Origin of the sequence: Halocatena salina, from assembly GCF_023115355.1 — an archaeon.
Lineage (GTDB): Archaea > Halobacteriota > Halobacteria > Halobacteriales > Haloarculaceae > Halocatena > Halocatena salina.
On sequence record NZ_CP096020.1, the window covers coordinates 346,030 to 532,509 of the forward strand.

Consider the following 186,480-nt stretch of genomic DNA (forward strand, 5'->3'; position numbering starts at 1 on the left):
AGTGAGAACGATGTATCTCAGCAGCGACCGATCGAAACACAGTAGTTATTATTCAAAAAATAATAAATTAGTATTATTCCATCTCTTCTTGCATATTCTCAACCATATCCGTCTGTTCGAGATAGCTCGCGAATGCGAGGATCGTGGGGGGCCAGAGGCCAATAAAGATTCCTCGTCGTTGCTTTCCTTGTAAGAAAAACACGTACCACGAGTATAGGACGGACATCGCTGCTGCGACCACCGCCGCACTCGATGCCCTATCTGTGGGCTGTGTACCTTGCTGAGACATCAATTATTAATTTACGCCCATTGTATTAAGCGTTATTACCCAGATTTAGTAATTTATACAATGATATTATATGTTGTTCATGTTTAGGCTGTATTTTACTGTTGGTGTGAAATCGTAGTAGTCATGGGCTAATAAATCCGGTTAAATCGATGGTGATCTATGAGCGAGTTTCTTAGTCGAGATGGATGACTCGAATGTGGTGCGTGCCACCGGAGATTCTCTGTGATGACCATCTGCGCGGCGAGCACGCGGAACACCACCAGCTCGTTGGGACGATCCTGAACCACCCCTACGGAGAAGCTATTGCTGCTGGCCACGCTGAAAAGGGTAATATCGACACTAGCCGACTAGAGGAGCGTCACGACGAACTCGCCGAAGAGATGGAGCGGCGCGGATTCAACCACGAATCACCGCTCGAATACGACGGACCTGCATTCGGAATCGGAGCAATCGATGTCGATCACAACCGTTCGGATCTGTTAAATCGGTGTGATGAGTGCGAGGATAGAGCTGCAAAGAGATATTAAGAACCATTCCTACAACACTATATCTTAATAAAAAATATTATACAATATATGTGCGTGATACTACGGAGACGGGGAGGTTCTCCGTCGCCATTCACGTATCGAGTAATACAGTAAGGTTCGTGTCAAGCCCAACGATTCGATCCGTCGAGCCGACGTTTCGACGAGTATCGCTGGACAGGTGGCCGTTCGATACTCTTCTCCGAAACGGCGACTGAAATCGACGTCCTCGTTCGGAACGTCCAAAAAGCCTCCCACTTCGAAATACGCTGTGTCTGTGACGAAGCAGTTGAATCCAGGAAGAATGGGATCTGAGAGACGAGGAAACAGGTAGTTGACTGTCCACTCCGCTATCTTTGCGCGTCGACACCCGACCACACGACAGTGTGAGGTTGCTCCACCAATACCGGCTGTAGTGGTGAATTCGAGCATCGTATCGAGATAGGCCGGGGACACCGTGGTGTCGGCGTCGATGAACGCGAGCCACTCGCCTGTCGCGTGTCTGGCACCGATGTGTCTACTCGGTCCTACATCGGCCCCGTCGCAGTGATAGACAGTCGCACCATGTTTTCGAGCGACAGCGCGCGTTGCATCGGTGCTTCCGCCATCGACGACGAGAACTTCATATGAGTAGGTAGTCGTGAGTGCGTCGATACTTCGGAGAGTTGCTGGCAAGGTCGTCCTCTCGTTGTAGGTCGGGATCACAAAGCTCACGACCGGGGGGGTGACTTCGTCCAGCACCATCGATGTATCTAAGACGCTGTTGATACTTAACTACCTATTCATGAAAAGAAGGAACAGCCAGTCCGTAGCGATCGGACACCCCCCATCACGAGTGATACCCCCTCGTTCAGGGCATCGCACTCTTATCATCACAGTCTATCGAAGTGACGACAACTGACTCCTGTACGTTACAACGGTACTGGTGTAACACTATAGAATAATAATTAGTAGATCCACTTCCTGTAGATCGTCACGTCCGGAGACGAATCCGATCAGCGATCGGTTCGAGCGTCGCAAGACCGTGTACCTCTCCATCGATCCGCGGAAGCTGCTGGATTTCCAACTCGGAAAACCGTTCTTGTACTGCTCTGATCGTTTTCTGTTGGGTTTGACGGCGCGTATGACACTGATCGCAGTTCTCGTTGATGTTCTCAAGAACTTTGTTTACCACGAGGGTTTTGACCGGAATATCGAACGTACGGAGTTGGTCCACGAGGCGTTCCGTTTCACGGACAGCCATCGTTTCGGGAACGAGTACCACTCGGAATTCGGTCCGTTCATCGTCGTGAAGGATATCATCAACTCGTTTCATTCGGTCTTGTAATGAGGTGATATCCGGGGGTTCCTCATCACCAGCACGGTTTCCTAGTGCGTAATAGGCTGGTCCAAGCATCAATTGACGGGCTGAATCAGCTTTACGCCGTACTTGCTCTCGGACTGAAAGTACGGTGTCGAGTGTCGAGTCCATCACAGCAGGAAGGTCAAGCAAACGAAGTGTATGTCCGGTCGGAGCGGTGTCGAGGACGATGGTTTCCCACTCATCGGTATCGACGTAGTTGATGAGAAGGTCGAGAGCAGCGACTTCGTCACTGCCGGGCGCGATGCCCGCAGAAAACAACGCTTCGATCTCGTTCTCATCAAGTCGAATACCGACGTCCCTGAATTCGTCGACTAGCGCCGAGACCATACTCTGATACACATCCCGTCGCTGTTCTGGGTCGATTTCGACCGCTTGGAGATGCTCGCGGATCGAAGTGGGTTCGACAGACACATCCATCTCGAACGAATCCGACAGCGAGTGAGCGGGGTCTGTCGAAATAACGAGGGTTTCGGTACCACGTTCAGCGAGCGTAAGCCCGGTTGCAGCTGCACAGGTCGTCTTGCCGACGCCACCCTTACCGCCATAGAAAACGTAGTTCATTACAGCCAGTCATTCGGTTTGTAGCGGCATAAGCGCGTGGCGCAATCACTAATATCAAACATATACTTTTAGCCGTTCCCCGACTCATCTTCAGTATGGCACTCAAAGCGATGAGAACAACGGACGCCTGTCTCATCGACACATCCGTTGTCGTTGTTGGAGGTGGATTCGGTGGGCTCTCTGCCGCCTGTTATCTCGCACGGGCCGGTGCGGACGTCGAACTCATCGAGAAGAACGCTCAGTTGGGAGGACGTGCATCCAGATTGGAGATGAACGGATTTCGTTTCGATATGGGTCCCTCGTGGTATCTTATGCCGGACGTTTTCGAGCGGTTTTTCGGGCATTTCGATCGAGAAGTCGGAGAGTACTACGCACTCGACCGACTCGATCCCCACTACAGGATCTTCTTCAAAGACGACGACCGGGTCGATATCACACCGAATCGGGAGCAGGTGATCGAAACGTTCGAATCCTACGAACCGGGGGCAGGGGATGCCCTCCGAGAGTACCTCGCAACGAGCGAGGAACAGTATTCGATCGCGATGGAGAACTTCGTCTACGAGGATCGTCCACGTCTACGTGACTGGATCGACCGTGACGTGATGAATGCCGCCTCGATCGGGTTTCAGTTGCTCGGCACGATGGACGAATACGTTGCTGACTACTTCGATCATCCGAAGCTCCAACAGATCATGCAATACACACTCGTTTTCCTCGGTGGAGCACCGAAGAACACGCCTGCGCTCTACAACATGATGTCCCACGTTGATTTCAATATGGGCGTCTGGTATCCGGAGGGCGGTATCGGTCGAGTGGTCGATTCTATCACCGATCTCGCCACGGAACTCGGGGTCACGGCGACGTTAGAGACGGAAATCAGCGAAATAACCCGCAAGCAGGAGCGTTTTCGCCTCGAAGCCATCGGGGGAGATGTCTTCACCTCCGATATCGTCGTTAGCGGTGCTGACTACGCTCACACTGAACAGGAACTGCTTCCTTCCCGCGCACGTCAGTACGACGCGGAGTACTGGAACGAGCGAACGTACGCACCTTCGGCGTTTCTCATGTACCTCGGCATCGAGGGGCATGTCGATCCGCTTTCTCACCACACCCTCGTCTTGCCAACCGATTGGAACCAACACTTCGAACAGATATTCGACAGTCCAACGTGGCCCGACGATCCAGCATACTATCTCTGTGCACCTTCGAAGACCGATGATGGGGTTGCTCCGGACGGGCACAGCGCTCTGTTCGTACTCGTTCCTATCGCGGCAGGTCTGAAGGATACGACCGATATTCGGGAGCAGTACCGCGATTTCGTGCTCGATGATATCGCCGAAAACACCGGTGCCGATCTGCACGACCGCATCGTCTGCGAAGAGCTGTTCTGTATCGAGGATTTCATCTCGACGTATAACAGTTGGAACGGAACGGCACTCGGATTAGCACACACCCTCCGCCAAACAGCCCTCTTCCGGCCACCACATCGGTCAGCTGCGGTCGATGGGCTGTACTTCGCAGGGGGGTACACCACCCCGGGAATCGGAATGCCGATGTGTCTCATTAGTGGCGAACACGCCGCAGACGCAGTCATCGAGGATCGGATGGACTAATGCGTGGTCCTAGATTCCGTTCCACGGTCGATATCGGTGGATATCTCCCATCGGAATCGACACGTGTCGGTTACCTCCTTCGGCTGTCTCGGCCTCGATTTTGGCTGTATCTCGCCGGACCAGTTATCGTCGGCGTCGTGTACGCTGCAGAGACCGTAACCGATCTATTCCAACCGATTGCACTCGCATTGTTCGGGTATTTCTTGGTGCCTGCCAACGTGTTCCTCTACGGCATCAATGACATCTTCGACGCAGATATCGATGCGCACAACGCGAAAAAAGCAGGTCGTGAAGTTCGTTACGAAGGTAGTTCGTTCGTCGTTGCTGTCGTACTCGCGTGCGGACTTCTCGGCGGCACATTCATCCCCATTCTTCCCACGGAAGCGAGCGTCTCGTTGATCGGGGTTCTCGTTTTAGCTAGCGAATACAGCGCACCCCCGTTCCGGTTCAAAACGACGCCGGTGTTCGATTCTCTGGCCAACGGGCTGTATATCGTTCCAGGAATTACCGCATACGCAGCCATAGCTGGGAGATATCCACCGTTTGCGGCGGTTGCTAGTGGCTGGCTCTGGACGATGGGAATGCACACCTTCTCAGCGATTCCGGACATCGAACCGGATCGTCAAGCAGGCATCGAAACGACTGCGACCGTTCTCGGCGAACGACGGACATACACTTACTGTACAGCCTGCTGGCTGGCAGCGTCGCTCATGTTCGCCGTCGTCCATCCGTTTTTCACCGGCGTACTCTCCGTGTATCCGCTCCTTGTCTTTGGTATCCGTCGTTCATCGGTGAATGTGACTGAAGCATACTGGTGGTTTCCGGTAATCAATACGCTCACCGGGATGGTGTTCACACTCGGTGGGCTGTGGCTGCTCGTGTTCGGAGGAAATCATGGCTGAAGTGTCCCCGACGTTCAATCGACAGCGCGTCGAACGTGCGTTCGATGCGATGGTTCGTGAGAACCGCTCTCTCTTCGGTATCGTCGTCCCAACCGTCGGGGTAGCTATGCTTCTCGCAAGCACCGAATCGATACTACCAGCGCTGCTGTCGTTCGATTCATCACTCATCCTGATCGGCGTCGTGGCGATGCGATTGCCGCTTATCGCTGGTCTCTTACCGCTCATCGACCGGAAGGCAGCAACAGCCCTCGTCGTACTCGCCGTCTATTCATACGGTATCGAGTATGTGGGGATAACCACTGGTGTACCGTACGGCCAGTTCTCCTATGGGGTTGACCTCGGACCACTACTGTTCAGTAAAGTCCCACTTGGACTCCCGATATTCTTTATACCAATCGTAGCAAATTGCTGTCTGCTGTGGCTGCTGTTGCTCGATGAACGCCCTGATCGGACGTTCATCTGGAGTTCGATCATCGCCGTCATCGGAATGGACCTCATCCTCGATCCGGCCGCCGTTGCACTCGGCTTTTGGTCGTATAGCGGCGGTCTCTACTACGGGGTCCCGATCTCGAACTACCTCGGTTGGATCGTGTCGGCGACCGTTGCCGTCGTGATATTCAACTGGGGCTTCGAACAAACGGCCGTCCTCGAACGGTTACACCACTGTGAGTTTATGCTCGACAGCCTCACGGCGTTCGTCATCTTTTGGGGAACGATCAACGCTTATCTCGGGCATCTCCTCCCTGTCGCAATCACAGGACTGTTCGGACTCGGGCTGATGAAAGTGGATCGTTTCATCCCCCACTCTATCTATCAGTTTAAACTCAAACGGTGATGGGAGTACTTCCACAAGGTAGCAGACGATGGAAAACTGTTCATGGATATGGTCGAAGGAGACACTATCAGATTTCATACGACAAAAAGACCACAGGGTAACCACCCCTCAGTATTTCAGCTAGACCGGCAGTAATTAAAATAATAGTAGATTCATAATGACATATTATCAATTACTAATGAATTTTATCATGCTGTCGTCCATATTTACCGTATGGCAATTAGACGAACGCAGCGCATGGCAGAGGTGAATCAATGATACAGAGACAGTTCCGTAACCAGACACCGATCACAGTGATATCCGGACTGTGGATGAGTGTTCATGAGCATAGACACGCGGTGTTACAGGGAGAACCATGGTAGATACCACACAGGTCAGAGAGAGCAAAACGATTCAACAGCAAACAGGTACTACGTTTCACCTCGCAACGCGTTTGCTTCCTCGGCGTGTTCGCCACGCAACGTACGTATTATACGCGTTCTTCCGAATTTCTGATGAAATCGTCGACGATCCCGGGGACCTATCTCCGACCCATCAACGAACGCAGCTGGAACATCTTCGTGCGGCGGCACTCGGCAAACGAGAAAGCGACAACCCGGTGGTGGCGGCATTTGCTGACTTGCGGAGAGAACACGACATTGCTACCGCCGACGTGAATACGTTTATCGACGCGATGGCAACGGATATCACGAAACGTCGATACGACACGTACGCAGAGCTCGAAGCGTACATGGATGGATCGGCTGCCGCTGTTGGCCGGATGATGACCTCCGTAATGCTTCCCGGTGATCCTTCTCAAGCACTCCCACACGCAACGGCGCTCGGAGAGGCGTTCCAGCTCACGAACTTTCTGCGAGACGTGCGAGAGGACGTACTCGAATACGGACGGATCTACCTACCTCGATCGACACTCCAAGCCCACGATGTGACCGCCGAACAGATCGAGCGGCTCGAATTCACCGACGGATTTGCGGCGGCCGTGCAAAGCGAGCTGGAACGGACGGAAGCACTGTATCGACGAGGCGTTGATGGAATCGCGCATCTCCCCAACGAAACCCAATTCGCGGTGTTGCTCGCTGCTGTTCTGTACGCCGACCACCACCGCCTCATTCGAGAACAGGGCTACGATGTGTTATCGAATCAGCCGACATTGAGTATCACCCGCCGGGTCGAACTGCTAGTGCGAACGTGGTGGCATTGGCGCCGGACGAACGACCCACGATCGACGTTCGAAACTGTAAGCTCATTGGTGACAAATGAAGGAGGCTATAATGGCGAGCGCGAAGCGGGTTCTAATGGCGGAGTACGTGAGGAATGGACTGTCTTAGCGAAGCGTTTTGTGGGTTCAGTTCAGTCGCGAATCTCGCTAATCTGTCTCGAAATGATTCGCTGGATAACATAAAACGGATTTCGTTGATCACTTTCGGCGGTGACAATTCGAAGACATCTCAGTCGGGTATCAGGGTGTTGATCCTTCGCACGATATTTGCTCGTTCGCCGGACTCTGACAGCGTGACCATATCCCGTTCTTGGTCGTATATGATGAGACCTTCGTCTAGTAACGGCTGTATCCCCTCCTCCACTACTCGTGATACGAGCAACAGTCCGTGGCTGTGAAGATAACCGTCCTTATATACCTCTATACTCTCGTGCTTGTAGACCTCATTCACCGATCACAGAGAAATCACTGATGTACCGTTCAACGATGAAATATGCCGGGAGAAACGGCCTAGGGTTTGCAACAGCCACAGAAACCCTTGAGAACGGTCGGTTCCGGTAGTCGAGAAGTGCTTCCGTGACAGAGTGCGATTGCGAACGATGCCACCGCTCATCAGCCGGTCGCAGCCGACGGCGGTGACTTCTTCAAACGAGCAACTGAATATCGGCGTCGGCCATGTCCTGGAGTGCCGTAGCGGCACCGACGCCGGCGGTGACGCCGTCGTAGAAGTCGTCTTCGTCGTAATTCATCAGATCTATCGTCATCTGACAAGCCTGAAATTCGACGTCCATCTCCATCGACGTTTCGAGGAGTTCCTCGATAGTGACCGTGTCGTTGTCCCTGATCTGTTTTTCCATCATTTTGGTCGTCATACGATCCATTCCAGGAAGCGCACCGATCGCGTTCGGCACCGGTATGTTCGGATTGCCGATCGAGCTCAACTGCAGATCCTTCGAGTGTTCTTCGTGGAGGATATCCAATCCCCAGAACGTGTGGAACACCGTCACCTCCCATCCGAAAGCGGCAGCTGTGCTGGCGAGGATGAGCGGCGGGTAGGCCATATCCAGGGTACCTTTTGTCGCAATGATCGACATCTTCGGCAGACTGTCATCCGATGTAGCTTCGATATCGACGAGACGGTCCTCGACCTGTTCGAGACGTGCTTCTAGCTCTGGGCGACTGAGAGACGTCTCACCCCCAGGAGCCGGATCAGACGTGTCGTTAGTGTCCGTATTCATCTCACTTCGTCTTGCGGACGTAATGTTTGTAGACGTCACCGTCTTCTTTCTGGTCAAGGAGTTCAACGCCAGCAGTAGAATCAGCCCAGCCACAAAGATCGCTCAGACTCCCAGAATCGGTCGCAAGGACTTCCAGAACCGCATCTTCCTCGAGGTCGTCGATCGCCTGCTTCGTCTTGACAACCGGCATTGGACAGCTTTCTCCTTTAACGTCGAGTGAATCTGTCGTTTCGTATCTAGTCATAGTATTGCCTTCACTACCCAATATTGTAACGACAGGTAAAAGCGTACCGGTAGCAATTCAGTGTTCGCACACAACCAATATTTGAACCTTCGTTCACCACCCGATAAACGCTGTGAACGGCGGCTATCCTAAGATAGTATTGTATATTATATGGTCTACTATGCAAAGTCTTATTTGCGACACGTGGATACCCATGAACGACAATGGCCGATGAACCTCCTACAGAGATTGACGAACCGGTTGCATCGATCACCCCCGAGGAACTGCGACAGCACATCGACAGTGGTGGCGACGTGTTCATCCTCGATGTCCGCTCGAAGAGGGATTTCGAGGCGTGGCATATCGATGGAGCGAACGTCGAAATAGTGAATCACCCCTACTTCCAGTTGCTAGACGGGGTTCCCGAAGATCTACACGCAAAACTTCCTGACGACCAGAAAATCACGGTACTGTGTGCGAAAGGCGACTCCAGTGAGATGGTTGCCGAACAGCTCTCTGAAGACGGCTACGATGTCGATCACTTCGCTCGTGGCATGAAAGGGTGGGCTCGTATCTACGAATATCAGGAGCTCGATGTGAACGTCGACGCCACGATCGCCCAGTACCAACGGCCATCGAGTGGTTGTCTCGCGTATCTCATCGTCTCTGCCGGCGCAGCGGCCGTTATCGATCCTCTTCATGCATTCACTGAGGAATACAGACGGGACGTACGCGCCCTTGGTGTCGAACTCGAGTACGCGCTCGATACGCACATCCACGCGGATCACATCTCCGGCGTTCGTGCCCTCGCTGCACAGACCGATGCCACTGTAGTACTGCCCGAAGCAGCTGCCAACCGTGGCGTTGAGTACGATCATGACTACGAGACTGTAGCCGACGGCGACACGATTCCTGTTGGCGACGTGGATATCGAGGTACTCTCCACTCCCGGCCATACCACCGGGATGACCTCTTACAAGGTTGAAAACGTCTTATTCACGGGTGACGGTCTCTTCATAGAGAGTGTTGCTCGGCCGGATCTCGAAGATCAGAAGGCTGCACGGAACGCGGCGCAGACACTGTATGATACCCTCAAAGAGCGGGTTCTAAACTTGCCTGCGGACACGACTGTCGCTCCGGCACACTTCAGTAATGCGGCAACGCCCGACACCGATGGCACGTACACGGCCGAACTCGGGCAACTGAAGGCGTCGATCGATGTGCTCTCGATGAATACAGACGAATTCGTCGAATTCACCGTCTCGAATGTACCACCACGTCCCGCTAACCACGCGGATATCATCGCAACGAACCTTGGGCAACAGTCCCTCGACGAGACGACGTTCGAACTCGAACTCGGGCCGAACAACTGTGCTGCCGAGACGCTGACGAACTAATATGACCACGATTGTGCCATCTCTCATAATCGCCGAGAGCTTCCCCCGCGGGATCCTACCGTATCTACTTGGAGGAATCCTCGTCGGAGGCGGCGCGGCTATCATCTATCTCGCAACGGGAATCATCGCAGGAGCAAGCACGTTCCTCGAATCGACGCTATCGTACGTTTCCGACGTCGAGCGGTTTAACCGATTCAAATACATTCGATCGCGTGGATGGCGAGTCGTGTTCACCGCTGGGATCGTCAGTGGTGCAGCCGTGTACGGACTCGTGTTAGACCCGGGGATTTGGACGACTGACGTCCAGTGGTGGCGGTTGCTCGGCGGAGGCTTTCTCGTCGGGATCGGAACGCGACTCGGTAAAGGCTGCACCTCGGGCCACGGTGTCTGTGGTGTCGGTTCGTTTTCGATCACTTCGATCGTAAACGTGGCGACGTTCCTCACTGTTGCGATCGGCACCGCGCAGCTCGTGGAAGCTCTGGGGGTGTCGCCATGAGCGACACTGATCGGAGTCCGTTGTTCCTCCCCGTCATCTACATCGGTGGGGTGATCTTCGGAACCGGACTGGCCGTCAGCGGGATGGCACGACCGGAAATAGTGCTGGATTTCCTCCAGTTCAACGACTTCGGTCTCCTGTTCGTGATGGGCGGGGCAGCCGTCGTCACCGGAGTCACCTTCACGGTCGCAACACGATTTCTTGATCGTGCACCGCTGACCGATAGCGAATACACCCGCCGCGTGAAATCGTTCGACCGCAATGTCGTCATCGGTGGTGCGATTTTCGGCGTCGGCTGGGGCATTTCGGGCATTTGTCCGGGGGCCACCTACGCCAGCATTGGCATCGGCAATATCCCCATCCTCTGGGCGATCGCCGGAATGTTCGTCGGCGCATACGCACAGGGATACTGGCGAGGAACCCGTGCGTCAGAATCCACCGCTGCAACAGCTGCTAATGACTAACGAGACCCAGTTCTCGACGCGCGTCATCGTGACTCAGACGCCGCGCGGTCGAGTCGATCACAAGCTTGCAGCCATCATACCAGCTTCGCATTCTTTTTTGAACGGCGGTCTCGCTATCGCTACACGAGCGCTCGCTGCCATTCGCCGACTTCGGTACGGCACTGAATGGCGTCGGCTCATGACGTCATAGACGGACAGTATTGTGTCATTCATACAAAATCCATAAGGGTGTTCGACGCGTATGTAGGACGATGAGTGACGATCGATCCATCGAGGAGATCCGCGAACAGAAGCTCGAAGAGTTGCAAGCCGGACGAGAGCAGGATAGTCCATCGGAACTCATTCATATCGATCATCAATCCGATCTGAGAGACACCACTGAAACCCACACCACCGTTCTCGTCGACTTTTACGCTGATTGGTGTGGTCCCTGTCAGATGATCGAACCCATAGTCAAGGAAATCGCTGCTGAAACCGATGCGGCCGTCGCAAAGGTCGACATCGATACCAATCAGCGCCTCGCATCCGAACACGGTGTCAGGGGCGTTCCTACGCTGCTCCTGTTTGCCGATGGCGAGCCAGTAGAACGCGCCGTCGGTATGCAGGACAAAGAATCGTTGCTGGACCTCATCGACCAGTACACCCAATCCTGAGAGCTGCTCGAACGGCACTGGTTCGACTGCCCGGAAGGACCGGTAATACAGGCAGTTTCGAACTCCGATCGTTACTGAGAATTATCTACAGCATCGAGATTCGCAATAGCCGTCTCGACGAGTTCGCTCGTATCTGCGATGATCTCGTCCCACTTCTCCGTGTCCGGAGCCATTCCAAGGAGACGAGCGATCCGCATAATACTGATGTGATAAACCTGCTGCACTCCCGGTTCGTTCTCCCAGATGATGACATTACAGGGGAATAGTCCGCCGATCGTCGGGGTCTCGTTGAGCGCTCGGTTGGCCATCTCTGGGTTGCACGCACCGAGCACGTAGTATGGATCGCGGTCAGCGTCGACCTTTTCGTTGAGCAAATCCGAGGGCGAAAACTCGACCGGTACACCGAAGCCTGCAGCGGTAAACGTTTCACGAACGTGCTCGATGGCTGCCTCGTGATCCATCCGGAGCGTCGCACGCTTCTCGCCGATGTCTTCGGGATCGATCGCCCGTGGATCGATAGGAAGCTCCATAGTGGGGAGTGGTTCCATGACTACTCAAAGATACTGGTTCCGTACCACCGGTGTAATGGGCGACGGGCGACGGGATCGCTCGGCAGAATTTATCGGGGATAATATTGCACTACGTCCACAAATCTTTTATTTGGGAATCGACTGATCTCTGCTACGAATGCCCGATTCGCTGAACGAAATGCTCCGGCAAGACATGGACTGTGAAGGGCTGCTTGAGTGTTTCCATGGATTCAGGGAACTCGACAAGGAAATTTTCCGTATCCTTATGATGAGTGGTGAATCACTGACCGTCGACGAGATCGCTGAACAGGTCGACCGCGAGCGCTCGACGGCTTATCGAGCAGTGCAACGACTGCTACAGGTCGGTTTTATCCAGAAAGAACAGATCAACTACGATCAGGGCGGGTACTACCACGTCTACCATCCGACGAATCCCGACAAAATTGCCGATGACATGCAGCAGATGCTCAACGAATGGTACGCGAAGATGGGCCAGCTCATTCAACAGTTCCGGGATAAGTACGACCAACCACCCGAACAGTTAGAAACTGCTCGGTACTAATCGTTCCGTGTGTTGGGAGTTTCCGCCATCATCGTCGTTTCGAATTCCGAACCGTAAATGTACAGTTCAGTCCGTGTGTATCGGCAACGCTGATAGTGGGTATCAGCACTGCGAACGACGCTCTGGTGGCGATTCGACGGACAGCCGAACTCGATAGCCTCCGTGCGACGACAGCGATGTGCCTGTGAAAATCCCTCTGACAGTTAAATCGAACTCCGGTCAGAGTTCGGATGTATCCGCGAACTCCAGGACCGAACTGAAAGAAGATCCCGTTAATCAGTCGGGGCTGTAGCTGGCTCGCCATGCTCTATTTCCGTTCCCAACACCGCGACGAATTCCCGGAGCCACTCCGGATGATCGCTGTACAGCCGCCCGGTTACGAGGTTTCCATCGACGGTAACTTCATCGACCCACTCGCCGCCAGCGGCTTCGATGTCAGGAGCGAGCCCCGGATAGGACGTACACGTCCGTCCATCGATCACGTCAGCAGCGATGAGGATCTGGGGGGCATGACAGAGCACTGCTGCCGGTTTGTCAGCTTCGAAGAAGTGTCGAACCGTGTCGAGAACCGCGTCGTTGAGACGAAGATATTCGGGCGCGCGACCACCAGGAAGAACGAGACCATCGTACCCCTCGGGATCGATGTCTGCAAACGTCGCGTTCAGTGGCAGTTCGTGCCCTTCCATTTCGCTGTACGTTTGGGCACCTCGCTCGTCGTGGACGGCCGTTTTGACGTGATCGCCCGCTTCTTTGTCCGGACAGACAACATCAACATCGTGCCCGATCATCTGTAGCGCTTGAAACGGAACCATCGCCTCGTAGTCCTCCACGTAATCGCCCACGATCATTACCAGTGATTTACCAGCCATGAATCGATCACCAGAAGACGATACGAAAGTGATGAGGAAAACCGTTCGGCGCGCCAATGCAACGTGTTGGCACGATTGACGGTGGTCGATCGTGGTCATCGACTGGTAACAAGGAAAAAGGTACGTGGGATCAGCGAGAGAGTACCATCCATGACCCCCATGGAATCGGAAGGGACCTGTGATTTGTGTGGAATGGCCCTCGATGGCTCACCGCTCGAAGAGAACGGCAGTACGTTCTGTTGTGTCGGATGTCGTGAGGTTTCCGAGATCCTCAGTGACCAATCAGACATCGAGGGGCGTGAGGACCGGACGAATACGAACAGGGAGAACGACGACGGTCCGTCAACAAGCCACGAGCGCACATTTCTCCGGATCAGGGGCATGCACTGTACGACCTGTGAGACGTTTCTCGAAAACGTCGCTGAGACGACCGACGGGGTCACCAGCGCAGAGGCAAGCTACGTCAGCGAAACCGTTCGCGTCGATTACGATCGCGATCGCGTGACTGAACAGGAACTGTTGGAGGTGCTGAGCACCGCCGGATACACGGCCTACCAACGTGATGATTCGATCGCACAACGACAGGCCGACGATGAGATTATTTGGAGATTGCTCCCCGGCGTCTTACTCGGTATGTGGGTGATGCTCCCGTACATCGTGTACATCTATCCGATGCATTTTAGCCTCTATCCGGATCGAGTGCTCGAATTCACCCGTCAGTTGCTCACCGATGCAGCGTATTTCTATTACGTGCTCTTTCTGTTTACGAGCATCATCCTGTTTTATACAGGGAAGCCGATTCTCAGGGGCGCTTACGTGAGCCTCAAGGCTCGACACCCAAATATGGATCTCCTCGTCGCGCTCGCGGCGGGCAGCGCGTATCTATACAGCACGTTAGCAGTGATTCTCGGACGTATCGACATCTATTACGACGTAACCACCGCGATCATCGTGGTCGTTACGGCCGGAACCTACTATGAGTCGTCGATCAAACGAAAGGCGGTCGATCTACTCACGGAGCTGAACACCGCACGAGTCGATACGGCTCGCCGGTATCAGAACGACGGAACCACGATCGAGAGCGACGTCGCTGACCTCACACCGGACGATCAGATCCTAGTCCGGGCTGGCGAACGAATTCCGATCGATGGCGTGGTGTGTGATGGCGAGGGTACGGTCGACGAAGCGATCATCACGGGAGAATCCCTGCCGGTTGCCAAACGAACGAGCGACACTGTCGTGGGCGGCTCGGTGCTCACGGACGGCGCTCTGGTAATTGCCGTCGGAGAGGACGCCAGCAGCAGCCTCGATCGAATCACATCCCTCGTCTGGGATCTACAGAGCTCGAATCACGGAATCCAACAGCTCGCCGACAGGCTCGCTGTGGTGTTCGTTCCGGTGATCGCGGGATTAGCACTCACTGCCGGTGTCGCGTACCTCGCATCCGGTGCCAGTCTGTCGAATGCGGTACTTGTCACACTCACAGTCCTCATCGTTTCGTGCCCGTGCGCTCTCGGGCTTGCAACGCCGCTTGCCGTGGCTTCAAGCATCCGCGAGGCCATGGAGCACGGTCTCGTCGTGTTCGACGACACCGTCTTTGAGCGCCTGCGCGAGATCGACACCGTCGTCTTCGACAAAACGGGAACTCTCACGACGGGCGACCTGACGGTGCATAGGGCCGATGCTCCGGCGGAACTCCTTCAGGCGGTAGCGGCGGTGGAACGTCGGTCGTCTCATCCCGTCGCTGCTGCCATCGTTGCCGCGTTTGGCGTCACTCACGAGACCGATCCGAACGAAGCCGACGAGCAACGCGTGACTGGAGAGATGTCTATTGAATCGTCAGACGATGCGTATCGGAGCCACAGCGACGATCAAGTATCAGATTTCAGTACACATGCGACCGGCGTCGAGGGAACGGTTGGAAAAACGGACGTGCTCGTGGGGCATCCCGAGCTGTTTGTCGAACAGGGCTGGGCGATCTCAGAAACGCTCACAGAGCAGGCAGCAACAGCCCGTGCTGGCGGTCGATTGCCCGTCATCGTCGGCTGGGATGGGGATGCTGAGGGGATCGTCGTTCTCGAAGACGAACCACGCGAAACATGGGAAGAAACGGTGACAGCGCTACAGCGACGCGATATCGAAGTCGTCATTCTCACCGGTGATGAGATCGAAGCGACCGATGCTTTCCGTCACCATCCACACGTCGACACCGTGATTGCCGGTGTACCACCAGCAGCGAAAGCCGAGACGGTACAGCGACTCCAAACCGACGAACAGGTCGCAATGGTCGGCGACGGGACGAACGACGGTCCCGCTCTCGCCAGTGCGGATCTCGGCATCGCGCTCGGGAGTGGGACTGCGCTCGCCGTCGACGCGGCAGAGATCGCTATCGTCGATGACGATCTCTCGTCAATCGAAACCGTGTTCGATCTCGCATCTGGGGCGAAACGCCGCATCAAACAGAACATCGGGTGGGCGTTTCTCTACAACGCGATCGCCATCCCGACCGCTCTCTCGGGAGCTTTAAATCCGTTGTTTGCCGCCGCAGCCATGGCGACGAGCAGCCTTCTCGTGGTCACCAACTCGTCTCGTAACCTCCTCGATGAGTCGGACTCTGCATCCGACTGAGACACCTACGGCACACGTCTTATAGGATCGGCAAAGCCGGGTCATGGGACGGCGTCCGGCCGTACACTGCCCCTCTCAAGTCCTGATCGTCGAGTTGATCGGTCAGCACGCGCCGGAGACGATTGAGGCTGGTGATATCGAGATCGACGGATTCACAGAGAGCTGTGAACTGCTCGTCGTCGGTGATCGATCGGAACTGGTTGTACAGATCGGCGAGCCGCTCGGGTGGCTGGTCGTGAAGCCACTCCTCATCGTGCAGCCCGAGATAGTGTTCCCGGTCTCGATCGACGATGTGACGGATCACAACCAGCGCCACGGTGGGGATTGCGCGCCGGCTGCCGAAGGCTGTGAGATCGAGATCCACCATGACACCGATCGCGCGATCGCGCTGCCACGGTGTCAGTTCGAGTTCTGTACACAGTGCATGTGTGATGCGGAGTTTGTCAAGCCGGTGGGCTCGTTCGCTGTACCCCGCCATTGCTGGATGACGCTCCTCATGGAGGCGACGCACGTTCTCGGATAGATCGCGGGCAGGATCGTCCGCCCGTCCGATCCGGGTCGCACTCGGTGAAACCAATCCCCACCGCCGCACCGTCTCATCGCGCTGGCGAGCAGCCCGCGAGACAGCGCCATCGCCGGGCCGACGGCTCATTGAAGCCGCCGCAGCGGTGTCCGAGTCGGCCCTCGAAAACGGACGCCCGTTATCGGACATACTGATCGGTACTCACTGCACAGCGGTAAATCATGTGGGTCGAATCGAACGATCAGAACTCCGTAGGCCACTGGCCACACTGGATCGTATGCAACCGGTCATCAGTCGCCGCGATCCACCGCAACTCGTTCCGGCTGAGGCGATAATGACACGTTTCGGGGGTGCGCTTTTCCCAGTAGATCGTCTGCATGTCGGGGACGGACGCCTCGTCTTTCGTTATCGGCAGCTCCTCGTCCGGTGTCGCTCGCTCTTCGTTGTCCTGTAACGTCGATTTGAGTGGCGAGCCGGTGACGTGCCAGACCGGACCACTCAATACGAGCACTACGAGCACGACGACGATCCACTGACGGCTTTGAAGCGTCACGATGTGTGGGATTCGGATCGGAAAGGGATCGACCGCCGCTACGGCGAGCGCCACCCCGAACGCGACGAACGCCAACCAGAGTACGAGGTCCGTCGATCCGTCCATGTCGACGATCAACGCTTGAAGACCGAACAGGAGTGCGCCCGCAATAACCCAGTAGGGACGGCGATCGTGACCGGTACGACTCCAGCCGTAGAACGCCACCGGAAGCACGACCATTCCGTAGCCGAACACGAGGAGGATCGAATAGATTCGTCCGGGGAGGGTGTAGGGTGCGCCGCCGACGAACGGCGCGAGGATCGTCTCCACACCCATCGGGACGAGTGCTCCTACCGCGGCAAACCCGAGCACGAGAGGTCCGGCGACAACGCCGGTACCAATGACGACCGACAGCGTTCCACGCCATCCATCGTGCTGTGCTGCCATCCCCCCGACGAGAAGCACGAAGCCAGCCCCGGGCTGCCAACAGCCTGCGCTGAGGGCTGCGAGCGCACCGGCCGCAACTGGCCGATCCTGGAGAACAAGCCTGAGTGCTACAAGCCCGAAAAACAGCGCGTAAAACTGCGCTCGAGTACCGACCGGTGGCATGAGGTACATTTCCGGAACGAGGAGCACCACCAACCCCGCAGCCACGGCTGCTACGTCATCGTCGGTAAGACGGAACGCCAACCACCCGACTAACAGAACGCTCGTAGCGTTTACCACAGTCATGAGCGCGCCACTGAGCGTTTGGAGAACGACCATGTTACCGCCGGAGAAAGCGGCGAGAACGGCAGTGAGTCCGAAGACGATCGGCGGATTGACATCCCAGACATCGACGTACGGTATCCCGGCGTTGAGAACGTACCATCCTGTGTGCTGGAAGAACGCTGGATCGGTCGCAGTCTCGGGCCACATGAAACCGAGATAGCCGACGTATGAGAGCACGAACAGGATCCCGACACACGGGAAAAGAGCCACGAACCATCGGGGAACACCGTCGTGGATCGTCGACATTACGGCCTACTACGGACGCAGTTCACTTACGTGGCGGTGGTCTCCGACGCATGTCTCACACGATCGTCCACTGACACGACCGCGATGCATCGACCGGACAGTCAGTCGTCCTCCGCCGTCTTCCGTAGTGGCAACTGGGTCGTTCCGGGCTTTACCGGATGTTTTTGCGCTGTGTCCCCCTCAGAGAAGACGTACACGAGACTGCACAGCACCCCTTGTCCGACTGGTAACAGGACGAGCGGCGTGATGCTAGTGAATCCGTGAAGTAGAAAAACGGCCGTCGTAACGCAGAAGACAGTCCCGGCGTAGTACATCCGTGTGCGAACGTGGTCAATGTGATCCGAGCCGGCAAACGTCATCGAAAGGATGGTGGTGCCAGAGATCAGTGAACAGTTATCACCAAAAGTATAGAAGTAATGATAAACTCCAACTCAACCGATCATACTCCAGAACGATATCTGGTAATACAAAAATATTTCTTCTATCTCCCTTTCGTTAGTTAATATAATATATCAGGGACATCAATATTCGAATATCGAACATATCTAAGGAACAATAACGATCCATGCATTAAGTGGGGGATTCACGTTCGGCAGTGATCATCAAACAATGGAGCAGTCAGGAACCATTAGAAACCGATCCGTTCAGTTCGTCATAGAGTCTGTCTGAGAGATATTTCAAACCCGTGTCGCAGGCGATGGTGACGACAGTTTCATCGGGACGGCGGTTCGCTGCGATCCGCCTCGCAGCAGCGACGTTCATTCCCGTGCTCGTTCCGACGAGCAATCCATCCTCGTTCGCGAGTCGTTGAACGCACTCTATGCCGTCCGCAGTCGGAAGCGTACAAACTCGATCGTACAGATCCCGTTCGAGGAGCGGTGGAGAACTGACCATAGCTGTTCCTTGCACACGGTGAGAACCCGTTGTCTCAGCGGAGATAACGGGGGATTCAGCAGGTTCGACGACCGTGACGGTGACCGAGGTGTCGTAGTTTCGGAACGATCGGGCGGTCCCCATCGCACAACCCCCCGTGCCAACGACCATTACGAAATCGTCTATCTCCGGTTGTTGGTGAAGGATCTCTCTGCCGAGCGTTTCATATCCGATGAGCTGATCGGAATTATTAAACTGATCAGTAAAGTATGCTCCTCGCTCTGACTGGAGCGTCTCGGCTTCGGCTCGAAGATCATCGGACAGCCCATCGTACGTCGTTCCATCAGGCGTTTCGATGACTTCGATCTGTGCACCAAGCGCCCGCATGGACGCGATTTTCTCCTCGGCAACGCAATCAGCGGTAACGAGATGCAGCGGATGACCCAAAACGGTACAGACGAATGCGAGACTCGATCCGGTACTCCCACCGGTGAATTCCACGACTGGCTCTCCCGGTGCAAGCGTTGTACGCCGCCGTGCTTGCTCGATCATCGCCAACGCCATCCGATCTTTGAGGCTTCCAGTTGGATTTGCTCCCTCCCATTTCACGTAAATCGAAGCACCCCCCTCTGGACGTAGTGACGGAAGTTCGACCATCGGCGTGTCGCCGATCCCATCGAGCGTGCCGCCATCGTTAATGTCATTCGACATACTATCTCCGCCGGTGTACTCTCCGCTGTGGTCACTAGGACTCACATTGTTACATATTCCTGTTTAACAATAAAGATTGGCGTTACAACGACGTCCATGGGAGAGCCACTGAGAACGTCCGATACAGCAACGAGTAGGCACCACGTTCACCGTCGTCGTAGGATGGGGATGGGTTCGCTGACATCGAACAACGACTGCTGACTCAAGTCACCCTCGAAGTCCTGAATAGGTGATTCGGAGTTCGATTTCGTTGGCCGCTCCGAGTAGTTGGTTGGGAACCTCTTCACGGAATCGCTTACCGCGTAGACGGTTCTCGGGTGCACCGATACCCACAGCACCGATCGCACGGTCCTCGGCACAGATCGGGACACCCACCCCCCGGACACCGTCGATCTCCTCGTTCTCGTTGAACGCGTACCCCCGTTCACGAATCGCGGCGAGTTCGGTGAACAGTTCGTTCGGCTCTGTGATCGTATGACTTGTTCTGCCCGGAAGTCCTCGTCGTTCGACGATCGATTCGACGTTCTCGTGTGGAACGTACGCGAGTAATGCCTTGCCAGCCGCGAGATAATGAAGGTGTGATCGTTCTCCGATAGTGCTCTTTATCTGAAGGGCATCTTCTCCCATCGCCTTATTCAGATAGACTGCCCAGCCATGCTCTTCGACGATGAGCCAGATCGCCTCACCGGTCTCTTCGGCGAGTTTCTCCAATAAGGGTTCAGCGATTCGCGACAGTTCGATTTGATCCCGAACGTGGATCCCCAGTTCGAGAAATCGAAGACTCAGTTGATACGTGTTCCCGTTTTTCACCACGAACTCTCGTTGTTCGAGCGTAGCAAGGTGAGCGTGTGCAGTGCTCTTTGCGATGTCGAGCCGGTCGGCTAGCTCGGTGACTGTTGCCCCGTTCGTGTTCCAAAGGGATTCGACGACATCGAAAACGGTATCTGTAGTTTTGATAGTCCGTCTCGACTGTCGATCGTCGGTCATAGCACTGCCTCGGACCCATTTGCAATAAATTTGTTGTTATCCAATGGGATGATGAGCGACGATGTATTCAGACCGTTCGTTGTCACCGAACAAAAGGGGAATGGCACATGGAAACATCGAGAGTGATGAGGTGGTTACCCGTGGTCAATGGAGTCTCAATATCGAGAGGGGTTCCAGCATCACGCGAGCACTGTAGTTACAAACGTACTACTGTAATGGAGTTCCGAACGGAGTGCGGTTCGACACGGGAAATCTGTTGCCGGTAGACAACAGTGCCGAGAACGCCATCCACGTCGGAGTAGGAATCTTAGACAAATAGTTAAAAGTAATTTCTCATATAAAAGTGTCATTAAACTAGATGTCCAAAATAGAACAGACGGTGATTATCGAGTTCATTACTGTCCGAGAAGGTCCAATAGGCACTAAACCAACGCTCGTACCGCTATATTCGCCTCGAAAGGATGAATCACCCTGTCCGCACTAACTATCATCTAGAACAGGGATACACGGTCCATTACGGTGGTTTTGGCGTTATCAAACATACAGTACATACCTTCAAATGTAATCATTGTGTAGCACCATGTTCGGTGCAAGATGAGTGAATTATTATATATGATTATTACTATTAACTTCAGCAATAGCTACAGTAGACCCACGTCTGGAAAACAGTGTCGGTCAAAAAATGGTAGGATCGTAGCTAGCAGTCTTCCTGGTCTTCGTCTGTCCCAGTTACTTCATCGTCTCCCGACGCTTCGTTGGTAGGCTGCGAGCTGTTCGTTTCCTGTTGCTGGTCAGTTTCGGTCTGTTGTTCTGTTTCTGAGGTCGGTTGTGTCCTATTGTCCGTTTTTGATTCTCCTGATTCCGTTTGGGTATCAGTCGACGGTTGCTGGGGTTGCCCCTCGGTTGCCGTCGTGGTTTGTGTGTCAGTCGGTGTTGCTGTCTCGGTTGCCGTCGTGGTTTGTGTGTCAGTCGGTGTTGCTGTCTCGGTTGCCGTCGTAGTCTGCGTTTCAGTTGGTGTTGCTGTCTCAGTTACCGTCGTAGTTTGTGTGTCAGTCGGTGTTGCTGTCTCAGTTACCGTCGTAGTTTGTGTGTCAGTCGGTGTTGCTGTCTCGGTTGCCGTCGTAGTCTGCGTTTCAGTTGGTGTTGCTGTCTCAGTTACCGTCGTAGTTTGTGTGTCAGTCGGTGTTGCTGTCTCAGTTACCGTCGTAGTTTGTGTGTCAGTCGGTGTTGCTGTCTCAGTTACCGTCGTAGTTTGTGTGTCAGTCGGTGTTGCTGTCTCGGTTACCGTCGTAGTCTGCGTTTCAGTCGGTGTTGCTGTCTCGGTTGCCGTCGTAGTCTGCGTTTCAGTCGGCGTTAGCGTCGACTGTTCAACACTCACTGTGAGGGTGTATTCCGTTTCGTCCGATGCAGCAACGCTAACGTAATACGTCCCGGGAGCAGTATCGATCGTTAGTGGTTCCTCCGTGGAAGCAGATACCGTTCCGAGATGATTCCCCTCAAACGTAAGCACATCGGCAAACACGGACGTTTCAGTGCTATCCGGACTAGAAATGTCTACGACTAGTTCGCTTTCTTCATCAATCGTGATCGAATAGTAATCGACGTCCGTTTCTCCATCGATCTCGTCCGTAATAGGCGTTCCAGACTCGATCGGAGTAGTAGTAGGAGGAAGGTCATTTGTACTGACCGTCTCGACAGCACCGGCTTGGTGGGGAACCCACATCGCCGTAATCACCGCTCCTGCTATTATAATAGCTGTGAGGACGGTTGGAAGATTCACTTGATAGCGAGACATCAAAATATAGGATTAATCCCATCACCTTAACTATATCCATTCATTAGTATATTATTACACTTAGTTTCGTTCCACGGTGAACGGCAAGATCCAGAAGGAACGATGCTTTTAGCTGAGATATAGGTTCGAAGTTCTTGATCAACGAGCGACAAGAGTCGTGAGTGAGTAGGCAAGGAGCTCACAAGAACACGACGCGTTGGCAGTACGAGACCCTTATGGACGACAAATGAACCGAAAACTATCGCCCGTACAGCCCGACGATCACGACGACAAAACCAACAGAGATAATTAGACTCTCAATGAGCATTCCAACAACGGATCGAAGTCCCATGAGATGATGAAAAATCCCGACTAACACCGTTCCAACAGTGATAATCGATAGGCCGACAGCGAAGTATTGAAGTCCATCTATCTTTGTTCTCAGATACGCACGATACGCGAGTAACGCGACGATGCTACCGAGGACGAGCGCGAGAATCTTAGCGACGACGAGCAGGGTGACGATCGCATCGATCATGACTCCTCTTTCATCTCCGACCAGAACGTAGCCATGCGGTCCGTTGCGTCCGTTTCCGGTCGATCGACCGAGAGCGAGAACGTCCCATCATCGATATCGATGGCGATTCGCGTGAAAGCCCGTTCGTACAGCGTGGCGTTCGGCCCGTTCCGTCGGATCTCAGTGTACTCTCGAACGAGCTTCGCCTCTCCTAGCCGTTCGAGTTTCCGATAGACGGTAGAACTGGCCATCTCACACGATTCACACAGCTCCGTCGCAGACGTTGGTCCGTCCAGTGCCAGAAGGATCGTTCGGCATTTCTCGTCGTTGAGCGAGCGCAACACGGTCGGGAGGTCGGAGTGCGCGTCGTCCGTTGTCGTTCGAGTAGACGTATCAGGCATCTCAACCTGCGATGGAATCAATGAGAGCCGATCCCACTCGACGTTTTTCTCGGTCATTCTCCCCAAGCTGCTTCGTTTCGGTATCTGGACACGACAGGTCATGTATTTCGGGTGCAGGGATAAAGACCCTCCGTCTGCTTTCCGCTCTTAAAACCGCGCAACGTCGACCGGATTCAGCGCTGCGGAGGTGACGATCGTTGACGAGAGGAGAGGACTTATGCCTCCGCCGTTCATTTTCGGTATGTGGTTTCCTCGTTCGATATTCTTGGGATCGACCCGGACGCAGACGACGCCGAGATCGATCGTGCGTACCGACAACGGGTGAAGGAAGTCCATCCGGATCACGGGGGATCGGCTAGCGAATTCCAGCGGGTTCGAACCGCGTACGAACGGCTCAAGGCTGACGGCGAAACACCAGTGTATGACGCTGAAAACGTCGATGATCCGAATCATCGTCATCCCAAATCTCGTGTCGAATATCTCAACTACGAGGTCCTCGACGATTACGGATGGTCACTCAGTGACGAGGATCTATTCGAAAAGGCCGCTACCACACAGCTAGACGTGGTTGATTACGGACGGTTTCTGGTTCGACCACACGAATCGTTGTTGGAAGCCGCCGAAAACCGTGGTTTCGCGTGGCCCTTCGCTTGCCGAGGAGGTGCGTGTGCTAACTGTGCAGTCGCAGTCATCACGGGCGAGCTAGCGATGCCTGTCAACCACATCCTCCCCTCAGAGATGAGCGATCGAGGGATTCGACTCTCCTGTAACGGAATGCCCATGACGGAGACGATGCAGGTCGTATACAACCTCAAACACCTCCCGGAACTCGACGATCTCCAATTGCCTCCACGACCCTTCGAACAAGCCTGTGCCAGAGAATGATGTATAATTGTCCCATTTCGTCGTTCGCGCATCTCCGGGTAACCGACGTGTGAGCTACGTTCCAAGCCACCGAACGAGGACACCAGCGAGCACTACGATCGCTCCAGCGACGAACGTTCCCGGGATCGGAAGAACGAACAGAACGATGCCGACTGCGATGATGAGGGTCGATAAACGCATGGATCCAGTATGTGCCGACAGCAGTTACCAGTTATGTCCATCAATATGCCATAAATACTATTAATATCAAATTGGTATTAAATGCGCCAGTACGAGCACCCAAGATCGGGATGGGAACTACTAGTTGGCAGAAGGCGTCTCGACGGTACGAGCGGATTTCGAAACGACGTATCCGACAGTTTCATCGACATGTATTGTTTCATCATCCACGCTCCGTTCTTCCTGCAACCGAACGTCAACGCCGTTCTGATTCAGATTCCGGTACCGAAGATGACACGGATTCGATCCATCAAACGTCTGTACATCCGCGAGAAACACGGGGGTGCCGTTTCGGGGGGGTTGGAAACGTATTCGTGACCAGTCGTGTGTGACATCGTTCGGCGTTCGTCCGACTTCGAACGTCGTTCCCGCTAACTCGACCGTTCCTCGCTCGAAAGCGATGTATCCCACGGTTTCGATGACGTGACCGTTATCGTGTGCCTCGTCCTCCTGAAGACGAACCGCAACACCGTGGGGTGTCACGTTGTTGTTGCGAGTGATGATCGCATCCGAGCCGTTGTAGGTCTGTGATTGAGTAAGTACGATCGGGCGATCACTGAAGCTGGAATCGAACGTGACCGATTCGAATGTGGTGTCAGTTCGAACGTTTCCGACTACGACCTGATTCCCCGCGTTCGTTCGATACGCCCCATCTTCCGCGACGATGAAAGAAACGCGTTCCACGACGTGTTTATCATCGAGATACTCCCACTCTTCGAGTCGAACGTCGAAGCTTTCGGATCCGACGTTTCGAAGACGGGTGTGACACGGTTGTGGTCCGCGTTCAGTCACCGGTTTCACGAACACTACCGGATCTCGATACGTGTCGTTGAGTGAGATGGTGTGCCAGTTATGATCGAGTTCGGTCGTTCCGGTTTCTCCGGGAACCGTCGCCCGAGGTGCGCCAAAACCCCTGTTCGGTCCATCGAAGGCGTTGTCGTGGGCGTCGAATTTCTCCCACGAATCCCGTGCTTCCACACGGTAGGCATCATCCGGCCCGCCCGGTGCCACCGGCTGCGAGGGATGCCAAAAGTCACACCCCCACACTTCATCACCCTCGACCGAAAGGCCGCGCTGCACGATTCCCTCGACACCGCTACCCTGCATACTCGTCGCGTTCATGAACGTACAATCTCGCACGTGAATGTATTTTCCACCTCGATCGTGCTTGTATCCTTGATTGTCGAGCCACTCCGCCGATCGGTTCTGAATGAGACGATGCATGTCCATCGCGTGGCTTATCCAGTTCGGACCGATGACGGACTCCGTCAGAACCCACGATTCGGATGGATAGCCGAACCCCGAGACACCATGCCGGTTCCGATCGTAGAACGACCGGTCACACCACAGGTGACCATTGTACTGTTCGATGCCGTAGCCGTATCCCGCCATGAGGTTGGAGTGAAACGTACAGCGAATGACGTCAGCGTCCGTTTCGACGTTCGTGGCACCCAGCATGATCCCCGCGAGAGTCCATCCCCAGAACTCACAGCCGATCGCCTCGAACGTCCCCGATGTGTCTAGAGACCAGATCCCAGTCGACACTCGATCGTTCAGATCGGTTGGCTCGAAGTATTCGAGATCCGTGTTCGGTCCACGCATCGAGACGCCCCACAGGGTTGGTGGTTCGTCGTTGGAGCGGGAGATGAACGTCGGGTTCTCACTCGTCCCTGAGGTGTTTTCGTAGGTGTCTCGTTCGATGACGGGTCCACGTCCAGAAACAGTCGGATCGCAAAAGCCACCGACTAGTTGAACTCCCGAACCGACAGGGATCGGCTCCGTCGTCTGCAACGTTATCGTATCATCTATGTAAACTACGGTATCGTCGGTGCCGACAGCCTTTTTCAATTCGCTTGCTGTCGATACGATGTCCGTTGCATCGTCTCTCGTTGGCATTTCCTTCGGTCGTTGGACTGCTGTACCACCGTGCGTTCCCTCTCCAGCGCTCCCCCCAATATTCCGGGCGTAGCCCTCCAAGGGATCTTCATGTGCTAATGACATTCTGATTCGATATGATTGTTTGTTATCATCTAACGATGATCGTTCGTATTCCGATCAAAATCGGATGGGACTGTTCAGGTCACTCACCGACAGCCGGCATGAATGTGATAATTCTGTCTTTTCCATACACCAAATTATTACCTCATACAAATTAATCTTTCGTTCTATAAAATAATAAATACATTAATTTTAATATATAAGATAATTATTTGGATGGGGGAGAGGAGTATAGAATCGTATAACCTCTCTATTTGAAGCTGTATATCCGTTTTTGGGATAAAGACTCTGTCAATTATGATAAGAAAAATTATAATTAATAATATCGAGCGCGTCTTTGTGTAGAAATATTAGTAATACAGAATTAATGCATATCTGTGAATATGCCCTTCACATAATAGTTGGATAGTATACATATCACGAATGAATGATCGACTCATGAGGACTGCAGTTTGGGAGTAATGGTGTGACTACAACGCTTGACCACAGATAGTACAAAAATATTAATAGTCTATCGGGGGTACAGTTTAGCGTTATTGAGTCAGTACAGCACTATACACCCGAACTCAATGATAGGTTCCAACCGTACCTATTATTATTCTTATTATTTTTGCCAACTTGAATGATCGTCTTGTGCATTATGACATCGAGATAAATGGTAATGATGCCCGTCGATCAGTGGTGTAGGTGAGCGCCTTCTCTTGGGAGGTGTCACCGGGAACTATCACGTCCATGATTCGTGGTGCCATGTCGACTGCGCCAGATGTGGCACCACCGAAGACGTATTGAGCGTGTTGTTCCTCGACTGGACGAAGTGTTCCTCGATCCTCACATTGTACCATCGGAACGACTTCGAGCTCCGTGGCATCGACACCATCGAAGGCGGCCCGGTTGAGGGTCAGGGTGACGGTGCCAGCCGACGTATCGACAGTTTCGTACAGATCGACGGCGTTGCCTTCGTCGTCAGTCACCGGGGTGCCCGTCGCATCCACGACGCTTTTTGTGAAACCGCTGATCTCCACGCGGTAGTGCCACGATCGTTCGAAGGAGACAGTGGCTTGCAGATCCTTGAGGCTGTTTCTCGAACCACCGTTTTTGTTGGGATCGCGCACCCAAAGGACGAACATCTGTGGAGAGAACCCGCGGTCGCTTCCGAAAGCGTTGTAGAGATTCGTGACATCGAACGTGAATTCATAACGACTCGGTGTTTGTTCGACTGTGAACGAGCGCAGATCGAACGCTCCGGGTTCGAACTCGTCGGCAGTCGGATAGGTGTAGTTGCCAGGTCCCTCGTCGTCATCCGCCGGATCCGAGAGTGATGCGACGACCTCCGGCGGTTTGACCCGTACGGTTTCCATGGCCAAGGAAGTCCCGTCAGCCGTTCGTACGGTCACGTCGTACGTACCTGGCGTGTCGATGGTGTAGGAGGACGAATAGGTTCGTTCAGAAGACTGTGGTGGGTAGCGAACGTTCGCGCTTGCTTTCCGATCGCCATCAACGACCAACTCGATAGTGGTACCGCCGATGTACGCACCGCTGTTGGACCCTGTTGCCGTGATAAACGGCTCTTGAACGAACGTTTCGTTGGCGATGGAGACGGTAACGTCTTGGACCGGCCGTTTGTAGGTCGGCAGCTCAACGATTTCCGACCCCCGAGCCGGACGAAGACGGATAGCGGTACCGCCCGACTCGATCATCGACGCCACCACCGTCGTACTCGGATCGACGATAGCCGTATCGACACGGACGTCCGAGTGGTTCGTGCCGAACGCGGCGTCGATACCGTCGGAGTAGATTTCGGCGACGTATTTTGGACCTGAAGCCGCGTCGTCCGGCTCTCCTGTGCTTTTGGCGGAACCACGCGCACCGGGAGCGAGGAAATCGAGTGGCACGTCGAGCGCGCGACCGTTTTCATCGGTCATCGCACCGACGTACCACTCATCACCCTTCCGTCGGGCAGTAATCATATATTCCCCGATCGAGGAATCGAGCACACGCGTATCGTCCCACCCCGCTGCCGGTACGTCCTCGATGAACTGAAATTCGGGAGCGGTCGGACCGCGGATCGGATCCTGTGTCGGTTCGGGCATCGGCGCGTCGGTTTCCGTGACAGCGATGGCGTCGAGGTTAAAGCCGCCGGTGTCCTCGTCGGCCACCAGTAAGGTGATCTCATTGTCGCCGGACTCCAAGGAAACCGTCGTCGAAACCGTCTCCCAGACGTCCCAGTAGTCGGTAGAGGGAACGCTGATCGTGGTGGTAGTGGATCCGTTGACCATCACGGTCGCCGTCCGGTCGGTGTCTGCCGGAACGGCGTTGTTCTCCGCGTCACTGGCGTACCGGAGATGAAGCTCGTAATCGCCAGCTCTGTCGACAGCCGTGACGGTCCAGGAGATCGTCGATCCGGAAGACACGTTCGGATCGATGGGAACGTACGCCTCGCCCTGAGCGTTAGCCCACCGTGCAGCAGTCGAAAAGCCCTGACGGTCACCGTATTCTGCTTGTGCCACGCTGCCGACGCGCAGGGTGGCCGGCTGGTCGGCTAAGTACGAACTCGGTAGATCGGCGACCATTTGGAGGCCGCTGAGGTACGTCGGATACATCGCCAGCTGCTTTGCGCGTGTCGTTTCGATGCCGCCGGATCCCGATTCCATATCGAAGATTCCCGGAGTAAACTCCACCGGACCTCCGAGCATTCGTGTGAACGGGAACGTTACGTGATGCTCGGGACTGATGGATCCGAAAGAATCGTATTCTTGGCCTTTCACACCTTCCCGGGTCATGAGGTTGGGATACGTTCGTCGACGACCGGTCGGATGGATCGGCTCGTGAATATCGAGCAGTTGTCGATTCGCCGCCGCCGTCTCGGCGACGAGCGTATGATGGTTGACTAACATCTGGTTGTGGTGATTGTGACCCTCACCAGCCAGATCTCCGCTGTCAGCGACGTATCCGTTTTTGATGGTCCGGACACCGAGATCGTCGTATAAGCCGAACGCCGCTTCGAGTTGGGACTCGTAGGTCTGAAAGTCTCCGGCTGTCTCGTTGTGCATTGTCATCTGGGTCGGGGGGTCGAGACTCGGCCCGTAGCTGGTCACCTCCTGGAGATCGAAGTCCGGATACGACGAGGTAAAATCGAACGCGCTTCCGTCACCGGGATAGCTTGACCAGCCTTGGTTCCACCCTTCGATGAGCACGCCGGAGATACCGTGTTCGCTGGCGAAATCCATGTACTGTTTTGCCCGGCCGGTCTGTGCGCCGTGGGTACCGGTGTGGGGTCCTTGATACTCCCAGTCGGCGCGATCGGTGATCATCAGCCACCAGATGCCGATGAACTTCTGAGGCTCGATCCAATCGGTTCCCGCCGAAAACACGTCGTCGCTGTAATCTTCGTTGAGATTGACGATCAGGTTCGACTCGACGAGGGCTCCCGGCCGAGAGCAGATCTGGATCGTTCGCCACGGTGTCATATGTGGCGCGGAAGCAGCTACTTTCGTACCGTCGGGCAGGGGTGCTAACGTGGACTCGAAGTCGGTCCCATCGGTCGGTGTGATAGCGAGCGACGCGTAGTCGTCGAGAGCTGCCTCATGGACGCTGACGTAACGGTCCTCGTCCGTCCGCATCGTCATTGGAGTATGTACGCCGTCGAACTCCCCACCCCACTCCGTTTCGAGCGTCGAAGAAACGTCGCTGAGCGACGTCCGTTCGTACTCCACCTCGAAGTTGTTGTAATCGTTTGGGATCCACCAGGAGGTGTAATCCCCGGCGAAATTGTACTCCGTGCGCTCGCTGGTGATGACGAACGGATCTCCGAAGGTGTCGCTAAAGACGAATCGAAACCCGAGCCCATCGTCGAACACCCGCACCGCAAGCGTTCCGGTCCGTCCCGGCGGCTTGCGTTCCTCGAGTCCCACCCGAAGCTCATGGTACTGCTCGCGAATCTCGTCGTACTGATCCCACACAGGCCTCCAGGTCGTATTGACTGTCGACCGTTCGCTCCCAGTGACAGTGAGTCCGTCCCGGAACGCGTCCTGGTTTTGGAATTCGAACCCGAGCGCGGAATCCGCGATAACCGTGGTTCCGTCGTGGACGACACGGTAGTGCAAACCTCCCTCCGAAGCGTCGATCGTGACTGTTATGTTGCCGTCCGGGGAGGTAACCGTCTGTGTAGTCGAATCGTCACCATCCGTCACGTGTGCAGCGACGTCGTCCGGAACTGACAGCGAGTACGCCGACGCAGCGAGCGCAGCGACACCTCCAATAAAAGAACGGCGACTCATCGATGATGTACCCTCTTCGATACATGAATTACCTTCTACGCTGTCTGTCATTCGATCGCTCATTTACGATAGAGTAACTTAATAATTGTGGTGATTGATTCAAATTTTATGAGATAGAATAAATTGATATCAGCCGTAGTAACTCATTGATATCAGATTTGCTTGACACCGGTACGAGTGTAATGGAGCAATCACCTCTGATCTCGTTCCAATATACTAATAGAAGACGTACGCAGCTAAACGCCGGGATATGACTCCGGAGTGTCCACCGGTTTACAGCGGCGTGTCACCCGGCCGTTTCGAAATTGAATCAGTTACGAACTAATACATCATACATCATTGTTCATTTCTATCGTTTCCACGAACGCACCGACCGGATGACCAAAGACGGTTCAACGTTCATACCCAAATAGCATGATTTTGGCATCTTTACGGACAGAGCCATCGGAAGGCCGTTTCGGGGTCGACTGGTGAGCGCATTCGACCCGCTACCGTCGATGCGTTCGCCATAGCAGCCGCGCGCTCACCGGTTAGTGACGACAAGTTTTTACTGTCGCCTGCCGCCTGCCCGGTATGAACGCTATCACGAACAGCGGTTGGGTGGAGGTGATCACTGGCTGTATGTTTTCAGGAAAAACGGAAGAGCTTCTCCGACGAATACGCCGGGCTGAGATCGCCGATCAGTCGGTCGCCGTCTTTACGCCAGCTGTCGACGATCGCTACGGTGAGACGACGATCGGTACCCATACGGGCGCGATGTGGACTGCAACGGTAATCGATGAAGATCAGCCACAGCAAATCCTTGGCTCACTCGACGGTGAAGAAGTGGTGGCTCTCGACGAAGCGAACTTCTTTTCGTCAGAGCTGGTTTCGGTCTGCAAACGCCTTGCTGACGACGGTCGCCGGGTCATCGTCAGCGGGACGGATCAGACGTTTCGCGCCGAACCGTTCGAACCGCTCTCACAGCTCATGACGCTCGCAGAGTACGTCGATAAACTGCAGGCAATCTGTACGCAGTGTGGTGAACCCGCAACGCGTAATCAGCGACTCATCGACGGTGAACCCGCTCACTACGACGATCCAACGATCATGGTTGCCGCGGAGGAATCCTACGAAGCTCGGTGTCGCAACTGCCACGTCATCCGGCGGGAGTGATCACAGGATCGTCCGGAGCGTACTCCTTTCGATCGTCGAGACTGTTCCTGAATCGAGAACGTACTAGTACTGGTCGTGTAACTCGGCTTCCATCCGAACCCGACGCATTCCGGTTCGTCTGAGAGGAACTGCCACGATTGACGCCTCGCATGCCAGAAACAACAGCACTGTTTCGTTCTCGTATAATGAACGAATAGAACACGATGCTCGGCCGCTCCTCATCCTGACGTCCGATACCGTGAGCTGTCCTATGTGAACCGCGTGTCCTACCAAGAACACAAACAGGCGCTAAACCCAGTATATTTTAGTAATATGGAAAGATATTAATTTCATTGTACTGCAATACCATCCGCTAACAGTAACCGTAAGGACATCACAATGAATGAAAACGAGCCATCTACGTCGAAGACGGACAGCTACGCGACGACTCGCCGACGGTTTCTTCAGATGACTGGGGGATCCGCTCTCTTAGCGACCGCGTGGACCCCCGAGACGGTCGCCGCAGCGTCGCCATCCGAACCCGCGACGAAGACCGGTGGTCCCGGCCGGATCACCAACCTCGATGCGTACATCGAAAACCCGTCTGTGTTCGAACAGCACCGCGAACCGACCCACGCTACGGCGACGATACCGTACGGTTCCGTCGAGTCGGCCCGCCGATCTGACGAGCGATTCACATCGCTCGGTGATCGGTTCACCGAATCGGAGTACTGTACGCTGTTGAACGGGGAGTGGCGCTTTTCGTTCTACGAACGACCAGACCAGAGACCGTCGGATCATGCAGCGACCGACTGGGAAACCAGTACGGTTCCACGTCCGTGGCAGATCGACGGCTACGACCAGCAGATCTACGCCAACTGGCAAGAGACGTGGGTGCATTATGAGCCACAACTAGAGGGCGACCTAGTTCCAAGCGATGGCAGCGTCGACGTTCCCGACGTAAACCCTACGGGCACGTATCAGAGAGAGTTTCGCGTTCCTGCCGACTGGGACGACCGACAGGTGTTCGTTCACTTTGCTGGCGTCAAACAGGCGTACTTCGTGTGGATAGACGATCAGTACGTCGGCTTCCAGCAAGGATCGATGACGCCGGGTGAATTCGACATCACCGAACACGTCACCCCCGGCAACGAACACGAGATCACAGTTCAGGTGTACCGCTTCTCCGACGGAGAGGCGCTCGAAGCGATCGACATGTTCCGGTACGCCGGGATCTACCGGGACGTCTATCTGTTCTCAACGCCGTCCGTCCACGTTCGGGATTTCGCCGTTCAGTCCGAGCTTGACGACGCATACCGGGACGGGAACCTACGGATCGATGCCGAGTTGACGAACTACGCCGGCGCTGAAGGGGACACGTATTCGATCCGCGCTTCGCTCTACGAACCGGACGGTGACGGGACGAAAGCGGAGCTGGTCGGTCAGACGACAGTCGACTCCGACGGCGGGGTCGTGAGTATGGAACGCACGATTCGGCGTCCCGAGCAGTGGTCCGCCGAGCAGCCGACCCTGTACACGCTCGTGCTCGAACTGATTTCCGAACGCGGGCGAACGACGGAAGTGTTGCTCGACAAAGTGGGTTTCAGAACCTACGAAACCAGTCGTGGTGGTCCCGGTGCGCAGGTGTTGGTCAACGGTCAACCGGTGAATCTACGTGGCACGAACCGCCACGAAACCGACCCGGAGACAGGACGAACGATGCCCCTCGAAACGATGCGAGCCGACATCGAACTGATGAAGCGGTTCAACGTCAACGCCGTTCGAACGTCGCATTATCCGAACGATCCGACGTTTCTTCGGCTCGCCGACGAATACGGCATCTACGTGATGGACGAGGCCTGTTGTGAAACACACTGGTGGGAAGGTGTGCTCGCCGAAACGGATGGTTACCACGAACAGGCCATCTCCCGGTTCCGGCGAATGGTACTTCGGGACCGCAATCACGCGTCGGTGTTCTCGTGGTCAACGGGCAACGAGGCGGGAACAGCGGCCGAGCACATCGACATGGCTGCTCTGGCGGTTGGACCGGACGATCCGACGATCCCAGACAGTACCGCCGATGCGACTCGGATCGCCGGAGAACCGTCCGAGGCCTCCGAGGGGACCGTCGAAACGCCCGGACTAGCTCCGGATCGGCTGTTGTACCACCAACCGAACCACGGCGGATGGGACATCGAATTCGCCGATATGCTCGGACCACGGTACATCGAACTCGACACGTTGTTGGGACTAGCGGAAGGAGCTGATGTCAGCGACAGTCCCCGGTTCGGCGATCGTTCCAGTGGTGACGGCTCGCCCGGTGCAGGCAACCGACCGGTCGTGATGGGGGAGTACAATCACGCCATGGGGAACAGTCTCGGACTCGTTCACCGGATGTGGTCCGAACACATCCAGCCGACAGTCAGGCGCGCCCGCGATAGGTCTGAAAACGATCACGACGGCGTTCTCGTCGGGTCGCCGACCGTCGATACCGGACAGACAGGCGGGTGTATCACCGTTCGTGGCGACGATCACGTCGCCGTTGAGGACACGGACGCACTCGATTTCACCACCCCTGGATTTTCGATCGCGGTTTCGTTCGCCGAGATCCATCCGAAAACGAGCATCGATCTCGTTTCGAACGACGGACAGTACGCGCTGTCGCTTAAACCCGGTCGTCGGCCAGCGTTCAGCGTGGGTGACCGTTCGGTTGTCGGATCGCCGTTGACAGCGGCGAGCGAAGAGGGATGGCACACGCTCGTCGGCATCTGTCGGGAAGATCGTCTCCAGTTGTACTTCGACGACGAACTGGTGACCGAAACCGGTCGGTCACCGGAACAGATCGATAACGGAGGGACGGTTCGGATCGGAACGTCCGGCCACCGCGGCCGATCCGAACCGCCCGTGACGATCGATTCCGTTCGCGTTTTCGATCGCGCGCTGTCGGTCGACGAGATACGGACTCTCGATCCCGAAGAGACGGTTCTCGACTACTCGTTCGAGACGCTGTTGCGCGATAAAAGCCTCCACGGCGGCTTCATCTGGGACTGGGTAAACCAGGATCTCACACGGACGACCACCGACGACGGGGAGCAACGACGCTACCAGTTCTACGATGGGAATCCCTTCTGTCTCAACGGGATGGTCTGGTCCGACCGCAAACCACAACCCGAACTCTGGCAGCTCAAACACAGCCATCAGCCGGTGAAAGCCGAATCGCTCGATCTATCTGCAGGGGAGCTGTACGTCACCAATCACCACCAGTTCACGAACGTGAATGAACTCGACTGTCGGTGGACGCTCGTTGCCGACGAGGTGGTCCAGTCGGGCACGTTGGATCTCGACATCGAACCGGGAGAGACACGACCAGTACAGGTGCCGTTCGAGCAACCGACCGATCCTGTGCCCGGAATGGAGTACTGGTTACATCTTTCGTTTCAACAGTCCGACAAGACTGACTACGCCGATGCAGGTCACGAGGTCGCCCGTGAACAGTTCGAGATACCGGTCGAGCAGCCGGAACGAACGGCAGTTGGTGCCGGGCAACCGCCACGCGTGTCCGAAACGGCGACGGCGGTGACAGTCACGGGAACGAACTTCGAATACGAGATCGACAAAATGGCGGGGACCCTCACATCGATGCGCCACGAGGGAACTGACATTCTCGATCGGGGACCGTTGTTCAACGCATGGCGTGCGCCGCTCATGAACGACGCCCAAGAGTGGAACGGTGAGCAGGTCTCAGACTGGCGGACAGCCGGACTGGACGCACTCGATCACCACGTCGAGTCCGTGAGCGTCTCACGAACGGACGAGCACGTTCGGGTCGATATCGAGGGCTTCGCCCGCGGGAACGAAGCAGACGGGGCGTCTCCAGCCGGATTCGAGACGACCTACCAGTATCGGGTCTTCGGCAACGGTGCCATCACGATCACCGTCGACGCAGTGCCGAACGACGAACTGAAAGCCATCGTTACGGGATACCTTCCCAAAGTCGGAGTACAACTGGAGCTACCGAGCCGCTTTGGTGACGTCGAGTGGTACGGTCGGGGACCACAGGAGACGTATCCGGATCGAAAAACCGGCGTCGACATCGGTCGATACGCCGGAACGGTGGCCGACCAGTACGTACCCTACCTCCCACCGACGGACAACGGCAACAAGACGGACACCAAGTGGGTGGCGCTCACTGACGAGAAAAGCGGACTACTCGCCCTCGGAGCGGAGCCGATGAACGTGAGTTGCAATCGGTTTTCGAACCTAGCAGCGGCCGACCACGAGTACGAACTCGAAGACCGGGGATCGGTTGCGGTCAACCTCGATCACCGCGTCTCCGGCGTCGGTGGCACGCCGATCGCTCCATTCGAGGAACATCAAGTCAAACCGGTCGAAACGTCGTTCGAAGTCAGCCTTCTCCCCTTCGACGCCGAGGCTAAAGATCCCATGACACTCGTGCATTCGGATTAAGACCCCGTTTCTCCCCGGTACGTCGCTCACTCAGAGCGACTGACAGCCGTTCTTCGATAAATGTGATGGGATTTTCGAAAGAAAATATTCTGTAATAAAGAACAACCGAACTGGACCCACAACGAGGTGGAACGACCGTTCCGGACACCGCTCTGCCGTCGGACACGCCGAATCGCTCTGTTTATTACAGGCGTACACCTGTAATCGCGACCCGCACTTCGGATGATCAGCAGTGTGACAACCGGGAGAATCCACTGTCATATATTCTGTAAAATAGAACAAGGATAGTCGTACTCCTGCGTCATCAGTAGTTGACATCTGCGGTGTATTTTTATTCATGCACATGCAGTTGATTGATGGAGTTTCGAAGGATGATGGATACGACTCGCCGAAACCTACTCGCAATCGTCGGGATCGGGACTGGGATGGCGTTGACCGGTACCGCCGTGAGTGCAGATTCTGAAGAGGATCGCACCGAAGAGCAAGCGCGTGGCTCAGAGCGCGTGAACGACCACATCGAGGAAGTGATCGATCGTCTCGCTACAGAGGAGAAGGTGTCGTTATTACACCAGTACCAACCGTCGATTCCGAGCGTAGATCTCGATTCGTTTCGGACTGGGACGGAGGCGTTACACGGCGTTGCGTGGCTCGGGGAAGCGACCGTCTTTCCGCAGGCCATCGGACTGGGTAGCACGTGGGATCCGGGGTTGATCGAACGAGTCGGCAGTGCCGTGGGTGATGAGGTCCGGGGAAAACACAACGCCAGTTCCGGAACAGTCGGTCTCAACGTTTGGTCGCCAACGGTCGATCCGCTCCGAGATCCTCGGTGGGGACGGAACGAAGAAGGGTATTCAGAGGATCCCCTGTTGAGTGGTGCGATCGCAACAGCATACACGGACGGTCTCACTGGTGACGACCCGAACTATCTCAAAACGGCACCGGTGCTCAAACATTTCATTGGCTACAACAATGAGACCGATCGGACGACCACCAACGCCGAGATACCGCCCCGGCTGTTACACGACTATTACCTCCCGTTTTTCCGTCCCCCGATCGAGGCAGGCAACGCTGTCGGAGTGATGGCATCGTACAACCTCCTCAACGGGCGGCCGATGACGGTCTCACCGTTTTTGAACCGATACGTCCGCGATTGGGCACCCGACGGTGGATCGGTGCTGAACGTCAGCGACGCGTGGGCACCGATGAACCTGACCGAGGCCCAAGATTACTTCGAATCGAAGGAGAAAGCCCGCGCCAGTGCACTGACCGCGGGTTTGGACAGCTTCACCGAACATGGATCCGACAGTTCAACCACGACCGAGGCACTACTCGGCGCGCTCGATGCGGGGTATCTGGACGAGGCGGATCTCGACGAAGCAGTCGGTCACGTTCTACGGGTTCGGGCACTGCTCGGAGAGTTTTTGCCGCCGTCGGAAGATCCCTACGCGGATCTCACTGCTGACGTCATCGGACGGCCTGCTCATCGAGAGCTGGCCCGTGAGACAGCACGCAAACAGACCGTTCTCCTCAAAAACGATCCCGAAGTGCTTCCGATTTCGGAAGACGACAGCGTTGCCGTTCTCGGACCCTTATCCGACAGGCTGTTCGAGGATTGGTACAGCGGGACGATGCCGTACCGGAACACCCCCGAGGACGGTGTACGCGATCGGATCGGTGCCGAACAGGTTCACACCGCCGTCGGCGCCGATCGGATCGCGCTTCGGGAACGGGACTCGGGGAAGTACGTCACAGCCGGTGTCGGCAAAGGCGGCGGCGTCCTCGGACTCAGCGATACCGACGCTCCTAACGTACAGCTGTTCGAAACGGTACAGTGGACGGAAACCGCATGGACGCTCCGGGCAACGGCGAACGACCGGTACGTGACTGTCGATGGCGACCAACTCATCAACTCTTCGGAACGGCCCGCGGGCTGGGAGGTGGTCCAAGAGGCCTTCGAGTTCGTCGATGTCGACGATGGTGTAGTGCTTCGACACCCGAGCAGCGATCGCTACGTAGCGATCACGGATGGATCGCTTCACGCTACTGCCGAACAGCGGTCCGACGCCACCAGATTCGTTCGCGACGTACGCCACGACGGTATCGAGACGGCGATCGAAACCGCGAGCGACGTGGACGTCGCTGTCGTCGTGGTCGGCACACACCCCCTGATGGGTGGCCGTGAAACACGGGATCGCGAAACGCTTGCCATTGCTCCGTCCCAACGGGAGTTACTCGCGCGCGTCGCTGACGCCCAGTCACAGACCGTACTGGTTATCGAAAGCAGCTATCCCGTTCGCGTAGAAGAAGAAAAGCGTCTTCCCTCGATCCTGTGGACGAGCCATGCCGGGCAGGAAACCGGTCGCGCGGTGGCCGACGTGTTGGTCGGCGACATCTCTCCCGGTGGTCGGTTGCCCCAGACGTGGCCGCGATCTGTCGAGCAACTGCCGGACATAACGGAGTACAACATCGCCGAAACGGGAATGACCTATCGCTACGGACAGGCGAATCCGCTGTACGCATTCGGGCACGGACTCTCATACAGCAGCTTCGAATACGACGATCTCCGTGTGTCCCCACGAGGGCCGCTCGAATCGGGTGCCACCGCGACCATCAGCGTCCGAGTGACCAACACCGGATCGATGGCTGCTGACGAAGTCGTCCAGTTCTACACCACACGGCACCAGTCAGGAACAACTCACCCCGATCGCGTTCTCCGGGGATTCGATCGGGTGCACCTCGCACCCGGTGAGAGCACGACGGTCGAATGCGCCATCGATCACGAGGCGTTCTCCGTTTGGGACGTAACACGACGAAAACGGATCGTCGAACGGGCGAGCCATTCGGTGCTCGTCGGTGCTGCCTCCGATGACATCCGGCTACGCGGATCACTACGGGTCAACGGTGAACGGATTCCACCGCGCGATCTATCCGAGGAGACGCGGGCAGTCGATGCCGACGACTGGTCGTGGTCGGAGGTCGAGCTACTCGATCGGTCACGGATGGACGGAACGGTCGTCGGCATGACCGATGGATCGTGGATCTCGTTCGCCGATGTCGATCTCCGACACAAGCCAACTGAAGCGACCGTTTCGGTCGCCCGATCGGAGCCCACCTCGACGACGATCGAACTCCGCCATGGCTCTCGATCCGGACGGTTGTTCGGCCGGACCGACGTGCCGTCGACCGGTGACGTGTACGAATACACGGAGCTCTCTATCCCCGTGAGCGGGATGACTGGAAACAGACAGGATCTCTGTCTCGTGGTTCGTGGTGGAACCGTCCGCGTAAACACGATCCGACTCGAATGACGTGTTGCATATAGAACCACCCCAACGACCAACATCTATTTATGATGTAATAGAGACTGTAAAACAGTATGGGATCGCTTCGTTTAGCAACGGTTACCAAACAGTATGACGACGTCGTCGCGGTCGACGGGATCGACCTTGACATCGCCGATAGCGAGTTCATCTCGCTCGTCGGTCCGTCCGGCTGTGGAAAATCGACGACGCTCGAGATGATCGGAGGGCTAACGACACCCAGCGACGGAAAGGTGTTCATCGACGATCAAGATGTGACCGACCTTCCGCCGAAGGATCGTAATCTAGCGATGGTCTTTCAGAACATCGCTCTCTTTCCCCACATGAACGTGTATGATAACATCAGCTATGGACTCCGAATCCGCAACACCGATCCGGAGGAGATCGAGCGACGAGTGAACGACGCCGCCGAGACGCTCCAACTCGAAGGGCTGCTTGAGCGCAGTCCGAGCGAGCTATCCGGTGGCCAGCGCCAACGCGTCGCGATCGGCCGTGCGATCGTTCGCAATCCGTCGGTCTTTCTGATGGACGAGCCGCTCGCCAACTTGGATGCGAAGCTGCGCGTCCACATGCGCACGGAACTCCAGCAGCTCCAGCGTGAGCTGGACGTGACGACGATCTACGTCACGCACGATCAAGAGGAGGCGATGACGATGTCGGATCGCGTTGCGGTGATAAACGACGGGACGCTCCAACAGATCGCTCCGCCACTGACCTGTTACAACGAGCCAGCCAATCGGTTCGTCGCCGGCTTCATCGGCTCTCCCTCGATGAACTTCGTCGACGGTTCGATCAAGGGGACACAGTTCGTCGCCGAAAGCCTGCGCATCGATCTCGGTGATATCGATTGCGATGGTGTGTCCGACGTTACACTCGGGATCCGTCCCGAACACATCCATTTCCCTGACGCCGACCTGCCGGAGAACACCGAGCCGATCGACGCAACCGTCGACGTACTCGAACCGATCGGAGAGAAGATCTTCGTCTATCTGGACGCGGGACTGGAAAAAGCCACGAGCGGAGACTGGTCCGATGCCGAAGACGAGACCGTGGGCCGTTCGCAGTTCCTGATGAGCGCACCCTCCGACTCGACGATCGAAGAGGGCGAATCCGTCGAGATCGTCTTCGATCGGACGAGCATTCACCTTTTCGAGACCGCAACAGGCGAAGCGATCGCACACGGCATCGTCTCGGAGCCGACCAAGCCAACACGATGAGCGAACGTTCATACCACCAGGTCCGTTCGATCGATCGACGCGACCTCCTCAGGTCCGTCGGTGCGGGTGGAATCGTCAGTTTGGCCGGCTGTTTGAGCTGGGGAGAGACGTCGAGTGGATCGAACGGAACGACGATTCAGATAACTGCACCCGACGAATGGCGCAACGCCGCCTCGGAGGTCACACAAAACCTCTACGATGCGGGCATGTCCGAGGATATCCACATCGAGATGGCGAGTCCGGGCCAGACGACGGACGACTCGCTCGCCCAGTATCAGCAGTGGCTCTCAGCGGGACTCTCTACGCCCGACCTGCTGGTCTGTGACGTCGGGTGGATCCGACCGTTCATCGTCCGAGACCAGCTGTTGAGCTTGGACGACATGCTCCCCGACGAGACGCTCACCCGGATCCGAGAGCAGTACGTCGCCCAGAGCGTCCAGTCGGCGACCGGTGACGACGGAAACTTGTATGCCGTACCGCTGTATCCCGACCTGCCAACGATCCAGTACCGACGCGATCTCGTGGAGAACGCCGGGTACGACTGGCAACAACACGCGACCGATCCGCTCTCTTGGAAGCGGTTCGCCGCCGAGCTACAGGACGTCTACGAGCAATCCGACGTCGATTACGGATTCAACTGGCAGGCTGCCTCCGAACTGCAACTCGCGTGCTGTGTGTTCAACGAGTTTCTGAGTTCGTGGGGTGGTGCGTATTTCGGAAATCCAATGGAAAACCTCTACACGATCGGAGATCGACCGGTAACGGTCACCGAAAAACCCGTGCTCGATTCGCTCCGGATGGCACGGACGTTCATCCATGGAACGGACACACCCGATACGCTGGACGGGTTCACCGGGGGGATTACCTCGACGGAGGCCTTTCAGTGGGGACTCTCGCCGTCAATGCGGCCGTTCACGCAGAACAACGCGGTCGCACTGCGCAACTGGCCGTACTCGATCAACATCAACGGTGCCAGCGATGCCCTCGGCGAATCGATGGGCGTGATGCCGATGCCCTACGGCGTACCCGAAGGTGATGGGAAATATCCCGGCACAGGCGGATCGATCGCGGCGCTCGGTGGATGGAACTACGCGGTGAACCCCGAGACCGAACACCGGGAGGCCTGTGTCGAATTCCTCCAAGCGCTTACCACCGAATCGTTCCAGCTCGCAAACTTCTCGCTCATCGGTCATATCCCGCCGATACCTGACGTGCTTGCCAGTGCGACCGACGTTTCGATCATGGGTCGGTACGTCGAGACGCTCACCTACGCCAGCGAACACTCGCTTGCCAGACCGGCAACGACGATCTGGCCCGAGCAGTCACAGGTCGTTGCCCAAGAGGCAAACGGAGTGATGATGGGAGACTACACACCGGAGGAGGGAATGGATCGGCTTGCGAATCGTCTCAAACGGATCGAAGGATCAGTCTGAGCTATGGCGACGGAAAACACACCATCGACGGACACACGGCGACCGAGCCATCGGCTCGATCTTGCCGTGTTGGATCGTATCGAACGCTTGAGCGAAACCCAGTTCGTTTATCTCATGTTGATCCCGGTGTTGCTCTTGTTGGGATCGATGGCGATCTGGCCACTGCTGTACACAGCGAACCTCTCATTGCACGCCGACAACGTACTGAGCCCCGATCTCGTTGGAGGCTTCGTCGGGCTACAGAACTACGTCGATCTACTGACCGGCAAAGCGAATCCGATTCTCCGACGGCCCTTTTTCGATCTGAGCCGACCCTTTACGAGTGCTGTGCCAGTGACGCTCTTGTTTACGCTCGGTGCAGTCGTGATCGAGACGATCTTGGGCTTTGCGATGGCGCTGGTGCTTGATCAACGCTTTCGCGGGCGGCGCTTTGCGCGTGTCGCCATGATCCTTCCGTGGGCCGTCCCGATCGTGATTCAGGGGATGATCTTCTATCTCATGTTCCAGCCCTCGATCGGTTTCGCGGTTGGTCCACTGAACGATCTCGGGCTCATTTCCTCCTCGCCGCTTGCGAACAGTCAGGATGCGCTTTTGATCAGCATCCTCGCCGACATCTGGAAACAGTCGGCGTTCATGGCATTGCTGATACTCGCTGGACTCCAGAGCATCGATCGGTCGCTGTATGAAGTAGCCAAGGTCGAGGGAGCCTCACGGTTGCAGCGCTTCCGGACGATCACGTTCCCCTTGGTGTTGCCCGCGCTCCTCGTTGCCCTACTCTTTCGGACGATCGCGGCGCTCAAAGTGTACGGCGTCGTTGAGACCGTCGCTAGCTGTAACACGGTGCCGACAGTGAGCTGTCTCGTCGTCACGACGTGGAACGCCCACCGCTACGGCTCAGCAGCGGCGATCGCATTTCTCATTGCGATCGCCATCGGGCTGTTGTTACTGATCTATCTCGTCCAATTCCGCGGCGAAGAAGGTGGGGGGCTTGGTATCTGATGATGGGAGACCGTGAAGATACGGAACGAAACCTAATCCAGCAGTACGCGCGACGGGCCATCGAGCGCCCAGAGTCGGCCTACCGCGTGCTCCTGTACGTCGTGATCGCGTTCTTCCTGCTCGCGTCTCTGTTTCCGTTTTACTGGCTGCTCGTGATCGCCCTGACACCGAACCGATCGATCGTGGATATGGGGCTGCTTCCGAAGGGCTTTCAGCCGTGGGTATTCGTCGAAGTGTTCGAGACGATCCCCTTCCACATCTACATGCTGAACAGCGTTATTATCGCCACGCTGACAACGATCGTTGTGCTGTTCGTCGGCAGCATTGCCGGCTACGTCTTCGGTCGATACGACTTCCCGGGACGCACGCCGTTGTTGCTGGTCGTACTCGTGGTCTCGTATTTCCCCGGTGTGGCGTTTCTGATTCCGCTTTTCCAACTGTTCACCGCGAACATCGAGTTCCTCGGCGTACAATCGCCGATGCTGTACAACACCCCGTGGAGTATCGTCATGCCGCTCAGTGCGCTCACGATGCCGCTGATCATCTTTCTGCTGTCGACGTTCTACGCCCAGATCCCGGAGGGGCTCGAAGACGCTGCACGAATCGAAGGCTCGACACGGCTCGGCGCGCTCGTTCGGATCATCATCCCGCTGTCGGCTCCCGGATTCGCCACCGCAGGAATCCTTTCATTCATCATCGTTTACAACGAGTTCTTCTTCTCGTATCTGATGGTGAGCGGGACGGCCACTGGAGGGGCACCGATTCTACACGGTATCTTCCAGTTCCAAGGGAGCCAACAGGTGGCCTACGATCTGATGGCGGCGGCGAGCATCATCGGCGTGATCCCAATGGCAGTACTCGTAATGTTCGCTCAGGACCACATCGTCAGTGGTCTCACACAGGGAGCACTCAAGGAGTAGTTCCACCTGCCGCCACATACTTCCGAATCAGTAACAGTTATTGGATATCGCCGTCTCGACCGATCGTAGTCATGACGTATCGAATCATTCAGGTGGGGACTGGAGGACAGGGTGCACACTGGTGTTCGACGTATCTACCCGAGAACGTCGAGGACGGGCTGATCGACGTCGTTGCCGCGGTCGATGTGGATTCAGAACAACACGAGAACGCGATCGAGCACCTCGGACTGGACCCAGACCAGTGTTACACCGATGTAGCGACCGCTTTCGAGGCAGTCGAGGCCGACGCCTGCACGATCGTGATCCCTCCGTGGCTCCACGAAGACGTCGTCGACGCGGCCATCGAACACGACCTTCACATCCTGAGCGAGAAACCGATCGCCGACTCGCTCGAGGCGTCCGTTCGGATCGCTAAGAAAGTGTCTCGAGCCGGGTTGAAGATGGGTGTCACGATGAGCCACCGGTTCGACAGGGATAAAACATCGTTCAGAAGACAACTACGGCGCGATACCGCTGGACAGCTCGATTACCTCGTCGGTCGATTCACGTGCAACGCTCGTTCCTACGGAACGTGGGGCGCGTTTCGCCACGAAATGGAGGACGTTCTCATGATCGAAGGAGCGGTCCACCAGCTCGATTTTATCGCTGACATGGCCGGCAGCCAGTGTAAAACGGTGTATGCAGACACGTGGTGTCCCGAATGGGCTGAATACGAGGGTGACGTCCAAGCACTGGTACAGCTCCGATTCGAGAACGGAACACGAGCGACGTGGGAAGGCGCGAAGGCAAACGCCGTCACACTCAACGGATGGAACAGCGATTACCTTCGTGCAGAGTGCCGGAACGAAACCCTCGTTCTCGACGATCGGGAGCTGGTTCGATATCCGTACGATCCTGAACAAGAGGGTGTCGTCGGTGGACGGACGACGGCGGGCACACCGGTGGCTCTCGACGAACAGGACAAATGGGACAACACGTGGCTCATCGAACAGTTCGTAGACTGGCTGGACGGCGGCGAGCCGATGGCAACGAACGTTCGAGACAACCTCCAGTCGATGGCGTTGATAGCAGCCGCGATGAAAAGCAACCGAACCGGAACACCGGTCGACGTGCAGTCGTTGCTTGCAGAGACACGTCGATCGATCACGATCGAGTGAATACGACTGCCGAGTTGAAAGCGACAGGAGTCGATATATTTCGATAGAGATCCATCTCACCTTCTCGATTTCAGGCACGGGACGTAAATCGACAGTGGTTTATATCGGTGGTGTCCGGTTCACTTCCGCCGTAACCAGCGGATTTTCTCCTCGTAGAAAGATAGCGCGCTCACCAATCGTCGTCGTGGACGTAAGGGTAGCTCCAGATCGTGACCTGCAACACGACCGATTTGAACCACGCGTGGTACATCGCATCAACCGCTGCCTCGCCGTGGTCGCCGGTAGCGAGGAAGTCCCGAATCGTCGCCGTGATCGGATAGATGAACGCGATGACGTACCGGAGATCGATGTTCGGGACGGAATCGACGTCGTCAGTCCGGTTTTTCCCCGATCGGTGGTGGCGATGGCCAATCTCGAACTGGTAGGCGAGCCACGCCTCGTCGTACGGTGTATCACACGTATCCCGGATCCACTGACCGAACCGGCTGCGAACCCGTTCGAGATACTCCTCGTCCGGTTCGCCGGTCGTAGTATCAGTGAAAAAGTGGAGGAGAAACTCGTGATCACCGATGAACTCATACCAGAGATCGAGAATCTCCTCGATCTGGGGTTCGAGCACCGTACCGGCTTCCCGCAGGTGTTCCTCGTCGTCCTCGGTGAACATGATGGACTGTTTGAGCCGATCGAACTCCTCCATCCCGATGGGCGGCTCAGGAATCGATTCTTCGCCGAGCGTGTACCCTGGTATCGATCGATCACTCATTCTACAACACCTACCTTGAGCTATGGTGGATCAGAACTATAAAATCAAGTAGCCATTTTGAGATCACTATATACGAACGCCGAACGAGATACATTCGTTCGAATCGGGCCGCTTACTGTCGTCGATAGTGATCAGATATCTAACTATGATAGAAAAATTATATTTATGGGGATAGTTTCGATTGGTAAAACGAAGAGGGCTAGCTGTGAGTAGCCTTCGTGGCAGTAGTTCGATAGCGAAAAGCGAACCGATAATCGACAACACGACCCTCGATAGAGATAGAAATCGTTATTACCGGCGCGTGAAACATCCCAAAACACATGGAACTGGATCTCGGTCGAAACGTCGTTCAAACCAATAATGTCAGATTAAATTTATTATATGATATATTTTGATAATCAGAACTTATTTGATATCACATGTGTATGTCGGTGTCGATGGTTCGTACCCCTACTGCTCGGGCACTCCGGTTCACAAACGCTTACCCCGCTCGGACGGCAAGATAACAAATACGATAGCAATGACGACCCTCCTTCACGTTAGCGATACTCACCTCGGAAACCGTCAATACGGGAATGAGATACGAGCGGATGACATGGCGGCAGCGTTCGAGCAGTCCATCGATATCGCCGTGAACGAAGGCGTCGATGCTGTCATTCACACCGGCGATCTGTTCGACAGCCGGATGCCATCTCTTCCAGAGGTTACCCGCTGTGTGCAAACGCTTCGGAAACTCGAAGAGGCAAACATCCCCTTCTACGGCATCGTTGGAAACCACGATCGGAAGATGGACGAGCAGTGGCTCGATCTCATTCACGAGACGGGGACTGCTCACCGGTTGTCGAGAACCCCGACGATGGTCGATGACGTCGCGCTCTATGGGATCGACGCCGTTACGAGTCCATCGTGGCACTCCACAGACTTCACTCTGGAGCCACCGGAAGCGTCGGATACGTTCACACTCCTCTGCATGCATCAGCTCCTCACTCCACCAATTCCGGGGCCCGAGGACGTTATCGCCGACCATCCGACGACAGAAGTGCTCGAACGCGTCGGGATCGATATCGATGCGCTCGCGCTCGGTGATTACCACAAGCCGGTCGAGACCACCATCGCCGGCGTTCCAGTCTGGTATGCTGGCTCGACCGAGCGGTGTAGTATCGACGAAACGGAACCGCGGAGCGTCAGTCTCCTAGAGATCCAGGATGGAACGCTCCGCCGGCATAGACACGAACTCGACACCCGTGAATTCGTATCGCTCTCGATCGAGTTCAGCGACGGTGATGTCCATGGTCGCGTCGCGTCGGCACTCGATCAGTACGATCTCGATAACACCGTCACGCACACTACCCTCCATGGGGTGCGCACCGCTGTGACGTCGAGCGACGTGTACAGCGCAGTCATGGATCGAGGCGCAGCAGTGTGTAAGGTCAAAGACGACCGGGGACGACGGGAGATCGAACTGAACGAGAAACCGAACGGAAGCGTCCGAGAGCCGGATGCGATCATCGAGGAACAGCTAGCGGATGAAGAGCTGAGTGACACCGCCCTTGCGATCGACGAGCGGGTTCGGGGGGATCCATCGTTGCCGAACGCCAAAAGCGACGTGGCCGACGAGATCGAAGACGACATCGAACGAGCACGAGCGAACGCGTTTGCGGACACCGAACAGACGGAGGGATCGAATGAAAATTAAAGAACTGACGCTTCAGAACGTCCGGAGCTACAAGAATCAGACCGTAACGTTTCCAGAGGGAACGATCCTGATTCATGGCGCAAACGGCGTCGGAAAGACGTCACTACTGGTTGGTATCTTTGGGGGGTTGTTTCTCTCAGACATCACGACTGCTGGTGAGCAAAGCTTCACCCTTGACGATCTCATTCGTCGCGGAGAAGACAAAGCCCACGTCGAGTTGACCTTCGAACTGGACGGAACTGACTACACCGTCGAGTGGACGTTTTACGCCACGAGTACGGGACCGAGCGCGACGGTAACGTCGCCGGCGTTTGCCGAACCGATCAGTCAGGTTAGTAACGTCAAAGCGAAGATGCGAGAGCTCCTCGGGATGGATGAGGACGATTTCTCTGCGAGCGTCTACGTTCGACAGGGTGAGATCAACCGCCTCATCGACGCGGACACACGAACTGAACTCATCGATAGTTTGCTCGATCTTGACGCCATCGACGCCTACATCTCGAAGATGGAAGGCGCAAAGCGCGGGGCAAAGCGCGTTCGACGGGCCAACGAAACGGCGCGTGAGAACGCAGAGAAAAAACGCGAACGAGAGTACGAGCGAGACGAAGCGCAGTTCGAGGCGGAGATCCAGCAGTTGACCGAGGAGATACAGGAGGTCAAAGCGGACAAAGCGGAGATCAAGGCGTACATCGAAAAGCTCGAACAGCACCGGACGACCCTCGATGGACAGATCGACGCTTACGAAACGACGCGAAAGAAAATAGAGACGAAAGAAGAGCAGCTCTCCGAGGCCGCAGCGTCGCGCACCACGACAGAGCGCAAGCGCCACGACGCGCGAGAGGAGATCGAGACCGCACAGGCGGCGATCACAGACATAGAGGCGAAGATCGCCAGTCTGAACGAATCGGTTGAGCACGACCTGAGCACCGAAAAAGCCGCGCGGCGCGCTGTCGAGGCGGTTCAAGACGATTATACTACGGCACACCAGCAACGAACGAAACGCGAGGCAGCGTTACAGAACGCACGAGACGCGCTTGAGGATCTCGAACAACGTCATTCGGAGAAAGAGGATACGGCAGCATCGGTAGAGACCGCCCTCGAAGAACGACGCGAAGCACTCGAAGCAAAGCGAACAGAGCTAGCCAAAGCCCAAGGGACGCTCAATCAACGCATTGAGGAACGAAACCGAAAAGCGGGCGCGTTCCTACCCGATGCGGGCGATGACGAGATCACCGATCGGGATAGGATCGACACCCGTATCGAGCAGCTCGATGAGAAACGCGAGCAAACGGAAAAGGAACTCACTCGGATTCGGACGAAGCTCGATGGAAAAACGAGCGAGCGAGAACGGATACGGGCCGCTATTGAGGAACAAGAACGCGAGCTAGAGTCCGCTCACGAGACCCTAGAGGAGCGCCGGAGTGAACTGGAAGCTCTCACGGAGGCTGTCACCACAGCGGAATCGGAGTTCCAGGATCGTGTGCACGAACTCGATCAGACCAGCAGAGCGCTCGGCATCGATATTTCACCCGACTCCTTAGCCACGGTCCGTGACGAACGGATCCCTGCCAAACGGTCGACGTTGACGAGCGAAATCGAGTCCATCAACGAGGAGATCGCCCGTCTCGACGCCCGAAAGGAACAGATCGAGTCGGAACTCGAAACGCTTCGAACGCTCGACGACCACGAGACATGTCCGACGTGTGGACAGCCGATCAAAGACGCACACGTCGACGAGGAGATCGAACGACAACGAGAAGAGCTGGCCACGACAACGGACACGCTCTCCGAGCGACGCGCGGCTAAGGCCGACCGACAGGACGAACGCGACGACGTGGATGCCCTGTTGAAAGGGGTTCACGACGCGATTGCCTACCGAGCAGACGTCCTCACACCGCGTCGGAACGAGCGCGAGGAGAAACGTACGCAGATCGAAGCGGCTCAGGCGGACATCGATTCGCTCTCAACCGAGCTCGGCGAGCGACAGAACGCCGTTCGGGAACTCGAAGCCGACATCAAAACACTCGAACGGGACGCAGCCGAACGGGAAGAGCTGATCGAATCCCACCAAGCGGCCATCGAGGAGGGAAACGTGGTTCGTGCGGCATTCGAAGCGGTCGAACGCCACCGAGAAACCGTAGAAACGCTTCGAGACGCAGTTACGGAGATCGAAACGATGGTCGAAGAGTACGAGACGGACCTCGAAGAAATCCGGACGGACATCGAAGCGGTAGAATCACAGATCCAGTCCCAACGACAGACGGTTACGGAGTGTAAGAAAGCGGTGCAAACCGCTGAAAAACAGGTCGAACGGGTCGAAAAGGAGAAATCTGTCGTCGAGCAAGCAGTCGAACGGTACGAGGCGATCGGTGAACACCGCAGCGAGATCGATCGGCTGAAACAGACGATCGCCCACTGTGAAGAGAAAATCGAGAGCCTAAATCAGCGCCTCAGTACGCTCAAACGGGAAAAAGAGGAGTTCGAGGTGGAACTCGGCGAAACAGACATCGACACTCTCCGCGAGAACCGCCAGAAGGTGACAGAACGGATCGAGGAGCGAGAAGCGACGGTAACACAGCACGAATCGAAGATACAGTCTCTCCGAGAAAAGCGGACCTCCCGTGAGAAAGATCTAGAAAGCCTTCGCGGGCTGAAAGATGATATCGACCGCTACGAGCGCTACCACCGGTGGGCGGACGCAACCGTCGGGGAGATCGATACGATGCTGGCCGTCTATCGCCGTTCGAAATCGAAGCTACGCGAGCAGTATCTCAGTTATCTGCGCGAATACACGAACGACATCTTCGATGAAGTGTACAAAAACAGCAGCTACCAGCAAGTAGTCATCCGGGAGATCGAAACCAGCGGTGGTTTTGAATACGATCTGAAACTTCTGCGTGATGACCAACAACTGGAGGATCCGAGCAACGCGAGCGGTGGCGAACGGGCGATCGTCAACCTCGCGCTTCGAGCCGGAATTTATCGTCTCATTGCGGAGCTGAAAGGAGACGACCGAGGGACGCTTCCGCCGTTCATTCTCGACGAACCGACGACGTTCCTCGATGAGGGGCACGTCAGCCAACTCGAAGAGATGTTAGACACGATCAAAAGCTGGGACGTTCCCCAAATCATCGTCGTCAGCCACGACAAACGTCTCATCCACGGTGCGGACAACGAATGTCGCATCACCATTGATGAGGAAACCAACACCAGCCAGATCGAGATGCGGTCCGCTGGTGATACGACGGCGGTGGGTGATGATTGATGGATCCGAGGGCTCTGTCGGTCGTTCGAGATCTGTTCGAGCATATCGACGCGAACGTCCCACGAGAACAGGACGAACAGGCTGAGTACGCACGGGAACTGTTCGACCACCTCGGCCAACCGGGAGGGGCCATCGTCCCGTTAGGCGAGCCTCGGTATCAGAAAACCCGTCTCAGAGAGCTGGGGACGTGGAACGAAGACCCGTGGCCACAACCGACCTACGGACTCGACGCGAGCACGACGCAGCCGATCGAGTTCAACAACGGATTGATCGTCGATACGGCGTATGCGAAACTCGGTGTCGCCGGTGCTGAAAGCGATCGATCGATCGAAGCTGAGGGGACGATCAAAACCGTGGTGTATTTCACCGATAGCGACAGCACGCTTCACAGCACCGCCGTCTCCGACGGAAACGTCGATGGCGAGGTGATCCGGTTTCGGTTGCCCGATGTCGGACAGCTACGGGATCTCTCGAAAGCGGTCGCAACAGCTGCCCAACACCTCGCCGAAAGCGAACACCTCATCAGCAACCGGACTCAGATCGATGGCGTTTGTTTCATCGACGGAGCAGTGTATCCGCTCGGTGTCGTGTACTGGCTGCTACTCGAAGACAGTGGTCGACCGACACCAGCGGAATCGTCAGAGCTTCCCCGGCGAATTCTTCGGAATTACGTCGACTTCATCGATGCACAGGTGACGGCGAATCTCCCGGTCGTCGGTGTCGTGAAAACATCGACCATCGACGAAATGTTGTCCGCCCTCGAAGAGAAGATCGCCAGAAACGACCTCACCGACGAGAACGGTGGTCGTCTCGACGTTCCGTGGACTCGCGACCACCAGTTCATGGGCGAGGTACTGCGAGATGACAGTCTCGATCACCTGACGTACACATCATGGTTCGTACAGGAAAACCTCATCCTCGAAAACCGGGCGGTCGATCTGCTCACCAGTGTCGACGGCGAGTTGTCACACGGGGATCCACGGGATTACCGTCGGGCCTTTTTCTACGTTCGACTGCCAAAAACCGGGGACGTGCTCCGCGTCGAATCGCCGTACCTGCTGGTTAGTGACGAGGACCGACGAACCGCGATCCGGTACAAAGTCCTCAAAGAGATCGCTAAAACACAGGACGTACCGGGTGCTATCGACCGTGCGGATCGCATCGCCACCATTACGAGGGAAAACCGCGAAACGATTCGAAACATGATTCGTTCGAGCGAAGCGTCCTTTGATCACAACTGGGACGGCCGCTGGAGCGACATCGAAGAGAGCACTAAACGATGACTGACGAGATAGATGACCTGTTGAACGACGACCCGGCACTCGAAGACGACGCGAACGAGACGAGGACCACCCGAACGACTGAGACATCCGATCCCAGCACCAACGGCGTTCCCGAAACGCCAGTGCCCAGTCCATCTACCGATCCTGCTGACGGCGAAATCGGGCACGTGCTGGCGAGCGAGGAGATCATGATCGGACGGGACGACGACAACGTCACTGCGTTCATCATGACTGACGAACGGGAGACGGTTCGGGTCGGAGATTACGTTCAGATCCCCTATCCAGACAGCGACGATGTGCTGTTCGCGGCGACCGATAGGCTTCGGTACGAACCGTACACGGATCTCGACGACAAATCTGACACCCACAACCACATCAGCCGTCATCGGGATTTCGACGAGTCCGAGTTCGTTCTACTCGCCGTGCTCGATCCGATAGCGATCCTCAGTCCGGACGCTTCTACGGACGAACTCGAACTCGATCGTGGTATCGTCAACCGGATTCCAAAGCCGAACACGCCAGTGAGCCTCTCCCGTGAAGACGAATATCTCAGAACTGGACTTGGGATTCCAGACGACGGCGTGTTTTGTGGCTATCTCTCGGTCGGTGGTACCGAAATGGAAATCGAGAGACAGCCGTTTCCCTACTACCTGTCGAATCCCGGTATCGATCCGGAGACGACGGAGAAACAGCCCGGAGAACCCGCAGTCTTTCGACACCTTCTCGTAGCCGGATCGACCGGGAAAGGGAAAACACATTTCACGAAAAACCTGCTTCGCCAGTTCGTCGACGGTAAGCGCTACCCCATCGAACGCCACGAGACCGGCGAAACGGTACACAGCCGGCTGAACGTCGTCATAATCGACCCGGAGAACGAATACTGGGAGATGGGCGTCGATCCGGACATAGGAGAGAAAGCTGAGCGACGGCTCCGTCGACACGGTATCAAGGTCGGTGGTGTCGACGACCTCGAGGTGTTCGTTCCGACCGTCGAAAACGTCTCTCCCCCTGGAACTGGAACCCACCAATCGTTCGGGATCCCCTTCGAACTCGTCGAATCGCGGCCACAACTGCTCATGCCCTACCAGCCCCGCGAGACGATCCGCAGCGCACTTGAGCTGGCACTCGATTCGTATTTCGACGACGGCGTGGAACACGAGCCACCGACGTACGAGGGGTTCAAACGGTACGTCACGAACGACCGAACCCTGCAAGACGACGCCCAGATCGCAAACCAGACGTGGAGTGCGATGGTCCGACGGATCAACGACACCACGTTCGAGACCGTCTTCGACCACGGGATCTCCTCGCTTCCGGAACTCGCAAGCGACATGTTTAGAGAGGGGCAGGTAACGGTCATTCCGACGAGTCACCTGCGTGGAACCAACGAACGGCTCGTCGTGCTCTCGATCCTATCGTACATCATCGAAAACAAGATCGACGACCACCACGTCGTCGATCCGATCAAAAACACGCCGATGCTCGTGGCTGTCGACGAGGCGCACAACTACTTCTCCGAACCGGACTTGCTCCGCGAGCAGTACATCGTACGACGAGCACGGGAGGCGGTCAAGCAAGGACGAAAGGACAAGCTTGGACTGTTGATGATCACCCAAAATCCCGAAGACATCGACGACGACGTCCTCAAGCAGATCAATACGAACGTCTTCCTTGGACTGCGCGAGGAGATCGTCGAAAAAGTCCCGTCCGTCCCCCGCGAGTTCAAACGGGACATCCCCAAGTTCGGAAAAGGGCAAGCGGTCGTGAAAGCCCCCGACGTCGAGTCGGTAGAAGTGATGGGGCTTCCGATGTGCGTGACAAAACACGGAAATTAACGGAAAACCGGAGGACACCCGATCACAACGCCTACGTTCGTACAACGATCGTTCTATCTGTGACGATCACTAAATTGATATTAAATTGTAATGTAAGTATTTTATAAATATAATCAACAACTATATCTAGTATCGACTTAAAGGCCGCAATGTCCCCCTACAAATTCGAATATCCAATACTATAATAATGTATATTTTCTGATTTAATTCTTTACATGATAAGTTATTGTAATACAAATCTGTCTAGTGGAAGTGGATTCCGTTCGAACAGTGATGACCGTCCAAACAGTTCTCACGTTTAATACTGTATGAACAGTGGACACTTCAAGGTGCAGAGACACGCTCTTACAGTTGAACGACGGCCGGTTTTCCGTGATTGACGAGAAGACTTAACACAGAACGGTAATGATGTGGAACGTACAGAGACCAATGAAGCTCAACGAAGAACAACGGATGGTACGTGATTCGGTGCGAGAGTTCCTTGAAAACGAGATCGCACCGGAGTTGCCAGAGGCCGACCGGACACCCTTGACGAAAGCGGAAGCGATCGAGTACATGCAAACGATGGCCGAGATCGACGTCGGTCCGTACGCTCAAGACACCTTCGACGATCCGATCACGAACACGATCGTCCGCGAAGAAGTAGCTCGTGTCTGGCCGAGCCTTCAAGTGACGATGGGGATGTCGATGGTGGTCGAGATGATGGACCTCTTTTCGGAGCGAACCCGAGACGCCTACGCCACCGAACTGGAAAACAACGAACTCGTCGGCTGTTTCGCGATCACGGAACCAGATGGCGGTTCCGACACGAAAGTTCCGAACACGACGGCCGTCAAAGACGGCGATGAGTACGTTCTCAACGGAGAGAAAACGTGGGTTTCGAACGCGCCCATCGCCGATATCGCGCTCGTCGTGGCGTGGGACGAGGAACAGGATCGCCGAGATATGTTTCTTATCGATCAGAAAACTGCGCCGTTCGAAACCACGCAACTCGAGAAGCTCGGCTGGAAGGGGTCTCCAACCGGACAGATGTTTTTAGACGACTGTCGGATTCCGAGGGACAACAAGCTCTCACGAGCAGTGATGAACGCCATGAGTGACGGTCGGATGGATCCGGACGATTCATTTCTCGGGACGTCAGCCACGAGCGCGAACCCGCTAAACACGATGTTCGCATCGATGCGAAACGGGATGGCGACGATCTCCGTGGGGATCATGCAGGCTGCCTACGAGGCAGCAATAAACTACGCGACCGATCGGGAGGTGTTCGACAAACCGATCGCTCAACATCAGCTCATCCAAGAGAAGCTCTACACCATCCGTGCTGGTCTGGAAACCAGTCGGCTGTTGACCCGTCACGCCGCCGAGCGGATCGCTGCTGGAGACCCGGAGGCCCGGATGCTGTCGTCGCTCTCGAAAGGGTGGGTGTGTGAGAAATCCGTCGAAGTGACCAACGAAGCACTGCAGATTTACGGTGGCAACGGACTTTCGAAGGACTACCCGCTCGAACGGTATTACCGCGATGCTCGGACGATGACGATTCCGGACGGCACCACCGAGATCCAGAAGCTCGTCGTCGGCTACGAACTCACCGACATGCAGGCGTACACATAAATGACCAGTCATCGAGAGATCGAGCGGTCGTAACTGTGATAGCCACCCAACGGAATATCGAATCATGCAGGTAGTACGGTTGGGGAACGCCGAATTCGAAGGCGAGAACAGCGTGTATCTCCTTCAAGACGACGATGCGGTGGCGCTGATCGACACAGGTGTTGCGACACCCAAAACCGAACGGACGTTGCGGGAACAGCTCACGACACACGATATCGATTTCGAGCAGATCGACACGGTCGTTCTGACACACTGGCACTCGGACCACGCGGGGCTCGCCGGGACGATTCAACGCGAAAGCGGAGCGACCGTCTACGTCCACGAGGACGACGCTCCGTTGGTCCGCCGGGCGGAATCCGCGCTCGAAGCCCTCCGAACTCGACAGCGCGAACAGTTCGAGGCGTGGGGGATTCCGGCGTCAGACCGCAACGCCCTACTCGATCGTCTGGAGATGAGTGACACGCTCGTAGACGAACCGGAACACGTCGAGACAGTCACGGACGGCGACAGCATCGATGTCGCTGGACGCCGGTTAAACGTGCGTCACGCACCGGGTCACACTGCTGGCCAGTGCTGTTTCGAATTTCACACTGACGACGGTTTGGCGGCCTTCGGCGGTGACGCATTGCTTCCAGTGTACACGCCAAACGTCGGCGGTGCGGATGTTCGCGTCGACCGCCCGCTCGAACGCTACCGGGACACCTTACAGACGATCGCAACGCGGGAGTTCGTACGGGTGTGGCCGGGACACCGCGACGTCATCACCGATCCGACCGACCGCGCCCGATCGATCGTCGAGCACCACCGCGAGCGCGCAGAGCGGGTTTGTGACGTGGTGGCTGACCACGGTCCAGCGACCGCGTGGGAGACGAGCGCGCACCTGTTCGGTGATCTCGAAGGCATCCACGTCATGCACGGTCCCGGCGAGGCGTACGCTCACCTCGACCATCTACAACGCCACGGAATCGTTACTGCCACCGAAGACGGGTACGTGCTTCGTGAATATCCGACCTCCTTCGAGGAATTGATCTGAGGAGTCGCCGTATCTGAACCGTTCGATGTGATTGAACATCTCCGTAGCCGATCCCGAAGTAGCGATGCATAGACATAGTCGATCCAGGAGTTACGAGGGTACTACTGTAACGGACTCGCTCGTTGTGCGGAACAGACGGTTTATTCGTTCACTCTTATCGAACGCTTCCGAACGATAGCAGCCCACGGACGGTTCTACTGGCCGGTGTCTTGTAGTTTGAACTTCTGGATCTTCCCGGAGGTCGTTCGTGGGAGTTCCTCGACGAACTCGATTTCACGGGGGTGTTTGTACGGAGCCACAGTGTCGAGAACGAACTCCGTAAGCTCCGTGGCTGTGATATCGGCACCGACCTCGATATCCGACCGGGGAACGACGAACGCTTTCGGGACCTCGTTTCGTCGCTCGTCAGGAACACCGATCACGGCGCTTTCGGCGACGGCATCGTGCTCGCCGAGCACCGCTTCAAGCTCGCTTGGGTAGACGTTGTAGCCAGCCGAGACGATCACATGTTTTTTGCGGTCGACGATCTCGTAGTAGTTGTCTTCGTCTCTGCGTGCGATGTCACCGGTCCGGAAGTAACCGTCGTCGGTGAAGGCGTCCGCGGTGGCGTCGGGCATGTCGTGATACCCCTTCATCACCTGTGGGCCACGGACGAGCAGCTCGCCCGCCTCACCGGGTGGAACCTCCGTTCCCGCGTCGTCGACGATCTTACAGTCAGTCATGCGCGAGGGTTGACCGACCGTCCCCGGACGAAGTCCGAACGTCGATCCCGACTGGGTGTGTGTCGCACCATGGGTTTCGGTCAGTCCGTATCCCTCACCCATCTCCACACCGGCGGTCGCTTCGAACTCTCGTTGGACGGAGACAGACATCTTCGCACCCCCTTCGATGGCTGTTTCGAGGCTCGTCAGATCGTACTCCCCGAACGTGTCGGCAGTGACCATGTCGACGTACATCGCTGTGACGCCGATGAAATGGGTAATCCGCTTTTCCCCGATCAGCTCCATACAGGCGGTGGCGTCCCAATTGGCAGCACTTCGCACACAGACGCGCCCACCACGGATCAGTGGCTGTAACGCGGCGTGGGTGAAACCAGTGATGTGGTACAACGGGAGCCAAACGAGGCTTCGAACCGCTTCGGCTTCGAGTTCGTGAGAGCGGGCGAGCACGGCGTTCAGTTGTGCTCGGACGTTCCGGTGGGTGAGCTGGACGCCTTTCGGCGTGCCCGTCGTGCCCGAGGTGTACGGCAACAGTGCCACGTCGTCGCCCGTCCGTTCGACGAACAGCTCCTCGCCCCGAACGTCTGCGAAGGAATGGACGTGATCGGCACTCCCCCCGACCGCGACAACGACCGGATCAGTGTCGAGCGCATCGAACGCTGCGTCGACGTGTTCGAGCAACGCGGTGTGGGTAAGTACGGCCGTTGCTCCCGTGTCTGACAGTTGATGTGTGAGTTCGCGCTTGCGATACTGGGGATTCACTGGAGAGACGGCGACACCGGCCTTGAACGCGCCGAGCGTGGCGATAAGAGACGCCGGACAGTTCGGCAGATACACCAACACGGTGTCACCGGGTTCGACGCCTCGCTCGGCCAGTCCGCCCGCGACCTGCGAACTTTCGGTGTGAAGCTCCTCGTGGGTCAGCGTTCGGTCGTGGTACTCGATCGCCGGTGCATCGCCGTGGTGACGAGCCGTTTCGTGGTGGAGTCGCGCAACGTTTCCCTTTCTGGCACCGTCGATGACATCTGCTAGATCCATAGGCTCGGATGTGATGGTTTGGTATTAAATTTTTCCCAGAAGAGAATCCTGTACAGAACTAAAACACCCACCGGGACCGATCACTCGACGGTGACAGTCGCCGTGCCGGTGAGTAGCGTTTCCCCGTCGGCGGTAGCTTCCAGTTCGACGGTTGCCTCGACGCCGTTCGATTCGATATCGACGATCTCGCCGGTAGCGACGATCGTATCCCCAGGGAACACGCGCGAGCGGAACCGCACACCGAACGACGTGATCCGATCGACCCCAAACCAGTCGGTGAGGACCCGCGACGTGACGCCTGCAGTGAACATACCCTGTCCGAAGACACGCTCGTTGCCCGCCGCTGTGGCGTATGGTTCGTCGTAGTGAATCGGGTTGAAATCACCGCTTGCGCCCGCATACCTCACGAAATCCTGTCGGTGTAGGTCTTCAACGACGACTGTCGGACCGGTGTCACCGACAGCGAGCGCCGCATTCGAATCGACCCGCTCTGCAGGAACGGTCTGACGCGGGCGGATCGACCGTGGTTCCATGGTTCGGGTCGGTGGCTGACGATCGGTCGGCGGTGGACCGTCCTCCCCGATCGCACCCGTGGTTTCGATGCTCGTCGTTCGCTCGGTCAGCACGCGGTCGCCGTCCTGATCAGTGTACGTCGTCTCGAAGACGGCGAACGTCATCGTGCCGCCACGCTCGCCATCACGCTGGTAGCAGTCGGCCAGAGTGGTTGTCCCTTCCAGCACGTCACCGACACGAACGGGCCGGACATACTCGTACGACTGCTCGCCGTGGAGCACATGCTCAGGCCGGAACCCCAGATCGAAACCACGTTCGTCCCCGACAGCATAGCGGGGAAACGTTCCGACACGCGTGAACGTCAGCGGCGCAGGGATCCGGTCGTGACCGCGATCCCGGGCGGTCTGTGCGTCGAAAAAGACGGCATTCGGATCGGTGATCGCCCGAGCGAACTCCGCCACTTTCCCGGCTTCGATCTCGAATCCCTCGACAGTGCGATGGGACGTTCCGACCTGTGCTTCGAGCGCGGATAGCGGCTTAGTCGGCATCCATCACCACCATCCCGATAGCCGGTCGTTCCGGTGCCGATCGCTCACGACTGGGCCATTAGTGCGTGTCATATCAGAAACGGTTCTTCGAAGATAATAACTGTGACGACAAACGACAACCGGCACGGACTACCTCCTCGGTGCGGGTTGAGACGGCCTAGTGCGACACGAGTTCGTCGAACCACCACGTCGTCGGGTGACTGTGGTCAGCGCCACCACCGCGTGGAGAACATGGTGTGTATCTGAACTGGCCATTTAGAAAATATCAATATAAAAAGTTTGTAAAAATAGCAAAGTTTTATATGATTCCTCTAGACTGCTAGCAATGTGCAAATGATGTTCGATCACGCATGACAAGAAACACCTTCAATAGACGGGAGATACTCACAGGAGCCGGTGTGGGAATTGCCGCATCGGTAGCGGGCTGTCTGGGTGGGGGCAGCGATGGTGGTGGTGATGGGGCGGTCCACTTCATCACGGACTACCACACCGACTCCTGGGAGGAACTCTGGGGGGAGTTCAAGTCGGAGTTCGAATCGGAAACCGACATCTCCATGAACATCGAAGAGGGCGGGATGTCCGGCACTCAAGAGGGACGGCTCGCCCAGTTGATTCAGGCGGGCGAGCCGCCGGACGCGAACACCTCCACGTTCGACCAGGTGGCCGACATCTGGGAAAGCGGCCAGCTCGACACCGTTACCGATACCGTAGAGTCGATCGAGGCGGTCAATGGGGAGATCAACACCGACGCGTTCCTCGGGGAAGGAGACGAAATCTATCAGATCCCCCACGGGCTGTACGTCTCGAACTTCCAGTATCGGGCGGACATCTACGAGAAACTCGGCCTGGAGGTGCCCGAAACCTTTCAGGACGTGCTCGACAACGCCCGGGCCATCGACGAGTCCGATGTCGACGCTCGCGGGTACGGGGTGGCTGGAATGCCGACTGGTAAGAGTCAGGACGAGTTTCTGGTCCTGCTAGCGAGCGCAGGCGTCTCCGGCATCGGCCTCCACTGGAAGGACCCGGACGCGCGCGAGGAGCTCGAGATACACTTCCCCGAAAAAGAGGTGACGACTGTGTTGCAGTACATGAAAGACCTCGCCGAGTACTCCCCCGACCCGACCAGCATCGGCTGGTCGGAGTCACTCAGCCAGTGGGTTCAGGGCCAGTACGCCCAGTGTTACCACCTCAACGCTTGGCCAGTGGGCATCGCAGCACAGACGGCCGAAGCCGAGGACAGCGACGCCTTGCGCGGGCTGGCCGAGGCGACCCAAATCAGGGCGTACCCGACCTGGTCGGAGATCGACGCGGACGAAAACTGGCTGAGCGCCCCAGCGCCCGACGGCTACCACATCTTCGCGAGCGGCACGAATCCGGACGGCGCCAAGGAGTGGTTCGAGTGGCTCTATGCCGACAGCATGGAGCGGACCGTGAGCTTCTACGAGACGGATCCGGGCCGGTTCCTCCCGACCTATGCCGATGTACTGGGGTCCGACGCGTTCCGGAACCAGGACATCTTCGAGGCCCACCCCCACCTGCTCGAGAAGCTCGAACAGTGCCAGAACGAGATCTGGGGCAACCACTACGGCAGCGTCGACGAAGCCAACATCTCCTCGCCGGAGTCGCTGTACATGCAACGCCAGTGGTTCTACGGCGAGATGGTCAACAACGTGGTCACCGACTCGATGAGCGTTCAGGAGACATACGAGTGGGGCCTTAGTCAACTCGAAGACGCCTTCGCGGACGCCCAAGAGCAGCTCGGCTGATCGACCATGGACGTGGCAGCTCCTCGTGTGACCGCGTTCAGCGCGTATCGGAGACGGACGACAATGAGATCAACACACATGGACACAGAGGCTACCTAGATATGGCCGGCAAAACCGGAGAATCGACTCGATCTCGGAGGACGTACGTTCCGTGGGACAGCCTGCCCGCGAGCCGAGAGACGATCGTCGGGATCGGGACCGTTCTCCCCGTCGTCGCACTGTACATGCTCATCGCGGTGGTCCCGATCGCCTTCGCGTTCTGGGCATCGTTACACGACATCCACACGCTCAACCCGGAGTGGGAGTGGGTCGGTCTCGAGAACTACTCCGAAGTCATGGAGATCGCCACGTTCTGGGGCTCGCTGTGGCGCGGGATCGTCTATATGGTCGGCAGCACCCTCATCCAGCTCGCTGTCGGTCTCTGGATGGCGCTCGTGCTCAACCGCATCACTCGCGGTCAGAAGCTCCTCACCGCGGTGGTCTTCACAGCGTACCTGATCCCGACGATCATCGTCTCGCTGGTTGCACTCCGGGTGTTCGATCCGGCCGGGGGCGTGTTCCAGGCGCTCGGTGCCGAGCAGTTCGGCCTGTGGGGTGCCACCGAAGCCCCACTGGGGTCACGAGAGTGGGCCATGCCACTGTTGATCCTCATCGGCAGCTGGAAGTTCTCCGTCTTCATCACCATCTTCACGCTCGCACAACTGCGTGCGATACCCGACCGATTCTACGAGGCGGCGAAGGTGTGTGGCGCCAATCGGTGGCAGATGTTCCGTGACATTACGTTACCCCGTCTCACGGGGATCATTCTGGTTGTTGTTCTGCTCCGGTCCATCTTTATGTTCAACAAGTTCGACATCATCTGGCAACTCACGCAGGGCGGGCCCGGTGACGCCACGACCACGCTCCCCGTGCTGGCCTACAAAACCGTCTACACCGATCAGGCCTACGGGTTCGCCAACGCGATCGCCGTCGTCATGTTCCTCTTCTTGCTGGTGTCTGCGATCGCCTACTTCACGCTCTTCAATCCGAGCGAGGAGGTGGAGACAACCACATGAGCCGGAACGAACCACCGGGAGGCGTGTTTGGTCTCTCCTACAACGACGAAAGCCGGGTGTTCGAGGCGCTGAAGCTCCTCAGCACGGTGATAATCGTTGTCGTCGGCGTCTGGCCGGTTTACTGGATGGCCCAGCTCGCTGTCACCGAGTACGAAACCGTCGAGGACGCCGTCACGATCGTTCCCACGCCCGAGACAGTCACGCTCGATAACTTCGCGGTCCTGGCGAACCCGGAGATGTACACCTACATGTTCAACACGGTCGTAGTAGCCATCGGCACCATCGTGACGGTCGTTGTCGTCTCGCTGATCGCCGGGTACGGTCTCGCGCGGCTGTCTTTCCCCCAAAAGGAGAACTTCGCGCGGATCCTCCTGATCGGGTATCTCTTCAGCCCCATCGTCATCGGGATCCCGCTCTACCAGATCTGGCAGTCCATCGGGCTGCTGGGCACCCGTATCGGGCTCATCATTGCACTATCGGCCCTCTCGATGCCCTTCGCGGTGTGGCTGATGTGGAAGTACATCATGACGATTCCGGAGGCCCACGAGGAGGCCGCGTGGGTGGACGGCGCCTCGCGCTGGCGGGGCTTTCGCGACGTCGTCGTTCCGCAGTGTCGACCGGCGATCATCGCCGCGGCGCTGTTCGCCTTCGCACTCGCCTGGAACGACTTCACGTTCGCGCAGATACTCCTCCCGTCGACCGAAACCACAACGTTCGCCCCCGGCGTGCTCCGGGCAATGAGTCAAGCACAGTTCTTGCCGGACGCCCACCTGATGGCGATCTCGCTGGTCATGACGCTGCCGCCGCTGCTTTTCGCCTATTTCATGCAGAGCTACCTGCTGAAGGGGTTTCAGGTCAGAGCCCTCTGAGAGCCGATCGAACGATAGCTTACACCAAACACAACAATGCCGGACATCACGATCGAGAACCTGACGAAAGTGTACGAGGAATCGGGCGATGAAATCGTCGCAGTAGATGACGTAACGCTGACAATCGCCGACGGCGAGTTCGTGACGCTAGTGGGTCCTTCGGGCTGTGGCAAGACCACGACACTCAGGTGCGTCGCGGGGCTGAACACACCGACGAGCGGCACGATCCGATTTGGCGACCGAGACGTGACGGAGACACCCGTCCAGGAGCGCAACATCGCGTTGCTCTTTCAGGACATCGCGTTGTACCCGCACATGAGCGTTCAGGAGAACATTGCCTACGGCCTCAAGATCGCCGGGTTCTCCCGGCAAGAGCGCATCGCCCGCGTCGAGGAGGCCGCAGGGCTACTCCAGATCACCGACCAGCTCGAGAAGATGCCCTCGGAACTGTCCGGCGGTCAACAACAGCGCGTCGCGCTCGGTCGGTCGCTCGTGCGCGACCCTGAGGTCTTCCTGTTCGACGAGCCCATGTCGGACCTCGACGCCAAGCTCAAAGCCGAGCTGCGACCGGTCATCGAGAAGGTGACCAACGAGATCGGCTGTCCGACGCTGTACGTGACACACGATCAGGCAGAGGCGATGACGATGTCCGACCGCGTTGCGGTCATCAACGACGGCGAACTGGAACAGGTCGCCCCGCCAAAAGAGATCTACGACGAGCCAGATTCGGAGTTCGTCAGCCGGTTTATCGGCCAGCCGTCGACGCAGTTTTTCGACGGGCGGATCAGGGCCGTCAACGGAACAGCGGAGCTGGTGGTTGGCGACTACGAGTACGAGGTCGACGGTCTCGGAGGGTGGAACGGAGACGAGGTCCGCGTCGGTCTCCGGCCCCAGCACATCACCGTCAGCAACGACGCCGACGTTGGCATCCCGGCGACGCACCTGCTAGACGAGCCCCTCGGCGATGCGACGCACAGCTTCTTCGAGACAGAGTTCGGCGAGGCGATCGTTGTCACCGGCCCGGACTTCGAGGGCGACGGCGAGGAGTACGGGCTCGTCTTCCAGTCCGACGCCATCCGTCTGTTCGACACCGACTCCGGCGTCCGGATCGCTTGAGTTTGCGCTGGTCCGTCAGTTCTCGCGGGACTCCGCTGCCCGACCGGCCGCACTCGTGTCCAGATCGGCCGCGACCGCCCCGTCGGGATCCGTCGGAGCCACCGAGCGAACGACGATCGTCTCGGCGGCGAGATCGCCGATGCGACGACCATCGGTCACAAGGGCCGATAGGAAGCCGATCACGAGCGGCGGGATGCCGAGCAGATCGACGTACAAAAAGAGGTTCCGGATGGCGCTGGCGCGGTAGGTGCACGGGCGGCCATCGACCGTGACAACCAGCAGATTGCGATTGACCTTCCCCGGTGTTCGGCCGTAGCGCCACTCGAAGACGAAGGAGTAGGTGGCGTAAATCGGCAGGAGCACGAGCAGTGACAAGACGACGACGTATCCCTCGAGCGCCTCGTAGGGACCGACGAACGCCACGCTGAAAGCGTAGATCAACGGAAATTCGATCAGAACGTAGCAGACGAACAGGTCGATCACCGCCGCACCGCCACGGGCGAGCAAAACACCGCGGTCGTCCGCGGTCTCCAGTGCTGGCGCCGGTTGCCGCCGGGTCGGCAAAAACCCATCTAGCGTCCAGTCAGTCACAGTGACACATTCACCGGGGCGGACGAAATACCTTCCCCTCGGTCGCGGAATCGGCCATCACTCCATGCCCACGTCCGATCGCAGCGTCACGAGGAAGTAGAGCAACAAGAGGAGGGTGATCCCGGCAAACACCTGTGTGTCGATCGATAGTCCCCCGTCCACGCGGAACAGCAGGACGCTGGTGGCTGCCAGCACGACGATGGCGCCCGCGGTTCGCCACCGTTCTCGAACGTTTCCGATGGTGACGGACATCGTGGACTGCTCCACCGAATCCGACGCCTCGTGAATATCTTCCAAACCGGCTCCCTCCGAGGTCCGCTGCGGCGTATCTCCACTCATACGTACCGATTATTCCCGTCTAGGTTCAAATAGCTACGGATGGCCCAAACTCGTCCCAGCAACACGAACGCGATTAGGGGCGGTCGAGAATTTCCGATCGAATACGGTCATTCTGAACAGATCCAGTTGCTTAGCCGTCGAACTCGTCGATCCACAGCTCCTCGTCGAACTGGGGCGTGTTCGGGATCTCGACCTCCTCGACAGCATCGAAGGCGTCGCGGGCGATCGATCGGCGGTGGACTTCGTCGGCACCGTCAACGATTCGAAACGCCCGGACGTGCTCATAGAAATGCGCCAACGGGAGATCCTTCCCGATGCCAGCCCCACCACAACACTGGACAGCGAGATCAATGATGTCGTTAGTGACGTTCGCGGTGAACAGCTTCGCCATTGCGACCTCGATGCGAGCCTCGCTGTGGTCGAGTTCGCGGGCCGCGTGGCGGACCATCGTTCGTGCGGCGTGGAGCCGCGTTTCCGCGTCAGCGATCCGGTGGCGCAACGCCTGCTTATCAGCGAGTGTAGAGCCAAACGCCTCGCGTTCAGCGAGATACGCCTTGGCGATGTCGAGCGCGCGTTCTGCCATCCCCGAATAGCGCATACAGTGGGTGAGCCGCCCGCCACCCAAACGCATCTGGGCGATCTGGAACCCCTGATTTTCGGCTCCGAGCGTGTTCTTGAGTGGAACGCGGACGTTCTCGTATTTGATCTCCGCGTGGCCGACTGACTGTTCGGTGATGCTGTGATCTCCGAGGTGCGGAATGTCGCGGACGACGGTCACGCCCTCGGTGTCCGCCGGAACGAGGATGATCGACGTCCCTTCGTAGGGATGGGCGTCGGGATCAGTTCGGGCCATTACCAACAGGATGTCGGCGTTCATGCCGCCAGTGGTCCACCACTTGTGACCGTTGAGAACCCACTCGTCACCGTCTTTCTGGGCGGTGGTTTTGAGCATCTTCGGATCCGATCCCCCGCCCTGCATCGGTTCGGTCATCGAAAAGCCCGAGGAGATCTCGCCGCTTACGAGCGGACGAAGCCACTTTTCTTTCTGTTCAGGGGTGCCGACCATTTCGAGGGTGTGCATGTTCCCTTCGTCCGGTGCGTTCGCCCGAATCGAACGCGCCCCGATCAGCGAGCGACCGACCTGCTCGAACGACGGCAACATCTCCCGAAAGTCGAGTCCCTGACCACCGTATTCTGTTGGCACCTGAGGCGCGAACAGATCTCGTTCTTTGGCCTGCTCCCAGAGCGCCTCCATCTCCTCGGTCGTGATTGGTTCACCAGTTGCGAGTGCTTCTCGTTCTCGGGGAAGCACGACGTCGTCCATGAACGCTCCTACCCGATCTGCCATGTCTTGGGCCGTTTCGGAGTCGTGATACTCCATGTGAGCTACTTCGTACACACCACCGTAAAACCACCCGACACGGGAAACACGCCGCGAGGCGTTCATTGGTCGGTCCACACGATCAGGTTGGGAACAGCTAAGTTTCCACCCCTGTACTGTCCATCCATGGCACAAGCAGTTGCAGTCATCGGTGGCGGCATCATGGGCAGTGGAATCGCACAGGTACTCGCGCGTCACGGCTATGAGGTCCGCGTCCGTGAAATCTCTGAAGAGCTAGCCGAGAAAGCCCGCGATCGGCTGGTATCGGGCAGTTTTGGACTCGACGACGCCGTCGATGGCGGCCACCTCACGCCAGACGAGCGTGATGCGACGCTCGATCGGCTCACGTTCACGACCGATCTCGAAGCCGCAACGCAGGGAACGGAGTTCGTCATCGAAGCCGTCACAGAGAAGCTGGCGGTCAAAGGGAAGGTGTTTCGAGAACTGGATGCCGTGACGGACGATCAACCGCTGTACTCGAACACCAGCGGCTTTTCGGTGACGGCGATCGCAAACGCCGTTTCCGATCCCTCACGGGTCGCGGTGACGCACTTTTTCAATCCCGTTCCAGTGATGTCGCTCGTCGAGATCGTTCGCGCGCCCGAGACCGACGACGCAGTCATCGAACGCGCCACAGAACTAGCCGACGAACTCGACAAGACCGCCGTCGTTATCGACGACGATCCTGGGTCGTACGGCTTCATCGCCAACCGGTGTTACGGTGCGATGCGACGAGAAGCCCAGCGGATCGTAGACGAAGGGATCGCTACAGAAGAACAGGTCGATACGGCGCTCGAAGAAGGGTACAACCTTCCAGTCGGTCCGTTTTCGCTTCGCGGGATCGGCGAAGAGTGGGACTGACGGATCAGCGACCTTCGAACTCCGGTTCTCGGTCCTCGCTGAACGCCGCCGCGCCCTCCGCGAAGTCGTCGGTGGTGAGCAGTTCGTTGAACAGCCGTCGATCGTACTGTCGACCCTCCGAACGTCCCGCATCGACGGCCATCCGAGCGGATTTCTTGATCGCGCGGATCGCAAGCGGTGCTTGGCCGGCCAGCTGCGCCACGAAATCGTCGACCTCGCTCTCGAACTGGTCCGGGGAGTACACGTGGTTCACGAGACCCTCTTCGGCGGCCCACTCCGCTGAAACGTGCTCACCGCGCATAGCCAGCTCCATCGCAGTAGCCGGTCCACATAGCTTCGTAACGAACTGGACGCCGCCAGCACCGGGTAACAGCCCGAGATTCACCTCAGGAAAGCCGAATTCGCTGTCCGCGCTCGCCAGCCGCAAGTCACACGCCAACGCGAGTTCGAAACCGCCACCCAAACAGTAGCCGTCGATCTTTGCCACCACCGGTACCGGAAACTCGGAAACGAACGTGTGTACGGGCCGTTCGGAGCGCTCGACCGACGATTCGCTCGAAAAGCCACCGATGTCCGCCCCCGCACAGAACGCTTTCTCGCCCACACCTTCGATCACAGCAACACGAAGCTCCTCCTCTTCGAGGCGTTGCAGGCCGGTAACGATATCCCGTGAGAGCTGATCGTTCAGCGCATTCAGCGATTCGGGGCGGTTCAGCGTGATCGTCCCGACGCCGCTCGTTTCATCGAACTCGATCAGAACGGTCTCCAAATCCTCCATGCGCTATCGTTGCGTTCGACCCACAAAATACGTCCGTTATCCGTCGGGTCACGTCGCTTCCGTAATGGAACTGGCCGGCAGGATCGAAGCGACGAGTTGGGCCTCGATCCGACGGAGGTGTTGTCCGACGGTGCTCGCACAACAGTCGAGTTCCTCGGCGAGATCCTCGTGTGTGGTTTCTCGCGGAACGCGGTAGTAGCCGGTTCGAACCGCTGTGCGTAACACTTCTTGCTGACGGTCCGTGAGCTGGGCGAACCACCGGGGCGTACTCGGGTGGTACGGATGGACGTGCTCAATGTGGATGGACGATAGCTTTCGCGTCTCTCGGATGCGACCGTTGAGTTCCTCTCGTGGTCCCACCTCCACAATTTCGACGCTAGCGGGATCCTGACGGACGTACCGGATCGGAAACCGAACTGAAACGCCGAACGATCGCTGCACCGAGAGCAGTTGCTTGAGCGTCTCGTCCGGATAGAACCGGATCTGAATCACGACCGGATCAGCGTCCCGAGCGACGACGTAGTCGACGACCTTCTCGGGAGCGTCCTCCAAACACCTCCGGAGCGCATCGACCGACCCGTCGATCTCGTACACGATCACGACCGACCCATCCGAGACGAACTCCATCGAACGAATCGATTCGAGTTGCACGCCCGTCTCCCAAACGATCGTTTCCGCCCTGTCGAAATACCCCCGGTCCGGGGTCATGACGTACGAAACCTCCCACATAGTTGTCCTCCAACGATGTTTGTACTGATCCTAACTACCGTTCGATCGGATCGACCTGTCGTTACAGTTCTAAATTAATAACTTCATGGGTGTGTCAAACATTATCCCGTTTGATCATCACACCCCACTTAAAATTGCCCTCATAGACATAAGAAACTTTTATTATAATAATTCCGATGTCTCATTTGTTCCATGCGAGACAGCACACGTTCGGGACGAGAGGAGAACAACGAGACGACCACCGTCGACAGACGGACTGTACTCAAGGGGCTTGGAGCCACTGCGCTCGTCGGCCCCGTCGCCGCCACCGGCAGCACTGTCGCTCAAAGCGTGACGGTTATCGAGGTCGAGGAAACGCTTCTCGGGGGTTTCGAAGCCGATGGACCGTTGCCGGTCGTCGACGAGCTGTTCGTGTTCGTTCACGGCTGGTTCGGTGACACGACAGTCAGGAGTCAGGCGAACAACGTGTTGGGCTCCGTCGAAGCGGGCGGATACACACCAGACGCGGCGGTCGCCATCGAGTGGCCTGCGACCAACTTCTGGTATCCCAGCGCCGAAAGCGACACGGAGGACGTCGGAGCGGAGGTCGCCCGACTCATCGAGGAATACAGCGATAGCGGTGGGGGCAACGTCCGACTGACCGGTCACTCGTTGGGCGGTCGGATCGTCTACTGGGCGGCGACGTCGATCGGATCCGGCTACACGATCGACACCATTGGTGGAATGGGCACTGCTGCAGATGGGTCGACCGTCTGTCCGCTCGGGCAGTGGCACTCGGGGATCGCGGACAACGCGGGAACAGTCCGGAACTACCACTCCCAGAACGATACAACCGTCGGCTCAGCTTACGGCGGCATCGGTGACACGGCGCTCGGAACGGAGGGGGCACCGTGTGATGGTGCGTCGAACTACACGGACGTCGACGTCACCTCGTCGGTCGGTGGCCACCTAGAATACCTCGGTGACTCACAGGTCGGCAGCGATCTTGCCAGCGTCATCTTGAACGACTGATCGATCCAACAGCGGTAAACCAGTTTATACAACCGGAACAGATAGCCGCTACGTCGGAAGCTATGTGTGAGCGCCCTGAGTCGAGATCGTGATGGAGATCACGATCGACCTGATCGACCGCGGTCACATCAGAACCGATCTGAACCACATTATCGAAGGAATGGCGATGGGAACCGCCGAGAATCCCAATCCCGATACGGTGATGGGCGAGGGACCGGTGTACAACTTGGTGATCGATCATCCCGAGGCGACCATCCTCTGGGACACCGGTTCGCATCCGGCAGCGGGAGACGGACACTGGCCCGCACAACTGTACGCGGCATTCGAGCATTACGACGCCCATGAACACGTCTTGAGCGACGATCTCGCGGCGGCGGGCTACGCACTGGAGGAGATCGACGCCGTGATCCAATCCCACCTGCATCTTGACCACGCCGGTGGATTGCACAACTTCGCGGGCACTGACGTTCCGATCTACGTTCACGAAGCCGAACTCAAACACGCCTACTACAGCGCGAACACCGATTACGGAAGTGATGCGTACGTCGCAGCGGATTTCGATCACGATCTGAACTGGGAGATCATCCACCGTGAGAGTGAGACCCACTTTTCAGGGATCGAGTTCCTGCACCTGCCCGGACACACGCCGGGGCTGCTCGGACTCCAGATCGAACTGGCAGACGAGACGCTACTCATCGCAGGAGACGAGGCGTATATGCGCCAGAACTACGACGAGGAGCTACCGCTCGGTGCTGGGTTGCTCTGGGACAAACGCGCGTGGTTCGAGAGCCTCCGATTGCTCAAAGACCGCGAACGGCGACACGATGCGCTGGTGGTGTGTGGGCATGACGCTGGCGATGCCGAGCGGCTCCGTAAACTGTGATCAGAGGATCGAATCGGAGATGATGTTTTTTTGGATCTCGCTCGTTCCTTCGTAGATCTTCGTGATCCGGGCATCGCGGTAGAACCGCTCAACGGGATGGTCGGTTACGTAGCCAGCCCCGCCGTGAACCTGGATCGCCTCGTCTGCAACGTCGACTGCGTGCTCGCTCGCGAACAGCTTCGCCATACTGGCGTACTTCGTCGCCTTCCGCTTCTCACCGTCCATGACGTGGCTCGCAGCGCGGTAGGTGAGCGAACGGGCGGCTTCGACGTTCGTCGCCATCTCTGCGATCTTGTGTGAGATGGCTTGATACTCTTTGATCGGCTGACCGCCTTGCTCACGCTCGTTTGCGTAGGCGATCGACTCATCGAGCGCAGCTTGGGCAGCGCCCAGTGCTTGGGCAGCCACGTTCGTCCGGCCGCCGGCGAAGAAGTCCATCAGCTGGTAAAACCCCTCGTCGATCTCGCCGATGACGTTGTCCGCCGGTACTCGAACGTTCGTGAGTGTGATCTCAGCGAGATCCGAGGCCCGAATACCGAGTTTGTTGTCGATCTTCGTCGCCTCGAAGCCATCGGTGTCTGTCGGCACGAGAAACGCCGTGATCCCGCGGTGGCCACTGCCGGGGTCGGTTTTCGCCATCACGACCGCAACGTCAGCAACGGTGCCGTTGGTGATCCACATCTTGTTACCGTCGATCACCCATTCGTCACCGTCTTTCTCGGCGCGCGTCTCGATCCCGGCGACGTTCGAACCGTGGGCCGGTTCTGAGATACACGAACAACTCGCGGACTCACCGGAAGCGATCTTCTCCAGCCACTCCGATTTCATCGCCTCGTCACCGTAGGCCCGAATCATGCTGCTCCCGAATCCCCGCGAGCCGATAGCGCTCCCGATACCGGGATCGGCGCGCCACAACTCCTCAGTAACGAGCACAGCACTGAGCAGATCCATCCCCGCCCCACCGTACTCCTCCGGAATAGTGGGTGAGATCAGATCGTACTTGGCCGCTCGTTCGACGAGTTCGTACGGGTAGCTCCCCGACTCGTCGTGGTCTCGTGCTACCGGTCGGATCTCGTTTTCACCGAACTCCCGGACGACATCACGGACTGCCTGCTGTTCGTCGGACAGATCGAACGCCATATCTCCGTATCATCGCCCGGCGTGAAGTATCTTCTCCAACAGCTCGTCGCAACGAAAAACGACGCGACGTTACTGATCAGCGCTGTCGCGCAGCTCGAACTTCTGTACCTTTCCGGTAGTGGTTCGCGGCAGTTCCTCAACGAACTCGACTGTCCGGGGATGTTTGTACTCCGCCAGCGTGTCGAGACAGTACTGTTTGATCTCCTCGGGCGTCACGTCCCCACCCGGAGCGACGAAGGCCACAACGGTTTCACCCCGGCGCTCGTCAGGAACCCCAACCACGGCGGCATCGGCGACCGCAGGATGTTCGAAGAGGAGTTCTTCAACCTCCCGTGGATACACGTTGTACCCGGCCGTGTTGATCATGTGTTTCTCCCGATCCACGACGTAGAAAAATCCATCCTCGTCGTAGTATCCGATGTCACCCGTGTGGAACCACCGCTTCCCATCACGTTCGGTGAACGCCCCTTCGTTGGCCGCCGGCAGGTCGGCGTACCCTTCCATGACGTTCGGCCCGTGAACGAGAAGCTCTCCTGTCACGGAATCGAGATCAGCGTCGTCCTCGACGGGACCGCGCTCGACGGGCGGCAGTTTCTCACCCGCACCATCAACGATTTTCGCCTCCACACCGTCGAGCGGTTGACCGATGCTTCCGGGACGTCTGCTACCGGGCTGGTTCGCGTGAGTAACGGGACTCGTTTCGGTGAGACCGTACCCTTCGTACAGTTCAGCGTCATACAGCTCCTCGAACCGCTCTAACACCTCGATCGGAAGGCTGCTCCCTCCGGAGTTCACGAATCGCAGGGAGGACAGATCAGCCTCGGTGGCGTTCTCCTGGTTGATGAGATCGTTGAACATCGCCGGAACGCCGTGCATCACCGTCAGCTGTTGGCGCTCGATCAGCGACAACGCCCGTTGTGCGTCCCACTCGGGGAGCGGGTAGTACGATCCGCCTTCGAACAGCGTCGAGAGCATCGTGACCGTCATCCCGTAGATGTGAAACAGCGGCAACGCTCCTAGGAACCGATCGTCGGAACGAACACCGCCATCCATCAGTTCCGAGACCGCGCGCGCGTCCCACGCGAGATTCCGGTGGGTGAGCAACACACCCTTGGGCGTGCCGGTCGTTCCGCTCGTGTACGGTTGGACTGCCACATCGTCGTCGGCTCGCTCGACGGGAGCCGAAACGTCGTCCGCTGAATCGAGGAACGCAGCAAACGACTCCGCCGCGTCGCTGTCGCCGACGCTCACGACGTGTTCGACGTCCGTCTCGTCTTTTACTTGAGTGACGTACGGCACGAGATCAGCGAGCGTGAGGACGACCCGCGCCTCGCTGTCAGCCAGCAAGTGCTCGATCTCGCGGGCCTTGTACTGGGGATTCATCGGCACAACGATACCGCCAGCGTGCAGCGTTCCGAAAAAGCCGACAACGTACTGGGGAAGGTTCGGAAGGTAGATCGCTACCCGATCGCTCGGTTCGATGCCCCGTCCCCTGAGTGCGCCAGCGAATCGACGAACCTGCGACCAGAACGCTCGATAACTGATGTCTTGGCCCTCATACCAGAGCGCCGTCTGTTCGGCGTGGGTGTCGACGGTGGAAATCACATCACTGACCAGGTTTGTCACGGTTGATCACAGTTATCATGAACTGTGGGTTCTCAAAAACCTTTGCCTATCGATGAGCAACGGGCGATCGGATCGAAAACCGCTGTCCGAAGCGCGTTCCCCAATATCGAACAAGCTTATACTGATTTGGAACGAGAGAACGAACATGGACACCGACGACACACCGAAAACGCTCACATCCGTCGAAAAGACGTTTTCGATCGTCGAAGCGCTGTGGAAACTCGACGGAGCAGGCGTCACTGAACTAGCCGACCATCTGGACTTATCAAAAAGTACGACGCACGCTCATTTGGCGACGCTGGCGCAAAACGGGTTCGTCGTCTCTGAAGACGGACAGTACGAACTCGGTCTTCGGTTCGTGAACTTCGGCGAGTACGTCAAACGATCGCAACCGCTGTACGCGGTGACACGGCCCGTCGTCGAGGAGGTAGCAGAAAAAACTGGGGAACGGGTGTTCTGTATGGTCGAACAACACGGACTTGCGACGGCACTCTGTATCGCCGCAGGTGACCGTTCGGTACAGACGGACATCAGAGTCGGAACGCACTCCTACATGCACTGTTCGTCGTCAGGGAAGGCGATCCTCGCCCACTTACCTCACTCGCGCATCGAGGAGATCCTCGATCGGTGGGGACTAAAGCGGTTCACGGAGAACACGATCACGGATCGAGAACGCCTGTACGACGAGCTTAGCGACGGTCGTGATCGAGGGTACTTCTTCAATCGAGAGGAGTATCGAACGGGTGTTACTGCGATCGGCGTTCCGATCGTCGACGGCGGAGATGTACGCGGCGCGATCTCACTGTCGGGTCCGGCGATGCGTCTCGAAGGCGACTGGCATGAGCGAGAACTACCGAATCGACTGCTGTCGGCTGCCAACGCGATCGAAGTCGATTTATCGTTCCATTAAGAGGCGCGGTAATGTCACTAATCCCCTAATTCCTTCGAGCGTCCCCACTACAGAACAGAATCCAATCATCGGTAGTAGAGTACGAATCGGAGCTCGATGCTGACAATCGATCAAAGTAGATAATTTAAGTAGTGGTGTGAGGTATCTGTATGCGCACGATGACGATCGACAATACGCCGGTGAAAGCCGAGGCGCCGGATCCGGAGATCGAAGCGATCTTGGACGTGATGGACGAACAAGACGTGCCCCCGATTCCGGCTCTCACACCGCGGGCAGCCCGGGACCAGTTCGAGGCAATGAACGAGTTCACCGAAAGCGAATCGGTCCATCACACACAGGATATCGAGATCGAGGGACCGGACGAACCGATCACGATCCGACTGTACAAGCCGACTCCGGCGGACGACCTCCCGGTTTTCGTCTTTCTACACGGTGGGGGATTCGTGTTGGGTGGTCTCGACAGCCACGACAACGTATGTGCCGCGCTCGCCAACCGAACGGAGGCACTCGTTCTCAGCGTCGACTATCGGCTCGCTCCCGAACACCCGTTTCCGGCGGCCGTAAAGGACAGCTACGCGGCGCTAGAGTGGGCAGAACGCTACGCCAGTGATCTCGGTGGGGATCCCGAGCGGCTCGCGGTCGGCGGCGATAGCGCTGGGGGGAATCTGACGGCCAGCCTCACGCTATTGGCAAACGATCGGGATGGACCGGAGATCGATCGACAGCTCCTCATCTACCCCGCTGTCGGGACGACCCCCGTCGGCTCGCGTCCGGCGAGCTACGAGGAAAATGCCGAAGGGTATTTCCTCGAAGCCGACGAGATGGAGTGGTTCCAGCGGAGCTACGTGCAAGATTCCATTCACGCCCGCAACGAGTACGCGGCCCCGCTGTTGGCGCGGGATCTGTCTGGCCTGCCGCCAGCGTCAGTCATCACCGCCGGATTCGATCCCCTGCGCGACGAAGGGATCGAGTACGCTCGACGACTGGCAGAGGACGGCGTCGAAGTCACCCATCGCAACTACGAAACGATGATACACGGGTTTCTCAGCATGACTGGCGTCGTTTCCAAAGCCGACGACTGTCTCGACGAACTAGCCGACGATCTCGCAGACACGTTCGAACAGTAACCACGCGATCCCGTTCATCGTCGCCTGTGGAGACGATACGCTCGCCGTCAAAACGCCGTAGATCGTGCTGTGAGCCACCGGTATCTTTCTGGTTGCACTCTATCCCGCTTCTAACACGGTGCAAGTGAACCGTGACTCCAACCGACACTGTTTCGATCGATCAATAACCCTTCATAACGAACGTCGATCGGTATCGATTCGGCATCGGAAACGGAACGTTTCCCCTTGGACGAACAGAAGTACAGAATAAATTACCCATTATAGAATGGATTCGTATGCGATGACGTGAGATCGCTCCGCGGAGCAACCAGTCGGCGTTTGGACTGTCGATCGGACATAGATCTCATAATCCGTCATAGCGGCGTAGTATTACGAATATCGAACGGTTCATACCTTGGTTACTGTCGTATACGGCTTTCGAAGGGGTATCCGGCAGTCCAAGCGTCAACGATCGTTCGAGGAAGAATCGTCCATCTCCGGATCGTAGCCGCCGGTAGAGTGTGATTATTTTTGATTGATCCGAGTGTGGTGGAATGAGTCGAACGTGGTCGGGGGCGACAGCTATTAGGTACTGCGGTGCGGTGATCCGAAACGAATGTCAGAGATACAAGCAGTCGTGATCGGCGAGAACCGCTTTCCGTTCCATCGGCTCGAACGGATCGGCCCGTCGCTTCGCCGGGCGATCGACGTGGAAGGGATCGCCGTCGACCTGACGACCGACCGGGACGAGCTGTGTGATCTGATCGGATACGACGTTTTGATCGATTACACGACGGACAGCACATTCACCGACGAGCAACGATCGGGGCTGCTCTCGTTCGTCGAAAACGGTGGGGGCTACGTTGGCGTCCACTGTGCTGCCGACCTCACGACCGTGGTCGAAGGAGCGCGCGAGGAGCCAGTTCCCGATCTCCGGGCGCTGCTCGGGGGTCACTTTCTGACCCACCCCGAGCAAGGGACATTCGACGTGAACGTCGTCGACAGCCATCACCCGGTGTCGGCCGGACTCGATGGGTTTACTGTCTGGGACGAGCCGTACGCCGTCGCTCATGACGACGTACGGGTTCTCGCTCGGATGGATCATCCGGAAAACGGAGACATGCCGGTTGCGTGGGTGAAACCGTACGGCGACGGACGGGTGTTCTACTGTTCGCTTGGCCATGGAAAGCCCGCATTCGCCACCGACGGCGTTCGATCACTGCTCGTCCGAGGGATCCGCTGGGCCGGTAACGAGTGAAAGCCGTTCCCGGCTCTCGGAGGCTTCTCGACAGAACTGTTCATCACGTCCCGCCACTACGGTCGCGCTACGGCTCCGGACGGTACCAACGGCAGGTGCCAACAGCTATATTTCTTTGTGTTCCAATCACGTGTGTATGCACGAGTTAGGGCTCTACGATGGAGCAGCCTCTGCGTCGGAACTGAAGATCGGCTACGTCGGTGGGGGAAGCCAAGGGTGGGCACACACGCTCATCAACGATCTAGGCCAGTGTTCGGATCTCAGCGGAGAGGTCGCCCTGTACGACGTCGACTACGAAGCGGCCGAACGAAACGCCGAATTCGGCAACCGCGTGATGGAACGGACGGACGCAGTCGGTGACTGGCGATTCGAGGCGTATCGAGAGATGGACGCCGCGCTATCGGATTCGGATTTCGTCGTCTGCTCGGTCCAGGACCCACCCGAAGAAACGTTCAAACACGATCTCGACGTGCCCCAAGAGTACGGCATCTACCAGACCGTAGGCGATACGGTCGGTCCCGGTGGAACGATACGGGCGCTGCGAGCCATTCCTCAGTACCGGGAGATCGCTGCCACAGTCCGCGAAGAATGTCCCGATGCGTGGGTGATCAACTACACCAATCCGATGACGGTCTGTACCCGCGCGCTGTACGCGGAGTTTCCCGACATCAACGCCATCGGCCTCTGTCATGAGGTTCACCCGTTTCAAGAGCTATTTGCAGAAATCGCAGAGCGGTACGTCGAGACGGCCGAGGACGTCGACCGCGAGGAGATCGACGTGACCGTCAAGGGTATCAACCATTTCACGTGGATCGACGCGGCCGATTGGGCCGGTCACGATCTGTACGACTATCTTGACGAGGAACTCGAACGCCGCAAACCACTCCCCGGCTACGAACCCGGCGACATGGCGGGTGAGTCCTACTGGAGCAACCATTTCCAGATCGCGTTCGACTTGTACGATCGGTTCGGCGTACTCGGTGCGGCGGGCGACCGACACCTCGCGGAGTTCGTTCCGTGGTATCTCTCTATCGATGCACCCGAAGAGATCCAGCGCTGGGGGATTCGGCTTACACCCAGTTCTGCCCGCGTCGGTGGGGAATCCCCCGACAAGATGATGACCACTCGCGTGGACGAATTCGAATTCACCGAGTCGGGTGAAGAAGCCATCGAGATCATGCGCGCGCTGTTGGGCATCGAACCGTTCAAAACCCACCTTAACTACCCTAACGAAGGACAGATCAGCGATCTTCCGGAAGACGTAGTTGTCGAAACGAACGCCTTGCTCACTGGAAAAGGCGTTACGCCGCTGTGTGCTGGCGGTCTACCCGACGAGATCCACAGCATGGTCAAGCGCCACGTCACCAACCAAGAGACGCTCATCGAAGCCGGATTCGAGGGTGATCTCGATCGTGCGTTCCGAGCGTTCCTTAACGATCCACTCGTGACACTCAAACGCGAACACGCAGCAGAGCTGTTCGCTCGGCTCGTCGAGATCGAGCGCGAATATTTCACCGACTACGATCTCCGGAACGCGACGGTCGTGGAGTGAACAGTCCCGCTTAGGGATCGGGGAAGTCGTCCGGAACGGCCGGCGGTCGTTCGAGCGTACTCGAGAGCTCGATATACTCGTTTTCCGCCCCCGAATCGCGGATCCCTGTCATGATGTCGAGCACGTGGAGCGCCAACGCCGCGCTGGTTCGGTGGTGCCAGTCAGTCGTGAGGGCATAGGCAAGATCCAACAACCCGAGACCGCGTTGATGTCTCGACTGGTTGCGGGTCACCGAGATCTCCTGTACCTCGTCTACGCCCTGAACACGGACGCGAGGCGTACCATCGAACCGGTTGGGATTGGTGAGTTGAAGAGTACCCTCCGTCCCGTAGATCTCAAAGCCCGTCACCGACGTTTCCCAGACGTCGAAACTCATCATCACCGTTCCGACGGTCCCGTTTTCGAACGTGACCGTTCCGGTCTCGTGGGTCGGTACCGTCACGTCGATCGTTTCCCCCCATCGGGGCTCGCTGGTGATCGTCCGTTCGTCAGTCGCTTTGGTCGTGGTGCCTGCGACTGCACGCGCAGGACCGAGGAGCGCGACGAGCGCCGTGAGGTAGTACGGTCCCATATCGAACAGCGGACCACCACCCTCTTGGTAGTAGAAGTCCGGATCTGGATGCCAGTGTTCGTGACCGGAGGTCGCCCAGGATGCGACAGCACCGACCGGATCACCGATCCGGCCCGCTTCGAGCACGTCCCGACACGTCTGTAGCCCGCTTCCGAGGACGGTGTCGGGAGCACTCCCAACGAGGAGGTCCTTTTCCCGCGCCGTCCGGACGATCTCCCTCCCTTGGGTCATCGAGGTCGCCAACGGCTTCTCAGTGTACGCGTGCGTATCGTTTTCCAGCGCTCGTATGAGGAGATCCCCGTGCGTCGAGGGCGGCGTCAGGACTACCGCGACATCGACCTCCGGGTCGGCGAGCAACGCATCGGTCGGGAGAACGCGACACCCATACTGATCCGCCTTTGCTTCGGCCCGTTCGGTCGCCAAATCGGCACAAGCCACGACTTCGAGACAGTCGAACTCAGTTGCGGTCTCGAAATACACGTCGCTGATCGTTCCACACCCGATAATACCGAGGGTAATCCGTTCCATAATCGACAATGTATGCAAACGAGCAAATAGTTTTCGTCCGAGGGCATCGTTGGCTCGGGGCTAATGGTTCCCCGTGAGGGAACGAGGCGGAGTACTCCGTACTACCGCTTTGGATCCTCGTCGTGGGCTGGTTCGATGTTCAACGTCGGCAGGTCGTCCATGCCGGTTCCGATGTAGAAACTCGGATGCGGTGGTTGGTTATACCCTGCGTTCTGCCATGCCACGCTCGTCCGATACTGAGAATCGTGCATCAGAGTGGGTATCCTGTGTTCGGTCGGGTGTGTCGTCGCATAGATCCGAAGCGCACTGCTGTCTTCGGTCCGCCAGAGCACCTCCTCGCGCCAATCCCCGAGAATGTCGGCCGACAGACACGGAGTTCCCTTCGTATAATTATTCGAATACGTCCCCTCGAAGGTGAGTAGAGTCTCCAGTTCTTCCGTCTCGTGGTTCCACCGGTCGATCTTGCCGACCCCGATTTCGGCGTCGTCGTCCCAGTCGTGATCGAGGAGTTCCCGCTGGAGATCGCCCGTCCACCAGATGCCGAAGTTGGCTGATGGGACGGGATCGGCGATCGACGTTCCATCAACGGTGTGCGTGTCGACACCCCATCCCCACGCTTCGGCTCCCCGGTGGGTCGGATCGATGTCGGCGATCATCCCTCGGCCCGTGTCTTCGCCGGTGTGTTGTCCCCAGATCAGCTCGCCGGTTTCGGCGTCCCGGAACGACGCACCGTACGGTGCGGTCGTCGGTTCGTGAACCTGAAAAACCTCCAGTCCCGGGCGGTCGGGATCGAAATCACCGACGTGGAGCGCATCGCCGTGGCCCCAGCCGGTCGAGTACAGCCCCGTGCCGTCGTGATCGACGACCATCGCACCGTAAACGATCTCATCGTGCCCGTCGTCATCGACGTCCGCGACGCTGAGCTGGTGATTGCCTTGTCCGGCGTACGCGCCGTTGCCGGGATCATCGCTGTCGAACACCCATCGCTCGGTGAGTTCACCATCCCGGAAGTCGAACGCCGCCAACATGGTTTTTTCGTAGTATCCACGGGTCATGAGGATACTCGGCCGCTCGCCGTCCAGATACGCGACACCCGCGAGGAACCGATCGACACGGTTGCCGTAGCTGTCACCCCAGTCCGAAACGTTGCCTCGCGCCGGTCGGTAGTCGACGGTCGCGCGTTCGGCTCCCGTCTCCCCATCGAACACGGTGAGATACTCTGGTCCCGTTAGGATCCGTCCCGTCTCGTTGCGGTAGTCGGCATCCGGATCACCGATGACCGTGCCAGTGCCGTCAACAGCGGCATCCGACGTTCGTACAGCGATCTCCGCGACGCCGTCGCCATCGAAATCGTAGACGAGATACGGCGTGTAATGCGCTCCTGCGCGGATGTTCCGCCCGAGATCGATCCGCCACATGAACGTGCCGTCGAGCTGGTAGCCATCGAGATACACGTTCTCGGTGTGTCCCTCGTGAGCGTTGTCCTTGGCGTTCGACGGCGTCCATTTGAGCACGATGTCGTAGCTTCCATCGCCGGTGAGATCGCCCACGCTGGCGTCGTTGGCGCTGTAGGTCACCGTTTCCCCGTTGTGGCCGACCGTTTCAGACGGCTTGTTCAGCGGGATCTCCCGGTAGCTCCGATCCCAGACGGTCGTCGTGTGGGTGGACTCATCGACGCCGATGGGACGCAACGAGTACGTCGAGGACGTCGTTCCATCGGGATCGAGATAGTTCGTGCGATCGCGGATCGGCGCACGGTTTACCTTCGTCCCATCGCGAAACAGGTGAAACCCGATCCGATCGGGATCCGTTCCGAGGAGCCGCCAGCGGACCAACACACCTTCATCCGTTGGCACCGCCACCATCCCCCGATCGAGCGACTCCATCTGCCGGAGTGAATCTTCATTTCGTGGCCCAGTCGCAGCGCCGCTCGTTCCGAGAAAACTTGTAGCTAACACCACTCCCGATAGGCTGACGAACGAACGCCGATTAAGGCGACTCCCGAACGCTTGTTCTGCATCCGTCTCTCTGTCATTCATTGCTGTCAACGCCTCCAACCTCCGTTGAAAGTGAATTGTTAAAAACCTTTTGTCGGTCGAACAGATGAAGCCGACGATTTCGTAGCCGGTGATGCCGGATACAGTCACCATCAAAATCCGACGCCAGCACTGGCATCAACTACGATCCGTATGCCGTTACACGCGTACGGATGTAACTGCCGATCAGTTGTGACATGGGAGCTGCGGAAAACGTCCGGTGGTATCGGACGCTGTGAGCAGAGCGAGATCTGAAAGGAGGCGGTGAGTAATCAGTAGCGCAGTAGTAAGCGATACGAACGGAACCGGAACGATCCGGTAATGGGGGACGATTACGCCTCGTCGAAGTTGAATAGAGGTTTGATGGTTTTCGAATCGAGGAACGCCTCGAAGGCAGCCGCCGGTTCGGACACCGAGAAGGACGTATCGACGACGTTGTCTGGATCGATCGCGCCGTTTTCCATCAGTCGGAGCGCCTGTTCGAAGTTCGTCCACGTCGATCCGTAGGACGTGTTCACCTCGATTTCACTCCGAACGATGGGCGTCATAAACAGGGAGCTGGGGTCGCCGGGCAGCCCGACGACGACGACCTGTCCGCCTTTCCGGGTGACGTCGACAGCTGTTTCGATACCGCTCCGGTGGCCGGTGGTATCGAAGACGACATCGAACCCGAGTCCATCGGTTCGTTCGTCGACCAGTTCTTCGAGCGACTCCGATTCCACGTCGACCGTATCGATATCGATCGAGGCCAACCGAGGCAGCCGGTCCGTGGTGTCCTGCCCGAGACCGGAGACGAGCACGTTCGCACCCATCGAGTCGGCGATACACGCGATTAGCGAGCCGATGGGACCGGGTCCCTCGACGAGCACCGTATCGCCGGGCGTCACACTCGACCGATCGAACACCGCTCGAGCGGCAATACTGGTCGGCTCCGTGATCGCCGCTGTACCGAGGTCGACACCGTCGGGAATCGAATGCAGGTGTTGGGGTTCGACGACCGTGTACTCCGCGTACGCCCCATCCCGGTGCATTCCAGTGATTGAGAAGTTCTGACAGACGTTTTCTTGACCGTTGTCACACTGGAAGCAATCGCCACAGTGGTGGATCGGTTCCTCGACGACACGCTGGCCGGTCGAAACGCTCGTCACCCCATCTCCGACCGCGACGACTTCTCCGGAGTATTCATGACCCATGATCCGCGGAATGGGAATCCATTCGTACCCTCCGTCGTATCTGTAAGCGTGGGCGTCACTGCCACACAGTCCAGCTGTGTGAACACGGACCAACACCTCGTTTGGATCGGGCGATGGACGGTTTCCTTGCTGTACCTCTACGGTTTCTGGACCGGTTTGAACGATCTGTTTCATACACGAGCAACTCCATGAACCGCTGTACACTGGGGTGCGGTCACCAGCTATAAAGGGGTTTGGGAGTTCGTTCGAAAACCGCTACGTACGATAAATATTTAAGAGGAGCGCACGCCCTGCTGGTATGCGACGCGACAGACTCGAGTTTCACAACGTAGGCGAGTGCCGGGCGGTCGAAGAGGGAGTGGTCCTCCAGCGCGTTCCCGAACGCGTTCGAACGGCGTTGAACGAAGGAGCACAGACGAGGATGGTTCATCCCGCGGGCGTCGAACTTCGGTTCGTGCCCGACGACTCTGTCTCGGTAACGCTCTCGACGAACCCAACCGACCGCGCCACGGAGAGCATCGTGCGCGTGTTTTGGGGATCGATCCAGAGCACTGAGACGTTCGTGATCGGACCCGAACCGACGACCATCGAGCTGTCCATTCCGGAACCGCTCACGGACATCCGTCCCGAAAAACGGGAACCGCTCGCGTACGATCCCCACGTCTGCCGGCTCGTACTCCCCGGCGAACACCGGGGAGCCCACGTCTGCTATCACGGTGTCGAGGGAGACAGGCGGCCACCCACCGAGGCGGAGCTTCCCGATCAGAGGTATCTGGCGTACGGAACCTCCATCACGGAGGGAGAAGCCGCGGTGGCCGAGCACCTCACCTACGTCAACCAGACTGCCCGCCGCCTCGGTGTGGACCCGATCAATCTCGGCTCCTGTGGCACGGCGTACTGCGATCGAGCGATGGCCGACCACATCGCTGCCCGCGACGACTGGGACATAGCGACGCTCGCGCTGTCGGTCAACATGGTCGATCGGTTTTCGGTTGAGGAGTTCCGCGAACGCACGACCTACATGATCGACAGGATCGCTGCTGCCAACCCCGATGCGACGATCGCGTGTATCACCATCTATCCGAACGCACGGGACGTTCGTATGAGTGTCGACGGAGAACGCTGTGAACAGTTCCGGCAGGCGCTCAGAGACACTGTTGCCGACATCGACAACGTCTCCCTGTTCGAGGGACCGGAGATCTTACCCGACATCGGTGGACTCACGACCGACCTCGTCCACCCGGGCGACAACGCGATGATCCGGATGAGCGAAAACCTCGCCGATACACTCGAAGCCGTTCGCTGACACCCCTATGGAGCCAACCGCGGATAGTCCCTGAATTTATTATCGAAAATATTTAATTAATTTTATAATGTATAAAATATATAGATGTAGTATGGTGGGAGATGACGTACCATCCAGTATCGAGACCGATCACACAGCCGCCACCCCGGTTACGCGTCGGCGCGTTCTACTCGGGGGGGCCGGACTCCTCGCCGGGATCGTTGGGACGGCGAGTGCGAGCAGTCACGACGCCGAAGTGTACCAAACGGGTAGTACGTGGTACGCTACGAACGGCGGGACGGTGTATTCGGGGGGAAGCTACCGGGACGCGATCCAGGCCGCAGTCGACAGTCTCACCGATGGACGGACGACGAAGGAGAAGGTACTCATCAAAAACTCCGGAACGTTCACCGCCACGGAGTCGCTCAAGTCCGTCAGGCTCGACAGCTACACGGTCATCGATCACAGCGGCACGATCTTCGTCGATGACACGGGCGAGGATCTCGTCGTTCCGTTCGAGGCCGAAAACGTCCACTCGGTCGAAATCCAGAACCTCCGCGTCGAGGGCAATCCCCGGTATGGGCTCTGGATCAAGAGCTGTTCGGACGTGGCGCTTGGCACCATCGAAATGTCGCTGCATGAGACGACCGACATCGGTCTGGGGATCCGCGTCGACGACAGCGGTGGGTCCGGACGGACACGGCAGTTCAGTCTCGAATACGCATCGATCGAGGGTGCTGCTCATCACGCGGTCGAGACGTACGGCGTTGACGGCGTCGATATCGGCACCGTGGAGACGGTCGATACGGGGGGCTGTGGACTGCTGTTGAACGACACGACCGACGCGACCGTAGGAACCGTAAACGCCACGCGTGCGGATCAGGGGGGCGGGTACGCCGGCTTCCGGTGTGCCAACGACTGCGGTCCGAACGTCTCTCTCGGAGAGTTACGGGCCATCGATTGTGGCCGTGGGCTGTTCACCGTTTCAGGCAGCCACGGCATCACCGTCTCGAACGTCTACATCGAGGGCTGTGAATCGGGCGCACTCATTCAAGACACGCAGAACACGACCGTCGACGGCGGCACCATCACGGGCAACGTGGGCGAAGGGATCCGCATCGACTCGCGCAGTTCCGATGCCCATCCCCACACGCGCGACGTCACGGTCCGAAATCTCCAGATCGACAACAACGACTACGGCGTCTACGAAACTGGACCGGACACCGAAGAGAACAGGATCCTGAACAACAACTTCTGTGACAACGCCACGGCCGCCATCGAAACGTACGCCACCACCACCGAAGTCACCGGCAACACGTTCTGTTGATAGCGACACGGCTGTGGCGATCGACGGCTCATGAACGGAACAGCTAGATCGTTTATCCGGTATGGGCGGATAAAATCGGCTGTTTCGAGCGGGCAGTTTGAGACCCGAAACGTGCTATGAGTACGCTACGGGGTCGTAGTACGACGCCGGCGATACCGGACACACGACGGTCAGTCAGTGATGATTCGGTAGGTGCCAGTAGTAACGTCGACCGCGACGGCGTCACCAGTGTCACGGACGGCATCGATACCGGATAAGTCTGGTGTGCTCGGCTGGTCGACAGCGACGGTCGTGTCATCAATGACGATGCGGTCCGACCGGGATGGAACCACGACGGTCGCAGTGGTGTTCCACGGGATCGTCACGGTGAGATCGATCCCGTGATCTCGTTCCCAGGAGACACGGACGGCACCGCATTCGGTCGGAACGTGGCCGGAAGCGGCGTCGAGTCCGGCGTCGGGCGGACGGATGCGGAGCTGTCGATCGGCGTGGGCCTCGAATCGAACACCGAGTAACACGCGGAAAACGTAGGTGAGCACCGTTGCACCCATCGCGTGCGATTCACTCCGGTTTCGACGGGCCTGCTCGGAAAGTGCGTCGACACCACAGTGCCACGATTCCCACGTGAACGTCCCGCCCTGTTCGAGGATGTTGGCCCAGCCGTCTGCCGTGGAATCGGTGAGCAACTCAACGAACGCTGCTGGTCGGTGGCTGGTCTGAAGCGCTTCGAGCAGCCACGGCACCATCATCGGTCCCATCTGCATTCCCGAGTTGACGACGTGATCGGTCACGGTCTCGATCGACGACGCGGGAACAGTGCCGGTCGCAAGCGCGAGCGCGTTGGCGTGCTGGGAGGCGTGGTCGCTGGACGCGTGGGCGTCACAGCCATCAACGAACAGCTCGCCGTCATGGAGGTGCTCGACGACGGCCATCTCCAGTTGTCGGCGGCGATCTTGGAAGTACGCTCGTTCGGAACGGGGGCGGTCTAGCGCAACGGCGATGTCTCTCGCCCGCGCCAGAGCATTCACACCGAAGAGATTGACCGTCGTCAACGCGGGCCAATCGCGGTCGTAGCCGTACCGCATCTCGGGCGGCCAGTCCACGATACCCGCCTCGTACGGCCCACCCTCACCACCGCTGAGAGTCATCACCAATCCGGTGTCGGGATCGATGTGTCGGACGACGTAGTCGGCGACTGCGCGGACAACGGGGTAGGCCGTTTCGAGCACGCGGCGGTCGTCGGTGACTTGGTAGTAGCGCCACACCCACTCCGGGAACGCCTCGGTGAACTCCGGAATGTCCCGTTTACCGTCGCCGTTCGGATACACGGCGTTAAGCCGGCCGGTCGCTGCCCAATATCGGTAGTGGGACCGAACGAACTCCCGAATAGCGCCTCGGCTCAGCCGTCGTTCGCCGAACGCGAGCGTCGTCACCCGAGAGATATTGAACGCATCCATCAAGAACTGTCCTTTCTCGCGGGTCGGGGTGTCGACGAACCCTTCCTGACAGCCGTACAGCGCGGAACGGCGGGCTAACTCGACCACGTCGTCGAGCACTGGGTTCGAGGAGTCGAACGCCGCCGCGTGCCGATCCGGAACCGCGTTGTGCGAGACCGCGATCGACACCTGCTCACGAGAAAGCGATTCGCCCGGGTCATCGATCTGTAGATAACGAAAGCCAAGGTAGTTGAACGGGCGGAACTCCTGTACACCACCGCGCTGAACGTAGGCGTACCGCATATCCGTCGCCTGAGTGCCGTCGGTGTCGGACACTGCGCCGTCACGGTGATAGCCGGCGCGCAACTCGACGCGGTGGCCGTCCGTTCCCGCGTCGAAGCGAACGACCGGCCGACCGGGGTACACGCGTCCAAAGTCGAACACGATCGATCCGGAATCGAGCCGGTCGACCGATTCAGGATGGACCGTCTCGTGGGTGACCTCGCGGCGTTGGGCCACCAGCCGCTCCCACGGGTCGGTCGGGTGGTCACCGACGACCTCGACCGACTCCCAGTCGACGTCATAGCCCGGTTCGTCCCAGCCGGGCGAGAGCTGTCGTCCATCGATGATTTCGACCGGCTCGGCGATCTCCTCATTGCGAAGCGGCGCGTCGACCCACGGCCCAGCGGTCGTTTCCCAGCTGTCATCGGTCACCACGGTCGTCGATCGTCCGTCCTCGAAGTCGATGCGAAGCTGAAGGAGCAGCCCCGGCTCGCTTGCGGGCCGGCCCTGTCCCGCGCCGTGATAGGCGTGTACGATTCCCAAAACGTTTTCACCGGAACCGAGATGCTCCGTCACGTCGAGGGCTTTGTAGTATTGAAAATCGGGATATGCGAACGCCTGTCCCCGGTCGACCGAGTCGCCGTTGATCGACAGCACATACTGGTGACTGGCAGAGACGTACACCCGGGCACGCTCAACCACACCAGTTACCGCGACCGACCGCCTGAAACAGGAAAACGGGCTGCTCTGGTCAGTTCCAGCCCGTCGTATCCATGACGCCTCCCAGTCCTCCGCAGAGAGTCCCATCTCCCACGTTGCTGGCTGGCTCCACTCGCTGGGTCGATCGGCTTCATCCCACACCCGGACGATCCAGTAGTACCGGCAGCCAGCGGCAAGCGGTGGACCGTCGTACTCGATGGCGGGGCGCTCCGAGCGTCGTTTGCCCGAATCCCAGACGTCTGCTGCTCTGGGGGTGAGCCGGTCGGGAGCGGACGCGACGAGGACGCGAACAGCCGACTGGCGAGCATCCCGCCGATCGGTTGCCACACGCCACCGGAGAGTCGGGGTCGGTTCGTCGATGCCGATCGGATCCTGTGCGTACTCCGTTCTGAGGTCGATCGGCCGGTCTCGATCGCTCATCGGTGTCTCGTTGGATGGGGGGCGATAAAACCGTTCTCCGTTGGTGCGAATCGATGACCACACTACGACAACGCTTATTGTTCCCGCAGCGAACACGAAGCCATGTCGATCGGTGTGTGTTACTATCCGGAACATTGGTCCCGGGAGCGATGGGAGACGGACGTTCAGGAGATGGCCGATGCGGGGTTCGAATACGTCCGGCTGGCCGAGTTTTCGTGGGGACGACTCGAACCCGAGCGCAACGCGTTCGATTTCGAGTGGCTGGACGAGATCGTTGCACTCGTCGGCGACCACGGGATGAACGTCGTCCTCTGTACGCCGACTGCAGGACCGCCTCGGTGGCTCCTCGAAGAGCATCCCGAAATTCGACAGTCAGACCGCGACGGAACGGTCAGAGAGGTCGGAAGCCGTCGAGAGTACTGCGTCAACTCTCCGAGATACCGCTCGGAAACCGAGCGCGTCGTCCGCGAAATGGCGAGTCGATACGCCGACGTTCCCCACGTCGTGGGCTGGCAGACCGACAACGAATACGGCTGTCATGATACCGCTCGCTGTTACTGTGGGGACTGCACCGCGGCGTTCCGTGACTGGCTAGCAGAGCGCTACGGCGACGCCGAAGGGCTCAACGACGCGTGGGGAACGACGTTCTGGAGCCAACAGTACGACAGCATCGAGCAAGCGTCGGTGCCCGCTCCGACGCCGGCACAGGACCACCCATCGATGGTGCTCGACTACCGCCGGTTTTGTTCGGACAGCATCGTCGCGTACAACCGACTACAAGCGGAACTGCTCCGTGAGTACGACGACTGGTTCGTCACGCACAATTTCATGGATCGGTTTCCGGCGATCGATCTGTACGACATCGCCGATGATCTCGATCTGCTCTCGTGGGACTCCTACCCCACCGGACACGTCCAGGCGACCGAGGGGCAAACCCCGCCGGATCAGCTCAAGGCCGGCGATCCGGATCTGATCTCGTTCAACCACGATCTGCACCGGGGCGTTCTGGGACGACCGTTCTGGGTGATGGAACAACAGCCGGGAGACATCAACTGGCCACCACACTCCGCCCAACCCGCGGAGGGCGCGATGCGGCTGTGGGCACACCATGCCGTCGCTCACGGTGCCGACACCGTCGTCTACTTCCGGTGGCGGCGGTGTCTCGAAGGCCAAGAGCAGTACCACGCCGGACTCCGACGGCGCGATGGGTCGCCCGACCGCGGATATCACGATGCCGCCCGGGCTGCCGAGGAGCTGTTCGATGTCGGGAACGTCGACGCGCCAGTCGCGCTGTTACACGATTATGAGAACGTGTGGGCGCTCTCCGAGCAGCCCCACGCGCCTGACTTCGACTACTGGGCGCTCGTCCAATCGTTCTACCGGGCGCTTCGGGCACGGGGGGTACAAGTCGACGTCGTTCATCCAACCGCGGAGCTTTCGGGATACGGCGCTGTCGTCGCACCGACGCTTCACATCGCAACCGAGGATCTTGCCGACCACCTGACCGAGTACGTCGCTGGGGGTGGGGAGTTGCTCCTCGGTCCCCGAACGGGCGTCAAAGACGAGGGGAACAATCTCCGGCCAGTGGCCCCCCCGGGACCCCTGACAGCACTCGTCGGCGCGACGGTCGAACGCTACGAGACGGTCCCCGACCAGTTCGAACGAACCGTGGTCGACGACGACGGAACCGAACACGCCGTTCGGACGTGGGCCGAACGGATCGAGACCGACACTGCCGATCCAGTCGTGGAGTACGCCGGCAGCGAACGCGAGGGCTCCACGGCGAGCGTTCGCAACGCCGTCGGCGACGGACACGTCGTCTACTGTGGCGTCTGGCCCGGACAGGATCTTGCGGACGAACTGGTGGCGTCGCTGCTCACGCGCAGCGGAATCGATCACACGACCCGGATGCCCGACGGTGTCCGCGCTGCCGTGCGCGATGGCCACACGTGGGTGCTGAACTTCACGAGCGATCACGTCGACATCGAAACCGACAGCGAATGGGCCGTCGGGAACGCGACGCTCGAACCGTTCGATCTCGCCGTGGCCGACCGAGATCTGATCGGCGGACTCGCAGTCAGCAAGCAGACATAAGCACGCCGAGAGAACGGGTTATGCCTCGAAAGCCGGCAGTTCCGTGAGATCGTCGGGAACCGCGACGAGATACACGTCGCTAGTTCCGCTGCGGGAGCTGTCGAACACTACCCGCTCGTCAGTAGGATCCAGACGGGAGTGAGGATGGACGTCGTCGTCGCCGCTCCAGCCGTGGGTAGCGAGCTTTCGCGGCGTCTCGTACGCAGCGGCGTTCGGATTCCACTCCCAGAGCAGATCGTATGGCGCACCACGGTACGTTCCGTCGCCGACGACGAGTTCTCGGCTGTTGCTGTGAAAGTGGGTGTAAATGTCGGGCGCAGGATTCTCCCGGACGTCCGTCCCATCGTACCGAACTTGACCGAAAAACGCGTCGGGATTCTCGCGCGTCCCGCGCCAGCCGTGATACCCGACGTGCTCGCCGTCGGCCAGCCAGTATTCGTGACCGACAGCTTCCTCCGGTCCGGTCGGTCGGATCTGCCACGTTTCGTTCGTCGCCAGATCCAGCCCCCAGATCCGATCAACGTCCTCCCACAGCCCTTCCTCGCAGTAGGTGACCAGCTCCGGTTTGGTCGGTGAGGCATTGACGTGGCCGAGCCAGCGGTTCGCGTCGACGTGGACGGTCGTATCGCCGCCGGACAGCGGGATCGAAAGCACCTGTGAGTGTGGCTCGGCAGCACTCCGGGCAGCGATCCACGCTTCTCGATCGTCTCCGTGATCGACGTCGACGAGCTCCGAAATCGCCACCACTACACGCTCCCCGTCGGCCGTGCGGCCGCGATGCTCCCTTCATATCCCGCTGGACAGTCGTACAGCGCGGTCACCGCGAGCGATCCGAGATCGAGCGCGAAGAGGCTGTTGTCGTGCCAGAACACGGCCGTCTCCGTTCGATCGACTCTCGTGACGCCGCTGATAGCTCTTGGCAGGTCGGTCAGCTGCGTGATCGTTCCGTCGTCGAGATCGACGGCGTACAGATCGTCGTTTCCGTCCCGATTCGAACGAACGAGGAGCTGGTCGTCGTACCAGCCGTTTTCGGTGAAATAGAGGTGGCGACTGTCGGCCTCGGGATCGCTGGTCAGTCGCGTTACACGGGCGTTCGTTCGTGGATCGCGGTAGGTCTCCCGTTCCGGAGCCAGCACACGGCCAGCATCGGGACCTTGCTGTCGATCGGTTCCCATCGGGGTGAAGCTCACGACGAAACCACAAAAAGCTAGCCACCGAACGGCGGTCTAGCTCCAGCGGACACAGATCGTTAACGCGGCTCCCGTGATAGCGAACAGCCCCACGAACGTAATCAGTTGGACCATCGTAATGACGTACGTCGCCGAGCCGGGATCCACGACGCGGAGCGAGGCGAGCAACACAGCGATCGAAACGAGAGAAACGACTAACACGAACTGTAATCCGCGTGCGGATCGACAGAGCGCCGTAACTGCCCGGTCGCGGTCCATACCCCTGTGTTCATCGCCGTGGTTGCAAACTTTTCGATCTCTCGATCGAGATTGGGAGAGATGTGTTCAATGAAAGGATTTATGGTGGCATCAACATGAGCATTGATGGACGATAGTCTATGACATTCCAACACCGGAACGCAGGGGGCGGAGAGAGGCTTCATCGAAGAGAGTTCATGGCTGCGGCGGGCGCAGTCGGGATCGCGGGGATTGCGGGCTGTCTGGGTGGCAGCGGAAGCGATAGCGAGGCGTTCGTGTACGCCTTCGGTCGGTCACCGACTGAGGTGCAATTCAACATCTTCAGACAGTCGAACTTCGCCCACAGTCTCCAAGACCAAACTCATCATTACATCGCCAAAGGGGACATCACGGGAAACGTCTGGCCGGATCTACCCACCTCGCTTTCGACAGACGGGAACACGCTCGTGATCGAGTTCCCCGAAGACTACTCGTGGTGGAGCGGTGATGATCTCACGGCCGAGGACTACTGGACGTATCTAGAGATCAGACGGTTACAAGATCCCGAAGCGTCGCACATCAAGGATAACGTTCTGGTCGACGACTACACGATCGAACGGACGTTCAAAGGAAACGTCTCCTCGGATCTGATGCGGGCGGATCTCACGGATCAGACCTTCGGGAAGCTGACCACCCCGCGTTGGATCTACAAGGAATACCTCGAACGACTTCAAGACGCCACGACCCAAAAGGAACGCGACGGTGTCCTCGACGATCTCCGGAACATGCAGATCCCGATCGACCAGCTCTCCGAGGAGGGGCTCGGGAACGGTCCGTACAAGGTGGTCGATTGGAGCGACAACGACACTGCTTTTGAGCTGTATGAGGATCATCCGCTCGCAGAGCAAACGAACGTCAAACAAGTGCGTCTCGTCTCGGAACTGGCGACGGAGAACATCCGCGCCATGGAAGTCAACAACGAACTCGACATGTATCCGGAAGGGCTGATCGGTGAGGTCGACCGGGACGACTACCCGGACAACCTCCAGAACTGGAAGGAGATAGACTGGTTCAGAATGCAAAAAATAACGTTCAATTGGGAGAACGAGCATCTGGCCAAGCGTCCGGTTCGACGGGCGATCACCCACGCGCTGGATCTACATCCGATGGTTGATGCCGCAGTAGAGGCTGGACTCGTGGGCAAGCCTCCGGCGTTACAGACTGGCATCCGGTCGTCGATCCATGAGAAGTATCTCGGCAAGGGATGGGTCGACCAGTTGATCGAGTATCCCATCGAAGCCGACGAGGCGGGCGCTGTGGAGCAACTAGAAAAGGCCGGGTACACCCGCGAAAACGGGACGGTGCTCGACGAGAACGGCAATCCCGTCGAGTTCACCTTCCTGACCAACGACGGTCAGTTCCAGTCGTCGACAGGCGTCGTAGTCAGCGATCAACTCGAATCGTTCGGCTTCGGAATGGACGTGACGACCGTCGGATCGACTGACTACTACCAGAGATTGGAGCAGTACGACCACGATATGTGGTGGATCTGGCACGTCGCGGCCGCCCTGTGGCATCCGACGTCGTACTTCTCGAACGACTTCTACGGTGTTGAGGTCGGTGATCCGAACAGTGACTCGGAAACGGGGGTGACCGGTATCCCCTTCGAACTCGAAATTCCTTCGGAGGTGGGTGCCGAGACGACCGACGGCGATAGCGTCACTATCGAGCCGGCTCAGCTCATGACTGATCTCCCGGTAGCGAGCTCCCAGAAAGAAGTCAAAGAGATAACCCGGACGCTCGTCCAGTGGTTTAACTTCGATCTGCCCAACTTGACGTGGATCGAGGAACGCAACGGTTCGTGGGGCGACGTCAAGGCGTATGATTTTCCCTCGGGGGACGAAGAGAACGTCAAACTCGATATGGATCGACCCGGTGAAACTGCACTCATGCACTGTTGGATCGACCGCGCCAAGTAATAGCCATGCATCCACGATACGTTTTAAAACGTACGGGCCAGATGATCCTCACGTTCTTCGTGACGGTGACGTTCACGTTCGTACTGTACCAATCGATGCCGGGTGGACCGGCCGAGGCGATGCGCGCGATGATCCTCGCCGAGTCAGGACAGGTTGGGGGATCCGTGGATCTCAATCTCCTCAATCAGATGGTCGAACATTACGCCAACGTCAACCCGGACAAACCGCTTCACGTCCAGTACTACGACTATCTCCACTCACTGATCGTCCAGGGGGACATGGGAACCTCGATCTACCAGGGCGAACCGGTGTTGGACCTGATACTCCAGAGCGTTCCCTGGACCATGTTCATCGGCGTGTACGCGCTCGCGCTGGGCTATACGGTGAGTCTGTTTCTCGGCGCAGCGATGGCCTACAAGGAACGTTCGCTGTTCGATTCGGTTTCTTCGATCGGCGTGATCTTCCTCAATTCGGTCCCATACTACATCTTTGCGATCGTCCTCGTGTACGTGTTGGGCATCGAATACTCCCTTTTTCCGATCGACGGTCGGTATGGGACGTTCGTCGATCCCGGCTTTACGCTGGAGTTCATGGGAAGCGTCGTCTGGCACGCCACGCTTCCGGTAGTATCGATGGGAATTCTTGCGACGGGGGGTGCGCTCACCATGCGGGGCAACGCGATCCGAGTGCTCGGCGACGACTACGTTCGAGTCGCGGAGCTTCGCGGACTGCGGCGCTCTCGCGTCGCGATGCAGTACGTCGGACGGAACTCGGTCCTACCGTTGTACACCCAGTTCATGATCGGGATCGCCGGTGTGCTGTCGAGCACGGTCGTCGTCGAAGAGATCTTCGCGTACAACGGGATGGGCAAGCTGCTGTACGACGCTGTGCTCTTACACGATTACCCCGTGTTGATGGGGACGCTGCTCGTGTTCACGACGATCACGCTGCTCGCCATCTACATCGCCGATCTCACCTACGGTTACATCGACCCACGCATCTCGACGGGTGACTCGAATGACTGAGACTGACGAACTCGATTTCGAAGAACTGTTCGACGACGACACCGAGCGGGAGCCACCGTCTCGGTCGGCGCGACTGAAACGAACGCTTGATCTGACGGTGCTCGCCCCGCTCCGGATCGCTCTCCACGACTGGCGCGCTGTCGTGGCAGGGACGATCCTCCTGTTGTACGGTCTCATGGGGACGGTCGGCGTCTGGCTGGCCACGAAACCGTCATCGGGCGACTACCCTAAACTGCAAGGACCGTTTCAGGAGCTGGCGTATCCCTTGGGGACTGACCTCTACGGACGATCGATCCTCGATCAGATCATCTACGCGACGCCGGACATGTTCAGGATGATCTTCGCAGGGGCCGTCGTCGCCGTCGGCGTGGCGGCAGTCGTCGGTCTGCTTTCGGGGTTCATGCGAGGAACCGCGATCGATGCGGTGCTCATGATGCTGGCGGACATCATCATCACGATTCCGGGGTTACCGCTCATCATCGTTATCACGGCGATCTTTCAACCGACGAATCCCTACGTCGTCGGCGTCTTCCTCGGCGTCGACATGTGGCCCGGTCTCGCCCGGACGGTCCGATCGCAAGTGCTCAGTATCCGCGAAGAGAGCTACGTCGAGGCGTCACAGATCATGGGACTCCCGACGCCGTCGATACTCCGCCGGGACGTGGCTGGCCAACTCATGCCGTTTATCCTCGTCAACGCGTCACTGACGTCCCGACGCGTCATCTTCGAGTCGGTGTCGCTGTACTTTCTGGGCATTCTCCCGTTCACGACGTACAACTGGGGTGTGCTCATGAATCTCGCCTATCAGGAAAACGCACTGACCAGGTCAGAGCTGCTTCCGTGGCTCGTGTTTCCGATGATTACCATCATATTGATGTCGTTCGCGTTCGTTCTGCTTTCACAAGCGATGGACGCTATCTTCAACGTGCGACTCCAGGCACGCCACGCGGAGACGATCGACGAAGAAGAGGTGACGGGATGAACACTGAACAGGAGGGGCGACGATGACCGACGACGTCGCCATCGAGATCCGTGATCTCGACGTGACGTTTGGCGTCGAGCGCGGAGAATCGAACGTCGTCAGAAGCGTCGATTTCGACGTGTATCGAGAAGAGACGCTGGGAATCGTCGGGGAAAGCGGCAGCGGCAAATCGATGGTTGCGCTGTCGTTGCTCGATGCGATTCCCGAACCCGGAACAGTGTCCGGAGAGGTGACGTACTACCCCGAAACCGGCGATCCGGTCTCGGTGCTTGACCTCGATCCCGAGGAGCTGCGACGGTTCCGTTGGGAGCAGGTCGCGATGGTGTTCCAAGGGGCGATGACTTCGTTCAACCCCGTGTTGTCGATACGAGAACACTTCCGAGAGACGCTTCAAGATCACGGGTACGACGTTCCGGAAGGTATGGAACGAGGCAGGGAGATCCTCGAACAGTTGTATCTGGATCCCGATCGGGTGTTGGATTCGCATCCACACGAGCTGTCCGGTGGGATGCAACAGCGCACGCTCATCGCGCTGAGTCTCCTCCTCGAACCGGAGGTGTTGCTGCTCGACGAGCCGACGGCGGCACTGGACTTGCTCATGCAGCGGTCGATCATCGATCTCCTCCGAGAGATCCGAGCGACGTTCGACCTCACGCTGGTGTTCATCACCCACGACTTACCGCTATTGACGAAGATCGCGGACAGGATGGCAGTGATGTACGCTTTCGACTTCGTGGAGGTCGCCGAAACCGACCAGCTGTTGTACCACAGCGCCCACCCCTACACGCGGGCGCTCCTATCGACGACGCCGGATCTCACGACGCCGCCCGGGGAGATACGAACGATCGAGGGGAACAAGCCCGATCCGGTGGAGTACATCTCGGGCTGCTCGTACCATCCGCGCTGTCCGATGGACGAAGAGAAATGTCACTCGGTCGAACCAGGACTGACGACCGTCGGACCCGAACACGAAGCGTCCTGTCATTACCATGGGGACGTCGCCGATAACGTTCCGATTCGGAACAAACCACGGGGTGGGGTCGATGAGTAAGCCACTCCTTTCCATGGAGGATGTGACCGTCGAGTTCAACAGCCATGACGGACTGCTCGATGCTTTCTCGGACGAGGATCCCGTTCGGGCCGTCGACGACGTCTCGCTCGACATCGAGGAGAACGACGTCGTGGCACTGATCGGGGAAAGCGGCTGTGGGAAATCGACACTCGGAAAGACCGCTATCGGGGCCCAGCGTCCGACCAGTGGCTCGGTGTCCTACCGTGGACAGGATATTTGGGACGCCCGCGAAGGCCGTGGAGAGGTCCGAGTGCCGTTCGAGGAGATCCGCCGCTCGCTTCAGATCATCCATCAAGACCCGGGCAGCGCGCTCAACCCGAATCAGCGCGTGCTCACGTCATTGATGTTGCCGCTCAAGCGGTGGCAGCCGGAGCTGAGCTACGAGGAACGCCAAGAGCGCATCCTCACCCTGCTCGAACACGTCGGGATGTCGCCGGCCGAGGACTTCGTCAACCGGTACCCCCACCAGCTATCGGGTGGCGAACAACAGCGCGTCGTGCTTGTCAGATCGCTTCTGGTGAATCCCGACGTCATCCTCGCCGACGAGGCGATCAGTGCACTCGACGTATCGTTGCGCGTCGAGATGATGGACATCATGTTGGAACTACAGTCCGTGTTCGACACGTCGTATCTGTTCATCTCACACGATCTCTCGAACGCCCGGTACATCGCACAGCAAGCCGACGGCCGGATCGCCGTGATGTATCTCGGTCGGATCGTCGAGGCGGGACCGGTCGACGAGATCCTCGAAAATCCACAGCATCCGTACACGAAAGTGTTGAAGTGGGCGACACCGGAACTGTATGAAGACGTCGAAGCGGACATCCCCATCAGGGAGATCGACGTTCCCGATCCGACAGATCCACCATCCGGCTGTCGGTTCCACACGCGGTGTCCGAAAGCACGGGCAGCGTGCCGGGAGTCACACCCCGAATCGTACGGGGTCGGACCCGACCACGACAGTCACTGCTTTCGGAGCGATGAGACCCACGACTACTGGGAGAGTGAACCTTTGCATGACTGAAAAACACGGACAGAGACGACGCAAAAGCGCCACACAGACGCGTTCACCCACGGAGGTAGCAATCGATGGGTGAGACAAACGAACGCGACGCTCACGCGGGACTGACAGCGTCGATTCCGGGCCGGCCGCTGTCGTGGACCATACTCGGGATCGCCACGGTGCTGATCGCCCTCGGTGCGTTCGTCACGACGGGGGAAATCAGTGGGCTTCTCGGTCTGTGGGGATTCTCGATGATCGCCATTACGCTTGTGGTGTACGCCGTCGCCGCGCTCTGGTCCGCGCTCGGATAGCAAATGACGTACCGAGCACGGCTTGAATCCGATATGACCGGATGAACGACGTCGTACGTTCGTTGTACGATGTGCCCAGATACACCGGTCGAATCGGTCGTTGCTCCTATCCGGTATTAGCGGACAGTTATGCTATGATGTGGAACCATCGGTTAGGGCGGGGTGGCGTTGGGATCTTCGACCGCTTGTGCCCATGCTTGGAGCCACCCACGAAGCCCGCTGTCGGGTACCGAGAGTGAGTGGGTGTTTTCCGAAAGCGAGGGATAGCCGCCAACCTCGTCAGGGTGACCGACCCAGTAATCGTACGGCGAGTCGAGGCGGTCGTTGCCCGCTCGGTCAGTGATCTCACTAACGATCCGCTGGTCGTTGGCGGTTCGGTCAGCTGGCCGTGCGCCAGCGGTTCCGAGGTTGTGGCTCTCGACCGCATCGGACGAAAGCGCAGTCAACCCGTCTGGCCAGAGTGGTTTTGAGCCGGTGGTTTCGCCCTCGACAAACGAAACATCCGAATCGATGGGCGGATCAGCCGTGATGTTGTCTTCGCTGTACACTGTGCCACTACCTTCGACGATCGATTCACCTGTAGCCGTCACACCGGTGTATTTGTTCCCGACCCACGTCGTTTCGGCCGAGCTGTCAGTGTTAGACGCCTCATCGAAGAAATAACAGAAATTGTTGACGACGACGGTCCGTGTGTCGCTTTTGAGCCGTGGAATCCGATTGCGGGCTTTCGCCCACACGTTGCCGAGCAAGGTGACGTGGTCGGCTCCATCACCGATCAGCGTACAGTAATTGTGGTCGGAGCCGTCTCCGTACGGATCATACAACCCCTCGTAGATCAGGTTGTTCGAATACGTCGTTCTGTCAGTATCGTAGCCGACAGACATGCATTCGTCGACCCCCCACGAGGCCGTGCAGTGATCGATGACGTTGTTTTGGGTGTCGTCTTGGGTGTTGATCGCGTCGTTACCCTGAATATTTCCGTCTGAGCCTGGCCCGATCCGCGAGCGAACGTGTTGGACGACGCAGTTGTTGGCGTCGATCTGCACCATCCCTTTGATGAACGTGATGCCCGGCGAGGGTGCGGTCTGGCCCGCCACCCAACAGTTGTCTTCCGTGATCGCCAACGATTCCCCCCCAAGATCGATCGTCCCACTGGTCTCGAAGACGACTACTCGCGATCCGCTCGCCGTGAACGCCGCTTCGACGGCCTCCCGCGTCGGCTCGGTGATCGTGTACACGTCCACACCATCCTCAAGCCACGGTCCCATCGTGGCAAAGCCGTCTCCCCCCTGAAAGGACGACTGACTGAACGGTTCATACCCACGGTTCTCTGTCGCCGTGGCTGTCCCACCGAGAACGGTGGCTCCGATACTCCCAACCGCGACCGCACGTAAAAACGTGCGTCTGTTATGTGCCATTAATAGACACCAGTATAGTAATATACGACATGTATAATAAATTTATCTCAATAAGAAATACCATTGTATAGTTAGAAAAAGCATACGCCGTCGGACATCCCGGCAGGTGCAGTCGGGTTCCCATCTACCGAACGATTACAGACGTACTATTGTAACGATCTGACGATCACCGCCTATTGTCCGCTTCATATTTACGGAATTTTTTATTACACAGGGTGAAGCGCGGGGTACAGCCGGGCTATAGCTGCATACCGACTGATTCGCTACGGACAAACGGGAATCACATCCGAATCGTCGTTTCCGTCCGGAGATCAGGGGTATGGAGCTTCATACCGGGCGATTACGGTACGATCGTTCCCACACTAGGAACGGTCGGCTGAGAATGCCACTGCTCGCATGGGAGAGCGCGGATCAGTCGAACGCGGGGATGACCTCCTCACCGAATAGCCGGAGTTGGTCTTCGACCAGTTCGGGCGGCATCCCGGAATGATGGAAGCGAAGCGCGAGCTGGTTCAACGAGAATCGGTTTTGCATCGCCTCGATCTGCTCGATGATCTGCTCGGGTGTGCCGTAGATGAATCGATCGTCCGCGAGCTGGGAGAAGTCCGCGACGGAATCGGCAGTCATCAGCGGGTGAGAGAATTCACCGCCGTACTCGTCGCGGTAGGTGCGGTGAAGATACTCCTTTCGTTCCATCACCTCAGCTTCGGTCTCACCGATGACGGCCTCACGCATCAGGGGATGGTCCATCGAGGACCACTCCTGATCGGTCGATTCGATGTGCTCGCGCTGTTTGTCCTTGCGTTGCTCGACCGCATCGAGGTCCGCGACCACACCGGGCACCCACGCATCGCTGAACGAGACCGAACGAGCGAGCTGCTTGTCGCCCCAGCCACCGACCCACAACGAAGGCCGAGGCTCTTGAACGGTCCGGGGGAGTGGCTGCCAGTCTTCGACCTCGAAGAACGGACACGAAAAGGAGATCGGTTCCTCGGAGGTGAGGAACTCGTCCAGGAACTGTAATCCCTCTATCATCCGTCCGGCACGATCGGACATCGGAACTCCGAACGCCTCGAACTCCTTTTCCACGTAACCAAGTCCCACGCCGAGCGTGAGTCGACCATTCGAGATATTGTCCACCATCGCCGCTCGTTGGGCGACGTGCAACGGATGGTACAGCGGCAAGATGAGCACTGACGTGACGAGTTCGAGCGATTCGGTGCCCTCGGCGATGCTCGTCAGCCGTACCAGCGGAGACGGCCAGTAGTTGTCACCCTCCGTCGCTTGGTGGTCGTTGACCCAGCACGTTTGGAAACCGAGATCCTCGGCTAACTGACACTGCTCGACGACACCGTCCCAGGTGTCGCCACCCTCGATCGGGAAAAAGCCGAACTTCATAGCGATCGATGTGATCTCCGTGTGACGTCTACTTACGTCTTATGTTCACAGGCCCGAAAGAACAACGACCGAACGGGCTCGATCTTCCCAACAGGGGAACAGCATTATATAGATAGAGTACATGTGAGATATTATGACGGTACGGAAAGACGATTATTCGGGACGAACGATCCGATCGGTGACGATCGCGTTCAACATCATCGAAGTGCTGCAAGAGCGAAATCACGTCGGTGTGACGGCGTTGGCCGATGAACTCGGCCATTCGAAAAGCACGATTTACAGCCATCTGCAGACGCTCTGTGAGCGTAACATCCTCGTCCAAGAGGACGACGGCTACCGGTTGAGCCTCCGACTCCTCGATATGGCAAACAGCGTTCGAGAACAGATCGGCAACTACGAGGTCATCACGAGTGAAGTCGATAAGCTCGCCGAGGAGACCGGTGAGATCGCTCAGTTCGGGATCGAAGAACACGGGATGACCAGTTATCTCTACAAGGCAACTGGGGAGCAGGCAGTTGAGACGCGCTCACGGGTCGGTATTCAACAACCGATGTATTCGACATCGCTGGGCAAGACGATTCTGGCGTTCATGCCCGCGTCTCGGACGGAAGAGATCGTCGAATCGACGGAGTATACGAGCTTCACATCTCGGACCGTCACGGGACCCAAGGAGTTGTACGAGCAACTCGACGTGATCGCAAAGCGGGGCTATGGGATCGACGACGAGGAGAATATCGAGGGGCTACGGTGTGTGGCCGCACCGGTCAAACGGGGAGATACCGTGTTGGGAGCCATCAGCACCACTGGACCGTCAAGCCGGTTTACCGACGAACGCATCCACGAGGAGTTGGCCGAGCACGTCAAACGAGCCGCAAACGTCATCGAACTCAACACCAAGTTCTCGTGAACCGCGCGGCCGTCGGGATATGGATTGCACCACCCATTGATTTAATAGCTGAACCGTATAGAAATCGGTATGGACGTATTGATGACCGGAGCGTACGGTCGGTGTGGAACCGCCGTTATCGATCACCTTCACGACGGAGCGGGGTACGACTTCACGTATCTCAACCGATCGGATCGGCCCGACGGCCATCCGTACGGGGATTACGAGACGATCGTTGCTGACGTGGCCGACCGTGACGCGCTCGTATCGGCCGCGGACGGACGGGACGCGATGGTCCACATGGCGGCCTACCCGTTTACTGACGGTGGCTGGGATGAGGTGTTCGAACCGAACATCATCGGCATGTACAACGCGCTAGAGGCAGCCAGAACACGGCAGCTCGAGTCGTTCGTGTTCATCTCCTCGAACCACGCTGTCGGCATGTACGAACAGGAGTTCGCGCCGGAGATTTACGCTACCGAATTCGATCTCACCGTCGATCATACTGATCCGGTTAGACCGGATTCGTTCTACGGCGTCTCGAAATGTTTCGGCGAGGCGCTCGGGCGCTACTACGTCGAAAATTACGAGTATCCCCGACGGTTCTACGCGCTTCGTGTCGGAACCGTCAACATGCCGCCGTACGACCATCCGTACGGGGATGCCGAGCAAGGCGTCGCCGACGGAGCGTTCGAACGTGACAGTGCCGAGTACGATCGGGCGGTCACCCGGATGAAAGCGCTCTGGCAGTCAAGGCGGGATTTCGCCCATCAGGTGGACTGCTGCCTCCAGAACGAGACGGTCGAATACGGGACCTTCTACGGTGTCAGCGACAACCGGCGTCGATGGTTCGATATCGAACACGCACGGGACCAGATCGGGTATGATCCACAGGACGACGGCGAACGGTGGAACGGTCCCCCTGAGTGAGAGCTGATCACTCGACGGCGCGAGCTTTCGCGCGCAGCCAGGCCCGGGTGCCACCTTGAGGAATCGTCAGGCGGTGTGTGACGACCTCGAGCTCGGGATAGCCACCGACCTCCGTCTGGCTATCGATGTACGATCCTCCTTCCGTTCGGAGCTGTTCGAGCACGCGCTCATCGGCAGCGGTCCGGTCGGCTGGCCGGGCACCGGCATTTGTGAGGTTGTGCTCGACAACGTTCTCTGACCCGACGGTTTCGAGCGCCGTCGGCCACAAGGGCCGAGTATCGAGCTGTGTGATTCCCTCGCTGGTTGTGGGGGTGGTGGCGACGTTGTCATCAAGTGCGGCCGCTCCCTCACCGAAGACGGCCAGCTGGTCGCTGACCGGTCGCCGGAAGACGTTGCTCTCGATGCTCGCCTCGGTGTCCGGATCCATCCAGACGCCGTCGTTGTAGTGATAGATCACGTTGTTCGCCACGACGGTTCGGGTGCCTTGCTTGAGCCGCGGATTGCGGTCGTAGTTGTGCGCCCAGACGTTCCCGGCGAGCGTGACGTTCGACGCGCCGTTACCGATCAACGATCCGTATCCGTGGTCGCCCTTGTGGTGGGTGGCGTCCTGAAGTGGTTCGGCAATCAGGCAGTTCGACACCGTCGTGTTCACCGTGTCATACCCCACCGAGAGGTTCTCATCGACTGCCCACGTCGTCGTACAGTGATCGATGACGTTGTTCTGGGTACCGTCACCGGTTCTGATTCCGTCGGGTTCCCAATCGCTTTCCTCCGTCAGGTTCGCGTCGCCCGGTCGAACGCGGAGATGTTGGATCACACAGTCGTCCGCGTCGATCCAGAGATCTCCCTGAACGAGTGTAATTCCCGGTGACGGTGCCGTCTGTCCGGCGAGATACAGCTCGTCGCTGGAGACGGTCAGGCGTTGTTTCCCGAGATCGACGGTCCCACTGGTTTCGAACACGACCAGCCGTGGCCCGTCGATCCCGACGGCGGCCGCCAGTTGTCGTCGATTGGGTTCAGTTACCGGGATAATGGGCGTGTCGTCATCCAACCACGGGGCTGGGACGGCAAACCCATCGGCAAAGTCGACTCGAGAAGCGCTGTCCGGGCCGCCACCGTTCGATCCGCCGTTCGACTGACTTGGCGTGCCGACCGTTTCCGAGGATCCGACCGTGCGGTCGCCGTTCTCGGTTTCGACGACCGCACGATACTCGTAGTACCGTCTGCTCGTGAGGTCCGTGAGACGGACGTCAAACGTTCCTGGCTCCGTGCGCGTTTGGGCGGCTGTCGCCGTCCACGCCGCGCTTGGTACCTCACGGTATTCGACGTAACAGCTCGCCGCGTCGGCTCCCCCCAAATCGGTCAGTTCGCCGCGGAGCGTGGCCTTCCTGGCCGTGACATCGGTCGCATCGCCCGTCGTGACGAACGGAACGCCCTCCTCAGTTTCGACGCTGCCGGTCACTGAAACGTCACCGACGTCCCGGTTGGTGTCGGGATCGATACCCGAGAGATCCCGCAGTCGGGCCGTACAGCGCACGCCGACGTTGTGGCTCGTGACCGGTAATCCGACGAGCGCGCTGTCGCTCAGTTCGACGCCGTCGAGGCGCGCGATCGTCGTCCAGTCCGTCCCGTCGTCAGAGCCGTACGCCTCGAAAACGTCACCCTGTCGACGCAGGCGCAGCCACTCCGCCTGAAGGCTTCCTCCGTCGAGTTCGCTCTCGTCTTCTCCACCCGACGTGGTGCTGATCGTCTCGCTACCGGATTCGGAGCGCCACTGGAGTGACGCTGCACCACTTGGCGTTCGTCTGAGCAGCACGTTCGGCGCTCCGGGATCCTCTGAGTTCCGGGCCATGATGCCGGTCTTGGCGTTCGGATCCGTGTTTTCGAGGGCCGTGTTGCGCACCTGGACGTCGAAATCCCCGTCTACCGTCTCGTAGTAGAAGTGAAACGCGTCTTCCGTGTTCCAGATGTCGGCCCCACCGCCACGGATCGTGATTACCGTCGCTGCCGTAGCCGTTCTGTCGAACAGCCCAACCGCTGGAGCGACAGCGCCTGCCCCGATCGATCGAAGGAACGTCCGTCTATCAAATCTCATCGTTGCGTACCGTCCGCGATATTAGGACGTTCGTTGATAAGTGTTTCTCCGACACAGAAACATCCGCCGGACGGCGCGGGGGGCACAACGTTTATCTCCCTGCCCCGGAATACCCGGACGATGACAGTACCTGACGCAGATCGGTTCGACATCCGCGAGTACGGCGCGACGGGCAACGGAGACGATCCCGAGACGGACGCGATCCAGACGGCGCTCGACGCGTGTGCCGAGGCAGGCGGGACAGTGTACGTTCCATCAGAGACGTACGTGACCGGCCCGCTTCGAGTCGGTGACGACACGACGCTGTATCTGTCACCGGGGGCGACGCTGCGCTTTGTCGGCGACTACGACACGTTTCCGACCATCGAAAGCCGCTGGGAAGGCTGGGACCAGGTCGGCTTTCATCCCTGCCTGTTCGTTGAGGACGCCCAGAACGTTTCGATCACCGGACGCGGCACGATCGACGGCAACGGCGCGTACTGGTGGTCATTTTATGAGACACCGATGTCGGAACGGCCTGAGGGACTACAGGAACGGTTGGCCGAATTCGAGCGTCGAAACGAGAAGGGAGACGACGTCAGCAGTTTTACCCACCGGCCGCCGTTGTGCCAGATCGCACACTCGGAAAACGTCACAGTGTCCGGGGTTACGCTGTGTAACTCGCCGTTCTGGAACACCCACGTTGTCTACTCCGAGAACGTGACGCTCCACGACGTCACCGTCAAGAACCCGGCAGACGCACCCAACGGCGATGGGATCGACATCGATTCCTCGCAGTGCGTGCGGATCAGCGACACGTACATCAACGCGGGCGACGACGCGATCTGCATCAAATCCGGGAAAAACGCCGAAGGACGTGCGGTCGGAGAGCCGGCTTCGGAGATCACCGTCACGAACTGCACTGTCGAATCCGGTCACGGCGGCGTCGTTATCGGTAGCGAGATGTCCGGCGACGTTCGAGATGTCGTGGTTTCGAACTGTACGTTCACGGACACCGATCGTGGCGTGCGAATCAAGACCCAACGGGACCGTGGCGGCGTCGTCGAGGATCTCCGATTCGACACCATTCTCATGCGACGGGTCGCGTGTCCGTTCGTCATCAACGGCTACTACTTCACCCCGCTGGACAGCGATCCACAGCCGATCACCGAGGGAACGCCGATGGTTCGGAACGTCTCGTTTCGATCGATCACCGCGCGCAACGTCGAAACAGCCGGCTTTCTTGCCGGGCTTCCCGAACAGCATTTCGAGGGTATCTCCTTTGCCGACGTTCGGATCGACGCCACCCGCGATCTCGACGCAACGGAACTCGATCCAGCGATGGCCGACGGCTACGAGCAACGCCACGGGCTGTTTTGTACGTCGATCGAAGATGTCGCCTTTCGGGACGTACAGATCCAGACGGCGGACGGTCCCGCAATGCGGTTCGAAGAAACCGACGACGTGCGGATCGACGGGCTCGTGGCCGAAACGGAGGGCGCGCCCGCCGTCTCGTTGCACGACGTCACGAGGACTCGGCTCCGTGGCTGTTGTGCTCCCTCGGACGGGGCGTTTTTGCGAGCGAACGGATCGGACACACGGACGATCTCGATGACAGGATGTCACGGCTCGATGGCCGACGCCGTCGTGGTAGACCCCGACAGCGATGCGACGGTCGAACGCTCCTGACGAAGACCGGAGCTGTTCGAGCAAAACAATTATAGGTGATTTGCATGTATGCGTGACTACGACATGGACGACTCAGCCAACGATCTGCGCGTCGGACTCGTCGGACTCGGAAGTCTCGGCATCCGGCTCGGACGTCAGTTCGAGGACGTATCGGATGCCGAGCTGGTCGCAGTAGCCGACGTCGACGAGGAGAACCTCGCCGAGGCAGCCGCCGAATTCGACGCGGTGACCGGTCAGTACACTCGTTACGAGACGATGATCGAGGAAGCGTCGCTCGACGCGGTGGCGATCGCCACGCCCAACGGACTTCACTACGAGCAGACGGTCGCCGCACTGGAGCACGATCTCCACGTGCTGTGTGAAAAGCCCCTTGCGACGACCGTCGAGGACGCCCGGGATCTCTACCAGCGCGATCAACAGACCGACCGAGTGGTGATGCTCGGCTACCAGCGGCATCTGAATCCCGCGTTCATTCGAGCACACGAGCGGTGGGCAGCCGGTGACGCTGAACCGACGTTCATCACCGGAGAGATCACCCACGACTGGCGTTCCTACTACGAAACCATGGATGACTGGCGGATGGATCCGAAACTGAGTGGCGGCGGCCACCTCCTGAACGTCGGTTCGCACATTATCGACGCGATCCTCTGGGTGACTGGTCTCGAACCGACGCGCGTCGACGCCACCGTCGTGTTCCACGATGATGATCAGGTGTTTGACACCCAGTCATCGATCACCATCGAGTTCGACAACGGCGCGGTCGCCAACGTCTCCGATACGGGTATCGTGGCGTGCACCCGTGAACACATCCATATCTGGGATGACGATGGAGCCGTGTATCTCGAAGGCCGGGATTGGAACGAACGCACTGGCTACACGATCGACGCCGAGGGCACCGAGCACGACCGCTCACTGGACTACCACGGCCGACAGACCAAAGCCGACGCGTTCGCCGAGGCAATCCACGACGGGACGACACCTCCCATCACGGTTCGGGACGCCTTCGAGACGACAGTCGTCACGATGGCAGCCTACGAATCGGGCCGCACCGGCGAACGGATCGATCTCACCGGTCGGTTTTCGCTGGCCGAGGAACGCTGATCAGTCCGGCTGAACCACCAACGTTTATTCCGATCGCCAGCCACCGTCTAACGGATGGAATCGTTCGAATCCGACGACGGACACGTGATCGTCCGTCTCGACCGCGGTGACAAGGCGCTCGAATCGATCGAGCGCGCCTGCACGGAACACGACATCGACACCGGTGCCGTCGTCACCGGTATCGGAACGTTCAGCACGTTACACATCCATTACGTCGACCGAACGGAACTGCCTGACGATCAGGCGGACCGCAACGTCGATCTCGAACTACAGGGTGCGTGGGAAGTCACTGACATCAACGGCATCATCGCGGACGGCGAGCCACACCTCCACGTAACTGCCTTCGACGGCGAACGAACCGTCGGTGGACACCTCGAAGCGGGCTGTGAGATCAACGTACTCGGCGAGGTGACGATCCGGAAGTTACCCGGACTGTCGCTCGAACGGCAGCCCGATGAGCGCGATGTGTCGCGGCTCACACGACGATAACGGTTATCGTCGCCACCAGATGACGCCATAACAGCTCAGTCCGACGAGCACCAGCCCACTCCCCCAGGCACCGAAGATCGCTGCCCAGACGCCCTCGTTGGCTCCCACATCGAGGAGCCACCCGGAGACAAACAACAACACGCCCGCTATCGCGACTTTCAACAGAACGGAGTCATCGATGGAGTTGATCACCGTCTGAAGCAGAGACGCCGGTTCCTGGCCTACATCTTGTGTGGAACTCATTACCACATTTATTTCGTTTCATCGTATAAATCTATTGGGGTTCTCCGATCGACTTCGGTGCTCGCATCGGAGCCCGTACACAGTCAGTGACGAGCGACTACCGTCGAAGGTGAACGAGACCAACCAGTCGATTCAATAGTGAAACTCGGTCCACGGACCGTCGATGAACGGGTACGATTCGAGGACACTGAGGTCGACATCGACACCGAGTCCCGGAGCATCCGGAACGGTCATGCGCCCGTTCTCGATGACTGGCTGCCCCTCGATGATGTCGAACGCGAGTTCGAACGGATACATACCGGGGTCGGTCTCCGTTTCGGCCAACGCTGGGTCGTCCTCGAACACCGGATATTCGAGCAGTTGTGCCTCGGGCGCGGCAGCGACGAGGTGGGCGTTGGCCTGCAATCCGAGCCACGTACCGAAGTTGTGAGGGACGAACTCGATATTCCGATCCACACAGAACTCGATGGCCGCCTGACAGCCGGTAAAGCCCTCGTGGTGACGAACGTCGCCTTGCAGGAAGTCGACTCCGGTTCGGCCGAGGGTGATCAGATCTGAAGGTGATTTTTCACTTTCTCCACCAGCCAGCGGCGCGCCGGTGTCGGCCAGCTCGACGTACCCCTCGTGGTCGTCGGGTTCGACCGGTTCCTCGATCCAGTAAACGCCCCGGTCGGCAGCATGTTCGACCAGCGCCCGAACGGTATCGCGCCCGTAGGAGTCCCGGAGCTTCCACCACGTGTGGACGTCGAGCATGAGTTCGATGTCGTCGACCGCTGTGGCCAGTAGCTCGACCGTCCGGCGGTCGGCATCGGGACCGATTCCGGGCCGGTACTTGTAACCGAAAAATCCGAGTTCTTCGAGCACAGTAGCTTGTTCGACGTATCCCTCCGGTTCCATATACATCCCGGCGCTCGCGTACAACGGCAGTTCGGTCGTCGGCTCGGTGTCCCACGCCGTGGCCAGTAGCTCGTAAATCGGCGCGCCGACTTCCTTCCCACGCAGATCGTACAGCGCAACGTCGATGGCCGAAATCGCTTCCGTCCGAAGACGACTGGGCAGGTCGGTTGCCCTGAGCAACTCGTGGGCGTCAGTGATCTCTTCGATCGATCGTCCTTCGAGCGCATCGGCAACAGTCGTCTCGACGACATCGGCGAACGTCCCGTGGGAATCACCCTCGAAATACTCACGCATCGCAGAACTCGAAGCTCCCGCCGTCGAAACCCCGCGACGACCGTCGCTCGTTTCGACGACGACGAGCACGACGTCCCGCTTGTGGAGCCGTCGCACACCACCGAAGAACGGCCGCTCCTGCACTGGATCGATCGGAGAGGACAACGCGTATCCGCTCACACTAACAATGTCCATACACAGGCTGTTTGTACTCAAGCGTATAAAACTTCAAGTGATCACGGTTAGAACGCCATGCGCACTCCGCCCCGGATCCGTTCCTGTGAGGCGAACACTGTTGGCACCTCAGTAGGGAGAGACGACTGTTGGGTGGGTGTGCAGGCCGGTGTCATATGGGGCGTTCTCAGAACGGGAACGAACTGTTCGGAATCTATCCGTTGTGTCGAACACAGACCATCTACGTTGCTTCATCGTCGTTCGGGTGAGCAGAGACAGCGCGTTTCTATCAAATCATTACATCAGTACGATTGTAATGCATTAGCCGTTCGTGCCGTTCGCCGTTCCCACGAAGGGAACATCATCGAGCCTGGTGCGATGGATTTGGGGCGAACCGAACGCTTTTACTGGCTGGTCGTGTCCTTTCGATAGAGTATGCTGAAAGAGGAGTTCAGAGGACTCAAAGAACAGATAGCAGGTGGAATCATTCCCGCGACAGCGAACCCGTGGACGCCCGAATACGAACTCGTCGTGGACGATCTCACTCGCCACGTCGAGCAGCTCGTCTCCGTTGACGGCATCAAAGCGGTCATCGCCAACGCCCACACCGGCGAAACGAAGATGCAAGACGAGGAGACCTACCGACAAGTCGTCAAAACCCATGTCGAAGCGGCAGGCGACACGCCCGTGTTCGCCGGCGTATACGGGGAAAGCTCCATCGAGGCCGCCAAACTGGCCCAGACGGCGAAAGAGGCCGGTGCTGACGGCGTCATGTTGCTCCCGCTCGACGTGTATTCACACCAGATCCCACAAGAGGCGATCAATCACTTCGAACACGTCGGTGAAACCGTCGACATGCCGCTGATCAACTTCCAGTTCCCGACGTGGGGGAGTTCAGGGCTACCAATCAGCGCACACGTCGAAATCTGTAAACTTCCGCACGTCATCGGGTTCAAGGAAGCCTCGTTCGACCCGATCCGCTACGACCGGACTATCCGCGCAGTCGATCACCTTCGGGACGACTGTACGATCATGACGGGAAACGACACGTTCCTCATGCACGCTTACCAGCTCGGGGCTGAAACCGGTCTCATCGGCTACGCGAACCTCGTTCCCGATCTCCACGTCGAGAAGATTCGGGCCGTCCACGACGACGACATGGAGCGTGCCCGCGAAATCCGACAGCAGTTGCTCCCTCTCACCAACCACATCTTTGGCGAACCGGAGGGACGCTACCGCGCCCGAACGAAAGCAGCGCTGAAGATGCAAGGGGTATTCGAGCACGACACCGTGTTACCTCCCCAAGAGCAGATCGATCCCGACGAACGCGAGCAGCTCCGGCAGATCCTCGACGATCTCGGTCGGTTGTAGGTCAAAACACCGACTCGTCCCGTCTACTGACTGTGGGGTATGATTCGCAAACGTATAGCCGTCCATGACTTCTCGGAGGTGACCGGAGTGCTTTAGTTCAGGTGGCGCTCTGAAACGAGAACGTGAATCGGACGTGGCAGTTGCTGAGTGCTACTTGGACGGAATCCACTACACGATCGCGGATGTGCTCGACGCCGACGGCCGCGCGGCTCCCACCGAAGGAAGTGACGCGATCTAGAGCGAAGCGAAGCCGACGGAACCACCGGACCGCAACCAACCGACGGTCGAGAACGATTATCTCATAGAGCATCCGACACGGTCATATTACCACATCATAATCAAATAGAAAATAACTTATTGATAGAAAATAATTTATGTCTGCCTATCATTGACACGGTGTGGTAGTATGAGACAAACACGACGGAGCTATCTGAAGGGAACAGCAGCATCGGTACTGATCGGCATGGGAATACTCGGTGGGGTTTCGGGATCAGCCACTGCGCAGGTCCGATCAGCGAGCAGTTCGCAGTTCGGTCTCGACGACGGGTTCGCGAACACATCGTGGCTTGAGGATGGTGTGGACGTGTACACGATCACCGAGCCGACGCGGGAGGCCGTCGAAGCGGCGTTCACGGCGAGCGGATCGCGAGTAGTCGTCTTCGAGACCAGCGGGACGATCGATCTTGGTGGCGAGACGTTGGCGATCACGGAAGACAACTGTTGGGTGGCGGGCCAGACCGCACCCTCGCCGGGGATTACCTTCACCCAGGGAATGGTGCAGATCGACGCCAACAACTGCGTCGTCCAACACGTTCGCTCGCGGATCGGACCGGGTGACGACGGGTCGATCCAAGGTAACGACGCGATCAACACCCAAGACGACACTCAAAACAACGTTATCGATCACTGCACGGCCTCGTGGGGGGTCGATGAGTGTCTCTCGGTGGGCTACGACACACAAGACACGACCGTTACCAACTGTTTGATTTATGAAGGGCTCTGGGACCCCTACGGCGACGGAGCCGACCACAACTACGGCACACTCATCGGTGACGGTGCCTCGAACGTCACGTTCGCCGGCAACGTCTGGGCCAAAATCCGCGGGCGAGTCCCACGGCTCAAAAGCGACACCGAGACGGTCATCGTCAACAACCTTGCGTACTTCTTCGATTATGCGGCCACCGCCGACAGCTCTGCTGTGACGAGTTTCGTCGGCAACGCCTACACCGGGCCCCTCGACACCGGCAACCCCGTCTTCGAGGGCAGCCCCACGGCTTACCACACCGACAACTACGCCGCCGACCCGTCGCTCGACGATGATACCGACTTCGCCGAACCCGACAGCGAGGGCGCGCCACCACTGTGGCCCAGCGGTCTCAGCGAAATCCCTGCCGCTGATGTCGAGAGCCACAACCTCGGAACGGCTGGCGCACGACCGGCCGACCGGACCGCCAACGACCAGCGTATCATTCAGGAAATCACCGACCGAGCGGGCAACGATCGTCTTGACAGTCCCTACGACTACTGGGTCGGCCATCACGACGAAGTTGGTGGCTACCCCGACCTGCCGGTGAACACTCATTCGCTCGACGTCCCCGACAGCGGCCTGCGCGACTGGCTCGGCGGATGGGCACAAGCCGTCGAAGAGGGTGGTTCCCCGCCCGACAACGGTGGCGGCGGTGGTCCGATCTCGACGGGGACCTACGAGATCACGAACGCCAACAGCGGTCAGTTGCTTGAGGTTGCCAACGCTTCGACTGAAGACGGCGCGAACGTCCAGCAGTGGCCCGCGAACGGACACTCGACACAGCAGTGGTACGTCGAGGAGGTCACGAACGGCGAGTACCGACTGGTGAACGAAAACAGCGGTCAGTTGCTCGAGGTTGCCACCGCGTCGACCGAAGACGGCGCGAACGTTCGCCAATACTCGGACACCGGCTGCGCCTGTCAGCGATGGTATATAAACGACGAGGGCGGCGTGTACACGCTTGAGGCCGTTCACAGCAACAAGCTCGCCGACGTCGATGGCGCTTCGACCAGCAACGGCGCGAACGTCCTCCAGTGGCCGGACAACGGCAGTGAAAACCAGCGTTGGACGTTCGAGTCGATATAATAGAAGAGAACTGATATAGACGGCAAATCAGGACTGAAGAACCCACAGCACAGTCACGGTTTCGCGGACGATCACCGACGTTCCCGTCCGCACAGGGGCCGGGCGACCGGAAGGCAAGTGAACGGCAAGGCTTTCGGCGCGTATCATCCGCGCCGTTATCGCAACGAAAACCGTACCATGATCTCGTCATCCCAGTATCCGAAATTCGTTCGGGTCGGGCGTCTATCGGATCAATGATCACTAGCCGACCGAGAGCGACGAGCATCGGTACAGCCAGCTCCCACCACATCGATTGGAGGGGTCGATGCCGACTCAGTCCGATCTTGCACGCCGTTTGGCCCGGGGTTGTTCGACCGTGACGGCGTGAGCTCGAAGCCAACTTCGTAAGGTATCCGTCGGTACGTGCAGTTCTCGGGTGTTCACATCGAGAGCAGGATAGCCGCCGACTTCCGCTTGACTGTCGATGATGCTCCCGGTGCTGGCGCGTACGTCCTCGACGATGCGCCGGTCGTGGTACGTTCGGTCGGCAGGACGCGCACCCACGTACGCCGACTGGTGGTCGACGACTGCTCCAGAGGGGAGTAACTCCAGTCCCGCCGGCCACAACGGTCGCTCATCGAGACGTTTGTCGACCGCCGCCGGCGTCCCCGGTGCCATGTAGTTGCCGTCGTAGTGGACGTGGCCGAACTGGATGAAGTGAGAGCCGATTCTAAGATACGCGTTATTTTCAACCACAGAGCGCGCAGGTACATCGCTCCCAGGACCCGGCCCACCGAAGCTCGTAATCCAGTCCGTCGCGTGATAGATGACGTTGTTCGCGATGACGCTCGTCGTCCCACCCTTGGGCGCGGGATTTCGTCCTGTGTTGTGTGCCCAGACGTTCCCAACCAACGTGACGTTCGTGGCCAGATCGCCGACGAGCGTCCCGTATCCGTGTTCGCCCTTGGTATGGGTCGCGTCGTTGAGCCCTTCGGCAATGATACAGTTCGACACCGTCGTATCCTCCGTCCGGTAGCCGACCGAGAGCGTCTCGTCGACAGCCCAACTGGTCGAACAGTGATCGATGACGTTGTTTTTCGTATCATCACCAGTGTGCATCGCGTCCGGCTCCCAGCCGCTTCCCGGTTCCGCATCGGCATCACCCGGCCTGACGCGGAGATGCTGAACGACGCAGTCGTCGGCTTCAACGTAGAGACCGCCCCGAACGAGTGTGATACCCGGCGTCGGAGCCGTCTGTCCGGCGATCCAGCACTTGTTGTTGCTGATCTCCAGCGACTTCATCTCGAGGTCGATCGTCCCACTCGTTTCGAAAACGATCACGCGAGGACCGTCCCGGTCGATGGCGGCTGCCAACGGCTCACGCGCTGGCTCGGATACTTTGAGCACCTCGACATCATCATCTTCGAGCCACGGAGCCGGATCCGCGAACCCGACAGTAGGATCGAAATGTGATCCTGCCCCGGATTCATCGTTTGTCACTGTCGTTTCTGCCGCCGTTCTGCCCGCGAATATCCCGGCCACGCCACTACCACCCACTCCAATCGTACGAAGGAACGTGCGTCTATCGAATAACATGCAATTATGATATTATAAATCATATTCTATAATATAATAGTTTCGGTTAAATAGTACTATAAGACGTCTAGTTACAATCCGTTACTACATCCATCGTACTGTAGCCATCGAACGCTTGGTACAGTACTCAGTACAGTAGTGGGCAAACAGCGGGCAGTGTTAGCAGTACTGCCGAATCACGCGCCGTGAAACCGACCGACTGTATCGTCAGCGTTTGGAGCGAAACGGTGGGGTTGGGATCACACATGGGTGGCGATTTCGTTCGATACCGCGGATAGCCACTGCCGGCGGGGACAACGGGTAAGTCGGTCGGACGGATGTATGGGGATAGAGTGATGACAGCACATTCGGCGTTTCAACAGCGTCTCACGCGACTCCTTCGTACCTCCTCACGCGAGTACGGATACGATGGAGAGACAGGGGAAGCGTTCACGTCTTGGCAAGACACGATCCGACAGGAACTGACAGGAGCACTCGGGTTTCCTGCGGTTCGAGCGGGTGGAACGTGTGAACTGGACCCGGAACGCCTTGAGACCACCGAAAATGACGGCTACGAGCGCCAGTACTGGCGCATTCGAACGGAGACTGGAGTTCGTGTTCCGTTCTATCTGCTCGTGCCCGACGACGAAGAGCCACCGTATCCCGTGGTACTCACGATCCACGGACACTGTGAGGAGGGAAAAGCGCTGACCGTCGGTGCCATCAACGACGATCGATCGGAGATCACTGAGGAACGACGTGATTTCGCTCGTCAAGCCGTCCAACGAGGATACGCAGCGCTTGCTCCGGACATGCGAGGGTTCGGTGAGCTGGCAGGTCCGGAACCCGATCCGGAGGGCTATCGGTCGTGTACACGGCTGCAAAAGACCGCCCAACTGTTCGATCGAACGCTGGCGGGCGAACGGACGTGGGACGTCCTACAGCTCGTCGATTTCATCGAGCACGAACCGACGCTAAACGCCGATCGGATCGGGATCACGGGACACTCCGGTGGAGCGGCGGTATCACTGTTCGCGGCGGCCGTGGACGACCGGCTGGCTCCCGTCGTGTTGAATGCGTATTTCTGCACGTTCGAGGATTCGATCGTTGCCATCGACCATTGTGAATGCAACTACGTTCCCGGGCTGCTTCGCCTCGGTGAGATGTGGGATATCGCCGGTGCGATCGTTCCCCGGCCGGTGGCCGTCGTCACCGGCGACGAGGATCCGATCTTTCCGGTCGATGGAACGAGACGCGCGTTCTCTCGGCTACAGGCAATCTATCGCAACGACGGCGTGGAGGACGTGTGTGAGCTGTCCGTCGGCTCCGGAACACATCGGTACTATCCGGGTCACGTGTGGCCGGTCATCGAAACGCACCTGTGATCAGTGGCGTCGAGCCGGTCACGCACGATCGGATGTGACCGTCGATCACCCCTTGTATCGAAGCGTACCCTCTTCGAGTTTCAACGAGATGTACATCGCGTCGTCGACCCCGGAGACGATCGTCTCCGGGACGTTTTTGAACTCGAAGTTCGCCGTGTTGAGGGCACCAGCGTCCTGTTCGTACAACGCCTCGTATTCGGGCAGCGTCTGATTCCACCACCACGTCAGCTCTTTGTGATACTGTTGGTCGTCGGTCGCCATCCACTGATTGATGTGGTCGGCGATGTTGATCGTTTTCGTGCCACTGGACCCGTCTGGATCTCCGACGGGCATCGGAATCTCGGTTTCGGGTTGGTAGTTCGTGAGCGACTGGATCCAGTCGACAACCAGTCCGGGCGACCACATGGCGATGGCCCCGTTCGCCGAAGAGCCGTCGGGAATGATGTCGTACTCCCCGTTCTGTCGGCGAGCGTCGAGCGTCGCGTCGTCGACGTTCTCGGCGTTGACGGCGATCCCGAAGTCTTTGAGATTCTGAATGAGCACCTGAAGGTGTTGGTGTTCGGAGGGGTTCAGAATATTGATCTCGAAACGCTCGCCGTTCGGTGTCAGCCACTCGCCGTTGTCGCGCTCGTACTCCTCCCGTCGAAGCAACTCCGTCGCGCGTTCCGTGTCGTTTTGCCCGTACTGTGGAAAGTCCTTGATCCATTCGGTGGACGGGTGCTCTCCCTCTTCGATGATCGGTGCAGGGACCCGACACGGTGGCCCATCGAACAGCTTCTTGACGCCTTGCAACAGTCCTTTCGTCTGTTGTTTATCGTATATGTGACAAATGGCCTTACGGACGTTTACGTTTTGGACCGCGGGATCGTATCCTTCGACACCGTGGCCGTTGTTGAAACAGAACAGCGAGTTCGCCGTCCGCTTTTTCCGGTACAACGAATGGGTATCCGGGAGCTTGTTCCGTTGGTTCTCTGGAATCGGGTAGTCGCCGGGAACGGCATCGACGATCCCGTTCACGTACGGTTGGACGCGTTCGGAAACGTCGCCAGGAACCCACAGCTCGAACTCGTCGAAGTTGATATCCCCGGCACGAGGATGGTCCTCATATTTTTTCATGAGAACGGTGTCGTCGCCGACCTCCGCGACCTGGAACGGACCCTGACCGATCCCCTCGTCGATGGTCGGGTAGCTCGTGGTCGTCACCTCCTCGATGACGCTGTCCAACTCATCACCCTCCGAGTTCAGCAATCGGTCGTGCCACTCGCTCCACTGGTCATCGTCGTGTTTGGTGAAGATCCCGCGACCGATATCCCCGTGATAGTAGGCGATCGTGTTCTGAACGGCAAATATCTCCGACAGTTCCGTGTTCAGCTGGATCCGGAGGAAGTAATCGTCGACGACCTCGATCGATTCCATCGGGGTGGAACTGCTACCGTCGCCAGCCGACGTGATCGCCATCTCTATCTCCCACTGCATCGCCCAGTCCTGAGCAACGACGGGATCACCGTTGTGCCACGTCCACTGATCGCTGAGTTCGGTTTCCAGCGTCGTCTTATCGGGCATCGTCCAGTTGTTAGCGATGATCGGGAACGATTCGTTGGTAGCCGGCGAGTGGACCGCAAGGCGATCGAAGACGTTCGCTCCCGGATGCCACGCGGCGGTCTGTGTGGGGTTCCACGGATTGAAGTGACGCTGTGAGGGTGGATCACCCACGGGATCGAAGTAGGTGAACCTCGATGTGTTACCACCGTTCGAGCTGTTGTCACTACTACAACCCGCGATCAAGGCTACTCCACCGGCCACACCAGCTTTGAGAACGTCTCGTCTGGTCGGGACGCTACCGTGCCTATCGGTAGAATTCGGCATACCACTCAATTGATAATGGACCTATATATAATTAATCATCGATTGCAAGATATAGAATGAGAAACAAACGGTAATCACGCCGGGCGGTGGACTGGATCAGTCGCCGTCGGTGGCGATCGGTTCGCTGTCCCAGTAGTCGTGGTCGTCGAGGGCGCGGAAACACGTCACCTCGTGTAACTCGCCCGAGACGTGATACTCCTCTGGACGCTCGGTTCGACAGCAGTCCCGAGCCTCCGGACAGCGAGTGTGATACCGACAGCCGGTCGGTGGATTTGTCGGATCAGGGACATCGATCGTGCGAACCGGTGCCTCGTCCGCTTTCGCCTCGCTTGCGTCGAGTTCCGGCGTCGCCCAGCGTAAGGCTTCGGTGTAGGGGTGTTGGGGATCGTGGATGATCCGTTCGGCCGGGCCGATCTCGACGAGTTCACCGAGGTAGACGACGCCGATCCGGCCGCCGGTTTTCTCGGCGATGTACCGAGCGTTCGAAAGATCGTGTGAGACGAACAGATACGACGTGTCGAAGGTGTCCTGTAGCTCTATCATGAGATCCATCATTTCGACCCGAAGCGACACGTCGAGCGCGCTCACTGGCTCGTCCGCGAGGATGACCTCGGGATTCATCAACATTGCTCGAATGAGAGCAACGCGCTGTTGCTCACCGCCCGACAACTGGTGAGGATACCGTTCGATGTAGTCTTCGGGCGGTGTCATCCCGACGTGTTCGAGGAGGCTCAGGAGACGTTGCTGTCGATCATTCCCGTCCAGATCGTCGTTCCACCGCTTGAGTGGCTCTTCGAGGGACTGACGGATCCGGCGATGAGGATTCAGGGCACTGCCGGGATCTTGATGGACGATCTGGAGTGAACGACGGATCTCCGCCCACGTCACCGCCTCGCTTCCGTTGGCTTTGACGTCCCAGATGTCGTGTCCCCGATACTGGACGCTACCGCCAGTCGGCTCTTGTAGCCCGACCGCAGACTTGCCGAGCGTCGTCTTGCCACAGCCGGATTCACCGACGAGAACGATCACGTCGTTCTCATACACGTCAAGGGAGATCCCATCGACCGCTTTGACGACGTCCGGTTCGGAGAAGATGTCGAAGAACCCACTTTCCTTCTCGAAGTGGATCTCGACGTCATCGAGCGAGACGACGGGCGTGTCGGATCGGTCCACCGACGTTCGACTAGATGCGTTCGTCTCTGCCATCCCGATCATATCCGCTGATCCCGCCTGACTCTCGGTTTTCATCGGGATCGTGTCGATCGCGTCCTCCCAGTAGTGACAGTGAACGTGGTGTTCTCCGTTGACGGGGTATGGACCCGGTGCGTCGGTCTCACACCGCTCGTCACCGACCGGACAGCGGGGATGGAACGAACAGCCCGATGGGACGCTCACCGGGTCTGGAGCACTCCCCTCGATCGGCCGCATCGATTCGATCGGCGATGAGAGGTGGGGTGTGGATTTGAGAAGCAATCGTGTGTAGGGATGGGACGGTGCTCTGAGAACCTCGTCCGTGGGTCCGAGTTCGACGAACTCGAAGGCGTACAACACCCCGACACGGTCCGCGATGTCGGCGACCAGCGGGAGATCGTGCGTGATGAAAACGATCGTTAGATCGTACTGCGCTTTGATCTCCTGTAGCAGTCCGATGATCGAACGCTGCATCAGTAGATCCAACGCGGCAGTCGGCTCGTCCATCACCAACACCTCCGGTTCGAGGACGAGGCTCAGTGCGATCAGTGCGCGCTGTTTCATTCCCCCTGACAGCTCGTGCGGGTACGAATCCAACACTCGATCGGGATCGAGATAGAGATCCTCGAGGACCCCTCGTGTTCGTCGCATCCCGTCTTCGATGTCGTAATCGTGTGCGTTCAGGGTTTCAACGAAATGAGTGCGGATCTTTCTGACGGGATTGAACGAACTCATCGCTCCCTGGAACACCATCGAGATTTCCGCCCAGCGAAACGCCTGCAGTTCGTTCGAATCGAGGTCGAGCACGTCGACAGGAGCACCGTCATCGGGATAGTAGGTGATCTCACCCGTGAGCAGCCCTGGATCGACGACCGCATCCAACAGTGCCGAGGCGAGCATCGATTTCCCGCTGCCGCTCTCGCCGACGATGCTCAAAACCTCGTTGCGCTTGATATCGAGATCGACATCGTCGAGGACGCGCGATTGGCCCCGATCCATGTCGAACGTGACGGACGCGTTCCGGACTTCTACGATCGTTTCGTCAGTCGTGTGGCTTCGTTCGTGGTCGGTTTCTGAGACAGTCATGGATCAGACAACGTCATTGACGTTCATGTCATCCTCGTTCTTTTTTGATTCGAGTCCACCGTTTTCGGCCGCCGTCCGTTCGTGGCGTGCGCGGACACGGGGGTTGAACACACGGTCAAGCGACTGACCGAGTAGGATCAGACCGACCGAGATGCCCACGATCGCAATCATCGGTACCAAAAACCAATGAAGTGCCTCAGCCGTGAGGTAGGCATTTTTCGCGTAGGCCTGATTCAGCATGACCCCCCAGTTCAAACTGGAGGACTTGAACGGGAGGATTGCGAGGAAGTACAGCGCAACCGCCTCGAAGATGACTCGCCGCGCGGCGTTCGTGAGGTTGATCACGACGTACGGCATCAGATGCGGGATGATCTCCTTGAAGACGATCCGGTGGGTCGGGATCCCCATTCCGCGGGCCGCTTCGACGAACGCCTCGTGACGGATAGTGAGCACTTGCGATCGGATCGCCCTCGCAAGGCCTCCCCATGCGCCGACGCTCAACAGGATACCAACCATGTACGGGTTCCCACCGATCGGCAACAGTGCGGCCAGAATCATCACAAGCGGGAAGCCGGGCAGATTGATGAACACGTCAGTGATCGAACTCAGTATCGTATCGACGATACCACCCTTGTATCCGGCCAGCGCACCGACGATCGTCCCGAAGCCGACGGTGAACAGCGCGCCCGACGTTATCATCTTGAGGATCGTGGTGGTGGAGTGGACCGTCTGTGACAGCAGATCGCGTCCCATGTTGTCGGTTCCGAGCGGATACGCCCAGTTCTCGAACGGTTGGACCAGCGCTGGCCCTTCGGTGACCTCCGTCGGTTCGATCAGCAACGGACCGACGAGTCCCATCAGAAGATAGAACAGGACGAGCGTGAAGCCGATCCGCGCCCGCCAGTCGCGCCAGACGATGGCGACCGGTGCGTGGACGTAGGCGTCGTAGAGTTTGCGGTACCGGTCCCGGCGCGATTCCTCGTACTCCGAGACGATCTCGAACGGTGAACTCACGTTTCCGCCGTCGGTTCTCACGTCTCGATCAGTCGTCTGTGGATCGTTCCTCATCGGTTCCCCTCCGATCCAGCCGAGTCGGTCGGCTGAACACGTTCCATGGTCTGGCTCATTGTCATTCGTTTTTGGTGTACGATACAGGAGTGGTCAGTACGTCTCATTCGTCTGCCCTCCAGCGCGTGGATCAACGAACGAATACGTTAGGTCAGCTATCAGTAAAGCAAGGACGACCGCGACAGTAAGGATCGTGAACATCCCCATCATCAGCGGATAGTCGCGCTGATACGTCGCCGACAGCATGTACCACCCGAGCCCTCGATAGGAGAACACCTGTTCGAGGACGACTGATCCGCCGAACATCTCGCCGAGACTGATCAGGAACGCCGTGTACATCGGGAGTACAGCGTTACGAGCGACGTACTGGGTCGAGATCGTTATGTCGGAGAGACCGCGGAGTCGTGCTACCCGAAGATAGTTCTCACCGAGAACACGAATGCTGTTTCCACGCATCCCGAGCGAGGCGACGCCGGACGCAACCAGCATGGATAGAACCGGTAACGCGGCGTGGCGAAGGATGCCACTGATGTACGCCCAACTGAATCCGGGCGCCACACCCGTGGGTTGTCGCCCGCTTGTGGGGAAGATACCCCAGCGATAGGCGAAAAAGATCAACAACAAGAGCGCCAGTACGTAGTATGGAGTTGATCCCATCAGAATCGCCCACGAGGTGAGTCCGACGTCCAGTTTGCTTCCTTCCCAGTATGCCATCAACGCACCGATGATAACACCCATAAAGAAACTAATGAAAAGCGACCAACTCAGTACGAACAACGTCCACGGTAGGGATCGCGCGATGATATCGACGACCGGTTCGGAATAGTACATCGAGATCCCAAGGTTTCCCTGGAGCATGTTACCCATATAATCGAGGTAAGCGTACGGAATCGGTTTGTTCGGATCGACGCTCAATCGAAGTTCGACGAGGTGTCGGGCCCGAGCTGGATTGACCCCCTGCTGGATCAGCTGTTGAACCATCGCGCCCATCGGATTACCCGGCAACAGTCGCACCAGAGCGAACGTCAGGGTGAGAACCACCCACAATGTAAACACTGTTTGGCCGATACGTCGTGTTCGCCAGCCTATATTCACCATAGTATCGTTACACGTATCCGTTGCGTTTCGACTACTTAAATCCAGCGGGAGTCTCGCGTACAACGTAACGATGGAACGTAGGCGCGGGTGAGTATCGAACGACCAGCGAGAATACAAAAAGGGTTATCGACCTACGAACGGTGTTCAATGCGGGCGTTTCGGTGTCGAGCTTACACCGGATCCCAGCCGGTGTAGAGCACCGTTACGCTCATCATGAGTGTAAGAACAGTCGGAAGAAGTGTGAGGAGTGCGACGACGTACGATCCAGTACCTGGCTCGACGTAGAGAAACGAGAATCCGAGTAACAACAAAAACAACACATCGATCCCGAGAACGACTCTCGATATGGACTGCGCCAATCCCATGATTGGAGGCACGGCTATACCGTAATAAGTGTTTATCTGACGAAGGGTCTCGATGGCTACTGAGATCTCTCGACGCGCCGGGCCCACGAACGGAGCCACGCACGCGTCCCGCCGTTGGGAACGGTCAGCTCGTGGGTGGTAACTGCTAACTCGGGATAGCCGCCGACCTCCGTTTGGCTCTCGATGTACTCGCCATCGCGGTTACGGATCAGATCGATGACACGCTCGTCGTGGGGCGTCCGGTCAGCGGGCCGTGCTCCCGCGTTCTCTAAGTTGTGTTCGTACACGTCTGCCGACGGCATCGCTTCGAGTCCGGCAGGCCAGACCGGACGCTCACCGAGCCGTTCGTCGACGTCGATCAGCGGGTCGGTGTCTGGATCGGCGCGGTTGTCGCGGGCATAAACGTGACCGTTGCTGATCGGGGCCTGATCCGCGTCGAGTGGATCAAGAAAGCTATTCCCGACGATCGCCGAGTACGCCTCTTCGGCGGGAGTCGCTCCCGAGTTGAAGTGATACACGACGTTGTTGACGACAGCGGTTCGACCACCAAGGTTCGGGTTCCGTGCCCTGTTGAGCGCCCAGACGTTGCCTAGCCAGCATATGTTTTCCGCGTCGTCGCCGGCCCCGATGGAGCCGTATCCGTATCTGATGTCCAAGGCCTCGGCGATCAGGCTGTTCGATACCGTCGTGTCCGTCGTCCTGTACGCGACGGAGAGGTTTTCGACCGTTCCCCACGTGGCTGTACAGTGGTCGATGACGTTGTTTCCGACGTCGTCGTCCGTCGTGAGCGAGTCGACCGCCCAGTCACGAACCGTATCGTGACCGGCGTCGCCCGCGCGGAATCGTAGGTGCTGGATCACACAGTTGTTCGCATCAAGCACGAAACTCCCGCGGACGAACGTGATGCCCGGCGAAGGCGCAGTCTGACCGGCCAGATACAGATCGTCGTGTGAAACGACGAGACGGCGTTCATCGAGATCGATGGTACCGCTGGTTTCGAACACCACGAGGCGAGGCCCATCGATGTCGACAGCCGCTTGCAGTTGTCGCCGCGTCGGTTCGGTGATCGGAACGATCGGGGTGGTGTCATCGAGCCACGGAGCAAGGTCTGCGAATCCGTCGGCCGGATCGAAATGGGAAACGCTGTCGGGACCGGCTCCGGTCTTGCCACTCGAAGTACGGGCAGCGGTGTTAAACAGGTAAACCGGGCTAGTGATGGGGGTGCCATCGGCGGTCTCGACGGTCGCTCGAATCTGGTAGTAGCGCCTGCTCGTCAGTTCCGAAAGATCACGAGCGAACGATCCCCCCGCAGTGGGCGTCTGAGAACCTGTTGCGGTCCAGGACGCGCGGGGGACCATCCGATACTCGAACACAGCCTCAACCGCTCCGGGATCGGCGATGTCCACCGACGCTTCGACCGTCGCTGACGTCGGGGAGACGTTCGTTATGGTCTCTATGGAAACGATACTCGAGGTGGTGAATCGTCGGATTGCTCCAGTGGCGTCATCACCGTCGCTGGTTTCAATGACCGCTCGGTACTCGTACTCTGTGACGCTCCGCGAGAGACCCGAAATTCCCCGAGTAAACGCGCTAGTCCCGTCGTGTGTCTCCGGCGGCGTCGTGGTCCACGACGTCGCCCCCTGTTCTCGGTACTCGAAATAACACTCCGCGGTGTCGGCACCACCGAGATCCGTTAATTCCCCCCGTAGCGTAGCACTGGTCGCCGTCACGTCCGTCGGCTCGTCGGTCGAGACGAAGGGAACGCTCGTTTCGGTAGAAACGCTACCGGCCGTCCTGACGCTGCCGATATCCCGGTTCGCAGTCGGCCCAACTCCTTCGAGATCCTTGAACGTCGCTCGACAGAGGACGTTCTCGTTGTGACTGGTAACCGCCAGCCCGAGATACGCGTCGTCGCTGATGGTGATGTCATCAGCGGTGAACCGACGGATCATTGCCCAGTCGCTCTCGCCGGCCGGCTCGTCCTGTGAACCGAACGCCTCGATGACGTCACCTGCCCGTTTCAAGCGCATCCAGTCGGCGTAGATGTTCGTCGAGCTCTCCATCATCTGTGTTTGTACTCCCGTTTCGGGTCGCCACTGTACCGACTCTTCTTCCGTCGGCCGCCGCCGGAGCATCAGGTTCTTCGAATCCGCGTCGAGCGTCTCCCGTACCATGAGTCCAGCTTTCGCCCAAACGTTCGTATCCTCCACAAAGAGGTTCTGAACGACTACGTCGAAATCACCGCTGACCGGCGCATAGTAGTAATGAAACGCGTCTTCGGTTCCCCAGATGTCGACCCCACCGCCTTGCAACGTGATGACTGTCGCCGCGTCGGCGGTATCGCTGACCAGCGCTCCGATCGAGAGACCGATACTCCCCGCTCCGATCGCACGCAAAAACGTACGCCTGTTGTGTGTCATTAGATACCCCTGTACGAACCATACGTTTCAAATATTTAAATTTATCTTATAAAATAATATTAATAATTAGTTATAAAATTAGAGAAATTTGAACTCCGATAGAACTCATGCAGATAGTCCTTGTCGGAAAGATCGTACGGCTAAGTCCGACATCTGCTTCTGTTGTGCTTTCGCGAGCGAGTACATCACAACCTATAAATCCATACTGATTGCACATAGAAATGAATGGCAGGCAGTGATCTTCGATACGGTATCGTTGGCTGTGCCGGAATGGGGGACACTCACGCAACGGCTGTCGAAGCGATCGATGGCGCGACGTTGGTCGCTTGTGCGGACATCAAGGCGGAAATAGCCCGATCCGTTGGGAACGACTACGGGATCGCCTGGTACACGGACCCAACTGAGATGGTGATCGACGCGGATCTCGACCTCGTGAGTGTCTGTACACCCAACGGAACACACCTCGAAATAGTGAACGATCTCGCAACGACAGGCGTCGACATCCTCTGTGAGAAACCGCTCGAGATCACGCCCGAGCGCGTCGATCGGCTGATCGACGTCTGTGAACGCGAGAACACCACCCTCGGCTGTATTCTCCAACGGCGGACGTTCGGTGGGCCACGGCTCGCACGTGCCGCACTCGCTGACGGTCGTCTCGGTAATCTGATCTTCGGAGACGTTCGGGTGACGTGGCACCGAAAGCAGTCTTATTATGAGGACAACGCGTGGCATGGAACGACTGACACTGATGGTGGGATCCTCTTCACTCAGGCGCTGCATGGGATCGATCTCCTTCAGTGGGTGACAGGGGGAATCGAGCGGATCTCCGCCGAACTCGGCACGCTCCACCACGATATCGAAGTCCCGGATACCGCGATCGCGAGCGTCGAATTCACCGACGGCGGTTATGGGCAAATCACGGCCACGACAGCGGTGTTTCCACAACAGCCGATCAGCCTCCGTCTTCAGGGTACTAGGGGGACGGTTCAGTGGCACGAAGACAAATCCGACCACGAGAACGAACTCGAAGCGTTCGAGACGGTTGACAGTCCTGTCGACGCCACACCCGAACCGTTCCATCTGGGAACCGGTATCCGGGGCCAAGTGCGGGACTTCGTCGCGGCTGTTCGTGACAACCGCGATCCGATGGTTCTCCCTAAAGAGGCGCGCAAAGCACTCGAAATCACGTTTGCAGCTCGAAAAGCCGCCAACCATGGTGAATGGGTCGACGTCGGTCACTAACGGGGTAAAACCAGCGAGCAGCGTCGGAGCTATGCGATAGATTTATACTATGTGCGACACATCGGAGAGCTATGTCCCTGTCAGAGCAGCAGGTACGGAGTCGTCTTCAAGGCGTAGCTGTTGGATTATTGACTCCATTCAGCGACGGACATGATATTCGACATGAGGAACTCGCAGAGAACGCTAAAGAGCTGTACGACGCGGGAATTCGAACGTTTCTAGGGGCTGCGAACATCAGCGAGTATCACTCGTTGTCCAAGAGCGAACGAGCAGACGTGGTCGAGACGAGCGTGAAAGCGTTGCCATCGGACGCCTGCGTGCTAGCCGGCGTCGGTGGCAGCACGGCTGAGGCCACGGAGCTGATTCGCACGTACGATCGTCTCGATGCCGATGCGATGATGATCATGCCGCCCGATCACACGTATATCCACGAACAGGGGTTGTTAGAGTATTACCGCGAACTCGGTGCAGCGACAGAGACGCCACTCGTCCCGTACGTTCGAGGGTTCGATCCGTCCGTCGAGTATCTTGCCCGTCTCACTCACATCGACAGTGTCGTTGGGATCAAATACGCGCTGAAAGATCCAGTGAAGCTGGGTGCCGGCGTCGCTGCCGGGGCCGACGAAGTCGTCTGGGTCGATGGCCTCGCTGAGCCGTTTGCCATCTCCTTTTGGGCTGAAGGCGCAGAAGGGTTCTCGGCTGGAGTCAGCAACTTCAGGCCCGAAGTCGGTCTCGAACTGTACGATGCGCTCTCCACGGGAGACTGGGAGCGAGCGTGCCAGCTCCGGAACATCTGTCTCCCATACCAGAACTTCCGGGATGAGACGGGTCAGGAAAACGAGATCGAGGGTGCGATCAGCGTTTCAGCCGTCAAAAAGGGTCTCGAACTCGCCGGACTCAACGGTGGGTCAGTCCGAGAACCGATCCGCCCGCTCGCCGACGAAGAAGAGCGCAAAGCTGAGCGTCTCTACGATCAACTCGACGACGACATCGAATCCCTCATCGGATGAGCGTGTCGCTGCCGGAACGGGACGAAAAGGAACCCAGGTAGCGAATCGACCAAATCGGGTGTGTTCCGTCGGGGGGAACGAGCCCGTATAGTCACATCACTCACAGTCTCCCAACCAGCCCGGATGACATTCACCGTCTCACAGTTCACCGGTGCTCGTCTATCATCCCGAGTGATACCACGGAACACTCGCGAATTACAATAGTACAGTTGTCATCGTTCGTGGTAGACGAACGCACCCCGACTTGGAGAGTCTAACGCAGAAACGTCCCGATAGAAACGTCTCACAGTCCAATCAGAGACGACAGGTGGTTTGCTACAGCGGAACGTTCTCCCGTCCACATGTATCATTTCCTATCACACACCACGCTGTTCACGCGGTAATACCGCCGAAAAAACGGCTGTACCGAATCATCCGTTTCGGACTACGGGAAAGACAGACATCTTATTAGCTGATAATTGAATTCATATATCATAATATTGCCAGCCGCCTGCGAGCGGGAGCGGAGTGGACCGGCGGGACACACACCTCCCCATTATATCGAGTCGTCGGGACCCACCGCAGAACGAATCACATCCATCATTACATGCGTACGACTGTAATCCAATTACAGTCATCTTCAACGAGATGATGGCACGCCAGAACGAGTATGTACGAAAACCACGATTCATTGAACGATCGGCCCACGCAGACAGCCCATTCTATACAAATGGTCCCCATCTACAGTTAATAGTTCATTTGATACATATAAGTAAATTTGATGTGTATTGTCATACATCGTGGGGGACCGTCCGGTCCGATAGGCACACTAGTTATCCGCTCTGCCCGTCGTGTTCGATGCGGTAGATTCCGGCATTCGATCCTTCGTAGCCTTCTCCCCATTCTAAGAGATACAACACGCCGTTCGGACCGATTTCCAGATCCATCGGTGACAACAGTTTTGCGTTCGGCATGAACGCCGCTATATCAGTCACGGAACCGTCTTCGGCGTACTCCACGGTTTTGAGCCAGTTCGCCCCCCACTCCGCGATGAAATGCTTGCCGTCGTACTCTTCTGGGAGGGCACCCGCGCCTGAATCGTCGCTGTACCGGTAAACAGGGCCCCCCATCGGAGCGCCGCCTTCGAGAGTTGGCCAAGGAGCTTCATCGGGGACGGCCGCGTAATCAGGTGCATCGGTGTATGCATCCCACGAGAACGGGTACCAGAGCGTCGCTGGCCGGACTGAAGGGAGTTCTTCGAGACCGTCGTTGTTCGGTGAGCCGTTAACCGGGTTTGCGGGATCGAATGGACCATCGGACTCCTCTGTCTCGAAATCGTACTCGACGTAGGGATGGTTCGGTCCCCGTACGTATGGCCACCCGGCATTCATGGGTTCGGAGACGCTGTTGATCTCGACGATGCCGATCGGACCGCGACCAGCGTCCCACTCACCGGCGTCCGGTCCGTAGTCGGCGTAGTGTAGCACGCCGGTTTTCTGGTCGACGCTCATTCGGAAAGGATTACGCACCCCCATCACGTAGATCTCCGGACGAACCAGTCCGTCCTCGATCTCTGCGGCGTACTCGTCCTGTGGAAAGAGGTTGTCGTCGGGAACCGAGTACGATCCGTCGTCCTCGGGGGAGATTCGGAGGATCTTCCCGCGTAAATCCGCCGTGTTGGCCGCTGTCCGCTGTGCGTCGTACGGTTCCCGTCCGTCACGCTCGTCGATCGGCGTGTACCCATCCGATTCGTGCGGATTGGTATCGTCACCGGTCGAGAGGTAGAGGTCACCCGACGGACCGAACTCGATGTCGCCACCCGCGTGACAACACGTTTCACGCTGGGTTGGAACCCGCAGGATCTCGACCTCACAGTCGGGATCGATCGAGTTGCCCCGGACACGGAACCGTGACAGCTGATTGTACGGTTCGTCGCCGACGACCTCGTTCGGCGGGGAGTAGAACAGATACACCCAGCCGTTCTCTTCGAAGGCAGGATCGAAAGCCAGACCCTGAAGACCGTCTTCCTGTCCGGTGTAAACGTCGATTTCGAGGGCAGTCGTGATCTCACCGCTTTCGGGATCGATCACACCCACACGTCCCGTTCCTGTGGTCTCATCCTCGGCGTCCTCGCTGAAGTTACCGCCACGAGTGGTGTAAAACACTCGACCATCAGGCGCGATCTCGATCGCCATTGGATCAGTGAGATCCGAAGCCAGCTGTCGTTTCGTAAACGGAGACGGGTCCGTTTCGTCGTCGCCATCCGTCTCCGTCTGTTCGTCATCCTCGGTACTGCCTGTGATTTCGACACTGCCCCGCATCGATTGGGGATGTGGTTGGCAGAAGTACTCCGACATTTCTTCCGTAGCGGTGAATTCGACGGTTTGTGTCTCTCCCTGTTCTGCCATGATATCAGACGAGAGGAGTTCTTGCTCGTTTCCGTCGACGACCACGAAGTTATGCCCCATCCCGTCCCGGTTCGTCCACTCGACGGTCACCGCCTCACCAGGTTCGAAAGTGAGCGTAGGATTGGTCTCGTCCGCGATATCGTCGGGTGAAACACCCTGCCACCCAGATATCTGACCGTCAAGCGTGATCGATGATCGGGCACTGACAGGCCAACTCATCCCTGCGGTCCCGATCACCCCGACCGCGCCGAGCGCCCGGAGAACCTGCCGTCTGCTCGTGATTCCATTCGTCAGACTCTTACCCTGATCCGAGTTACTCACGAAGAAAGTATTTCATTTCTACATATAAATAATTATCGGTTAATAATATATTATTATTTTATTAGAATAGTGATATATTATCTAATAGTTAGTATGATTGCATTATACTCGGGTCCAATAGCGGTGAGGCGAGAGGAAGCGCAGATCGGTTGTTCACTCTTCGCTGTCGTATGGATCACCGAGGGAAGCGGGCACGCGGGTCGAACCCCACATGGTGAGTACGACGATTACAGCAAGATACGGAAACAGGTTGACCAACCGGTTGGGAAGATCGATTCCGATCGTTTGGAACTGGATCTGAAGCATATCCAGCCCACCGAACAACAGCGCCGCCACAGCGGCTCCGATCGGATTGTAGTTGCCAAACAGGTACGCAACGATCCCGATCCAGCCTCGTCCATTGACCATCGTGTCGCCCGTCCCAGTGAACGAACCGGCGTGTGCGAGGAGAACAGCACCACCCAGCCCCGCCATCACACCCGAGAAGATAACGGCTGCGTACCGGACGCGCCCCACGCTGACGCCCGCCGTGTCTAGGGCCTCGGGATTCTCACCGGCCGCCTGAATCCAATAGCCGTAGCGGGTGTGATAGAGGATTGCCCACGCGACGATCGTCACGAAAGCGGTGAGGAGCACCAACGGGGAGATGTCAAACAGCAGTGCTCCGACGATCGGAAGCTCCGAGAGTCCCGGAACCGTGAGGTTCTCGACGCTCACGAGTCCGGGACTGTTCTGACTGTCCCAGAGGAGCACAGCTACGAAGGGGCCGAAGCCGAGACCGAGAAACCATACCGCTAGGCCCGCCACGATCTGATCCGCCTTGTACCGGATCACCAACACGGCAAAGAGAACGGCAGCGACCGAGACGATCGCTACCGATCCGAGGATGGCCATCCAGAGAGTGTTCTGTCCGGCCGTCTCACCTCCGATGAGCCACGTGAGCGCCGCCGTGGTGACCGCACCGAAGATCATGAATCCTTCGACCCCGATGTTGAACACACCGCTTTTTTCGGCGTACAGCCCACCGATCGCCGTGAGTGCGATCGGGGCCGCCGCCTGAAGCGATCGGCTGAGAAATCCCACTGTGAGCAGCTCAGCGAGCGGAAGATCCAGCCAGCCGATCAGTGCCACGCCAACAAAACCGATTGCAGCACCGATCTCAGTCCGACCCCAGTTCCTGACAGCACTCACTGCTCGTCACCTCCGAGTCCGATCCGCTTTGCGGCCATTCGAAACAGCTCCGGGGCGGAGACGAACAGAACGACGAGCCCAACGACGCCATCGATCAGTTGCGCCGGAACGTTGCTACTAATACCGATATACGAGCCAGCAGAATCGAGGCTTCCGAACAACAGCCCGGCTGGGATGACTCCGAGCGGATTGTTTGCTGCTAACAGGCTGACGGCGATCGCATCGTAGCCATACGACCCGATCCCGGCCGGATCGCTGTAGTACCCCTGAATCATGACTGTGAAGACCGCGCCTGCAAGCCCTGCGACCATCCCGGAAAGGGTCATCGTCACGACGACCATCCGTTTGGCATCGACACCGGCATACGCCGCGGCGGAGGCCTGCTGTCCACTGGTGACCATCTCGTAACCGAAGCTCGTCCGGCGCACGAGAACGGCGATCAGTACGGTGACTGTGAGCGCAACGACGAGTCCAACGATCGAAAAGTCGGGTGAACTGTAGATGAGTTGGGGCAACTCGACGTACTCCGGGAGCCGCTCGGTGTTTGGTGCGGACTGATCGGCTCCACGAAACGGGCCCTCAACGAGCCATCCAACGATCCCGATCGCGATGAAGTTCAGCATGATCGTCGTAACGATCTCGTTTGCGCCACCGTACGCTTTCAAGACACCGGGCACTGCTGCGTACGCACCACCGGCGACGATGGCCGCGAGAGCACCTACGAGCAAGAGCACGACACCGCCGATCGGTCCCTCCGGAAGCACTGGAGCCGTCTGGAGGATGGCGAGCACCGTCGCAAACCCGCCGACGATGAACTGACCATGGACACCGATATTGAACACGCCAGCCCGAAACGCGATCGAAACTGAAACGCCAGTCAGGACGAACAGCGTCGTGAACATGAGCGTCCGGGCAATGGCAGCTTCGCTGCCGACGGCTCCATCGAGCAGGTTTCGGCTGAATACGGCAGGATCGTAACCAGCCCCAGCGACGATAACCATCCCGATCAACAGGGCCAACACCGTCGCAACTGCCGAGATCACCACCCGTTCGAGGACGGAGACGGTTAGTATCGTTGTGGCAGCGCGATCGAAAACGGCCCGAACGGAGTCCGAATCAGGACGGTTCACGTCCGATCACCGTTGTTATCACCGGTATCCGATCGATCACTGTCGTTCCGACCGGACGTTCCACGCTCAGCGCCCACTAAGTCTGGGGTGCTCTCGGCCCCCTGCCGTTCTGTTTCGTCGTGGTAGCCGGGATCATGACCAGCCATCAAGAGACCGAGCTGCGCTTCGGTGATGGTGTCCGGATCGACGATATCGATGAACGCACCGTCGTACATCACCGCGATACGATCGGCGAGCTGTTGGATCTCTTCGAGCTTCGAGGAAACCACCACGATCCCGAGTCCCTCGTTACGCAACCGTATCAGTCGGTTGTGAATGAATTCGGTCGACCCGATGTCGACCCCCCGCGTCGGATGCATGGCGATCACGAGGGCCGGATCGCGCTCGATCTCTCGTCCAACGATGAACTTCTGTTGGTTGCCTCCGGACAGAGACGCCGCATCGATGTCGACATTCGACGGCTGAACGTCGTACTCTGCGACGATCTCCTCGGCGTGGTCCCGAACGGTTCCCCAATCGATGACCCCGTTGGTAACGTAGTTATCGTTCGTCTGATTGCCGAGTAACGCGTTGCGAACCAAGCTGTCGGCTTGGACTAAGCCCACAGAGTGGCGATCTTCGGGAATGTAGGCGATTCCGGATTCGATACGCCGACGCCGGCTCATACCAGTGATCTCTTCGCCCTCGAAACGGACAGAGCCCGCCGTCACGGCGCGTAACCCAACGATCCCCTCGATCAGCTCGGACTGTCCGTTACCTTGGACACCCGCAATACCGAAGATCTCACCCGCTCGAACGGTGAGATCCACTCCATGGACCCGCTCGCGGTCTCGATCACCGTCGACTCGTACGTCCTTGATTTCGAGGAGGGCGTCACCGGGAGAGGTTTCACGGGACGTCCGGTCGAACAACACGTCTCGTCCGACCATCATGCGCGCGAGCTCCTGCTCGGTGGTCCGGGCGGCGGCAACGGTGCCGACGCTGGTCCCATCCCGAAGGACGGTGATCCGATCGGCGACCGAGAGCGCCTCGTCGAGTTTGTGCGTGATAAAGACCAGTGAACAGCCGGAGTCAGTCAGTTCGGTCATCATATCGAGGAGCTGGTCGACCTCCGGTGGTGTTAGGACCGCTGTCGGTTCATCGAAAACGAGGACGGTCGCGCCTCGATAGAGGGTCTTGATGATCTCGACTCGCTGGCGGACACCCAGACCGAGAGCACGGATCGGAGTGTCGAGGTGCTGATCGATATCGAGTCCGTAGCGCGAACAGATCGCTTCGATGTCCTCGCGGGCGGTCGATTCGTCGACAAGTCCATTCGATGTCGGTTCGTGGCCCAAAATGATGTTTTGGAGGACAGTCATCGGTTCGACCAGCTGGAAGTGCTGGTGGATCATCCCGATGCCAGCGTCCATCGCATCCCGTGGGGCACCGAAATCACGAACATCACCGTCGACGTAGATCGTTCCCTCGTTTTGGTCGTACAGTCCGTACAGTACATTCATGAGCGTCGTCTTCCCCGATCCGTTTTCCCCCAGTAAGGCGTGAACCGTGCCCTTCCGGAGCGTGAAATCGACGTCGTCGTTGGCGACGACGTCACCGAAGCGTTTGGTGATCCCAGCAAGACGGACCACTGGGGTGGACGGACGATCCTTATTCATGATGTATACGGTGTTCCATATCTATCGGATCAGTCACACCCGGTTGCACCACAAGGAACGGTGATATCGCCGTCGAGGATTCCCTGTTTGGCTCGTTGCATGTTTTGGTCGACGGCGGCCGGGAGAGACCCTTCGAACGCTTGGCCGATCACACAGTCGATGGCTTCCTCCGCGAGCGACAAGGTGTTGTTACCGGCGATGCTTTCGAAGTCGTCTTCCGCAACTGCCGTCGCGGCCGTTTGTGTCCCCTCATCGATGTATTTGACGGCGGATCCGAGAACAACGTCCTGGAAGTCGGGAAGCGCCACGGACTGATCGGAGTCGACGCCGATGGCGTACCGACCATCGGCTTGCGCGGCCTCGAAGACGCCACGACCCGCAGCTGCAGCAGCGTGATACACGATATCGGCACCAGCATCGTACTGTGAGCTGGCGATATCGGCCGCCGTATCCGTGTCGGTGTAGTTGCCGATGTAACCGACATTGACCTCCACGTCGTTGGTGACCCACTCGGCTCCGGCGACGTAGGACCGCTCGTACGCGTTGATAAGCGATTCATCGACGCCACCGACGAACCCGATTTGTGCGCTTTCGGGAACCGTTTCGCCACCGCCGTCGGAGAAGCCCTCTGTCGTCATCGTGCCCGCGAGAACGCCCGCGAGATAGGACATCTGATGATTGGCCCAGATGTAGCCCGCAACGTTTGCCTCGTCGACGTGGTCATTGATGAGCATCCAATACTGATCGGGATAGTCCGTGGCGTTTTGGGTCAGTGCCTCGGTGTGATTGTACGAAACCAGTACGATGAGATCGTACTCACCGCTTTGAGCCAGTTCCGATTGGGTCGACTGGTATTGAGCCTGTTGGGTTTCTTCGACCCGGTTGAGTTCGATGTCGTGCTCCTCTTGAGCGTTCTCGATCCCCTTGAGCGCGAGATCGTTGAACGCGTTGTCGTCGAAACCAGCAGGACTCGATACGATCGCAACGTTCGTCGTCTCGTCTCCACCACCGTTATCATCCGAGCTGCCGCCGAGACACCCAGCAAGCCCTAGGCCCCCGACGAGAGCGGCTCCCGTCGTGAGAAACCGACGTCGATCAACACTGCCCGCTCGGTGAGATACGTGCTCACGCTTCGTATCCGAATTCGAGTGGCCATTCATATCATTCGAACAATTGTTATTGGCCCACATATAAATATTTCATGGAGGGATATATGACACACCTCCCGTTCGGCGCGCCCTGCGTAGTGGCGCATGTTCCGAGACCGGCCCACACTCAGCAGTTCCCACCGCCCGTTCGGTCAGTGCCGTCGAGAGTAGGATCGTACGCTGGCGGACCCATTTCCGAGAGCTCGATTCGGCCCGGTTTTTTCGTTCCATCCAGAAGCGAGAGAACGCCCGCACCGGTTGCCACGGAACCCGCTGGATCGGTCGGCTCGTCGTGTTCGTAGATCAGATACTCGACGTTCGCCTTTGTGCGAGCGACAGCCGAGACGGCCCGCATGTCGACAGCTCCCTCACCGATCTCGGCGAACTCCCCGTCGACCATATCCTTCATGTGGACGAGATGAGTTCGGTCGCTGTACGTCTCGATGACTTCGACAGGATCGAACCCGGCAGTATGAACCCATCCGACATCGATTTCGAAGCCGATACCGTCGTTCAGCGACTCATCGAGCACCGCAAGCGGCGTTCTATCGTCGGCAAGACGCTGGAATTCGCCGTCGTGGTTGTGATAACTCAACTGCACGTCCGATCCGAGCTGCTCGTCGACCGCATTCATCCGCTCTGCAAGCGTCTCGGTCTTTTCGATCGTATCGATCCGAGAAGGATCGATGTACGGAACCACGAGATTATCGACGCCGATCTGTGTGTACGTCTCGACGGTCGTCTCCAACTCCGTCTCCAATGCCTCGAGACCAACGTGGGCACTGCCCCCCACCAGTCCCGTCCGTTCGAGTGTATCGACGATCTCATCCGCGCTCGCCTCACCGAGACCGGCAAATTCGACGGCGTCATAGCCGGGCCCACCGTTGTTGTCGACGGCACCGACGCGTCGAATGAGGTCGAGTACCGTGTCAGGGAGGTTCCGAAGCGTGTAAAACTGGATCGCAGTCGAAACACCCCGTCTGGGAGGCGTGTCGGCGTCGGGAGTCCTTTCCGTATCGTTCGTTCGTGCCGCTGTGGTTCCAACGACGCTGCTCGAAAGCCCAAGCGCGGCGATTCCCTGAAGTACCGTCCGTCGCTTCGTCGAGAAATGACGACTGACTGTGCTACTGACGCCATCTGCGGAACTGTCTTCGTTCATGGCTGTTTCGACGTCGTGCGCCATCGGACCGACCCGATGGAACAGTCCACCCCAAACCACACTGTATATTCTAATAAATTTTTTCACTCATATAAAGTTTATGTAGAGTTGATTTCGTTGCGTAACGTCTCTGATCAGGCCGTGTATCGTTCGAGCGCGTCGAGCGCTCGTCGGGCTGCCCGATCGGGGGCATCGGGGTACGTATACAACTCCAGCGTCGCAAAACCGTCGTAACCGATGTCATCGAGTGCTCGGAAGATCGCTTCGAAGTTCAGATCGCCGTCGCCAGGGATGCGATGGTAGTGTTTGCCCCTGCGACCACCAACGATGTCTTCGATGTGGACGCCCGTGATGTGTCCGGCACACTGACGGATGCTCTCGGCAGGGTCCTCACCGTAGACGGCCGCGTGGCCGACATCGAGATTCACACCCAGCGCGTCACGGTTAACCACATCGAGGAGCTCCAGAACCTCCTCAGTACACTCGATGAGCAACTCCGGTTCGAACTCGATTCCAACGTCGACTCCCACGGAGTCGGCGTGATCGAGAATATCGTGCAGCGAGTTCATTAACTGTTCTCGCGCTTGCTCGGGGGGATTCCCCGGTTCGGGACGGCCCGTAGCGACACAGACGGCAGGGGCACCGACCGCCCCTGCCAGATCGATCGCTCGTTTCGTGTAGGTGACTCGCCGCGATCGTTCCGTTTCGCTATCAGAGATGATCGTCGGTGCGAAAAACGAGGTATCCGGCGCGTCGTCGTAGTACCCCATGGCGGTGTTGGCGTTGACGTTCGAAACCGAGAGACCGGTCGTTTCGATCGTTTCCTGAAGTCGTGTCCGATCGTCCTCGTCGAACTCTGGCAGGAACGCATGAGGCGAATCGGCCAACAGCTCGACGCCGTCGTATCCATGGTCTGCTATGCGTCGAACGGCGTCCGTGAGTGTAAAGCGGGTGTAGGCGTTCGTCGAGAACGCAAGTCGAACCATACTGGTATGTATTTCTCACATACCAAGAATCTTACCCTGGTCTTAGCTGACACTGAAGACGCGGGCGAACCCCATCGCAGGAACGACGAACGCCGCTGCCAGGAGTGCTAACACGGGATCGATCGTTGCAGCGAACGCACTCTCCAGTACGGGCAGTCCGAGTACACACGCACCGACAGCTGCTCCGATGGTTTCCGGTGTCGGTGTCTCGACGGCTGATCGGAGCGCTCGCCCCGTCCAGCCCAGAAAGCAAGCGAGCAGGATCACTGCCAGGAGGACCTTGCCGGCTCGTGGCGATCGAACGAGGAGGAGACCACCGGTCCCGAGCACAGCGACGACGACACCGCCGATCGCAGGGACGACGGCGGTTCGGTCGCTCGTTCCGGTCTCATGTGCCGCGGTCCACGTGACGCCTGTGATGAAGGCAGTGACGATGATCGGGACAGCGAGGGCCCATCTGGGGAGTAAAACGGGCGAAAGCGCGGCCGTTACCCCGAGACAAACGTTGAGTCCCCTCATCGCTCCCATGGCGAGACACCCGACAGCCGACCCCGTCAGTACACCATCGTAGAGCAAAACGGTGAGTGCGAGTAGCCCCGAGATCACCCCAGCCGCCGTTCCGGCGGCGACGACGGCGGTCACCACGCCAGCAGCGAGGAATCCGAGACCCAACGCGAGCGCCCGAGGACGGGCCACCTCGCCCGAGGGAATGGGCCGTTCGGGTCGCTCGTGAGCGTCGTCGCTCGCGTCGAAGTAGTCGTTCAGCGTTGTTCCAGCGGCGTACAACAGCATAGACGCGACAGCGAGTCCGAACACGGTGCTACTCGTAACGGTCCCACCGACACCGACTGCAAGTGCCACACCAGCCACGACATCCGGCGGAGCCGTAAAGAGGTTGGGCAGCCGAACCAGCGTCGCATACGCCCGTGTGCGTCGGATCGCGGTCCCGATCATTCACCTTCGAATCGTGTAGGCACGTCAGACCCACCCGTGGTCTTCGAGATACTCCATCGCACCGCGTGCGGTCTCGGGGGCTGTCGCCTCGTACGGATACAGTTCGACGGTGACGAACCCATCGTACCCGCTGTCGGAGAGGGCACCGAGAAAGCCATCGATGTCCATCGCACCCTCCCCGAGCTGGGTGTGGTCGTGCGTCCGATCGGCCGGGATGTCTTCGAGATGGTAGTGACAGGTGTACTCGGCGAGCACGTCGATCAACGCAACGGGATCCTCTCCCGAGGCGTAAAAGTGTCCGGCGTCGAAGTTACAGCCGACGCGCGGTGAATCGATCCGGTCAACGAGATCGAGAAACTGTTCTGACGTTTCGACGAGAAGCTCCGGCTCCGGTTCGATCAGGACATCGATACCGACGGTTTCGGCCGTCGCTGCGACGGTCTGTAGCCCGTCGACGAACTCTTCGACCGCCCGTTCGTCGGACTTGTCTACGGGTACCGGTCCACCGGGCTGGATCGAGATCCGGGAAGCACCGAGGGCGGCCGCCGTCTCCAGGGCGGCTTGGGTGTGTTCGATGCGGGCACGGCGGTCCGTCGCGTCGGGTTCGATGAACGAAGGATGGTGAAACGCCGCCGTCTCATGGGGATAATCGGCCTGATGGCTCGTCTCGCTGCGCTCGATAGCACTGAGCATGAACGCGTTGCAGTTGCTGATGGCGAGATCGTGCGCATCGAGTAGCTTCCGGACCTGACGAACGTCCGCTCGGTCCGCGTCACCGGGGTACAGGTGTGGCGTGTCGAGAAGGATCTCGATCCCGTCGTAGCCAGCGTCCGCGAGCGTTTCGATGGTTGCTTCGAGGCTGTGCCCTCGGAATGCGTTCGTCGAAAATCCAAATTGCATGGTTATCGTTCGTACTCGAAGTTCGGGGATTGATCGAAGAACTCGTAGGGATTGTCGAAAACGACCGTCCGAACCGCTTCGCGGTTCCAGCCCCGATCAAGCATCGCATCACGAGCGTTCGGAACGGCCAGCGGATCCGACGGATCCCAGTCGGCGGCGCTGTTGAGGAGCATACGGTCGGTGCCGTACTCCTCCAGAAGGTCGATAGCGAGATCGGTTTCGATCTTGCCTGGATAGAGCGTAAAGCCCAACCAGCAGTCGGTTCGGGCGGAGATGTCGACCGTTTCTTCGGTGTTATGGTCGATGACGATGCGCTCTTGAGTGACGCCTTCATCCTCGATCACCTCCACGATGCGCTCGGTCCCCGATGGCTTGTTCTCGTGGGGTGTGTGAACGATAACTGGGAGTTCGTGCGCTTCAGCGATTCGCAACTGTTTCCGAAAGGCGTACTCTTCGGCGTCGGTCTGTTGATCGTAGCCGATTTCACCGACGCCGACGACGGGATCCCGGTCCAGATAGTCAGGGAGCCGCTCGAGTACCGTCTCGGCCATCTCACGGTAGTTCGCTTCCTTTGGTTCGAGACCGATGGTAACGTAGTGGTCCATCCCGGCCGTTCGCTCGGCCCGAGCGGTCTCGTGTTCGATGATCTGTTCGAAGTAGTCGAAAAACGAACCCGCGTTGTGTTTGTCCTGACCGCTCCAAAAGGCCGGTTCGATGCAGCATTCGATCCCAGCCCGTCGCGCTCGTTTGTAATCGTCACTCGATCGAGAAACCATATGCATATGTGGGTCGATGACTCGCATGGCCTGTTCATGACCTTTGATTCCATGATAATATATGTTTTGATAATTATTGATTATTATATATTTATGATTTCTATAATAATTTTATCTATATTCCAATGACTAATTTCTTTAATAATAGAAAAACTTAATAGGCAACAGTATATCTTTTGTATCAAAATGGACAGTCGGTTTTGGTTTAGAGGCAGGGAACGAAACACGAATCGGTCCCGATTCGTGCTGGTCCCAAAACACCGCTGGAGGAACGAATGAGGCGGACGGGCGTTTGGCTTCTCGGAGCGCACGGGAACGTTGCGACGACAGCGATGGTGGGTGCGCGCGCGATCGCTGCTGAGGAGGTGGGAACGGGGGGATTGGTTACGGCTCAGGACCCGTGTCATCGCCTGGATCTTCCCCCGATCGAGGGGTTCGTTTTCGGTGGCCACGACGTTTCCGCGACGACCGTTAGCTCGACAGCGCGTATGCTCTCGGAACGAGCCACTATTCCGCCGGAGATCGTCAAAGCGGTGGACGAAGATCTCGAACGGATCGAGGAGCGTATCGAGACTGGAACGGCGATCAACTGTGGGCGAGCGATCGAAGATCGCGTGGAAAGAGCATTCTCCGAACGGAACGTTTCTGACACCGTCGCCCGCCTTCGAGAGGAATATCGCGCGTTCGTCACCGAACAGAACGTGGATCGACTCGTCGTGGTAAACGTTTCCTCGACCGAGCCGCCGCTGTCCGATCCGGGACGGTACGACACCGTGAGTAGCGTAGAACGGGCCGTCGCTGACGACGATAGAGATCTTCCCGCGAGTAGTTTGTACGCGTACGCTGCCCTCCTCGATGGCTATCCGTACATCAACTTCACGCCGAGCACGGGGGCTTCCCTCGGTGGACTCAAAGCGTTGGCTCGCCGAAAAAACGTTCCTCACATGGGACGAGACGGCAAAACAGGTGAAACGCTCCTGAAATCCGCACTCGCACCGATGTTTGCCCGACGAAATCTTCGCGTTCGGTCGTGGGAAGGCCACAATATCCTCGGCAACGCAGACGGTCGCGTGCTCGAAGACGAGGCGAACGAGGCTGGGAAGTTGGCTAGTAAAAGCGGGGTGCTCGACGGCATTCTCGACGAGGAGTTTCACAATCGTGTGCGGATCGACTACACGCCGCCACTCGGCGACTGGAAAACCGCGTGGGACGACATCCGATTCAGTGGGTTCCTCGATACCCCGATGAAGATGCAGTTCACATGGGAAGGGTCGGATTCCATTCTCGCCGCACCGCTCGTCCTCGATCTCATCAGATTGATCGTACACGCCGACGAACACGGGGAAGGGGGTCTCCAACCACAGTTGGCGTCCTTCTTCAAATCCCCGCTTGGCGTCGACGAACATGACCTTTCACGACAGTTCGGCATGCTCACTAACTACGTAAACCGCTATGAGGGAATCGATGACTGATCACGCCACGCGGGTTATCGTCCTCGACGTCGTCGGTCTTCAGCCCGATCACGTGACGGAGGCGACCGCACCAAACCTCACAGGCGTTCTCGAAGGCGTAAACGCGTTGAAACCTCCGTTTCCAGCGCTGACCGTTCCCGTCCAAACGACGCTTACGACGGGACAGTCTCCCGGCGAGCACGGCGACGTCTCGAGCGGTGAATACGACCGAGAGACCGACGAAGCGGCGTTCTGGGAGCGTGACCGAGCAGATCGACACCGCCTGTGGGAGACGGCACGGACAGCCGGGACGACGACGGGAGCACTGTTTTTCCAACACCTCATCGGGACGGATGCGGACATCGCAGTCACGCCGTCGCCGATCGAGGACGAGGACAACAACCTTTTAGAGATGGATTGTTGGACGAATCCCGACGATTTGTATGAGACGTTGCGAGCGGAGTACGGACATTTCCCCTTGCATCGATACTGGGGTCCCGCGGCGGACGAACACAGCAGCAGATGGATCCTCGACGCCGCGAGCGAAGCGATCGACCGCGTCGATCCGGATCTGCTATGGGTGTACGTTCCACACCTCGACTACGCGGGACTCCGACACGGCCCGGGAGAGGAGTTGCAAGCGGCGGTCAGCACGATCGACGACTGCCTTGGGGAGTTTCTCGACGTGCTTCGGGCGAGCAAGCGATGGAACGAAACGGTCGTGAATGTCGTGAGCGAGTACGGATTTCACGACGTCGATACTCCCGTATTCCCGAACCGTGCACTCCGTGAGAACGGGCTGTTGGCCGTCACGGACGATGGGAAGGGGACCGCAGTAGATGTTCCCAACTCGGCGGCGTTTGCGATGGTCGACCATCAAGTGGCGCACGTCTACGTCGATGACCGTTCCCCCGCCGTCCGCCGAACGCTCGAATCGCTTGACGGCGTCGAGACAGTGCTCGGCAAGGTGGGACAGGCCGAACGAAACATCGATCATCCAAACACGGGCGATTTCGTTCTCGTCGCAGAGCCAGATGCGTGGTTTCAGTACTACTGGTGGGACGACCCCGAGGACGCACCCCCGTATGCGACTGATATGGACATCCACGCGAAGCCGGGGTTCGATCCGTGTGAGCTGTTCGGGGGCACGGAAGGACTCGTCTCGCTCGATCCGACGAAGGTCGGTGGCTCTCACGGTCGAAGCGACGTGTACGGCGTGTACGGTCTCGGAGGACCCATGGCACCCGAAACGTCCGCCGACGGAGTCGTGGACGCACGAGCCGTCGCGCCGACGATCACGGAACTGTTGGGCATCACCGACTCCATACCGATGTCGTTCAGCCACCCTCCAGTGACAGAATGTGAGTGACGACAGGCAGATCGACGGCCGTCATCGATACACCGCAGTGGCACACAGGACGACGAGTCGGATACCAGTAAGATGGAGAGCTCACTGTCGGAAGGCAGTCGCCGGCGATCCGCCATGACAGACGTACTGTTGTTATCCGCCGACCGATGGCAGCGTTTTCGGTCCGATCCCCGCACAGAGGGTCAGACGACCTGATTGTCGAGATCCTCATACTCGCCGGTTTCGACCACGCGGTCGACGTTTCGAGCGACGATATCGGCGACGCGGGCGTAGTAGTTGGGGGTGTAACCGGCGTTGTGCGGCGTGATGTGGACGTTCGGAAACTGCCAGAGGTCGTGATCGGATGGGAGGGGTTCGGGATCGGTCACATCTAGCGCTGCCCCACGGATCGCGTTGCGCTGTACCGCAGCGGTGAGCGCGTCCGTATCAACGATCGGACCGCGGCCGACGTTGACCACCACCGACTCGGGTGAGAGCGTCTCGAACGCCGCGTGATCGACCAGCCCACGTGTCGTTTCCGTCAGCGGACAGGCCAAAACGAGGTAGTCCGTACGTGCGAGCGCATCGTGGAAATCGGTTGCGTCGAAGCCGATGACGTCGTCCGTGGGACCCCCCTTCGAAGGCGTGTAGCGAACACCGATGGTGTGGGGTCCAAACGGTTCGAGACGTTCGACGATCGCCTGTCCGATCGCGCCGAGACCGACGACGGTGACAGTGCTGTCCCCGAGTTCCTTTTTGAATCCTTGATAATGACGCCACTCGCCCTTTCGCCCGCGCTCCCAGCCGAGGTGGAGATTGCGTACGAAAACCAGAACGTTGCCGATGACCTGCTCTGCGATCGGTGGACCGTGGACGCCGGAGGCGTTCGTGACGGCTATCCCACGGGTTTGCAGTTCATCAAGGGGCAGATGGCCGACGCCCGCCGCAGCACAGGCGAACCACCGAACTCCCTCGGCGTGGTCGAGCAACTCCTCGCGTAACCGGTGGCCGACCACGACTGAGCTGCCACCAAGGAGGTCGCGCTCGGCACTGGGCGTCTCGGCACGGACGACACCACAGTCCGGGAGTCGGTCTCGGAGTTGCTGTGCCAGGACTTCGGTAGACTGCCCGTGAGCACCACACCGAAGCACGCCCACATCCGGTCTCTCAGTCATCGATACCACCTGACACCAGTGTTCTGATCGACATTCAGTTCTCGATAGGCACGCGAATCCCTTAATTCGTGGCTTCCCGGTCGATCGTGCAGTTGAAACCGTTGGAGCACCCGTGTTCTGTCGTTCGTGACGACGGAACACCTGAGCTGTACCGTATCAGACTCGATCGACGGGGATCTCGTACGTCGGATCGTGCACGAATCGATCGAGTTCGGCTTCGAGAGACAGCTTCGTGGCGCTTGGAAGGACGATCCGAACGGTGTTCGAGTCGGGGGCGACCGTCGCCTCACTGTGTTCGACACGCGCGAACCGGTGCTCCCCGTAGGCACCAGCCTGTACGACCAACTCCCGTGGCGTGGCACCGCTGTTGAGCAGCGTGAAACCGACGCCGCTGTCGTTCACGTCGGTGACGAGTGCGGCCACGCCCGGCGGAAGTCCTGGTCTGCCACGTTCGGCGTCAAAATGACGGATCTGTGCCATCAACAGCCCGCCGTAGTAGACGGGTTGGGGCGCGCCCATGGTAAGCTGGAGCAATCCTCGGTGAAACACGGGATTCCGGTCCCGGAGGTAATCCTCGTCGATTTCGGTCGGTTCGTCTTCCTCGCGCAGCCGAGAGAGGCGTCGGTAGACGCGGGCGTGGGTAGCCGCCAGCAGTCGTTCTGGATACCGGGGAAACTCGTCGTCGAGATACGCGAGCCACGCGTACTCCTCTCCAGCGCCGTGTTTCGTCGATGGCGTCCGGTCGACCGATGTCCACGGCTGTGAGCCCCAATCCCGGAGCCGTCGCACCCGCTCTCGGTCTTCCGGTGTCATCGACATGTACCAGAGATGGACGGTGTACGGATCGTCGCGGTGGGGACGGAACTCATACCAGCCGTCGCGCCACATCACTTCGCCGTCGTCATCGGTGAGCACGCCCGAGGCGTCGTAATGATAGTCACCGGGATCGCCGTACTTGTGTGGGATGTACAACGTTTCGTGACCTTCTCCATCGCTCACTGGAACGCCTTCATTCAGCAGAACGTCTAGCTGCGAACGAGGAAACGAGAGGTACTCCCGATCGCCGGTGAGTAACACGGCGTTCTCGGCACTGATGATCGGTCCGATCCCGACGTAGTGCCAGCCACCCCATGACCAACCGTAGTAGCCACCGTACCACGAGCCGTCGGTGTACTCACCGATCGCTCCCGATCGACCGACGTTGTCCGGGATGAGTCCACCGTTGGCATCGGTCCGTTCGCGCCACGCCGCGAGATACGAAAGCACCCAGTCGCGGTACCTGTCGTCACCAGTGTGGAGATACGCGTTGGTCATCAGGCTCGTTATATTGAGATTGAGCGGGATGTCGCCCTTCGAGCACCGTTCGTCGAGCACCTCGAACAGGCGAGCTTCGTTGTCGGGATCGAGCAGGTCGGCCGCGCTATCGAACTCCAGATCGCGCCACGGCAGTCCGTGGCGTGCCCACCGGTAGTCAGCGCCGTAGGGATGATGTTCGTACGCCGAGAAATCGCAGTATTCCGGTCCCATCGAGCCGTTCATCGGTCCTCGGACGAGGCACTGCTCGGCGTCGTAGTTGCCGGTGTCGCTCTCACCGAAATACAGCTGTGCGAACCGCTCTGCTCGCTCGACGACCGCGTCATCATCGGGGGCTGCAAGGCCCATGTTGTACGTGTACTGGTTTCCTTCACCCAGATGGAACCAGTCACGGCAGTGTTCGAACTCTTCGACCACCATCGGGTGACCGAACGGCGTTTCCGTTCGTCGCCCTCGTCGGAGCGCTCCCTCATAGACGGTGCGGGCGTGGGTGAGCACGCGCTCGTGGCCCCCCATCGCGTACACCAGCGGCCAGTTGTAAAACCCCTCAACCACGTCGTCGAACCCATCACACCCGACGTGGTCCGTCGGTGGCCAGAACGGCTCACCGTCCGCCTCGAAGTACTGCTCGACGAACCGGTCAACGGCGTCCGCGAGCAGATCGAAGAGGTTGCGCTGGAGCACTGCCCACTGGGGTGGCTGCTCGATCGACGTTTGGGCCGTTATCTCGACCATGTATCGTTCCGATCGCCCGCCACAATCAAGCTTCGGGTCGCCGTTATGTTTCCTCGATCGACTCGATGGGATCGACAGAACCCTCTCTCGTGGTGGCCCCCTCGGTAGGTGTTGCCCACGCCACGGCATTGCTCACCACTCGTTTGACTTCCGGCTGGTGGAAGATCGGATACGCCTCGTGACCCGGCCGAAACGCGAAGATCCGTCCCCGTCCACGCCGGTAGCAGACGCCCGAACGGAACACCTCACCACCCTCGAACCACGACGTGAAGACGGTCCGGTCGGGTTCGGGCACGTCGTACGGTTCGCCGTACATCTCCGTGGCGGGGATCTCGAAATACTCGTCCAATCCATCCGTGATCGGATGTCCGGGATCGACGACCCAGACGCGTTCTAACTCCCCGCCGTGGCGGTATTTGATGCCACACGACGTTCCCATTAGCTGTTTGAATGGTTTGGAGTTTTTCCCAGAATGCAACGCGATAAACCCCATTCCGTTCTGCACGCGCTCGACGACTCGGTCGGCTACGGCGTCACTAACGTCGTCGTTGGCACAGTGTGACCACCACACCAACACGTCGGTCTCCGCGAGCGTCGACCGATCGAGCCCGTGCTCGGGATCGTGAAGCGTTGCCGTGCGGACGGCTACGCCGTCGTCCGCGAGTCCGTCCGCGAGCGCGCCGTGGATGCCCTCCGGGTAGATCTCGGCGACCGCCTCGTCTTCCTGTTCGTGAACGTGTTCGTTCCAGACGGTGACCTGTGTGGTCATACACGTGTACCTGACGGCGATCGTGATAAGTCCTCCGTCCACGGCGTTTTTGGAGAACCGACCGATCAGTGAAGCGAAACGTATATGCGGTGTCCCGCCGCCCGTTCGTTCGTGAACGTAACTGACATACGAGTGATCGGACTTTCTCACTCGTTACCCGAAGGGAAAGGCTTGGGTGATGCACGCGGGATCGGCCGAACGCGATCGACGACGCTGCTTCGACTGACGACGTCGGACGGCACCGTCGGCTGGGGTGAGGCGTTCGCTCCCGGATCGATCGCCCAGTCCACCCTCGACGAACTGTTTCGGGACGACGTGATCGGCATGGACCCGTTCACTGTCGAATCGCTGGCGGAGAGTACCTACACGGATCCGTACCACTTCGGTGGGAGCGTATTCGTCCAGAGCGTCCTCAGCGCGATCGACACCGCCTGTTGGGACATCATCGGGAAGACTGTCGGGCAGCCGATCCATCGTCTACTCGGCGGTACCGAACGCACGGCGCTTACTCCCTATGCATCTACGATGTATTTCGCCGAAGAAGACCGACCGATCGAGCAGCCGATCGAGACCGCCCGCAAAGAGGGGTTTACCGCCGCGAAGATCAAGATCGGAAGCGGCGTCAGTGCCGATGTTGAGCGGGTACGTACTGCGCGATCGATCCTCGGTGAAGACGCGCATCTCATGGCAGACATGAACGGAAACTACCGGCCCGATCAGGCGATCCAAAGCGCCCGCGCGCTCTCGGAGTTCGATCTTACGTGGATCGAAGAGCCGGTGCCACCGGAAAACTACTCCGGGTACCGGGAGATCGGCCGGGCGATCGACACGCCGATCGCAGCCGGTGAGGCCCATTACGGACGGTTCGCGTTCAAGCGACTCCTCGACGATCGGCTTGTCGACATCGTCCAGCCGAACCTCGCCCGGTGTGGGGGTCTCTCGGAGGCCCGGCGTATCGCCGATCTGGCCACGACCGAAAACGTCGGCATCACCCCCCACGTCTGGAACAGCGCGGTCGGACTCGCTGCTGCCGTCCAGTTCGCCGCAAGCCTGCCGGCGTATCCCCACAGCCGAACCGAACCCGAGCCGGCGTTTCTCGAGTTCGATCGCAGCCACAATCCTCTCCGCTCCGAAATCCTCCGAACTCCCTTCGATCCAACTGATGGGGTTCTCGATGTGCCACAGGAGCCGGGACTCGGGATCACTGTCGACACGACGGCGCTCGAACAGTACCGAATTGACAGCTGAAGAGGGATCCAGCCATCGGAACTGATATCAGCACGTTCCCGGTATCAGAACGATCTAATAGATACATGACGTTCCACGTTCCTCTCTCTGATGGATGTTACCGCCGGTAGACGAACGCATTGAGAAGGAAAAGTGTACTGCCGTCGTTCTGATCTCGTTCCCGGGAGAAGAACGGAGTGGTGTCGATGCCCGTCCCCCGTGCGAAGCGCCTGCTACAGCGTAACCGCAAACAGTGAGGATGAGACAACCGTCGTTCGGCTATCTACTCGCCCATCTGTATTCTCATCTTGGGAACAGCGGGTGCGTACACGATTCCACCAGTGCGGTGAAACGACGAAGAACCATCACGACTGCTCGCTCGTTGTCAGCCAATGAATCATCTTGGTTCCGAATCGGGGATTACACCAGTACGACTGTAATCCATCGTAGTGACTCGGAACGATAACGAGGACAGTGAAACCCATCCCGGTGTTACAGCACTACGTCTGTAACGTCTTGCGTCTCGTTCGTGACGAGAAACCTCGTTTCCGAACGGGAAACATCCGGCAGCGTTAGGAGTATCTGATGTTCAGTTCGAGTTCATTGACGACACCGAGAAGGAAATCAGCGAGTTCGTTCTCGCGTGAGGACGACTGTAGCCGGTGTTGGGGGGTTGCAACACTGATAGCGCCGAGAACGGTTTCGGATTCGTCCTCGATAGAGACACCGAGCGCGTTCAGTCCTCGAATGTGTTCGTCCTTGTCGAATGCGTAACCGCGTGAGCGGATCGATCGCAGTTCTTCAAAGAGGTCTTCGCGGGTACTCACGGTGTGCTCGGTCTTACCGGGAAGTCCACGGCGCTCGATGATCGTTTCGATACGCTCGTCTGGCAACGCCGCAAGGATGGCCTTGCCAGCGGTCGTGTGATGAAGCGGTACGCGAGAGCCGGCTCGCGTCTGGGTGTTAACTGCTTGTGTGCCCTGCTCTCGGAACACGAAGACACACGTTCCGTGTTCTTCAGTGACAAACTGGCACAGTTCGTCGGTTTCCGCGGCCACGTATTTGACTTTCTGGCGGATCAAGTCGAACCGCTCATCACGATACTGCACGTAGCCTCCGTGGTCGAGGAATTTCAGGCTCAACCGGTACTCATTCCCGTTTCTAGTCACGTACTGGTGGTGTTCGAGCGTCCGAAGGTGGTTGTGAACGGTGCTTTTTGCGAGATCAAGTCGCGTTGCAAGCTCAGTAACGCCGGCACCATCGAGCGATTGCAATGCCTCGATGATTCGGACTGCCACGGTAAGCGTCCGGAGCGGCCATTTCGTATCGTTCGACGCCATGGAACTCCTATCGCCCCACCATATTTCTGTGTTTCCCTATAGGAAACCACCTCGGCTGTCGTTCCAGTCAGTGATCGATTCTGAGGGGGCAGCTACTCCCACTCGAAATGTAGGTAAAGATTTATTGTGGCACGCTATTTCTACCCACTATGCCTTGGCGCGAGAAGTGGCGGCATCAGGATCGGCCGGATGCTGACCAGATACCGGAGGAGTACGGTTTACTGGGTGATCGGTCGAATAGCCTCGTTTTCGGGTATTTCATAGGAGTCATCGGAGTGGGGTACGTGTCCCTCGCCACGGTCGGAACGCGGCCGGTGTTGATCGGTGGATTACCCGTATTACAGGTGCTGTTAGTCGCCATCGCGGTGCTCATCGTGTTCGGATTGTATCTCGTGGTACATCGTCCGGACAGCACAGGAAACGTGGAGATCACCTCGACGAGGAGTGAAGAGGGCGACTGATGGGGACCTTCATTCAGCTCATTCCACCAGATCTGTCGGAGGTTATTTCGACTCGGCTGCCGACTGCACTGGCCGCATTGGGTGCGTACATTCTGGTGTTTCTCGTCATTACATACGTTTCGCGGCGTGATTACGACAGTAGTCTGGGTGATTACGTGGTTGCATCCAGGGGCTTGGGGTGGGTCGTCGCCTCACTCACGCTCGTCGCAACGGTTCTGAGCGGCGTCGGGATGGCTGGGTTCCCCGGAACGGTGTACTCCGTCGGGATTCCGTTCATCGCGCTCATCATCATCGGGTACGCCGTCACAGCACCGTCGATCTGGTATTTCGGACGCCGAATGTGGGTGCTCGGGGAGGCACACGGGTTCAACACGCCGGGGGACCTGCTTGGGGAGTATTATGGAAGCGACACTGTCCGTCTGTACACCGTGATCGCAAGCGTCGCGTTCAACACGACGTACATCGTCGCGCAACTCCTCGCCGGCGGTATCGTTCTCACCGTTCTGAGCGGGGGATACCTTCCGTTCGATCTCAGCATGGTGATCGTCGCGTGTGTCGTGACGCTTCACGTCACGGGAACCGGGATGAAAGGGATCGCCTACCTCGACGCGTTCAATGGGGCGTTGATCGCCGTTCTCATGGGTGTGTTTGCGTTTTTCATCACCCAAAGCGCGGGTAGCGTCTCATCGATCTTCACCGCACTCGGTACGGAACAAGCGGCGTACACGACTGTACCCGGTGTGACGGGAGAGTTCACTCCCGCAGTGATCATCCTGTTCGGAATCCTCGTCACGCTGGGCAATTCGCTAGTCGCACCAGCGGCGTGGGTCCGGATGTACGCGCTCGACAGCGAGCGAAATTTCGCCCGGGTGGCGGGGACGATGATCGTCGTCTTTACCCTCATCTACGTTTTCGGAACGGTCATCATCGGGATCTACGGACGGAGCGCGCTTCCCTCGGGGATCAACCCCGACACCGTCTCCTCATTGCTCGCGTTCGAAGTCATGCCATTCGCGCTCGCCGCGCTGTTTCTCGTCGGGATTCTCGCCGCTGTCATATCCACGACGGATTCCTATACCCACGTGCTGGCGGCGACGATCAGCCGTGATCTCGTCAAGGAGATCGTCGTTACCGACCTCGACGAAACGACCGAGTTGCGGGTGAACAAGGCGGTGATGGTTCTCGCGATGCTCGTCAGTCTCAGCGGGGCGCTGTACTACCCCGGACTGATCACGCCGCTCGCGCTCATCGTCGGCGGCGTTGCCGTACAGTTGCTTTCACCGCTCATCGGTGCCGTCGCGTGGCCCCGCGCCTCGACGGAGGCCGCCATCGTCGCGCCAGCACTCGGAGCCGTGCTGTTGGTGTTGTTCCAGCTACAACTCGTGCCGAATCCGTTTCCGACTCCGATGGTTCCGGGACTCGTGACGGCGTCGATCGCCAATCTCCTCTCGTTCGTGGGGATCAGTTATCTCACCAAGCCACAGCCGTTGTCCACGATCGAACGGTATCACGGCCTGATCCACGACCGACTGTGACTCGCGGGGAATAGTTCGGGCGTTTCGGGTCGGGGTCGAATCCAGTCACGACAACTATTAACTGTCGGAGTGTCATTGATTGGCTATAGCATGTCCAACAACGAAGCACGGCGTACGGCTAACCGATCTCCAGAAGGGATCGAGACGCTGATGGAGACAGTCGGCGAGCAACTCGAGGACGGACAGCTCCCGGTGTCAGTCCTCCACAACGAGGCGGTGTACGAGGCGGAACGACGGCGCATTTTCGGTCAGAACTGGGTCTTTATCGGGCACGAGACGGAGATTCCCGAACCGGGCGATTACCGCCAGCGATACATCGGCACCGATCCGTTCATCTTCGTCCGCGATGAGGACGGGGACGTTCAGGTGTTGTTCAACAGCTGTCGACACCGAGGATCGAAGGTGTGTCGGTCCGAGAAGGGGAACTCCTCACACTTTCGGTGTCCGTACCACGGGTGGACGTACACGACAAGCGGTGAGCTGGTCGGCGTTCCCCAACAGCGCAACGCCTACCAGCACCTCGACACCGACGAACACGGACTTCATGAGGCGCCACGCGTGGAGAGCTACCACGGGTTGGTGTTTGCGGCGCTCGATCCGGACGTACCGTCGCTTGAAGCGTATCTGGGGGACGCGACGTGGTATCTCGACATGTACGTGAAGTTCATCGATATGGAGGTCATCGGCGATCCCCACCGGTGGGAGGTCGAGACGGACTGGAAAACGCCAGCCGAGAACTTCGCTGGCGACAACTACCACATCCCTATGGGCCACAAGTCGGCCATCGATGCCGGCATCGGGAGCGACACGGCGACCGGCGAGAAGCAAAGCGATCTGTACGCGATCGCCGACGCGAGCGGCCACTCCTTCAGCCTCTATCAGATCGAGTCCGACGATCCGAACTTCTGGGGCCACCCGCCGGAAGTCGTCGATGGCTTCCATCCCGAGCGGCTCTCAGAAGACCAGTATGAGGTCGCGCGGAAATCAGGCGTCACACTTGGCACGATCTTTCCGAACCTCTCGTTCATCCATCTTGGCGGAACCAACGCCCCAGAGAAAGAGTCCGTTGGGACGTTCGTGTTGCGCCAGTGGCAGCCAAAAGGGCCCGGACAGATGGAAGTGTGGAACTGGATCCTCGCCCCCGAAAACGCCTCCGAGGAGTACAAAGAGCGCGTGTACGAATCCGGTATGGGAACGTTCAGCGCCTCGGGCAACTTCGAAGTGGACGACATCGCGATCTGGAATGGGATCACCGAAGCAGCAGGCAGCGTCTTCGCCGAGCAACAGGCGGCCACGACGAACTTCACGATGGGCCGGTTCGGGGACGCAGCTCCAGAGCGGGTGCCAGACTGGCCCGGCCCAGGGGAGACGTACGTTCACGGTGGGCTGACCGACGAAAACCAGCTCACGTTCTACCGTTCGTGGTACGACGCGATGCAGGAGGAGCCACGATGAACGGCGAATACGCGGCCTACGCGCGTCGTTCGGCGTGTGAGGAGTTCCTCTACAACGAGGCTTATCTGCTCGACGATCGCCGCGTCTTCGAGTGGTTCGATCTCGTAACCGAAGACATCGACTATCGCGTGCCCGTTCGAACGACGCGCGAGCGATCGGCCGATGAGGAATTCAGCGATCAAGCCTACCATCTGAAAGAGGATCACGAATCGCTTCGCGTTCGTATCGAACGCCTCGAGAACGATTTCGCGTGGTCGGAAAACCCGCCGTCGCGGACGCGGCGCTTCGTCTCCAACGTCACGGTACTAGACGCTGATGACGACTCATTCGACGTTCGTAGCAATCTCCTCGTTCATCGATCACACGAGGATTCCACGACGCCCGATCTGCTGTCGGCCGAGCGCCGCGACACGCTCCGCCGAACCGAGGACGGACTTGGGCTTGCCGCTCGGTTGGTGTTGCTCGATCACACCGTGCTCCCGACCGATTCCCTTTCGATCATCCTATGACACGAGAAGATCCGGACATCGTGCTGTCGGACGACACCACGACTGTCGCTATCCACGAACACACCACACCGAACGGGACACGGCTAGCGATCCGTCCGGAGAGCGGTCCCGGGTGTCGCCTCGACGCGCTCGAACTGGAGTGTGTGACGTGGCAGGAAGAAGGGTTCCTTCAAAAGGAGGGCACTGTGGACCCCACTCACTCCACCGGGAAGGCATCGGCCGAGCCACACGCCACCCTCCGGATCGGCAACGAGTACGCACTCGTCGAGCTTCGGGCGGTCGAGATCGATACCGAGGATCGACTGCTCATCGAGTCGGTGAAGATGGGCTATACGATCGTGTTGGGACCGAGTGAGCTGGCAACGCTCGCTCGACAGGAGCCATCGTTTTTCTCGACACTGCTCGAAACCCCGCTCGGTCCGGAACCCGACGATCTGGTCGAGTTTCACTAATCCCGCGCTTGGCTGACGAACGCCGCAGTTTCCTCGGCGACCTCATCCTCGTGGCCAGAGAAGAAATGATCGGACTCGATCGGACTGATCGAAACGAGCGGGCTGTTCGTTGCCGATTCGCGGATCTCTTCGGCCTCAGCGGGCGTGACGTTTCTGTCTTCAGCGTGGGGAACGAGTAACATCGGGACCGCGATAGACGGTGTCCAGTCGATCGTTGCACAGTCGCTTTCGGGCGAGCGATAGGAAAGGAACGCTTGTGCGGTCATCGGGATGTACTCGACGTCACCCGCAACCGGTCGGGGAAGTGCGACTATCTCGTTGCCCCGATCGTCAGCAACGCGTTCCCGGGCAGTCTCGACGAACTCCTCGTAGGCTTTTTCGGGGGTCTCAGAAACAGCCTCGAAATATCCCATGGTCGATCGCTCCCTGATGTCAGCGAACGGTGCGGCGAGTACCACGCTGTCCACGTCTGGGTCGTTGCGTTTGCCTTGGTAGTAGGCCGCCTCGGTAGCGCCGAGGCTGCGACCCCACAGCACGATCTCCTCACAGCCCGCCGCTTGCAGCCACTCGATCGCTCCACGGATATCGTGGTCGATGGCCGAAAAATCGGAGGTCTCGTACAGCTTCCCGCTGTTGCGCTTGTTGATAGCCAAACACTCCAGCCCACGGCGGGCGAGCGCATACGCGATGGCAGCGATCCCACCGCTGAGTGCGGTGCCTCTGAGGCCGTGTAACATCACGACGCCGGTTCGTGGGCCGTCGGTCGATTCGCCCGTGATGTGAAAGCCATCGAACTGCTGTCCGTCGTCGCTCTCATAGTGCATCGATTCCAGGGTAACCGCTCCTGGCGTCGGCTCCATAACCACCATGCCCGGGTCGATGAACCGAAGACGTATAAAATCGAGGAACTGCTCGACTACCAGATCTTCCGGGAGACGTACTCCGCTGCCGGATCGGTCACGATGTCCACCACCACGTGCTCCTCAGCAGCGAGCGCCGATTCGAGTGCGGATTTCACGTCGTCGGGCTCCTCAACACGGATGCCACGAACCCCGAACGCTTCGGCCATCGCCGCGATGTTCACGGCGGGAATGTCCGTTGCGACCTCGCTGTGGCCGCTTGCACGCTGATAGTTCCAGATCATTCCATATTTCGCGTCGTTCATCACGACCGTAACGGCATCAGTATCGGTGGCGACCGCAGTTGCCAGCTCCATGTTGCACATCAAGAAGCCGCCGTCGCCGATGAGGTTGACGACCGCTCGATCCGGATCGACCAGCTTGGCTGCGTTGCCTGCGGGCACTGGGAACCCCATCGAATCGTACAGCCGGGAGTGCTGGAACGTGTTCGGAGTCCGGTATTCGAACACGTCGTTGGGCCACGCTCCCCCAGCGGCACCGGCGTCCCCGGTCACGATCACGTCGTCGGGTGCAACCTCGCGGAGCCGTGCCATCACGAGCAACGGATGGATCGGCGTCTGGTCTTTCACGTCCGCCAGATACGCCGCAGTATCACGATCCACCCGTTCGTTCCGTCGATGGACCGCATCGAGGTAATCGCCTGCCGTCCCTCTCGTTTCCTGCTCGAAAACACGGCGAGCGGTGTCGATGCTCTCGTCTAACCGGCCGCCCACGACCGCCGCCGTGGGCGTTTGAGCATACTCCTTGGATCCAGCGTGCAGGTAGACGAACGCCGTGTCGGTGCCAGCACGATCGCCGAGCACAGTCGCTTCGTGCGAACTGGGGCGGACCCCGATCGAGAGCACGGCGTCGGCCCCTTCGAGCGCGGTCACTGCCGCCGGATGATCGGACATCCCGACGGTGCCGGCGAACAGCTCGTGGTCGTTGGGGAACGAATCCGGGTAATGGCGGGGACAGATCACGGGACACCCCAGCGATTCAGCGATCTCGATGACACCGTCCCACGCGAATGCCCGAGAGACACCCTTCCCGACGTACAGCGCGCGTCGGTTCGTCTCCGAGAGGGGCGCGAGTGCGTCTGCAACGCCGTCGGGATCGGGACCGATCGTCGTCTGGCGGTCCCAGTCGAATGCGCCATCCGAGATATCGACGTCGTTCATGAGCACCGCGTCCTCGACCCCGATGAACACGGGACCGGGACGACCGCTCGTCGCAATCTCGAAGCCACGGTTGATGGCCACAGGGATCCGTTCTGGCGTGTGGACCTGCGTGCTCCACTTCGTCGCCGGCTCGAAGGCCGTTTCGAGGAACTGGGGATCGTCCACCCCATGGAGCGCTTCGGTTGGTGCGTCTTCTTCCAGAACGGCGCTGACACAAACCATCGGCGATGCGGCCGTGTACGCCTGTGCGACACCGGTCAACGCGTTCGTCGCGCCGGGCCCGGCGACGGTGAGCGCAACCCCCGGCTTTCCCGTCAGCCGTCCGTACGTGTCCGCCATGACGGCCGCGTTGTACTCGTGGCGCGCAGAGACGACATCGACGCCACGTTCATGAAGCCCCTCGGCGGTGCTGACCGTTTGATTTCCAAGCAACGCAAACACCGACGAGACGCCGTTATCTACCAGTGCTCGGGCGACAGCAGTGCCTCCGGTTGACATACTACACCAGAACGGACACCGGAGTATAAATGTAACTCCACGGATCGGCGGAGCAGAGAAGGGGAAACGTCGATACGGAAGCGACGTGATTGGACCTATTCGACGACCTGTCCGTCCGTAACGACCGGTTCGCCGTCCAACGTGATGGTACATCCCTTCTGGGCGATGTCGTAGTGACAGTTGGTGTACCGATCTTGGTGGGTGTTTGGCCCCGTGCTCCAGAGCATGTTGCCCTCCCAAACGCGGCCTTCGCTCGCGCTCACACCGGTCTCGTCGGGCTTGCGGTCGTGAATCGCCATGTTGTAGAACTGTCCGTTCGGGTTCAATCCCCAACCGAAGTGGCTGGTGGCGAACACGTCACGGTCGTTGTAGCTCTCCATGTGTCCGCGCATCAGCTCCGCATCACCACCGTCGCCGTTGATCTCGGTGATGAATCCGTCTTCGACGACACACTCAACGGCGGCGTCGTAGTAGTCGTGGAACGGAACGACGTTGTAATCGCTGGGAGCGATAACGATGGTGCCGTTGACGTTCGTCGGATAGTTCGACACCATGTTTTGTCCCCACACATCCCACTTGCCGGGTTCGTCGACGAAGCCATACGAGTCGAACGCGGTTTCCGGTTCGACTTCCATCGTGACGTCGGTCCCGTACTCGCTCGTGATACGCATCTCATCCGCCGACGCGAGCCGATCTGCGGCCGCTTGGACCCGCTCTTTGACTGCCTGGGCCTCTGCATCGTCCCACGGCATCAACCGGCGGAGCACGAACGGTTGGCGAGCGCCAACACGGAGGATCCGCGTGTCCGCATCGCGGATCGCATCTCGTTCGGGCACGTGAATGAACCCTTCGAGGGTGAAATCGAACACCATGTCCGCTGCTTTACACGCTTCGACCGGACCGCCGGGCAACCGGAGTGTACCGCCCTGCCCGGCGGAGACGTCAGCACCGACCGAATTACGACCGTACTCTGGGACTTTCACCTCGAACACCTCCGCACCCAGATCGGTCGCGGCGGCGAAGCTCGCGCCGACGAATTCACGCTTGCTCTGTACATCCGTGACGAGAGCGACAGTCTCGTCTGCCGTGACCTCGCAGTGCTCCATCTGACGACGGAACAGCGGGGCTAACAAACCTGCTTCTTCCATGCTGCGTCTATTCATCCCGAGCGAAGTACCATAACTGTTGTCGTGTACCAGCTTTCCGAGGAGATCGGTCCTGATTCGATAGCTACATCCGATCGCTCCGAATTGATCGGTGTATGGGTCGCGCTATCGGTATCCTTGGCTTTGGAACGATCGGACGGCAACTCCTAACGTCGATCCGTGAGAGAACGGTGTCGGCGTCGACCGTCCGGATCTTTGATCGACATCCCGACCGCGTCGAATCGTCCATCGATCCGGCCAGCCCTGCTAACGTGGTTGCCGTTCGTTCGTTCGATCGGTTGGTCGACGTCGATCTCGTCGTCGAAGCAGCGGGACAGGGCGCTGTTCGCGAGTATGCGGTCGATATCCTCCGTGCTGGATGTGATCTCGTGACACTCAGTGTCGGTGCACTCGCCGATCGAACGCTTCGAGAGCAGGTGATCGAGACCGCCGAGCAGACCGGGCAAACGGTGTTCGTGCCGTCGGGCGCCATCGCCGGGCTCGATGCGATCACCGCCGCGGGAAACAGTGATCTCGAATCAGTGTCGTTGACGACGACCAAACCGCCCAATGGGATCGCGGGCGCGCCGTATCTCGACAGTCACGGGATCGACGTTCACGAGATCACCGAACCGACCACCGTGTTCGAAGGCAGCGCTACAGAGGCGGCAGAGGGCTTTCCCTCGAACATCAACGTCGCCCTAGCGTTGAGTCTCGCAGGAGTTGGACCTGAACGAACGACAGTGCGGATCGTCGCCGATCCGGACGGGCAGCGCAACGTTCACCGGATAGCGGTGAGTGGTGCCATGGGCGACATCGAGACGACGGTTCGAAATGATCCGTCTCCTACCAATCCGAAAACTAGCTATCTCGCGGTGCTGTCGGCCATCGAACTGCTCCGAGACGACCGGACGGTTCAGGTCGGTACCTGAGTCGTGCTCCCAACCATCGATACGCTGGTCCCCCTATCGTTTGCGATGGGAACGGCGATCGCGTTTTCGGTGTCGACGTTGCTCGTCCGGTTAGGTGTCGAGCGATCGGATCCGATGACGGCGCTGTTGGTGACGCTCTCGGTCAACGTGGTCCTGTTGTGGACCGTCAGCGCGGCGCTGTACGGCGTAGTAGTAGATCTCAGTACGTGGAAGTACTTCATCGTCGCTGGACTGTTCGCGCCGGGGCTAGGCCGGCTGTGTAACTACACCGGAATCCGCCGATTGGGTGTTACGATCAGCTATCCGATCAGCAACACCAATCCGATGATTGCGGTGTTAGTGGCGCTGCTCGTGCTCGACGAGAGCCTCTCACTGACCGGATTCGCGGGTGCGTCGGCCGTCGTCACGGGTGGTGTACTAGTCGGCAGCACTAGTACCAGCGGTGCGGTTCGAGCTGGCGATCGGTGGGCGATCGCGTTCCCGGTGCTGGCCGCTGTCTTTTTCGGGGGCGCACAGGTGCTCCGTGACGTTGGCCTCAACGGCACAGTCGAGCCAACGGTTGGGGCGGCTGTCAACAGTACCACCTCCCTCGTGTTGCTCGGGAGCTACGCCGTGTTCACCGGACGTCATCGGACACTGACGGTCACGTGGCGGGATGGGTGGCTGTTCGTGGTAGCGGGGATCGTATCGAGCGTCGGTACTGCACTCTTGTACATGGCGCTCCGCGCCGGAAGCGTGGTGATCGTGGCACCGATACTGAACACGTCGCCGCTGTTCGCGCTCCTCATCAGCTACCGCTTGCTCCGCAACCATGAGCTGTTCTCCCTGCGCATCGTCTTCGGAACGCTACTCGTCGTCATCGGCGTGACGACGCTCGCGGTCGTCTGATGAGCCACCGGTATCGAAAGACACATACGATCGTGGTTTGAGTTCTCGATACATGGTCGTTGAGAACATGGGCTTAGACCACGTGGCGATCAAGGTACGGGATTTGGAAGCATCGATCGAGTTCTACCGTGACGTTCTGAACATGGCGGTGTCCGATCGAATCGGTGAGGCCGTCGCTTTTCTGCGTACGCCCGCCGTTGCCGAACAGTCCCAACACCACGAACTCAACCTCACTCAGATGTCGGACGAGGAGCTGGCGGCGCTCGCCGATCGCGACGAACTGGAGTTGGATCTCCACGAGTTCGAACGCGATCTCCCCGAAGACGGGCCACCGATGCTCCCGACGACCGGACCGATCTACCACATCGCCTTCGAGGTGCCGGACTTCGAGGCGATCGGAAACGCAGCAGAGAAGCTGAACGCCCGGGATCACCCGATCTACCGGGGACCGGGACGACACGGACCCGGAAACAACATCTTCCTCTACTTCCCGGATCCGGACGGCAACCCGATCGAACTGACAGCAGAGATGGAGAAAGCTCCCGAAGCCGGCGGTAAACCGGCCAAACGGTGGCCACGAACGCCCGAAACGTGGAACGTCTGGCTGAACACCGAGAATATCGGGGACTCTGGTTCCGAGTGATCCGCGTGGCTCACAGACACAGTACGCGAAGAGGAGGCCCACCATGACCACAGGGTGGCTCGACGATACGGCGGTGCTGGTCACCGGCGGTGGCTCCGGTATCGGGCGTGCGGTCGTCGATCGGTTCGTTGAGGAGGGAGCATCGGTCGGCGTGCTCGATGTCGAAAGCGAGCGGCTCGCAGCCATCGACGATGCGCACGGGGCACGCGTCGAGACCGTCGAAGGTGACGTCACCACTCTGTCGGACAACGAACGCGCCGTGACACGAACCGTCGAGGCGTTCGGTGGGTTAGACGTGTTCGTTGGAAACGCTGGCCGCTTTGATGGGAACGTGACGCTACCGGAGCTGTCTGACGTCGAATCGGAGTTTCACCACCTCTTCGACGTCAACGTGTTGGGGTATATCCTCGGTGCGAAAGCCGCCCTTCCGGAGCTCCTCGAAACGAACGGACGGATGGTGTTCACCGCGTCGGGCGCGAGTTTCGATCCCGATGGTGGGGGGGTGCTGTACGTTCCATCGAAACACGCCGTTGCCGGACTCATCCGACAGCTCGCGTTCGAACTCGCTCCGGCGATCAGTGTCAACGGCGTCGCGCCGGGCTACGTCCCGACGAACCTCTCGACGGTCGGCTCGATCGACCGATCCGACACCGGTTCCGAAGACGGGTTCGATCCATCCGTCCATCCGTTGGATATCGTTCCCCAGCCAGCGGATTACACCGGGACCTACGTGCTGCTCGCCTCCGAAGACGATTCTCGACCGATGACCGGGACGATCATCACGGCGGATCTCGGACGCTCGGTGCGAGGCATCGGCGACGTCGCCGGGCGGGCGCTCGAATACATCACCGACGACCTCGAAGAGATGGAATAACACGATGCTCGGCACAGCTGCACACTACGGACTGAACGTTTCCGATATGGAAACAGCACTGTCGTTTTACCGCGACGAACTGGGCTGTACTGTCACCCGACGCTTCCCCATTAGCGACGTTCAGGGCACCATCATCGGAGTAAGCGGTGTCGAGGGAGAAATCGCGTTTCTCGACGCCGACGGGTTCGAGATCGAACTCATCGCGTACGACGCTCCACCGAACGAAAACAGCAACGCCACCGCATCACTCCACGACGGGGGCGTCCCACACTTCTGTTTGGACGTGGAGGATCTCGACGCGTGCTACGACCGGCTCGGCTCTGAGCGGTTCATCGACGAGCCACAGCAAGTGAACGACGAGCTTCGGATCGCGTATCTCCGGGATCCGGACGGCACCATCGTGGAGTTGGCTGATCGAACGGCGTGAGGCTGGAGACGAGTTACCCAGAGGGTATGCGAACGAGGAGGGTGACCACAACATTTATGGCATTGTGAATTGCAATCGCTTCTCATGGCGGACACGGACAGCAATAGCGCGAGTCGAGAGCACGGTTTGTCACTTTCCCGCCGGTCAGTGCTTGCCCTGCTGGGAATGGGAGCGATGGCACAGCCGGGAGGAGGACGTGAAGCACAGAACGACCGAGACGTCACTGACAGAGGGGACGTGGCCCTGTCTGGCGAGGGAACCAGCATATCGATCGAGGACGTGCTGCCCGGCGATGAGTTCGGTCAGATCACCGTCGAAGGACTTCAACACGCGTTGCCCGTGAGCGGAACGAGGCGACAGTCATGGATGATGCGGCCGTTTCCGAAGGACATCGACGCGACCAGCCCGACCTACGAAGACACCGATACGGAGATCGGGTACGGAGTCGTTCCGTTCGCGCCGGGACGTGTGCCAGTCCTTCGGATCGTTGGCCATTTCGACGCTCCGAGGGAGGCGACCGCGAGCATTCGCGTCTCGATCGCCAACCGTCCGGCCTACCAGCCGCCACGAGCGGAACGCGACATCGTGCTAGACGACGATCCCACCCGACGAACGGTGTTGGAAGTCACGGGGCAAGGTCGCACCCAAGTGTTCGATGAGGTGTATCTCTCGGAGGTCAAAGACGTCGTAACTGGATTCAGAAACAGTGCCCCGCTTCGGAGTCACACGCTTCACTTCGAAGTAAAACGGGATCGATCCTGTGATCGGGCCACGATCAGCAACGCAACGACGGTTGCGCTCGAATTGGAGGCGCTCTGATGGCGCGCATTGGATGGCTTCCGGATCCCCACGTCTATCCCGGCAAGCAAGCGGGTCCCGGTCGACGACTGACGTCGGACATCGTTTCTCTGTTCGAGGAGTACGGAATCGAGCGTCTGTACATCAACGGGGATCTCGCTTCCGGTCACGGTTCCTTCGACGATAGTGGATACGAACACACACCTCCAGAGTATTACGACCGGTTTTGGAAGCTGGTGGATGACAGCGGATACGGGGCGTACATCGTCTGCACCCCGGGAAATCACGACGTCCCACTACAGCATTTCCTCGCGTCGGACGACCGGGCGCGACTGCGATACAAGGAGGTACACGATGGTGTCACTGTACTTATGATGAATACAGTGGGACCGGGATGGGTGAGTGGTTCGCCGGAGTGTGGCTATGGATGGACGAACGGTTACGTCCCGTACGGTGATTTACAGTGGCTCGACGACGAACTTTCGGCGGCTGGTGATGATGCGAAAGTGGTGTATTTTCATCACCACGCGTGGCTGACGCCGGGCGATCCGTTAGCGTCAGCGCCCACTGACACACAGAGCATCGACCAGTTGTACTGGGTGTGCCGAAACTACCGCGCGATCCACGACGTCCTCTCCTCTTATGAGAAGGTAGTGTGTCCCCAAGGACACACCGCTCAGTACGCTGCAGAGGGATCCTCCCATGTCGATGGGGTCACGTATCTGTATAAGAAGCATTACGCCGATATCCGACCCGACACCGCCCCTGTAACCACCTACGCCTATCTCGACATCGGTCGAGACCAGTGTACGGCGACGACAGTCGATCACAGTTCGGGCACAGAGAACACCATTCTTGATGTCTCGTTTTAGCGAGGCAGGAATCATAGATCCACAGTAAAACTTATGATGAATGAATTTGTTACTGTGTTTCATGCGAGATGGTGACAGTATAGCACGTAACGAAGAGATACGGAAGCTAGACGGCATCTTGCCGGAGAATATCGACCGCCGGAAGTTTCTTCTTGGAACGGCGGCGACGGTCGGAGGACTCGCCGGTTGTTTGGGCGGTTCTCCAGCAGCCACCAAAACCGACGACCTGTCGAAAGATGCTATCGAACGTGATGTCACGTGGCGGACGCCATGGAAACCCAATCTCAGTTATTCGGACGCCTACATCGCCAAGAGCAAAGGACAGTGGATAGACGCAAACGTCAAGCCGCCGTCCGTGAAACAGGGCAACGGCTCGGGGGATACGGCAAAACGTGTCGCAAACAGGAAAGACGTACTCGGCCACGGTTCGATCACGCCCCAGATATCCGGTCTCGCACAGGGGTATGATCTCAAACTGTACGGCACCGCAAAAGCCCGGATCCAGCACGGGCTGCTGTATCGTACCGATGTCATGAATTCACCCACGGATCTCGCAAACAAACGGATCATCGTCGTTTCAGGATTGGCCGAACAGACGTGGAACATCTACGCGAACAACGTCGACCCACCGAGCTCCGTAACGGTCGAATACGTCGATGATTCGACGGCTGCGGCCATGCTAAGCGAGGGACGAGCTGATGGGGTGTGGCGAGGGATCTACCAAGTACCGTCGGTACGGAAGCTGCTGCCGAAGAACGCAAAGCTCGGCGTCGAACCGCTTTACAACCGGATCCCCTCCTACGGATTTACGCTGATCGCCAACGGCTCCTGGCTAGAAGAGTCGAACAATCTCGAGTACACCACACGAGTGCTCGAAGGGTATTCGTCCGCGTTAAAGTGGATCTTCCTCAACCCTGAAGAGACGGTGACGATCATGCGCAACGACGTCAATCAGTCGTTGCAACTGGAGGACAAGGAAAACCAACTGAAAACCCTGAAAGCCGGCGTGATCGCGACGAATCTCTCGTCTCCCACGAAGAAAAACGGGCTTGGGTATCTCGATAAGGACGTCCTCCGGAACAGTTTCGAGACGCTCGGACAAATCCTCGACATCGATGAAACGCCGAGCGTCGAAGCGGCGGCAGACTTCCGTCCACGGGACAACGCCGAACTAGCATCGTTTACGGCCGACGAGTGGAAGCAGATGGAAGAGAATGCAGAACCGTTCTCCAGCATGTACAAGTCGTGAGGAAACGATGACAGACAAATCACCAATAGTCACCTACAGCGACGTTGAGAAGCGATACGGGACGGACGAAGACACTGTTCTTGCGGTCGAGGAATTTTCGGCCGACATCGAGGAGGGCGAGTTCGTTTCGATCGTTGGGCCGTCGGGCTGTGGAAAGTCGACGCTCCTCCATCTGACGGCCGGTATCCTCGATCCAACGCGCGGCTCCGTGACCGTGAATGGGATGAACGTCCAGAGCTCTGTGTACGAAAAGCACAACGTCGGGCTGGTCTTCCAGAAGCCCGTGTTGCTCGAGTGGCGAACCATCCTCGACAACGTGTTGCTTCCCGTCGAGATCATGGATGAAAACGGCGTGCTCACAGAGGATCGATCCCACTACGAGGAGCGGGCACGAGAACTACTGAGTATCGTCGATCTCGGCGGGTTCGAGGACGCATATCCCAGGGAACTATCCGGAGGAATGCAACAGCGCGCATCGATCTGTCGGAGCCTCGTGTATGATCCCCCGATCTTGCTGATGGACGAACCGTTCGGTGCGCTGGATAAGATAACGCGCGACCAACTTAACGACGAACTCCTCTCGATCTGGGCGGCGACCAACAAGACCGTCCTGTTCGTGACGCACAACATTCAGGAGGCCATCTATCTCTCGGATCGCGTGATCGTGTTGAGCGATCGGCCAGCGACCGCACTCGACACCGTCTCCGTCGATCTGGCGCGTCCGCGCAACGAGGAAACGTTGGCCCACGACGCGTATCAAGATATCGTCGCGCAGGTGACGGAGACGATGGAACTCCGGGGACGATCTACGAGCTGATATGATAGAGAAAAAACAGAGAACACGATGGGGGATTTCAGCGCTCTCGATCGGTAGTCTCCTGATCGGGTGGTATCTCGTGACGGACGTCTTTGGGTTCGTTTCGAACGTAGTACTTCCCTCTCCCCTGAGCGTGTTGCAAGGCATTTTCGAGTACCGATCACTCATCCTGAAGAATTTGGAACCGACGGTAGTGGCCAGTGCGGTCGGATTCGTTTGGGCGACCGTGCTCGCGTTCCTCATGGCGGTCGTTCTCACGTACAGCAAACGTGCAGAGCGACTGCTCCTTCCGTTGATCGTGAGCGGCAACTCGATCCCTCGCGTAGCGCTTGCCCCGCTCATAATCTTCTACGTCAGTGGATTCGATGCGAAATACATGCTGTCGGCGTGGATCGCCTTTTTCCCGTTGCTCGTGAATATACACGAAGGGTTAACCCGGATCGACGAGGATCAGATGCTCCTGTTACGATCGTTCGATGCGACGGCGTGGCAGGGATTCAAATGGGTCCGGTTTCCGAACGCGCTCGCGTTCATCTTCGACGGCATGAAGATCGGCGTGATACTCTCGATCGTCGGTGCCGTCGTCGGGGAGTTCGTCGCCTCTGACGAAGGGATGGGGAATCTCGCGCTCGTGGCGCTAGAGGCCTACGAGACAGATCTCGTGTTCGGCATCGTTGGAATAATGGGACTGCTGTCAGTTAGCGCGTTTTTCGTGCTGTTCAGCCTGCAGGATCGAGTGATTCACTGGCACCAAACGAATTTATTCACGGAGTAACGCATGAGAAAACGAATCAACACTGTGGTTGCCGATTGGCTTCGACGGAACAGTGCGAGCGTTCTCATCGTAGTGGGGTTGCTCGTGTGGTGGGAGCTGTACTCCCGATTTTTCAACCCGCGAGGAAACGCGTACTTCCCGTCGATCGCCTTCGTCATCGACCAGACGCTCAACTACCAAGGACTCATACTCCGAGGGATCAGGATAACGTTCCTCGAAATCGTCACTGGCTACGCGCTCGCAGTCGTCATTGCGATCCCCGCAGGAATCGTCGTGTCGAAATCGATGGTCATCCGACAGTCTTCGATGCCGTTTCTGGTGTACGCCTACTCGCTGCCGGCCGCCATTCTCGCACCCATCTTCGTCCTCTGGTTCGACTCCTACGTCGTGGCAGCGAGCGTATTCGTGGCGTGGGTGTCCTTTTTCCCGATACTCATCAACACGATCACAGGCTTCAGCCACGTTCGTCAAGAGTTGTATCATCTCGGTGAAGTGTTCGGAGCGACGCCGTCGCAGTTCGTCCGGAAGATCGAGTTCTGGGAGGCATTCCCCTACAGCGCGAGCGGTCTGAAAGTCGCGGTACAACAGGCCATCGTCGGCGCGATCGTCATAGAGTTCATCGCCACAACCGGCGGTCTCGGCTATCTCATCGTGAACGCGCTTGATCTCCTCCGGCAAGGACTGCTGTTCGGCGTTCTCATCATCATCATCTGCTTCGCCGTGATATTCTACAACCTCACCGCGTGGCTCATCAGCAGTGTCACCCCACCGCTCTCGCAACAGCGCTCACACTAATACAGGAATATACATAAAGTAATAATTATTTTACTGGTTCAGATACTATAGATATAATAGCTCTATCTAGTCATATCAGGGGCGGTGTTCACACTCGGGCTACGAGTTCGATACGCTTCCCGTCGTCGGAGCCGTAATACGCGATCGATATACATCGGTTCAGGGGTAGAATGATCGTCGAAATAGCGAAACAGTAACGCTGAACAGCAATCTTGATATTCTTCACAGTAATCATAAATATTAGATATAATAAAGAAAATAGAGAAGTTACTATATACCCATTTAATTTGATATTTTCTGTCACGGAAACAGAAATCTCGTACCACATCACTCGTGAGCTATCAAGCTACTCGACAAACGTCTACTCTGAGTACACGCTTGCAGTGGACACTGGTAGCACTGCCGACTGTGAACGCGTTAATCGCCCTGTGTCAGCGTTGCGAGGAGGATTTCGGTGAGTTCCAAGAGCGCGTCACGAGAACGTCCAGTTTACGTACGCGACGTCCTCGATTTCGAATCGGATCGATTGGAGCGTGCTCATCCCGTCTGGGAAGTAACCGGAAAACAAAAATCTATCAAAGAACGTCAGAATCTTCCAACGGGATATCAGATATCACGTCGCTTGAATAGCAACTGGCTACAAAGCAGTAGGACAACGGTAGTCACGAGCAAAACACCGCTGTCAGCGAGAGCGTACGTTCCCTCGACGAGTATCTCGCTCGGATCGTAGTACTGGGTGGGGCTCAGCTTCCCGACCCAGTCGAGACGCTCGGCGTTCGCGGTGACCGACTCAAGGAGAAAGAGCGCAAAGACCAGTCCGATCGCCCCTCGCTTTGCAGTATCCGCTCGGTCGAGGAGCACAGTAAAGACGGTCCCGACCGCCGCACACGCGAGTAGATACGGGATCGAAAGGGCATGAACCAACAGGAGATGGATCGGGTCGATCGATTCACCGATCGCAACCGCACTACCGTACACGACGACGCCAACGACGACGTTGAACACGACGATCGGGGGAAGCAACGAACTGTACTTTTCGAGAAGGAGTCGTGACCGGGAGACGGGAAACGACAACAGCAGATCCATCCGATCCCGTTCGACGTCACCGGCGATCAGCCCGCCCGCGGTGTATGCGAAGTACAACCCGAGACCGAGCACCCAGAGGAAGTTGTACACTTCGACAGCGAGAAACCCTTCGATGGTGGCGATCGTCTCGATACCGAACGCTTCAAGCATCGCTGGAGGGAGCGAGGTGGCCATCTGTTCCAAACTCTCCGTATCGAGAACCGAGAAATACCAGACGAAAAACCCCGTGAGGATGGCTAATCCGGCGGCGATGACAACCATCCCCCGGAACCGGCGTTCCGATTCGTACTGGGCAGTCTCAAACATCGGCGTTCTCCATGGAGACGTTCTGTTCGGTACCGTAGTAGTGCATGAACACGTCCTCCAGCGCCGGCTCGCTGATCTCGACGTCGCGCACGTCGTGATCTGCGAGTTCATCGAGCAACGTGTTGTACTCACCGGTGTAAGTAAACTGGATCTCTTCACCGACCGTCGTAACGTCGAACGCGCCGTCGAGATCTGTGACGTTCGGACTGTCTCCATCGACCGGGACGACGTGGACCCGCTTGCCCCCACGATCGAGCAACGCTTCGATCTCCTCCAATCCGACGAGTTGTCCCGCTCTGAGGATCCCGACACGATCGCAAACGCGGCGAACCTCGCTTAACACGTGCGAAGAGAAGAAAATCGTCGTTCCACGCTTCCGTTCCGCCCGAAGGAACTCGTTGAACTCCTCCTGTTTCAACGGATCGAGTCCGGCAGTCGGTTCGTCCATGATCACCAGATCAGGATCGTGCATGAACGTCTGAATGATGCCCAACATACGCGTGTTTCCCGTGGAATACTCCCGAATCGGTCGTTTGAGTGGTGGAGTAAACGTCTCGAGAAGCTCATCTCGCCGGCTGTCACCTTTGATAGACGCGTGGTAATCGAGGACCTGATTCCCGGTTGCCGCCTCGTCGAAACCGAGATCCGCCGGAAGGTAGCCGATATGATGTTTGGCTTCGATCAATGCGGTCTCGTCACGAACGTCAGCTCCGAGCACCGTCGCCGTTCCCGACGTCGGTGTGAGCAACCCCAACAGCGCACGGATCGTCGTGGTCTTCCCAGCACCGTTCGGCCCGAGATACCCAAATATTTCACTCTCCGGAACGGTGAATGACAACGAATCGACGCCGCGAACGTTCCCATACTCCTTCGTTAAATCGTTTACTTCGATCACGCCCATACAACACCCATTAACTCCATAACCAAATATCGTTTTCGTTTATGAGATCATGACCGATGACCAATTCGGTTATGTGGTAAGAGATCGAACGACGACTATGGCTGGTTTCACCGACGAAGAACGAGAACGCATCAGAGAACAACTCATCGAGATCGGACACGAGCTCCTCTTACAGTACGGTCCAAAGAAAACGACTGTTGCTGACATCACCGAACCGACAGGAATCGCCAAGCCAACATTTTATCAGTTTTTCGAATCCAAATCGGATCTGTATCTCGTGATTTTACAGCGAGAACTGGAAGAGTATATGGAAAATGTTCGATCGGAACTGCTAGGGGTGGACGATCCACAAGAAGGACTCGAACGGTTTTTTCGGTGTTACGTCGAGTTCGGGGAGGAGAATCCGTTTATCCAACAAACGGTAATCAAGGGCAACTATCAGGACATCCTTCGTAACGTATCACCCGACCAGTTCGCGGAACTCCAACACCAGGAGCTAGCCGAGTTCGTTCCGATCATCGAAGAGTTCCAGAGACGGAGCGATGGTCCGATCTCGGAGATGGAACCACTCACTGTATTAGGAATTATGGGTGGATCGATCGGGCTTCTCATACTACATAAAGATGAGTATGAGCGATACGAACAGGAACTCGATGGAATTGGAGACGGATACTACGAACACGTCCGGAACGTGTTGATCGAAACCCTCGCACGGGGACTGACGACCGACTGATGGGACGTTCTGTTTTTATCATATGATACACAAATAAATAAAAATATTTTAATGCCTGTTGTGCATGTCTTGAAACATGCCAGAGCAGGCACCGACCCCAGAACGGCTTCGACAGATCGGGTTCGGATTTCTCGGATCGAAAGCGCTTCTCAGCGCTGTCGAGATGGGCGTGTTCACAGCGCTAGCGCAGAATCCATCATCGAAGACAGAGCTCACTGATCGTCTCGGTTTACATCCCGATATCGCGGCCGATTTTCTCGATGCGTTGGTCGCTTTGAACCTGCTCGAACGAGACGACGGTGTGTATCGAAACGCACCCGACGCAGATAGATTCCTCGACCAAAACAAAGAGACGTACATCGGCGGTCACTTCGAGTGGGCGAACACACGGATGTATCCGTTGTTCGGGAATCTCACGGAAACGCTTCGGACAGGAGAGCCACAGACCGCCTACAGCGAGGACGAAGACGTGTTCGATGAACTGTACGGGAACGATGAGCTCTTCGAACGTTTCGTGAACGGAATGGCAGGAATGAGTGCCCACGTCGCCGAAAACCTCGCTGAATCCTTCGAGTGGGATGCGTACGAAACGGTGTGTGACGTCGGCGCTTCGAAAGGTATCGTTCCCGTAACCGTGGCCGAAAAGAACGATCATATCGAGGCAACGGCATTCGATCTTCCACGACTCGAACCGATTGCAACGGAGTTCATCGCAAACAGTGGCGTAGCGGATCGAGTGTCGTTTCACGCAGGGGACGTCTTCGAAGAAGAGCTTCCGGAACACGATGTCTTCGTGATGGGACGGCTGTTGCACGATTTCGATCTCACTCACAAGAAAGAGCTCATTCAACGCGCCTACGATGCACTACCGGACGGAGGAGCGCTCCTCGTGTACGGAACGATGATCGACAACGAACGTCGGGAAAACGATGGTGCGTTGCTGACGAACCTCTACATCCAGGTCGAAACGGACGGTTTCGATTACACTCACGAACAGTGTCAAACGTGGCTTCACGAGGTCGGATTCTCAGAGACGGAAGCGTGTGATCTCCCGGGACGAGAATCGGTCGTTATCGGATGGAAATAATATGTGATATCTACACAAAATATTAACGGGTTTCCACGGAGCCGTCGCTAAACACCGTCTGCTCGTCAGTGATCTTGTTCACTTGTTCTAAGACGTGGTGAGGATGGGAACGAGATGGGTTATCGATACAGTCGTCTCACCGCCGTGGTTATCGGTCGCGGGAAGTGAAACAAGATTTTATACGACGCATCATCATACCCGAGGTGGTATGATACTATCGGGGTCAATCGTTGTCGATTCGTCGACAGTCATCCACGATGGAAGCGTTGTTGTACGCGGTTCACGGATCGAAGCGGTCGGTGACCGTGCGGAAGTGCGCGATCAGTACCCCGACCACCGTGAAGAGGAGTACGACATCATCATGCCGGGATTGGTCGGTGGACACATCCACTCCATCCAGAGTCTCGGCCGGGGGATCGCCGACGACACCGAGTTGCTCGATTGGCTGTTCGATTACATCCTGCCGATGGAAGAATCACTCACGGGCGAGGAGATGGAGATCGCAGCCAAACTGGGCTATCTCGAACTGATCGAGAGCGGCACCACCACCGCTATCGATCACTTGTCGGTCGCTCATGCGGATCGCGCATTCGAGGCAGCCGGGGAGATGGGTGTCCGCGCCGTGCTCGGAAAAGTCATGATGGACCAGCGATCACCCGACGGACTCCTCGAAGCGACCGACAGGGCATTAGACGAAAGCGAACGCCTCATCGAAGAGTACCACGGTTCGTTCGACGATCGCATCCGGTACGCCGTCACGCCGCGGTTCGCGGTGTCCTGTACCGAGGCGTGTCTTCGGGGCGCGCGTGAACTCGCCGACGCCTACGACGGCGTCCGGATCCACACCCACGCGAGTGAGAACCGAAGCGAGATTGAAACCGTCAAGAGCGATACCGGTATGCGAAACATCCATTGGCTCGATGAGGTGGGACTCACTGGTGAGGATGTCGTGCTCGCCCACTGTGTGTGGACCGATGAGTCCGAACGCGAGGTGCTCGCCGAAACCGGAACGCACGTCACACACTGTCCGTCTTCGAACATGAAACTCGCGTCCGGCATCGCGCCAGTGTGGGACTACCTCGATCGAGACATCAACGTCGCGCTCGGCAACGATGGGCCGCCGTGTAACAACACGCTCGATCCGTTCACCGAGATGCGTCAGGCGAGCTTGCTTCAGAAGGTCGAGCGGCTCGATCCGACCATGACACCTGCACGTACCATCTTCGAGATGGCGACGATCAACGGGGCTGTCGCGGCGGGCTTCGATCGACTTGGGGCGCTTCGAGAGGGATGGCGTGCAGACATCGTCGGCATTACGACGGACTGTACCCGCGCCACGCCACTACATGACGTGTTCTCCCACCTGGTGTTCAGTGCTCACGGCGACGATGTCGAGTTCTCGATGGTCGATGGGAACGTCCTCATGCAAAACGGTGAACTCACGACCGTAGACGCCGAGGAGATCCGAACACAAGCAAACGCTATCGATCTCGATCTCGAAGCAGCCCAACAGACGGCCCGTCAGCTCGAATCGTGATCGAACTCGAACGACTCCATCCGTTCGAGATACCCCTGATCACGAGTGAAGCGATCGATAGCCCAAAGGATAGAGAACGTTACTGAAATCGGACACCGAGATCGTGCATTCCTTCGTTGTTCATGGCGAGGTTGATCAACAGCGGCGTGACGCTTTCGACGAGCGCCGTCACCGCGAGCGGTCCCCCATCGAGCGCTCGTAGTCCATCGATCTCCTCGGCGAGCGATCGCACGAGCGCCGTGGCCTCGGGATCGTCACCGGTCACCACGGTATCGGTTCGAAGCTCGGTATCCAAATCGCTGAGCGCGCCAGCAGCGAGGTTCTGGAACGCACCGACAACCGGAACGTCGGGTGCAGCCCCAGCAACGGCTTGGGCGACGGAGCCATCCTCTGGTGGTGTCGCGTGGAATCCAGCCCCGTCGCGGTCCATACTCACAGCGGGACTAACGAGCACATCGTCGCTGGTGAGTCCGTTCGAGACCGTTTCGACGGTCGAGACGGCGTACTCCGGCGGAACGCTGAGAACGACCACGTCCGCGCGCTCCGTGGCTGTCTCGTTGTCCACCCCGATCACGTCGTGTTCGACACCGCGCTCGTCGAGCAGCGTTCGGTAGTCGTCCGCTCTGTGGGTCGCTTTCTCGGAATCACGGGAGCCGACGACAACGGTATGGTCCGTGTCCCGAGCCCAGCGCAACGCGAGTCCTTCACCGATATCACCTGTTCCGCCAAGGAGTGCGATCTCCATATTCTCCGTGAGAACCGCTTCCTCAAAGACATGTCCCTCCGGCGACTCGGATCCTCCACCACTGAGCCATCGCGCACTTCGCTCGGAACCCGATAGCCATCAATCACGTGCGGACGACGGCTATGGATCAACCGACGATAGGGGATCAGTGGGGCGTACGTCCGTGAAAAACCGTCCAGAACCATACGAGTCACGGGTATAAAACTCAGTCAGTCGTTGCGATGGCTTCGATCTCGATGGCCGCACCTTTCGGGACGTTCGCGACTTCGATGGCACTTCTGGCAGGCGGCTCCTCCTCGAAGAACGTGCTGTAGGCGTCGTTCATCTCCTCGAAATCCTCGATATCGTCGAGAAAAACGGTGACTTTGAGGACGTCAGTCATCTCCAGTCCCTCCTGCTCGAGAATCGCCGCGACGTTTGACAGTGATTGTTCGGTCTGGACAGCGACGGATTCGTCGTCGAGCAATTCCCCATCGGCGGTCATCGGCAGCTGTCCCGCAGTAAACAGAACGTTACCGTCCGTCGTTGCCTGACTGTACGCACCGACCGCGGTAGGTGCCGATTCCGTGCTGATCACGCGTTTCATACCCCGTTTATTCCAGGCAGAGTGATAAAACCCTTGTCGGTTTCTGTAGATGAGACATCTTCGACCGAAACAGGGCTAGTCGTCCCGTGATTGCCGAGTTTCGCGTTCATCGTATCAGTCGTTTCAGTCGGGCCGAGGGGTGATAGATCGCTAGACTGCGTCCCACTGTGGGATCACCTGTAGCTATCTCTCGTCTCGCATGCGATGAACGCCAAGGCTGCATGTCCGACCGATAGTGCTCGTTTACGACGAGAGTCCGAATCAAACACGTACGCCGACCATGCCTGCCAACACAAAAATAATCCGATAACTCGCTACCCCTCGCGGGGAACGAGTAACGGTAGCGTGACACTGCCTGTGATTTGTTGGTCCACAAACCGTAAATTCCCAACCAGCCGAATCGACGGGAGGAACACCAGAACCTCGGGAATCCCCGCCCTTGAGGCCGGGGGGTGTCACCTGTGCGCGTCGGTTCGAATAGTTACGTCCGAATCAACCAGCGACGGGGTAATGTGACGGAGGCGACAAACGACTAGTGTCAGAAATTAGGATTGTTCCGATTCGAACGCGTACCGAGCGTAACGGAGACGGTCTGACGCGTTCCATCACGGATCACGGTGATCTGGATGGTGTCACCGGGGGTGGTTTTAAGTGCGAGAAACGAAGCTAGTTCCTGACGGCTGTTGATCGGGGTGTCTTCGACACGGACGATAACGTCTTCTTGTTGGAGCACGTCAGCAGCGGAGCTTTGAACGCTTCTGATGACCACGCCCTGGGGTTGATCGAGACCGAGCTGTTGGGCAATCTCGGGGGTAACGGATTGCACCGTAACACCGAGGGCAGCGTGGTCATACGTACCGTTCTCGATAAGTGCCGGAACGACCCGTTCGATCAGGGCCGCAGAGATCGCAAACGCAAGGTTGTCGCCACCACCACTGGAGACGACGCCAACCACTTGTCCAGCGAGATCCATCAGTGGACCCCCCGAATTTCCCGGATTGACCGGCGCACTGGTTTGGATCGCATCGGGAATCGTGTAATCGTTCGGAGCCGGAATCAATCGGTCGACTCCGCTGACGAGACCGGCCGTCATGGACCCCTCGAGACCGAACGGGGTTCCAATGGCGACCACCTCGGTTCCGACCGGAGGTTGATCGCTACGCAACGAGAGGGGCGTCGGATAGTCGGGCAGTTGTTGCACTGTGACGACCGCAAGATCGCTGGATGGATCAACGCCGGTGATCGACGCCGACCGCCACTCGCCTTTCGAAAACCGCACGTGGACCTCGTTCATATCACTGACCACGTGTGCGTTCGTGATTATATGGCGATCTCGAAATAGAAATCCCGAGCCTTGCCCATCCTGACCGGCTGCATTCGTGACCGACAACTGTACGACCGAACTGATCGTGTCTCGATAAACGCGCGTATACTCCGTGTCAGTCGCCTCGGGGGTGGACGTCGGTTGATCAGAAGTGGGAGTCGGCGTCGATTCATTTGATGAATTTAAATTCAAACCTCCAAATACGTCTGAACAGCCCGCAAGACCAGTCATGGTTCCTGTGATCACACCGAGATACTGACGGCGCGACAGATGATCTTTCATTGGACATTATATAGTTCTCCATCCGAATAAACACCACGCGTGAATACCCCGACTCGTCGTGCAGACGCTCTTGGGGAACGATCGCTCACCTTGCAGGATCGGTACTTACTACGTTTGCACTGAGATCGCCGTGTTCGCAGAACGACGAAAAATAACGGCGGATACTGGGAACAACGACAGACTCATCGACCGAGTGCAGTGGACACTAACGCCCGTTCAGCCCGCCGGAGCAAACCAGAAGCGGCGCTTTCCGAACAGTCCAACGCGTCCGCAACTGCTTCAAGCGAAGCCGTCCGTGGAACGTCGTAGTAGCCCCGGTCGTGTGCGATCGTCACAGCTTCGAGTTGGCGGGGCGTGAGACGATCAGCGAGTGACCGGTCCGCGTGGCGATGTTCGCTCACACGGTCGACGGAGACGACGATTTCGTTTGGAAGGTGTTCGACGATCCGGCGCAGAACCGTGTCCTCGCCGAGCACGGTCAGCTGTACGATTCCGGTGTCGGTGTACACAATCGGAGGGACGATCACCGTTCCCGGTCGCTCGACTGCGGTCCACAGCGCGCGATCGGCCTCCCGTACAGCCATCTCCGCGTACACGTAAAACGTCTCGTGATCGATTGCCATGAACGAAGAACGGTGTACGACAGTGAGCCGTGTGACTGCCTCCGTGATGGCGGTACGGTCGCCTACGACGCGAGCGAGAACCCACATCCGATCGGAAGACTCCGAGATATGCCACGAAAGCAGTTCCTCACGAACGGCGACTTCTGACACCGCATCGGAAACGGACAGCTGCATCGATTCCGGAAGAGAAAGGGTGAGATCGATCGACTGCACAGTTACCGTTTTCACTTAAAGATGTTCACTGCTTCGGGACAACTCCGATCGTTGATCCACCCATCCGTTCGTGTGATGTCTGACATGAACACCAACGAGACGCTCGGTACGGAAACGTCTGGAGATAGCCTGTCGATTCCGCCGGGGCCGAACGGCCTTCCGCTGATCGGAAACACGATCAGCTTCCTGCATGGCGGACTCGATTTTGCCGACCGGCTCACCGAGCACGGTGACGTGGTCCGATACACTGCGCTCGGTGAGACGTTCGTCGTGGTGTCCGATCCACAGCTCATTGAATCGGTGTTGGTCTCGCGCAATGATGAGTTCTGGAAGGGAAGCTTCGAAGTCGAGTTAGGGAGGCTTCTCGCACCGAACGGACTGGTGTTCACCGAGGGCGAACAGTGGCAGACCCACCGATCTCTGCTTCAACCTGAGTTCACACCCGAGCGGCTCCGGTCTCACGAGGCATCGATCCGGGCGGTAGTCAGTGCTGCTGCCAGCGAGTGGAGTGCCGAAGAGACGATCGACCTCAGGACTGCGTGCTCAAAACTGACGCTATCAATCCTCGCAAACACCCTTTTTACGATCGATCTCACGACGGCACGCGGCGCGGTCGTTCGTGAGGCCGCGTCGGCGATCGCGGCACGAACAGATATTAGTCGTTTGACATACATCTGGCCGGAGTGGGCACCCCGGACGCCAACCCAACGACGCTTCGATCGTGCGATGGCCGACTTAGATGAGCTAATCGAGGAACTGATCTGCGAGCGCCGACAAACCGATACTGGCGACGATCTCCTTGGAGTGCTACTCTCGGCCGATGCGATGGACGAAGACACCGTGCGCGACCAGCTTGTGACGTTTCTGTTCGCTGGCCACGAGACGACCGCACTCGCCTTGACGTACGCACTGTGGCTTCTATCGGGACATCCAGCCGTCTCCGAACGAGTGCGAGCCGAACGGAAAACAGCGCCCGAAACCGTGATCAAAGAGACACTCCGCCTGTATCCACCCACCTATCTCATTTATCGAGAAACCCAGCACGACGTGGCGCTCGGTGGGTATCGGATCTCTCGCGGAACGACGCTCCAGCTTCCCGCGTACACGGTTCACCGGGATCCACGCTGGTGGAACGAACCGGACGCGTTCGTTCCTGATCGGTGGAACGAAACCACTGATCGACCCGAGTACGCGTATTTCCCATTCGGAGGCGGACCACGCCATTGCATCGGTATACGGTTTGCGATGACCGAACTGAACATTGCGCTCACAGAGTTGCTCCAGCGCCTCGAGTTCGAACGCATCACCGAATCACTCACACCATCACCGAACGCGCTACTCGAACCGGGGCAGGTGATGATGCGAGTCCACCAGCGAGCGGGGGATTCTCGACCCACGTGATAGAGAACGATTAGCCAGTTCACTGCGGTCGGAATCGCTAAGACTCCGCCGACTCCTGCATGAAACCGATATCGGTCGTGTCCTCAACCAAAACGTATCCGTATCGATTGACTACCAACGTTGATACTCGAAGACTGATTTGAGGATTCACACGAAAGTGATGAGATACTCCATGGTGATCCGTATACGTTGCAATGAACGAACCACCATTATATTCGCTGTATGTTACATACTCGTTACAATCATTTGTGAAAGAGAAAATCCGTTTCCCGATAGCAGCCTCTTCGACGGTCGGAATCGGTACATACTCTGTATGTTTGGTGAATACATCCGTTAGCTCTTTTCCACACATGGTACATCAATGTCATATACACGAGGATAGATAGTCATTTTGAAAAATATTTTTATTGTTATATTAATTTTTAAATAATAAGGCTATGGAGTGGTTTTAGATACTGTGTTAGAATCATATACAGTGTGAGAAGTTTATACTGTATTAACTGTGTTCTCGAGCTTGCCATCCACGATCATGACGTTTTGCTTAGCGGCGTCGATAGCATTACTGATCGGTCGTTACCGTTCATGAATGTTATTTGATTTATCAATATTTTGTTTGTCATGGCATCACTTTAAGCCTCTCGTTGCTAATCAGAGAGTATGCGAGGGATCCGAGTTGGATCGGTGTTCACCGTCCCGATCAGACTCAACTGGACCTTTTTGATTGTACTCCCCCTGTTCGCAGCGTTTATCGCGTGGGACATTGCTCAGCTGGTGGAACTGCTCAATCAGGTGTTTACCACGACGATCAATGCCCCGCAGTTGACTACTGGGTGGATGCCGTGGGCGTTGGGGTTTGCGTCGGCAGTGGGGCTATTCGTCGGTGTGTTATTACACGAGTTGGGACACTCTCTGGTCGCGATGCGGTATGGGTACGAGATTGAGTCAATCACGCTCTGGTTACTGGGCGGAGTAGCCAACTTCGTAGAGTTTCCCGAAGACTGGCGTCACGAGTTGTTGATCGCAGTGGCAGGACCGATCGTAAGTATCGGTATCGGCGTCGGATCGTATGCAGTGTTCGTCCTCCTTCCTGCTTCGTTAGAACCGATCCGGTTCGTCTTCGGCTATCTCGCGGTATTGAACGTGGTGTTAGCTGTTTTCAATCTTCTTCCCGGCTTCCCGATGGATGGAGGACGGATTCTCAGGGCACTCCTCGCTCGGAACCAGCCGCATGCACAAGCAACACAGCAAGCCGCCGAGGTCGGGAAGTTCTTCGCGTTCCTGTTAGGGATCGTTGGAGTGTTCACCAACTGGTTCCTCATTCTACTGGCGTTTTTCATCTACATCGCCGCCTCCGGAGAAGCACAGCAAACTTCAATCAAAGCCTCCTTCGAAGGCATCACCGTTCGTGACGTGATGACCCCCAAAGAGAATCTCAAAACGGTCTCTGCAGATACGAGTATCGCTGAACTCATGGATCGGATGTTCGAAGACGGGCACATCGGCTATCCTGTCGTCCAAAACGATGAACTCGTCGGTGTGATCACGTTAGATGATGCGGCAGACATTCGGGCCGTAGAGCAGGACGCCTACCGCGTGCGGGAAGTGATGTCATCGCCCGTCGAAACGATCGAACCCGGTGCTGACGCAATGGAAGCGTTCCAACGGATCCAAGAGCACGATGTCGGACGGCTTCCAGTGGTCGATACCGATGAACAACTCGTCGGTATCATCTCTCGAACGGATCTCCTCCGAGCGTTCAACGTTATTCAAACCGGTGGCCGTCCTCCGACGACCCGTCGGACGGATTCCGGAGGCGAGTTCACCTGAGTACACGCTCAAATTAGGAACGCACACCAGAGAACGGATCTGCGTTCCAAATCGATAGTCACCGAACTAGTTTTACTTAGTAATTGAATAGGATTATGTAGCTACAGATGACGGAAACTCACTACGAAGTCCTCGATGTCAGCCCGGATGCCACTGAGGAAGAGATCGAACGGGCATACCGGCAGAAGATGAACGAACACCATCCCGATCAAAGCGACGATCCGGACGGTCACGAGGCGGTTATGCAGATACGAGTAGCCAAAGAAACGCTGTTGGATCCACAAGCGCGACGCCGATACGATCGGACCCACGACATCCAGTCCGGTGCCGAAGACACAGCCGATGAGACGGACACTCGGATCGATCGAGACGTAACTAGACTGATAGCGGACGGTGTGGCCCAGTTGCGGACGGTTCCCGGACGAAGCAGGCACTGGATGGCCGCTCGTCGGCCGCACGCCATAGACGTTTCGGATGTGCTGTACTCACCCACCGTCGTCCGACTCGCCGTCACGGCCGTTTTCAGTCTCGTGGTGATGGAAGCGGTAGACACCTCAGTGGCGGCAGTCACCGAGTTCGGAGTCGTTTTGGCGATCCTCTGTACGAGTTACGTCGGATACGCTATCCTCTCTCCACTCCCATTCGAGAAGGCCCGACCTCGTTCGCAGTTCACTCCCACATCGATCACGATTTGGCCCGTGTTAGGGTGTTACGGTTGTGGACTCGGTCTTCTCTGGGTATCGATACTGATCGATCCATCTAGCAGTGGAATCGAGTACGCCATCATGACCGTCCTGTACGCCCTTATTATCTGCATTTGTGGTCTCATCATTAGCGTTCCGGGAGGAATACTGCTCGGGCGGATAATCCCTTTCTGGACCACCAGACCGTTCAGAGAAGTCCAAAGCGGCGTTGTACTCGGATTACTCGGTAGTGGGACCGTGCTGTTCACGACGATCGGAGGGAACAGTACGCTCTCTGCGTTCGTCGAAACAGTCGGATCGAACCTCGGAGCACCGTGGCTACCAACGTTTCGTGTCGGTCCGCTTCATCTCGGCAGTCTGTTGAATTTCAGTCTCGCGCTCGGATTGCTCTTCTCGCTCGCCAGCGGGGTCGTAGGTGCGCTGTGGGCGCTTACCACCGTTCCGTGGCAGGATCGATACGAGTACGGCTACCACGTTCGTCCCACCGTTTGGAACCTCCTCGTTATCACACCGTTAGTCACCATCGCGTGGATGTGGATTCGGGGGGTAAGCGTTCTGTCGATTCCAATCGGATCGACCACGATCGAACTATCACGCCCGGTCATCGGAGGAGGCGTTCTCGTCGTCCTCCCGCTGCTCGTGAGTATGTATCTCCTTCGACGACAGTTCGAGCGACTGCTCGACCACGAGTGACATCCGTCTCGATCGATTTCGACCTGCAACTGAACTGTTGAGGTAGTAGTTGTCAGATGGAGTCCTATCCTGAAGACGACTTTCTCTCTTTGAAGGGAATGGGACTATCGACGGTCGATATTCCGTCAAGAATATATAGCGTATATCTGTATCATATCTATGCCCGATCGAACAGCCACACCAGAGATGGACAGTCGAGTCCACACGCTAGAGATCGGTACTGAACGACCGATTCGCATCAGCTCCGGTCATCGCCTTCTCCATCACGATGGCAAGTGTAGCCGTCCACACGGTCACAACTACGCGATTTCAGTCGAGATCACGGGACTGCTTACGGACGGATGGGTGGTCGATAAAGGAGACGTTACGTCCGTGATCCAGAAGTGGGATCACCGCTTCTTACTCGAAGCAGGCGATCCCCTGATCGATGCGTTCGAACAGAGCGGGGACGGGGATGCTGTGGTCGTGCTCGATCATCCACCGACGGCAGAAGTGATGGCGGCGTATCTCGAAGCCCGCCTTTATGAGACACTACCGGACACTGTGAGGGACGTTTCGGTTCAGGTTCGTGAAACGTCTGAGCTGTGTGCCCGATCGATCGAGTAACCATGCCTGTCAACGATTCGATCACCTCCACCGATCAATCCGACAGCGAGACGCTACCGATCAACGAGCTGTTTTACTCCCTGCAAGGAGAGGGTCGGCTGGCCGGAACACCGAGCGTGTTCGTCCGAACCAGCGGTTGTAACCTCCGGTGTTGGTTCTGTGATTCTTATCATACGTCGTGGGAGCCGGTCCACGCCCAGCGGTCGCTCGATACGATCGTCTCGGAGATCCAATCCTATTCCGCGGCCGACCACGTCGTGCTGACCGGGGGAGAGCCACTCATCCACACCGAATCGATCACGCTGATGGAACGACTCGAGGAGTTGGGCTACCACATCACGGTCGAAACGAACGGCACGATCTATCGAGAGGCACCGATCGATCTTCTCAGCATCAGTCCGAAACTCTCATCGAGCACGCCGGTGTCGTCACGAGATCCAGCAGGCAACGGAGAGTGGGCCGATCGTCACGAAAAACAGCGCATCGACATCGACACGTTGGCGACGCTCCTCGACGCCTATGAGTTTCAGCTCAAATTCGTCGTGACCGATACTGACGATCTTCCTGAAATCGAGCGAATCATCGACCGAGTGCGACGTGTGACACGGACCACGGTTGCCGATACGGACGTGCTGTTGATGCCGGAAGGAACGACGCGCGAAACGATCGACGAACGACGGAATGAGGTGGCACAACTGGCGCTGGACAACGGATATCGGTACACGCCCCGACTCCACGTCGACCTCTGGAACGACGCCCCTGGAACATGAGTTCATCTGAACGACTACTGTACGACGGACGAACGACGTATCGTCTCCGAGCACGGAAAGCGGGAGTGATCGCCGATGAGTAACCGAGCTGTCGTGCTCGCCTCTGGAGGGATGGACAGCGCAACGGCTGCCGCAGTCGCACAGAAACAGGGATATGAGTTGTACATGCTCCACACCTCCTACGGACAACGAACCGAAGCGAAAGAACATGAATGTGCAACGGCTCAAGCCGAACGGTTCGGAGCGACGGACTTCCTGAAGCTGACAACGAATCATCTCTCGAAGATCGGCGCATCGAGTCTCACAGACGAGACACTGACCGTTTCGGAAGCCGATCTCGACAGCGAGGAGGTACCGGACTCGTATGTGCCCTTCCGAAACGCAAATCTCCTCTCGATGGCAGTCGCCTACGCCGAAGCGAACGACTGTGACGCAGTGTTTATCGGAGCGCACTCGGAGGATTTCTCGGGCTATCCGGACTGTCGCCCCGCGTTTTTCGAGTCGTTTCAACGCGTCGTCGACACTGGCACGAAAGACGGAACAGCGATCACCATCGAAGCACCGTTTTCCGACCAATCGAAAACGGATATCGCAGCCTACGGCGTCGAACACGGTGTTCCCTACGAACTGACGTGGAGCTGTTACCGAAGCGACGAACCGGCGTGTGGAACGTGTGATGCGTGCGCCTACCGACTCCAAGCGTTCCAGCGAATCGGGGTTCGAGATCCGATTCAGTACGAGCAACGGCCGGACTACACCTGATACGGGTCACAACCGAACGTCTATGCGTATGGCACTCTTACGCATGGATACTATGTCTGGGATCTCTGAACCAGCACCATCGATTACCGCCGATGCGGAGTGGGACCGGTTTTTTCTCGATGGTGAGCGCGAACCGGACGGCCGGGAATCGCTCGTGGTCGAGAATCCAGCGACCCGCGAACAGATTACGACGGTCCCAAAGGGTACGCCCCAGGATATCGACGATGCTTATGAGGCTGCTGTGGCAGTACAGACGGAATGGGCGACGCAGCCACCAGCGAAACGGGCAGCAGTGCTCTCCCGCGCGGTAAGTGTGCTCCGCGACCACGCGGGAGAGATCCTCGAACTGCTGACTGTCGAGACCGGTTCCAGCCGACGCAAAGGACAAAATGAGATCAAAGCCGCAAGCGCTGTCACCCAACAAGCGGCTGGCTTTCCAACCAGAGTGTCGGGAGATCACCGCGAATCGAACGTTGCTGGGAAGGAAAATATCGTCAAACGCGAGCCGGTCGGTGTCGTCGGAGTCATCTCGCCATGGAACTATCCGCTCCATCTCTCGATCCGAGCGGTTGCGCCAGCGCTGGCAGTCGGCAACGGTGTCGTACTCAAGCCCTCTTCGGAAACACCGATCACCGGTGGACTGCTTATCGCACGAATCTTCGAGACCGCCGGTCTGCCCGATGGCCTGTTGAACGTCATTCCCGGACGGGGATCAGAGATCGGTGACCGGATGGCGAGCCATCCAGACGCTGGTGTCATCGCATTTACTGGTTCGACGACGGTCGGGCGTCGGGTCGCAAAGCAGGCCGTCGACCATCTCGCGTATCCGGCGATGGAACTCGGTGGAAACGGCCCCCACGTCGTTCTCGAATCGGCCGACATCGAAGCGGCCGTCGATGCCGGTGTGTTCGGATCGTTCCTTCATCAAGGCCAACTCTGTATCTCCATCAACCGCCATCTCGTTCACGAATCACTCTATGATGAGTACGTCGAACGGCTCACTGCCCGAGCCGAGACCCTCCCAGTCGGTGATCCCGCCGTCGAGGAAACGGTCATCGGTCCGGTTATCAACGGGAGCCAACGGGATCAGATGCTCAACTACGTCGAACAGACAGTCGACGCTGGAGCCACGCTCAAAACGGGCGGTGCAGCCGTCTCGAATGCGATCATCGAGGAAACGACGCCAGCCGGACAGCTCTCAGATGACCACTCACTTGGCGATTCGAACGGATTGTTCGTCCTTCCGACGGTGCTATCAGATGCAACGAATTCGATGAGTGCAGCCTGCAACGAACATTTCGGTCCGATCGCACCAGTGATCCCGTTCGACGATGAGGATACTGCAATCGAATTGGCGAACGATACCGACTACGGTCTCGCTGCCTCAGTGTATGGAACTGTGAACCGTGCCGAACGGGTGGCCAACCAGATCGACGCTGGGATGGTCCACGTCAACGACCAGCCGATAAACGACGAGCCACACGTTCCGTTCGGCGGCTACAAGGGATCGGGCATCGGTCGGTTCAATGGTGAATACGTTCGTGAAGAGTTCACGCAACCGAAGTGGATCTCGATCCAACACAAACCCCGAGAGTACCCCTTCTAACAGAAACACTCTACACGAGGACCGAACACGATAGAAATAGAACACATGTCTTATACTATACTGAGTTGAAGTATAGGCGCATGACGATACAGTACAGTCAGCGTGAGAAATCCTATGAGCTTTATCGGAAGGGGAAACGCGAGGGAACGTGGGATCCTGATGAGTTCGATCTCGAACAGGACAAAGCCGATTGGGCGGAGTTCTCCACGGACGAACAACACCAGTTTCTGGCGTCGTGTTCGGCCTTTTACGACGGCGAAGAAGACGTTACACGGACGCTTGCGCCGTATATGATGGCACTGGACACCCTCGACGACGAGGAACTACCGTTCGATACGGTCCAAGAGGAGATGTTCCTCGCCCAGCAGTTGTACGAAGAGGCGAAGCACACCGATTTCTTCAGTCGATACTTCGAGGAAGTGTTCCAAACACAGGACGTTGAGCCCTATCGTGCTGGCGGTTACCAAACGCAAGGATACAGTACTGACGATCTCTACGGGACAGCCGAGGAACTTCTCACGGCGATCACTGGCGGGAGTCAGCAGGATCTCATCTACACACTCGGAGAAGCGTATCTCAACTACATGGGAATCGTCGAAGCCCAACTGGCACGAGGGGGATATCTGAGCTTCGATCAGATGATCGAAGTGAAGGCCGATCAGATGGACCGCACGGAACTACTGCCGGCGTTCCAGGCTGGCATCGGAAAGATCCGTCAAGACGAAACCCGACACATCGAAAACGGTCGTTGGGTGATGAAACAGTTGGCTCAGGCCGAACCGGCCATCGTTTCGGACGTGTACGAACCGCGCATCGAAACATACATTCAAAACCGTCTGGTGGTCGAACCGTCGACCACCGAACAACCGTTTGCAGGATACGATCAACAGAGTATCGGGAGAAAAACCAAACAATATTTGCAAGATACCGTCGATTACATCGGTATCGATCGATTCGACCGGGTCGCAGACATCGATGCTGCGATCCAGTCGATGGCTAGTACCGACTGATCGTTACGACAGTTTTCATCTCCTTTCGGCCCTCGGAACGTTACTACGCTTCAGACGGTGACGGAGGTGTGAACAGCTGAGACGGTGTACACAGTGTACAATGTATAACAGTTGGTGGGCAGTTAGCAACGTAGATACAGTTATAGCAGTGCTAACTGTACATACTGTTGGGATAGACCCCATCTGTAAGGATAGATGAAATGCGGTACAGTGTACCGTCTATACAGTAGTAAGAGTGGTCACGGTAGTCACATTCTGTACTGTTCATCCGGGAACTGATATCTACGACATCGATCGAACGAACAGTATAAAACGTGAGAACAGTAGATACAGTGTAAACATTTACATTTCGAACCAATTACGCAATGTGGAGACGGTATGGAATGTCTGTACTGTATTGTTGAGTTCGATGCCTCGGTATCCAAGACGGGACGATAGGGCCACCGTCAATACTGTGCCAACCGTTTATACGGTTTAAACTGTGTAGA

157 protein-coding genes and 1 pseudogene are annotated in these 186,480 nt (G+C 58.0%); 87 read left to right on the forward strand and 71 right to left on the reverse strand.

Annotated elements, in window-relative coordinates; translation table 11 throughout:
• Positions 1-73: 73 nt before the first annotated feature.
• A complete protein-coding gene (locus MW046_RS14440) occupies positions 74-289 on the reverse strand; it encodes a hypothetical protein (protein ID WP_247995240.1) in 216 nt (71 codons plus the stop codon).
• Positions 290-474: 185 nt separating this feature from the next.
• On the opposite strand from MW046_RS14440, the gene MW046_RS14445 reads away from it, so the two are divergent.
• Entirely contained in the window at positions 475-816 is a 342-nt protein-coding gene (locus MW046_RS14445) for a pyrimidine dimer DNA glycosylase/endonuclease V (protein WP_247994865.1), read from the forward strand.
• 60 nt (positions 817-876) lie between these two features.
• Here MW046_RS14445 and MW046_RS14450 read toward each other — a convergent pair whose 3' ends face one another.
• Positions 877-1,557 carry a glycosyltransferase gene (locus MW046_RS14450; RefSeq protein ID WP_247994866.1) on the reverse strand — a complete coding sequence of 227 codons (681 nt, stop codon included), beginning with the start codon at positions 1,555-1,557 and terminating at the stop codon, positions 877-879.
• A 229-nt stretch (positions 1,558-1,786) separates the two neighbouring features.
• Positions 1,787-2,737 carry an ArsA family ATPase gene (locus MW046_RS14455; protein WP_247994867.1) on the reverse strand — a complete coding sequence of 317 codons (951 nt, stop codon included), beginning with the start codon at positions 2,735-2,737 and terminating at the stop codon, positions 1,787-1,789.
• Between the two features lie 95 nt (positions 2,738-2,832).
• Here MW046_RS14455 and crtID point away from each other — a divergent pair, with 95 nt between their 5' ends.
• The 4 genes from crtID to MW046_RS14475 all read left to right on the forward strand — a co-directional run bounded on the left by crtID (position 2,833) and on the right by MW046_RS14475 (position 7,489).
• Positions 2,833-4,350, forward strand: a complete 1,518-nt coding sequence (crtID, locus tag MW046_RS14460) for a bifunctional phytoene desaturase/3,4-desaturase (protein ID WP_247994868.1) — start codon at positions 2,833-2,835, stop codon at positions 4,348-4,350.
• Complete coding sequence (locus MW046_RS14465; protein WP_247994869.1) at positions 4,350-5,252, forward strand: prenyltransferase; 903 nt, start codon at positions 4,350-4,352, stop codon at positions 5,250-5,252. Before crtID ends, MW046_RS14465 begins: the two co-directional genes overlap by 1 nt.
• The gene (cruF, locus tag MW046_RS14470) at positions 5,245-6,087 is read left to right on the forward strand and encodes a bisanhydrobacterioruberin hydratase (RefSeq protein ID WP_247994870.1); all 843 of its coding nucleotides are present in this window, start codon (positions 5,245-5,247) and stop codon (positions 6,085-6,087) included. The genes MW046_RS14465 and cruF overlap by 8 nt, the downstream gene beginning before the upstream one ends.
• 355 nt (positions 6,088-6,442) lie before the next feature.
• Positions 6,443-7,489: a phytoene/squalene synthase family protein gene (locus MW046_RS14475; protein ID WP_247994871.1), complete on the forward strand. Its 1,047-nt coding sequence runs from the start codon at positions 6,443-6,445 to the stop codon at positions 7,487-7,489.
• A 461-nt stretch (positions 7,490-7,950) separates the two neighbouring features.
• Here MW046_RS14475 and MW046_RS14480 read toward each other — a convergent pair whose 3' ends face one another.
• Positions 7,951-8,544, reverse strand: coding sequence for a DsrE/DsrF/DrsH-like family protein (locus tag MW046_RS14480; RefSeq protein ID WP_247994872.1), 594 nt, complete (start codon positions 8,542-8,544; stop codon positions 7,951-7,953).
• A gap of 1 nt (position 8,545) precedes the next feature.
• Positions 8,546-8,788 carry a sulfurtransferase TusA family protein gene (locus MW046_RS14485; RefSeq protein ID WP_247994873.1) on the reverse strand — a complete coding sequence of 81 codons (243 nt, stop codon included), beginning with the start codon at positions 8,786-8,788 and terminating at the stop codon, positions 8,546-8,548.
• 203 nt (positions 8,789-8,991) lie between these two features.
• On the opposite strand from MW046_RS14485, the gene MW046_RS14490 reads away from it, so the two are divergent.
• From MW046_RS14490 to trxA, 5 genes are all read left to right on the forward strand, one after another.
• On the forward strand, positions 8,992-10,164 hold the full coding sequence (locus tag MW046_RS14490; protein WP_247994874.1) for an MBL fold metallo-hydrolase: 1,173 nt from the start codon (positions 8,992-8,994) through the stop codon (positions 10,162-10,164).
• A 1-nt stretch (position 10,165) separates the two neighbouring features.
• Complete coding sequence (locus MW046_RS14495) at positions 10,166-10,660, forward strand: YeeE/YedE family protein (protein ID WP_247994875.1); 495 nt, start codon at positions 10,166-10,168, stop codon at positions 10,658-10,660.
• The gene (locus MW046_RS14500; protein WP_247994876.1) at positions 10,657-11,124 is read left to right on the forward strand and encodes a YeeE/YedE family protein; all 468 of its coding nucleotides are present in this window, start codon (positions 10,657-10,659) and stop codon (positions 11,122-11,124) included. The genes MW046_RS14495 and MW046_RS14500 overlap by 4 nt, the downstream gene beginning before the upstream one ends.
• Positions 11,117-11,314 (forward strand): hypothetical protein, encoded by a 198-nt coding sequence (locus tag MW046_RS14505; protein ID WP_247994877.1) that lies wholly within the window; start codon positions 11,117-11,119, stop codon positions 11,312-11,314. Before MW046_RS14500 ends, MW046_RS14505 begins: the two co-directional genes overlap by 8 nt.
• A 61-nt stretch (positions 11,315-11,375) precedes the next feature.
• Entirely contained in the window at positions 11,376-11,777 is a 402-nt protein-coding gene (gene trxA, locus MW046_RS14510; RefSeq protein ID WP_247994878.1) for a thioredoxin, read from the forward strand.
• Between the two features lie 71 nt (positions 11,778-11,848).
• On the opposite strand, the gene MW046_RS14515 is transcribed toward trxA, so the two are convergent.
• Entirely contained in the window at positions 11,849-12,307 is a 459-nt protein-coding gene (locus MW046_RS14515) for a DUF302 domain-containing protein (protein WP_247994879.1), read from the reverse strand.
• A gap of 157 nt (positions 12,308-12,464) precedes the next feature.
• Here MW046_RS14515 and MW046_RS14520 point away from each other — a divergent pair, with 157 nt between their 5' ends.
• Positions 12,465-12,869 carry a helix-turn-helix domain-containing protein gene (locus tag MW046_RS14520; protein ID WP_247994880.1) on the forward strand — a complete coding sequence of 135 codons (405 nt, stop codon included), beginning with the start codon at positions 12,465-12,467 and terminating at the stop codon, positions 12,867-12,869.
• 272 nt (positions 12,870-13,141) lie between these two features.
• Here MW046_RS14520 and MW046_RS14525 read toward each other — a convergent pair whose 3' ends face one another.
• Complete coding sequence (locus MW046_RS14525) at positions 13,142-13,738, reverse strand: DJ-1/PfpI family protein (RefSeq protein ID WP_247994881.1); 597 nt, start codon at positions 13,736-13,738, stop codon at positions 13,142-13,144.
• 150 nt (positions 13,739-13,888) lie between these two features.
• On the opposite strand from MW046_RS14525, the gene MW046_RS14530 reads away from it, so the two are divergent.
• Entirely contained in the window at positions 13,889-16,366 is a 2,478-nt protein-coding gene (locus tag MW046_RS14530) for a heavy metal translocating P-type ATPase (protein ID WP_368411420.1), read from the forward strand.
• Positions 16,367-16,385: 19 nt separating this feature from the next.
• On the opposite strand, the gene MW046_RS14535 is transcribed toward MW046_RS14530, so the two are convergent.
• From MW046_RS14535 to MW046_RS14570, 8 genes and pseudogenes are all read right to left on the reverse strand, one after another.
• Positions 16,386-17,078, reverse strand: coding sequence for a DNA-directed RNA polymerase subunit epsilon (locus MW046_RS14535; protein ID WP_247994882.1), 693 nt, complete (start codon positions 17,076-17,078; stop codon positions 16,386-16,388).
• Positions 17,079-17,130: 52 nt separating this feature from the next.
• Complete coding sequence (locus MW046_RS14540; protein ID WP_247994883.1) at positions 17,131-18,438, reverse strand: DolP-mannose mannosyltransferase; 1,308 nt, start codon at positions 18,436-18,438, stop codon at positions 17,131-17,133.
• 101 nt (positions 18,439-18,539) lie between these two features.
• Positions 18,540-18,833, reverse strand: a pseudogene (locus MW046_RS14545) (Na+/H+ antiporter NhaC family protein); the annotation flags it as partial.
• 223 nt (positions 18,834-19,056) lie between these two features.
• Positions 19,057-20,022: a PLP-dependent cysteine synthase family protein gene (locus MW046_RS14550; RefSeq protein WP_247994885.1), complete on the reverse strand. Its 966-nt coding sequence runs from the start codon at positions 20,020-20,022 to the stop codon at positions 19,057-19,059.
• Positions 20,023-20,229: 207 nt separating this feature from the next.
• Positions 20,230-21,009 (reverse strand): IclR family transcriptional regulator, encoded by a 780-nt coding sequence (locus tag MW046_RS14555; RefSeq protein ID WP_247994886.1) that lies wholly within the window; start codon positions 21,007-21,009, stop codon positions 20,230-20,232.
• A gap of 697 nt (positions 21,010-21,706) precedes the next feature.
• Positions 21,707-22,804: a hypothetical protein gene (locus MW046_RS14560; protein WP_247994887.1), complete on the reverse strand. Its 1,098-nt coding sequence runs from the start codon at positions 22,802-22,804 to the stop codon at positions 21,707-21,709.
• A gap of 238 nt (positions 22,805-23,042) precedes the next feature.
• Entirely contained in the window at positions 23,043-23,321 is a 279-nt protein-coding gene (locus MW046_RS14565; RefSeq protein ID WP_438268195.1) for a DUF7521 family protein, read from the reverse strand.
• Entirely contained in the window at positions 23,318-23,758 is a 441-nt protein-coding gene (locus MW046_RS14570) for a winged helix-turn-helix domain-containing protein (RefSeq protein WP_247994888.1), read from the reverse strand. The genes MW046_RS14565 and MW046_RS14570 overlap by 4 nt, the downstream gene beginning before the upstream one ends.
• A 186-nt stretch (positions 23,759-23,944) precedes the next feature.
• Between MW046_RS14570 and fer the strand changes: the two genes are divergently transcribed.
• Positions 23,945-24,586, forward strand: coding sequence for a ferredoxin Fer (fer, locus tag MW046_RS14575; RefSeq protein WP_247994889.1), 642 nt, complete (start codon positions 23,945-23,947; stop codon positions 24,584-24,586).
• Positions 24,587-24,640: 54 nt separating this feature from the next.
• On the opposite strand, the gene MW046_RS19485 is transcribed toward fer, so the two are convergent.
• The 3 genes from MW046_RS19485 to MW046_RS14585 form a co-directional block, all read right to left on the reverse strand.
• Positions 24,641-24,766 (reverse strand): hypothetical protein, encoded by a 126-nt coding sequence (locus tag MW046_RS19485; RefSeq protein WP_282190233.1) that lies wholly within the window; start codon positions 24,764-24,766, stop codon positions 24,641-24,643.
• A gap of 120 nt (positions 24,767-24,886) precedes the next feature.
• Complete coding sequence (locus MW046_RS14580) at positions 24,887-26,806, reverse strand: hypothetical protein (protein ID WP_247994890.1); 1,920 nt, start codon at positions 26,804-26,806, stop codon at positions 24,887-24,889.
• 635 nt (positions 26,807-27,441) lie between these two features.
• The gene (locus MW046_RS14585; RefSeq protein WP_247994891.1) at positions 27,442-31,080 is read right to left on the reverse strand and encodes a glycoside hydrolase family 97 N-terminal domain-containing protein; all 3,639 of its coding nucleotides are present in this window, start codon (positions 31,078-31,080) and stop codon (positions 27,442-27,444) included.
• Between the two features lie 573 nt (positions 31,081-31,653).
• On the opposite strand from MW046_RS14585, the gene MW046_RS14590 reads away from it, so the two are divergent.
• The 8 genes from MW046_RS14590 (at position 31,654) to MW046_RS14625 (ending at position 45,727) form a co-directional block, all read left to right on the forward strand.
• Positions 31,654-32,235, forward strand: coding sequence for a thymidine kinase (locus MW046_RS14590; protein WP_247994892.1), 582 nt, complete (start codon positions 31,654-31,656; stop codon positions 32,233-32,235).
• Positions 32,236-32,613: 378 nt separating this feature from the next.
• Positions 32,614-36,681 (forward strand): beta-galactosidase small subunit-related protein, encoded by a 4,068-nt coding sequence (locus MW046_RS14595; protein ID WP_247994893.1) that lies wholly within the window; start codon positions 32,614-32,616, stop codon positions 36,679-36,681.
• 356 nt (positions 36,682-37,037) lie between these two features.
• Positions 37,038-39,989, forward strand: coding sequence for a glycoside hydrolase family 3 protein (locus MW046_RS14600; RefSeq protein ID WP_247994894.1), 2,952 nt, complete (start codon positions 37,038-37,040; stop codon positions 39,987-39,989).
• A 68-nt stretch (positions 39,990-40,057) separates the two neighbouring features.
• The gene (locus MW046_RS14605; protein WP_247994895.1) at positions 40,058-41,218 is read left to right on the forward strand and encodes an ABC transporter ATP-binding protein; all 1,161 of its coding nucleotides are present in this window, start codon (positions 40,058-40,060) and stop codon (positions 41,216-41,218) included.
• Positions 41,215-42,651: an extracellular solute-binding protein gene (locus MW046_RS14610; RefSeq protein WP_247994896.1), complete on the forward strand. Its 1,437-nt coding sequence runs from the start codon at positions 41,215-41,217 to the stop codon at positions 42,649-42,651. The genes MW046_RS14605 and MW046_RS14610 overlap by 4 nt, the downstream gene beginning before the upstream one ends.
• A gap of 3 nt (positions 42,652-42,654) precedes the next feature.
• Positions 42,655-43,650, forward strand: coding sequence for a carbohydrate ABC transporter permease (locus MW046_RS14615; RefSeq protein ID WP_247994897.1), 996 nt, complete (start codon positions 42,655-42,657; stop codon positions 43,648-43,650).
• Positions 43,651-43,652: 2 nt separating this feature from the next.
• A complete protein-coding gene (locus tag MW046_RS14620) occupies positions 43,653-44,570 on the forward strand; it encodes a carbohydrate ABC transporter permease (protein WP_368411421.1) in 918 nt (305 codons plus the stop codon).
• A gap of 71 nt (positions 44,571-44,641) precedes the next feature.
• The gene (locus MW046_RS14625; protein ID WP_247994899.1) at positions 44,642-45,727 is read left to right on the forward strand and encodes a Gfo/Idh/MocA family protein; all 1,086 of its coding nucleotides are present in this window, start codon (positions 44,642-44,644) and stop codon (positions 45,725-45,727) included.
• Positions 45,728-45,896: 169 nt separating this feature from the next.
• On the opposite strand, the gene MW046_RS14630 is transcribed toward MW046_RS14625, so the two are convergent.
• Positions 45,897-46,490, reverse strand: a complete 594-nt coding sequence (locus MW046_RS14630) for a protoglobin domain-containing protein (RefSeq protein ID WP_247994900.1) — start codon at positions 46,488-46,490, stop codon at positions 45,897-45,899.
• A 520-nt stretch (positions 46,491-47,010) separates the two neighbouring features.
• Between MW046_RS14630 and MW046_RS14635 the strand changes: the two genes are divergently transcribed.
• From MW046_RS14635 to MW046_RS14660, 6 genes are all read left to right on the forward strand, one after another.
• Positions 47,011-48,186, forward strand: coding sequence for a DNA repair exonuclease (locus MW046_RS14635; protein WP_247994901.1), 1,176 nt, complete (start codon positions 47,011-47,013; stop codon positions 48,184-48,186).
• On the forward strand, positions 48,176-51,451 hold the full coding sequence (locus MW046_RS14640; protein WP_247994902.1) for an AAA family ATPase: 3,276 nt from the start codon (positions 48,176-48,178) through the stop codon (positions 51,449-51,451). Before MW046_RS14635 ends, MW046_RS14640 begins: the two co-directional genes overlap by 11 nt.
• Positions 51,451-52,734 carry a DNA double-strand break repair nuclease NurA gene (locus MW046_RS14645; protein ID WP_247994903.1) on the forward strand — a complete coding sequence of 428 codons (1,284 nt, stop codon included), beginning with the start codon at positions 51,451-51,453 and terminating at the stop codon, positions 52,732-52,734. Before MW046_RS14640 ends, MW046_RS14645 begins: the two co-directional genes overlap by 1 nt.
• Complete coding sequence (locus tag MW046_RS14650; protein WP_247994904.1) at positions 52,731-54,569, forward strand: ATP-binding protein; 1,839 nt, start codon at positions 52,731-52,733, stop codon at positions 54,567-54,569. Before MW046_RS14645 ends, MW046_RS14650 begins: the two co-directional genes overlap by 4 nt.
• A gap of 429 nt (positions 54,570-54,998) precedes the next feature.
• Positions 54,999-56,183 (forward strand): acyl-CoA dehydrogenase family protein, encoded by a 1,185-nt coding sequence (locus MW046_RS14655; RefSeq protein ID WP_247994905.1) that lies wholly within the window; start codon positions 54,999-55,001, stop codon positions 56,181-56,183.
• Positions 56,184-56,247: 64 nt separating this feature from the next.
• Complete coding sequence (locus MW046_RS14660) at positions 56,248-57,216, forward strand: MBL fold metallo-hydrolase (RefSeq protein ID WP_247994906.1); 969 nt, start codon at positions 56,248-56,250, stop codon at positions 57,214-57,216.
• Positions 57,217-57,410: 194 nt separating this feature from the next.
• Here MW046_RS14660 and MW046_RS14665 read toward each other — a convergent pair whose 3' ends face one another.
• Both MW046_RS14665 and MW046_RS14670 read right to left on the reverse strand, forming a co-directional pair.
• Positions 57,411-58,973 (reverse strand): class I adenylate-forming enzyme family protein, encoded by a 1,563-nt coding sequence (locus MW046_RS14665; RefSeq protein ID WP_247994907.1) that lies wholly within the window; start codon positions 58,971-58,973, stop codon positions 57,411-57,413.
• 80 nt (positions 58,974-59,053) lie between these two features.
• Positions 59,054-60,034 (reverse strand): FAS1-like dehydratase domain-containing protein, encoded by a 981-nt coding sequence (locus MW046_RS14670; RefSeq protein ID WP_247994908.1) that lies wholly within the window; start codon positions 60,032-60,034, stop codon positions 59,054-59,056.
• 350 nt (positions 60,035-60,384) lie between these two features.
• Between MW046_RS14670 and MW046_RS14675 the strand changes: the two genes are divergently transcribed.
• The 4 genes from MW046_RS14675 to MW046_RS14690 all read left to right on the forward strand — a co-directional run bounded on the left by MW046_RS14675 (position 60,385) and on the right by MW046_RS14690 (position 64,840).
• Positions 60,385-61,800 carry an ABC transporter substrate-binding protein gene (locus MW046_RS14675; protein WP_247994909.1) on the forward strand — a complete coding sequence of 472 codons (1,416 nt, stop codon included), beginning with the start codon at positions 60,385-60,387 and terminating at the stop codon, positions 61,798-61,800.
• Positions 61,801-61,901: 101 nt separating this feature from the next.
• Positions 61,902-62,855, forward strand: coding sequence for a carbohydrate ABC transporter permease (locus MW046_RS14680; RefSeq protein WP_247994910.1), 954 nt, complete (start codon positions 61,902-61,904; stop codon positions 62,853-62,855).
• Entirely contained in the window at positions 62,852-63,724 is an 873-nt protein-coding gene (locus tag MW046_RS14685; RefSeq protein ID WP_247994911.1) for a carbohydrate ABC transporter permease, read from the forward strand. Before MW046_RS14680 ends, MW046_RS14685 begins: the two co-directional genes overlap by 4 nt.
• 36 nt (positions 63,725-63,760) lie before the next feature.
• Positions 63,761-64,840 (forward strand): ABC transporter ATP-binding protein, encoded by a 1,080-nt coding sequence (locus tag MW046_RS14690; RefSeq protein WP_247994912.1) that lies wholly within the window; start codon positions 63,761-63,763, stop codon positions 64,838-64,840.
• Positions 64,841-64,855: 15 nt separating this feature from the next.
• Here MW046_RS14690 and MW046_RS14695 read toward each other — a convergent pair whose 3' ends face one another.
• From MW046_RS14695 to MW046_RS14705, 3 genes are all read right to left on the reverse strand, one after another.
• Complete coding sequence (locus tag MW046_RS14695) at positions 64,856-65,431, reverse strand: RDD family protein (protein ID WP_247994913.1); 576 nt, start codon at positions 65,429-65,431, stop codon at positions 64,856-64,858.
• Positions 65,432-65,488: 57 nt separating this feature from the next.
• The gene (locus MW046_RS14700; RefSeq protein ID WP_247994914.1) at positions 65,489-65,770 is read right to left on the reverse strand and encodes a hypothetical protein; all 282 of its coding nucleotides are present in this window, start codon (positions 65,768-65,770) and stop codon (positions 65,489-65,491) included.
• A 130-nt stretch (positions 65,771-65,900) separates the two neighbouring features.
• Positions 65,901-67,151, reverse strand: a complete 1,251-nt coding sequence (locus tag MW046_RS14705; RefSeq protein WP_247995233.1) for an acyl-CoA dehydrogenase family protein — start codon at positions 67,149-67,151, stop codon at positions 65,901-65,903.
• 126 nt (positions 67,152-67,277) lie between these two features.
• Here MW046_RS14705 and MW046_RS14710 point away from each other — a divergent pair, with 126 nt between their 5' ends.
• Positions 67,278-68,012 (forward strand): 3-hydroxyacyl-CoA dehydrogenase family protein, encoded by a 735-nt coding sequence (locus tag MW046_RS14710; protein ID WP_247994915.1) that lies wholly within the window; start codon positions 67,278-67,280, stop codon positions 68,010-68,012.
• Positions 68,013-68,016: 4 nt separating this feature from the next.
• Here the strand turns inward: MW046_RS14710 and MW046_RS14715 are convergent, their stop codons facing one another.
• Positions 68,017-68,790 carry an enoyl-CoA hydratase/isomerase family protein gene (locus MW046_RS14715; protein ID WP_247994916.1) on the reverse strand — a complete coding sequence of 258 codons (774 nt, stop codon included), beginning with the start codon at positions 68,788-68,790 and terminating at the stop codon, positions 68,017-68,019.
• Positions 68,791-68,838: 48 nt separating this feature from the next.
• Entirely contained in the window at positions 68,839-69,519 is a 681-nt protein-coding gene (locus MW046_RS14720) for a helix-turn-helix domain-containing protein (protein WP_247994917.1), read from the reverse strand.
• A gap of 192 nt (positions 69,520-69,711) precedes the next feature.
• Here MW046_RS14720 and MW046_RS14725 point away from each other — a divergent pair, with 192 nt between their 5' ends.
• Together MW046_RS14725 and MW046_RS14730 are read left to right on the forward strand one after the other, a co-directional pair.
• Positions 69,712-70,530, forward strand: coding sequence for an alpha/beta hydrolase family protein (locus MW046_RS14725; RefSeq protein WP_247994918.1), 819 nt, complete (start codon positions 69,712-69,714; stop codon positions 70,528-70,530).
• Positions 70,531-70,618: 88 nt separating this feature from the next.
• Complete coding sequence (locus MW046_RS14730; RefSeq protein ID WP_247994919.1) at positions 70,619-71,413, forward strand: N-acyl homoserine lactonase family protein; 795 nt, start codon at positions 70,619-70,621, stop codon at positions 71,411-71,413.
• Here MW046_RS14730 and MW046_RS14735 read toward each other — a convergent pair whose 3' ends face one another.
• Positions 71,414-72,553 (reverse strand): acyl-CoA dehydrogenase family protein, encoded by a 1,140-nt coding sequence (locus MW046_RS14735; protein WP_247994920.1) that lies wholly within the window; start codon positions 72,551-72,553, stop codon positions 71,414-71,416.
• A 69-nt stretch (positions 72,554-72,622) separates the two neighbouring features.
• Positions 72,623-74,179 carry a long-chain-fatty-acid--CoA ligase gene (locus tag MW046_RS14740; protein WP_247994921.1) on the reverse strand — a complete coding sequence of 519 codons (1,557 nt, stop codon included), beginning with the start codon at positions 74,177-74,179 and terminating at the stop codon, positions 72,623-72,625.
• Between the two features lie 145 nt (positions 74,180-74,324).
• Here MW046_RS14740 and MW046_RS14745 point away from each other — a divergent pair, with 145 nt between their 5' ends.
• The 4 genes from MW046_RS14745 (at position 74,325) to MW046_RS14760 (ending at position 79,005) form a co-directional block, all read left to right on the forward strand.
• Positions 74,325-75,089, forward strand: a complete 765-nt coding sequence (locus tag MW046_RS14745) for an IclR family transcriptional regulator (RefSeq protein WP_247994922.1) — start codon at positions 74,325-74,327, stop codon at positions 75,087-75,089.
• A gap of 149 nt (positions 75,090-75,238) precedes the next feature.
• Entirely contained in the window at positions 75,239-76,216 is a 978-nt protein-coding gene (gene lipP1, locus MW046_RS14750; protein ID WP_247994923.1) for a LipP1 family hormone-sensitive lipase, read from the forward strand.
• Between the two features lie 595 nt (positions 76,217-76,811).
• Entirely contained in the window at positions 76,812-77,453 is a 642-nt protein-coding gene (locus tag MW046_RS14755; RefSeq protein ID WP_247994924.1) for a ThuA domain-containing protein, read from the forward strand.
• 136 nt (positions 77,454-77,589) lie between these two features.
• The gene (locus MW046_RS14760) at positions 77,590-79,005 is read left to right on the forward strand and encodes a family 4 glycosyl hydrolase (RefSeq protein ID WP_247994925.1); all 1,416 of its coding nucleotides are present in this window, start codon (positions 77,590-77,592) and stop codon (positions 79,003-79,005) included.
• Positions 79,006-79,015: 10 nt separating this feature from the next.
• On the opposite strand, the gene MW046_RS14765 is transcribed toward MW046_RS14760, so the two are convergent.
• The 3 genes from MW046_RS14765 to MW046_RS14775 form a co-directional block, all read right to left on the reverse strand.
• Positions 79,016-80,104: a Gfo/Idh/MocA family protein gene (locus MW046_RS14765; protein WP_247994926.1), complete on the reverse strand. Its 1,089-nt coding sequence runs from the start codon at positions 80,102-80,104 to the stop codon at positions 79,016-79,018.
• 101 nt (positions 80,105-80,205) lie between these two features.
• Positions 80,206-82,143 (reverse strand): rhamnogalacturonan lyase, encoded by a 1,938-nt coding sequence (locus MW046_RS14770; RefSeq protein ID WP_438268196.1) that lies wholly within the window; start codon positions 82,141-82,143, stop codon positions 80,206-80,208.
• 329 nt (positions 82,144-82,472) lie between these two features.
• On the reverse strand, positions 82,473-83,507 hold the full coding sequence (locus MW046_RS14775) for a zinc-dependent alcohol dehydrogenase (RefSeq protein WP_247994927.1): 1,035 nt from the start codon (positions 83,505-83,507) through the stop codon (positions 82,473-82,475).
• Between the two features lie 124 nt (positions 83,508-83,631).
• Here MW046_RS14775 and MW046_RS14780 point away from each other — a divergent pair, with 124 nt between their 5' ends.
• Positions 83,632-84,639, forward strand: a complete 1,008-nt coding sequence (locus MW046_RS14780) for a GDSL-type esterase/lipase family protein (protein ID WP_247994928.1) — start codon at positions 83,632-83,634, stop codon at positions 84,637-84,639.
• 91 nt (positions 84,640-84,730) lie between these two features.
• Positions 84,731-85,945 carry a right-handed parallel beta-helix repeat-containing protein gene (locus tag MW046_RS14785; protein WP_247994929.1) on the forward strand — a complete coding sequence of 405 codons (1,215 nt, stop codon included), beginning with the start codon at positions 84,731-84,733 and terminating at the stop codon, positions 85,943-85,945.
• Between the two features lie 170 nt (positions 85,946-86,115).
• On the opposite strand, the gene MW046_RS14790 is transcribed toward MW046_RS14785, so the two are convergent.
• Positions 86,116-88,803, reverse strand: a complete 2,688-nt coding sequence (locus MW046_RS14790; RefSeq protein WP_247994930.1) for a family 78 glycoside hydrolase catalytic domain — start codon at positions 88,801-88,803, stop codon at positions 86,116-86,118.
• Positions 88,804-88,905: 102 nt separating this feature from the next.
• On the opposite strand from MW046_RS14790, the gene MW046_RS14795 reads away from it, so the two are divergent.
• A complete protein-coding gene (locus MW046_RS14795) occupies positions 88,906-90,897 on the forward strand; it encodes a beta-galactosidase (protein ID WP_247994931.1) in 1,992 nt (663 codons plus the stop codon).
• Positions 90,898-90,915: 18 nt separating this feature from the next.
• Here the strand turns inward: MW046_RS14795 and MW046_RS14800 are convergent, their stop codons facing one another.
• From MW046_RS14800 to MW046_RS14810, 3 genes are read right to left on the reverse strand one after another with little or no spacing between them, the layout of a single operon-like run.
• Complete coding sequence (locus MW046_RS14800; protein ID WP_247994932.1) at positions 90,916-91,641, reverse strand: oligogalacturonate lyase family protein; 726 nt, start codon at positions 91,639-91,641, stop codon at positions 90,916-90,918.
• Between the two features lie 2 nt (positions 91,642-91,643).
• Positions 91,644-92,072, reverse strand: coding sequence for an oligogalacturonate lyase family protein (locus MW046_RS14805; RefSeq protein ID WP_247994933.1), 429 nt, complete (start codon positions 92,070-92,072; stop codon positions 91,644-91,646).
• A gap of 51 nt (positions 92,073-92,123) precedes the next feature.
• Positions 92,124-92,345 carry a hypothetical protein gene (locus tag MW046_RS14810; protein ID WP_247994934.1) on the reverse strand — a complete coding sequence of 74 codons (222 nt, stop codon included), beginning with the start codon at positions 92,343-92,345 and terminating at the stop codon, positions 92,124-92,126.
• Between the two features lie 119 nt (positions 92,346-92,464).
• On the opposite strand from MW046_RS14810, the gene MW046_RS14815 reads away from it, so the two are divergent.
• The 6 genes from MW046_RS14815 to MW046_RS14840 all read left to right on the forward strand — a co-directional run bounded on the left by MW046_RS14815 (position 92,465) and on the right by MW046_RS14840 (position 98,675).
• Positions 92,465-94,282, forward strand: coding sequence for an ABC transporter substrate-binding protein (locus MW046_RS14815; protein WP_247994935.1), 1,818 nt, complete (start codon positions 92,465-92,467; stop codon positions 94,280-94,282).
• 5 nt (positions 94,283-94,287) lie between these two features.
• Positions 94,288-95,307, forward strand: a complete 1,020-nt coding sequence (locus MW046_RS14820; RefSeq protein ID WP_282190234.1) for an ABC transporter permease — start codon at positions 94,288-94,290, stop codon at positions 95,305-95,307.
• Positions 95,300-96,289, forward strand: coding sequence for an ABC transporter permease (locus MW046_RS14825; RefSeq protein ID WP_247994936.1), 990 nt, complete (start codon positions 95,300-95,302; stop codon positions 96,287-96,289). Before MW046_RS14820 ends, MW046_RS14825 begins: the two co-directional genes overlap by 8 nt.
• 22 nt (positions 96,290-96,311) lie before the next feature.
• A complete protein-coding gene (locus MW046_RS14830) occupies positions 96,312-97,340 on the forward strand; it encodes an ABC transporter ATP-binding protein (RefSeq protein ID WP_247994937.1) in 1,029 nt (342 codons plus the stop codon).
• Positions 97,333-98,385, forward strand: coding sequence for an ABC transporter ATP-binding protein (locus MW046_RS14835; RefSeq protein ID WP_247994938.1), 1,053 nt, complete (start codon positions 97,333-97,335; stop codon positions 98,383-98,385). Before MW046_RS14830 ends, MW046_RS14835 begins: the two co-directional genes overlap by 8 nt.
• 65 nt (positions 98,386-98,450) lie before the next feature.
• A complete protein-coding gene (locus tag MW046_RS14840) occupies positions 98,451-98,675 on the forward strand; it encodes a hypothetical protein (RefSeq protein ID WP_247994939.1) in 225 nt (74 codons plus the stop codon).
• A gap of 152 nt (positions 98,676-98,827) precedes the next feature.
• On the opposite strand, the gene MW046_RS14845 is transcribed toward MW046_RS14840, so the two are convergent.
• Positions 98,828-100,093: a pectate lyase family protein gene (locus MW046_RS14845; protein ID WP_247994940.1), complete on the reverse strand. Its 1,266-nt coding sequence runs from the start codon at positions 100,091-100,093 to the stop codon at positions 98,828-98,830.
• Between the two features lie 411 nt (positions 100,094-100,504).
• Positions 100,505-101,491, reverse strand: a complete 987-nt coding sequence (locus MW046_RS14850; protein ID WP_247994941.1) for an LLM class flavin-dependent oxidoreductase — start codon at positions 101,489-101,491, stop codon at positions 100,505-100,507.
• A gap of 133 nt (positions 101,492-101,624) precedes the next feature.
• On the opposite strand from MW046_RS14850, the gene MW046_RS14855 reads away from it, so the two are divergent.
• Together MW046_RS14855 and MW046_RS14860 are read left to right on the forward strand one after the other, a co-directional pair.
• On the forward strand, positions 101,625-102,398 hold the full coding sequence (locus MW046_RS14855) for an IclR family transcriptional regulator (RefSeq protein WP_247994942.1): 774 nt from the start codon (positions 101,625-101,627) through the stop codon (positions 102,396-102,398).
• Between the two features lie 69 nt (positions 102,399-102,467).
• Positions 102,468-103,307: an NAD-dependent epimerase/dehydratase family protein gene (locus MW046_RS14860; protein WP_247994943.1), complete on the forward strand. Its 840-nt coding sequence runs from the start codon at positions 102,468-102,470 to the stop codon at positions 103,305-103,307.
• 7 nt (positions 103,308-103,314) lie between these two features.
• Here MW046_RS14860 and MW046_RS14865 read toward each other — a convergent pair whose 3' ends face one another.
• Positions 103,315-105,402, reverse strand: a complete 2,088-nt coding sequence (locus MW046_RS14865) for a pectate lyase (protein ID WP_247994944.1) — start codon at positions 105,400-105,402, stop codon at positions 103,315-103,317.
• Positions 105,403-105,522: 120 nt separating this feature from the next.
• On the opposite strand from MW046_RS14865, the gene MW046_RS14870 reads away from it, so the two are divergent.
• From MW046_RS14870 to MW046_RS14880, 3 genes are read left to right on the forward strand one after another with little or no spacing between them, the layout of a single operon-like run.
• Positions 105,523-107,070, forward strand: a complete 1,548-nt coding sequence (locus MW046_RS14870; RefSeq protein WP_247994945.1) for a glycoside hydrolase family 28 protein — start codon at positions 105,523-105,525, stop codon at positions 107,068-107,070.
• 48 nt (positions 107,071-107,118) lie between these two features.
• Positions 107,119-108,171: a Gfo/Idh/MocA family protein gene (locus MW046_RS14875; protein WP_247994946.1), complete on the forward strand. Its 1,053-nt coding sequence runs from the start codon at positions 107,119-107,121 to the stop codon at positions 108,169-108,171.
• Between the two features lie 54 nt (positions 108,172-108,225).
• Positions 108,226-108,660, forward strand: a complete 435-nt coding sequence (locus MW046_RS14880) for a PPC domain-containing DNA-binding protein (RefSeq protein WP_247994947.1) — start codon at positions 108,226-108,228, stop codon at positions 108,658-108,660.
• A 3-nt stretch (positions 108,661-108,663) separates the two neighbouring features.
• Here MW046_RS14880 and MW046_RS14885 read toward each other — a convergent pair whose 3' ends face one another.
• Positions 108,664-108,903: a hypothetical protein gene (locus tag MW046_RS14885; protein ID WP_247994948.1), complete on the reverse strand. Its 240-nt coding sequence runs from the start codon at positions 108,901-108,903 to the stop codon at positions 108,664-108,666.
• Positions 108,904-109,035: 132 nt separating this feature from the next.
• Positions 109,036-110,268, reverse strand: coding sequence for a mandelate racemase/muconate lactonizing enzyme family protein (locus MW046_RS14890; protein ID WP_247994949.1), 1,233 nt, complete (start codon positions 110,266-110,268; stop codon positions 109,036-109,038).
• Between the two features lie 414 nt (positions 110,269-110,682).
• On the opposite strand from MW046_RS14890, the gene MW046_RS14895 reads away from it, so the two are divergent.
• On the forward strand, positions 110,683-111,618 hold the full coding sequence (locus MW046_RS14895) for a dihydrodipicolinate synthase family protein (RefSeq protein ID WP_247994950.1): 936 nt from the start codon (positions 110,683-110,685) through the stop codon (positions 111,616-111,618).
• 97 nt (positions 111,619-111,715) lie between these two features.
• Here MW046_RS14895 and MW046_RS14900 read toward each other — a convergent pair whose 3' ends face one another.
• Entirely contained in the window at positions 111,716-111,928 is a 213-nt protein-coding gene (locus tag MW046_RS14900) for a hypothetical protein (RefSeq protein WP_247994951.1), read from the reverse strand.
• 153 nt (positions 111,929-112,081) lie between these two features.
• Between MW046_RS14900 and MW046_RS14905 the strand changes: the two genes are divergently transcribed.
• A complete protein-coding gene (locus MW046_RS14905; protein WP_247995236.1) occupies positions 112,082-113,731 on the forward strand; it encodes an RICIN domain-containing protein in 1,650 nt (549 codons plus the stop codon).
• A 312-nt stretch (positions 113,732-114,043) separates the two neighbouring features.
• Here MW046_RS14905 and MW046_RS14910 read toward each other — a convergent pair whose 3' ends face one another.
• Positions 114,044-115,252: a pectate lyase family protein gene (locus MW046_RS14910; protein ID WP_247994952.1), complete on the reverse strand. Its 1,209-nt coding sequence runs from the start codon at positions 115,250-115,252 to the stop codon at positions 114,044-114,046.
• Positions 115,253-115,641: 389 nt separating this feature from the next.
• Here MW046_RS14910 and MW046_RS14915 point away from each other — a divergent pair, with 389 nt between their 5' ends.
• Positions 115,642-116,670 carry an alpha/beta hydrolase family protein gene (locus tag MW046_RS14915; protein WP_247994953.1) on the forward strand — a complete coding sequence of 343 codons (1,029 nt, stop codon included), beginning with the start codon at positions 115,642-115,644 and terminating at the stop codon, positions 116,668-116,670.
• A gap of 45 nt (positions 116,671-116,715) precedes the next feature.
• On the opposite strand, the gene MW046_RS14920 is transcribed toward MW046_RS14915, so the two are convergent.
• The 6 genes from MW046_RS14920 to MW046_RS14945 all read right to left on the reverse strand — a co-directional run bounded on the left by MW046_RS14920 (position 116,716) and on the right by MW046_RS14945 (position 125,764).
• The gene (locus MW046_RS14920) at positions 116,716-118,536 is read right to left on the reverse strand and encodes an ABC transporter substrate-binding protein (protein ID WP_247994954.1); all 1,821 of its coding nucleotides are present in this window, start codon (positions 118,534-118,536) and stop codon (positions 116,716-116,718) included.
• A gap of 96 nt (positions 118,537-118,632) precedes the next feature.
• On the reverse strand, positions 118,633-120,813 hold the full coding sequence (locus MW046_RS14925) for an ABC transporter ATP-binding protein (protein WP_247994955.1): 2,181 nt from the start codon (positions 120,811-120,813) through the stop codon (positions 118,633-118,635).
• Between the two features lie 3 nt (positions 120,814-120,816).
• On the reverse strand, positions 120,817-121,881 hold the full coding sequence (locus MW046_RS14930; RefSeq protein ID WP_247994956.1) for an ABC transporter permease: 1,065 nt from the start codon (positions 121,879-121,881) through the stop codon (positions 120,817-120,819).
• A gap of 93 nt (positions 121,882-121,974) precedes the next feature.
• Entirely contained in the window at positions 121,975-122,979 is a 1,005-nt protein-coding gene (locus tag MW046_RS14935; RefSeq protein ID WP_247994957.1) for an ABC transporter permease, read from the reverse strand.
• A 170-nt stretch (positions 122,980-123,149) separates the two neighbouring features.
• Complete coding sequence (locus tag MW046_RS14940; protein ID WP_247994958.1) at positions 123,150-123,344, reverse strand: hypothetical protein; 195 nt, start codon at positions 123,342-123,344, stop codon at positions 123,150-123,152.
• Between the two features lie 56 nt (positions 123,345-123,400).
• Positions 123,401-125,764, reverse strand: a complete 2,364-nt coding sequence (locus tag MW046_RS14945) for a hypothetical protein (protein WP_247994959.1) — start codon at positions 125,762-125,764, stop codon at positions 123,401-123,403.
• Positions 125,765-125,989: 225 nt separating this feature from the next.
• On the opposite strand from MW046_RS14945, the gene MW046_RS14950 reads away from it, so the two are divergent.
• Together MW046_RS14950 and MW046_RS14955 are read left to right on the forward strand one after the other, a co-directional pair.
• Positions 125,990-127,006, forward strand: coding sequence for a Gfo/Idh/MocA family protein (locus tag MW046_RS14950; RefSeq protein ID WP_247994960.1), 1,017 nt, complete (start codon positions 125,990-125,992; stop codon positions 127,004-127,006).
• A gap of 71 nt (positions 127,007-127,077) precedes the next feature.
• Complete coding sequence (locus MW046_RS14955) at positions 127,078-128,016, forward strand: dihydrodipicolinate synthase family protein (RefSeq protein ID WP_247994961.1); 939 nt, start codon at positions 127,078-127,080, stop codon at positions 128,014-128,016.
• Positions 128,017-128,828: 812 nt separating this feature from the next.
• On the opposite strand, the gene MW046_RS14960 is transcribed toward MW046_RS14955, so the two are convergent.
• From MW046_RS14960 to MW046_RS15005, 10 genes are all read right to left on the reverse strand, one after another.
• The gene (locus tag MW046_RS14960) at positions 128,829-130,724 is read right to left on the reverse strand and encodes a PQQ-dependent sugar dehydrogenase (protein ID WP_247994962.1); all 1,896 of its coding nucleotides are present in this window, start codon (positions 130,722-130,724) and stop codon (positions 128,829-128,831) included.
• 153 nt (positions 130,725-130,877) lie between these two features.
• Entirely contained in the window at positions 130,878-131,915 is a 1,038-nt protein-coding gene (locus MW046_RS14965) for an ABC transporter permease (protein ID WP_368411422.1), read from the reverse strand.
• Positions 131,912-132,988, reverse strand: a complete 1,077-nt coding sequence (locus tag MW046_RS14970; protein WP_247995238.1) for an ABC transporter permease — start codon at positions 132,986-132,988, stop codon at positions 131,912-131,914. The genes MW046_RS14965 and MW046_RS14970 overlap by 4 nt, the downstream gene beginning before the upstream one ends.
• Positions 132,989-133,041: 53 nt before the next feature.
• Positions 133,042-134,703, reverse strand: coding sequence for an ABC transporter ATP-binding protein (locus MW046_RS14975; RefSeq protein ID WP_247994963.1), 1,662 nt, complete (start codon positions 134,701-134,703; stop codon positions 133,042-133,044).
• Between the two features lie 29 nt (positions 134,704-134,732).
• The gene (locus tag MW046_RS14980) at positions 134,733-135,863 is read right to left on the reverse strand and encodes a BMP family lipoprotein (RefSeq protein ID WP_247994964.1); all 1,131 of its coding nucleotides are present in this window, start codon (positions 135,861-135,863) and stop codon (positions 134,733-134,735) included.
• A 115-nt stretch (positions 135,864-135,978) separates the two neighbouring features.
• Positions 135,979-137,034: a sugar phosphate isomerase/epimerase family protein gene (locus tag MW046_RS14985; RefSeq protein WP_247994965.1), complete on the reverse strand. Its 1,056-nt coding sequence runs from the start codon at positions 137,032-137,034 to the stop codon at positions 135,979-135,981.
• A gap of 110 nt (positions 137,035-137,144) precedes the next feature.
• Positions 137,145-137,996, reverse strand: coding sequence for a sugar phosphate isomerase/epimerase family protein (locus MW046_RS14990; RefSeq protein WP_247994966.1), 852 nt, complete (start codon positions 137,994-137,996; stop codon positions 137,145-137,147).
• A gap of 42 nt (positions 137,997-138,038) precedes the next feature.
• Positions 138,039-138,950, reverse strand: a complete 912-nt coding sequence (locus MW046_RS14995; RefSeq protein ID WP_247994967.1) for a UbiA family prenyltransferase — start codon at positions 138,948-138,950, stop codon at positions 138,039-138,041.
• A 24-nt stretch (positions 138,951-138,974) separates the two neighbouring features.
• Positions 138,975-139,850 (reverse strand): sugar phosphate isomerase/epimerase family protein, encoded by an 876-nt coding sequence (locus tag MW046_RS15000; RefSeq protein WP_247994968.1) that lies wholly within the window; start codon positions 139,848-139,850, stop codon positions 138,975-138,977.
• A 2-nt stretch (positions 139,851-139,852) separates the two neighbouring features.
• Positions 139,853-140,653: a TatD family hydrolase gene (locus MW046_RS15005; protein ID WP_247994969.1), complete on the reverse strand. Its 801-nt coding sequence runs from the start codon at positions 140,651-140,653 to the stop codon at positions 139,853-139,855.
• A gap of 248 nt (positions 140,654-140,901) precedes the next feature.
• Between MW046_RS15005 and MW046_RS15010 the strand changes: the two genes are divergently transcribed.
• Together MW046_RS15010 and MW046_RS15015 are read left to right on the forward strand one after the other, a co-directional pair.
• Positions 140,902-142,098, forward strand: coding sequence for an inositol-3-phosphate synthase (locus tag MW046_RS15010; RefSeq protein WP_247994970.1), 1,197 nt, complete (start codon positions 140,902-140,904; stop codon positions 142,096-142,098).
• Complete coding sequence (locus tag MW046_RS15015; RefSeq protein WP_247994971.1) at positions 142,091-143,446, forward strand: alkaline phosphatase family protein; 1,356 nt, start codon at positions 142,091-142,093, stop codon at positions 143,444-143,446. The genes MW046_RS15010 and MW046_RS15015 overlap by 8 nt, the downstream gene beginning before the upstream one ends.
• A 182-nt stretch (positions 143,447-143,628) precedes the next feature.
• Here MW046_RS15015 and MW046_RS15020 read toward each other — a convergent pair whose 3' ends face one another.
• From MW046_RS15020 to MW046_RS15030, 3 genes are all read right to left on the reverse strand, one after another.
• A complete protein-coding gene (locus MW046_RS15020; RefSeq protein ID WP_247994972.1) occupies positions 143,629-144,600 on the reverse strand; it encodes a D-2-hydroxyacid dehydrogenase in 972 nt (323 codons plus the stop codon).
• 156 nt (positions 144,601-144,756) lie between these two features.
• Positions 144,757-146,649, reverse strand: a complete 1,893-nt coding sequence (locus MW046_RS15025) for a DUF8034 domain-containing protein (RefSeq protein ID WP_247994973.1) — start codon at positions 146,647-146,649, stop codon at positions 144,757-144,759.
• 43 nt (positions 146,650-146,692) lie between these two features.
• Positions 146,693-147,418: a ThuA domain-containing protein gene (locus tag MW046_RS15030; RefSeq protein ID WP_247994974.1), complete on the reverse strand. Its 726-nt coding sequence runs from the start codon at positions 147,416-147,418 to the stop codon at positions 146,693-146,695.
• A gap of 111 nt (positions 147,419-147,529) precedes the next feature.
• On the opposite strand from MW046_RS15030, the gene MW046_RS15035 reads away from it, so the two are divergent.
• Positions 147,530-148,666, forward strand: a complete 1,137-nt coding sequence (locus MW046_RS15035) for a mandelate racemase/muconate lactonizing enzyme family protein (RefSeq protein WP_247994975.1) — start codon at positions 147,530-147,532, stop codon at positions 148,664-148,666.
• Between the two features lie 551 nt (positions 148,667-149,217).
• On the opposite strand, the gene MW046_RS15040 is transcribed toward MW046_RS15035, so the two are convergent.
• A complete protein-coding gene (locus tag MW046_RS15040) occupies positions 149,218-149,985 on the reverse strand; it encodes an IclR family transcriptional regulator (protein ID WP_247994976.1) in 768 nt (255 codons plus the stop codon).
• Between the two features lie 149 nt (positions 149,986-150,134).
• Between MW046_RS15040 and MW046_RS15045 the strand changes: the two genes are divergently transcribed.
• From MW046_RS15045 to MW046_RS15065, 5 genes are all read left to right on the forward strand, one after another.
• Entirely contained in the window at positions 150,135-150,446 is a 312-nt protein-coding gene (locus tag MW046_RS15045; RefSeq protein WP_247994977.1) for a hypothetical protein, read from the forward strand.
• A complete protein-coding gene (locus MW046_RS15050; RefSeq protein ID WP_247994978.1) occupies positions 150,446-151,981 on the forward strand; it encodes a sodium:solute symporter family protein in 1,536 nt (511 codons plus the stop codon). The genes MW046_RS15045 and MW046_RS15050 overlap by 1 nt, the downstream gene beginning before the upstream one ends.
• A 90-nt stretch (positions 151,982-152,071) precedes the next feature.
• A complete protein-coding gene (locus MW046_RS15055) occupies positions 152,072-153,436 on the forward strand; it encodes an aromatic ring-hydroxylating oxygenase subunit alpha (RefSeq protein ID WP_247994979.1) in 1,365 nt (454 codons plus the stop codon).
• A complete protein-coding gene (locus MW046_RS15060) occupies positions 153,433-153,945 on the forward strand; it encodes an aromatic-ring-hydroxylating dioxygenase subunit beta (protein WP_247994980.1) in 513 nt (170 codons plus the stop codon). The genes MW046_RS15055 and MW046_RS15060 overlap by 4 nt, the downstream gene beginning before the upstream one ends.
• Positions 153,942-154,397 (forward strand): hypothetical protein, encoded by a 456-nt coding sequence (locus tag MW046_RS15065; RefSeq protein ID WP_247994981.1) that lies wholly within the window; start codon positions 153,942-153,944, stop codon positions 154,395-154,397. The genes MW046_RS15060 and MW046_RS15065 overlap by 4 nt, the downstream gene beginning before the upstream one ends.
• On the opposite strand, the gene MW046_RS15070 is transcribed toward MW046_RS15065, so the two are convergent.
• The 3 genes from MW046_RS15070 to MW046_RS15080 form a co-directional block, all read right to left on the reverse strand.
• Positions 154,394-155,266 carry an alpha/beta hydrolase family protein gene (locus MW046_RS15070; RefSeq protein WP_247994982.1) on the reverse strand — a complete coding sequence of 291 codons (873 nt, stop codon included), beginning with the start codon at positions 155,264-155,266 and terminating at the stop codon, positions 154,394-154,396. The two genes, MW046_RS15065 and MW046_RS15070, sit on opposite strands and share 4 nt — an antisense overlap.
• A gap of 47 nt (positions 155,267-155,313) precedes the next feature.
• Positions 155,314-156,975, reverse strand: coding sequence for a thiamine pyrophosphate-binding protein (locus tag MW046_RS15075; protein ID WP_247994983.1), 1,662 nt, complete (start codon positions 156,973-156,975; stop codon positions 155,314-155,316).
• Positions 156,976-157,070: 95 nt separating this feature from the next.
• Positions 157,071-158,123, reverse strand: coding sequence for a 2,5-dihydroxypyridine 5,6-dioxygenase NicX family protein (locus MW046_RS15080; RefSeq protein ID WP_247994984.1), 1,053 nt, complete (start codon positions 158,121-158,123; stop codon positions 157,071-157,073).
• 113 nt (positions 158,124-158,236) lie between these two features.
• On the opposite strand from MW046_RS15080, the gene nadX reads away from it, so the two are divergent.
• The 11 genes from nadX (at position 158,237) to MW046_RS15135 (ending at position 167,190) form a co-directional block, all read left to right on the forward strand.
• On the forward strand, positions 158,237-159,052 hold the full coding sequence (nadX, locus tag MW046_RS15085; protein WP_247994985.1) for an aspartate dehydrogenase: 816 nt from the start codon (positions 158,237-158,239) through the stop codon (positions 159,050-159,052).
• Between the two features lie 3 nt (positions 159,053-159,055).
• Positions 159,056-159,940 carry a DMT family transporter gene (locus MW046_RS15090; protein ID WP_247994986.1) on the forward strand — a complete coding sequence of 295 codons (885 nt, stop codon included), beginning with the start codon at positions 159,056-159,058 and terminating at the stop codon, positions 159,938-159,940.
• A gap of 52 nt (positions 159,941-159,992) precedes the next feature.
• Positions 159,993-160,583 (forward strand): VOC family protein, encoded by a 591-nt coding sequence (locus MW046_RS15095; RefSeq protein WP_247994987.1) that lies wholly within the window; start codon positions 159,993-159,995, stop codon positions 160,581-160,583.
• Positions 160,584-160,626: 43 nt separating this feature from the next.
• Entirely contained in the window at positions 160,627-161,457 is an 831-nt protein-coding gene (locus tag MW046_RS15100; RefSeq protein ID WP_247994988.1) for an SDR family NAD(P)-dependent oxidoreductase, read from the forward strand.
• A gap of 4 nt (positions 161,458-161,461) precedes the next feature.
• Positions 161,462-161,884 carry a VOC family protein gene (locus MW046_RS15105; RefSeq protein WP_247994989.1) on the forward strand — a complete coding sequence of 141 codons (423 nt, stop codon included), beginning with the start codon at positions 161,462-161,464 and terminating at the stop codon, positions 161,882-161,884.
• An 84-nt stretch (positions 161,885-161,968) separates the two neighbouring features.
• On the forward strand, positions 161,969-162,703 hold the full coding sequence (locus MW046_RS15110; protein WP_247994990.1) for a hypothetical protein: 735 nt from the start codon (positions 161,969-161,971) through the stop codon (positions 162,701-162,703).
• A complete protein-coding gene (locus MW046_RS15115) occupies positions 162,703-163,554 on the forward strand; it encodes a metallophosphoesterase family protein (protein ID WP_247994991.1) in 852 nt (283 codons plus the stop codon). The genes MW046_RS15110 and MW046_RS15115 overlap by 1 nt, the downstream gene beginning before the upstream one ends.
• Positions 163,555-163,615: 61 nt before the next feature.
• Positions 163,616-164,803 (forward strand): ABC transporter substrate-binding protein, encoded by a 1,188-nt coding sequence (locus tag MW046_RS15120; protein WP_247994992.1) that lies wholly within the window; start codon positions 163,616-163,618, stop codon positions 164,801-164,803.
• A gap of 7 nt (positions 164,804-164,810) precedes the next feature.
• Complete coding sequence (locus MW046_RS15125) at positions 164,811-165,620, forward strand: ABC transporter ATP-binding protein (protein ID WP_247994993.1); 810 nt, start codon at positions 164,811-164,813, stop codon at positions 165,618-165,620.
• Between the two features lies 1 nt (position 165,621).
• Entirely contained in the window at positions 165,622-166,395 is a 774-nt protein-coding gene (locus tag MW046_RS15130; RefSeq protein ID WP_247994994.1) for an ABC transporter permease, read from the forward strand.
• 3 nt (positions 166,396-166,398) lie between these two features.
• Complete coding sequence (locus tag MW046_RS15135) at positions 166,399-167,190, forward strand: ABC transporter permease (protein ID WP_247994995.1); 792 nt, start codon at positions 166,399-166,401, stop codon at positions 167,188-167,190.
• Positions 167,191-167,796: 606 nt separating this feature from the next.
• Here the strand turns inward: MW046_RS15135 and MW046_RS15140 are convergent.
• Together MW046_RS15140 and MW046_RS15145 are read right to left on the reverse strand one after the other, a co-directional pair.
• Positions 167,797-168,582 carry an ABC transporter permease subunit gene (locus MW046_RS15140; protein WP_247994996.1) on the reverse strand — a complete coding sequence of 262 codons (786 nt, stop codon included), beginning with the start codon at positions 168,580-168,582 and terminating at the stop codon, positions 167,797-167,799.
• The gene (locus MW046_RS15145; protein WP_247994997.1) at positions 168,575-169,483 is read right to left on the reverse strand and encodes an ABC transporter ATP-binding protein; all 909 of its coding nucleotides are present in this window, start codon (positions 169,481-169,483) and stop codon (positions 168,575-168,577) included. Before MW046_RS15145 ends, MW046_RS15140 begins: the two co-directional genes overlap by 8 nt.
• A gap of 97 nt (positions 169,484-169,580) precedes the next feature.
• On the opposite strand from MW046_RS15145, the gene MW046_RS15150 reads away from it, so the two are divergent.
• From MW046_RS15150 to MW046_RS15160, 3 genes are all read left to right on the forward strand, one after another.
• Complete coding sequence (locus MW046_RS15150) at positions 169,581-170,216, forward strand: TetR/AcrR family transcriptional regulator (RefSeq protein ID WP_247994998.1); 636 nt, start codon at positions 169,581-169,583, stop codon at positions 170,214-170,216.
• A 76-nt stretch (positions 170,217-170,292) separates the two neighbouring features.
• Complete coding sequence (locus MW046_RS15155; protein WP_247994999.1) at positions 170,293-171,303, forward strand: methyltransferase; 1,011 nt, start codon at positions 170,293-170,295, stop codon at positions 171,301-171,303.
• Positions 171,304-171,511: 208 nt separating this feature from the next.
• Positions 171,512-172,840 (forward strand): 5'-deoxyadenosine deaminase, encoded by a 1,329-nt coding sequence (locus MW046_RS15160; RefSeq protein WP_247995000.1) that lies wholly within the window; start codon positions 171,512-171,514, stop codon positions 172,838-172,840.
• A 79-nt stretch (positions 172,841-172,919) separates the two neighbouring features.
• Here the strand turns inward: MW046_RS15160 and npdG are convergent, their stop codons facing one another.
• The 4 genes from npdG to MW046_RS15180 all read right to left on the reverse strand — a co-directional run bounded on the left by npdG (position 172,920) and on the right by MW046_RS15180 (position 176,628).
• Positions 172,920-173,585: an NADPH-dependent F420 reductase gene (npdG, locus tag MW046_RS15165; RefSeq protein ID WP_247995001.1), complete on the reverse strand. Its 666-nt coding sequence runs from the start codon at positions 173,583-173,585 to the stop codon at positions 172,920-172,922.
• 205 nt (positions 173,586-173,790) lie between these two features.
• Positions 173,791-174,171 carry a Rid family detoxifying hydrolase gene (locus MW046_RS15170; protein WP_247995002.1) on the reverse strand — a complete coding sequence of 127 codons (381 nt, stop codon included), beginning with the start codon at positions 174,169-174,171 and terminating at the stop codon, positions 173,791-173,793.
• Positions 174,172-174,709: 538 nt separating this feature from the next.
• Positions 174,710-175,777: a S1C family serine protease gene (locus tag MW046_RS15175; protein WP_368411423.1), complete on the reverse strand. Its 1,068-nt coding sequence runs from the start codon at positions 175,775-175,777 to the stop codon at positions 174,710-174,712.
• 182 nt (positions 175,778-175,959) lie between these two features.
• A complete protein-coding gene (locus MW046_RS15180; RefSeq protein ID WP_247995003.1) occupies positions 175,960-176,628 on the reverse strand; it encodes a helix-turn-helix domain-containing protein in 669 nt (222 codons plus the stop codon).
• Between the two features lie 69 nt (positions 176,629-176,697).
• Between MW046_RS15180 and MW046_RS15185 the strand changes: the two genes are divergently transcribed.
• The 8 genes from MW046_RS15185 to MW046_RS15220 all read left to right on the forward strand — a co-directional run bounded on the left by MW046_RS15185 (position 176,698) and on the right by MW046_RS15220 (position 185,992).
• Positions 176,698-178,014, forward strand: a complete 1,317-nt coding sequence (locus tag MW046_RS15185; protein ID WP_247995004.1) for a cytochrome P450 — start codon at positions 176,698-176,700, stop codon at positions 178,012-178,014.
• 657 nt (positions 178,015-178,671) lie between these two features.
• Positions 178,672-179,841 carry a CBS domain-containing protein gene (locus MW046_RS15190; RefSeq protein WP_247995005.1) on the forward strand — a complete coding sequence of 390 codons (1,170 nt, stop codon included), beginning with the start codon at positions 178,672-178,674 and terminating at the stop codon, positions 179,839-179,841.
• 107 nt (positions 179,842-179,948) lie between these two features.
• Entirely contained in the window at positions 179,949-181,238 is a 1,290-nt protein-coding gene (locus tag MW046_RS15195; RefSeq protein ID WP_247995006.1) for a J domain-containing protein, read from the forward strand.
• A gap of 159 nt (positions 181,239-181,397) precedes the next feature.
• Positions 181,398-181,844 (forward strand): 6-pyruvoyl trahydropterin synthase family protein, encoded by a 447-nt coding sequence (locus MW046_RS15200; protein ID WP_247995007.1) that lies wholly within the window; start codon positions 181,398-181,400, stop codon positions 181,842-181,844.
• 2 nt (positions 181,845-181,846) lie between these two features.
• The gene (locus MW046_RS15205; protein ID WP_247995008.1) at positions 181,847-182,614 is read left to right on the forward strand and encodes a 7-carboxy-7-deazaguanine synthase QueE; all 768 of its coding nucleotides are present in this window, start codon (positions 181,847-181,849) and stop codon (positions 182,612-182,614) included.
• 75 nt (positions 182,615-182,689) lie between these two features.
• The gene (queC, locus tag MW046_RS15210; protein ID WP_247995009.1) at positions 182,690-183,376 is read left to right on the forward strand and encodes a 7-cyano-7-deazaguanine synthase QueC; all 687 of its coding nucleotides are present in this window, start codon (positions 182,690-182,692) and stop codon (positions 183,374-183,376) included.
• Positions 183,377-183,428: 52 nt separating this feature from the next.
• A complete protein-coding gene (locus MW046_RS15215) occupies positions 183,429-184,982 on the forward strand; it encodes an aldehyde dehydrogenase family protein (RefSeq protein ID WP_247995010.1) in 1,554 nt (517 codons plus the stop codon).
• 80 nt (positions 184,983-185,062) lie between these two features.
• Entirely contained in the window at positions 185,063-185,992 is a 930-nt protein-coding gene (locus MW046_RS15220) for a ribonucleotide-diphosphate reductase subunit beta (RefSeq protein WP_247995011.1), read from the forward strand.
• Positions 185,993-186,480 lie beyond the last annotated feature (488 nt).

Excerpts from the sequence above, each read along its gene's own strand:
- MW046_RS14440 (WP_247995240.1), bottom strand. The coding sequence starts at position 289 with ATGTCTCAGCAAGGTACACAGCCCACAGATAGGGCATCGAGTGCGGCG.
- MW046_RS14445 (WP_247994865.1), top strand. The coding sequence starts at position 475 with ATGACTCGAATGTGGTGCGTGCCACCGGAGATTCTCTGTGATGACCAT.
- MW046_RS14450 (WP_247994866.1), bottom strand. The coding sequence starts at position 1,557 with ATGGTGCTGGACGAAGTCACCCCCCCGGTCGTGAGCTTTGTGATCCCG.
- MW046_RS14455 (WP_247994867.1), bottom strand. The coding sequence starts at position 2,737 with ATGAACTACGTTTTCTATGGCGGTAAGGGTGGCGTCGGCAAGACGACC.
- crtID (WP_247994868.1), top strand. The coding sequence starts at position 2,833 with ATGGCACTCAAAGCGATGAGAACAACGGACGCCTGTCTCATCGACACA.
- MW046_RS14465 (WP_247994869.1), top strand. The coding sequence starts at position 4,350 with ATGCGTGGTCCTAGATTCCGTTCCACGGTCGATATCGGTGGATATCTC.
- cruF (WP_247994870.1), top strand. The coding sequence starts at position 5,245 with ATGGCTGAAGTGTCCCCGACGTTCAATCGACAGCGCGTCGAACGTGCG.
- MW046_RS14475 (WP_247994871.1), top strand. The coding sequence starts at position 6,443 with ATGGTAGATACCACACAGGTCAGAGAGAGCAAAACGATTCAACAGCAA.
- MW046_RS14480 (WP_247994872.1), bottom strand. The coding sequence starts at position 8,544 with ATGAATACGGACACTAACGACACGTCTGATCCGGCTCCTGGGGGTGAG.
- MW046_RS14485 (WP_247994873.1), bottom strand. The coding sequence starts at position 8,788 with ATGACTAGATACGAAACGACAGATTCACTCGACGTTAAAGGAGAAAGC.
- MW046_RS14490 (WP_247994874.1), top strand. The coding sequence starts at position 8,992 with ATGGCCGATGAACCTCCTACAGAGATTGACGAACCGGTTGCATCGATC.
- MW046_RS14495 (WP_247994875.1), top strand. The coding sequence starts at position 10,166 with ATGACCACGATTGTGCCATCTCTCATAATCGCCGAGAGCTTCCCCCGC.
- MW046_RS14500 (WP_247994876.1), top strand. The coding sequence starts at position 10,657 with ATGAGCGACACTGATCGGAGTCCGTTGTTCCTCCCCGTCATCTACATC.
- MW046_RS14505 (WP_247994877.1), top strand. The coding sequence starts at position 11,117 with ATGACTAACGAGACCCAGTTCTCGACGCGCGTCATCGTGACTCAGACG.
- trxA (WP_247994878.1), top strand. The coding sequence starts at position 11,376 with ATGAGTGACGATCGATCCATCGAGGAGATCCGCGAACAGAAGCTCGAA.
- MW046_RS14515 (WP_247994879.1), bottom strand. The coding sequence starts at position 12,307 with ATGGAGCTTCCTATCGATCCACGGGCGATCGATCCCGAAGACATCGGC.
- MW046_RS14520 (WP_247994880.1), top strand. The coding sequence starts at position 12,465 with ATGCCCGATTCGCTGAACGAAATGCTCCGGCAAGACATGGACTGTGAA.
- MW046_RS14525 (WP_247994881.1), bottom strand. The coding sequence starts at position 13,738 with ATGGCTGGTAAATCACTGGTAATGATCGTGGGCGATTACGTGGAGGAC.
- MW046_RS14530 (WP_368411420.1), top strand. The coding sequence starts at position 13,889 with ATGACCCCCATGGAATCGGAAGGGACCTGTGATTTGTGTGGAATGGCC.
- MW046_RS14535 (WP_247994882.1), bottom strand. The coding sequence starts at position 17,078 with ATGTCCGATAACGGGCGTCCGTTTTCGAGGGCCGACTCGGACACCGCT.
- MW046_RS14540 (WP_247994883.1), bottom strand. The coding sequence starts at position 18,438 with ATGTCGACGATCCACGACGGTGTTCCCCGATGGTTCGTGGCTCTTTTC.
- MW046_RS14550 (WP_247994885.1), bottom strand. The coding sequence starts at position 20,022 with ATGTCGAATGACATTAACGATGGCGGCACGCTCGATGGGATCGGCGAC.
- MW046_RS14555 (WP_247994886.1), bottom strand. The coding sequence starts at position 21,009 with ATGACCGACGATCGACAGTCGAGACGGACTATCAAAACTACAGATACC.
- MW046_RS14560 (WP_247994887.1), bottom strand. The coding sequence starts at position 22,804 with ATGTCTCGCTATCAAGTGAATCTTCCAACCGTCCTCACAGCTATTATA.
- MW046_RS14565 (WP_438268195.1), bottom strand. The coding sequence starts at position 23,321 with ATGATCGATGCGATCGTCACCCTGCTCGTCGTCGCTAAGATTCTCGCG.
- MW046_RS14570 (WP_247994888.1), bottom strand. The coding sequence starts at position 23,758 with ATGACCGAGAAAAACGTCGAGTGGGATCGGCTCTCATTGATTCCATCG.
- MW046_RS19485 (WP_282190233.1), bottom strand. The coding sequence starts at position 24,766 with ATGCGTTTATCGACCCTCATCATCGCAGTCGGCATCGTTCTGTTCGTT.
- MW046_RS14580 (WP_247994890.1), bottom strand. The coding sequence starts at position 26,806 with ATGTCATTAGCACATGAAGATCCCTTGGAGGGCTACGCCCGGAATATT.
- MW046_RS14585 (WP_247994891.1), bottom strand. The coding sequence starts at position 31,080 with ATGAGTCGCCGTTCTTTTATTGGAGGTGTCGCTGCGCTCGCTGCGTCG.
- MW046_RS14590 (WP_247994892.1), top strand. The coding sequence starts at position 31,654 with ATGAACGCTATCACGAACAGCGGTTGGGTGGAGGTGATCACTGGCTGT.
- MW046_RS14595 (WP_247994893.1), top strand. The coding sequence starts at position 32,614 with ATGAATGAAAACGAGCCATCTACGTCGAAGACGGACAGCTACGCGACG.
- MW046_RS14600 (WP_247994894.1), top strand. The coding sequence starts at position 37,038 with ATGGAGTTTCGAAGGATGATGGATACGACTCGCCGAAACCTACTCGCA.
- MW046_RS14605 (WP_247994895.1), top strand. The coding sequence starts at position 40,058 with ATGGGATCGCTTCGTTTAGCAACGGTTACCAAACAGTATGACGACGTC.
- MW046_RS14610 (WP_247994896.1), top strand. The coding sequence starts at position 41,215 with ATGAGCGAACGTTCATACCACCAGGTCCGTTCGATCGATCGACGCGAC.
- MW046_RS14615 (WP_247994897.1), top strand. The coding sequence starts at position 42,655 with ATGGCGACGGAAAACACACCATCGACGGACACACGGCGACCGAGCCAT.
- MW046_RS14620 (WP_368411421.1), top strand. The coding sequence starts at position 43,653 with ATGGGAGACCGTGAAGATACGGAACGAAACCTAATCCAGCAGTACGCG.
- MW046_RS14625 (WP_247994899.1), top strand. The coding sequence starts at position 44,642 with ATGACGTATCGAATCATTCAGGTGGGGACTGGAGGACAGGGTGCACAC.
- MW046_RS14630 (WP_247994900.1), bottom strand. The coding sequence starts at position 46,490 with ATGAGTGATCGATCGATACCAGGGTACACGCTCGGCGAAGAATCGATT.
- MW046_RS14635 (WP_247994901.1), top strand. The coding sequence starts at position 47,011 with ATGACGACCCTCCTTCACGTTAGCGATACTCACCTCGGAAACCGTCAA.
- MW046_RS14640 (WP_247994902.1), top strand. The coding sequence starts at position 48,176 with ATGAAAATTAAAGAACTGACGCTTCAGAACGTCCGGAGCTACAAGAAT.
- MW046_RS14645 (WP_247994903.1), top strand. The coding sequence starts at position 51,451 with ATGGATCCGAGGGCTCTGTCGGTCGTTCGAGATCTGTTCGAGCATATC.
- MW046_RS14650 (WP_247994904.1), top strand. The coding sequence starts at position 52,731 with ATGACTGACGAGATAGATGACCTGTTGAACGACGACCCGGCACTCGAA.
- MW046_RS14655 (WP_247994905.1), top strand. The coding sequence starts at position 54,999 with ATGAAGCTCAACGAAGAACAACGGATGGTACGTGATTCGGTGCGAGAG.
- MW046_RS14660 (WP_247994906.1), top strand. The coding sequence starts at position 56,248 with ATGCAGGTAGTACGGTTGGGGAACGCCGAATTCGAAGGCGAGAACAGC.
- MW046_RS14665 (WP_247994907.1), bottom strand. The coding sequence starts at position 58,973 with ATGGATCTAGCAGATGTCATCGACGGTGCCAGAAAGGGAAACGTTGCG.
- MW046_RS14670 (WP_247994908.1), bottom strand. The coding sequence starts at position 60,034 with ATGCCGACTAAGCCGCTATCCGCGCTCGAAGCACAGGTCGGAACGTCC.
- MW046_RS14675 (WP_247994909.1), top strand. The coding sequence starts at position 60,385 with ATGACAAGAAACACCTTCAATAGACGGGAGATACTCACAGGAGCCGGT.
- MW046_RS14680 (WP_247994910.1), top strand. The coding sequence starts at position 61,902 with ATGGCCGGCAAAACCGGAGAATCGACTCGATCTCGGAGGACGTACGTT.
- MW046_RS14685 (WP_247994911.1), top strand. The coding sequence starts at position 62,852 with ATGAGCCGGAACGAACCACCGGGAGGCGTGTTTGGTCTCTCCTACAAC.
- MW046_RS14690 (WP_247994912.1), top strand. The coding sequence starts at position 63,761 with ATGCCGGACATCACGATCGAGAACCTGACGAAAGTGTACGAGGAATCG.
- MW046_RS14700 (WP_247994914.1), bottom strand. The coding sequence starts at position 65,770 with ATGAGTGGAGATACGCCGCAGCGGACCTCGGAGGGAGCCGGTTTGGAA.
- MW046_RS14705 (WP_247995233.1), bottom strand. The coding sequence starts at position 67,151 with ATGGAGTATCACGACTCCGAAACGGCCCAAGACATGGCAGATCGGGTA.
- MW046_RS14710 (WP_247994915.1), top strand. The coding sequence starts at position 67,278 with ATGGCACAAGCAGTTGCAGTCATCGGTGGCGGCATCATGGGCAGTGGA.
- MW046_RS14715 (WP_247994916.1), bottom strand. The coding sequence starts at position 68,790 with ATGGAGGATTTGGAGACCGTTCTGATCGAGTTCGATGAAACGAGCGGC.
- MW046_RS14720 (WP_247994917.1), bottom strand. The coding sequence starts at position 69,519 with ATGTGGGAGGTTTCGTACGTCATGACCCCGGACCGGGGGTATTTCGAC.
- MW046_RS14725 (WP_247994918.1), top strand. The coding sequence starts at position 69,712 with ATGCGAGACAGCACACGTTCGGGACGAGAGGAGAACAACGAGACGACC.
- MW046_RS14735 (WP_247994920.1), bottom strand. The coding sequence starts at position 72,553 with ATGGCGTTCGATCTGTCCGACGAACAGCAGGCAGTCCGTGATGTCGTC.
- MW046_RS14745 (WP_247994922.1), top strand. The coding sequence starts at position 74,325 with ATGGACACCGACGACACACCGAAAACGCTCACATCCGTCGAAAAGACG.
- lipP1 (WP_247994923.1), top strand. The coding sequence starts at position 75,239 with ATGCGCACGATGACGATCGACAATACGCCGGTGAAAGCCGAGGCGCCG.
- MW046_RS14755 (WP_247994924.1), top strand. The coding sequence starts at position 76,812 with ATGTCAGAGATACAAGCAGTCGTGATCGGCGAGAACCGCTTTCCGTTC.
- MW046_RS14760 (WP_247994925.1), top strand. The coding sequence starts at position 77,590 with ATGCACGAGTTAGGGCTCTACGATGGAGCAGCCTCTGCGTCGGAACTG.
- MW046_RS14765 (WP_247994926.1), bottom strand. The coding sequence starts at position 80,104 with ATGGAACGGATTACCCTCGGTATTATCGGGTGTGGAACGATCAGCGAC.
- MW046_RS14770 (WP_438268196.1), bottom strand. The coding sequence starts at position 82,143 with ATGAATGACAGAGAGACGGATGCAGAACAAGCGTTCGGGAGTCGCCTT.
- MW046_RS14775 (WP_247994927.1), bottom strand. The coding sequence starts at position 83,507 with ATGAAACAGATCGTTCAAACCGGTCCAGAAACCGTAGAGGTACAGCAA.
- MW046_RS14780 (WP_247994928.1), top strand. The coding sequence starts at position 83,632 with ATGCGACGCGACAGACTCGAGTTTCACAACGTAGGCGAGTGCCGGGCG.
- MW046_RS14785 (WP_247994929.1), top strand. The coding sequence starts at position 84,731 with ATGGTGGGAGATGACGTACCATCCAGTATCGAGACCGATCACACAGCC.
- MW046_RS14790 (WP_247994930.1), bottom strand. The coding sequence starts at position 88,803 with ATGAGCGATCGAGACCGGCCGATCGACCTCAGAACGGAGTACGCACAG.
- MW046_RS14795 (WP_247994931.1), top strand. The coding sequence starts at position 88,906 with ATGTCGATCGGTGTGTGTTACTATCCGGAACATTGGTCCCGGGAGCGA.
- MW046_RS14805 (WP_247994933.1), bottom strand. The coding sequence starts at position 92,072 with ATGGGAACCGATCGACAGCAAGGTCCCGATGCTGGCCGTGTGCTGGCT.
- MW046_RS14810 (WP_247994934.1), bottom strand. The coding sequence starts at position 92,345 with ATGGACCGCGACCGGGCAGTTACGGCGCTCTGTCGATCCGCACGCGGA.
- MW046_RS14815 (WP_247994935.1), top strand. The coding sequence starts at position 92,465 with ATGACATTCCAACACCGGAACGCAGGGGGCGGAGAGAGGCTTCATCGA.
- MW046_RS14820 (WP_282190234.1), top strand. The coding sequence starts at position 94,288 with ATGCATCCACGATACGTTTTAAAACGTACGGGCCAGATGATCCTCACG.
- MW046_RS14825 (WP_247994936.1), top strand. The coding sequence starts at position 95,300 with ATGACTGAGACTGACGAACTCGATTTCGAAGAACTGTTCGACGACGAC.
- MW046_RS14830 (WP_247994937.1), top strand. The coding sequence starts at position 96,312 with ATGACCGACGACGTCGCCATCGAGATCCGTGATCTCGACGTGACGTTT.
- MW046_RS14835 (WP_247994938.1), top strand. The coding sequence starts at position 97,333 with ATGAGTAAGCCACTCCTTTCCATGGAGGATGTGACCGTCGAGTTCAAC.
- MW046_RS14840 (WP_247994939.1), top strand. The coding sequence starts at position 98,451 with ATGGGTGAGACAAACGAACGCGACGCTCACGCGGGACTGACAGCGTCG.
- MW046_RS14845 (WP_247994940.1), bottom strand. The coding sequence starts at position 100,093 with ATGGCACATAACAGACGCACGTTTTTACGTGCGGTCGCGGTTGGGAGT.
- MW046_RS14850 (WP_247994941.1), bottom strand. The coding sequence starts at position 101,491 with ATGAAGTTCGGCTTTTTCCCGATCGAGGGTGGCGACACCTGGGACGGT.
- MW046_RS14855 (WP_247994942.1), top strand. The coding sequence starts at position 101,625 with ATGACGGTACGGAAAGACGATTATTCGGGACGAACGATCCGATCGGTG.
- MW046_RS14860 (WP_247994943.1), top strand. The coding sequence starts at position 102,468 with ATGGACGTATTGATGACCGGAGCGTACGGTCGGTGTGGAACCGCCGTT.
- MW046_RS14865 (WP_247994944.1), bottom strand. The coding sequence starts at position 105,402 with ATGAGATTTGATAGACGGACGTTCCTTCGATCGATCGGGGCAGGCGCT.
- MW046_RS14870 (WP_247994945.1), top strand. The coding sequence starts at position 105,523 with ATGACAGTACCTGACGCAGATCGGTTCGACATCCGCGAGTACGGCGCG.
- MW046_RS14875 (WP_247994946.1), top strand. The coding sequence starts at position 107,119 with ATGCGTGACTACGACATGGACGACTCAGCCAACGATCTGCGCGTCGGA.
- MW046_RS14880 (WP_247994947.1), top strand. The coding sequence starts at position 108,226 with ATGGAATCGTTCGAATCCGACGACGGACACGTGATCGTCCGTCTCGAC.
- MW046_RS14885 (WP_247994948.1), bottom strand. The coding sequence starts at position 108,903 with ATGAGTTCCACACAAGATGTAGGCCAGGAACCGGCGTCTCTGCTTCAG.
- MW046_RS14890 (WP_247994949.1), bottom strand. The coding sequence starts at position 110,268 with ATGGACATTGTTAGTGTGAGCGGATACGCGTTGTCCTCTCCGATCGAT.
- MW046_RS14895 (WP_247994950.1), top strand. The coding sequence starts at position 110,683 with ATGCTGAAAGAGGAGTTCAGAGGACTCAAAGAACAGATAGCAGGTGGA.
- MW046_RS14900 (WP_247994951.1), bottom strand. The coding sequence starts at position 111,928 with ATGCTCTATGAGATAATCGTTCTCGACCGTCGGTTGGTTGCGGTCCGG.
- MW046_RS14905 (WP_247995236.1), top strand. The coding sequence starts at position 112,082 with ATGGGAATACTCGGTGGGGTTTCGGGATCAGCCACTGCGCAGGTCCGA.
- MW046_RS14915 (WP_247994953.1), top strand. The coding sequence starts at position 115,642 with ATGACAGCACATTCGGCGTTTCAACAGCGTCTCACGCGACTCCTTCGT.
- MW046_RS14920 (WP_247994954.1), bottom strand. The coding sequence starts at position 118,536 with ATGCCGAATTCTACCGATAGGCACGGTAGCGTCCCGACCAGACGAGAC.
- MW046_RS14925 (WP_247994955.1), bottom strand. The coding sequence starts at position 120,813 with ATGACTGTCTCAGAAACCGACCACGAACGAAGCCACACGACTGACGAA.
- MW046_RS14930 (WP_247994956.1), bottom strand. The coding sequence starts at position 121,881 with ATGAGGAACGATCCACAGACGACTGATCGAGACGTGAGAACCGACGGC.
- MW046_RS14935 (WP_247994957.1), bottom strand. The coding sequence starts at position 122,979 with ATGGTGAATATAGGCTGGCGAACACGACGTATCGGCCAAACAGTGTTT.
- MW046_RS14940 (WP_247994958.1), bottom strand. The coding sequence starts at position 123,344 with ATGGGATTGGCGCAGTCCATATCGAGAGTCGTTCTCGGGATCGATGTG.
- MW046_RS14945 (WP_247994959.1), bottom strand. The coding sequence starts at position 125,764 with ATGACACACAACAGGCGTACGTTTTTGCGTGCGATCGGAGCGGGGAGT.
- MW046_RS14950 (WP_247994960.1), top strand. The coding sequence starts at position 125,990 with ATGGCAGGCAGTGATCTTCGATACGGTATCGTTGGCTGTGCCGGAATG.
- MW046_RS14955 (WP_247994961.1), top strand. The coding sequence starts at position 127,078 with ATGTCCCTGTCAGAGCAGCAGGTACGGAGTCGTCTTCAAGGCGTAGCT.
- MW046_RS14975 (WP_247994963.1), bottom strand. The coding sequence starts at position 134,703 with ATGAATAAGGATCGTCCGTCCACCCCAGTGGTCCGTCTTGCTGGGATC.
- MW046_RS14980 (WP_247994964.1), bottom strand. The coding sequence starts at position 135,863 with ATGAATGGCCACTCGAATTCGGATACGAAGCGTGAGCACGTATCTCAC.
- MW046_RS14985 (WP_247994965.1), bottom strand. The coding sequence starts at position 137,034 with ATGGCGCACGACGTCGAAACAGCCATGAACGAAGACAGTTCCGCAGAT.
- MW046_RS14990 (WP_247994966.1), bottom strand. The coding sequence starts at position 137,996 with ATGGTTCGACTTGCGTTCTCGACGAACGCCTACACCCGCTTTACACTC.
- MW046_RS14995 (WP_247994967.1), bottom strand. The coding sequence starts at position 138,950 with ATGATCGGGACCGCGATCCGACGCACACGGGCGTATGCGACGCTGGTT.
- MW046_RS15000 (WP_247994968.1), bottom strand. The coding sequence starts at position 139,850 with ATGCAATTTGGATTTTCGACGAACGCATTCCGAGGGCACAGCCTCGAA.
- MW046_RS15005 (WP_247994969.1), bottom strand. The coding sequence starts at position 140,653 with ATGCGAGTCATCGACCCACATATGCATATGGTTTCTCGATCGAGTGAC.
- MW046_RS15010 (WP_247994970.1), top strand. The coding sequence starts at position 140,902 with ATGAGGCGGACGGGCGTTTGGCTTCTCGGAGCGCACGGGAACGTTGCG.
- MW046_RS15015 (WP_247994971.1), top strand. The coding sequence starts at position 142,091 with ATGACTGATCACGCCACGCGGGTTATCGTCCTCGACGTCGTCGGTCTT.
- MW046_RS15020 (WP_247994972.1), bottom strand. The coding sequence starts at position 144,600 with ATGACTGAGAGACCGGATGTGGGCGTGCTTCGGTGTGGTGCTCACGGG.
- MW046_RS15025 (WP_247994973.1), bottom strand. The coding sequence starts at position 146,649 with ATGGTCGAGATAACGGCCCAAACGTCGATCGAGCAGCCACCCCAGTGG.
- MW046_RS15030 (WP_247994974.1), bottom strand. The coding sequence starts at position 147,418 with ATGACCACACAGGTCACCGTCTGGAACGAACACGTTCACGAACAGGAA.
- MW046_RS15040 (WP_247994976.1), bottom strand. The coding sequence starts at position 149,985 with ATGGCGTCGAACGATACGAAATGGCCGCTCCGGACGCTTACCGTGGCA.
- MW046_RS15045 (WP_247994977.1), top strand. The coding sequence starts at position 150,135 with ATGCCTTGGCGCGAGAAGTGGCGGCATCAGGATCGGCCGGATGCTGAC.
- MW046_RS15050 (WP_247994978.1), top strand. The coding sequence starts at position 150,446 with ATGGGGACCTTCATTCAGCTCATTCCACCAGATCTGTCGGAGGTTATT.
- MW046_RS15055 (WP_247994979.1), top strand. The coding sequence starts at position 152,072 with ATGTCCAACAACGAAGCACGGCGTACGGCTAACCGATCTCCAGAAGGG.
- MW046_RS15060 (WP_247994980.1), top strand. The coding sequence starts at position 153,433 with ATGAACGGCGAATACGCGGCCTACGCGCGTCGTTCGGCGTGTGAGGAG.
- MW046_RS15065 (WP_247994981.1), top strand. The coding sequence starts at position 153,942 with ATGACACGAGAAGATCCGGACATCGTGCTGTCGGACGACACCACGACT.
- MW046_RS15070 (WP_247994982.1), bottom strand. The coding sequence starts at position 155,266 with ATGGTGGTTATGGAGCCGACGCCAGGAGCGGTTACCCTGGAATCGATG.
- MW046_RS15075 (WP_247994983.1), bottom strand. The coding sequence starts at position 156,975 with ATGTCAACCGGAGGCACTGCTGTCGCCCGAGCACTGGTAGATAACGGC.
- MW046_RS15080 (WP_247994984.1), bottom strand. The coding sequence starts at position 158,123 with ATGGAAGAAGCAGGTTTGTTAGCCCCGCTGTTCCGTCGTCAGATGGAG.
- nadX (WP_247994985.1), top strand. The coding sequence starts at position 158,237 with ATGGGTCGCGCTATCGGTATCCTTGGCTTTGGAACGATCGGACGGCAA.
- MW046_RS15095 (WP_247994987.1), top strand. The coding sequence starts at position 159,993 with ATGGTCGTTGAGAACATGGGCTTAGACCACGTGGCGATCAAGGTACGG.
- MW046_RS15100 (WP_247994988.1), top strand. The coding sequence starts at position 160,627 with ATGACCACAGGGTGGCTCGACGATACGGCGGTGCTGGTCACCGGCGGT.
- MW046_RS15105 (WP_247994989.1), top strand. The coding sequence starts at position 161,462 with ATGCTCGGCACAGCTGCACACTACGGACTGAACGTTTCCGATATGGAA.
- MW046_RS15110 (WP_247994990.1), top strand. The coding sequence starts at position 161,969 with ATGGCGGACACGGACAGCAATAGCGCGAGTCGAGAGCACGGTTTGTCA.
- MW046_RS15115 (WP_247994991.1), top strand. The coding sequence starts at position 162,703 with ATGGCGCGCATTGGATGGCTTCCGGATCCCCACGTCTATCCCGGCAAG.
- MW046_RS15120 (WP_247994992.1), top strand. The coding sequence starts at position 163,616 with ATGCGAGATGGTGACAGTATAGCACGTAACGAAGAGATACGGAAGCTA.
- MW046_RS15125 (WP_247994993.1), top strand. The coding sequence starts at position 164,811 with ATGACAGACAAATCACCAATAGTCACCTACAGCGACGTTGAGAAGCGA.
- MW046_RS15130 (WP_247994994.1), top strand. The coding sequence starts at position 165,622 with ATGATAGAGAAAAAACAGAGAACACGATGGGGGATTTCAGCGCTCTCG.
- MW046_RS15135 (WP_247994995.1), top strand. The coding sequence starts at position 166,399 with ATGAGAAAACGAATCAACACTGTGGTTGCCGATTGGCTTCGACGGAAC.
- MW046_RS15140 (WP_247994996.1), bottom strand. The coding sequence starts at position 168,582 with ATGTTTGAGACTGCCCAGTACGAATCGGAACGCCGGTTCCGGGGGATG.
- MW046_RS15145 (WP_247994997.1), bottom strand. The coding sequence starts at position 169,483 with ATGGGCGTGATCGAAGTAAACGATTTAACGAAGGAGTATGGGAACGTT.
- MW046_RS15150 (WP_247994998.1), top strand. The coding sequence starts at position 169,581 with ATGGCTGGTTTCACCGACGAAGAACGAGAACGCATCAGAGAACAACTC.
- MW046_RS15155 (WP_247994999.1), top strand. The coding sequence starts at position 170,293 with ATGCCAGAGCAGGCACCGACCCCAGAACGGCTTCGACAGATCGGGTTC.
- MW046_RS15160 (WP_247995000.1), top strand. The coding sequence starts at position 171,512 with ATGATACTATCGGGGTCAATCGTTGTCGATTCGTCGACAGTCATCCAC.
- npdG (WP_247995001.1), bottom strand. The coding sequence starts at position 173,585 with ATGGAGATCGCACTCCTTGGCGGAACAGGTGATATCGGTGAAGGACTC.
- MW046_RS15170 (WP_247995002.1), bottom strand. The coding sequence starts at position 174,171 with ATGAAACGCGTGATCAGCACGGAATCGGCACCTACCGCGGTCGGTGCG.
- MW046_RS15175 (WP_368411423.1), bottom strand. The coding sequence starts at position 175,777 with ATGAAAGATCATCTGTCGCGCCGTCAGTATCTCGGTGTGATCACAGGA.
- MW046_RS15185 (WP_247995004.1), top strand. The coding sequence starts at position 176,698 with ATGAACACCAACGAGACGCTCGGTACGGAAACGTCTGGAGATAGCCTG.
- MW046_RS15190 (WP_247995005.1), top strand. The coding sequence starts at position 178,672 with ATGCGAGGGATCCGAGTTGGATCGGTGTTCACCGTCCCGATCAGACTC.
- MW046_RS15195 (WP_247995006.1), top strand. The coding sequence starts at position 179,949 with ATGACGGAAACTCACTACGAAGTCCTCGATGTCAGCCCGGATGCCACT.
- MW046_RS15200 (WP_247995007.1), top strand. The coding sequence starts at position 181,398 with ATGCCCGATCGAACAGCCACACCAGAGATGGACAGTCGAGTCCACACG.
- MW046_RS15205 (WP_247995008.1), top strand. The coding sequence starts at position 181,847 with ATGCCTGTCAACGATTCGATCACCTCCACCGATCAATCCGACAGCGAG.
- queC (WP_247995009.1), top strand. The coding sequence starts at position 182,690 with ATGAGTAACCGAGCTGTCGTGCTCGCCTCTGGAGGGATGGACAGCGCA.
- MW046_RS15215 (WP_247995010.1), top strand. The coding sequence starts at position 183,429 with ATGTCTGGGATCTCTGAACCAGCACCATCGATTACCGCCGATGCGGAG.
- MW046_RS15220 (WP_247995011.1), top strand. The coding sequence starts at position 185,063 with ATGACGATACAGTACAGTCAGCGTGAGAAATCCTATGAGCTTTATCGG.